Raw genomic sequence first — 230,686 nt, 5'->3', positions numbered from 1 at the left:
CGTGACTCCTTCGCGTTGTGCCGTCGGGTGCACGCCGTTGGCGACCGCCTGAGCTTCCTCACGGTGCGTGCGCTCCTGCCGGCCAGGACCCGCCCCCACGCGCACGCCGTCTACGCCTTCTGCACCACCTCGGACCGCATCGCCGACGAAGGGGAGACCCCGGGCTCACGGCGGAGGCACTTCCACCGGTGGGCCGAGGAGTCGTTGCGCGAGCTGCGCAGGGGGCACAGCGATCACCCGCTCCGCCGAGCGGTGGTGCACACCAGCAGAGAACGGGACCTCGACCCCACGCTCTTCGAGGCCTTCCTCGACGCGACGGCGCGTGACGCGGCCGGCCCCGCCGAATTCCCCACGTTCGAGGACCTCCGCCAGTTCCTGCGCGGGGTGGCCGGGGTGCCCGCTCTGCTGGGAGTGCGGCTCCTCGGCGTCGTCTCCGAGGAGGCCGATCGGCTGGCCTCGAAGATGGGGGAGGTCTTCCAACTGGTCGACATCACCCGCGACTTCCCGGTGGACCTGCCACGGGGGCGGGTCTACGTGGCGGACGAGGACCTGGCGCGGTTCTCGGTCAGCCGGTCCGAGTTCCGACGCGGCCTCCCCAGCCCCGCCCTCGACGACCTGGTGCGCCACCTCGCCTCCCGGGCTCGGGAGATGTGCCGGGAGGGGGCCGCCCTGGTGCACCACCTGCCCCCGGTCGACCGGCCCTTCATGGCCGCGGCGACCAGGGTGATGATGACGCACTTCGAGCTGGTCGACCGGGCTGGTGCCCGGGCCCTGCGCCAGCGGGTCGAGCTGTCCCGCTCCACCCAGGCCCTGGTGCTCGGGACGCACCTCCTCGGTGCCCGCCGTGAGAAGGGACGGTTCGGTTCGTGAGGAAGACACGTCCGTTACCCGGCTCGCCACCGGGGACACCCCCGCCCGAACCCCGCCCGGGCGTCGGAGCGGCACCCGGGACGGGTCCCGCGAGTGGCGGCCGGACCCGCGATTCCCCGGCACGCGGATCGGGTCCCGGTGGCCTCGGAGCTCTCGGGAACCCGCCCGACGTGGGCGGCGGCCCCCGTGCCGGCGGCGGAGTCGTCGCCCACCCGGCAGCCGGTGACCACGACCCCGTGCTGCTGGTCTCCTCGGTCAGCAGGTCCTACGGACGACAGCGGGTCCTGACCGACGTCAACCTGGGTGTCCGGCCTGGGGAACTGGTCGGGGTGGTGGGGGAGAACGGAGCTGGAAAGACGACCCTCCTCCGGATACTCGCCGGGCAGCTCCGCCCCGACGGCGGGACGGTGCGAGTGCGGGGTTCCCTGGGGTACTGCCCCCAGCAGGCGGTGGTGAACGAGGCCCTCACCGTCGGCCAACACCTCAGGCTCTTCCAGGTCGCCTACCGCCTCCAGAACGACCACCGCGCACGGGAACTGGCCGAGCGGCTCGGGCTCACCCGCTACGAGCGGGTCCCGGCCGGTGTGCTCAGCGGCGGGAACCAGCAGAAGCTGAACCTGGTCCTGGCGCTGATGCACGATCCCGCCGTGGTGCTGCTCGACGAGCCGTACCAGGGCTTCGACTGGGAGACCTACCTCCGGTTCTGGGACCTCGCCGACGACCTGCGGGCCAGGGGCCGCGCGATCCTGGTGATCTCCCACCTGGCACACGACATCGAACGTCTGGACCGGCTGCACCGCCTCCGCGCTGGTGTGCTGCGCGGGCCGAAAACGGAGGACCGACGGTGAGAACCGCCGGGACGGTCGCATGGCTGACGCTGTACGAGCTGAGCCGGAACCGGCTCGCCATGCTCCTGCTGCTCGTGTTCATCCCCGTGTGGATCAGCCTCGCACACCTGGTGTTCTCACCGGTACCCCTCGACTTCACGCACCGGTCGACGGGGACCCTGCTCCAGGTCAGCGGTCGGGAACTCACCATGATCAGCGGCTCGCTGAACGCGGTCACCCTGCTGATGGGGTTCCTGATGTTCAGCGCCACCCGGCGGGCGAGGATGTTCGACCGGCGTCTCACCGACGCTGGCTGCCCCCGGCGCGCGCTCCTGCTGGCCAAACTCGTGGCCCTGACCGTCGGCTCGCTCCTCGTCGCCGGCTGGGCCACCCTGGTGATGTTGGCCTACTGGGACGTGCGGCAGCCGTGGCTGCTCTACCTGGCCCTCGTGGTGTCCGGGCTCATCTACGGCGGGATCGGCATCGTCCTCGGGGTGTTCCTCCCGGACGACCTGGAAGGCATGTTCACCATCATCATGGTCAGCATCATCGACCTCGCCCTGCAGAACCCGATCGCGAACCCCGCCGCCGACGCGGCGCTCATCGTCTACCTGCCCAACTACGGCCCGATGCAGCTCGGGGTCGCCGCCGGCTTCACCGACCTCGTACCGCGTGCCCCGCTGCTGAACTCGCTGGCCTGGTGCGTCGGCTGCGGGCTCGTCGGCCTCGTGGTCTTCCACCTGCGCACCCGGCGGCACCATTCCGCCGAGGGCCCGTCGGGCACCCGGCAGCAGGGGTGGTCCGACCCGGTCCGGCCCTGACCGACCTGGTGGCGCCCGGGGTCACGTCCCGGTCGGCGCGAGCGCGACGCCTGGCGCGGGTGTTCGCCCGCCGCGGCACGGGTACGACGGTTCGGTCCCGGGGGGTGCGCCACCCCTCAGGCCCGCGCGACTGGTGGTCGGTCGCCGAGAGCGTGGAGAGGAGTCGCCGCGTCGGGATCCGGGCCCCCGCCCCCGCCGCCTTCATGGAGCTCTGTCCTCGGCGTGGTGAACGCCCCGTCCCACCGGGGCGAGCTCGTCAGCGGCACCGGCCACCAATGCCTCGTCGAGCTCGCCGTCGGGGCGGTCGTCGCGTCCCGGCCGGTGGTCCCAGGCGGTGACCCGTCAGGAACAGAACGGGTCCTCGTACTCGTCGAGCGCGATGACGGCCATCGCCGTCTCCACCCCGCCAGGGCGCAGGATGTGACGCATCCGCGCCACGTCGAGGAAGGCGTTGTCGAGCGGGTGGGCCATGAGTCGGGACAGCGCCGCCGCGTACTTGGCGGCGGAGTCCTCACCGGGCATCTCGATCGACATCTCCGTGCGGGTCTCGAACAGTTCGTGCGTGACCCCGTCGGGCAGCCGTTCCGGCGGCACCTCCTCGAGATCCACCGGGACCTTCACCAGCCAGTGCGGACCTTCCGGGGTGTGGTAGCGCCGCCGCTGCTCCCGGGTCTCGATCGCCGAGCACCGCCAGGGCGCCCCCGATACCCGTGCGCCCAGGCCGTCGGCCAGCGACGCGAGTCGGTTGACGACCTCCCAGACCGCCTCGTTGAGCTCGTCCCAGTCGTACCACGCCTCGTGGGTCTCGCCGCGCTCCGCGGCTCGGGCGGGGACGGCGGCGGACAGCGCGAACGTTGCCGGTGTCGCCTGTTCCCGCACCTGCGGCCACGCGTCGACGAACACGCGAGCGTCGTCGAGCGCGGCGTCCTCGGCCTGACGCTGGCGGCGGATCGCCTCCCGGTGGTTCCGCAACAGTTCCGGCGTGTCCTCAGGGTGCGCCAGGGCGTGCCGGACGAGGCGGACGGCCAGCCCGGCCCGGCGCAACGTCGCCACGAGCAGCGCCCTTTCCACCTGGTCGAAGGTGTAGCGGCGGTACCCGGTCCTGGGGTCGACCTCCGCCGGCACGACCAGGCCCTCGGAGTGGTAGAAGCGCAGGGTCTGTGCCGGAAGTTGGCACACCTGGCTGAAATCGCTGATGGACAACACACCAGGAGCGTGGACCCTGCGGTAACCAGAAGGTCAAGCCCGGCGGCGGTAGGAGTGCCCGGCGCCACTGCCGTTCCCGCCGGGGAGGCGCACGGCGCACTCCCCGGGAGTGCGTGACGACCGCGGCGCGAACCAGCGGCGGTGGGTGCGCTCGGCGTCCACGCCCCAGCAGGTGGCCGGCCTGGCCGTCCTCGGCCCGGAGGTGCGAGTTCCCTGGAACTTTCCCGGCTCCCCGTCCGACTGTGTACGTGGGGGACGACCGGGAGGGCGCGATGGTCTCGACGACAACGACCGACGACACTGGGCGGCGGCCTTCCGAGCCGCTGGCGGACCTGCGGGCCGCCGTACCGGACGCGGTCGCGGCTCTGCTGCTGACCGGGGCGATCTTCGCGTTCCTGCACCACCGGGTGCGGACCGGCGTCTCGGCCACGCTCGAGGTGATGCCCTACCTCGCCGACGCCAACGCCTACTGGATGTACTGGCTCTGCCAGGCCTTCGGCTGGTCAGCGCTGCTGTGGGCCTGGATGACGACGATGCTGGGCCTGGTGCGCTCCGCCCGGCCACCCCGCTGGCTCCCGGTGCCGCCCGCCCGGATCGAACGGTGGCACCGCGCGACCAGCCTCACCACCATCGGCCTGATGTTCGCGCACGCCTTCCTCTTCTTCACCGAACTCGTGCGCACCAGGGAGCCTGGGGGCGGCTGGGTCGGCCGCACGTGGAACGCGTTCGTCGAGGCCTTCGTGCCCGGCGGCTACTCCTCCGGCACCGGACGGGTCGCGATCCTGCTCGGGTTGCTGGCGTTCTACCTGGCCATCCCGCTCAGCATCGCCTTCTACCTCCGGCACCGCACGGGCGGGAGGACGTGGCGGGCGCTGCACCGATTCGTCATCGTCGTCTACGTCCTCAGCGCCTGGCACACCCTGCTGTACGGCACGAACGTGTGGTTCGACGGGTGGCCGAGGACGACGCTGTGGCTGCTCCAGATACCCGTGGCCGTCCTGCTGCTGGTCAGGCTGCTCGCCCCGGCCCGCAGGTCCGAACGCCTCCGCCGCCTGGCCGGCTGGCTGGCCGTCGGGCGGCGGGCGGTGGCCCTGCTGGCGGTGTCCGCGTCGATCCTCGTGGTGCTGGCGGTGGTGGTCACCGGACGGGACGGCGGTCGAACCCCCGGGGTCGACGGCGCCGGCCTCTCCGTGCACCCGTGGATGGTGTGGCTCGGGACAGCCGTGCTCCTCGTCGCCATGGTGGTCGCGGTCGCCGTGGTCCGGGCGGCGGAGCGGAGGCGGGTGGCCGAGCGCGGTGGGCCGAGGAGCTGATGTCGCGGGGGCCGCCGGCACCGGCTCGCGCCTCAGCCGCCCGCCCGACCAGCATGACCAACCGGCCCCCACGAACGCGGATCCGGCTCGGTACCGAACCCAGGTCCAGCCGGGCACGCCGTGCCCGTCTCGACCTGCGGACCGCCCTGGTGGGGAGCACAGTGGGGCACATGGATCGGATCGCCGACGTCTGGGGGCCGCGCACCCCGCACGGCAAGGGGACGGTCTGGCCGGCCAGGGTGGACGAGTACCTGGCCGACGGTCTGTCCGAGGACGAGGTGGACCGGTGGGTCCCCAGCGCCTGCGTGCTGTGCAGCAACGGGTGCGGCTGCGACATCGCGGTGAAGGACGGCCGGATGGTGGGGGTGCGGGGGCGGGCGACCGACGTGGTCAACCACGGCCGGCTCGGACCGAAGGGCCTCTACGGCAGCACCCCGTGGGCGTCGTCCCCCGACCGGCTGACCCGCCCCCTGGTGCGGGAGGCGGGGCAGCTGGTCGAGACCGACTGGGACACCGCGATGGGTCGGGTCGTGGAGGTCTCACGCCGGTTGCTGGCGGAGAAGGGGCCGCTGACCCACGGTTTCTACAGCACCGGCCAGCTGTTCGCCGAGGAGTACTACGTCCTCGGGGTCATCGGCAAGGCCGGGCTGGGAACGCCGCACATGGACGGGAACACCCGCTTGTGCACCGCGACCAGCGCGGCAGCCTTCAAGGAGTCCTTCGGCGCTGACGGGCAGCCCGGTTCCTACACCGACGTCGAGCACTGCGACGCGCTCTTCCTCTACGGCCACAACATGGCCGAGACGCAGACCGTGCTGTGGATGCGGGTGCTGGACCGCACCCGATCACCGGACCCGCCGGTGGTGGTCTGCGTGGACCCGAGGCGGACCCCGGTGGCAGTGGAGGCGGAACGCACCGGCGGGGTCCACCTCGCACCCCGGGTCGGCACGAACCTCGCGTTGATGAACGGGCTCACCCGCGAACTGTTCGCCAACGGCTGGGTCGACGAGCGGTGGGTCCGAGACCACACCCTGGGCGTCGAGGAACTGCGCGGAATCGTCGAGCCCTACACCCCGGAGGTGGTCGCGCGGACCTGCGGGGTCGACGCCGACGACCTGCGCAGGGCGGCCCGGATCTTCGGGGAGAGCCGCGACGTCCTGTCGACCGTCCTCCAGGGCTTCTACCAGTCCCACCAGGCCACCGCCTCGGCCGTGGCCGTGCACAACCTCCACCTGTTGCGCGGCCTGATCGGTCGACCCGGGTCCGGTGTCCTCCAGATGAACGGCCAGCCCACCGCCCAGAACAACCGGGAGTGCGGCGCGGACGGCGACCTGCCCGGATTCCGCAACTGGGAGAACCCGCGCCACGTGGGGGAGTTGGCGGAGCTGTGGAACGTCGACCCGTTGACCATTCCGCACTGGGCGCCACCCACCCACGCCATGCAGATCTTCGGCTACGCCGAGGAGGGCAGCATCGGGCTGTTGTGGGTCGTGGGAACCAATCCGGCCGTGTCCATGCCCGAGTCGGCGCGCATCCGCCGGATCCTGGGCGGTGACCAGTGCTTCGTGGTCGTGCAGGACCTCTTCCTCACCGAGACCGCGCGGCTGGCCGACGTGGTGCTACCCGCCGCCGGCTGGGGCGAGAAGACGGGAACGTTCACCAACACCAACCGGGTCGTGCACCTGTCCGAGAAGGCCGTCGAACCCCCCGGTGAGGCGAGGAGCGACCTGGAGATCTTCCTGATGTACGCCGACGCCATGGACTTCCGCGACAGGGACGGCGCGCCGCTCGTCCCGTGGCGGGAGCCCGAGGAGGTCTTCGACGCCTGGCGGGAGGCGAGCCGAGGTCGACCCGTGGACTACACGGGACTGACCTACGCCAGGCTGCGAGGGCCCACCGGGATCCCGTGGCCGGTCACCGAGCACGCCCCCGACGGAACGGACCGGCTCTACCACGACGGGGTGTTCCCCACCCGCACCGACGAGTGCGAGACCTACGGCCACGACCTGCTCACCGGCGCGGTCGTCACCGAGCAGGAACACCGGGCGATGCGCCCCGACGGTCGCGCGTTCCTCAAGGGAGCGCACCACACCCCGCCGCACGAGGAACCAGGGCCGGAGTACCCGATGCTCTACACCACCGGCCGGACCGTCTACCAGTTCCACACCCGGACCAAGACCGGCCGGTCCCCCTCGCTCCGGGCGGCGGCACCCGACGCCTGGGTCGAGCTGTCCGAGGTCGACGCCGCCCGGCTGGGAGTCAGCGAGGGCGACGCGGTCCGGGTGGAATCGCCGAGGGGCGCCATCGAGGTCAGGGCCCGGGTCGGGCGGGTGAGACCGGGAACGGTGTTCGCGCCCTTCCACTACGGCTCCTGGGACCTCGACGACGCCGATCCCGAGCACCAGCACCGGCAGGCCAACGAACTGACCATGACCGTGTGGGATCCGGTGTCCAAGCAGCCCTACTTCAAGACGGCGGCCTGCCGCGTCGTCCGGGTTCGCGGCGGTGACGGCCCCGCGCCGGCGCCCACCACGGCGGCGTCCGCGCCGGTCGGCGGTGGCGTTCCGGGGACGTCCGGCGGGGCGCCGACCACCACGCGGCTGACGGACACCCCGGGCTACCCGGACGACCCGGCGGTGGACGCGGCCGGCGGGACCGGAGGCCGATGATGCACCTCGCCACCTACGTGGGGCTGGCCCACCGGTCCGAGCGGACCCTCGCCGAGTCCCTCCGCGTCGTCGGGGAGGGCCACGCCCGCCACCCCGACGTGCTCTTCACCTGTCGCACCCTCGCCGGGTTCAGCGACGACCATGTGCGCCAGCTCGAGCCCGTCGCCCGCCGTTACGGCGAGCAGCACGGGGGCGACGTCGAGGAACCCGACCGCCTCCACGCCGCCGGGCTCGCCGAGGTCCGCTCCGGGCCGGTCGGCCTGCTCCGCGACCTCCAGGACCTGCACGTCCTGGGCACTCTTGTCCTGACCACCTGGACCGTGATCAACCAGGCGGCCCAGGGGTTGCGGGACCACGAGCTGCTGTCCATCGCGCGGAGCGCCAGCGGGCAGACCTCCCGTCAACTGTCCTGGTTGAACACCCGCATGAAGGCGGCCGCACCGCAGGCGCTGATCGTCGCGCCGTGACCGCGTGCGTCGCCCTCGGATCCGGTCACCACGTTCCCGGTCGGGGTTGGTGTCCCCCGGTCCCTCCTCGTGGGCACCGGCGACCTCGGCGGGCGCACCGGCTCGTCGTGACGGGTCGCGGCTCGAGGGCGGCCTGGACGGACCAGGAGCGCCCCGCTCCGAGGGGTGCGGCCCGCCGAGCGGGTCCGCGACCGAGGACGCACGGCGTCGAACGCGGACCGCCTCGTCCGACGAGCGCGCGGAACTCCCACCGACCCACCATGCCGGGGCCGTTGCCACCGGCCCTGCTCGGGACCCAGCGGGGAAGGACGCACCGCCTCGGAGTCGCGGTCTCCGAGCCGCGCACCGGGTGAGCGAGGCCGGGTACGACGAGGTCCGCGCCCACCCCGATGGCCGCCCGGTCCCCGGCGGGCGACGCCCGCTAGTCCTACCCGAGCACCGCCGCCTCGCCGACCGGGCCTTCCCGGAATGCCTCATCGTGAGTCGTCGCCCGGACCGCAGTTCCGTTCCGCCCGGCCAGGGCGATCGCCCTCGCCCGCTGGGGACCGGCGGAAACGGGGCGGATCGAGTGAGAACGCCGCGGTGAACGACGACGTGGTGGTGCCCCCGGCAGGATTCGAACCTGCGACCTCGGGATTAGAAGTCCCTCGCTCTATCCACTGAGCTACGGAGGCGTGCGCCAAACGCGCGGACAGGTTAACCGGTGTGAAGTCGGTGTTCAGCTTCAGCGGTGGACCGTTGCCGAGCCGGTACCTAACCGATGACGACCGCACACCTTCCCCGCGTGAGCCGGGGGAAGCCTAGTGGTCACCGCCCGGCTGACCGGCTCCTGGGCTGGCCAGGTGGAGATCGTTTTACCAGCCGAAACCCGGATGGGTTGCCACCTGATGCCGTGTCCGTGTGCTCTTGGTCACGGCGATTCACTCCCGGGCGGCTGACTCCGGTGCCGTCGCCGGGAAACCGCACGTGGCCGTAAGGACGGCCGGACCGAGCCGGGGGCATCTGTCCTAGGCTCGCGCCGTGTCCCCCACACTCACCACGGAACGGGTCGAGGCCGACCGGAAGGAACCGGCTCGGCGCTCCGCCGTCGGCGTCCTCGCGGTCGTCCTGCCGGGTACGGTGCTCGCCGCGCTGGTCGCGGCCCTCGTCCTGATGCTGTCCGCGACCGACACCTACCTGGCGCTCGGCCTGCCCGATCCCGGGGACGTGGTCCGGTACGGGTTGCCCGTGGCCCGTGTCGTGGCGGAGGTCGGTGCCGCGGTCACCATCGGGTCGTTGCTGCTCGCCGCGTTCCTCACCCCTCCGCAGCGCTCCGGGGAGCTCGCCGCCGACGGGTTCGCGGCGGTGCGCATCGCGAGCTGGGCCGCCGCCGCGTGGGCGCTCGGCGCGGCGGTCACCGTGCCCCTCAGCCTCGCGGACGCGGTCGGGTGGCCGCTGGCGCGGGTCCTGGACTGGGAGATGTTCGGCGAGCTGCTGGGTCAGCTGGAGCAGGCGCGGGCCTGGGCGTGGACCGCTGGTCTCGCGCTGGCGGTCGCGGTCGCCTGCCGGGTGGTGCTCACGTGGTCGTGGGCCGTCGCCTGGTTCTTCCTGTCGTTGGCCGCTCTCCTCCCGGTGGCGATGACGGGGCACTCCGCCAGCGGAGGCGCGCACGACGTCGCCACCAACAGCCTCCTGTTCCACCTGTTCGGCACGATGCTGTGGGTGGGCGGCCTGATCGCCCTGGTCACGCACGCCCTGCGAGGCGGCCGTCACCTCGGTCTGGCGGCTCGACGGTTCTCCCGGCTCGCCCTGGTCTGCTGGATCGCCATGGGCGTCTCCGGCGTGGTGAACGCCCTGTCCCGCCTCCGCCCCGACGAGTTGCTGACCAGCACCTACGGTCAGCTGGTGGTGGCCAAGGCCGTGGCCATCCTGCTGCTCCTCGTCTTCGGCTACCTGCAACGGGAGCGGTCGGTCGCCGAGATCGAGCGCACCGGCTCCGCAGGGCCGCTGATCCGCCTCGGCGCGGTGGAGATCCTGTTGATGCTGGTCACGGTGGGTCTGGCCGTCGGTCTGGGACGGACTCCGCCGCCCAGGGAGGTGGCCAACACCGAGATCAGCGCGATGGAGCTGGTGCTGGGCTTCGAGCTCGACGGGCCGTTCACCTTCGGGCGGATGGTGTTGGACTGGCGTTTCGACCTGGTGTACGGGACGTTGTCCCTGGTCCTGGCCGGGTTGTACCTGGCGGGTGTCCGCCGGTTGCGGCGGCGGGGCGACGCCTGGCCGGTCGGGCGGACGGTCGCCTGGTTGGGTGGCTGTGCCACGGTGCTGATCGCCACCAGTTCCGGTCTCGGCAAGTACTCGCCGGCGATGTTCAGCGCCCACATGGGTGCCCACATGATGCTGGCGATGCTCGCCCCCATCCTGTTGGCCCTGGGCGGTGCGGTGACCTTGGCGCTGCGCGCCCTGCCCACCGCCGGGAAGGACGGCGCGCCGGGGCCGAGGGAGTGGCTGCTGGCGGCCGTGCAGTCGCCGGTGACCCGGGTGCTGGCCCACCCGCTGGTCGCGCTGGTCCTGTTCGTCGGGTCCTTCTACGGCCTCTACTTCTCGGGGTTGTTCGACGTGGCCCTGGACCAGCACTGGGCGCACCTGGCCATGAACGCCCACTTCCTGGTGACCGGCTACCTGTTCTACTGGCTGGTGATCGGGGTGGACCCCGCGCCGCACCGGTTGGCGCCGATGGGGCGGCTCGGTCTGATGTTCGCGTCGATGCCCTTCCACGCGTTCTTCGGCATCATCCTCATGGGGTCCAGCACCATCATCGGGGAGTCCTTCTACCGGGGGTTGTCCCTGCCGTGGGTGTCCGACCTGTTGGAGGACCAGCGACTCGGCGGTGGGTTGTCCTGGGCCAGCGGGGAGGTCCCGGTCCTGGTGGTGATCGTGGCCCTGCTCGTCCAGTGGGCGCGCAGCGACGCCAGGGACGCCGCTCGTTCCGACCGGCGGGCCGAGTCCGACGGGGATGCCGACCTGGCCGCCTACAACCGGATGCTCCGCGACCTCAACGGCCCCGGGAAGTAGCGGAGTCGCCCTCGCGGACCTCGGCCGTCGTGTTCCGCCAGCGGGCGAGGCGGTGGGCTGGGGTCGGGCGGCGTTCGAGCATCTCGGCCTCGCGGGGCGTGCCTGGCGCGACGGCCTGGACGCGGTGGCGGGAACCGCGCGTCGCCGGTGTGCGCCGCTGGGTGGTCGTTCCGGTCGACGCACCCCCTCACGGGTGAAGGGGTGTCGCCTCCCACCCGAGTTGTCCACAGCCCCCGGTTATCCACAAGGCGGCCGGCGGTGAGCTGCCGGGAGCCCTCTCGATGGGCCAGCCTGGCTTCCGGAAAACGAACACGAGGGGGCGGGGCGGACCACCGGCGTCCACGGCGGTGCGGCGGACCGCCGTCGGCGCGCGGTGTCGGTGCCTGCCCGGCCTCCCTCCGCTCACCGGAAGGGCTGACGACAGTGAACGAGACGATGACGACCGTGGTGGGAACCGTGATCAGTGAGGTCCGGGCTGGCCAGACCCGGGAGGGGCAGGCCTCGGCGAGCTTCCGGGTGGCCAGCAACGAGCGCCGGTACGACCGGGGTACCGGGCAGTGGGTCGACGGGGATCGCCTGTTCCTCACGGTGCGGTGTTGGCGCCAGCTGGCCGAGAACGTGACGGCGGCGCTGCGCAAGGGCGATCCGGTGGTGGCCCAGGGGCGCCTTCATACCCGTGACTACGACATCGAGGGGCAGCGCCGGTACGCGGTGGAGCTGGTGGCGACGACCCTGGGCCCTGACCTGGCTCGGTGTCGCGTGGACCTGCTCCGCGACCGGCGGGAGATCCCGGCCGGGGGCGGTTCCGACTCCTCGGAGCCGGGGGCCTCCCCTGTTCCTGGGGCGGGCGGTGACGGCGCCCCTGGAACCCGGACCGCCCCGGGTTCCTCTCCCGGCCGGGTTCCCGACCACCCCGCTGCCGCGCCGTTGGTGCCCGCCTGAGCGGGTGGGCGCGGCAGGACGGTCCCCCTGCCGCGCCCACCTCGGTCGGTCGGGTGAGTTCGGGGTGGCCGCGCCCGGCGAAGGCGTCTCGCCGGCGGGTACCGCCGTCCGGCCGCCCGCTCGCCCAACCGGGGCTGGACGAGGACGCCGCCTCGTCCAGCCCGTGGCCGTGGGGGGACGCGGAGCGACCGAGGCGAGGCCCGGTGACGTCGACCGGCGCCGACGGCGGTTCGGCTCGGGAGGGGCGCCGTGCCGGGGACAGCGCGACCGGAAGGGGCTGGCCGGTGTCCGGGGGCTGGCCACGGACCGTCGGGTTTCGGTTCGGCGGCCTTCTCGTGGCGGGCCTCCGCCGGTGGGGAAGGCCGCGAGGAAACGCCCTCGCACCGCCTGGCGGCCGCCGCCGGGGCCCTGGTCGAGGGCGCCGCAGCGGGGGATCGTCGCCGTCCGGTTGACCGACATACCGGGTGCCACGGCCACCGCTCTACGATCGCGGCCATGGCCGAGTTCATCTACACCATGAAAAAGGTGCGCAAGGCACACGGTGACAAGGTGATCCTTGACGACGTCACCATCATGTTCTACCCCGGCGCCAAGATCGGTGTCGTCGGCCCGAACGGGGCCGGAAAGTCGTCTGTGCTCAAGATCATGGCCGGACTCGACCAGCCGAACAACGGTGACGCGTTCCTGTCACCGGGCTATTCGGTCGGGATCCTGCAACAGGAACCGCCACTCAACGAGGACAAGACGGTTCTCGGCAACGTCGAGGAGGGCGTTGGGGAGATCAAGACCAAGCTGAACCGCTTCAACGAGATCGCTGAGCAGCTCGCCACCGATTACACCGACGAGCTGATGGAGGAGATGGGCAGGCTCCAGGAGGAGCTGGACCACGCTGACGCCTGGGACCTCGACTCCCAGTTGGAGCAGGCGATGGACGCCCTGCGGTGCCCGCCGCCGGACGCCGACGTCAAGGTGCTCTCCGGCGGTGAGCGCCGCCGGGTCGCGCTGTGCAAGCTCCTGCTGAGCAAGCCGGACCTCCTGCTGCTCGACGAGCCGACCAACCACCTGGACGCCGAGAGCGTGCTGTGGCTGGAGCAGTTCCTCGCCAGCTACCCCGGTGCCGTGCTCGCCGTCACGCACGACCGGTACTTCCTCGACAACGTCGCCGGTTGGATCCTGGAGCTCGACCGGGGACGCGCGTTCGTCTACGAGGGCAACTACTCCACCTACCTGGAGAAGAAGTCCGAGCGGCTCGCGGTGCAGGGCAAGCGGGACGCGAAGCTGCACAAGCGCCTCCAGGACGAGCTGGCCTGGGTCCGGTCGAACGCCAAGGCGAGGCAGGCCAAGTCGAAGTCCCGTCTCCAGCGCTACGAGGAGATGGCGGCCGAGGCGGAACGCACCCGCAAGCTCGACTTCGAGGAGATCCAGATCCCGCCGGGTCCGCGTCTGGGCACGGTCGTCGTCGAGGTCGACAAGCTCCAGAAGGGCTTCGACGACAGGGTCCTGATCGACAACCTGTCCTTCGACCTGCCGAGGAACGGCATCGTCGGTGTCGTCGGCCCGAACGGGGTCGGCAAGACGACGTTGTTCAAGACGATCGTCGGGCTGGAGGAGCCGGACGCCGGTTCGGTGAGGGTGGGCGAGACCGTCAAACTCTCCTACGTCGACCAGGGCCGGGCCGGGATCGACCCCAAGAAGACCGTGTGGGAGGTGGTGTCCGACGGGCTCGACTACATGCACGTCGGCAACGTGGAGATGCCCTCCCGCGCCTACGTGAGCGCGTTCGGTTTCAAGGGGCCGGACCAGCAGAAGCCGGCGGGGGTGCTTTCCGGTGGGGAGCGGAACCGCCTCAACCTGGCCCTCACCCTGAAGCAGGGTGGGAACCTGATCCTGCTCGACGAGCCCACCAACGACCTGGACGTGGAAACCCTGTCGTCGTTGGAGAACGCCCTGGAACAGTTCCCCGGCTGCGCCGTCGTGATTTCCCACGATCGGTGGTTCCTGGACCGGGTGGCTACCCACATCCTTGCCTGGGAAGGTACGGATGAGAACCCAGCGCAGTGGTTCTGGTTCGAGGGCAACTTCGAGGGGTACGAGCAGAACAAGGTGGAGCGCCTCGGCGTCGAGGCGGCCCGCCCGCATCGGGTCACCCATCGCAAGCTGACGCGCGACTGATCGGAGACCGGATGACGGCGGCCTGGGGCGCCGCGCCAGCAGGCGACGAACGTGACTCACTCGTGCGTGCGGCACGGGAGTTGCGCTGGAGCGCGCCCGAGGTCGCCCTCGTCCTCGCCGGCCGGGCGGCGGCGATGGGTGGGACGGCCCGGGACCTGACCTGGTCCCGGGCCCAGTCGGTGGCCTGTTATGCCCTGAGCCGGCTCGATCGCGAACCGGCGGCGGCCGAACGGGCCGTGCCGGCCCTGCGGCTGCTCGAACGGTGGTTCGCCGGTGCTACCGGGACCGCCCGGGCCGAGATGTCGGAGGAGGCCGAGCTCCTCGCCGAGCTCCGGGTGCAGGTGGCCAGGAGCGCTCGTCGACTCGGGTCGCCGGCGGTCTCGGTGCCGCTCCTGCGTCCGGTGCTCGCTGCCGGGGGCGTGGCGTCGGGTGCGCGGGCGGACGCCTTGCTCGAACTGGCATCGCTGTTACCAGGGGATACCGGGGAGTCGGAGTGGGCGCGGGTGCTCACCGAGGCGGAGGAGCTCTGCGACGGGGGCGAGGAGGACCGTGACGCCACCTGGTCGCGACGCGCGGCGGTGCGGGGAGCGTGGGCTCGACGCCAGCGGAGGGCGGGCGATCTGGACGCCGCGATCCTGTCGGCGCGGGACGGTCTCCGGCTGCTCGAGCAGCTCGACTCGCCGGCCCGCGACAGCGGGCGGGTTCGGGGGCGTCTCGTCGTGGAGCTGGTCAACGCGCTCCTGGACTCCGGCCAGCCCCGCATGGCCGTCGCGGTGTCCGAGGAGCTGCTGGCCGCGCCGGCGAGGTTGCCGGCCCTGTCCTCGCACGGCTGGTTGCGAATCCTGCTGGCCACCCGCGTTCGGCTGCCGGCTGGGGACGCCGAATGCGCTCGGGAGCTGTTGGTCTCCGTGGCCGAGGACGCCAGGCACCACCGCCTGGACCCGCTGTTGTCACAGGCCATGCGTGAGCTGTCCTTCGTGCACGAGAGGCTCGCCGAGACCACCGAGGCCCTGGACTGCCTGCGGGCCGCCCATGCCGCGGAGCGTCGGGCGCAGCGGGAGGTGCGGACCGCGCGCCTCCGGCTGGCCGATGAGTTCGCCGACTCGGCGGAGGGGAAGGACGGGGTCGGCGACCTGCTCACCGTGCTGGGGGAGGCGGACCGGCTTGGTGCTTCCTCCTCGTCTCGCGTCGCCGGCCGCCGTCGACGGGAGCGTCAGCAGGACTCGCCCTTCCTCAGCCGGTTCCGGGTGGGCCGAGGTGTGGGCCAGGACCCGGAGGTCTGGGATGGGGGCGCAGCGGCCCTAGCCTCGGGCCGTCCTGGCGGAACGCGGTCGTCCGCTCCCGGCCAACCGCTGCCCGAGGACCCGGCGTCCACCCGGGCGGCTGACCGGGCCGCCAACGAGCCTGACCTGTCGCGCGCCGGGGGAGCCCTCCCCGGGGGGACTTCCGTTGGTTCCACCACCGAGCCCTCCGCCGTGGACGGGCCGGAACCCGAGGGGGGTCCTGGCGCGCCGCTCGGGGCGGACGACCTGGTCCCCGGGGAGGCGGCCGGCCGGTGGTCCGATGGTGGCCGGAGGTCGGTCGACGAGGGCAGCGGCGGTCGGCGCCGCGCCGCCGCCTGGGACGTCGAGCGTGCCGGCACGGATCAGGTTGACGCGGTGGAGACCGAGCCCGCTGGCCGTCCCCCCGCGTGGTCGTCCGCCGACGATCCCTTCGACCAGTGGGACCCGGGCATCGGGCTGCCGGGTGCCGGTGAGCCGGCGAGCTGGTCGCCCGCTGGCCAGCCAGGCGCGCCACCGCTGCCCCCGGCGGCTGACCCCTCGGGTGGGGGCGGCTTCCTCGCGCTGACCGGCGGGGCCGTCGAGGAGGCACGGCGTGGCCTGCTGGGCAGCACCCTCGACCTGTTCCGGGGCATCGGCGCGGCGGAGCGGCGGGACCACGACGCGACCCCTCCCTCGGGGCGGGGCCCCGGGGACGGGGAGCTCGAGCTGGCTGGCCCGCCTGACCACGGTGCTCGGGGTTTGCCCGACGGCGGACCACCGCCGGTGGTGTCGTCACCTCCCTCGGATGAGCCGGGGGAGCTGCCCTTCGATCCTGCGGTCGATCCGTTCTCGGTGCCCGTGGAGTCGTGGTCGGCCGGCGAGGGCCCCGCTCCCGAGGTGGCCCACGGACCTCCCCCCGACGACCCGGCTCCCCGCGGGTTCCTGGCGGGCGGGCGCGATGACCACGACGAGTCCGGCGGTGCCGACCGCGACCGGCCAGCGGCCGGCTCCACCCCGCCCACCCCGTCCGCCTCGGCTCCGGGTGAGCCGGGTGCCGTGGACGCCGCACCGGCCCGGCCCTGGGCGGTCGGGCTGCCCGTCGAGACGGGACCGTCCACCGAGGGGACAGCCGTCGGCCCTGCCGCACCGCGCCAGTCCTGCCCGCAACACCGGGGAGGGGGCGGTGCCCCGGTCGGAGACGTGGCGAGGGCATCGGGGGCCTGGGGCGCCGGGCACGAGCCGGACCTCGGGGCGAAGCCGCCCCGAGGTGGGGCATTCACCGGGCCCGGCCAGTCAGCGGCGACCGTTCCGGCGGCCGGCACCCGGTCGAGCGGTGGTGCGGACGGGCCGCCGCCCGCCGAGCGGCCGGACGGCACGACATCGGCTGGTCGCGGTACCACGACATCGGCTGGTCGCGGTACTGGGGCGCGGGGGGAGAGCGCTTCCTCCAGCCCAGCTGCCGAGCCCATGCCGGTGGCCTCGGCCGATCCGGGGACGCACTCCCCGGTGGCGAGCGGGGACGATCTGGGCGGGGCCAGTCTCGCCGAGCTCCTCGCGGGAGCGATGGTCGCCTACGAGACCACCCGCCAGTCCCTGCGCCGGCGGATCGACCAGGAGCGTTCCCGGCAGCGAGCACATCTGCGGGCGGTGCCCACCGATCCCTCGGAACCCCCGGACCTCCCCCATCCCTCGGTGACGGGCGGGCAGGGGCCCGCGGCGGCCCCTGCCGTCGGGGCCGACCACCCGCCCCGGGGCCTGACCCCGCCGGCGGGGGCGGACGCGGAGCCCCCGTCGAGCCCAGCGCCCACCGATGCCACGTCAACCGCCGAGGGCCCGCCCCCCGCGTGCCGGGTCGACCGGCCGACGGGGGTGGACGGCGGTGAGGGGCTGCGCGCCAGCGGGTCCGGCCGGAGCCCGGGCGGTGCGTGGTGCGCCAGGGGCGATGCGAACCCGACCGATGGCCAGGGCACGGACGACGCCCCCGCCGGGAGCGCGGCAGCCGGAACCGGACCGGGCCACCACCCTGAGGCGCTGACCGAGGATGCCCGGCCGCACGCGTCTCCCGGCGGCCGGCACTCGGCGTCGGCGGGACGGAGGGGGGAGGACGGCGCCCTCGTCCCGACGAGCGAGGCGGGTGAGAACGCCGTACGAGAACCACCCGGGAGGACGGCGGTCAGTGAGGGACCATCACCGGGTGGGGACCTCTCCTGGCGGACGAGCCATCACCAGGAGTTGGCCGGGGCAGCTGAGACCCCGGTCCCCGAATGGCGGGTCGCGCCGTCCCTGCCCCACGAGGTGTCGGGGCCTGGCACGACGCGGTCCGAGGTCCACGGCGTGTCCGACGGCCCGGGCGCCCCGACCGGTTCCGCGGTCCCCCCTCCCCCCGATCCCGGCCGGGAGGACCTGCTGGATGGGCCAGGGGCGTCGGCTCCCGTCGTGGAGGCCGGCGGCGCCCACCCGGTCGCGGAACCCGCTCTGACCTGGGCGGTCGAAGCGGAGGTGTCCGGCCCGCCGGCCCCGGCCCCGGCGCCCCGGCACTCGTCCGTCCCCGGTGCGGAGACCGTCCAGGAGGAGGGGCTGACGACAGGGCGGCGGCGGAGGCGAGCGCGCCACGAGGACGGCACGGGGACGGCCCTCGAGCGGCCGGGAGGCCCCGCCGTCGAAGATCAGCACGCCGCGCCGGTGCTCCCGGCGTACGGAACCACCATCGGGAGCCCGACTCGGCGGCACGGCCGACCCGGTGGCGCGCCCACCTCAGCCGCCCCGACGCCCGGTGCGGACGAGGAGGCGGCCCCCACCATGACCGGCGGGGCCTCCGAGGTGCTGAGGGGGCGGCATCGCGGCTCGGGGGACGACGACGTCGATCCGGGGCTCGACCGGTGGGTCGCCGCTCGGCACCAAGCGGACCCGGACCCGGACCAGGACCCGGACCCGAGCGGCCCGCTCGTGTCCGGTCGGGCCGCCCACCGGACTCCGGAGCCGACGCGTTCCGGCGGTACGCACCGGGCGACCACGGATGCGCGCCACCACGGGGAGCCGAACGGTTGGCGGGCGCCGTCCGGTGGCTCCCCCACCGGGCCCCCGGAGGCGGAGGGTCCCCGGCCGCGACATCGGCGGTGGACGCCGCCGGCGGACTGAGGCGTTCCCCGCCGACCGCCCCGCGCCCCCCCGCCCGCCCTCCGAGCGTGAGGGCATCTCGCACACCACCTGAGCTGGGGCACCACCCGTCGGGGCCGGCACCGGAACGGGACCACCCGGTACACCAACCGCGGTGGGCGGCCTCGGCCAGCGCACGCGGGAAGCCCCCGAGTCCGGTTCGAGTGGAGCGGACGAACGTGTGCTGGGTCTCGCTGGCCCGTCTCCGGCGGAGCGTCGGCGGGACCAGGCTCTAGCATCGTGGGCAGTTTCCGCAACGGATCGTCAGACCGCGGTCACCACCGTGCCGCCTGTCGTCCGCGTCCACCCGTCGGCCCGCCACCACCGGGGGCACGCTTAGGGTGGAGACGGTCGCGGTACAACGGGGTACCGCACAGTGTGGAGTCGTTTGGTGATGAGCTCAACAGGAGCACAGTCTCAGGCCGCAGGTGACGCGGCGAGGATGTCGACCGGTCCGGTGGACCGGTCGACCGGGTCGGACGTCAATCGCGAGGACCTGCTCAACGAGGCCGCGTCGGCGGTGCCCGACGTCGAGGACCTGCTGCGCCTCTACTACCGACACGTTCCCGGCGACGAGCTGGCCGACTACGACCCCGCCGGGTTGGCGGCCATCCTGCGCGCCCACCTCGACCTCGCCCGTTCGCGGGTGCCGGGGCGGCCGGCGCTGCGGTCGCTGACCCCGGACGGCCGGGTGTCGGAGACCGTCAGCACCGCCATCCAGCTGGTCACCGACGACATGCCCTACCTCGTCGAGTCGGTGGTGTCCGGCCTGAACCGCCAACAGGTCCAGGTGCAACGGGTGGTGCACCCCATCGTCGTGGTGCGTCGCAACCTGGCCGGTGACCTGCTCGAGGTGCTGGCCGACGCCGATCCCACGTCCCCGCCACCCGACGCGCTGGTGGAGTCGTGGATGTACCTGGAGATCGCCCAGCTCCGGGACGGCGAGGTGCTCGGGGAGGTCGAGCAGCGGCTGTACGCGGTGCTCAACGACGTCCGCGAGGTGGTGGAGGACACCGACCGGATGACCGAGCGGGCGCACGCCCTCGCCGCCGAACTGCGGCGGACGCCGCCGCCGCTGGACCCGGACGAGGTCCGACGGGGCGCCTCACTCCTGGACTGGTTGGCCACCGGCCACTTCACCTTCCTCGGCTACCGGCACTACGAGTTGGTGCACGGCACGGGCGACGGGGACGAACCCGCGTTGCGCGTCGTCCTCGGGTCCGGTCTGGGGGTGCTGCGGCGGGACAGCCTGGACGCCAAGGGGCTGGGAGCCGCCCCCGACGGCGGGGCGCACGCCCTGGCCCCCACCCTGCTGGTGCTCACGCAGGGGAGCGAACCCTCCGCCGTGCACCGGGCGACCCACCCCTACTTCGTCGGTGTGAAGACCTTCGACGACCAGGGCAACGTCAACGGCGAACACCGCTTCCTCGGGTTGTTCACCCCGGCGGCGCTGCACGCGGACGTCCTCGACATCCCGGTCGTCGCGGACAAGGCCAGGGAGGTCGTGCGGCGGGCGGGGTTCCCCCTGGAGTCGTACTCGGGGACCAGGATGTTGGAGGAGATCCAGAACTACCCGAGGGCGGAGCTGTTCTCCACCGAACCGGACACGCTGTTGGAGACGATCTCCGGCGTGCTCGCTATCGCCGAGCGCCGCATGCTGCGGCTGTTCCTGCGCCGCGACCCCTACGGCCGTTTCTACTCCTGCCTGGTGTACCTGCCGCGTGACCGGTACACGACCACGAGCCGGTTGGCGATGCAGGAGGTGCTGCTCCGGGAGCTGGGGGGCCACAAGCTGGAGTACAGCGCCCGCATCGGCGAGTCGCAGCTGGCCCGGGTGCACTTCGTGGTGAGCACCACTCCCGGTGAGCCGGTCCAGGTCGACACCGCCGCCCTCCAACAGCGGCTGCTGGAGGTTTCCCGCACGTGGGAGGACCTCATGGTGGAGGAGGTGGTTCGCCGCAGGGACGACCCCGAGCGCCTCGCCGACGACGAGACCACGGCCTCCGAGACCGCCCTGGAACGGGGCCGCCAGTACGCGTCGGCGTTCTCCGAGGCCTACAAGGAGGACTTCACGGCCGCCGAGGGGCTTGACGACCTGCACCGGTTGTTCCGCCTCGGCGGGCCGGGCGACCTCGACATCTCGTTCTACGCCCCCGCGGACTCGGCGCCGGGGGAGCGCCGTTTCAAGCTGTACATGGTGGGCGAGCGGGTCACGCTGTCCCAGGTGTTGCCGGTGCTCCAGCGGATGGGCGTCGAAGTCGTCGACGAGCGGCCCTACGAGGTCAACCGGCACGACGGCGTCCAGTGCTGGGTCTACGACTTCGGGCTCCGGCTCGACCCCCGCGCCCTCGCGGAGGGGGAGCGGGACCAGCTGGCCGAGGTGCAGACCCGCTTCCAGGAGGCGTTCGTCGCGGCGTGGCGCGGCGACGTCGAGGTGGACGGTTTCAACGCCCTCGTGCTGCGGTGCGGGATCACCTGGCGGCACGCCGCACTGCTGCGCGCCTACGCGAAGTACCTGCGACAGGTGCGCACCCCCTACAGCCAGGACTACATCGAGGACACCCTGCTGGGCAACCCGATGCTGACCGGTGCGCTGGTGCGCCTGTTCGAGGCCCGGTTCGACCCGGAGGTGTCCGAGGAGGGGCGGGCGAAACTCGTCGACGAGCAGACCGAGGAGATCACGGACCTCCTCGACGAGGTCGCCAGCCTGGACGTGGACCGCATCCTCCAGTCCTACCGCGCGTTGATCATGGCGACCCTGCGCACCAACTACTTCGTGCGGGACGCCACGGGGGAGCCGCTGCCGTACTTCGCCTTCAAGCTCGACCCGGCGTCGCTGCCGGACCTGCCCCAGCCGCGACCGGCCTTCGAGATCTTCGTCTACTCGCCGAGGGTGGAGGGCGTGCACCTGCGGTTCGGTTCGGTCGCCCGGGGCGGCCTGCGGTGGTCCGACCGCCGTGAGGACTTCCGCACCGAGATCCTGGGGTTGGTGAAGGCCCAGGCGGTGAAGAACGCCGTGATCGTGCCGGTGGGCGCGAAGGGCGGCTTCGTGGTGAAGAGGCCGCCGACGCGCACCGGGGACGCGGGGGTGGACCGGGAGGCGCTGCTCGCCGAGGGCATCGCCTGCTACCGCACGTTCATCTCGGGCATGCTGGACCTGACGGACAACCTGCGGGACGGGGAGGTCGTGCCGGCACCCCAGGTGGTGCGGCACGACCCGGACGACACCTACCTGGTGGTCGCGGCCGACAAGGGCACGGCGTCGTTCTCCGACATCGCCAACGAGGTGGCGTTGTCCTACGGCTTCTGGCTGGGGGACGCCTTCGCCTCGGGCGGGTCGGCCGGGTACGACCACAAGGCGATGGGCATCACGGCCCGGGGCGGGTGGGAGAGCGTCAAACGGCACTTCCGCGAGCTCGGCGTCGACACGCAGCGGGACGAGTTCACCGTGGTCGGTGTCGGTGACATGTCCGGGGACGTCTTCGGCAACGGGATGTTGTTGTCCCCGCACATCCGGTTGGTGGCCGCCTTCGACCACCGGCACATCTTCGTCGACCCCAACCCCGCGGCGGCCAGCTCCTACGCGGAGCGGCGACGCCTGTTCGACCTGGGGCGGTCGAGCTGGGACGACTACGACCGCAGCCTGATCAGCGCCGGAGGCGGGGTGTGGTCGAGGACGGTCAAGTCCGTTCCGCTGAGCCGGCAGATGCGCCGGGCGCTGGGCCTGGCGGAGAGCGTGACGAAGCTGTCCCCGCCGGAGCTGGTGCGGGCGATCCTGCTGGCACCGGTGGACCTGCTGTGGAACGGCGGTATCGGCACCTACGTGAAGGCGGCGGACGAGAGCCACGCCGACGTGGGGGACAAGGCCAACGACATCGTGCGCGTCGACGGCCGTGACCTGCGGGTCCGCGTGGTGGGCGAGGGAGGGAACCTCGGCCTCACCCAGCGGGGGCGGATCGAGTTCGCCCGGACGGGCGGCAAGATCAACACGGATGCCTTGGACAACTCCGCCGGTGTCGACTGCTCCGACCACGAGGTCAACATCAAGGTGCTGCTCGACAGGCTCGTCGCCCGGGGCCTGTTCGACCGCGAACAGCGCAACGAGCTGCTCGCCGAGATGACCGACGAGGTCGCCAGCCTGGTCCTGGCCGACAACTACGAGCAGAACCGGGTGCTGGGGGTGGCGCGCTCGCATGCGGCGCCGATGCTGTCCGTGCACGCCAGGTTGCTCCACCACCTGGAACAACGGCACGGGCTCGACCGCGAGTTGGAGGCCCTGCCGGACTCCGAGGAGATCAAGGCCAGGGAGAAGGCGCGGGAAGGGTTGTCCAGCCCGGAGCTGGCCACCGTTCTGGCGCACGTCAAGCTCGCCCTGAAGGACGAGCTGCTCGCCAGCGACCTGCCCGACCAGGAGATGTGCCTGCGCCGGCTTCCCGCCTACTTCCCCACGCCGCTGCGGGAGCGGTTCGACGCCGAGATCCTCCGGCACCCGCTTCGTCGGGAGATCGCGACGACCCTGCTGGTCAACGAGGTCCTCGACGGGGCTGGGCTTTCCTTCGCCTACCGGTTGCTGGAGGAGACCAGCGCCACCGCCACCGACGCCGTTCGCGCCTTCGCCGTGGTGAAGGAGGTCTTCGGGATGGGGTCGCTGTGGCGGGCGATCGACCAGCTGGACAACGTCGTTCCCTCCACGGTCACCGACGAGCTGACGCTGGAGACGCGTCGGTTGCTGGACCGGGCGGTGCGCTGGCTGCTGGCGAACCGTCCCCAGCCGTTGGCGGTGGGAGCGGAGGTCACCCGCTTCGCGTCCACGGTCGCCGAGTTGGGTCCGAAGGTCCCGGAGCTGCTGCTGGGCAGCGAGCGGGAGGTGGTGTCCGGGCGGGCCGCGGAACTCGTCGACCAGGGCACCCCGCCGGAACTGGCCAGCAGGGTCGCGGCGTTGCTGAACACCTACTCGCTGCTCGACATCGTGGAGGTGGCGGAACTCGCCGAGCGCGACGGCGGGGTCGAGCGCGAGCGCAGCCCCCAGGAGGCGGCCGAGACCTACTTCGCGGTGTCGGCGCACCTGCGGATCGACGAGTTGCTCCACTCGGTCAGCGCGCTCGAGCGCGGGAACCGGTGGCACAGCCTCGCCAGGCTCGCGTTGCGGGATGACGTCTACTCCTCGCTGCGGCGGATCGCGTTGGACGTGCTGCGCAGCAGCGAGCCCGGTGACGCGGCCGCGGACAAGATCGCCCAGTGGGAGCAGGCGAACGCCTCCAGGCTGGCCAGGGCCCGGTCGACGCTGCGGGAGATCGACCGGTCGGGGCGCAACGACCTGGCCACCCTCTCGGTCGCGGCCAGGCAGATCCGGAGCATGGTGCGGTGACGGGTGGACCTCGCCGCGGTTAGGCTGCCGGGAATTCGTACGGATGTGAACGAAAGGGCGCGCTGACTTGGCCGCGTACGTCACCGACATCGCACCTCGCTGGTCCGACATGGACTCCTTCGGGCACGTCAACAACGCCAAGATGGTCACGTTGCTGGAGGAGGCGAGGGTGGGCCTGCTGTTCGACCACCCCGCCGGTTCCGGCCTGGACGAACTGTCCAGGGGGGTGGTGATCGCGCACCTGGCGATCGACTACCACCTGCCCATCGTGGTCACCGGGGCGCCGCTGCGGGCGGAGATCGCCGTGCGCGAGGTGCGCACGGCGTCCTTCACCCTGGACTACGCGCTCCGACAGGGGCCCGGGGCGTCCGACCCGGTGGCGGCGTCGGCGCGGACGGTGCTGGTGCCCTTCGACGTCGACGCGGGCCGGCCACGACGGCTGAGCCCCGTCGAGGTGGAGTACCTGAGCAAGTGGGTACCGGGCCCGGAGGGACCGCGCTACGAGCCCCGCCGGCCGAAGGCCACCGGGGCGGCCTCCGAGGGGTCGGGGGTCGGCGGTGCCTGAACTCCGACTGGCCGACGGCAGCGAACGTGACGATCTCGGCGCGTTCGTGGCCAGGGCCGTCCGGCTCGACCAGCAGTGCGCGATCCGGTTGCGGACGCGGTCGGGGGAACCGGGAGCCGAGGTGCTGGACGCGTGGATGGCCACTCCCTTCGACACCCTGGTGACGAGGTCGGTGCGGGGAGCGGTCCACCCCAACGACCTCACCGTGCACGGGTCCGAGCTGTTGGCCTCGCTCGCCGTCAGCAGGGGGGACGGCGTCGACCCGGGCGCTCCCCAGGACCTGTTGTGGCGTTCGGCCCTTCCCCCCGCCGACGGGTGGGTCCGCGTCGACGACCTGCCGGCCGGGGTGGTGTCCGACCTCGCGGACCGTGGGGTGGCGGTGGCCAGGGAGAACGCCGGTCCCAAGGGGAATCCGCCTGCCTCGCTGTTGGACCAGGCGGTGCTCACCGTCAGCGGTTCCGGATTCGAGGTGAAGGTCCCGATGCGGTGCCTGTTCTCCCTGTCGGGGATGGGCTTCGTGGGCGGCGCTGACTCAGACGACCTGATCAGGGTCAGCGCCACGGACTCCTGGTTGCGGATGGACGCGCGTTTCGGAGCGGTGGTGCGGCGGCGGCACGCGCTGCTGCCGTTGCTGTTCTGAGCCTGTGGGTCGACGGGTGCCCGGCCGGCCCTCCACGGGGAGGGCCAGCCGGGCACGTCGAGGTCAGTGCAGCCAGGCCGCCGTGTTCGGGGGGAGCTCCCCGTTGTCGTCGAGCGGGCCGCTGGCCAGCAGCACCTCTCCCGGCGGCAGCGGAACCGAGGCGTCAGAGGTGTTCAACGCGCAGATGAGCCGCCCCTCGCTGCGGCGGAACGCGAAGCAGCGGTCCGGCGCCCCGTACCACTCGACCTGGTCACCGGCGAATCCCGGGTGGGTCCGGCGGATCTCCATCGCCCTCCGGTACAGGGAGAGCATCGAGTCCGGGTCCTCCAGCTGGCGTTCCGCCGTGAGCGCGGCCCACTCCTCCGGCATCGGCAGCCAGCTCGTCTCACCGGAGGAGAAACCGAAGGCGGGCTGGTCGCCCTCCCACGGCATCGGGATGCGGCAGCCGTCCCGCCCCCGGTCGGTGCCGCCCGACCGCCGCCAGATCGGGTCCTGAAGGGCCCAGTCGGGCAGCTCGACGTTGGGCAGCCCGAGCTCCTCCCCGTAGTACAGGTAGATCGTGCCGGGCAGGGCGAGCTGGACGAGGGCCATGGCCCGTGCGCGCCGCACCCCCAGGTCGCCGCCGCCGTAGCGGGTGGCGTGCCGGGGAACGTCGTGGTTGGACAGCGTCCAGGTGGGCGGAGCTCCCACCTCGGCGACCGCGGCGATCGAGTGCTCGATCGCCGCGCGGACCTCCCCGGCGTCGAAGGACGCCTCGACGAGCCGGAAGTTGAAGCCGAGGTGGAGTTCGTCGGGACGGACGTACCGGGCGAAGCGGTGGTCCTCCTTCACCCAGATCTCCCCGACGGCGACCTTCCCGCTGTACTGGTCCAGCGTCTTGCGGACCATGCGGTGGATGTCGTGCACACCGTCGTTGTCGAAGCGGGGGTCCAACCGGTTGTCGTGCAGGACGGCCGAGCCCTGGTCGGCGTCCTCGGACATGTCCGGCAGGTCCGCCGGCTTGGCCATGCCGTGCGCCACGTCGATGCGGAAGCCGTCGACGCCCCGGTCCAGCCAGAACCGCAGCGTCGTCTCCAGGTCCAGCCAGACCTCCTGGTTGGCCCAGTTCAGGTCCGGCTGTTCCGGCGCGAACAGGTGCAGGTACCACTGTCCGTCGGCGACGCGGGTCCACGCCGGGCCGCCGAAGATGCTCGTCCAGTTGTTCGGGGGCAGCTCACCGTCCGAGCCGAGCCCGTCCCGGAAGATGTAGCGGTCACGTTGCGGGCTCCCCGGCGGTGCCACCAGCGCCTCCTGGAACCACACGTGCTGGTCGCTGCTGTGGTTGGGCACCAGGTCGATGGTCACCTTGATGCCGGCGGCGTGGGCGTCCTCGATGAGCCGGTCGAAGGCCGCCAGGTCACCGAACTGGGGGTCGACGTCCCGGGGGTCCGCGACGTCGTAGCCGTGGTCGGCCATGGGGGAACGGAAGAACGGCGTGAGCCACAGGGCGTCCACCCCGAGTAGCTCCAGGTAGCCCAGCCGTTGCCGGATGCCCTCGAGGTCTCCGACGCCGTCACCGTTCGAGTCGGCGAACGAACGGACGTACACCTGGTAGAAGACAGCGTTGCCCCACCAGTCGGGCCCGTCGATGGCCTCGCGCTGAATGTCGGCGGATCGTCGCACAAAGAGCCATATTGCCATCTCCGAGGCGCGGATTCTCCCGTACGGGTGATCCATTTCGGGTGATCCACGTCGTTACTGCGTACACCTCGCCTCGTTGGGCCGTCCGCAGTAGTGGTCACCGTCGCCGGTTGGGCCGACCGGATCAGGGGGGTGGAGGTGAACCGATCAGGAAGCCCGACGGGTGGGTGGTGGCGCGGGGAGGAGGTCCCGGACCCCTCACTCCCAGCTGTTCAACAGGCTGTGCGCGGCCATGTCCAGGTACTTCCAGAGCTGGTCGCGGTGCTCCTCGGAGAGGTCGGCCTCGTCCACGGCCACCCGCATGCACCGCAGCCACGCGTCCCGCTCGGCCGGCCCCACGTGGAAGGCGGCGTGCCGCATCCGCAGCCTCGGGTGGCCCCGGCGGTCGGAGTAGGTGTGCGGACCGCCCCAGTACTGCTCGAGGAACAGGCGCAGCCGCTCCTCGGCAGGGCCGAGGTCCTCCTCGGGGTACATCGGCCGCAGCAGGTCGTCCTTGGCGACCTCCTCGTAGAACCGGCCGACGATCGCGCGGAAGGTCGGCTCGCCGCCCACCGCCTGGTAGAAGTTCTCGGGTGCTGCCACGTTCTCCATCCTCACCCACGTGCGCCGCGGACCGACGACCGCCCGTCAGGGCTGCTGTTGTTGCTGGTAGAAGGCACGGCCGGCGGGGTAGGGCGCGGTGATGCCCTCCCGGTCGTAGACGTCCTTGATCCTGGCCCGCAGCGAGCGCTGCACGGCCCACTGGCGTCCGGGCCGGACCTTCACGGTGAGCCGGATCGTGATCGTGTCCGCCGTGATCTGGTCGACGCCGAGCATCTCCGGGGGTTCCAGCACGTCCGCCGAGAAGCTGGGTTCCTCGGCGGCCTCGGTGGCCGTGTCGAGCGCGAGTTGGATCGCCCTGTCCACCGGAACGGTGTGGGCGACCGGCAGGTCGACGACGGCCACCGAGAAGCCCTGGCTGAAGTTGCCCACCCGCAGGACCTCGCCGTTGCGCACGTACCAGACGGTGCCGTTGAGGTCCCGTAGCGTCGTCACCCGGAGGCCGACGGCCTCCACCGTGCCGATCGCGTCACCGAGGTCGACCACGTCACCGACGCCGTACTGGTCCTCCAGCATCATGAACATGCCGGACAGGAAGTCTCGGACCAGGTTCTGCGCGCCGAAACCGATGGCGACGCCCACCACACCCGCCGAGGCCAGGATCGGGGCCATCTGGATGCCGAGTTGGTCGAGCACCATCAGCGCGGCCACCCCGTAGATCACGAAGCTGGCGACCGACTTGAGCACCGAGCCGATGGTCCTGGCGCGCTGGGCCCGACGTTCCGACAGCAGCGGCCCCAGGGCGTCCGGTGCCCGCTCCCGCAACGGCGCCAGCAGCGCCGGCACCCGGCCCTCGCCGCCACCCCTGGTCGCCCGGGAGATCATCCGGTGCACCAGCCAGCGGAGCACGAACGCGGCGATCACGATGAGGGCGATCGCGATGCCGTTGACCACGAGCGGGGACAGCTCGGCGACCGTCGCGTTGCCGGTCACCTCGAAGACGCGGTCGCAGATGGACCCGTCCTCGTTCACGCACGCGGGCTCGGGGCCGGGGGAAACGGTGGACACGTCGGCCATGCTAGCCACCCGCGACCGGGGACCCGGTGTTGTCTTCGTTACCCGAGCGTGACCTCCGGGGTGGTGTCGTCGCCCGGGGCACGCGAGGTGGGACGGGTGCGAGGTCACAGGGGGGCCGGATGGGAGGCTCGCGAGGACGCCGAGGGCGAACGACGAGGTCAGAGAAGGGCGGAGGGTCATGGACCTGTTGCTGTTGTCGAACTCCACCAACCACGGGCGGGGCTTCCTCGAACACGCGGGGGACGAGGTGCGGGACTTCCTCACCGGGGTGGACCGGCTCGTGTTCGTCCCCTACGCGCTGGCGGACCACGACGGGTACACCGAGAAGGTCCGCACGGCGCTGCGGGACGTCGTGGAGGTCGTCGGGGCGCACGAACGGGAGGACCCCCGGGAGGCGCTGGCGGGAGCCCGAGCGGTGTTCGTCGGGGGCGGCAACTCGTTCCGCCTCCTGTCGAACCTGCGCACCCGGGGACTGCTGGACGCGCTGCGGGGACAGGTGCGGTCGGGGCACCTGCGCTACATGGGGGCCAGCGCCGGGACGAACATGGCCTGCCCGTCGCTGCGCACCACCAACGACATGCCGATCGTGCAGCCGCCCTCGTTCGAGACGCTGGGTCTGGTGCCCTTCCAGATCAACCCGCACTTCCTGGACGCCAGCCCGGGCAGCACGCACATGGGGGAGACCAGGGAGCAGCGGATCGCCGAGTTCCACGAGGAGAACGACGTCCCCGTGCTCGGCCTCCGTGAGGGCGCCTGGGCGCGGGTGTCGGGGACGGCCGCGACCCTCGGTGGCGAGACCGGAGCGGTCCTGATGGAGCGGGGCCGGCCGGCCCGCGAGCTCGCTCCCGGCAGCGACCTCGGGTTCCTGTTGGACGCCCACCCGAGGTTCGACGAGCCGGCCCGCTGAACGGGACACCGGCAGCGGGGGACGGGGCCGGTCACCGCACCCGCCCCGCCCCTCCCCGGCCCACGCCCGGTGCGCGCGGGGTCAGCCCCCGGTCTGCAGGTGGGTCATCGGCCCGTACAGCTCGACGAGGCGGTCGAACTCGGCGGTGTCGTGGAACGAGCAGGTGCCCCGACCGAACCGCTTGGCCACCTCCACGCAGAACCGGACGGCCTGCTCCACCACGTGCGGGTCGGTGGCCCCCGTCGCGGAGCCGGCCACCGCTGTCTCGGTGGTCAACGCGACGCCCACCACGGGCGCCGTGGTCGCCGTCGCCGGCTGGAGGATCGAGTTGACGTGGTACACGCCGTTGCCGTAGGGCGTGATGTCCTGGGTGGTCAGCGGGAGGACGGCCGGGAGCCGGCCGGTGACCTGCTCGACGATGCCCAGCAGGTCCTCGCTGGTGCGCAGGATCCAGCCCTGCCGGACAGTCGGGGAGATCGCGAACCCGTGGTGGTTGAGCACCCGGTTGCCCTTGGTGGTGTCCACCGACAGCACCGCGTCGGCGTCCGCGCTGACCTCGTGCTCGTTCATCTGGCCCATGTCGACCGGCGAGCCCATGAACGGGACCGGGTCATGCGGCATCGTGGGGGCGTCGGGGCACACGTGGGTGGAGATGACCACGTCCCCGGCGAGCACGTCACCCCGGGCGCGCATGGCCGAGAGCTTCGCCGCCGTGGACAACGCCGTCAGCGCGCCGTCCCCGTCGGAGACGAAGCCGATCTGCTCGGGCCGGGCGCCGAGCCCGCCCAGCCGTCCGATCACGCCCAACGTGGGCGCGGTTCCCCCGGCGAGGCGGCCCTGAGAACCCGGAACGACGCACCGCAGGAAGTCGGTGCGCCCCGACTCGCCGGTCACCCTGGTGACCTCCACCCGGTCGGCTCCGTGGGACCGGAGCCACTCGGCGGCTGCCTCCCCGTCCACCCCCGGGTCGTCGAGCAGGTCGTAGGCGTCCATCACGTGTCGCAGGCTCATGCCTGGTCTCCTTCCTCGTAGCGTTCCCGCCCTCCCAGGGCGAGCGTGGCGACCGCGCCGCCGGCCAGGACCGCGTCGACCACGGGTACTCCCAGGTGGGAGCGCACCCACGGCGCGAGGCGGATCGTGGTGAGGCCGGTGCAGGCGAACAGCAGCACCTCGGCGCCGGCCGCGACCAGGTCGGCGGCGGCGGCGCGGGCGGCGGCGGCGCCCTGGTCGGTGAGCAGGTCGGTCGTGCGGGTCACGCCGTCCGGTCGGCGGGCCGCGACCAGGCGCGCGCCGAGGACGTCACCGACCGCCGGGGGGACCTCGTCGGTGATGCCGAGGACACCCACCCGGTCGCCGGTCGCGAGCGCTGCCGCCGCCGCGGCGGAGCCCGCCCCGATGACCGGGATGCCCACCGCGGCCCGGGCCTCGCGCAACCCGGGGTCGGCGGCGCAGCTGATCAGCAGTGCCGCGCAGCCGGTGCCGGCGAGCGCCCGCGCGGTGTCGACGATCTTGGGAACCGCCAGGGCGTGGCTGGCCTCGTCGTGCACCCCGTACGGCTGGTCCGGGATGCACGCCGACCGGGTCGGCACGTCCCACTCGCGTTCCACCGCCCTGCCGTGCGCGGCGACGAGGTCGGCGTCGGTCGAGCTGACCACGCGGATGACGCCCACCGTGGCCCTGCCGTCCTGGTTGACGGCGGTCATGCGATCACCTCCGCCGCCAGCCGGGCCACCACCGAGCGGGCCAGTGCCACCGGCCGGCCGCTCGCGTTGGCCGCCAGCCGGCGCATCCGTTCCGAGTAACCCATGCAGTCGAGGACGATCCAGTCGGCGCCGCGGTCCGCGAGGTCGGCGGCCGCCCTGGCCACCCCCCGCTCGGCCAGGGCGGCCGGCTCCGCGTAGGGGGTGGCCGCCTCGACGAGCACCCGGTCGGCCGCGTCCCGCCACGTGCCGGCCGCCGTGTCCCGCTGGTCCGGGAGGGGGCACACCACGCCGAGCGTCGCCGCGCCGGCGGCGCTGACCAGGCCCCGCACCCCGTGCACGACGAGGGGCTGGGCGGTGATCAACGGGCGCCGGTGGGGGATGTCGACGAGGTGGCCGGTGCACACGAGCAGGGTCGCCGTGACCCCGGCCTCCTCCACCCAGCGCACGGCGGCCCGCAGGTGCGGCGCCACCAGCGCCCCGTCGAGCGCGACGCCCCGACCGTCGGCGAGGCGGGTCGCCAGCCGCTCGACAGTGGTCTCGCCCGGTGCCAGTGCCGCGATCTCCGCCCGGCCCAGGTCGTCCAGCGCGCCGCGCTCGACGACCTCCACCCGACCCAGCCGGGGCAGCAGCTCCGGCACCAGGTCGACGCGGGGCGACTGGCCGATGGTGACCACGCCGAGCCGGGGGAGACCGCCGGTCACGACAGTCCGCCAGCCATCGCCAGCAACCGGTCCAGGACCGCCGCGTCGGCGCGGACGCCGTCGTGGGCGTAGTCGTTGGTGATCCACGGTCGCAGACCGCGCACCGCCGACGCCGTCGCCAACGAGTGCTCCCGGGCCACGAACATGTCGTCGTAGTACACGGCGGCGAACGCCGGCACCTCGTTCGCCGCCAGCCGCGCCGGGTCGTACAGCGCCGGCCAGTCCGTGCGGGAGGCCAGCAGTTCGGCCGTCTCCCGCAGCGGCGTCAACGCGGGCACCTCAGCGAAGTGCAGCGGGTAGATCATCTCCCCGGTGAACAGGAAGTCCTCCGCGTCCACCGCGAACTCCGGCCGGCGCTGGTACTCGCGTTCGGCCGCCCACGACGAGGCCGTCCCCTGGTTGTAGATCGGCTCGTGCAGCACCGCGTACAGCGGGTTCGCCGCGAAGGACAACGCGGCGCCCAACTCGGCGAGGAACGTGTCACCCAGCCGGTCCCGACCCGGCGAGCCGGCGAAGGCCTGCTCCAACAGGAAGTGCAGGGAGTCGAAGCCCGACCTCGTCCCGAGCTGGATGCCCGCCGTCTGGAACCGCCGAGGGGTCAGGACCTCCCCCGTCGGCAGCCGGGTCTCCCCGGCGGAGAGGACGTCGACGACCCGCCGGACCAGTTCCCGGTCAGCGGGGTGCCGGGCGAAGTAGAGCTCGTTCTGCTCGACGGTCCGGTCGTAGGTGAGCCGGTACACGTCGTCGGCCGTCCCGGCCAGCGGGGGCAACCCGCCGGTGACGAACGCCTCCCGCAGTCCCTCCGGTGCGAACGACAGGTAGCTGAGGGTGACGAACCCGCCGAAGCTCTGGCCGAGCACGCTCCACGATTCGTCACCCCCGAGGTGCCGGCGCAGCACCTCGGCGTCACCGACGATCGAGTCGGCCCGGAACAACGACAGGTAGTCCGCCTGGGCCTCGGGGCCACCCACCTCCGCCAGGGTGCGCCGGTTGGCGGGAGTGGACAGCCCGGTGCCCCGCTGGTCGAGGAGCACCACCCGGTAGTCGCGCAGCGCCCTGCCGAGCCAGGTGCTCGGGGCGGTGGGCCGCTGTGCCCGGTTGCCGGGACCTCCCTGGAGCCACAGCAGCCTGGGCAGGTCCCTCCCGGCGTTCGCCGAGGAGACGACCTCCCTGGCGAACACCTCGATCGAGCCCCGCGCGGGGTCCCGGTGGTCGAGGGGGGACTCGACCACGTGTTCCGTGATGACCATGCCTGCTTGGCGGTACTCGTTCACGCGCATGCTCAGTACCCTGACACGCCGAGCTCGCGGCAGATCTCCACCAACTCGGGGTGCACGTAACGACCGTCGATCTCGATGGCCTCCCCATCGAGGTAGATGGAGGGGTTGAGCAGGCTGCCGTCAGTGTGGGCCGCCGCCACCCAGGGCTCGCCGCCGATCCACGCGCCCTTCGTGCCCAGCCCCAGCTCGACGCACCCGAACACGCGCTCGTCCTCGACGATGCGGCCGGTCGGGCGCAGCACTCCGGGGTTGAAGCCCAGCGACCAGTGGGCGATCCGGAACATGTTCGGGTCGTCCAGGCCCTCCATCCAGCGGCGGAACACCGTGGCGTCGGCGTCGCCCTCGATGCCGGTGACGACGCCGTCCTTGACGGGCATCCGCACCGGGGTGCGGAGCAGGCCCAGCTCGTCGGGCGGCCACACGGCGCCGTCGAAGACGAGGACTCCCTGCTGCGTCTCCTCCAGCGGGTTCCAGGAGATCTGCCCGGCCAGCATGATGGTCTCGCCGGGGCGCTCGGCCGGCTTGCCCCGCAGGTTGATCGGACGATCCCCGTTGCGGGCGGTCAGGTCGGTGCCGGCCGGGGTGGTGATCCGCACCTCGTCGGCCTGCTCCAGCAGGCGCACCAGCGCCTTGCCCAGACGCATCGTGCCGGCGAAGTCGACCCGGCCCACGGTGTCGACCAGCATCGCCACGTCCATGCCGGTGAGGTTGACGTAGCGGGGCTTGCCGGTCTCCATCGCGTGACGGAACGCGTTGCTGTGCATCAGGTAGCCGACCGCGTACTCGATCCACACGTCGGCCGAGGCGATGGCGCCGGCCACCGGCGACGGTGGCTCCATCGCCGAGCTCGGGTTCGTCGGGTACCGCACCACCACGGGGCTGGCGCCAGCGGCCTGCACGGCCTGCGCGGTCAACTCGGCGACGCGGTCGTCGCCGGCGGTGTCGACCGTGATGACCACGGACTCACCGGGCTTGACCAGCATGATCTCCTCGACGAGCTTGCGCGCACCCAGCGCGGCCTCGTAGCTGAGATACCCGCTCCGGGACTCCACCCGGTTGACGACCTCCACGGTGAGCTCCTCTCAGTGCACGCCTGCCGGCGTGCTCGGTGTCGTGTTCTGGAACAACCCGGGGGGCCGGTGCGGCCCCCCGGGACGGATCAGGACCGCAGGACCTGCGCGGTGGCGGCCACCGAGTCCCCGGCGATCAGGCCGGCGCCGACGAGGGACAGTTCCTGGTCGGCGGCGGCGCCGCGAACCCGGCGGTAGATCACCCGTCCGAGCAAGGCGGCGAAGACCAGCCAGCACGCGTTGACGCTGCCGACCAGCAGGCCGGTGGCGAGCAGGACGCCCATCTGCCGGCGGGAGCCGCCGATGAGCTGGATCAGCGCGCCCGGCACCGCCCAGATCAGCATGTTCGTCAGCACGCCGTCCGCGCCGAGACCGGCCTTGATGGTGTCGGCGTAGACCGTGGCGACCGGCGGGATGCTCCCGCCTTCGAGGAAGGACCGCCACAGCAGCGCGACCATGCCCAGCGCGACGAGGCAGCCGATGGCCGAGGCGAAGTACTGCTGGCGGCGGCCCGCCAGCTCGAAGGCGGTGTTCTGCTCCTCGCGGCGGAGCATCCACCCGGCCTTGAGGTCGTAGCCCATGTCGGCGAACGCCGGTCCGGTGGTGGCCGTGTAGGCGGTCAGCAGCACCAGGGGCACGGTGGGAATCCCCACGAGGAGGCCGAAGACCAGGAAGATCAACGTGACGGCGAAGGCGGGGAACCAGCCGGCGTGCATGGCGGCCAGGCCCACGATGATCTCGTGGACCAGGGCGGCGAAGCCGGCGAAGAGGACCCAGCCGATGAGCGCCATCGGGCTCATGTCCGCCCACAGCCCCGAGAGCACGGCCAGCAGCACCGCGCCCAGCACGAAGAGCACGAAGCCCTCCCCGAAGGCCCGGCGCAGGCGGGCCGGGTCCACCGTGGGACGGCCGGGCTCGACCTCCTCGACGGCCGGCTGGCCGGCCTTGGACGCGGTGGCCGCTGCCCGGGCTGCCGCCTTGGCGGAACGACGTCCCACCAACAGGTGGATCGCCTGCCCGAGGGCGACCAGACCGGCGCCGATCATGACGCCGTGCGGGATGTAGAGCGCGGTCAGGTCGACGTCGAACAGGCCGGGTCCGTACTGGTTGACGAACAGCCCGACACCGAACATCAGCAGCGCCCACATGTTCCCGATGAGGGCGACACCGGCGGCGGACATCGCCAGCCCCGCGAAGGCGCCGACGACACCGACCACGGCGCCACCGGCGAGGATCAGCGCCCGCCGGCCGCCCCGGTCGCCGGCGAGGATGGTCTCGGCGGCGGCGACGCCGGGCGGCCAGGTGCCGGTGGCGGGGAGGAAGGCGCTGTCGAACGCCCGGTAGAGCACCCAGATGTCGATCATCAGCCCGGCGGCGCTACCGATCAGCATCGGCCACACCAGGTCGGGACGCCCGAAGGCGAAGGGGATGGCGATCGGGGTGAGCAGTGCGTTCGCGGCGGCGAAGGTGGCGGCGGAGATCGCGCTCTGCGTCAGGTTCTGCCGGTGGATGCTCCGCATCTTGCTGAGCCCCAGGATCGACACCCGGCCCAGCAGCATGGCGAGCAGCGCGCCGATGACCGAGGTGTTCGCCGAGATGCCCAGCGTGGTGATGAGGTGCAGGCCGATCAGCGCCCCGAAGGCGCTGAGCGCGACGATCAGCACGAACGTCAGCGGCTCGAACACCGTGGGGTGGTGGAGCGGACGAGCCGGGGTGGACCGAGTCCGAGACATACCGGCTTCCTTTCTGGGACGAGCCGCCGCGACGGGCACTGCTCGGGTGGGGATCAGATCGGGAGCGGAGCCCCCCAACCCGACTGCGGATCAGTCGGGTTGGGGGGCTCCGGGTGGGGAACCGAAACGCTGGGTGAGCGCGTCGGCGGCTGCGACGACCCGTTCGGCGATCGCGTCGAGTTGGGGGCGCAGGTGCGCGGCGGCGCCGACGACGGCGACCGAGCCGAGGACGGTCCCGTGGGCGAACACCGGAGCGGCGACCCCGACGACCCGGGCGTCGTGTTCTCCGAACGAGACCGCGTAACCGCGCTCCCGCACCTCGGCGTAGCGCCGTCGCAGCTCGGCGCGGGTGCCGATCGTCGCGTCGGTCGCTCCCTCGAGCTCGGGTGCGAAGAGGGCCGGGATCTCCTCCTCCGGGTAGAAGGCGAAGATCGCGTGCCCGCTGGCCCCGCCGTGCCCGGGGAAGAGCTGGCCGACCGCCGAGGTGTACCGGAACGGGCCTGGCTGGTCCACGGCCACCGAGCACCGGTAGCGGCCCCCGTCGGCGACGTTGAAGACCGTGCTCTCCCCTGTCGTCTCGGACAGGTCGAGCAGGATCGGGCGGACCACCGTGCTGATGCCGTCGCCACGCTCGGCCAGCCGGCCCAGGCCGACCAGCGCCGGCCCGAGGCGGTAACGCCGGGTCCTCGGGTCGGCGACCAGGAAGTCCCGTCGCGCCAGGGTCGCCATCAGGCGCTGAACCTGGGACTTGTCCAGGTCGAGGCGCCGCGCGAGGTCGGAGACCCCGTGCTCGGGTTCCCGCTCGGTGAACGCGGCGAGCACCAGCAGCGCGCGGTCCGCGGTCTGTAATACGCCGCTGGGGGCGCGGGAGGACGACGACATGAACGCTCCGAGGGAGGAATCGTTGCGATAATCGCAACGGCGTTTCATTTATGTCACCCATAACAGGCCCGCTACGGCTTGTTGTCAAGACAAGAAGCCCGGGAAACACGCGAACGAAATCTGGATGACGTCCCACTGTCACCCGTCCAGCTGGGAGCAGCTGGACCACCTCGGCGCCGAGACGCGGTCACCCCACGACTCCCGGCCTGGTCACGGGACCTGCACCGGTACAGCCCTCGCGTCGGGCGGCTGGCCGCGGCCCATCGAGCGGTGGGCCATGAGGAACCCGTCGCCGAGGGCGACGGCGGGCACACGGACAGCGAGAGCACCAGCCGTCGTCACCGACGGTGACGGGCTGGTGCCCAGGATGGAGCCGTCCCGTCGCCGACCACCACCTCCTCCGTCACCTCCTGGTGCCCCCACGTTCACGTGGCCGCGCCAAGCTCGTGGGTCGACCATCGACGCGGGGAGGTCCAGGGGTGAACAGCGTGTCCGGGGACGGTGCCGCCGACCGGCTGTCGCGGCAGCTGGGGACCGGGGGAGCCGTGGTCGTCGGCCTCGGGGCGATGCTGGGCGCCGGGGTCTTCGCGGTCCTCGCCCCCTCGGCCCAGGTCGCCGGTGCCAACCTGCTGCCCGCGTTGGCTGTCGCGGCCCTCGTGGCCTGCTGCAACGCGATCTCCTCCGCCAGGCTGGCCGCACGCCACCCCGAGTCCGGCGGCGCGTACGTCTACGGGCGGGAGCGGCTCGGGCCGTTCTGGGGACACCTGGCCGGCTGGGGCTTCGTGGTGGGCAAGGCGGCCTCCTGCGCCGCCATGGCGCTCACCGCCGCCGCCTACCTGCTCCCCGCCGCGAGCGGCCCAGGCCGCACGGCACTCGCCGTGGGGGTCGTGCTCGCGCTGACCGCGCTGAACTACCGGGGAGTGCGGAAGTCAGCGGCGCTGACGAGGGCACTCGTCGCCATCACCCTGGCGGTGCTCACCCTGGTGGTCGTTCTCGCCCTGACCTCGGACGGCGCGGACGCCGCCCGCCTGGCCCCACCCGCCGGCACCGGCGGAGCGGGCGTGCTCCAGGCCGCCGGTCTGCTGTTCTTCGCCTTCGCCGGTTACGCGAGGGTGGCGACCCTGGGGGAGGAGGTGCGCGACCCGAGCCGGACCATCCCCCGCGCGGTCGCCGTGGCGCTTGGCCTCACCCTCCTGGTGTACGTCGCGGTCGCCGGTGCCGCCCTGGCCGCGGTGGGACCGGCGGAGCTGGCCGCCGCCCCCGACCCCCTCGCCACCGTGGTCGCCGCCAGCGACGTGCCCTCCCTCACCCCGCTGGTCCGGGTGGGGGCGGCCGCGGCCGCGCTCGGGGCGCTGCTCGCCCTGGTCCTGGGCGTCTCCCGCACCGTGTTCGCGATGGCCAGGGATGGGCACCTGCCCCGCCGGCTGGCGGCGGTGCACCCCCGCTTCGGAGGCCCGCACCGCGCGGAGGTCGCGGTCGGGCTGGTCGTCGCGGTCCTGGTGAGCCTCGTGGACCTGCGCGACGCCATCGGGTTCTCCTCGTTCGCGGTGCTCGTCTACTACGCCATCGCCAACGTCGCCGCGTGGACCCTGTCCCGCGAGGAACACCGCCCGCCGCGAGTCGTGCCCGCGACGGGCCTGCTCGGTTGCCTGGTCCTCGCCGTCACCCTGCCCGCGGGTTCGGTCCTGGCCGGGATCGCGGCACTCGGCCTCGGCGTCCTCAGCTGGGCCGGCCGGCGCTGGGTCGGCGGCCGACGACGACGCTGAGCGGGGTGCGGGGCCCGGACCGGCGCGGCCGTCAGCCGAGATCCAGACCGGTGGCCTCCGCGAGGAAGGCGAGCTGGTCCACGGACAACGCCACCGACCGCGACACCGACCTCGCGCCGTGCCCGACCTCGGTCTCGCGGCGGAGCAACACCGGGCGCTCCGCCGGCTCACCCGAGGTCGCGTGCTGGAGGGCCGCGCACATCTTCCTGGCGTGGCAGGGATCCACCCTGGTGTCGGAGTCGAAGACCGTGAACAGCACGGAGGGGTACCTCGCCCCGGAGACCACGTGGTGGTAGGGGGAGTAGGCCAGCAACCAGTCCAGCTCCTCCGGGACCTCGGCGCTCCCGTACTCGTCGTTCCACGTGCGGCCGAGCAGGAAGTGCTCGTAGCGCACCATGTCCAACAGGGGGGCCGAGCACACCACCGCCCGGTACAACTCGGGCCGCTGGGTCAGCGCCGCGCCCACGAGCAGACCGCCGTTGGACCCGCCCATGATCGCGAGCTGCTCGGGCGTGGTCCAGCCCTGGGCCACGAGGTGTTCCGCCGCCGCGTGGAAGTCGTCGAACACCCGCTGCTTGTGCTGGCGCATCCCGGCGCGGTGCCAGTCCTCGCCCTCCTCACCACCCCCGCGCAGGGAGGCGACGACCCACACGCCACCGGCGGCCACCCACGCCAGTGCCGCCGACGAGTAGCCGGGGCGCCGGCTGACCGAGAACCCGCCGTAGCCCGTCAGCAGCGTGGGACGAGGGCGGTCCGGCACGCCCGCCGGGGAGACGACGAACATGCGCACGAGCTGCCCGTCGGCCGAGTGGTACGAGATCTGGTCCGTGCGCACCTCGGGGGGCCGCACCGCTCCCGGTGCCGGACTCACCAGCCCGGCTGGCCCGGTGAGCACCGAGTGCTCCAGCACTCCCGGCGGCGTGACGAAGTCCGTCCACCCGATCCAGATGCGGTCCTCGTCGTGCCCCGTCTGGTCGTCGACGGTGGAGAGGCCGGTGACCGCTCCCGGCCCGGGCAGCGGCACGTCTCCGAGCGGCTCACCCGTCGTGGGGTGGTGCAGCGACAGTTCCGACCTGGCATGACGTGAACGGAGCACGACCAGGCTGGACGGGTGTTCCGGACCACCTGGCAGGTACCGCGCCCCTTCCAGGACGGCGTCGGGCTCCTCCGGGACCAGCTCGCGCCACTCGGCACGCTCCGGCCGTTCCGGGTCGGCCACGCACAGCCGCCAGCGGGGCGCGCCGTCGGTCGTGCGCACCACCAGAACCCCGGTCCGGTCCACCCAGGGGTCGACCCGGATCCCGTCACGCTGGTCCACCAGCTGGGTCAGGGTGCCGCCGGCCTGGAGGTCCGCGATCCACACCGAATCGCGGGGGGCGGTGCCCGGGCGCGCGGTCACCAGCAGCCACCGGCCCCGCGGGCACACCCGCACGCCGTAGTAGTTCGTCGGGTCGAGTCCCTCACCGAGGACGACCTCGTCCTCCGAGCTGTCCTGGCCCACGACGTGCCGCAGGACCCTGCGGTGGAACTGCTCCTCACCGGCGGGGACCCGTTCCGGCGGCAGGCGGCGGACGTAGTAGAACTCCTTGCCCCCCGGTAGCCAGGCCACGGCCGAGTAGCGGCACCGGTCGATGGGGCCGTCCACCCGCTCGCCGGTCCGCACGTCCACCACGAACAGCACGGAGTGCTCGTCGCCGCCAACGGACAGCTGGTACGCGAGCAGATCGCCCTCCAGGCTGGGCGACCAGGTGTCCAGGGTGGTGCGACCGGACGGGTCGATCTCCGCGACGTCGATGAGTGGACGTTCCCGCCAGGATCCGTCGTCGGCGCGTTCCCGGACGTGGAGCACGACGTGGTCCTGCCCGGGAACCCGCCGGGTGAGGAAGGCGCGGCCGGCGCGCCAGGTCGGAACGGAGACGGAACCGGCCGAGGTCAGCTCGGTCAGGCGGGCGTCGAGCGCCTCCCTGCCGGGAAGTCCGTCGAGGCGACGCCGCGTCAGTTCGTCCTGCTCGCGGTGCCAGGACTCCGTCTCGGGGGAGTCGCCCCGTTCCAGCCACCGGTAGGGATCAGGGACCGGTCGGCCGTGCAGGTCGTCGACGAGATCGAGCCGACGTGCCCGGGGGTAGCCATCGACTGCGCCGTTCGGGGGTGCGGAGCTGGCGGTCACCCGCTGACCTTAGAGAACCGGGCGCGGTCGGCCGCCGTCAGGTTCGGTTCCACCACGTGGCTCGCTGTGAGTTGCGACACGAATGGGCGGGTCCGGGGGACCTGTTTTCGGTGTATCGGCTTTTCACAGGTGCGCGGAAGCCACCAGATGTGGTCGACTAGTCCACGCTAGCGGTGGAGGTGGTCGAGTGCCCGACCGACAACCCACTCCGATCGGCGTGGCTGACGGGTTCGCATCCCGGTCCGTCCTGCGTGCCCCACGGCCGCACGCGGACGCCGCGGCCGACGGTGGAGGAGAACGACACGGCCCAGTGGGCGTGCTGGCGCCAAGTATGGACCATGCCCGGAGAGCATCGACCGGCGGGTCGATCATCCCGGCACGTCGGCGGGTCCTGCTGCTCAACGCGACCTACGAGCCGTTGACCGCCCTGCCGTTGCGCCGGGCGGTGGTGCTGGTGGTCTGTGGGAAGGCCGAGGTGGTGCACCGGGACCCAGCTGGCAGTGCCCTGCGGGCGGCCGCCCTGGTGCAGGAGGTGCCCTCGGTCATCCGGCTCAGCCGGTACGTCCGGGTCCCCTACCTGGGCCGCGTGCCGCTGACCCGCGCCGGTCTGATGCTGCGGGACCGGCACCGGTGCGCCTACTGCGGTGGCCGTGCCGACACCGTCGACCACGTGGTGCCCCGGAGCCGAGGGGGGCAGCACGTGTGGGAGAACTGCGTGGCCAGCTGCGCGCGTTGCAACCACCGCAAGGCTGACCGCCTGCTCCTGGAGATCGGGTGGAGGTTGCGGGTCCTCCCGAGGGCGCCGCACGGGCCCCACTGGCGTCTGTTGGCGGGCGCCGGCGAGACCGATCCGCTCTGGTTGCCCTACCTCGGGGAGGCGGCCTAGCCGCACCCGGCCGAGGCGGGGTGCTGGCGGCTGCGGACCACCTCCGGTGGAGCCTCGGGCGTGGCCGAGCTGGAGGAGGCACGAGCGCCCGCCCATGTCCCGCCCGGTGCGCTGCGCCAGGTCGCGCGGTCGACCACTGGTCATGCTCGGGTGTCCCGGCTGCCGTGAGACCCCGGTCCGGCTCCGTGCCGAACCGGGGTCTCACCGGGAACACGCCGCCGAGGCTGGCGACGGGCCAGCTCAGCGCGTGACGCGGATGCCGGCTTCGGTGACGCGGATGCGATCACGGGTGACCCGGATGCCGGCCTTGGTGACGCGGATGCCGTCGCGGGTGACGCGGATGCCGGCGTTGGGCGTGGAGTGGTTGGGGGTTCGGGGGGTGACGCGGATGCCGGCTTCGGTGACGCGGATGCCATCACGAGTGACGCGGATGCCGGCCTTGGTGACGCGGATGCCGGCCTTGGTGACGCGGATGCCGGCGCGGGATGAGCGGTGGGGTGGCTTCTGCGGGGTGACGCGGATGCCGGCTTCGGTGACGCGGATGCCATCACGAGTGACGCGGATGCCGTCGCGGGTGACGCGGATGCCGGCGTTGGGCGTGGAGTGGTTGGGGGTTCGGGGGGTGACTCGGATCCCGGATTCGGTGACGCGGATCCCGTCGCGGGTCACGCGGATCCCGTCGCGGGTCACGCGGATCCCGGCGCGGGTCACCCGGATGCCCGCGCTGGTCGGTGCTGAGCACCCCGCACCGCTGGTGCGCCCCCGGCTCGGCACCCGCTCGCCGGCGCTCCCGCACCGGGGACCACCGGGACGAGAGACGAGGGCACCGGACGGCTGGGGCGCGAGTCCGCGCGTGCTGCTTCCACGACGAATCACCAAGTGGCCGGACATGCGGATCCTCCTCGGACAGCTGATCACGAGAATGGGAACGAGCTGGAACTGCGCGAGTGCTCGTCAGCATGCGCACGGGGCCCGGGCCGCCCACCACAGAAGCTAGGAGCGGGGTGGACGTGGCACAAGCGGCCAGGTGGCGGCCTGGCGTACGCCGTTTCCACCGGTGGGATGAGTAGCGGAGCGAGGGAAGTGCACGGGTAGTGCGCAAACGCTGTGACGCAACCGAGGGATGGCGGGGAAATGTCACCCACACAGCGAACTGTCGGTGAGTTGGTCACACCTGGTTCACCTTGGCCGAGTGGCTGGCCCGGGCCGCCGTCCGAGGACCCGCAGGAGGCGCTTGGCCCAGGTCATCGGTTACCGTACGGGCCGTGACCATCATGGAGACAACACTCGTCTTCGTGCTGATCCCACTCGTCCTCTATGGGCTGGTCGCGCTGCTGACGCTGCGGAAGCAACCCGTTCGCGACACACGCTACCGCCCGGGGCAGGAGTGGACGCACGAGCCGATCTGGTGGACCGCCAACCCGGCAGGGCTGCGCGGATCCCAGCGACACGTCGCCGAGGAACCGACCGAGGGCCTCCAGACGACGACGATCCAGGGAGGCGCCCGTGGGAACTGGTGAAGTGGCGCAGCGCAGTGCGGAAGCTGACGCCGAACTGGGGTACGGGGAGGCCAGGACGGTGACCGGGCGGGTCTCGGTCGCCAAACGGGTGCTGCCCGAGGAGTCGGACTCCCCGTTCGGGCACAACGAGCTCGCGCGACTCGACGAGGCCCTCACGCTCACCACGAGGGCTACCGGACTGGACTTCAGCATCTACCTGGGTGGGCTCGGCGAGAACACGCGCCGCCAGGCCGAGGAACTGCACGCGTCCCTCGGCGCGAGGGCGACCGACTCCGTGCTGATCGCCGTCTCGCCCGAGCAGCGGGTCGTGGAGTTGGTGACCGGAGAGGAAGCCGGCCGTCGCATCCCCGACCGCAGCTGCAAGCTCGCGGTGATGAGCATGGTGGCCTCCTTCAAGGAGGGCGACCTGGCCGGTGGCCTGCTGGACGGGCTGCGGATGCTGTCCGACCAGGCGGGCGTGGACATCCAGCGCGACTGACGCCGGGCGGGGCGGTCAGCGCGGCCCGCCCTCCACCACGTCCCACGTGCGCCCCGGCCGGTGCGGGCCCCGGGGACGACCGCCTTCCCCCACCCGCGCGGCCCCCGCTCGGGGCGTGCCCGGTCGGCGCGTCCCGAGCGGGTCGGTTCCGGCCGAACTCCGGCTCGTACCGATCTCGGGTTCGCTCCGCCCCCGGAGGCGACCCGCCAACGGGACGCCTCCAGGAACGGTCCGCGTCACTGCCCGTCGAACTCCCGGGCCGCCAACGCCCGCACCACACCAGCACGCCCCTCGGACACCAGCCGGCGCAACGCGGGCGGGTGCTCGGCGGCGAGCCACTCGTCGGCGGCGGACACCGTCTCCTCCGACACGGCCCACGACGGGAAGAGCCCGACCACGGCCGGCTGGGCGCGTTCGATGGAACGCCTGCTCCACACGTCCGCGATCTCGGCGAAGTACCGCCCCACGTAGTCCGCCAACAGCTCGGACTGGCCCGGGTGCGCGAAGCCCGCGATGATGGCCTCGTTGACCGCGTTGGGCAACTCGTCGTCGAGCGTGGCCCGCCGCCAGGCCTCGGCCTTGTCGGCGGCCGTGGAGCGCAGCGCCAGTGCCCGCTCGGCCTGTCGGCGACCCGTCGCGGTGTCGTCCCGCTCCCGCTCCGCCTCGACCTCGTCCGCGCCAGCCGAGCCGTGGGCGACCAGCGCCTGGAGCAGCCGCCAACGCAGGTCGGTGTCCACCGTCAGCCCCTCGGGGACGTCCACCCCGTCGAGCCAGCCGCGTACCGCCGCCTGCTCCGCCGCACCCAGCACCGCGCCGCTCAGCGAGTTGACGAAGGCCAACTGGTGGTCCGATCCCGGCTCCGCCGTCCTGACCAACTCCAACACCCGGGAGCTGAACCGCGACCAGCCCTCGGCCCGCCAGTCCTCGGCGGCGTAGAAGTTCAGGGCGGTCTGGGCCTGGAGCAACAGCCGTTGCACCACGCCGACCTCCGGTTCGCGGTGCACCCCGTTGAGGACCAGGTTCACGAAGTCCCTGGCCTTCAGCTCCGCCTCGCGTGCCATCTCCCACGCCGCCGACCAGCACAGCGTGCGCGGCAACGACTCCTCGACGTCGGAGATGCGGTCGATCAGGGTGGTCAACGACTCCGGGTCCAGGCGCATGTGGCAGTAGGTCAGGTCGTCGTCGTTGACCAGGACGAGCCGCCCCCGGTGCTGCCCGACCAGCTCCTCGACCGGGGTCCGCTCGCCGGAGACGTCCAGCTCGACCCGCCGCACCCGGACGAGACGGCCGGTCGCCGGGTCCTCGTCGTACACGCCCACCGCGACCCGGTGGGTGCGCAGTTCTCCGGCACCGGGCCTGGCCGGTCCCTGGATCACGTCGAAGGAGGTGAAACGGCCCTCGGAGTCCAGCTCGAAGCGGGGTCGCAGCGAGTTCAGGCCGGTCGTCTCCAGCCACTCGGCGCTCCACCAGGACAGGTCGCGGCCGGACGCCTGCTCCAGCGCGGACAGCAGGTCGGCGAGGGTGGCGTTCTCCCAGGCGTGGCGCTCGAAGTAGAGCCGCAGACCAGCCAGGAAGTTCTCCAGGCCCACGTAGGCGACCAGCTGCTTGAGCACGCTGGCGCCCTTGGCGTAGGTGATGCCGTCGAAGTTGACCTCCACCGCGTGCAGGTCGGGGATGTCGGCGGCGACGGGGTGCGTCGAGGGCAGCTGGTCCTGCCGGTACGCCCAGGACTTCTCGATGTTGGCGAAGGTGGTCCAGGCGTGCGTGTACTCCGTCGCCTCCGCCTGGGCGAGCACACTGGCCCAGGTGGCGAACGACTCGTTGAGCCACAGGTCGTTCCACCAACGCATGGTGACCAGGTCGCCGAACCACATGTGGGCCATCTCGTGCAGCAGCGTCTCGCACCGGCGCTCGTACAGGTACCGGGTGACCCTGGACCGGAAGACGTAGTCCTCCAGGTAGGTGACGCAGCCGGCGTTCTCCATCGCTCCGGCGTTGAACTCGGGCACGAAGCACTGGTCGTACTTGCCGAAGGGGTACCGGACCCCGAACGCGGAGTTGTAGAAGTCGAAGCCCTGCTTGGTCTCGGTGAACAGCCGCTCCGCGTCGAGGTGCTCGGCGAGCGAGGCCCGGCAGTAGAGGCCGAGGGGGATGCCGTCGTGCTCGTCCCGCCACTCCGCGTAGGGGCCCGCCACCAGTGCGACCAGGTAGGTCGACATGCGTTCCGTGCGCCGGAAGACGTGGCGCACCCCGCCGTCGGCGGTGTCCTCGGTGCGATCCGCCGCCGCGTTGGAGATCACCTTCCAGTCGGCGGGCGCGGTCACGACGAGGTCGTAAACGGACTTCAGGTCGGGCTGGTCGAAGCAGGCGAACATGCGCTTGGCGTCGGCCGTCTCGAACTGCGTGTACAGGTACACGCCGCCGTCGACGGGATCGACGAACCGGTGCAGGCCCTCGCCGGTGTTCATGTAGCGGCAGTCGGCCACCACCACCAGCTCGTTGTCCTCGGCGAGATCGGGCAGCGCGATCCCGTCCTCCTCCCGGTAGGCGCTGACGTCCAGCTCCGTCCCGTTGAGGACCGCGCGCTCGACCCGGTCGGCGACCAGGTCGATCCAGCTGCTCGCGCCGGGTGTCCCACCGCGGAACCGGACGGTCGTCGTGGAGCGGAAGGTGTGCTCCCCCGGCTTCCCCCGGCCGTCGGTGAGGTCCAGTTCGACGGCGTAGGACTGCACGGAGAGCAGGGCGCTCCGTTCTGCGGACTGTTCTCTGGTCAGGTTCGGTGCGGCCACTGGCTACCTCGGTTACACGACGTCGTGGGTGAAGGGACACCGCATCCAATCACGATCAACCGGTGCCGTGCGGCCACGGCTCGCCGTCGTGCGGGCCGCCGCCAGGGTCGCCGTCCCACCGAGGGCGGGGAAACCGTCGGGGTGGGCTGGTAGGAGTTGGCGCGCGTTTCGGAGGCCAGTCCGGTCCGGCGCCGGGAATAGGACCGGCGACGGCGGTGGTTGAGTGCGGACGAAAGCCCCACCCCGGCACCGATCAAGTTGGAGGCGTGACAGTGTCCGCAGACTCCCCGTCCAAGCCGCGCGTTCGTTTCTGGTTCGACCCGGCGTGCCCGTTCGCCTGGATCACCTCCCGGTGGGTGCTCGAGGTCGAGAAGGTGCGGGAGATCGACCTCTCCTTCCACGTCATGAGCCTGTCGGTCCTCAACGAGGATCGGGACCTGCCCGCCGAGTACCGGGAACTGATGACCAAGGCCTGGGCGCCGGTCCGGGTCGCCGTCGCCGCGGCCGCTCAGCACGGCGAGGAGGTGCTGCGCCCGCTCTACACCGCGTTCGGCACCCGGATCCACCTCGAGAAGGACCGGGACTACGACCGGGTGATCAGCAAGTCGCTGGCGGAGGTGGGTCTGCCGGCCGACCTGGCGGACGCCGCGACGAGCACCGAGTACGACGAGCGGCTGCGCGCCAGCCACCACGAGGGGATGGACCCGGTGGGGATGGATGTCGGCACCCCCGTCATCCACGTCGACGGCGTCGCCTTCTTCGGCCCCGTCCTGACCAGCATCCCCCGGGGTGAGGAGGCGGGGGCGTTGTTCGACGCGTCCCGGACCCTCGCGGCCTACCCGCACTTCTTCGAGTTGAAGCGGACCCGCACGGGAACGCTGGACTTCTCCTGACCGGTCAACTCCAGCCCCAGTTCATCCCGTAGATGCCGGCGGCGAGATCGACCTCGATCATGGCGGCGGCGTTCGACGCGCCCAGGGGGACCTCGCGGACGTCCTGCCTGGGCGCGTCCCCGCTGGCCTGGTAGTAGCGCTGGCAGTGGGTGGGCAGCGAGGTGGGGGCGAACTGGACCTGGAGGACGTACTGCCGGGTGGGGAAGAGGAAACGCCGGTCGTGGTACCCGGCGGGCTCCGAGGGGGGCAGCTCCATCTCGTACTCGAAGACGGTCGGTTCGCCGGTGCCCAGGACGCGGTCAAGGACGAGTTCGGCCATCACGAAACCGCTGGCCGGGTCGCGGTGCACCTCCCCGAGGGTGCAGTAGCGGGTGCTGATGGCGGCGGCGGTGCGCTCGGGATCGTCACTCCGGTACACGAGGAACGTGCTCGACACCCCGTCCACCGCCGCCTGCATCACCATCCTGGTCCGGATCGCCAGCTCGTCGCGCCGCGCGTCGACCACCAGCAGGTCGTGCACGGCCAGCGGGATGAGCTGGTCGGGGGAGGGCACTCCGAGGCTCGCCCGCAGGTCGCGCAGCGTCTCCTGGTCACCGAAGAGCTGGTCCATGTCCAGGCTCCTCGGTGTCCGGGACACCCATCGACCCCGGGGGCGTCGCGGGCCCAGCAGGGCGGTGAGGGAGGAGTCGGGGAGGGCGAGCACCTCCTCCAGGATCTGGACGCCCCGCAATGATTCGGGACGTTCCGGTCGGCTCCGACCGTGCCGCCAGTAGCTGAGGGTCGTCAGGCTGATGCGCACGCCCCGCTCGGCCAACCGGTGCTGGATGCGGTCGAGGCTCAGACCGCTCGTCTCGATGGCGAGCCGCAACGCGTCGCTGAACGGTCCGTGTTCGAGGGCGTCCTGGAGCTCCCGGTGCAGGGAGTCCCGGCGTGGTGGACCGGACGTGGAGGACGGTGGCCCGGTGACCCGCCGGTTCGGTCGCATGTCCACCTCCCCTCGGTAGCGCGACGTCCGTCGCCCTGAGCACCGTTGCGGCACAGGATATGCCACCCGGGCAGCACCCGCCGCCAAGATCAACTGGCGGGACGTGATCGGTCAGAGGGACGGGCAGCCGTCGTCGCGCCACCAGTCGGGGGGCTGGTCGGAACCTCGGGGCGGGTCGCGCGCACCCGCGCCGCGATGACCGCCATCGTCTCCTCGGGATAGGGCGGCTCCCCACTGCCGGGAGCGGCCCGGTCGGGCGAGCCGGACTGGCACGACACCACCGCCCGCTCCACATCGTCGGCCTGTGCCAGGACGAAGGCCGCGTCCACCGGTTTCCCGTGACCGGGCACGACCACCCCGTTCGCCGGAACCAACCCGGCGAGGCGCCGGAGGGCGCCCGGCCACTCCAGCGGGTAGGAGTCGCCGAAGTCCGGTGGCGCGCCCTGCTCGACGAGGTCACCGGCGAACACCGTGCCGGTGTCCGGTACCTCGACCACCACGTCGTGATCGGTGTGGCCGCGCCCGAGGTGGCGCACCAGCACCGTGCGGCCGCCCAGGTCGAACGTGGTCGGGTCGGCGGGGAGCGGACGTGGGAGGACGGGGCGACGGACCCGGTCCAACCGGTCGGCGACCGCCGACCGCCCCTCGGCCCGGTACCGGGCCACCCACTCCGTGCGCTGCGCGGCGGCGGTGCGCTCCAACGCCTCGACGGCGTCGGGGTGCGCCCACACCGGGCACGGCAGGAAGGCCTCGCTCCCGAAGCAGTGGTCGAAGTGGACGTGGGTGAGGACCACCGTCCACGGCAGTTCCGTCAGCGCGCGCACCTCGGCCGCGAACTCGGCCCCCTGTTCCCGGTCGCCCCGGGTGTCGACGACCAGGCAGCGGTCGCGTCCGACGACCAGGCCGACGGACAGGTCCAGTTCCCGGTACCGGCGCGCCCACACCCGGTCGCCGACCTCGATCCAGGTCCCGGCGCCGATGTCCTCGTCCTCGTGCGGTCCCACCCGTCCAGTATCGCGTGGTGGGCCACGGCGCGGAGCGGCCGTGGACGCCCCTCGCGTGGGCGGGTCCCGGCCGTGCGAGGGGCTCAGCCTCCCCGGAGCACACCGTCCCGCAGCACCGGCACCGCATGGGAGACGTCGTGGCACCCCGCGTGCTCGAGGTCCGCCCCGAAGCCCGCCGACCGCAGCTCCCGGCCCGACACGCTCTCGGCCAGCACGGTGCCCAGGGCGCCCGCGTACGACTCGAACGCGGTCGCGGCCACCTCGGCCTCCGCCGAGACGTCGATCAGCGGCTCGACGGCGCGCAGGGCCGAGACGATGGAACCCGCTCCCAACAGGTCCTCCACCGCCGGTCGCGGCGTGTCGTCGGGCCACCGCTCACCGGCGGCGATGACGCCCACCGGCCGGCCGGCGCGCCACGCCGCAGCCGCTCCCGCGACCGCCGCCGCGTTGCGCGGGCACCCGACGAGGACGGTCGCGGAGGATCCCGCCGCGAGGGAGCAGAGCGTCGCCCCGTTCGGCGACGGCAGGGCCAGCAGGGTCCGCGTCTCCAGCGTGGACAGGGATTCGGGGCTCAACGACCAGCCCGCGCCGCGCTGACGGCTGGCCAGCACCGCTCCGGCCCGCGCGGCCGCCTCCGCCGCGCGGGCGTCCCGCCAGCGCAGGGGCAGCACCGAGGCGCCACGCCCCACCGCGACGTCCACGGCGGTGGAGAAGGAGAGGACGTCGACCACCACCAGCACACCGCAACTGGGGGCGAGGTTCGCCATGCCCCGCTCTCCCCAGTCCAGCCGGACATCGAAGCCAGCCTGTTCGAACACCCCGTCGCCCGGCGCCGCCAAGGTCATGGCGCGATGGTGGCACGGCGGGACGTCGTGGCGGGGGCACGGGTTCCCGTGCGGCCCGCGGCGTTTGGCAGACTGCCCCCGTGCGCGTCTACCTGGGAGCCGACCATGCCGGCTTCGAACTCAAGGAACACCTGGTCGGGTGGCTGACCGAACAGGGCCACGAGGTCGTCGACGTCGGCCCCCACGCCTACGACCCGTTGGACGACTACCCGCCGTTCTGCGTGGAGGCCGCCCGCCGGGTCGTCGCGGACCCGGGCAGCCTGGGCATCGTGCTCGGTGGCTCCGGCAACGGTGAGCAGATCGCCGCGAACAAGGTCCCCGGGGCCCGTGCCGCCCTCACCTGGAGCGTGGAGACCGCGCGACTGGCGCGGCAGCACAACGACGCCCAGTTGGCCGGGGTGGGCGCGCGGATGCACACCCGGGAGGAGGCCACCGCGATCGTCGCGGCCTTCCTGGAGACACCGTTCTCCGGCGAGGACCGGCACGGTCGACGGCTGGAGCTGCTCGCCGAGTACGAGCGCACCGGCACGCCGCCCGCCCTGCCGGCGTCCTGACCCCGCACGCCGGGCGCCTGGCCCCGGTCCCGGCGGGGCACGAGGACGCGGGCCGGCGCCGAGGAGGCCAGGTCCTCGCCCGCCGACCGAGGAGGCCCTGATGCCGGAAGGACACACCCTGCACCGGCTGGCCCGACGTCACCGGGAGCTCTTCGTTGGAGCCCCGGTGGAGGTCACCAGCCCGCAGGGACGGTTCGCCGCCGAGGCGTCGCGGTTGGACGGTCGGGTGCTGGTCGCGGCCGAGGCCCACGGGAAGCACCTGTTGCACCGCTACGAGGCCGCCCCGGTGGTGCACATCCACCTCGGTCTGTACGGGACGTTCACCGAAGGAGCTCGCCCCGCGCCGGAACCGGTCGGGCAGGTGCGCCTGCGCCTGGTCGGCGGTGACCACTGGACGGACCTCCGGGGGCCCAACACCTGCCGCCTGCTCGACGACCACGAGGTCGACGCGCTCGTCGACCGGCTGGGACCCGATCCGCTCCGGCCCGACGCCGACCCCGAGCGGGCGTGGGCGCGGCTGAGCCGGTCTGGCAGGTCCGTGGCCGCGTTGCTGCTCGACCAGTCGGTGCTGGCGGGAGCCGGCAACGTCTACCGGGCCGAGGTGCTGTTCCGGCACGGCGTGGACCCGATGACACCGGGCCGGCTGATCGACCGCGAGCTGTGGGAGGCCCTCTGGAAGGACCTGGTCGACCTGATGGCCGACGGGGTTCGCACCGGACGCATCGACACGGTCGCCGAGGAACACGAGCCACACCGGATGGGGCGGCCGCCCCGCCAGGACCGGCACGGCGGCGAGGTCTACGTCTACCGGCGGGACGGGCAGCCCTGCCTGGTCTGCGGCGTGGAAGTCCGGATGCGGGACCTCGGGGGCCGCAAGCTGTACTGGTGCCCGAGCTGCCAGCCGGAGCGTTGAGCACCGGGGCCGGCCGTCGACGTTCCGCCTGGTGACGCGGCGGCGGAGATCGGACGTCGCCGTGCTCGCCATCGCCGACGCGGCTCGCCGGGACTCGGCGGGGCCAGGACGATCTCCACGACGGGGCGGCCGTCGGACCCGTCGCGGGGTACCCGCTGACGAGGGGACACCAGACCACGGTTCGGGTGCCCGGCAGGCCCCTCGGCCCGACGCCGTGAGCACGCGGTGCGCGTCCTGGACGGGGAGGCTGTCGGCTCCACACGGAACGAAGGGCCCCGGGCGAACCCGGGGCCCTTCGGCGCGATCAGTCTGGGGCGATCACCTCGACGGAGTACTCACTCCATCCCGATGTCGAAGTCCATGTCCCCGCCCATGTCGCTCATGTCGTAGTCGCCCGAGTCACCGGAGTCACCCGAGTCGTCGCCGCCCGAGTCGCCGGAGTCGTCACCGTTCTCGTCGGCCGCCGCCTCGACCACGACGACGTCCGGCACGCCCATCATCCCGGAGAACAGGGCGGTGAACAGCAGCGCCGAGCCCATGCCCCACGCGCCGGCCACCAGCGCCGGCTTCCACCAGGGCTCGCTGTACCAACCCTGCGGAACGGGCCGCCCCGCGACCTCGCCGCCGGGGTAGTAGTGCGGGGTCTGCTCGCCGGGGTTGGGGGACGCGGCGAGCTGCCGGCCCTCCAGCTCGATCTGCCGGTCCTCTCCGACCGAACCCGCCCGCGACTGGCCGTTGAGGTCGGGGAGCTCCGGGCCCGGGTCCATGCCCATCGCGGTCCTCGCCGCGCGGACGTAGTAGAGCCCCTCCATCGCGGTGGCCGTGACCAGCGCGCACTGTTCGGTGCTCTTGGCCTGCTCCATCTGCGAGCCGGCGGCGGTGTAACGCTCCGAGGCGTCCGCCAACGCCTGCTGGGAGGCCTCGTTCGAACCGACCAGGTTGATCACCTGCCCGCCGAGCCGCTCGACCCAGCGGCGAGCGTCCGCCTGGGCGTTCTCGAGTTCGCGTTGCCGCGCGGCCGCCTTCTGCCTCAGCATGAGGGCGACACCTCCGACCACTGCCACCAAGAGCACGATCAGAATGATTGTGCCCATCATCGTTCCTCCTGCCTCGGGCGCGTCCGCGTGTGTGCGAACCGGACGAAGTTGACGTTACCCGTCGGGTGTCAGCTCACGATCAACACCCGGAGGTACCGCGCCCCGAAGGGGACGTGCGTCCGAACGACCTCGCGGGGCTGGGCTGGGCCGCGCTCGACCGTCCGCGGGGACCCGCCGCCCCGGAGGCCCGGCAGGGTTCAGAAGTCGATGAGGCAGTGCGGGGACCGATCGGCGAGGAAGGCGCGGGTCAGGGCCCGCACCGAGCCCCTCCGGTGCTCGGAGACGAGGCCCGCGGCGGCCAGCGCGGTCAGCGTGGTCCCGCCGAGGTAGGCGGCGGCGAGAGCGCTGATGTCCAGCGAAAGCGCGGGCTCGGCGTCGGTGCGGCGCACCTCGGCTCGCCCGTCGGCGTCCACCGCCATCCGCCACCGTCCCGCGTTCCAGGGGCACAGCCGGTCCGAGACCTGGAACACCACGTCGGCCTCGGCGGCGTAGGCGCGGGCCGGCAGGGCGCGGTCGAGGTCGACGATCCGCAGCCACAGCGCGTCCTCCACCTCGACCCGGGCTCGCCGGGGGTCGGCGAGGAACCACCGGATCGGGTCGTCCACGGCGGCGCCGAACCACTGGACCTCGCTGACCAGGTCGATGTCGAGCAGGTAGCGCCACAGCGCCGCGGCGGCCACGGCGTCCAGGGACTGGATCTCCAGCACCTCCACCCGCGCCCTGGCCTCCCGCCTGCCCTCGCCGTGGAGCAGGCGGTACACGGCGTACCCCCGGGGGTGCGTGGCGAAGCGGTAGGCGGTCCGGTCGGCACGGGGGGTGTCGGCCAGCCAGAGGTCCCAGACCGGGGCACCGCGGTCCAGCCACCCCACGCGGCCGGCGGCCCGGTCGTGGAGCTCCCGCAGCCGGGGCAGCGCGTCCTCCCTCGGCGCCTCCCGCACCGGGTCCGGGCCGGTGTCGACGTCGGCCCGGAACTCCGCACCCCTCGGTACCCGGATGTCGGCCCACTCGGTGGCGGGCGCGTAGCCGTAGCGCCCGTAGATGCCCGCCTCGGACGCCTCCAGTCCCGCCACCGGCTCCGCGCCGGCCTCGTGCAGCGCGTGGAGCTGCGCGCGCATCATCATGCGCATGATGCCGCGGCGGCGGTGGCCCGGCTTCACCCCCACGTGGGTGATGGCGGCCAGCGGTCGGGGTTCCCCGCCCGGCACGGTGAGGGTCCTGGTCATGACACCGCAACTGCCCACCTGCTCGGCGCCGTCGAAGACGCCGTGGTGGCGTTCCAGCTCCAGCACCCGCCGCAGCAGCGGTTCGCGGTCGGGGTCGGGGTCCTTCAGGAACGCGGAGACGAGGACGGCGAGGTTCTCCGTGAAGTCGTCGTCGGTGAGCTCGCGGACGCTCAGCTCGCTGGTCATGGCTGCTCCCCTCGTGTACCCGGCGCCGGCGTGCCCCCGTTGCCCCCCGGAGGCCCGGTCCCACGCCAGCGCGCGGCGGCCGCCACACCGCCGGGGCGGCCGGGAACGTCGGTGCTCCCGTCGATACTGCCGGGGTGGCCCACTCCGAACCAGCGCGACGCGACCCGGTCACCGCCGAGGACCTGGACAGGGCGGCAGAGGGGGTGCTGGCCGTGCTCGCCGCCGCCACGGACCGGGAGTGGCGCGAGGTGCGCGCCGCCGGGCTGGACTGGACGTGCCACGCCACGGCGGAACACGTCGCCGACGACCTGTTCTTCTCCGCCGTCACCCTGGCCGGGCGGAGCCACGAGCAGCTGGCCTGCTGGCTCCGGGCCGAGGACGGCGCGACCGCCGCCCAGCTCGTGGAGGTCATCCGGGCCAGCGCCGCGCTGCTCACGGTCGCCTTCCGCACCGCGCCGCCGGGGGCACGGGGAGCCTGCGCCGACGGCCGAGCCGATGCCGAGGGGCTGCTCGCGGTCGGGGTCGCGGAGCTGGTGCTGCACGGGTACGACCTCGCGCTCGGTCTCGGGTTGGACTACCGGGCCCCGGTCGACGTGGCCCGTCGCCTGCTGGGACGGCTGTCCCCGCAGATCCCCGAGGAGGGCTGGTCGGTCGACTCGTGGCACGTCCTGCTCTGGTCGACCGGCCGGGCCGACATCCCCGGCGTGGACGCGGTCGGGCGCTGGCAGTGGCAGGTCGAGCCGCTGGACGAGCCGAGGCCGGATCTCGCGCCCGTCGTGACCCGCGCCCGGTAACGCCTTCGTCCCTGTCTCGCTGCCCCTTCCCCCGCCCAGTGACGCGGATGCGGGCGAATACCCGGTACTGGTTCCGCGAATGCGGAACTACAGTGGGGGTTGGCCGGTGGATCGCGCAGGAGGGGGAGACGGGTGCGGCGACGAGCGGGTGGGACCGGTCGGGCCTGGCGGACACCCGTCGCGGTGGCCCTGGTGTCCGGGCTGGCGGTGGCGGCCTGCTCGGCCCCCGACCAGGACGTCGCCCAGGTCGGGGAGACCTCCCGGTCCGCGGTGGTGTTCGCGGCGGCGTCCCTGACCGAGGTCCTCACCGAACTCGGAGCGGAGTTCGAACGTGGCCACCCGGGCACGAGCATCGACTTCAACTTCGCGGCGAGTTCCGCGTTGGCCCAGCAGATCGCGGCCGGGGCGCCCGCCGACGTGTTCGCCTCGGCCAGCCCCGAGCCCATGGACCAGGTGGTCGACCTCGACCTGGTGGCCGAGCCCCCCGTGATCTTCGCGGCCAACCGGCTCCAGATCGTGGTGCCGTCCGGGAACCCGGGCGGGGTGACCGGCCTCGCCGACTTCGCCGATCCGGACAAGGTCATCGCGCTCTGCGCGCCGGCGGTCCCCTGCGGCGGCGCCGCGCGGGAGGTGCTCGAACTGGCGGGCATCGATGCCAAGCCCGACACCTACGAACGGGACGTGCGCGCCACCCTCACCAAGGTCAGACTCGGTGAGGTGGACGCGGCGCTGGTGTACCGGACGGATGTCCTCGTCGCGGGTGACGAGGTGCGGGGGGTGGACTTCCCCGAGTCCGAGCGGGTCGTCAACGACTACCCGCTCGCGGCCCTCGCCGAGGCATCCGACGCCGACCTCGCCTCCGCCTTCGTCGACTACCTGCGGTCCCCGGCCGCCGAGGACGTGCTGCGGACCGCCGGGTTCGACGTCCCGTGAGCGGCCCACCGGCCGGCGCTCCCCGGCGGGGGACGGCGGAGCGGGGTGGGGCACGGCCCCGCAGGGCCGGCGCGGTGGCCCCGGCGCTCCTCCTCGTGCCCGCCCTGTTCGGACTGGCGTTCCTGCTGGTTCCCCTGCTCGGACTGGTCCTGCGGGCGCCGTGGGGGGAGTTGCCCGCGCAGCTGGGCAGCCCGGAGGTGCTCGGCGCGCTGCGGCTGTCCCTGGTGTGCGCGACCGCCGCCACCGCGCTCAGCCTGCTGCTCGGGGTTCCGCTGGCGTGGCTGCTCGCCCGGTCGACCTTCCCCGGGAAACGGCTGGTGCGAGCCCTGGTGACGGTTCCGCTGGTGCTCCCACCCGTCGTGGGTGGCGTCGCCCTGCTGGTGGTCTTCGGTCGGCGTGGCCTGGTGGGGGAACACCTGCACGAGTGGTTCGGGGTGTCCCTCCCGTTCACCACCGGCGCGGTGGTTCTCGCCGGGACCTTCGTGGCCATGCCGTTCCTCGTCGTGTCCGTGGAGGGTGCGTTGCGCGCCGCCGACGTCCGGCTCGACGAGGCCGCCGCCACGCTGGGCGCCTCCCGCTGGGTCACCTTCCGCCGGGTGACACTGCCGCTGGTGGCGCCGGGCGTCGCGGCCGGTGCGGTCCTCGCGTGGACCCGGGCCCTCGGGGAGTTCGGCGCGACGATCACCTTCGCGGGCAACTTCCCCGGCCGCACGCAGACCATGCCGCTGGCCGTCTACCTGGCGATGGAGTCCAACCCGGAGGCCGCGATCGTGCTCAGCCTCGTCCTGCTGCTCGTGTCGGTCGCGGTGCTGGCGCTGCTCCGCGAGCGTTGGATGGGAGGTGCGTCGAGGTGACGCTGTCCGCCGACGTCCGCGTGACCCGGGCCGGGGACTTCACGTTGTCCGCGGCCGTGTCCGCACCGGCCGGCACGGTCACCGCCCTGCTCGGGCCCAACGGCGCGGGGAAGTCCACGTTGCTGCGTGTCCTCGCCGGTCTCCTCCCCCTCGACGCCGGTCGGGTGGTGCTCGACGGGACGGTGCACGACGATCCCACCGCCGGGGTTCTGCTGCCGCCCGAACGGCGACCGGTGGGCGTGGTGTTCCAGGACTACCTGCTCTTCCCGCACCTCACCGCCCTGGACAACGTCGCCTTCGGGCCCCGGTGCCGAGGTCTGTCCCGGGCGCGGTCGCGACAGGTGGCCCAGGAGTGGCTGGACCGGGTGGGGCTGGGGGACCTGGCGGGCAGGCGCCCCCGGCGGTTGTCGGGCGGCCAGGCGCAGCGGGTGGCCCTGGCCAGGGCACTGGCGACCGAACCACGACTCCTGCTGTTGGACGAACCGTTGGCCGCGCTCGACGCGGGCACCAGGATGCGGATCCGGACCGAGCTCCGCCGGCACCTCGACGACTTCGGGGGAGTCGCCGTCCTGGTGACCCACGATCCGCTGGACGCGATGGTCCTGGCCGACCAGGTGGTGGTGTTGGAGGAGGGGCGGGTCGTGCAGTGCGGTGCGCCCCGCGAGATCGCCACCCGTCCCGCCAGCCGCTACGTTGCCGACCTGGTCGGGGTGAACCTCGTCCCGGGTCGGGGCCTGGGTGGCGACCGCGTCGCCCTCGACGGCTGCGCTCTCACCCTCCCGGGCGCCCCCGTCGGGGATGTCCTCGTCGCGTTCCCCCCGGCCGCGCTGCGCCTGCGCGCCGTGGCGCCGGCCGACGAGGGGCGGTCCTGGCCCGTGCGGGTCGTCGGCCTGGAGTCCCAGGTGGACCGGGTCCTGGTCTCGGTCGAAGGCCCTCCCGACCTCCGGGTCTCCCTCCCCACCGGCGCCGTCGCGGACCTGGGTGTGCGGGTCGACGCCCGGTTCTGGGTGGAACCGAGGACCGAGGAGGCCGTGGTCTACCCGCGTCCGACGACGGACGGACCGACTCCGCCGCTCGGGTGAACGTTCCCGTCCTCGGCGGTGGGACCGCCACCGAGCGTGGCGTCCCCCCTCGGCGGGGCCCCGACGGGGGAGGGCGATAGTGGGGGCATGGGTGACGGGCGAACGCTGGGGCTGGTGTGCTGCGCGGCCGAGGGCTGCTCGACCGTGCTGGAGGGCATGATCCTCCCGGCCCAGGCCTCGGGGTGGCGGGTGGCGGTGACGGTGACCCCCACCGCGGCGGGCTGGTGGCGGGAGTCGGGAGACCTGGAAAGGGTCGGCCGGGTCACCGGTTTCCCCGTCCGGTGGCGGGGGAGGCTCCCGAGCGAGCCGAGCCCGGGGCCCAGCCCGGACTGCTGGGCGGTGGCTCCCGCGACCGCCAACACCGTCGCCAAACTGGCGTTGGGCATTGCCGACAACCTGGCGCTGACGAAGGTGGGCGAGGCGCTCGGCGCCGGGGTACCGCTGGTGCTGAGCCCGAGGGTGGGGCCGTCGCAGGTGAGGCACCCGGCCTGGGCCGGCCACCTCGCGGTGCTGCGGTCCGCCGGGGTGCGCCTGGTCAGCGCCGAGGCCGAGGACCCGGCCATCCCGTGGTCCGCCGTGCTGGCGGCGGTCGACGGGCTCGTCCCCGCCCCCTCCGCGCCCGGCGCGGAGCGGGTCGGCGGGGTGCGGGGGAGCTGAGGCCGCTCCTCCTCCGAGCGGCGAGGTGGCGCGATGCTGCCTACGCTCCGGTCATGGCAGAGCGAGACGACCCGAGGACCTGGTGGCGGGACTTCGTCGCCGAGGAGCCGGCGAAGACCGCCAAGGTGGCCACCGTCCGCAAGGACGGGTCTCCACACGTCGCCCCGGTCTGGGTGGCACTGGACGGCGACGACGTCGTCTTCACGACCTCGGCGAGCAGCGTCAAGGGGCGGACGATCGCCAGGGACGGGCGCGTCTCGCTGTGCTTCGACTACGAGCTGCCCCCGTACCACTTCCTGACCGTCGACGGTACGGCGCGGGTGGACGACGACCTGGACGCCGTCCGGCGGTGGGCGACCGCGATCGCGGCGCGGTACGTGGGAGCCGAGGTCGCCGAGGAGTACGGGCGGCGGAACGCGACTCCCGGCGAAGTCGTGGTCCGGGTGACGCCGACGCACATCGCGGGTGCGCGCGCCCTGGCCGAGTAGGGCAGCCGGGGACGTCGGGAGTCGCCGAAGGGGTGATGGGCCACCGCCGCTCGTCCTCGATGACTCCCGGCTGCCCAGCCCCCGCCGAGGCGGCCCTCGGGGCCCAGGGCACCGGTGGTTCTCCCGCGCGTCACCGGCCCGTCACGGAAAAGCTGTTACGGACAGGTTTCCTTGGTTACCGTCGTGTCATGGAGCAGGTCAGGTGGGCGCACGGGGTGGCGCGCGACCGGTTGGCCACGACGGCGCCCGGCCGGTGGCGGCACGCCCAGGCGGTGGGCGTGCGCGCGGTGCAGATCGCGGACCTCTACAAGCCGGACCACGGCCTGCTCGTGGCCGCGGCCGTCCTGCACTGCATCGGCTACGCGCCTGATCTGGTCGACACCGGCTTCCCGCCCGTCGACGGGGCGCGTCACCTGCGTGACCTCGGGGCGCACCCTCGGCTGTGCGGCCTGGTCGCCCACCACCGGGGAGCGGCGGTGGAGGCCGGGCTGCGGGGGCTGGCGGACGAGCTCGCGGAGTTCCCCGACGAGCCCGGGCCCACGAGGGACGCTCTCTGGTACTGCGAGCTGACCGTGGGGCCCAACGGCGAACGGCGGACGTTCGACCAGTGGATCGCCGACATCGAGGCGCGCGATCCGGTGGGTTCGGTTCCCCGCCGGTTCCTCGAACTCGGCCGGGACCAGTTGCGGGGCGCGGTCGACCGCACCCGGGAACGCCTGTCGCACGTGGGGCTGGAGCGTTGGGACCCGACGGTCCCCGAATCAGCCTGAGCGGCCGAGCTCCCGGCCCTCCCCGGCCCGGACCCCAGCGCCGGGCGACCAGGCGGGCGGCCCGTCGGCGAGGACACCACCGAACGAACGGTGGCGCCATCCGTACGGATGGCGCCACCGTCGTGTGGAGCGGGTGACGGGAATCGAACCCGCATAACCAGCTTGGAAGGCTGGGGCTCTACCATTGAGCTACACCCGCGAGCCTGGTGTCCAGGTCGTCGTGCGGGAAGTCTAGCCGATCGTCGTCGCACCCCTCGCGGCGCCCCGGATCCGGTCGTGGACCAGCGTGGCGGTGGCGGACGTGATCCCGTCGACGGGGTCGGTGCGCGCTCTGGTAGCCGGCCACCGCCGGGCCCTCGCCGCGCGCTATGCTCCAGTGGCACCGGACGACGGTGCGGCCGGGGTGTGGCGCAGTTTGGTAGCGCACTCGCTTTGGGTGCGAGGGGTCGTGGGTTCAAATCCCGCCACCCCGACGGCCAGGGCCCGCGATCCGTGGAGCGACGGACCGCGGGCCTTCTCTTGTTCCCGCCGGCCTGCTGGAGGCGCCACCGGTCTCCCCGCCGAACCGGCCGGTCACCGGACTCCCCGCTGGGCGGCGCGTGTCCGCTCGCCGAACCGCCGCTCGACATCGCCGCCGCCCGCGGTCCTCGGGGTGGCACCGGGTGGCCGCGCCCGCGTCGCGGAGGGCGGCCTCGGGAGCGTGCGGCGCGGGGGAGTGGCGGGGCCTCACCCGGCTGGCCGCACGCATCGGCCCGCTCGGTGCGGCTGGTGGTGGCCCGCCAGGCGAACGCCGCCGGCCGGCGGGTCCCATGCCCCGGAAGGACCAGGGAGACGCGGTGGGTCCGACACGCGGAGTAGCCGTCCTACTGCGCCGTCCCCCCGCTGTTCCACCCGCACTGCGGTACCGGCGGCCTCCGGGTCCTCATTAGAGTTGGCTGGGGTGGTGTGGGGGCCGCTCGTCGAAGGAGACGCCTGTGTCTGAGTTGGTGAGGATGCGCCTGCCCAGCGGGCAGGAGATCTGGGCCCGGGTGTCCTCGGCCGATCGTGGGCCTTCCGACGTCGGCTTCCGCAAGGTCATCCCCTCCGTCGAAGGGCTCGCCGAGACGATCCAGGGAGTGGCCGAGAGCGTTCAGCGGGGTCTCGTCCGGGTCAGGCCGGACACCGTCACCGTCGAGTTCGGCCTGGAACTGTCCGTCAGTGCCGGCAAGATCGTCAGCGTCCTGACCGACGCGGGCGCCAAGGCGACGGTGAAGGTCGCGCTGGGCTGGTCGAAGTCGACCCGGGGCCGAGGAGCCGAGGCGGACGGAGACGACGGGGATGATGCGGAGGAGCCGGACGGTGGCCAGGACGATGCCGCTGAGGACGGTTCGGCGGGAGAGTGACCTCGTGACGTGGACTCGGCCGGAGTAGCGCCGCCATGTTCCACGGTGGATCCAAGACGGGCGAGCTGAGCCGGAAGCTCGCCGACTGCGTCGTACTCGTCGAGGGCGACGACATCGAGGGCGGCACCGGCTTCTTCGTCGCGCCCGGGTACGTGCTCACCTGCTCCCACGTGGTGGGGTGGCGGCGTGGGCCCGTGACGGTGACGTGGCCCGCCGGATCCCTCCACGGCACGGTGGTGTTCGCCGACCCGGAGGCCCCCGACCACCTGACCAGCGCCGGGCTCACCCAGTACCCCGACCTCGCCGTGATCGAGATCGAGGACACCACCTCGGTCCCCGGGTGCGTCTTCCTCGGCGACCGCGTGTTCCTCGGCGAGCAGCGCCCCGGTCTCGAGGGCTCCGCGCATGTCGAGGGGTACGCCACCATCTACAGCGACGAACCCCACCTGAGTTCGGCGCGGCTGACCTACTCCGGGTTCACCGATCTCCAGAACCAGCCGTTGCTGCGGGTCAGCGGGGACGAGATCCCGAGCGGGATGTCGGGCAGCCCCCTCCTCGACATGCGGACGGGGGAGGTGCTGGGACTGGTCCGCACCAACCGCAACGCCAACCAACCCCACGGGGGGCTGGCCCTGCCGGTGGCGGCGCTCCGCCGACTTCCCGGCGACCTGCTCCGATCGATCTGGCGGGCGCACGACCTGTTCCACGCCGACGAGGGCCCGTGGACCTCGTTGCGCACCCAGCTGCTGACCCAGCAGCGCCAGGACGTCTCGCCGCCCCCGTTGATCAACCCGGCCGACGAGGCGGCCCTGCTGGGCATCCTGGCCCGGCTCGACCGGGTGGAGGACGTCAACGCGGTCTTCCACCACGCCGCCTACCCGCAGGTCCCCTCGCTCAACATCGAACTGTTGGACTACCACGACACCGTGCAGGTCCTGGCGAACCTGCCGCTGGGCGGGCAGTTGCACCCGGTCCTGCGGTTCCTGGCGGCGTTGCTCGACCGGTGCCACGACCCGGTGCTCCAGGTGCTGCTCCGGGAGAACCTCCGCCGCCTCGCGGTGATGTTCGACCAGAAGGCGGTCCTCGACGAGCACCTCGGCAGCGAGAGCGGACCGTCCCCCAACCTGCGGCGCACCTCCTCGGTGCTGGCGGAGGTGGTGCCCAGTGCCCACGACCCCGACCAGTACCTGTTCACGCTCTGGTTGTACCGGGGGCCGGGCCAGTGGGACACCCAGTTCCGGGAGACGACCCCACGCCCCGAACCGGGGCTGTGGCAGCGGATCCAGGACGAACTGCCGAAGGCGTTGCGCCGCTTGGGGGAGCGGCACGCGATCGTCGAGTTCGTCCTCCCCCTCGAACTGCTCAACGAGCCGATCGACCGCTGGCAGCTGTGGCCGGAGCAGACCGCCACCCGGCTCGGCCAGCGGCACGCCGTCGTCCTGCGGTCGCTGGACAACTGGCAGGACGAGGAGGAGACCCGGCGGGAGGACAGCGCCGCCCGGTGGGAGTACCTGCGGGACCTCACCGGTCCGGTCCCCCTGACCCTGGTCCGGTGCCGGGACGACCGGGAACGGGAGGCCTGGGCGGGGCTCTTCCAGCTCCCCGCCGGTCAGACGGCCCTCGCCCTGGCCAACCCCCCGACCGAACCGTCCACGGGGGAGGTCATCGTCGAGGGGCTCTTCGCGGGCGTGCCCGTGCTGCTCTGGCGGCGCGACCTGTGTGATCTGCACTACTCGGACTCACCTGGAAGTGGGACAGGGGAGTCGTGCGCGGGTACCCGGTTCCTGGACACGCTCGACAGGAGCCTCCAGGGCGTCGGCGTGACGGACCTGCCGTGGAAGGTGCGGGACCTGCGCAACATGGCCACCCAACCGGGGGCGGACGATGATCACCCCGGCCACCAGGTGGTGCTGCTCTGGGAGGATCCGGAACGGCGTCCGCCCGACGAGTACCCGTTGGCCTCACCTTCGTGAGAGGAAGCAGTGACGTGGACGACTGGTTGATCTTCCGCGGCAGCGGGCAGCCGCACGAGGGCATCGAACGGCTGCCCGAACCGCCCCCGTGGCGGTACTTCGACGGTGGTCCCCCGCTTCCCGTGCCCGACGCGGACGACCCCTCGGTCGCGCGCCGGCTGGGTGACGTCGCCAGGGCCAGGGTGTACCGGCCCTACGGCGACGAGCTGGAGCTCGTGAACTCCGCCCTGTACCTCCGCCGGCCCCTGCTTGTCACCGGGAAACCCGGCATCGGGAAGTCCACCCTGGCCTACTCCATCGCGAGCGAACTCCGCCTCGGCCCCGTCCTGACCTGGTCGATCACCAGCCGCTCGACCATCGAGCAGGGCCTGTTCAGCTACGACGCCATGGCCCGGCTCGAGGAGGCGAACCTGCGTCGGCACCTTCCCGACGCCACCGAGCCGCTGGACATCGGCCGCTACATCCGCCTGGGACCGCTGGGCACCGCGTTGCTGCCCTACGAACGGCCCAGGGTGCTGCTCATCGACGAGATCGACAAGAGCGACATCGACCTGCCCAACGACCTGCTCCACGTCTTCGAGAACGGGGAGTACACGGTCCCGGTGCTCCAGCGGATCGCCGCCACCCAGCCCGCCGTGTCGGTCGCGGTGTCCGGGAGCGAGCGGCAGGCGGAGATCCACCGGGGGCAGGTGCGCTGCCGGGCCTTCCCCTTCGTCGTGCTCACCAGCAACGGTGAACGGGACTTCCCCCCGGCGTTCCTGAGGCGGTGCATCCGGGTCGAGCTCCGCGAGCCGGGGCCCGAGCAGCTCGCCAGCATGGTGGAGTCGCAACTGGGGCCCGAGATGTACGAGGAGAGCCAGGACCTCGTGGAGCGGTTCCTGGCTCGGCGGGCCGACGGCACGTTGACCACGGACCAGCTCCTGAGCGCCATCTACCTGACCTCCTACGCGGCCCAGGAACGGGGCGAGACCCGCGAGCGGCTCGCGGACCAGATCCTCCGGTTCGTCGACACCACCTGACGCCATGAGCATGCGCCGTCTGATCAAGGTCCTGGACGACCTCGGCCTGGAACCCACCTACCGTGAGGTGGCCGAGGCGCTGTGGCTCGCCCGGCACCTGGGGGGCCCGACCGGCGGTTCGACGGTCCGGGTGACCCGACCGGCCAAGCAGGAGGCCGCCGAGCCGGAGGGGTGGCCGGCGCCCTACCGGCCGCCGGCCGAGGACGGCCGGGGCGTGGACGGCAGGGACGGCAACGAGGTCGGGGACGACTGGCGGTACGGCCTGTACTCGAACGGGCTGACCGAGGAACGCCCCAGCACCGAGGCCAGGGGCCACAACATCCGCGTGCCCGCCGTGAGCGCGCTCCCCGACCAGCTCGAGCTGATCCGCCAGTTGCGCGCGTTCAAGAGACGCCTGGTCGCGGGGCGGACCCAGCAGCTCGACGAGGAGGGCACGGTCGCCTGGATAGCCAGGACCCAGGTGTGGAGGCCGGTGTTCCGGCCCGTGCCCGAACGGTGGTTCGACGTGGTGCTGCTCGTCGACACCGGCGCCTCCATGGTGATCTGGAAGGCGTTGGTCTCCGAGCTGGCCAGCCTGTTGCAGTGCCTCGGGGCGTTCCGGGACGTGCGGGTGCGTTACCTGCACAGCACCGAGGACGGTGAGGTCTCGCAGAGCAGCTCCGACCGCCGGGACAGCACGCGGCTGCGTCCGCTGCCGGAGCTGCTCGACCCGGCCGGGCGGCGCGTGGTGATCGTGGTCAGCGACTGCGTCGGCGAGGGGTGGGACAGCGGGGTGATCGGGCGGGGGCTCGCGGAGCTCTCCCGCAGCGGCCCGGTGTCCGTCTTCCAACCGCTGCCCCAGCACCTGTGGCGGCGGACGGGCGTCCGGCCGGTGAGCGGCCGCATGTCGGCGGCGACCTTCGGGCGGGGACGCCGCCGGTTCCGGTTCCGGGCGCGGCGGTCGTTGGCCGACCGGCGCAGGAGCACCCGCGCGACCAGCATCCCCGTCCTCCAGCTCGGGCCGGAGTGGCTGGGGCCCTGGGCCAGGCTGGTGGCGGGTCGGGGGAGCGCCACGATGGACTGCGCGGTGCTCGGGCTGCCCGCGACGCGTCCCTCGACGAGCCCGGTCCAACGGCAGCGGCGGTACCTCCCGGCGTCGCCCCTGGAACGGGTGTGGTCCTTCAGGGCCGCCGCGAGCCCGGAGGCCTTCCAACTGGCGACCTACCTCTCCGCGGTTCCCCTGGACCTCTCGGTCATCCGGCTGGTGCAGCGGGTGATGATGCCGGAGTCCCGGCCGTTCCACCTCTCCGAGGTGCTGACCGGGGGCCTGGTGACGCTGTCCTCGGCGATGCCGGCCGAGGAGTCCGCCGTCCCGGTGGGGCCCACCACCGACGTGCACTACCAGTTCCTGCCCGGGGTGCGCGAGGTGCTGCTGTCGATGTTGAGCAGATCGGGGCAGCAGGCCGTCCTGGAGGCCCTGTCGCACTTCCTGGAGGACCACTTCGGGATCAGCCCCAGGGAGTTCAGCGCGACCCTGGCGATGCCGGGTCGGCCGCAGAACGGCCAACGGGTGTTCGGCAGCCCGTTCGCCTACGTCTCGGTCTCGGTGTTGCGGCGGGTGCACGGTCAGCTGGCCACCAGTCTGCGAGGGGAGAACCCGAGCAGCCTCCGGCACGACCGGGACCACCACCGCGCGTTGTTGGAGCAGGCGGAGGACGCGTTGGCCTCCTTCCGCAGGTCCGGCACCTCCGACGAGCTGGACAAGGCGATCACGGCGTTCCGCGACTCGCTCCAGTTCTTCGCGCTGGACCGCAACGGCCGCTTCCGGTCCCTGGTCGGGCTCGCCGGGGGGCTGCTGCTGCGCTACCAGCGTTTCGGGCGCGCCTGCTCGCTGGACGAGTCGATCCGCTTCTACCAGGAGGCGCTGCGGGTCGGCGGCGGCCGCGAACAGGACGAGGCCACGTTGCTGCACCGGCTCAGCACGGCGCTGTTCGCCCGCTACACGCTGTCCCAGATCCCCGACTACCTGGACGACGCGGCCCGCGCCGGCCGGTCCGCCCTCGACGCCACGCCCGAGGACGACTCGCGTGCCCGGGTCTACCGGGAGTCGCTCGCCGACGTGCTGCACCGGCGTTTCCTGCTGATCGGGGAGCTCGGGGAGCTCGCCGAGGCGGCCACGCTGTACCGGGCCGTGCTGGAGGACCTCGACCCGGAGGGACCGGCCCACGCCGACGTGCTCGCCAAGCTGGCGGGTGTGCTGGGCGACCAGGCGGAGAGCACGGGCCTGGAGACCGACCTGGCCGACTCCTACGACGCGTGGCGGCGCGCGGCCAGGGCGACGAGGCCGGGCGAGCAGGAGTACCCGAAGCGGCTGTTCACCGCCGGGCGCTTCGCGATGCGCCTGCGCTACTTCGAATCGGCCATCGATCTGCTCTCGGACGCCGCCGGGGCCTTCGCCCAATTGCTCGGCCCGGAAGCCGAGGAGACCCTGCGGTGCCGGATTTATCGTGCTCGTTCGCTGTACCAGTCCGGCGAACGGTCGGCTGGGGTGGGGGAGCTGACCGAGGTCCTGGAGATTCGGGTGCGGCTGCTGGGGACGAATCACCCGGAAACGGAAGAAATCCGACGGGAACTCGGCGAGTTGGTCTGATCGGGCGTATCCACCCCGGTTCCGGGTGACGGTGGGGGTTACCCGAGGTCGGTCGGGCGACGTATCGGCCGCCGGTTTTCGGGTCAGTTCCGGTTCGGCCGAACCGGGCAACAAACGACGCACTGGTCCGCACGGTGTGACCGTCCGACCGCTCCCGGGTGCGCAGTGTGATTGCCCGCTGGCAACCTTGGTTGTCAGCGGACGACGTTATGGCGATAATGGCGTTGCATACGTCGGGGAGTTGTCATGGTCAGCAACAACGTCGCCACGGCGATTGTCGTGGTTCGTTCGTCGAGAATGTCCCTCGTGGCCTACGACCGATACCGTCCCACCACCCCGGCCCTCACCGCGCTGGCCGGTATTCTACCCACCGGGTCGTCCCTCCGTCCCGTTTTCGGTGGGGTCAGGAGGGTGGACCGTGTGGGAGACTGACGCCCGTCTCGATTCCGGCCTCGCGGACCTCACCGACATTCGGCTGGACCATTTGTGTGAGGCCGATGATTCGGTGCTGGTGAATTCGCTGCGGCGGGTCCTGCGGGAGATCGCGTCCCCCCGCCAGGTGCTGGCCGACTTCGACAACGAGCCCCCGGGGCCGCCGCTGGACTCGGGATGAGGGGCCCTGCCGTGACCGCGGGGAGTGGGGGCGAGCCACGGCGGGCGGGAGGCGACGACCGCCCGGGCTCCGGTCGGGAATGGCCGGGGGGCCTGGATGTCGCGGGACTGCGTGAGCGTGGCCAGCCACGTCTGCCGTTCTCCCGGTTCGTGCTCAAGGTGCACGGGCGCTGCAACCTGGCCTGCGACTACTGCTACCTCTACGAGATGGCCGACACGTCCTGGCGCCGGACTCCGGCCGTGATGAGCCAGGAGACGGTCCGGGTGGTGGCCGACCGGGTCGCGGAGCACGCGCGGCGGCATGACCTGGCGGACGTCCGCATCACCCTGCACGGAGGTGAACCACTCCTGGTCGGCCCGGTGGCGCTCGACCGGGTCCTCCGGGTGCTGCGGGCGTCCGTGGAGCCGGTCGCCCGCATCGGGTTCGCCATCCAGACCAACGGGGTGCTGTTGACCGACGAGGTCGTGGGGGTGCTCGCCGAACACCGGGTCCGGGTCGGCGTCAGCCTGGACGGCGGCGCCGACGCGCACGACCGGCACCGGCGCCGCCGGGGCGGCGGCGGAAGTCACGCGGCGGCCGCGGCGGGGATCCGACGCCTGACCGCCGCCCACCCCGAGTTGTTCGCGGGACTGCTCGCCGTCGTCGACCTGGACAACGACCCGGTGGAGGTCTACGAGCACCTCCTGTCCTACTCCCCGCCGGCGGTGGATTTCCTCCTGCCGCACGGGAACTGGACGACCCCGCCCCCACCGGGCCGGGTGCCGGACGGGAACTACGCCCGGTGGCTGATGGCCGTCTACGACCGGTGGTACGGGGCGCCGCGACGGGAGACCAGGGTCCGGCTGTTCGAGGAACTGGTCAACCTGCTGTTGGGCGGCCGGAGCAGGTCGGAGGCGGTGGGGCTCGCCCCGGTCGCCTTCGTGGTGGTCGACACCGACGGGTCGCTCGAACAGGTGGACTCCCTGCGGTCCGCCTTCGACGGGGCCGCGGCGACGGGGCTGACCGTCGCGGACGGGTTGGAGGAGGCGATGGACCATCCCGCCGTGGTGGCCCGGCAGTTGGGACTGGCGGGCCTGTCCCCCACCTGCCGGAGCTGTCCGGTGGTGGCGGTCTGCGGAGGTGGGTTGTACGCGCACCGGTACCGGGCTGGCGAGGGTTTCCTGAACCCGTCCGTGTACTGCGCGGACCTGCGAATCCTGGTGGACCACGTCAGCCGGCGCGTGCGCGCGGACCTGGCCAGGCTCCGGGCGGGTGCGAGGTGAGCCGCACCCACCAGCTGCCCGCGGAGTCCTTCGACGCGCTCGCCGAGGGGCGGGGCGGCGCGGCGGCCGTCACGCTGCTGCGGGATGCCCGCCTGAGCCGGCACCTGTTGCTGCTGCGCGGCCTCCTCGAACGCACCCCCTCGGGCGAGCCGGGCCGGGGATGGCTCGCCGAGGCGTTCCCCCTGCTGGTGAGGGTCGAGCGGAACCGCCCTGACGTGGTCCGGGACCTCCTCGGCCAGCCGCAGGTGGGGGTGTGGGCGACACGGTGCCTGCGGAGCGTCGTGGAGGCGGGGGGCCGGCGCCACGTGCGGGACGATTCCTGGTACCTGGCGGCCCTGGCCGCCAGTGCCGCGATCCGAGCCGCCGAACCCTTCGAGATCGCGGTCCCGCTGGTGGAGGGGCGCCTGGTGCTCCCCACGCTCGGCGTGGTCCTCGCGCCGGAGCCCACCCCGGGCGCCTCGACCGACGTCCGTGGGGAGGACCCCGGGATGTCCGACCCGGTGGCCCCGCCGCCGGCGTTGGTCCGGGCGGAGGGGGGCACCTCGGGACTTCGGGTGCGGGTGTGGTTCGGCGGTGCCGTCGTGACCCTGCCCACCGACCTGGGGAAGGCCGCGCCGGGGTGGCGTCCGATCAGCAGGATCGCCGTCAGCGGTCGGCTCAGCCTGCGCGTGCTGCTGGACGATGTGGACCCGTTCCGGGGCGGGGGCGATCTGGCGACCGCCCACCACCTGGAGGAGGGCCAGGAGCGCGACTGGCGGGACCTGGTGGAGCGCTGCTGGCACCTGTTGGAGCGGCACCACCCGGAGTCCTCCCGCGAGTTGGCGGCGGGACTGCGGGCCCTGGTGCCGATGGCGAGGCGAGTGGGTGGCAACCGCAGCGCCACCCACAGCGACGCCTTCGGCTCGGTCGCCCTCTCCCTCCCGGCCGACGCCGCGCAGTTGGGCGCCGTGTTGGTGCACGAGTTCCAGCATTCCAAGCTGAGCGCGCTCCTCGACCTCGTGCCGCTCGCCGACGGGAACGACCCGGCCCGCTACTACGCGCCGTGGCGCAACGATCCTCGGCCGGCCGGCGCGCTGTTGCAGGGTGTCTACGCCCATCTCGCGGTCGCCGATTTCTGGCGGCGGCAGCGGTGGCAGAGCGGGGACGACGCGGAGCGGGCGACCGCGCACTTCGAGTTCGCGCTGTGGCTCATCCAGACGCATTTCGCCGCCCGGGTGCTCGCCACCTCGCCGGCGCTCAACCCCGCCGGACGGCATTTCCTCACGACGATGTCACGCCGGTTGTCCCGCTGGCGCGCGGAACCGATTCCCGTCCGCGAGCGTGCCCTGGCGATCGACGCCGCCGCCGAACACCGCGCGCAGTGGAGGTTGCGGAATCTCCGCGCCGATCCCGTATTCGTCAACAACCTGGCCGAGGAATGGGCGGCGGGCGGCCCGGCACCGGCGAGGTTGACACCGGAAACCGAACTGTGCCCACCCCCGCTGGGCCCCGACAGCCCCCGTGCCGGTCTGCGGAGGGCGGCCGTGCGGGACCCCGATCTCGTCGCGCGCCGGCTTTCTCGGTCACAGGACGGCAACGGTATGGCGCGGGATGCGATACTTCGGGTGGAACTTGCCGATATAGCAGGGGAGGACGACGCGGCGAAACTCGGCTACCGGAATCGCCTGCTGGACAGTCCCCGCCATCGGGACGCCTGGGTCGGGCTCGGTTTGGTCGAGCGGCGGTCGGGTGATCCGGGGCTCGCGGAGTGGCTGCTGTGCCGTCCGGAGTTGGTCCACGCGGTTTACCTCCGCATCAGGCAATTGTGCGACGGCGTCGCCGACCCGATATCCGTGGCACGCTGGTTATTCGAGGGTCGGCCCGGACCCGGGTACGACGAACCGCTCGACATGGGAGGGTGGCGGCCTTTGGGCGACTAGCCTGTACCTGCTCACTACCGGGTGCCAGCTGAAGGGCGATGGGGATCATGGGTCCGAATGACAACTTCCCCGGCCGGCCGAACGTGCTGCCAGGTGGACTTCCGCCGCGGTCGGTGCTGATCTCCCACGCCAGCGCCGACCAGTTGTGGGCGGAGTGGATCCGCCAGCAGCTCGAACCCGCTGGGTACGCGGTCGAGCTGGTGACCTGGGCTCCGGCGCCGGAGGCGGACCTGTCGGAGCTGCTGCGCAAGGGGCTGACCGGCAACGACCTGACGATCGCCGTCCTGAGCGACGCGTTCTTCCAGGCCAGCGACTGGACCGCGGAGCAGTGGGACACCGCGGTGAACGAGGCCGCGCCCCACCTGGACAGGCTGATGCTCGCGCTGGTGGCACCCAGCGAGATCCCCGAGGTGAGCCGGCCCTTCGTCTACATCGACCTGCGGGACGTCGACGAGGCGGGCGCGCGGGAACGGCTGCTCGCCGGGCTTCCCGACTCCGACCGGGTGGAGGAACGTCCCTCCCTGATCCGCAAGATCACCGCCGAGGCGTTGACCCGTTTCCCCGGCAACCAGCCGCTGGTGTGGGGTCGGCACATCCCCCGGCCGCACGGCCGGTTCACCGGCCGGGAGGAGGCGCTCGCCTCCCTCCGCGTCCAGTTACGACGGCAGCCGTTGACCCGGCAGCCGGCCGTGCTGCACGGCATGCCGGCCGTCGGGAAGACCCAGCTCGCCTTCGAGTACGCCCACCGGTTCCGCGCCGACTACGACCTCGTGTGGTGCGTGCGCGCCGAGAACGTGGCGACGGCGAAGAACGACCTGGCCGAGTTGATCGGGCCCATGCAGATCCGCACCGAGGGGCTGGAGGCCGACCAGGTCGTCTCCGTGGTGCGGGAGGCGTTGCGCCGGGGGCAGCCCTTCCGCCGCTGGCTGATCATCTTCGACGCGGCGACCGATCCGACGAAGCTGTGGCGGTGGGTGCCCGACGGCCCCGGGCACGTGCTGATCACCTCCCGCAACCCCGACTGGGAGACGGTCGGCGAGCTCATCGAGGTGGGGGCCTTCAGCCGCCCCGAGAGCGTCGACTTCCTGCACCGGATCGCGAACCTGTCCACGATGGAGGCCGAACGGGTCGCGCAGGTCCTGGGTGACCACCCGCTGGCCCTGGAACTGGCGGCCGGGTGGCTCCGGCACGGCAGGCAGCAGGTGCCCGAGTTCCTGCACCTGTACGGCAAGCACTACACGAAGCTCTTCGAGGACACCCAGCTGCCCCACTACGACCGCTCGGTGGCCGCGGTGTGGAACCTCCCGCTGAACCGGCTGCGCGAGGAGCAGCCCGCCGCCGAACAACTGCTGCGGTTGGGCGCGTACTTCGCGCCGATCAGCGTGCCGCTGCGGCTGTTCAGCCCCGAGGACATGATCGGGTCCCGGCCGCGTCCGCTGGTGGTGCTGCCGGAGCCGCTGCACTCCCAGATCAGGAACCCGCTGATGCGGGCCCGCATCCTCGACGCCATCGGGCACTACGCGTTGGCCCGGATCTCCCACGGCACCGACGAGTCCAGCGGAGCGGCCATCCAGTTGCACCAGATGGTGCAGGCCGCGCAACGGGGCCGGCTCACCCCCGCGCAGGCGGAGGAGGCCAGGAACACGGTCCACGAGCTGCTCGCGGTCGCTGACCCGGGTGACCCTGGCGACCAGCGGCAGTGGTCCCGGTACGCGGAACTCGCCCAGCACGTCGACCACTCCGACGCCGTCGAGCGGGTCGACAGCCCCGAGATCCGGCGCATGGTGCTCAACGTGCTGAGCTTCTTCGCGCACCGGGGGGAGAACGCGCCGGGCATCGAGCTGGGGCAGCGGGCGATGCGGCGGTGGGAGCCGAGACTGGGGGCCGAGCACGCGGACGTGGTGGCGCTGAGCATCCACTACTCGAACCTGCTGCGGTCGGCGGGCCGGGTGGCCGAGGCCCGGGAACTGGGTGCCCGGTTCCTCGACGTGGCCAGGGCCCGCTTCGAGGAGTACCCGGAGCACGCCATCCACGCGGCGATGGGCTACGCCGCGGACCTCCGGCAGCTGGGTGACTTCCGGGGTGCCCGGGAGCTGGACGAGCAGACCCTGCGGCAGCTCACCGACGCCTTCGACCGCGACCACCACAACACCCTGCTCGCGGGGCACAACCTGGCGATCTCGCTGCGGCTGGTCGGGGAGTTCGAGGAGGCGCGCAAACGGGACGAGAAGACCCTCGCCCGGCGGCGCAAGATCCACGGCGAGAACCACCCGAGGACCCTGTTCTCGGCCAACGCGGTCGCCAACGATCTCCGGGAGTGCGGTTTCTACGCCAGGGCGTACACCACCCAGCAGCGGGTGTTCGACAACTACCGGCGGGTGCTCGGCGACCGCAACCTGGGGACGCTGCGCGCCTTCCGGGGGCTGGCGGTGTCGGCGAGGAAGGCCGGCTACTACCCGAGGGCGCTCAGCCTGTCCGCGGAGGGCGTGGAGCGCCACCGCACCCTGCTGGGGCCCAACAACCGGGAGACGATCGCCGCCATCACCAACTTCGCCAACGACCTCCGGTTGAGCCGCGACTACACGGCGGCCGTCCACCAGGCCCGGCTGGCCTACGAGAACGGCAAGAGCCAGCTCGGCCAGCAGCACCCCTACACGTTGGTGGCCGGGGTCAACCTGGCCATCATCCTGCGCGCCCTCGGCGACCTCAAGGCCGCCAGGGCCCTGAACGAGAAGACCCACGGGCTGCTGGGGACCGTGATGGGCGAGGAACACCCCTACACGCTGGCGGCCGCGACGAACCTGTCGAGCGACCTGGCCGCGGAGGGCGACCAGCCGGGCGCCGTGCTGCTGGGGGAACGCACGCTCGAGCAGTTGCGGCGAGCGAGGGGCCGGAGCCACCCCCACACCCTGGCCTGCGCGTCCAACCTGGCCATCGACCTGCTCGACGGGGGTGACCGGGGTCGGGCCAAGGATCTGGAGGCCGACACCGTGACCCGTTACCGCGACTCCCTCGGGGAACGGCATCCCGAGGTGATCGCCGCCATCGGCCGGCAGCGCGCCGACTGCGACCTGGAGCCGCCGCCGATGTGACGACGCGGGTCGTACGCCCGGGACACCCCGGGCTCCCGGCTGGTCGCTCTCGCCTAGAATCGTCGGTCAGGGTGGCGCCCCGCCGGCCGCGCCGTGCGCGCGGTCGGTGACGTGATCAACGGGCCGGGTCCGCCGAGCCGGATCGGCCCGGCCTCGAACCGTTGACCTGCCGCCCCGACGGCGTCTCGGCAGTCATTTCTGTCTAGACTCCCGCGGCGCCCGTTGCCCTGAGGCAAGCCGAGACCGCAACGCACAAGGAGATCACGTGAAGAGCACCGTCGAGCAGCTCAGCCCGACGCGGGTACGGATCAACGTCGAGGTGCCGTTCGACGAGCTCAAGCCCGACTTCGATCGTGCCTACCGCAAGCTCGCGGGTCAGGTCCGCATCCCCGGCTTCCGGCCGGGCAAGGCCCCGGCCCGGGTGCTGGAGAGCCGCATCGGTCGGGGCGTCGTTCTCGAGGAGGTCGTGAACGAGGCCATCCCGGCCAAGTACCTGGAGGCCGTGAACTCCGGCGAGGTGCGGACCCTGGGCCGTCCGGAGATCGAGGTCACCAACCTCGACGACGGCAAGGAGCTGACCTTCACCGCCGAGGTCGACGTGCGGCCGGAGATCACCGTGCCCGCGTTCGGTGAGCTCGCGGTGACCGTGGACGACGTCGAGGTCGAGGAGAGCGACATCGACTCGCAGCTCGACGAGTTGCGCGCCCGCTTCGGTACCCTCACCGGTGTCGACCGCCCGGCCCAGCAGGGTGACTTCGTCGTCATCGACCTGTCGGCCTCGGTCGACGGGCAGCCCGTCGAGGAGGCCACCACCTCCGGCCTGTCCTACGAGATCGGTTCCGGTCAGCTCGTCGAGGGCATCGACGACGCCCTGGTCGGCGCCTCGCAGGGTGAGACGAGGAACTTCACGACCAAGCTGGTCGCCGGGGAGCACGCCGGGCGGGACGCCGAGGTCAGCGTGGTCCTCCAGTCGGTCAAGCAGCGGGAGCTGCCGGAGCCCGACGACGAGTTCGCGCAGCTGGCCAGCGAGTTCGACACCATCGAGGAGCTGCGCGGCGACCTGCGGGAGCGGGTGGCCCGGGTCAAGCGGATGCAGCAGGGCATGCAGGCCAGGGACAAGGTCCTGGAGGCGCTGCTGGCCACCACGGAGGTGCCGCTGCCCGAGAAGGTCGTCGAGGCCGAGATCGACGTGCGCAAGCACGACGCGGTGCACCCGTTCGACCACGACGAGAAGCAGTTCGCCGCCTGGCTGGAGCAGCAGGGCCAGGACCTGGAGAGCTTCGAGACCCAGACCCGTGAGGAGGCGGAGAAGGCGGTGCGCACCCAGCTGCTGCTGGACACCATCGCCGACGCCGAGCAGGTCAGCGTCTCCGACGAGGAGCTCACCCAGCGCATCATCTACCAGGCGCAGCGCTTCGGCGTGAGCCCGGACGAGTACGTGCAGCGGGCCCAGCAGTCCAACCAGCTCGGCGCGATCTACGCCGACGTGCGGCGGGGCAAGGCGCTGGCCGGGGTCGTCCGGCACGCGACGGTCACCGACGAGTCCGGCAACGCGGTGGACATGGACGAGCTGTTCGGTCCGGCCGAGGGCGAGGAGAAGAAGTCCGAGGAGACGGCCACCAGCGAGCAGTGACCGCCGGCACCGAGCCGGCGCACGCTCTCGGCGAACACGGGCGGTGTTGCGGGATCAACGCCGCCCGTTTTCGTTAGGGTCGACAGCACCAGTCCCCGGACAACCAACGGCGCAACCCGGCCATTCGACGCCCCGGGCAGCCGAGGCGGGGTGTACGACTGACTACTTGTTGGAGAAGGCAGGCAGACGTGACGCACCACCAACCCAACCTGACGCCTTACATGCGGGGAGCCAACGCCGGCCTCTCGCTGAACGACTCGGTGTACGAGCGCCTGCTGCGTGAGCGGATCATCGTCCTGGGCACGCAGGTCGAGGAGAACATCGCCAACCAGATCTGCGCGCAGCTGATGTTGCTGGAGGCCGAGGACCCCGAGGCCGACATCCGCCTGTACATCAACTCGCCCGGTGGTTCGGTCTTCGCCGGCATGGCGATCTACGACACGATGGAGCTGATCCAGCCCGACGTCGCCACCGTCGCGATGGGTTTCGCGGCGTCGATGGGGCAGTTCCTGCTGTCCGCCGGCGCCCGGGGCAAGCGGTACGCGTTGCCGCACGCCCGGGTGATGATGCACCAGCCGTCCGCCGGCGTCGGGGGCACCGCCTCCGACATCGCCATCCAGGCCGAGGTCTGGAAGAAGGACAAGGACGAGATGGCGCAGCTCATCGCCGACCACACGGGGCAGCCGCTGGAGCGGATCGTGGCCGACTCGGACCGGGACCGCTGGTTCACCGCGCAGGAGGCCAAGGAGTACGGCTTCGTCGACCACGTGGTCAGCCGCGCCACCGAGATGAGCCCGGGAAGCTCGGGCAGCGGGCGCTGAGCCCGACCAACCACCGACACCCAGCGCTCCCAGGCTGATCACAAGGAGTGACACCCGTGCGTGAACTGCACCAACCCACGTCCCGTTACGTGCTGCCGTCGTTCACCGAGCAGACCAGCTACGGCGTGCGGGAGATGACCCCGTACAACAAGCTGTTCGAGGAGCGCATCCTGTTCCTCGGCTCACAGGTCGACGACATCGCGGCGAACGACCTGATGGCCCAGCTGCTGGTCCTGGAGGGCAACGACCCGGACCGGGACATCACGATGTACATCAACTCGCCCGGCGGGTCGTTCACCTCGCTGATGGCGATCTACGACACGATGCAGTACGTCCGTCCGGACATCCAGACGACCTGCCTCGGCCAGGCCTCCTCGGCCGCGGCCGTGCTGCTGGCGGCGGGTACCCCCGGCAAGCGGCTCGCCCTGCCCAACGCCCGGGTGCTCATCCACCAGCCGGCGATGGAGGGCGCGTACGGCCAGGTCTCGGACCTGGAGATCCAGGCCAACGAGATCCAGCGGGTTCGCGCCCTGATGGAGGAGACGCTGGCTCGGCACACCAACCGGAGCGCCGAGCAGGTCCGAGAGGACGTCGAGCGCGACAAGATCCTCACCGCGCAGGAGGCCCTCGAGTACGGCATCGTGGACGAGGTGCTGCCCTACCGGAAGTTGTCCCGGAGCTGATCCGACACGCCGAGTGCGCCGGGGTGCCGGCGCGCTCGGCGCACACCGGGCAGGGTTGTGCTCCCGTTGTACGGGTTCGGAAAGGTACCGTCGGGAACGTAGACAGCCAGGCGCACCCCAGGGGGGCGCCGGAGGGGACAGAGGTCAGCGGCCATGGCGCGTATTGGTGACGGCGGCGACCTGCTCAAGTGTTCATTCTGCGGGAAGAGCCAGAAGCAGGTGAAAAAACTCATCGCCGGACCTGGCGTTTACATCTGCGATGAGTGCATCGACCTCTGCAACGAGATCATCGAGGAGGAACTCGCCGAGGCGGGTGACGTCAAGCTCGACGAGCTGCCCAAGCCGGCGGAGATCCACGAGTTCCTCGACCAGTACGTCATCGGTCAGGACGACGCGAAGCGCACCCTGTCGGTGGCGGTGTACAACCACTACAAGCGCATCCAGGCCGGTGACCGGGGCCGGGACGGCCACGACAACGTCGAACTGGCCAAGTCGAACATCCTGTTGCTCGGCCCGACCGGGTGTGGCAAGACCTACCTGGCCCAGACGCTGGCCAAGATGCTCAACGTGCCCTTCGCCATCGCCGACGCCACGGCGCTCACCGAGGCCGGGTACGTGGGCGAGGACGTCGAGAACATCCTGTTGAAGCTCATCCAGGCCGCCGACTACGACGTCAAGCGCGCCGAGACGGGCATCATCTACATCGACGAGGTCGACAAGATCGCCAGGAAGAGCGAGAACCCGTCGATCACGCGGGACGTCTCCGGCGAGGGCGTGCAGCAGGCCCTGTTGAAGATCCTGGAGGGCACCACCGCCAGTGTCCCCCCGCAGGGAGGCCGCAAGCACCCGCACCAGGAGTTCATCCAGATCGACACGACGAACGTGCTGTTCATCGTCGCCGGCGCGTTCGCCGGGCTGGACAAGATCATCCAGGACAGGGTGGGCAAGCGCGGTCTGGGTTTCGGGGCCGAGGTGCGGTCGAAGGTCGAGATCGACAAGACCGACTTCTTCCGGGACGTCCTCCCCGAGGACCTCATCAAGTTCGGTCTGATCCCCGAGTTCATCGGCCGGCTGCCGTTGGTGGCGAGCGTGACGAACCTCGACAAGGAGTCGCTGGTCGAGATCCTCACCGAACCGCGGAACTCCCTGGTGAAGCAGTACAACAAGCTGTTCGACATGGACGGCGTGGAGCTGGAGTTCACCCACACCGCGATGGAGGCCATCGCCGACCAGGCGATCCTGCGCGGAACGGGGGCCCGGGGGCTGCGGGCGATCATGGAGGAGGTCCTCCAACCCGTGATGTACGACATCCCCAGCCGCAGTGACGTCGCGAAGGTCGTCATCACCGAGCAGACCGTCCGGGAGAACGTGAACCCGACGATCGTGGCGCGGCAGCCCTCCCGTCGGGAGCGCCGGGAGAAGAGCGCGTGACCCTCGGTTGAGGGAATTCCGCGCGGTGAGGAGCGCGGTGGCGGCACCGGCACTATCGTCACGGTGTGGTCGGGAGCGTGACCGCCGCGGGCGCCGTGGGAGGGGCCGGAGGCCCCTTCCACCGGGCCGGACCGGTGCCGGGGCGGCAGGTGGCGGACACGCGCTACCTCAGCGCGGAGGTTGGTCCGCATGGAGTTGGAGATCGACCCGCTCGACGGGCTGGTCGACCGCTGCCCGGCGGTGCGGGTACGGGCCAACCCCCACGTCGGAGTGAAGCTCGAGGTGAGCGTCACCGACGCGGCGGGGCATGACTGGGGCTCCCTGAACACCTTCGGCGCGGACGTGTCCGGACTCGTGGACACCGCCAGGGACGAACCTCTCGTCGGGACCTACGAGGGGGTCGACCCGACGGGCCCGTGGTGGTCCATGTCCTTCACGAACCGGGGCACCGCCCCGACCGACTTCGTCTCCAGCGCCGACTGGCTCGACTACCGGGTCGTCGCGCAGGCGGGGCGCGTCACGGAGACCCGGTGGATCCGACGGCGGTGGGCCGCCGACGGGGTGGAGCGGCGCGAACTCAACGACAACGGGGTTCGGCTGACCGTCTTCACCCCTGCCGGCGACGAGCCTGCTCCCGGGGTGCTCGTGGTGCCGGGGTTCGCGGGAGAGGCGGCGATCCAGCCCCGGGCCGCCCTGCTCGCCTCGCACGGGTACGTCGCGGCCGTCGTCGACTACCTGCCCAACGGCCCGGGCCCGCCGCACCTGGTGGAGATCCCGGTGGAGGTGGTCACCACCGGGCTGTCCGTCCTCGCCAGGCAGCCCCGGGTGGCGGCGGACAGGGTGGGGGTGTACGCGTCGTCGGTGGGCACCGAGGGCGCGTTCGCGGCCCTCGCGCTCACCGACCACGAACCGGTGCGCTGCGTGGTGGCCATCTCCCCGAGCAGCGTCATCTGGCAGGCCTCCTCCGGTGAGGGGCCGTCGATCCGAACGTCCTCCTGGTCCCACCGGGGGGAGCCGCTGCCCTGGGTGCGGGTGCACGCCAACCGGCTGCTGCCCGAGATGTTGGCGCACGCGATCCGGGACAGGGTGACCCGCTACCCCCGTCCGTCCGCCCTGCACCTGCGGTCCTCCTACGCGGCGGGGCTGCGGGACTACACCGCCGTGTCCGCCGCCCGGATACCGGTGGAGCGGGTGCGGTGCCCGCTGCTGCTGATCAGCGGGGAGGACGACCAGCTGTGGCCCGCGCCCGACATGGCGGCCACCATCCTGCACCGGCGGGACGCCCACGGCGTCGGGGAGGAGGACGAGAACATCGTGTTCCCCGACGCCGGTCACTTCCTCCGGCCCCCGTTGGTCCCCACCACGGCCGCGTGGAACGAGAACCTGGTGTCGGGCGGGTCGGCGGCCGGCACGGCCTCGGCGGACCGGGCGGGCTGGGAGGCGAGCCTGCGCTTCCTCCGACGCCACCTCGGGGCCTGAGCCGGCCGCCGCTCTTTCGGGTGATGGCCCGCGTGGGTCGGGCGTGTGCGCGGGACCGGGCGCCGGTGCTCGGGGTATCACCGACGGGGTGCCGCGAGGGCGGTCAGGTGATGACCGAGGGGAGTCCCGGGGATGTCCGATCGTCATGTCCTGTTGGTGCACGGCTGGCAGAGCCCCACCCGGGGCCACTGGCAGCTCTGGTTGTCCGCCGAGTTGCGCCATCTCGGCTGGCAGGTCCACTTCCCCCGGTTCCCGTCGCCGGGAACCCCCGTGCTGCGGTCCTGGCTACCGGTGCTCCGCGACCGGTTGGCCTCGGTACCCCGGGGTGACGAGCTCGTCGTGCTGGCCCACTGCGTCGGCGCGACGCTGTGGTTGCACCACGCGGCGACGCTGGGCGGGCGGGACCGGCGGGTGGACCGGGTCCTGTTGGCCGGTCTCCCCGGCCGAGGGTGGAACCACCCCGACCTCGTCGGCCTCCGGCCGCCGCCCCCGCACAGCTGGAGCCTGCGACGCGCCGCCGGGATCACGCGGATGGTGTGCGGTTCGGACGACCCGATCGCGCCGGTCCGCGAGTCGGAGGAGTGGGCGCGGGCGCTGCGCATCGGGCTTGACGTGGTGCCGGACGCGGGGCACCTGGACGCCGAGTCCGGGTACGGGCCGTGGCCCGGTGCGCTGGAGTGGGCGCTGGACCCGAGGGCGGAGTCCGTGGCGGCGGCGGGGAACCCGGGTCCTCCCGCCGACCTGGGGGCCCTGCACCACCGGGACGTCCTCGACGCCCGCCGTTGAGGGGCAGCGGGGCGGCGGCGGGGTGGTCGGTGTCCGAGCACCCCGCCGGTTCGCGCAAGCGGCGGGTCAGCCGAGGTGCCGGCCGAGGAAGCGGACCATCGCCGGCAGCGACCCGTTGAAGTACTCAAGGCTGTGGCCGCCAGGGGAGAGCGAGCTGATCTCCGGTTTGGCGGCGGCGGTGAACAGCCGGGCCCCCTCGATGAACTGGTCCTCGGTGCCGCACCAGATCCCGTTGGGGACGGTGCCGAGCTTGTCGATGTGCCGCAGCGGGTCCATCGACGCCCAGTCCGCCTCGTCGTGGAAGGCGTTGCGCAGCTTCATCTCCTCCCAGGTGGTGATGAGGGCGGGGGCGAGGGTCGCGCAGGCCCGGACAGGTCGGCGGCGCTCGTTGCGCCGCCGGGCGTAGAGCAGGGCACCGAAGCCACCCATCGACACCCCGGCCACCGCCGCCGGCTGGCCGCTGGGGCCGCCGAGCCCCCGCCGGGCCAGCCACCGGGGGACCTCCTCCAGGAGCATTCCCATCGGGTCGTCTCCCCGCTCGTGCTCGTGCCAGTAGCTGTTGCCACCGTCGACCAGGGCGAAGGCGTAGGGCGGGACCGCGCCGGCCGCGATGGCGTCGCCGAGCGCCTGGGGCAGCGTGGTGAACCCGGGGTGGCGGGCGTTGCCGTTCCTGCCGTGGAGCACCAGGCACACCGGCGTCGACCTGGGCAGCTCGCCGGCGGGTCGGACCGTCAGGAGCTCGACCGTCCTCCCCCGGAAGTAGGAGTGCACCTCGTCGATGACCGTCTCCGGCGGGCCGGCCTGCCGCCAGTCCGTGCCGGGTGCCGGCGCGGGGGCCGTCGGCATCGTGTCCAGGGGCGGCATCGGGTCCAACCCGGAGGGGATGCCGACCTGGTTGCGGGAGCTGGCCTGGGAGATTCCCTGCGTGAAGGAGAACAGCATCGCGGCGAGGCTGCCACCGAGGGCACCGCCCGCCGCGAGGACCGTTCGCCTGTCCATGGAGCGGGACTGTCGGATGAGTCGGTGCTTCCCCATGTGGCGACCTCCGTCCGTGGCACGCGCCACCTGAGCGAGGTAACGATCAGGTCGCGTGCTGATCACATGTAGCTACGTGATCGTGTTCCGGGAGAAATCCTGCCCGATTCACGGTGCGGGAGGTCTGTGATGATCGCTACTGAGCGCTCACTCGGACGGGGGTACCGCCGTCGTGCCGGTCAGGCGGTGCGCGGCGCTGTAGACGTTCATGGACGGCCCCCGGAGGAAGCCCACCAGGGTCATCCCCTGTTCGGTGGCGAGATCGACGGCCAGTGAGGACGGTGCGGACACCGCGGCCAACACCGGCACGCCCGCCATCGCCGCCTTCTGCACCAGTTCGAACGAGGCCCGACCCGAGACCATCAGGACCTGGCCCCGGGCGGGCACCCGTCCCTCCAGCAACGCCCAGCCGAGCACCTTGTCCACCGCGTTGTGCCGTCCCACGTCCTCCCGGCACACCACCAGCGTGCCGTCGGAGGTGAACAGCCCGGCGGCGTGCAGACCACCGGTGGAGTCGAAGACGCGTTGGGCGGCCCGCAGCGTGTCCGGCAGTGAGGTCAGCACGGACACGTCGACGCGCACCTCGTCGCCCTCCGGGCCGAACCGGGTGCGCAGCCGGATGGCGTCCAGCGCGGCCTTGCCGCACACCCCGCAGGAGGAGGTCGTGTAGAAGTTCCGCTCCACGCCGTGGTCGGGTGCCGGGACGCCCTCGGCCAGGGTGAGGTCCAGGACGTTGTAGGTGTTGCGACCGTCGGGGCCGGCCGCGTCGCAGTACCGGGCGCTCGCCACGTCCTCCCGGGACCCGATCACCCCCTCGGTGAGCAGGAAACCGTGCGCCAGCTCGACGTCGTGCCCCGGCGTCCGCATCGTCACCGCGAGGGCCCCGCCGCCGACCCGCAGCTCCAGGGGCTCCTCGGCGGCCAGGGCGTCCGGGCGCCGCCGGGCACCCGCCGGCGACACCTTCAGCACCGGCCTGCGCACGGTCACTCGCCCCATGTCCGCTCCTCCGTCGCTCGACGATCCTCCACGGCACACCAGTCTGGCCCACGGAGCGGATCAGACGCCGCCTTCGTGCCCGCGACCAGCGAGTCACGGCGCGCGCCCGGCGGCTCGGCGGCGACCACGGATCACACCTCGCGCGCCGACACGGGTTCGAGCCGGATGACGACCGACTTCGAGGCGGGGGTGCCGGAGACCTCGGCGACCGAGTCGAGCGGCACCAGGGCGTTGGTCTCGGGGTAGTAGGCGGCGGCGCAGCCGGCGGCGGTGGGGTACGGCACGACCCGGAACCCGGGGGCGCGCCGTTCGACCAGCTCGTCCCCGGTGCGCCACTCACCCACCAGATCCACCAGCTGGCCGTCGGCGACGCCGAGGGCGGCGCAGTCGTCGGGGTGCACGAGAACCACCCGCCGGCCGCCGCGGACACCCCGGTAGCGGTCGTCGAGCCCGTAGATCGTGGTGTTGTACTGGTCGTGGCTGCGCAGCGTCTGCAACAGCAGCCGGCCCGGGGGCACCCGGAGGACGTCGAGCTGGTTGGTGGTGAACCGGGCGCGCCCGCTGGCCGTCGGGAAGGACCGGCTGTCCCTCGGCGGGTGGGGCAGGACGAAACCGTCCGGCCGCCGCACCTTGTCGTTGTAGTCCTCGCACCCCGGCACCACGCGGCCGATCCGGTCCCGCACCAGGTCGTAGTCCTCGGCCAGCGACTCCCACGGGACAGGGTGGTCCGGCCCGAGGACCGCGCGGGCGAGGCCGCAGACGATCGCGACCTCCGAACGCAGGTGCGCGCTGGCCGGGGCGAGCCGTCCCCGGGAGGCGTGCACGCAGGACATGGAGTCCTCCACGGTCACGAACTGGTCGACGCCGTTCCGGACGTCCCGTTCGGTCCTGCCCAAGGTCGGCAGGATGAGCGCGCGCCGGCCCGTCACCACGTGCGAACGGTTCAGCTTGGTCGAGACCTGGACGGTGAGCGCGCAGGATCGCAACGCCCTCGCGGTGACCTCGGTGTCCGGAGCGGCGGCGGCGAAGTTCCCGCCCAGGGCGGCGAAGACCCCGATCCGACCTTCGCGCATCGCGCGGATCGCCTCCACCGTGTCCAGACCGGGCGACCGGGGCATGGGCAACCCGAACTCGCGCTCCAGGGCGTCCAGGAACGCGGCGGGCGGTTTCTCCCAGATACCCATCGTCCGGTCGCCCTGGACGTTCGAGTGGCCGCGAACCGGGCAGAGACCCGCACCCGGACGACCGATCATGCCCCGCAGGAGCATGAGGTTGACCAGTTCGCGGATGGTGGCCACCGACTGGCGGTGCTGGGTCAGGCCCATCGCCCAGCACGCGACGGTCCGGCGCGAGGTCGCCAGGAGCTCGGCGACGCGTTCGATCTGCTCGCGGGGAAGTCCGGTGGCGGCGAGGACGGCAGGCCAGTCCAGGTCCCGGACGTGCGCCGCGTACTCCTCGTACCCCTCGGTGTGGTCGGCGACGAAGTCCCGGTCGACCACCGAACCGGGTTCGGCCCGCTCCCGCGCCACCAGCAGGTGCCCCAGGGCGCGGAACAGCGCGAGATCCCCGCCGATCCGGATCTGGCAGAACTCGTCGGCCAGCCCGACCCCCCGCCCCAGCACGCCCCGGAGGTTCTGGGGGTTCCGGAAGCGGAGGAGACCCGCCTCCGGCAGCGGGTTGACCGCGACGATCCGGGCGCCCCCGGCCTTCGCCCGTTCCAGGGCCGACAGCATCCTCGGGTGGTTCGTGCCGGGGTTCTGCCCGACGACCAGGACCAGGTCGGCCTGGTGGATGTCGTCCAGGCTCACCGAGCCCTTGCCGACGCCGATGGTCTCGGTCAGGGCCGAGCCCGAGGACTCGTGGCACATGTTGGAGCAGTCGGGCAGGTTGTTGGTGCCCAGGCCGCGGACGAGGAGTTGGTACAGGAACGCGGCCTCGTTGCTGGTCCGGCCCGAGGTGTAGAAGACGGCGGAGTCCGGGTCGGGCTGGGCGGCGAGTTCCTCGGCGACCATCGCGAAGGCCTCGTCCCACCCGATGGGTTCGTAGTGGTCGGCGCCTTCCCCGAGCACCATCGGTTCGGTGAGCCGTCCCTGCTGGCCCAACCAGTAGTCCGTGCGGGAGGCCAGGTCCGACACCGAGTGCCGGGCGAAGAACTCCCGGGTGACCCGGCGGCGGGTGGCCTCCTCGGCGACGGCCTTGGCCCCGTTCTCGCAGAACTCGGCGGTGTGCCTGCCGTCTCCGGGCTCGGGCCAGGCGCAGCCGGGGCAGTCGAAGCCGTCCCGCTGGTTGACCAGGCGCAGCGTGTGGAGGGTGCGGCCTGGCCCCATCTGTTCCAGGCCGCGTCGCACCGAGGTGAGCACGCCCGGCATGCCGGCGGCCCACTCCTTCGGGGCGCTCACCTCGGTGGTGGTCTCGTCGATGTCCTCGTCCGGTCCCCGGTGGGTCATCTCCCCATCGTGGGTCACCCGGTGGCGGGGGACCAGGGTTTGGGGGATACGGAGTGCCGGCAGGTGGTTCGGGGATGCCACTGTCGAGGTCGGGCATCGCCCGTTCGCCGGCTCCGCCGCCACCAAGTCGTGGCCGGCCGCGTCGTGGCCCGTTGTCGTGGCGGACGCCCGGGGTTCCTCGTCGATCAGATCGCCGCCCCGTCGCGCGGGAAGCAGTCCGTCGCTGCCGCTGGCCCAGGGATCCCAGTTCGTCCGCGCCCAGCCCGCTGCCGAGCAGTGGAGAAGCCGCCGTGGCGGAGTCACTACCCCTGGAGCGGATGGTCCCCGTTCCCCCGGGGAGGGGTGAACGGGGACGGTGTCGCCCGCCTAGTCCCGGAACTCGAAGTAATCCAGCACGATCATCAGCAGCGGTGTCAGCCGGCAGACCAGCTCCCGTCCGCCTTCGGTGAGCTGGTGCCGCCGAATCACGGGCGCCCCGGGGGCGGGGCTGGCACGGACCACGCCCCGCAGCAGCAGGTGACGGCACTGGAGGTGCCTGCGGACCGATTCCCACGCCGGGTGCGACAGACCCACCTGGTGGCGGACCGCGCTGGCCGTGGTGGCGCCGTCGGCGACGACTTCGAGCACGGCCGCTCCCGACACGGTCAGGTCGTGCACCCGGCAGGCGGTGGCGGTGAGCACCGCGACCGGGGCCGACGGGTCGAGGTGTCCCGCGCGTAGCGCGTGGGTGAGCCGGGTGGCGGGGGCGTAGGGGTTCACCACGTTTCCGCTTCCTCGTGGCGGGGGAGCCAGCAGGCCAGGCAGAACTCCACGCCGGGGGTGAGCAGGCTGACCAGTTCGGTGTCGGCCGCCGGGGTCCAGATGCCGCAGGCGGTCCGCACGTCCAGGTCGGTGCGGTCCCGGGTGAGGTGGGCGGCGGTGTGTCCGGGGACGACGAGGGCGGCGAACAGGTCCGGTTTCATGATCTCGGCGCAGTGCGCGCAGGGTTGGTAGGGGATCTCGGGTGGGCGTTCGTCGTGGCCCACGACGACCGGGTGTCCGCAGAGGGTGTGGATGGTGGTGCCGATGAGGTGCTCGCCGTAGCCGCCGAGCACCAGGTGTCGCCACCACAGCCAGCCGGCGGGTGGTTTCGCGTCGATGCGCCAGAAGGCGGGCGGCTGCCCGGCGGTGACGCGGTCATGTTCAGGCATGTGGGACCGTCCCCGACAGTCGGTCGACAGGGTTCAGGCGGCCAGGGCGGCCACGATGGCCACGGTGGTGGCGGTACTCAGCAGGATCACGGCCGTCACGCGGGCCATGGCGGCGAAGCGCCGCCGGCGCAGGCGCCGCCGCTGGGCCTGGAAGGCGCGCATCGCCAGGAGGTCGCGTGTGCGGGCGGTGTCGGCGAGGTCCCCGCCGTGGCCGGTCACCGGGTGGCTCGGGTGGTGAGGGTGCGGAAGGTTCCGGTCTCGGGGTCGTACTCGACGACCCGGTGGCCGCGTGGTTCCGGGGGTAGTCCGCGTTCCGCGAGCCACGCCGCCCCCCGCAGCAACAGGGCTACGCCCATCCCCGATCCGACCAACCAGCACAACGCCCACATGGCAAGCCCCTTCCTACCCCTGATACCGGGACCGAGTTGTAACCCCATCCCGTGACGCTCAGATTGAGCGCCATGTGGGAACGTTATCGAGTAAAGTTACTAGCTACCTATACCCCATTCGGGCTAAGTGGGAAGCTTGATCCGGTAGACGCGGCACCTGCGAGACTGAGGCCACGTGAGCCGTACGAAGGCACATGGAGGACAGATGCGCTCGAACCCCACCGCCAGCAAGCGCCAACTGGGCGCGGCGCTACGGCGGTTACGTGCTGTCGCGGGTCTGACCGCAGCCGACGTAGCTCGGAGGTTGGAGTGGTCCGCGCCGAAGGTGTCCTCCATCGAGACCGCGCGAGTAAGGACGCACCCCAACGACGTGCGGCTGTTGATGGACGTCTACGAGGTCACCGATGAGGCGGAGCGTGACTTGCTGTTGCAGCTCTGCAGGGGATCGCGGAACGCCGGCTGGTGGCAGCAGTACGGCGGCAAAGCCCTGCAACAGTGGGCGACCCAGTTCATTGGCCTGGAGGATGCGGCAACCGAGATCCAGTACTTCGGCCTCGATCTCGTCTACGGGCCGACGCAGACCTCGGACTACGCCCGAGCGGTCATCGCGGCGGGTGCGCGTGACTACGGCGGAGACGACGTCGAACGGGCCGTTCAGCTGCGGGGTGAACGTCGATCACACCTGTTGTCCGAGGACGGCCCCCAAGTGTGGATGGTCCTCGACGAGGCCGCGCTGCGGCGCACCATCGGCGGTCAGGACGTCATGCGGGAGCAGTTGGAGTTCCTCGTCGAGTTGAGCCATCGCAGGAACATCACGATACAGGTCCTGCCCGCCTCCGTTGGTGCGCACCCGATGCTGGGGTCCGCGTTCCAGATCATATCGTTCGCGGAGGGCGATTCGATCGTCTACATCGAGGACCTCACGAGCGCACAGTATATGGAACGGGGTGAGGACCTGCGCAGGTACTCGGCCGGCTTCAACATGCTGCGTGCCATGGCGCTCAGCCCCGAAGCCTCACAGAACATGGTGGAAACGATCGCGGAGGAACTAAAGTGATTTCTGATGAGGCCTGGAAGGTCAGCAGTTATAGTGGTGGATCCAACAACTGCGTGGAGGTGGGGCGGACTCCCGGGCTCGCGGCCGTCCGTGACACCAAGAACCGTGATGGTGGAACGCTGGTCGTCGACCGGGACACATTCGCGGTGTTTCTTGCTGCGGTGAAGTCCGGCCGCCTGTAGCCAGCACCCCGGCGAGCCCCCGACCAATGCCGCGCATGGTCGGGGGTCGTTCTTTGTCAGCTCACGCGAACCACGCGATATCGCCGAAAAGCACTTCGCGTCCCTCCGCCTCGTACTCCCGTGTCTCCCGTTCGATGCGTTCCGCCTGCTCGTCTCGGCTTCCCTCCCACGGGGTGAACGTGCCTCCCTGTAGGCTCCCGGGTGTGATCCTGCCTTCGCGCACGAGTCCGGCCGCTACCCGACCTGCCCTGCTGATCTGCTGATCCCAGGGAACCCCACCCACGTCGACCAGTATGCCGATTATCGCAGTCATCATGACGTAGTCGATCTCGGCGAGATCGCACACGGATTCGCGGACCTCGTGGTCAATGTCCATTTGGTTTGTTCCTTGCTGTGACGTGTACCCATGTACTTCGGAAAAATTCCGTGAACGTCTCTGGGGTCTAGTGTGGGGTTGTTCTCGTACTTTCCTGCAAGCTGGTAGTGGTCCCGTAGGGGTGCTCCACCATGATGTCGCCATGCTTCTGGTGTTTAGCCTTCTGTGCGCGGTAGTATTGGGTCCCGGTGAATCCGTAACTCCGATGGAGAAGGCGGTAACGAGGCATGAATAATTTTCAGTGGTGCAAAAGTAGCTATTGTGAAGGAGGTAACAACTGTGTGGAGGTCGGACAAGCTCCTGGTGTCGTGGCTGTACGCGACACCAAGAACCGTGATGGTGGAACGCTGGTCGTCGACCGTGGCACGTTCGCGACGTTCCTCGCTGCGGTGAAGTCTGACCGCCTGTAGCTAGTGCCTCTGGCGAGCCCCCGGCCAGCACTACGCCTGGTCGGGGGCTCGTCCCCCCTCGGCTCATGCGAACCACGCGATATCACCCAGATCAACGTCCCGGCCGGCCTTCTCGTATTCCCGCGTCTCCCGTTCGATCCGGGACGCCGTCTCCTCACGACTTCCCTCCCAGTGCTGGAAAACGCCCCTGTGTAGTTCCCCTGGGGTGATCTTTCCTTCCCGTACAAGTTGGGCGGCTATCTCGCCGGCTCGGCTGATCTGCCGGTCGGCGCTCACTCCGCCCACGTTGACCAGTGCCCCGATGATGTCGGACATCATCACGTAGTCGATTTCCACCAGGTCGCACACTGACTCGCGAACCTCCTGGTCAATGTCCATCTGGTTCGTTCCTCGCTGTGGCGCGTACTATGGAAAATTTCGGTGTGCGCCCCTGGCGCCTGGCGTGGGATCGTGCTTTGTTGATTTCGCATGTCCCCGCAAGCTAACAGTGTTTCGTCGGGGTGCTCCATCATGCTGCCGCCATGTTTGTGGCGTTTAATTTCCTGTGCGGGGTAACATGGAGTCCAGGTGAATCCGTAAGTCTGGTGAAGAAGGCGTCACTGGAGCTGTGAAGGCCGGCCGCCTGTAGCTGGTGCCGCTGTTGGCGAGCCCCCGGCCAGCACTACGCCTGGTCGAGGGGCTCGTTCCCCCTCGGCTCATGCGAATCACGCGATATCGCCCAGATTCATCTCACGTCCGTTCTCCTCGTACTCCCGCGTCTCGCGTTCGACGCGTACTGCCCAGTCCTCTCGACTTCCCTCCCACGAGGTGAAAACGTTTCCTCGTAGGCTCCCTGGTGTGATCCTGCCTTCGCGTACGAGTCCGGCTGCTATTCGGCCTGCCCTGCTGATCTGCTGGTCCCAGGGAACCTCACCAACGCGAACGATGAGGCCAATGATCTCAGCCATCATGACGTAGTCGTCCTCGGCAAGGTCGCACACGGATTCGCGGACCTCGTGATCAATGTCCATGTGGATTGTTCCCCACCTCGACGGGCGGTTCACGGCGAGTCCGGTGCCGGTGTATCGATGTCCAGCTTGGTCTAGTCCGCAGCTCATGCGAACCACGCGATGTCGCCAAAAATTACTTCCCGCCCCTCTGCCTCGTACTCAAGCGTCTCACGTTCGATACGGGCCGCCTGTTCGTCTCGGCTTCCCTCCCATGGGGTGAACGTGCCTCCCCGTAGGCTCCCGGGGGTGATTCTCCCTTCGCGCACGAGTCCGGCCGCTATCCGACCTGCCCTGCTGATCTGCTGGTCCCAGGGAACCCCACCCACATCGACCAGTATGCCGATAACATCGGTCATCATGACATAATCTGCTTCGGCGAGATCGCACACGGATTCGCGGACCTCGTAGTCAATGTCCATTCTAGGTTTCCTTCAATGCGACGTGTATCTTAAAAATGTTTCGGTGCTTGTCTCTCACGTCCAGTGCGGGATCATCTTTCGTGGATTTCGAGCTGTTCCTGAAGCCGACAATAGTTCCCTCGGCATCCATTATCATCATACCTTCGTATCCGGGTGGATCAATCCTCCTTGCTCCCTTCGCGAGGGCATCAAAAATTTCCCGCACTTCGTCGGCGGTGTCGACTTCCCTGACCACCTTGCGACGACCGAGCGGAGAGAGGCGGCCGATTCCCTCGCCCTTGTCCCTCGCGTACTCGCTCGCGGTCTTCCCTCGCCACGTCCCCACGGTGGGCGGCGCGGCCGGTGGCCCGGCAGCCGTAGGAGCGGGCGGGGGAGGTGCTGTCCCCGGGCCGCCGTTTCCGGCGATGCCGTCGAGGTAGCGGCGGATCAGGTCGGCGGACCGTCCGAACGCCGCGTACGCCTGCTTCAACGGCTCCGCCGCGTCGGCGGCCGACTTCACCACCCACACCACGTCGTGGTTCGCCGAAGCTAGGAGGAGTTGGGCGGAGAGCTGACACCCGCGTTCCGCTCTGTCGAGTGCCACCACCAGGCCGCGCTGAGCCTCCTCGATCTCCACCAGGGCCGCCCGTGCCTGAGCCACGACGTCGGCGACGGACACCAGCCACCCTCCTCACACCCCCGTTGCACACCGTGACGAACGGTAGCAACGGGTAACTGTTGGGTGTGGGGAGAATGGCCACTTCCGCGTGGAAGGGCGCCGTGCCAGAGTCAGCACGACGTCAGCACGGGGGCGATCACCCGCACCAACTCGCGAGAACGGGCCGGAGCGTGAACCCGACCTCACGCCCCTGATCAGGTCGTGTGGCAGGGCGTCACCCGCCTCGACGTGGGACCTCGAGATTCCGCCGCCGAGTTCCGCGAGAACCTTGCGCTGTGCCGGCCGCCGGCGGCTCGGGCCAGGCGCAGCGGGGGCAGTCGAACCCGTTTCCGCTTACTGAGCGGTCGCGGTGTTTGGGTGGCGCGGCCTGGTCCCACCCGCCCCGCCGCCCCGCACGAAGTGGGCACGCCGGGGATTTCGGCGAACTCCCTTCAGTCCCTGACCTCGGTGGTGGTCCCGTCGATGTCCTCATCCGGTCGCCGGTACGTCACCCCCGACGTGGGCGGGGACCAGACGTGGGGGCCGGGTGCTCAGCAGGTGCTTCCTGGGAGTTCGCTGTCGAGGTCGAACATCGCCTGTTCGTCGACCCCGCCGAGGCCCGCCGCGACCTGGTCCGCGCTGGTGGCGGGCGCCAGCAGCCCCTCGTCGATCAGGTCGCAGTCCATCCCGTAGACCAGCCCGTCGCTGCCACCCGCCCACAGCCCCCAGCTCGACTCCAACCACTCCTCCCCCGAGTAGTAGAGGAACTCGTCCGTCTGCCGCTGGAACACCACGGCCGGATGGGACTCGAACAGGTACCCCGCCAGGTAGCTGACCTCCACCACGAGGACACCCTCCTCCTCGGCGGTGACCGAGACACGACCGTCCATCCGGGGCGGTTCGTCGGCGAGCGTGTGCTCCGGCGAGATCATGGTGACGAAGGCGTCCAGGCCCAGCCTCCTGATGTGCTCCTCGGTGTCGGCCCTGGCGTCCGGCCCCAGCAGGTCGAGCAGCGGATCGGCCGAGTGCTCCTCGATGGCCTCCGGATCGAGCCTCGTCGCCTCGACGGCACGCAACGCGAGGTCGACGGCTTCCGCCACCTGGTCGCGGCTGTGCCCCTCGACCGGCGTCGTGACCGTCCTGTCGATGCCGTCGATGCCCTCCTCCCACCCGGCGGCGACGGTGTCCGTGAACGCGAGGGCACCGGTCTCCCCACCGTCCCCGGTCCGATCCCTGTGCCCGGCGGTCGGCGCCGGGGGGAGGGTGGCAGGGGTGCTCGCGCTCACCGGGAGCGCGGTTGGAGCCTCGTCGACCAGTCCGGTCTGGCGTACGACGATGACGGCGCCGGCCACGAGGACGAGCGCGCCGGCGGCGAGGAGCACCCGCCGGAGTGGCGTGGATCCGGCGCCGCGCCGTTCGTCCCGAGCGGTGTTCGCTGGTGAGGGCGTGGTGCCGAGCGGGTCGGGGGAGGGTGTCGAGCCGGGGCTGTCGTCACCGGGATGAGCCTGGTTCGTCAGGTGCGGCATGGTCGGGTCGCCGTTCCTCGGAGGTGCGGGTTCGGGGGTGCGGGGCGGAGCGCTGAGCCGCCGGAACGGATCGGGTCAGGCGGGTTCGAGGACCTCCGCCACGCAGGACCCCTCGTCGGAACCTGGGCCGATGACCCCGGTGGCGACGTCGCAGTCGACGGCCCGGTGCCCCACCTCCCCGCCGAACTCCACCCACAGACCGCGCGCGCCGGTCTCCCACCCGTCGCCGATCGCGTACGAGTAGGCCTCGACCCACCGTTCGTAGACGACGCCGTCCGAAGAGGTCGACCCCTCCGGGTCGAAGGGGTAGGCGGTCGTGTAGTTCAACTCGACCAGCAGCGAGCTGTCCGGGTGCAGGGACACCTCGAGTGAACCGTTCATCCGGGGCTCGGCGGCCAGCGTCCGGCCCGAGGCCAGCATGGTGATGTAGCCGCTGGGCCCATAGGCGTCGATCTCCGAGCTGACCGCGTCCCGTGAGTAGGGGGCGAGCAGGCCCAGCAGTTCGTCCGGGTCGTGTCGGAGGAGCGCGGCGTCGGAGAGCCGGGAGGCCCGCACCGCGGACAGGGCCGCCGAGGTCGCCTCGCGCACCTCCTCCACGGTGTAACCGGCGAAGGCCGTGGGCGTGGGAACGCTGATGCCCTCGGTTCCCGTCCGCCAGTGCTCGGCGGAGGTCCCGGCGAAGGGATCGGCCGCCCGAGCCTGGTTCACCCGTTCGTCTCGGATCAGGAGGAAGACGACGAGGGAGAGGACGACCGCGACCACGGTCCCGGCCAGCACCCACGGCACCAGGACACCGGCCCGCCGGGACGCCGCCGGCGGTGGCCACGCGGCCGGGGTGCCGGAGGGTCCGAACGCGAAACCGGTGGGAGCACTCGGTGGGGGCGCGGCCGGGCCCCATCCGGGGTGCGGAGGCCCGGGAGCGGACCAGCCCTGGTGGGTGCCTGGCGCGGCGGCGGAAGGCTGGGGTAATGGGTGGGAGGTTCGCGCGTCGTCGTGCGCGCCCCGGCCGGCAGGCTCTTCCTGGAACCCGTCCCCGCGACCGGCGGGGAGGGGTGGCGGTGGGACGGGGGCGCTCCCAGCCGCTTCGCTGGTCGCCGCGTCTCGCTCGAAAGGGTGGTCTTGCACGGAGCCCCTCGTCTTCTCCAGTTGTCGTGCCGAAAACTAGCGTTTGTCACCGATGATCTCGAATCGACCCCGTCCGCGGGGGTCGTTCGGGAGAGCGATCTTCGCTGGATGGGTGACGTCACCAGCACCCGTCGTCACCCGAGCGGCCCAGCGACGGCCCCGTGAACCGGGTTGCCCGCCGTTCGTAGACTTTCCCCGTGACCGAGACCCATTCATCGCCCGGCCCTGCCCAGTTTCCCGTCGGCCTCGCGCCCAAGTGGGAGCCGGTAGCGGTAGAGGCCGCGCTGTACCAGGAATGGGTCGAGCGCGGTGACTTCACCGCCGACGCCAGCAGCGACCGGCCGCCGTTCTCCATCGTGATCCCGCCGCCCAACGTCACCGGGGTGCTGCACATGGGGCACGCGCTGGACCACACCCTGATGGACACCCTCACCCGGCGCCGCCGGATGCAGGGTTACGAGGCGCTGTGGTTGCCGGGCATGGACCACGCAGGGATCGCGACCCAGACCGTCGTCGAGCGGGAGCTCGCCAGCGAGGGGAAGTCGCGCCACGATCTCGGGCGTGAGGAGTTCGTCCGCCGGGTCTGGCAGTGGAAGGCCCAGTCCGGCGGTCAGATCAGCCAGCAGATGCGGCGGCTCGGCGACGGCGTCGACTGGAGCCGTGAGCGCTTCACGATGGACGAGGGTCTGTCGCGCGCCGTGCAGACGATCTTCAAGCGGTTGTACGACGACGACCTGATCTACCGGGCGGAACGCATCATCAACTGGTGCCCCCGGTGCCAGACGGCGCTGTCGGACATCGAGGTCGAGCACAGCGAGGACGAGGGCGAGCTCGTCTCGATCCGCTACGGCGAGGGTGACTCGTCGATCGTGGTCGCGACCACCCGTGCCGAGACGATGCTCGGCGACACGGCCGTGGCGGTGCACCCGGAGGACGAGCGCTACCGGCACCTGGTGGGGACCGAGGTCGAGCTGCCGCTCACCGGCCGGCGGATCCCGATCGTGGCCGACGAGCACGTCGACCCGGAGTTCGGGACCGGCGCCGTCAAGGTCACGCCGTCCCACGACCCCAACGACTTCGAGATCGGCCAGCGGCACGGCCTGCCGAACCTCACCGTGCTCGACGAACGGGGCGTCATCACCGCCGCTGGTCCCTTCGAGGGGCTGGACCGGTTCGAGGCGCGGCCGGCCATCGTCGCCGCCCTCCGCGCGGAGGGCCGGATCGTGGCGGAGAAGCGCCCCTACCTGCATGCCGTGGGGCACTGCGAGCGGTGCGGCACGGTCGTCGAACCCCGGCTGTCCAAGCAGTGGTTCGTCAACGTCGGTCCGCTGGCCAAGGCGGCCGGTGACGCCGTCCGGGACGGCCGGACCCGCATTCACCCGCCCGAGATGGCCAAGCGCTACTTCTCCTGGGTCGACAACCTCCACGACTGGTGCATCTCCCGCCAGCTGTGGTGGGGGCACCGCATCCCCGTCTGGTACGGGCCCGACGGGGAGATGCGGTGCGTCGGCCCCGGCGAGGAACCGCCCACCGGTGAGGGCTGGCACCAGGAGACCGACGTGCTGGACACGTGGTTCTCCTCGGCGCTCTGGCCGTTCTCCACGCTGGGCTGGCCGGAGAAGACCCCCGACCTGGAGCGCTTCTACCCGACCAGCGTCCTGGTCACCGGCTACGACATCCTGTTCTTCTGGGTCGCCCGGATGATGATGTTCGGGCTCTACGCGATGGACGGCGCGCAGCCCTTCAACGACGTGTTCCTGCACGGCCTGGTTCGGGACAGCACCGGCAAGAAGATGTCGAAGTCCAAGGGCAACAGCATCGACCCGCTGGAGTGGCTCGACCGCTACGGCGCGGACGCCCTGCGCTTCACCCTGGCCAGGGGCGCCAACCCGGGCGCGGACGAGGCGGTCGCCGAGGAGTGGGCGGCGGGAGCGCGGAACTTCGGCACCAAGTTGTGGAACGCCAGTCGGTTCGCCCTGATGAACGGGGCGAACACCAGTACCCCGCTGCCCGACCGCGCGGAGCTGACCGACGCCGACCGGTGGATCCTCGACCGGCTCGACACCGTGGTCGCCGGCGTCGACGAGCTGTTCGAACGCTTCGAGTTCGGCAAGGCCTGCGACACGCTGTACCACTTCGTGTGGGACGAGTTCTGCGACTGGTACCTGGAGCTGGCCAAGACCCAGCTCAACGGTGACGAGGCCAGGGCCACCGCCACCCGCGCGGTGCTCGGGCACACCCTGGACGCGACGCTGCGGCTGCTGCACCCGGTGATGCCGTTCATCACCGAGGTGGTGTGGCGGGAGCTGACCGGCGGGCAGGCCCTCGACCGCGCGGCCTGGCCGGTCCCCTCCGGGGCGACTCCCGACGTCGAGGCCGAGCGGCGCATCGACGACCTGCGGAAACTCGTCACGGAGGTGCGCCGCTTCCGCTCCGACCAGGGGCTCAAGCCCGGCCAGCGGGTTGACGCCCGGCTCACCGGCACCGCTGTCGACCGGCTCGCCGACCAGCTGGTCGCCGCGCGCGCCCTGACCCGGCTCGACGAGCCCGGCGACGGCTTCGCCCCGACGGTCTCCCTGGAGGTCGGGCTCGCCTCGGGCGAGATGACCGTGGAGATCGACACCTCGGGCGCGGTGGACGTCGAGGCCGAGCGCAAGCGGTTGACCAAGGACCTCGCGGCGGCGGAGAAGGAACTCGCCGGCTGCGAGAAGAAGTTGGGGAACCCCGCGTTCACCGAGAAGGCCCCACCGGAGGTGCGGGCCAAGATCGAGGCGCGGCGGGAGACCGCCGAGGTCGACATCCGGCGGCTCCGCGAGCGGCTGGCCGGGCTGCCCGGCTGAGCGCCGGCCTTCGGGCCGAGGAGGACACCAGGAACGGGCGACGACCCCGGTGTGACCGTGGTGGGTCACACCGGGGCGCACCGCCGCATGACCGGCCGTCCGTCGGAACTAGACTCGGACCCGGACCGGTAACCGCACGTCAGGAGGGTCCGTGCCCAAGCCCGACTCCGATGCCCTGGTGGCGTTGCGCGCCGTCGAGGACGAGCTCAACACCCGGTGGCCGGAGACGAAGATCGAGCCGTCGCTGGACCGCATCCGGGTGCTGCTGGACCTGCTGGGCGAGCCGCAGCGCTCGTACCCGGTGCTGCACATCGCCGGCACGAACGGCAAGACCTCCACCGCGAGGATGCTCGACGCCCTGCTGACCCGGGTGGGGCTGCGGACCGGCCGCTACACCAGCCCCCACCTGCAACTGGCCACCGAGCGGATCAGCCTGGACGGGGCGCCGATCTCCCCGGAGCAGTACGTCGACACCTACCGCGACATCGAGCCCTACGTGACGATGGTCGACGGGCGGAGCGAGATCCGGATGAGCAAGTTCGAGGTGCTCACCGGCATGGCGTTCGCGGCCTTCGCCGACGCGCCCGTGGACGCGGCCGTCGTCGAGGTCGGCCTCGGGGGCAGCTGGGACGCCACCAACGTCGCCGACGGCACGGTGGCCGCCATCACCCCGATCGCGCTCGACCACACCGAGTACCTCGGCACCGACCTCCTCGGCATCGCCAGGGAGAAGGCCGGCATCATCAAACCCGGTTCGGTCGCGGTGCTGGCCAAGCAGGAACCCGAGGTCACCCGGGTCCTGTTGGAACGCGCCGTCGAGGTGGACGCGGCGGTGGCCAGGGAGGACTCGGAGTTCGGCGTCCTCGAACGCACCCACGGCGTGGGTGGTCAGATGCTGCGGTTGCAGGGCCTCGGTGGCGTGTACGAGGAGATCTTCCTGCCCCTGCACGGGGCGCACCAGGCGCGGAACGCGGCGATGGCCCTCGCGATCGCCGAGGCGTTCTTCGGGGCCGGGCCGGAGCGGCAGCTGGACGTCGAGGCGGTCCGGGAGGGTTTCGCCGCCGTCAGCTCACCGGGCCGGTTGGAGCCGGTCCGCTCCGCGCCGACCGTCCTGGTGGACGCGGCGCACAACCCGCACGGCGCGGGAGCGCTCGCCGAGGCCGTCACGGCGGAGTTCGCGTTCCGCCGGTTGGTCGGCGTGGTGGGTGTGATGGACGACAAGGACGCCACCGGCATCCTCCAGGCGCTGGAACCGGTGCTCGAACACGTGGTGATCACCCAGACGAGTTCACCGAGGGCGATGAGCGCGGAACGGCTCGCGGCCCAGGCCGAGGAGATCTTCGGGTCGGAGGCCGTCACCGTCCAGCCGGCGTTGGACGTGGCGGTGGAGACCGCGATCGGGCTCGCCGAGGAGGTCTCCGAGCCGGACGAGCCGGTCGCGGGCGGTGGCGTGCTGGTGACGGGCTCCGTGGTGACCGCCGGTGAGGCTCGCGCGCTGTTGGGGAAGGAACCGACATGACCGACCAGCCCACGGCCGACGAGACGCGGACCAACCCGGCGGCGTCGTCCCCGGCCAGCCCGGGTGACGGGCCGGTGGCCTTCACACCCCCGGCCAAGGACCCCTTCAGGAGCTTCCGGGGCGTCCTGGCCGGCACCCTGGTGCTGGAGGCGATCGTCGTCGGTCTCGCCGTGCTCGTGGTCGACAACCTCGGCTCCGGGGTCGGCAGCGTCGGCGGCTGGCTGGTGGGTGGCCTCGCGGTCGCGATGGTCCTCGCCGCCGGCGTGCAGGGCCGGAGCTGGGGGCTGCCCGTGGCCATCGCCCTCCAGGTCGCCATGATCTGCTGCGCGTTCATCACCCCGGCACTGGGGGCGCTCGGGCTCGTCTTCGGACTGGTCTGGGTCGGTCTGCTGTGGATGCGGTGGGACGTCCAGCTGCGGATGAAGGAGGGCCGGCTCCCCGGTCAGCGGCCGGTGGGCGAGCACACCGACTGAAGCCCCGGCCGCCTGGCCGGTTCCCGTGCCACCCGACCCCGCCCGACAGCCGTCGGTCCGGTGGCACGGTGTGCGTCGGGCGCGGCAGTGCGCGGGGTCCGACCCCCGGGGTGCTTTCACGACCGAATTCGCGGATCCACTCGGAGAATGGCGGCACCGGTTCCCGCGTTCGGAGTAGGGAATCGGATTCTGATGGGTGCCGGTGGTCGGTTCGCGGGTTCCGTGGTCCGAACGCTTCCCCACTCGCGTCGCCCTTCGGCGTCCGGGTTGGGGAATTCCTGGCCATGAACCGCGCCGCCGCGCCAGCGCACCCCCGTCGTGGCGAACCAGCCGCCCATCGACGTGCCTGAGCTCGGGCCTCCAGGGTGGAGCACCGGTCCCGGACCGGCGAGGCCTGGCGCGCGGTGTCGGTGCGTACCTGGCCCGCGAACCGCCTCCTCGCTGCGGGAACGGGAAGAGGTGCTGCGGGCGGCTTGCTGGCGGCGGCGACGGAACGGCGTGGTCCTCGGGACAGCGTGGCCCCGTCGAGGACGCGGCCTGGGTCGGCTGAGGGACGGCCGAACCACCGGGGCGTGACCCGGCCGTGGGCAATTCGACGTCGGCTGGTGCGCCCAGGCGAGGTCGGTCCTTTTCCTGGGTGGGAATCCGGATCAACGACAACTGTCGGTGGGTTAGGATCTCGGCGGTTTCGTTTCGCCGTGACCCGGAGGGAAGAACCGCGATTGGACGGGCCGCGATGAGGTTTTCCGACGTCCACTTCTCCTACGGGAGGAAAAGGGTCCTCCGGGGCGTCGACTGGGAGTTGGGGCGGGGGATCAGCGGGCTCCTCGGGCCGAACGGATCGGGCAAGACGACGCTGATCTCCCTGGCCGTCGGCGCGCTGCCCGGCCGAGGTGGGATCACCGTCGGGGACGCGGGCACGTCGGGACCGAACGGCGGTGCCAGCCCGTCGCTGGGGTACGTCCCGCAGTCCTTCTCCCTCGTCCCCGGGATGTCCGTCCTCCAGACCGCCGCCTACGCGGCGTGGGTGAACGGCGTCCCGCGTCGGGAGTGCGAGGACGCGGCCCGCCGGGCACTGGGGCTCGTCGACCTCGCCGGCCGGGCCGGCGAGCGGGTCCGCGCCCTGTCCGGGGGCCAGCGTCAACGGCTGGGCATCGCCGCCGCCCTCGCCCACGAGCCGCGTGTCCTGGTCCTGGACGAACCCACCGTGGGTCTGGACCCGGCGCAACGGCTGCGGGTGCGGGAGGTGATCGCCGATCTCGGTCAGGACCGGACGGTGCTGCTGGCCACGCACCTCGTGGAGGACATCGCCTACCTGTGCCGGCGGGTCGGCGTGCTGGTGGCCGGCCGCATCGTCTTCGACGGCACCGTCGAGGAGCTGACCGGGCTGTTCGAGGACGAGGCCCCCGAGGACGGCCGCGCGCTCGGCTCCGCCTTCGAACGCGGCTACGAGCGGCTGGTCCGGCGCTGGGGAGCGGGGGAGTGAACCGGCTGGCGGCCCTGTGGTGGCCGCTTCCGCCGGTCGTGCTGGTGTCCTCCGCCGCGCTGGTCGCGGCCTCGCTCGTCCTGTCGACCCGCTGGTTGTGGGACCAGCGGTTCCAGGAGTGGGTGGTCACGTCCTTCGAGGCCCACGAGCAGGTGCTGTGGGCGGCCGTGCTGGCGGCCGTGGTGAGCTGCTGGGCGGCCACGCGCCTCACCCCGACCAGGATGCTGTTCGGCGGTGCGCACCACCCCCGTACCGGCTGGCCGGTCGTGCGCCGGCACCTCGCCGTCCTCAACGGGTGGTTCCTCCTCGGGTACGTGGTGGGCATCGCGCCCGCCCTCGTGCTCACCGCCACCCGGGCCCAGTACGGCGGTCCCGACGTGCTGGCCATCCTCAGCGGACCGCTGGGGATCGCGGCGGCCTCCGCCCTGGGCTACCTCTTCGGCGTGGTGGTCCCGGTGGCGCTGCTCTCGCCGGTCCCCGGCCTGGGGGTCTACCTGCTGTACTCCCAGTCCGCGGTCGCCGACGGGTGGACCGCGCTGCTGCCGCTCGTCCGGGTGTGGATCTCGCTGGGCAGGTCGGAGAACCCCGCCGTCACCGGCTACCGGGTGATCTTCCTCCTCGCCCTGCTGGCGGCCTGCGCGGTGACCAGCGCGGTGCTGCTCCGCGCGACGCGGCGGACCGCGCCGCGCGCGCTGGTGGCGGTGCTGGGCTGCCTCGCGCTGCCCGGCCTGCTCGCCGTCGTGCCCTTCGTCCGCACGCCGGCCCCGCTGGTCCACGACGCCGAACGCCCCCGGGTGTGCGCGGAGCGCGGGGGCACCGAGTACTGCGTGCACGAGGGCCACGCCTCCGAGCTGGACGTCCTCGGGGCGGCCGGCGAGACGGCACTCGCGCGCCTCGGGGACTCGGTTCCCGCTCCCCGCCGGGTCTGGGACCTGGCCCTCGCCGGCCGTGGGGAGGACCCCGGGGTGGTGTGGGTCCAGCTTGATCCGGTCCTCCCTCTCGAGCCGGAGGTTGCTTCCACGCTGGCGGCCAGCATCGCCGGGGATGACGCCTGCCGGCAGCGCTACGGCGATCCCGGCCCCGAGGAGGACTGGCCGGAGGCCGTGGCACTCGCCGACGACCTCCGGTGGCGGGTCGCCGCGCTGGTGCACGAGGAGCACGCGGGGTGGGCGGGCCCGTTCAGCGAGCTCTCCGACGCGGAGCTGGTGCGGTGGCTGGCCGAGCACCAGCACACGGTGGCCAGCTGCGAGCTGGGCCAGGAGGACCTGCCGTGACGGCGCTGCGCCTCGTGGTCCTCGCCCGCCGCCCCGGCCGGTGCCTGCTGGCGTTCACGGTGTCCCTGCTCGGCGCGCTGCTCTTCTGGCGGGTGGCCGTGCACGTCGAACCCTTCGGCGCCAACCCCCGGCGGACCCTGCCCTACCCGGAGTTGGCCGGGGTCGTGACCGGGGCCGTGTTCGCCGGTCTGCTCGCTCCCGGGTTCTGGGAGTGGGAGCGCCTGGGCGGGGCGCGCAGCCGGGCCGTCGCGGGTGTGGTGGCGGCGCTGGGGTGCCTGGCGCCGCTGCCGGCCTTCCTGCTCGGCGTGGCCCAGGTGCCCGAGCGGTACCACGCGCTCACGCTGTGGTCGAACGTGCTGCTGTTCACCGCGCTCGCGTTCCTGCTGGCGGCGCTGGTCGGCCCGGCGGTGGGCGCCGCGGTGACGGTCGGGTCGTTCCTGCTGGTGGTGCTGCTGACCAACGCCGCCCCGGCGGCGGTCGGGTGGCTGCCCGTGACGGCCCCCGAGGACCCGACGAGCCACCCGGTCGCGGCGCTCGCCCTGCTCGGCGTCGCAATCGCCGCCCACGCGGCGACCTTCGGGTCCACCGGGTTCGCGCGGCGGCTCAGCCGAGGCGCCGGCTAGCGGGTCCGCGTGGACCCCACCGAGCGCCGTTCCGCCGGGAGGACGAAAATGTGCGTCCGAACGGTGGAACATCGGTGCTCGGTCGGGAGGGCGGGATGCGCGGTCGTCGCGTTCCCCGCCGGCCGGGCGGGAACGGGGCGGTGCGATGCGGGACGAACTCAAGGACAAGGTCGGTCTGGTCACCGGCGGGGCCTCCGGGATCGGGCGGGAGGTGGCCCTGCGGATGGCCGCGTCCGGGGCGACCGTCGTCGTCGCCGACCTGCGCGCGGAGGCCGCCCTGGAGGTGGTCGAGGAGATCAACGGCAGCGGTGGGCAGGCCAGCGGGATCGCCGTCGACGTGGCCGACCCCGCCTCGGCCGCGGCGATGGTGCAGCACGCCGTCACCACCCACGGGCGGCTGGACCTCGCCGTGAACAACGCGGGCATCGGCGGTGACAGCGGGGACGTCGCCTCGTACTCCACCGAGTCCTGGCGGCAGGTCCTCGCGGTGAACCTCGACGGCGTCTTCTACTGCCTGCGCGCCGAACTCGCCGCCATGCACGACGGTGGGGGCGGGTCCGTGGTCAACATGGCCTCGATCCTGGGGTCGGTGGGGTTCGCCAGCTCCCCGGCCTACGTGGCCGCCAAGCACGGCGTGGTCGGCCTGACCAAGAGCGCCGCCCTGGCCCACAGCGCGGAGGGGATCAGGGTGAACGCGGTCGGGCCCGGTTTCATCGAGACCCCGTTGCTGTCGCAGGCGGCCATGCCGGCGGAGGCCCGCGCCGCGCTGGTCTCGGCGCACGCCGCCCAACGGCTCGGCACCCCAGGGGAGGTCGCGGAACTGGTGGTCTTCCTGCTGTCGGACCGGGCCTCCTTCATCACCGGCAGTTACCACCTGGTGGACGGGGGTTACACCGCGCAGTGATCGGGGGACCCGTGGCGACCGGGGAGCGGGGGAACTGGTCACTCGCCGACGGATGTCCTCGGTGGTGGGCCGCCCACCCGTGTCACCGTGGATCACGCCACCTGACTAGCCTTCCCCCCAAACCGGACAACACCGTGCCGCCGCGCGCGGGCCGGACGTGGACACCCGTCCCGTCCGGTGGTGTGAACAACGAAAGCGAGTGGTCGTGAGCGAGCGCACCCTGGTTCTGGTCAAGCCCGACGGCGTCGAGCGTGGCCTGGTCGGCGAGGTCATCGCCCGCATCGAGCGCAAGGGGCTGCGGTTGGCCGCCCTGGAGCTGCGCACCGTCAGCCGCGAGGTCGCCGAGCAGCACTACGCCGAGCACGACGGCAAGCCCTTCTTCACCTCGCTGCTCGACTTCATCACCTCCGGCCCGGTCGTCGCCGCCGTCGTGGAGGGGCCGAGGGCGATCGCCGCGTTCCGGCAGCTCGCCGGCGGCACCGACCCCGTGGAGAAGGCGACTCCGGGCAGCCTGCGCGGTGACTTCGCCGTCGAGGTCGAGTCGAACCTGGTGCACGGCTCGGACTCCCCGGAGTCGGCCGCCCGGGAGATCAAGCTCTGGTTCCCCAGCCTCTGAGAGGGACGTGACATGACCGACCGCGACCTTGACGACTCCTTCGTCTCCGGCCCCCACTTGGTCAACCAGGTCCACCCCGGTCTGGTGGACGGGTTGACCGACCTGTGGGGGCGGGTGGGCGCCGCCGGGGGAGCGGTCGGCTTCACTCCCGAGACCCCGTTGGCGGAGGTGCGGACCGCCGCCGAACGGGTCGTGGAGGCCGTGAGCGCCCGACGGGAACAACTGTTGACCCTGGGCCGGGCTGGCGTGCTGGTCGGCGCGGTCGTCCTCCGCCCGGACAGCGGCCCGCTCGTCGCCCACCGCGGCCTCGTGCTCGACCTGATGGTCGACCCCGACCTCCAGCGGCAGGGGTGGGGGCGTGTCCTGCTGGACGCCGTGGTGGCCCAGGCGACCGCCCACGGGCTGCGACGGCTGTTCCTCTCCGCCCGCGACGGCACCGGGCTGGACGACTTCTACCGGGCGGCCGGGTGGACCGAGTGCGGGCGCGCGCCGGACGCGGTCCTCCTGCCCGACGGGACCTACCGCGACGAGCTCTGGTTCACCCGTCGGATCTGAGGGAAGCCGCCGGCGCTGCCGGCCGACGTCCGCGCGTCAGGACGGCGCCGGGGCACGATCCCGGCGTCCACGTGGCGGAGTGGCGGTGCCGGCTTGGCCACCTCGGGGAAAACGCTCGCTTTCCGTCGGTGCCACCTCCTAGGGTCGATCCTCGTGGCAACAGCTGGTTCTCTGATCCATGCCAGGGGGCTCGTCAAACGGTTCGGCTCCTTCGAGGCCGTCCGGGGCGTCGATGTCGACATCGCACCGGGCGAGTCCTTCGGTTTCCTCGGCCCCAACGGCGCGGGCAAGTCGTCCACCATGCGCATGGTGTCCTGCCTGTCCCCCCGGAGCGGCGGTGAGCTGCGCGTCCTCGGCATGGACCCGGACACCGACGGCCCCCGCATCAGGGCGAGGTTGGGGGTCGTGCCGCAGCAGGACAACCTCGACGTCGAGCTGACCGTGCGGGAGAACCTCCAGGTCTACGGGCGCTACTTCGGGTTGTCCCGTGCCGCCGTGCGGGAACGGGCCGGTGAGCTGATGGAGTTCGCGCAGCTCACCGACCGGGCCGACGCGAAGGTCGAGCCGCTGTCCGGGGGCATGAAGCGGCGGTTGACGATCGCCCGCGCCCTGGTGAACGACCCGGAGGTCCTGCTGCTGGACGAGCCGACCACCGGCCTGGACCCGCAGGCCAGGCACGTGCTCTGGGACCGGCTGTTCCGGCTCAAGCAGCAGGGCGTCACGCTCATCGTCACCACCCACTACATGGACGAGGCCGAACAGCTGTGCGACCGGCTCGTCGTGATGGACGGGGGACGCATCGCGGCCGAGGGGTCGCCCTCCGAGCTGATCCGCCGCTACTCCACCCGCGAGGTGCTGGAGCTGCGGTTCCCCTTCGGGCGGGTCGCCGACCACACCGAGGTCGCCGCCCGGCTGGCCGAGCGGGTGGAGGTCCTGCCCGACCGGCTGTTGCTCTACACCGACAACGGGGACGCCGCCCTCGCCGCGGCCCACGAGGCGGGCCTGCGACCGGTGAGCGGCCTGGTGCGTCGCAGCACCCTGGAGGACGTCTTCCTCCGGCTCACCGGCCGGAGCCTGGTGGACTGACGTGACGACGAACGACGCAGCAACCACCCGCACCGCACCCGCCGCCACCGGCCGGTCCGGTTCGCTGTTCGCCGAGGTCGGCCGGGTCCTCGAGGGGCACTGGGTCTGGTACCGCCTGAACTGGCGGGCGACCGTGATCTCCAGCGTCCTGATGCCAGCCCTGTACCTGATCGCGATGGGCATCGGCATGGGGTCCCTCGTCGAACCGGGGGAGTTCACCCAGGGCCACGACTACCTCGTCTACCTCGCGCCCGCCGTCCTCGTCGTCAGCCTCGTCCAGACCGCCGCCGGCGAGTCCACCTACCCGGTGCTCTCCGGGTTCAAGTGGCAGCGGAACTACCTGGCGGTGGCGGCCACCCCGATCAGCCCTGCCCGGCTCGCCCTCGGCGAGCTGACCTGGATCGCGCTGCGCCAGCTGTTCTCCGGCCTGGTCTACCTGCTGATCGCCGCGCTGCTCGGCGCGCTGCTCAACCCGATGGTGCTGGTCTCGCTGCTCGCCGCCGTGCTCACGGGAATGGCCTTCGCCGCACCGGTGGTGGCCTACTCGGCCACGGTCCAGGGGGAGGGCGCCGGGTTCAACGCGCTGTTCCGGTTCGTGGTGATGCCGATGGTGCTCTTCGCCGGCACGTTCTACCCCGTGAGCCAGCTCCCGGAGGTGGTCCAGCCGGTGGCGTGGATCACGCCGCTGTGGCACGGCACCGAACTGGCCAGGGGCCTGGCCTTCGGCACGCTGGAGGCGCTCCCCGCGCTCCTGCACCTCTCCTACCTGCTGGCCCTGGCCGGCGTCGGCACGGTCCTGGCCTGCCGCCATTTCCACAAGCGGTTGGTGGTGTGACGCGATGACGACGGACGTGCCGACCCGCGAGGTGCCACCGCCGCCCCCGTCCCGGGGCACGGTGCTGCGCATCCTCCCGCCCGGGCTCTACGCCGGTCGGGCGAGCGCCCTGCTCGAACGGGCCTTCGTGGCCAACCGCAGGGCCTGGCTGGCCCTGCTCTCCGGCTTCTTCGAGCCGCTGTTCTACCTGTTGTCGCTGGGCGTCGGTTTCGGCGCGCTCGTCGGGCAGGTGGTCGGCCCCGGCGGGGAACCGATCGACTACGCGGCCTTCATCGCCCCCGGCCTGCTCGCGGCCTCGGCGATGAACGGGGCCGTCTACGACGCGACGTTCAACATCTTCTTCAAGCTGCGGCACGCCAAGCTCTACGACGCGGTGCTGGCCACCCCGTTGGGGCCGTTGGACGTGGCCATCGCCGAGATCAGCTGGGCGCTGCTGAGGGGTGGGGCCTACGCGACCGGGTTCCTCGCGGTGATGTTCGGCATGGGCTTGCTGACCTCGCCGTGGGCGCTGCTCGCGCTGCCGGCGGCGCTGCTGGTGTCCCTGGCCTTCGCCGCGGTGGGGATGGCGTGCACCACGTTCATCCGCTCCACGCAGGACTTCGACTTCGTCCAGCTGGCGATCCTGCCGATGTTCCTGTTCTCCACGACCTTCTACCCGATCGACGTCTACCCGGGCGGGCTGCGGGTGCTCATCGAGTGCCTGCCGCTCTACCACGGCGTGGAGCTGATGCGGGCGTTGAGCACCGGCGCCGTCCACTGGGGGCTGTTGGGGCACGTCGCCTACTTCCTGGTGATGGCCGCGGTGGGCCTGTGGGTGGCGACGAGGCGCCTGGGCACGCTGCTCCTGCGCTGAGCCGGCGGGGCTCGTTACCCTGTCGCGCTGTGAGCACGCGGTCCGTCTTCCCCGAACTCGAGCAGCTGCTGCCCAGGGTGTCCAAGCCCGTCCAGTACGTCGGTGGTGAGCTGAACTCCACCACGAAGGACTGGGAGGCGACCGAGGTCCGCTGGGCGCTGATGTACCCGGACGCCTACGAGGTGGGTCTGCCCAACCAGGGGCTGATGATCCTCTACGAGATCCTCAACGAACGGGAGGACGTGCTCGCCGAGCGCACCTACTCGGTGTGGCCGGACCTGGAGGCGTTGATGCGGGAGCACGGCGTGCCCCAGTTCACCGTCGACGCCCACCGGCCCGTCGGTGACTTCGACCTGCTCGGGGTCAGCTTCGCGACCGAACTCGGCTACACGAACCTGCTGACCGCCCTCGACCTCGCCAGGATCCCCCTGCGCGCCGACGCGCGGACCGAGGAACACCCCGTGGTGGTCGGCGGCGGGCACGCGGCCTTCAACCCGGAGCCGATCGCGGACTTCCTCGACGCGGTGGTCCTCGGTGACGGCGAGGAGGCGGTGCTGGAGATCACCGACATCACCCGTGACTGGAAGCGGGAGGGCTCCCCGGGTGGGCGGGACGAACTCCTGCTGCGGCTCGCCGAGACCGGCGGTGTCTACGTCCCCCGCTTCTACGACGTCGAGTACCACGCGGACGGCCGGATCCGGCGGGTAGCCCCGAACCGGGACCGGGTGCCGTTCCGGGTCTTCAAGCGGACCACGATGGATCTCGACCAGTGGCCCTACCCCAAGCAGCCCCTGGTGCCGCTCGCGGAGAGCGTGCACGAGCGGATGAGCGTGGAGATCTTCCGGGGTTGCACCCGGGGGTGCCGGTTCTGCCAGGCGGGGATGATCACCCGCCCGGTGCGGGAGCGTTCCGTCGAGGGCATCGGCGAGATGGTCAGGGCTGGTCTGGAGCGGACCGGGTTCGAGGAGGTCGGGCTGCTGTCCCTCTCCAGCGCCGACCACTCGGAGATCGCCGAGATCACCAAGGGGCTGGCCGACCGGTACGAGGGGACCAACACCGGGCTCTCCCTGCCTTCGACGAGGGTGGACGCCTTCAACGTGGACCTCGCGAACGAGCTGGCCCGCAACGGGCGGCGCTCCGGCCTGACGTTCGCCCCGGAGGGCGGCAGCGAGCGGATCCGCCGGGTGATCAACAAGATGGTCTCGGAGGAGGACCTGATCCGGACCGTCACCACCGCCTACGCCAACGGGTGGCGTCAGGTGAAGTTGTACTTCATGTGCGGGTTGCCAACCGAGACCGACGAGGACGTCCTGCAGATCGCGCGGATGGCCAAGGAGGTGGTCCGCGCGGGGCGGGAGGCCTCCGGGCGGCGGGACATCCGGTGCACGATCTCCATCGGCGGCTTCGTCCCCAAACCGCACACGCCGTTCCAGTGGGCCGCGCAGTGCGCCCCGGAGGTCGTGGACGGGCGGCTGCGGCGGTTGCGAGCCGAGGTCGGCGGAGACCGGAGCCTCGGCAGGAGCATCGGGATGCGCTACCACGACGGCAGGCCCTCGCACATCGAGGGACTGCTCTCCCGGGGCGACCGGAGGCTGGGACCGGTGGTCGAACGGGTCTGGCGGGACGGCGGGCGGTTCGACGGCTGGAGCGAGCACTTCTCCTACCAGCGGTGGGTCGACGCCTGCGCGACCGAACTCGCCTCCACCCCGGTCGACCTGGACTGGTACACGACCAGGGAACGCGAGGAGCACGAGGTGCTGCCCTGGGACCACCTCGACTCGGGTCTGGAGAAGGAATGGCTGTGGGCGGACTGGCAGGACGCGCTCGACGAACGGGAGCAGGACGACTGCCGTTGGACGCCGTGCTTCGACTGCGGGGTGTGCCCGACGATGGGGACCGACATCGAGATCGGTCCGACGGGACGGACGCTCCTGCCGATCGCGTCGGTGGGCACCGGGAGCCCGGTCCGCAACCCGGCGTTCTCGCCGCCGGACCGGGCCGGGGTGGCACCCGGAGCGGCCAGCGACGACGGAGGACCGGCGTGAGCTGATCACGAGGTCGTGGTCCGCCCGATCGTCGTCGGGCACCTGGCGGCCGGCGTCGGCTGGGAGCGGGCGGACCGCTCGGTGGGGTGGGCCAGGGTGCGGAGGTCGACCGGCGGGACGCCGACGAGCGCGCGCCCGGGGTCAACCGCCCACGGCGGCGAGCGCGTTGACCAGCCCGGCCCCGTGGAAGCTGTTGTAGTAGGGCGACCCGGTGCACACGCCGTCGGGCACCCCGTCGCCGTCGAGGTCGTACGCCTCGGGGCAGCCGATCGGGTTGGCCTGCCCCCGGACCAGGCCCCGCAGCTGGGGCGGGGTCAGGTCGGGACGGTGGGAGGCGAGCAGCGCGGCCACGCCGCTCGCGTGCGGAGCGGCCATCGAGGTGCCGCACAGCTCGTCCCGGCCACCCGGCACGGTGGAGCTGACACAGCCACCGCCGGGAACCCCGGACTGCCACCGGTCGCCGCCCGGGGCCACCACGTCCACCACCCCGTACCCGTAGGAACTGGCGCGTGCCTTGACCCCGGCCGGGCCGACCGAGCCGACGGTGAGCACTCCGCGCACCTCGGCGGGCAGGGCGGAGCACCGGGCCCCGCCACCACCGCGCGCCTCGACACCCCGGAAGGGCGCGGAGAGATCCACCGCGTCGTTGCCGACGGCCGCGACCGTGAGCACCCCGTGGTCCTCGGCGAACCGCACGGCCCGCCGCACGGCCTCACCGGCCACCCGATGGCCCGGGTCGCCGGCGCACAGCAGCGGCCACGGATCGACGAGGTAGCTGTTGTTGGTGATGTCCATCCCGTTGGTCGCCGCCCACATGAGGCCGCACACCGCGTACTCGGGGTAGATGTAGCCGTCGTCGTCGACGACCTTGACCGAGGCGATCCGCACCCCCGGCGCGACGCCGGCCGGACCGCCGTCCGCCCCCGTCGCGGCGATGATCCCGGCGACGTGCGTCCCGTGGGGCGAGGTGCTGGGCGTCCAGGCATCCCGGGCCCGATCCGGTCGGCCCGTCAGGCACCCGGCGGACCGGAAGACGTCGACGCTGCCCGTCAACGCGGGGTGGGCCGGGTCGACCCCGGAGTCGAGCACCCCGACCACGACCTCCTCCGGGCCGGTGCCCACCCGCCGGGCCTCGTCGGCCCCCACCTGTCTGAGGTTCCACTCCAGGTCGCCGGCCGGTGGCGAGCTCGCGGCGGGCGCCGGGAGGGTGGCCCCGGTGGAGGTCAGGCGGGTCTCCCCGCCCCGGTCGAGGGCGGTGCGGGAGCGTTGCGCGCTCACCGCGCGGCCGCCGACGAGGCGGTCGTCGAAGGTGGGGTCGTGCGCCGTGACGACGGCCACCCCGATCTGGTGGTAGTGCGCCACGGTGGTGCCGCAGGCCTCGGTGATGCGTTCCTCCGCGCTCCGGCGGTCGAGCCCCTCGGGGAAGACCACCAGGTACCGCTCGGCGTCCGAACCCTCGGCGCAGAGACCGGGGCGCTCGCCGCGGTGCCCCGGCGAGGCGGCCTCCGACGAGGCCGGGTCGACCACGCAGCAGCCGACGGCCAACGCCACGCTCATCGAGACGAGCTGGGTGCGGCATGGCAGGGGCACCGTGACTCCCATCCCGTTCGGGGCGTGGACACGCCGCGTCGTCGTACCGACGTCGCGGACGCTAGCCACATCGTGCCCGTCGGACAAGCACGAGTGGCCCGGATCGCGGGCGGTACCTTCTTCCACTGATGGGAAATGGCTGTCCGGTGCAGGTGCCGGACCGCCGACAGGAGGAGCGGACCGCCCCTGCCTGGTCCGTCCGGGTGATTTTCGGGGATCACCCTCCGTGACTACGGAAAGGAATCGGCACTGAGTCGTCAACCAGCGACCGGGACCCTGCCGACGTCGGTGCGGAAGGTCCGCCTGCGGTACGCCAAACGGGAACGGCTGCGGTTCATGTCCCACCGGGACGTGGCGAGGGCCTTCGAACGCGCGCTGCGGCGCGGAGGCGTTCCCATGGCCTACTCGCAGGGCTTCAGCCCTCATCCACGGGTGTCCTGGGTGGGGGCCGCGCCCACCGGGGCCGCGAGCGAGGCGGAGTACGTGGAGGTGCAACTGGCCGAACGAGTACCGGCGGCCGTGCTGCGGAGCGAACTGAACAGGGCGTTGCCGGCCGGTCTGGACATCCTCGACGCGGTGGAGGCCGGGCCGGGTGTGCTGGCCCACCGCATCGACGTCAGCCTGTGGGTGATCGAACTGCCAGGGGTGTCGCCCCTGGCGTTGGCCAGCGCGGCCGCCTCCCTGTGGGCCGAGGACCGCGCGGAGGTCGAACGGCTGACCAAGAACGGCCGGGTGCTGATGGACGTCCGACCGGCGCTGCTCGGGCTGTCCGCCGGCCAGGCGGGTTGGGGCGTCCCTATCGTGAGTCCGCTCACCATCGCCGACGCGCGCGACGACGGCCTTCCCGGAGGGACGGGGCGGCCGGTAGCGGCCGAGGTTCCACCAGGTCACGACCACGGCGCTGCCCAGGGTGGCGCAGTGGTCTCCGACGATCGGGTGGACGACCGGCGGCGTGGCGCACCGCCATGTGGGATACTGGCGGCGGTCGTCCGGCAAGCCACACCAACCGTGCGGCCAGATGACGTGTTAGGTGCGCTGCGCGTCGTCGCTGGTCTGGAGCCGCCGGTGCCCGCGAAGGCGACCCGGATGGCCCAGGGGACGCTCGACGACGACGGGTGCATCGTCGACCCACTGGCCGCCGACAGAACGGTTGCCAACGAGGCGACAGGGCCGACCCCGGTGGAGGCTGACGGGCGGTTCGACGCGTCGTCACGAGACATCGCCTGCGCGGGCGCGGAGAGCACACCGACACCCGGCAGGTAGCCGACAGGATTGCCGTCGCCTCGAGCGGCGGATGACGAGAACACAAGGCCCCTGCGCGGCCGCGTCCCGGTGGGACGCGCCCGGGGGCGGAGGAGTTGCATGTCGAAGAACGAGACACCCGCCGGTTCCGCCGGTGGGGCCACCGTCGCACCCACGTCCGGTGCCACCTTCCCCCCCAAGCTGCGGGTGCACGCGCTCGCCAAGCTGCTGGGGGTCACCAGCCGGGAGGTCATCGCGACCCTCGCCGACCTCTCCATCGAGGTGCGCAGCGCCCAGTCCAGCGTGACCAGGGAGCTGGCGGAGCAGGTGGCGGAGGCGCTGCTGCCCCCCGAGGACACGGGCCGACCCGAGGCCGAGGAACGTGCCGCCCAGGCCACCGGTACCGAGGAGACCACCGCCTCCGGTTCCCAGGACGCCTCCGGTGGTGACGCGGTGGGGGCGCTGGCCCCGGTGTTCGCTCCGCCGCAGGCCGTCTTCCTGCCCCCGCAGCCGGCGGCGGCCAGGCCCGAGTCACGGCCGGCCAAGCCGCGGCGCGAGGAGCCCCAGGAACGGGAGGAACCGCGCGCCCAGGACGAGCCGGTCGTGGAGCAGCCGCCCGCGGCGGACCAGGCGACAGACGAGGACGAGGACGGCGGCGGTCGTCGCCGGCGCCGCCGTGGCCGCCGGGGCCGGGGTCGCGGTCGGGGTGGTCAGGACGGCGACGGTGACGGCCCGCGCGACCAGGAGGCCGACGAGGAGGCCGCCGAGCAGCCGGGGTCGGCCGAGGACGGCGTCCAGGAGAAGGACCAGCACCGGGACCAGGCCGCGGAGGCTGGTGAGTCGGAGGCCGAGTCCGGCGAGGGCGAGGGCAGCCGGCGTCGCCGCCGGCGCCGTCGGCGCAAGGGCTCCTCGGACGACGAGACCGGGCTGCGGGAGGACGACCCGCCGAACACCGTCGTGCACGTCCGGGAGACCAAGGCCCCCAAGCAGGAGTCCTCGGACGACGAGGTGCGGGCCGTGCGCGGCTCCACCAGGCTGGAGGCCAAGCGGCAGCGCCGGCGGGACGGTCGTGAGGCGGGCCGGCGGCGCACCCCGGTGCTGTCCGAGGCGGAGTTCCTCGCCCGGCGGGAGGCCGTCGAACGCGAGATGGTGGTGCGGGAGCGCGGCGACCGCACGCAGATCGCGGTGCTGGAGGACGGTGTCCTCGTCGAACACTTCGTCGCCTCGGCGAACAGCGGCTCGATCGTGGGCAACGTCTACCTGGGCCGCGTGCAGAACGTGCTGCCCAGCATGGAGGCGGCCTTCGTCGACATCGGGCGGGGCCGCAACGCGGTCCTCTACGCGGGCGAGGTGGACTGGGACGCCGCCGGCCTCGAGGGCAAGGCCCGTCGCATCGAGCAGGCGCTCTCCACCGGCGACAGCGTGCTCGTCCAGGTCACCAAGGAACCGCTCGGCCACAAGGGCGCCCGGCTGACCACCCAGATCAGCCTGCCGGGGCGCTTCCTGGTCTACGTGCCCAGCGGTGGGGCGACCGGGATCAGCCGCAAGCTGCCGGACACCGAGCGCAAGCGGCTCAAGGAGATCCTCCGCCGCATCGTTCCCGAGGAGTCGGGTGTCATCATCCGCACCGCCTCGGAGGGCACCAGTGAGGAGGCGCTGGACCGCGACGTCCGGCGGCTCCAGGCCCAGTGGCAGGTCATCAAGGACAAGGCCGAGACCGTTCGCTCCTCCGCCCCGCAGCTCCTCTACGAGGAGCCGGACCTGCTGGTCAAGGTGGTCCGGGACCTGTTCACCGAGGACTTCTCCGGTCTGACCGTCCAGGGCGGGCAGGCCTGGGACACCATCCAGTCCTACGTCGAGCACGTCGCGCCGGACCTGGTGGGACGGCTCAAGCGCCATGTCGGGGCCGTCGACGTGTTCACCGAACACCGGGTGGACGAGCAGCTGGCCAAGGGGCTCGACCGCAAGGTCTGGCTGCCCTCGGGGGGCTACCTCGTCATCGACCGCACCGAGGCGATGACCGTCGTCGACGTGAACACCGGGAAGTTCACCGGTTCCGGTGGGAACCTGGAGGAGACGGTCACCAGGAACAACCTGGAGGCGGTCGAGGAGATCGTCCGCCAACTGCGGCTGCGTGACATCGGCGGCATCATCGTCATCGACTTCATCGACATGGTGCTGGAGTCCAACCGCGACCTGGTGCTCCGCCGGCTGACCGAGTGCCTGGGCCGGGACCGCACCCGCCACCAGGTGGCCGAGGTCACCTCGCTGGGGCTCGTCCAGATGACGCGGAAGCGGGTCGGCACGGGCCTGCTCGAGGCCTACAGCACCACCTGCGAGCACTGCCGGGGTCGGGGGCTGCTGGTCTCCACCGAGCCGGTGGGCGTGGGCGGCGGCAACGGCCACCAGCACGGCAACGGCGGTCAGAACGGGGCCGCCGCCTCCGCGGGCAACGCCGGAGGCGGGTCCGGTCGCCGTGCCCGGCAGCGCAACAAGGGCGGTCAGGGGCTCGAACAGGTCGCCGAGGCCACGCTGAACGGTGCGTCGGACAAGGCCGCGTCCCCGGATGCGGAGGAGCCGGGCCAGCGGGAGGAAACGAAGCCGGAGGCGAAGCCCGTCGAGGAGCAGCGCCCCAAGGAGGCTCGGAGCGGCGGCCGGCGTCGGGCCTCCAGGCCGGCGGCGAGCGCGCAGCCAGCGGCCGAACCGGCTCAGCCCCCGGCCGACCAGCCCGCGTCCGCTCCGAGGGTGGAGGAGGTTCCGCCCGCGCGGGAGGCCGGCGAGGAACCGGCCGTGGCCGAGCGTGCCCGTGAGGAGCAGCGCGAGGAGAAGCCGGCGCGGAGCGAGAAGCCGGCATCCCGGCGCCGCACGGGTGAGCGGCGCGCCGCGACCCGCGCGGCCGGCGCGGCGGCGTCCTCGGCCGAGCCCGTCGCCGTGGTGACGACGACCACCGACTCGGCGAACTCCTCCAACGCGGTGGACTCGGGTGCGCGGCGGAACGGGCACGTGGAGTCCCACGACGGTGGTGAGGACCAGCTGGTCACCGCCGGCCGGCCCCGCGCCCGCTCCGGGCGCCGTCGGGCCGCGTCCCGTCCGGCGGGCCCGCCGGGAGGGCCGGACGCCTGAGGTCGTCCCGATCACGTTCCGGCGCCACCGCCCTCCGAGGGCGGTGGCGCCGTCGCGTGTGGGGGGCGGGTCGCGTTCCTCGAATCGCGGGGGGCGCGTCAGGCGGCCCGACGGCAGGGGTTAGACTCGTCTCGTTGCAGGTCAGGACGCTGCCCACTCGGGTGGTGGCGGGGCCGACGTTCGGTGCAGGGCTGGAGACGACCGGGAGGTACCCCGGTTTGACCGGCTTCGAACGGGCCACGTACCCTGAACCTGATCCTCCGTCAGGAGGACCCTAGTCGTGTGTCCTTCGTGGCTCCAGCTGGAGCGGGCGAGTGCACACGTCGCCCATCATCGTCGAGTAGCAGGAGACTTCCGTCCCGATGTACGCGATCGTCAATTCCGGCGGCAAGCAGTACAAGGTGGCTGTCGGCGACGTCGTCGAGGTCGAGAAGCTTGCTGGCGTGCCGGGCACCGAGGTCAACTTCCCGGCGCTGCTCGTCGTCGATGGCAGCGACGTCACCACCGATGCGGACGCGTTGGGGAAGTTCTCGGTGACCGGCAAGGTCGTCAAGCAGACCAAAGGCCCCAAGATTCGCATCCACAAGTTCAAGAACAAGACCGGCTACCACAAGCGGCAGGGTCACCGTCAGCAGCTGACCCGCGTCGAGGTCACCGGCATCACCAACAAGTGAGGATCTGACCAGCCATGGCACACAAGAAGGGCGCATCCAGCTCCCGGAACGGCCGCGATTCCAACGCGCAGCGGCTTGGTGTGAAGCGGTTCGGCGGCCAGGCCGTCAACGCTGGTGAGATCCTGGTCCGCCAGCGCGGCACCAAGTTCCACCCCGGTGTGAACGTCGGCCGTGGCGGCGACGACACACTGTTCGCGTTGACCGACGGTGCCGTGCAGTTCGGCACCAAGCGTGGTCGCAAGACCGTCAACATCGTCCCGGTGCCGGCCGCCTGAGGCCTGCGTCCGACGACGACCACTGACACCCCGAACGGGGGGCGGGCCGCAGTAGCTGGTCCCGCCCCCCGTTCTGGCGTCTCGGGGTCCGTGGGCGAAGGCCCTGGCGGTGTGGACTGGTCCGATGTCCCACCGCGTGGTGCCCCGCGACGCTCCCGGCCGGGCGCGCACCGCCGGGAGACCCCTGACCGCGGCCTCGCCGCGACGAACCGAAGGAGCAAGCCGTGTCCCGCTTCGTTGACCGCGTGGCGATCCACGTGGCCGCAGGCAACGGTGGCAACGGGTGTGCCTCCGTCCACCGGGAGAAGTTCAAGCCGCTGGGCGGGCCGGACGGCGGCAACGGTGGCCGGGGCGGCGACGTGGTGCTGGTGGTCGACTCCGGCGTGCACACCCTGCTGGACTTCCACTACCGGCCGCACGCCAGGGCGACCAACGGCCGGCAGGGGCAGGGTGGTCACCGGGAGGGTGCCACGGGCCAGGACCTGGAACTGCGGGTTCCGGAGGGCACCGTCGTGCTGGGCCCGGACGGGGAGGTGCTCGCGGACCTCGTCGGCGAGGGCACCCGGTTGGTCGCCGCCCGGGGCGGGCGTGGCGGGTTGGGGAACGCGGCGCTGGCGTCCCGGGCCCGGAAGGCCCCGGGGTTCGCGTTGTTGGGCGAACCCGGGGAGGAACGGGACTTCGTCCTCGAGCTGAAGTCCGTGGCCGACGTGGGCCTCATCGGGTTCCCCTCCGCCGGTAAGTCCTCGTTGATCGCCGTGCTCTCCGCCGCCCGGCCGAAGATCGCCGACTACCCGTTCACCACCCTCGTGCCCAACCTCGGGGTGGTCACGGCCGGGGACAAGGTCTTCACCGTGGCGGACGTGCCAGGGCTGATCCCCGGCGCCAGCTCCGGCCGGGGGCTGGGGCTGGACTTCCTGCGCCACATCGAGCGGTGCTCGGTGTTGGTCCACGTGGTGGACTGCGCCAGCGAGGAGATCGACCGGGACCCGGTGGCCGACATCGAGGCCATCGAGCGTGAACTGGCCGAGTACACGCCCTCCCTCGACGCGGACCTCTCCTCCCGGCCCCGGGTCGTGGTGCTCAACAAGATCGACATCCCGGACGGTCGGGCACTCGCCGAGATGGTGGAGGAGGAGCTGCGGGCGAAGGGCCACCAGGTGTTCGCGGTGTCCACCGCGAGCCGCGAGGGCCTGCGGGAGCTCACCTTCGCGTTGGCCGCGATCGTCGAGCGCGACCGGGCCGGGCGGGAGGCCCCGGAACCGACCCGGCTGGTGCTGCACCCGACCGCGGTGGACGACTCCGGGTTCGAGGTCGTCCGGGATCCGCACGACCAGGACGGTTTCCTCGTGCGGGGTGAGCGGCCGGAGCGGTGGGTGCGGCAGACCGACTTCAACAACGGTGAGGCCGTGGGCTACCTGGCTGACCGCCTCGCCAGGCTGGGTGTCGAGGACGAGCTCGCGAAGAAGGGCGCCCGCCCTGGCAGCGCGGTCACGATCGGCCGCGTCACCTTCGACTGGGAGCCGTCGACGCCGGCCGGGGTCGCGGTGACCATGATGAGCCGAGGCGAGGACCCCCGGCTCGACCGGACCGACCGCCCCACGGCGGCCGAGCGCAAGTCGGCCAAACGGGTCCGCCGGGGCATCGAGGAGCCCCCGCCCGCCGGTGCCACCGAGGACGGGGGCGACGCCGGGGAGGCACGGCGGTGACCTGCGAGATCCAGTCGGCGGCGCGGTCGGCGGTGGCCGCCGCCCGCCGGCTGGTGGTCAAGGTCGGGTCGTCGTCGTTGACGACGGCCGGGGGAGGGCTCGACCGGGGGCGCCTCGACAGCCTCGTGGACTCCGTCGCGCGGCGGTGCGAGTCGGGAACGCAGCTGGTCCTCGTGTCCTCGGGCGCCATCGGCGCGGGACTCGCCCCGCTCGCGCTCGCCAGGAGGCCGAAGGACCTCGCGACCCAGCAGGCGGCGGCGAGCGTCGGCCAGTTGCAGTTGGCCCATGCCTACGCGCTGTCGTTCGGGCGCTACGCGCGCACCGTGGGGCAGGTGTTGCTGACCGCGCACGACGTCGTGCGCCGGGCGAACTACCGGAACGCCCAACGCACCTTCGAGAGGCTGCTGGCCCTGGGTGCCGTTCCGGTGGTCAACGAGAACGACACGGTCGCCACCGAGGAGATCCGGTTCGGGGACAACGACCGGCTGGCGGCGCTGGTGGCGCACCTGGTGGGAGCGGACGCGCTCGTGCTGCTCTCCGACGTGGACGCCCTCTACGACGGGGACCCCCGGCTGGGCGGGGCCCGGGTCGTGCGGGAGGTCGCCTGCGCGAACGACATCGCCGGCGTCCGCGCCGGTGGGGTCGGTGCCTCGGGCTTGGGAACAGGGGGAATGGCGTCCAAGCTCGCCGCCGCCCGGTTGGCGGCGGGTGCGGGGATCCCGGTGTTGCTGGCGGGAGCCGTCGACGCTGGCGCCGCCCTGACGGACGCCTCGGTGGGCACCGCGTTCGCGCCCACGGGCGCGCGGTTGCCGGCCCGCAGGTTCTGGCTCGGCTACGCCGCCGACCCGGCGGGGAGACTGCACCTGGACAGCGGTGCCGTCGCCGCGGTGGTCGAGTCCCGCCGTTCGCTGTTGGCCCCGGGCGTGACCCGGGCGGAGGGCTCCTTCCACGCGGGCGACGTCGTGGACCTGCTCGATCCCACCCAGCGCGTGGTCGCCAGGGGCGTGGTCAACTTCGACGCCTCCGAACTGCCGGCCCTGATCGGATCGTCCAGCCACCGGTTGCCGCCCGAGCTGCGTCGTGAGGTGGTCCACGCCGACGACCTGGTTCCGCTCCCCCGGCTGTGACCGAGCGCGGCTGGACGTGGTGCTGGCCGTCGTCCCGCCCCCACCCCGGCCACCGGTCCGCTACCGGGCTGGCCCGCCGGGAGCGACGTCCTGATCCGAACGGTGGAGGGTTGGGCGGCGGTGGTTGGCTCCCGTTGCTCCGAGGGTCCCCCGACCGTCCTGGCCGATACGATCAGGCGCCTGATCACGGTGGCGATCGAGGCCGCCGTCGCCGGTGCGGCGGTCGCGCCGTCCGGGCCCGCCGTCGTCGGGAGCACGACGACCGGTGGGACGACGCCGGGGTGCGTCCGGCGCGGGACGAGCCACGGGGTCGCGACAGCACGGGCGGGTCGTCGGCGGTCGATCCCTGGCGCCCCGCGTCGTGCCGTCACCGGCGAGCCTGACCGAGAGGACGTCCAGTGAACTTCTGCGGGGAGTGCGGTCATCCGGCGGGTGGCGGCCGTTTCTGCGTGCACTGCGGTGAGCGGCTGGCCGCCACCGTCCAGGCCGGCATGGCGGACGGCGGTGGCGGGGCGGCCAGCGCCGAGCCGAGCGGCCCGGCGGACCCGCCACCCGGACCGCACCACCCGACCCCGCCACCGGACGCCCCGGCCACCGTGCCCAACCCCTTCACCGGGGTGCACTGGAGCGATTTCGTCCGGGACGGCGTCGCGCTGGTGCTGCTGCTCGTCCCCCTGGCGCTGCCCTGGACCTTCGCCGAGGACGGCGCGGATCGTCTCGAGGTCGTGTTGGTCACCCTGGTCTCGCTCGCCTCCCTCAGCGTCTTCTACCTCGCGCGGATCGGGACGTTCGGCCCGTCGGTCGGGCCGGAACGCGCGTGGTTGCTCCGCCTGGTGCTCAACACCCCGTACCTGGTGGTCGTGGTGGTGACGGTCGTCCTCGACGTGGTGAACGGGGACGCGACGACCGCGAACGCGAGCCTCGTCGGCGGCGGTGCGTTGACGGGCGCGGGGGGCGGCCTCGGCGCGGGTGTCGCGATGGGACTCGCGGGGGCCGTGCTGGCCCTGTCCCCCCGGTGGGCCGAGACGTCGGCCTGGTCGGGCCGGCGGCTGGGGGAGCGGTGGCGGGTGGTGGGGGTGGCGGTCAGCGGCCTGGCCGCGGTCCTCCTCGTCGCCAGCAGCGTGGTCTTCCTGGCGGGCGACGTGGCGGGGGCGGCGGGTGGCCCCCTGGTGGCGGCGCTGGTGCTGGCGTCGGCGTCGGGGCTGGTGCTGGTCGCCGTCGTCCTGGTCGGTCTGCTCCGGCGTGATCACACCCTCCGCCGGGTGGCGGTGATGGTCGGGGTGGTGGTGCTGCTGGCGTCGTCGTTCACCGGGCACCAGGAGAGCCTGTGGATCCCGGCCTCCGGGCTGGTGTTCCTGCCGGCGGCCGTCGTCGCGGCCTCGGTGCCGGCCGTACTGCTCACCCTGCGACCGGGGCCACCGCACCTGCTGTGGTTCGTCACGGCCCGCCGGGCCCTGGAGCTGGCGGCGGTGGTCACCGCCCCGGCGTTCGTCGGGGTGGTCCTGATGATGGCCGAGAGCGCCACCGACCGGGGCGCGAAGGTCGCGATGCTCGTCTGCCAGGTGCTCGTCGTGGTCGCCGCGATCACCGCGAGGTCGATGCTGCTCAGGGAACCCAGGCAGGGGCGGGTCGCCGCCGTGGCCGTCGCCGGGGTCCTGCTGTTGCTGGGCGTGATCCAGTTGGCCGTGGAGGTGAGCCTCTCGGACGCGGTGAGCCCCTACGTCCTGCTGATCGCCTTCGGGGTGCCCGGGCTGGTCGTGCTCTCGCTCACCGCCCCGGCCCCGGTGCGCGCCTACCTCCGTTCGCTGCCCGTCGCCGGACCACCGCCCGGGTGGGGCGGCGGCGGTTGGGGAGCGCCGGTGGACGCTGGGCGTCCCGCCGGCTCCCAGCCCCCCGCGTCCACCCAGGCCACCTCGGCTCCGGTGGGGAGCGACTCGTCGCCCCGTCCGACGCCGGGAGCACCGGCGGCGACCACGAACCCTGCCGGGGTGGCCGGCACCGGGGAGGAGGGCACCGGCCCGTCCCGGTCCGGCTGATCCCCCGGTGGCCTCAGCTGGTGGCGGCCAGCGCGAACGGCAGCACCTGGGGAGCCCCGGCGCGGCGCAGCAGCCTGCCGACGACCGCGAACGTCCAGCCGGTGTCCACCCGGTCGTCGACCAGCAGCAGCGGTCCACCCGCCTCGGCCACCCGCTGGGCGAGCCCGTCGTCCAGCGCGAAGGCCTCCCACAGGCTGGCCAGCCGTTGCGCGCTGTTGGCGCGGCGCGCCACCGGTCGGGTCATGGTCACCTCGCCGAGGAGTGGGAGCCGCCCGATGGTGGCGATGCGTTCGGCCGTCGCCCGGCTCAGGGAGTCGGCGCGGGACGAACCCACGGCGACGACGCCGACCGGGCGGGTCGCCCACCCCCAGCTCGCCAACACCTCGACGCACCCCCGCACGACGTCCTCGGGCAGCTCGGTCGGCGCCGGTTCACCCTCGCGGAGCAGGCCCCGGAGCCGGCTGCCCCATCCGACGTCGGTGAGCCGGCCGAGTGCGCGGCCGGGCTCGGTGCGTTCGTCCTCGGCGATGCGGCCGCTGACGCGGACGCCGAGCGTGCCCATTCCGGTGGGCCACTGGCGTCGTGGCTGGACACTGACGCCGGGGGTGTGGAGCCGCGACCGCGCGGCGGCCCGCTCGCCCTCCGAGACGCCGGCCGACCACCGTCGCCCGGTGCAGTTGTCGCACCGGCCGCACGGAGCCGCGTCCGGGTCGTCGAGCTGGCGGCGCAGGAACTCCATCCGGCAGCCGTCGTGGGCGAGGTAGTCCAGCATGGCGCTCTGCTCGGAGCGGCGAGCCTCGGCGATCCGGCCGTAGCGGTCGGCGTCGTAGGTCCACTCCCGGCCGGTGGACTCCCAGCCACCCCGCACCCGCCGGACCGCCCCGTCGACATCGAGGACCTTGAGGACCACTTCCAGGCGGCCGCGGTTGAGGTCCACCCGGGGCTCCAACGCCGTGGTGGACACCGGGCCGTCCGCCTCGGCGAGGACGGACAACAGGTGCCGGACCACGGGTTCCGGGGGGAACGCGAGGGAGGCGAAGTACCGCCAGATGTCGGCGTCCTCACGCTGGGGCAGGAGCAGCACCTCGGCGCGTTCGACACCTCGCCCGGCGCGCCCGACCTGCTGGTAGTAGGCGATGGGGGAGGCGGGAGCGCCCAGGTGGATGACGAAACCCAGGTCGGGTTTGTCGAAGCCCATGCCGAGCGCGGAGGTCGCCACCAGCGCCTTCACCCGGTTGGCCAGCAGGTCGGCCTCGGCGCGTTGCCGGTCCTCGGGGTCGGTGCGTCCCGAGTAGGCGCTGGCGGGGAAACCCCGCTCCCGCAGGAACGTGGCGACATCCTCGGCGGCCGACACCGTCAGGGTGTAGATGATGCCCGAGCCGGGGAGGCGGCCCAGGTTCTCGGCCAGCCACCCCAGCCGCGTCTCGGCGTCGGGCAGGCGGAGCACGGACAGCCGCAGGCTCTCCCGGTCCAGCGGTCCGCGCAGCACCAGGGTCCGCTCCCGGCCGGTGTCCGCGCCGACGCCCAACTGGTCGGCCACGTCCCGCACGACCCGGTCGTTGGCCGTCGCCGTCGTCGCCAGGACCGGGACGTCCGGGTCCAGCCCCTCCAGGAGGGAGCGGAGCCGCCGGTAGTCGGGACGGAAGTCGTGGCCCCAGTCGGAGACGCAGTGCGCCTCGTCCACCACGAGCAGCCCCGCGTTCTCCGCGAGCGAGGGCAGGACGGTGTCCCGGAAGTCCGGGTTGTTCAGCCGCTCCGGGCTGACCAGGAGGAGGTCGACCTCCCCGACGGCGACCGACTCCTGGATGTCCTCCCACTCCGTGGTGTTGGCCGAGTTGATCGTCGCGGCCCGGACACCGGCGCCCTCCGCCGCCGCCAGCTGGTTGCGCATCAACGCGAGGAGCGGGGAGATGATGACGGTGGGTCCCTCGCCCAGCTCCCGCAACAGCGCCGTGGCCAGGAAGTACACGGCGGACTTGCCCCAACCCGTGCGTTGCACGACCAGGACCCGGTGCCGGTCGACCACCAGCGACCTGATGGCCCGCCACTGGTCCTCCCGCAGCCGCGCCCCGGGGCCGGCCAGGCTCCTCAGCCGGTCCTCGGCGATCTCCCGCAACACCTCGTCGTCCACGTCCACCTCTTCCGTGCCTGACGTTCCCTCACCGGACGAGGACCGGCCGTCGTGACCGGACCGGTGACCCAGTGTCCTCTCCTACGGTGGTCGGGCGGGTGCGGTGGGGACCCCGAACCGCGAGATGACTACCCTAGGTGTGGTGACCACCACGTTCGACCAGGTCGGAACCGGTTCGCACGACTCCGAGGACCTGCGTGGGCGCGTCCTGGACGCCGCCCGGCGGGCCCGGACCGCCGCCACCACCTTCGGTCCGCTGCCCCAGTCCCGCAAGGACGAGTTGCTGCTCACGATGGCCGATCGGCTGGTCGCGGCGTCGCCGACCCTGCTGGCCGCCAACGCCGAGGACGTCGAACTGGGCACCCAGGCGGGCCTGCCGGCGGGGATCATCGACCGGCTCGTCCTCACCGACCAGCGGGTTCGGGACATCGCCGAGGGCCTGCGGACGGTGGCGGCCCTCCCCGACCCCGTCGGTGAGGTGCTGCGGGGGCGCACGTTGCCGAACGGCCTCGAACTGCGGCAGGTCCGGGTTCCGCTCGGCGTGGTCGGGATGGTCTACGAGGGGCGTCCGAACGTCACGGTCGACGCCTCCGGGTTGGCCCTGAAGTCCGGGAACGTGGTGCTGCTCCGGGGCTCCTCCTCGGCGGAGAACTCCAACCGCGCCCTCGTCGCGGTGCTGCGGGACGTGTTGGAGGAGTTGGACCTGCCCGCCGACGCGGTCCAGCTGCTGCCCTGCCACGACCGGGCCACCGTGCGGCACCTGATCACCGCCCGGGGCCTGGTGGACGTCGTGATCCCCCGGGGCGGGGCCGGGCTCATCTCCGCCGTGGTCGAGCAGGCCACCGTGCCCACCCTCGAGACGGGGGTGGGCAACTGCCATGTCTACGTCGACGCCGCCGCTGACGTGGACCAGGCCATCCCGATCGTGTTGAACTCGAAGGCACGCCGACCCAGCGTCTGCAACGCCGCCGAAACCCTGCTGGTCCACCAGGGGATCGCTGACCGCTTCCTGCCCGCCGTCGCCGTCGCGCTCCGCCAGGCCGGTGTGACCCTGCACGCGGACGAGTCGACCCGGGCCCTGGTGCCCGACGCCGTGGCGGCCACCGACGAGGACTGGGACACCGAGTACCTCTCCCTCGACCTCGCCGTGCGGGTGGTCGGCTCCCTGGACGAGGCGGTCCGGCACGTCGCCCGGCACGGTACCGGCCACACCGAGGCCATCGTCACCGACGACGTGCGGGCGGCCCGGGACTTCGTGACCCGGGTCGACGCGGCGGCGGTCGTGGTCAACGCGTCCACCGCGTTCACCGACGGCGGGGAGTACGGCATGGGAGCGGAGATCGGGATCTCCACCCAGAAGCTGCACGCGCGGGGGCCGATGGGCCTGCCCGAGCTGACGTCGACGAAGTGGGTCGTCTGGGGGGACGGCCACACCCGCCCGGCGTCCTGACCGGCGCCTGGGCTGTGGTGTTCGACACCGCTGTGGTCGGCGAGAACAGCGCACGACGGCGGTAGGCTCGCCGTTCATGGCCGAAGGCAATGTCCACGATCCCGGTCGGCGCGGCCGGGGGCGCAGGGTCGGTGTCATGGGCGGCACGTTCGACCCGGTGCACCACGGTCACCTCGTCGCCGCCAGCGAGGTCGGGGCGCGGTTCGACCTCGACGAGGTGGTGTTCGTCCCGACCGGGCAGCCGTGGCAGAAGTCCGACGCGGAGGTCAGCCCGGCCGAGGACCGCTACCTGATGACCGTGATCGCGACCGCCTCCAACCCTCGGTTCTCCGTGAGCCGGGTGGACATCGACCGGCGTGGCCCCACCTACACGGCCGACACCCTGGGTGACCTGCACCGGGCGTATCCCGAGGACGAGCTGTTCTTCATCACGGGCGCCGACGCCCTCGAACAGATCCTGTCCTGGCACCGCGTCGACGAGCTGTTCGAGCTGGCGCACTTCGTCGGCGTCACCCGACCCGGCTACCGGCTGGCCGACCACCACCTGCCCAGGGGCTCGGTCACGCTGGTGGAGGTGCCGGCGATGTCGATCTCCTCCACCGGCTGCCGCGACCGGGTCGCCGCCGGGCTCCCCGTCTGGTACCTGGTGCCGGACGGGGTGGTGCAGTACATCTCCAAGCGGGGCCTCTACCGGCGGGGCGCCGCTACCGCCCGACCCGGGCCGTAGCGGCGCGTCAGCGGGCGGTGGGGAAATGCCGTCGGGTGCCTCCCACGTCGGCCGGTAGGCTCCGGGAGTCGCGTGGACGCGTCCCGCCCGCGCCGGAAGGAGAAACGTGGTAGCAACCGACGAGGCCCGCGAACTGGCGCTGCTCGCCGCGCACGCGGCCGCCGACAAGAAGGCGAACGACGTCGTCGTGCTCGACGTGTCCGAGCAGCTCGTCATCACCGACTGCTTCGTGATCGCCTCGGCTCCGAACGAACGCCAGGTCGAGGCGATCGTCGACAACGTCGAGGAGAAGCTGCGCGAGCACGGCGTGAAGCCGGTGCGGCGGGAGGGCGCCCGGGAGGGCAGGTGGGTGCTGCTGGACTTCGTGCACGTGGTCGTCCACGTGCAGCACTCCGAGGAACGGGCGTTCTACGCCCTCGAACGACTGTGGAAGGACTGCCCCCGGGTGCCCTTCCACGACCCGGCCGGCGGCGAGCCGGAGCAGACGACCGGGAGCGAGCCGGCATGAGCGCCGGCCTGGGGCGACTCGTCCTGTGGAGACACGGGCAGACCTCCTACAACGTCGCCCACCGGTTCCAGGGTCAGCTCGACATCGAGCTGACCCCCACCGGCCGGGAACAGGCACGCCGCGCCGCGCCCGTCCTGGCGGAGTTCGCGCCCGCGGTGTTCGTCTCCTCCGATCTGCGGAGGGCCAGCGCGACGGCCTCGGCGTTCAGCGCCGTCACGGGCGTCGAGTCGCGGTTGGACAAGCGGTTGCGGGAGACCCACTGCGGGCAGTGGCAGGGTCTGACCCACGACGAGGTGGAAGCGGGTTGGCCGGGAGCGCTGCGGGAGTGGCGGGCGGTCTCCACGGTCGCGCCTCCCGGCGGGGAGAGCAGGGTCGAGGTCGCCGTCCGGGCCTCCCAGGTGGTCGACGAGGTCGACCGCGAACTGGGTGGCGGCGGCCCCGAGCCCGCGACCGCGCTGTTCTGCGCGCACGGCGGTCTCATCGTCGGGCTGACGGCGCGGCTGCTCGGTCTGCCCCTCGAGCAGTGGGGGTCGTTGGCCGCGGTCTCGAACTGCAACTGGGTGGTCTTGGAGCGCTCCACCACCACGGGGTGGCGTCTTCGCGCCTACAACGCCGGACCCACCTGAACCCGGGGGGCCAGCCGGGTTCGGTGGGCGCCGCCCTCGCCGGCCCGTAGGGTGGTGTGCCATGCCCGTCGCGATCGTCACGGACTCCACCGCCTACCTGCCGGAGGGCGCGGCGGAGCGCCACGGCATCCACCGCGTCCCGCTGCACGTGGTGGTGGACGGAGTGGGGACGCTGGACGGGGAGGGCTCGGACGGCCCGGGGGTGGCCGACGCGCTGCGGCACCACCGCCGGGTGACCACGTCCCGACCGTCCCCGGCCGAGTTCGCCTCGACGTTCCGTTCCCTGCTGGACGGTGGGGCGTCCTCGGTGCTGTCGATCCAGCTCTCCCGTGAGCTCTCGGGTACGTGGGAGGCGGCCAGGAGCGCCGCCGAGGAGGTCGCGCCCGACCGCATCCGGGTGGTGGACTCCCGGTCCACAGCGATGGGCATGGGCTTCGGGGTGCTCGCTGCGGCCGCCGCGTCGTCCCGGGGCGCTGACCTGGACGAGGTCGCCTCGGTGGCGGAGACGACGACGGCCCGGACCCGCACCGTCTTCTGCCTCGACACCCTGGAACACCTGCGGCGTGGCGGCCGCCTCGGCTCCGCGTCCGCGCTCCTGGGCACGGCCCTGGCGATCCGGCCGCTGCTGCACGTCGACGACGGGCGGATCGTCCCGTTGGAGAAGGTGCGCACCACCCGGCGGGCGATGACTCGGCTTGTCGAGCTGGTCGCGCGGAGTTCCGGCTCCGGACCGGTCGCGGTGGCCGTCCACCACCTGGACGCCCCGGAGCGGGCGGTGGAGCTGGCAGGTCTGATCGAGGAACGCGTACCGGGGTGCGACGGTTGCCTGGTGTCCGAGCTCGGTGCCGCGCTGGGGGCGCACACCGGCCCCGGCGCGCTGGGAGCGGTTGTCCTGCCGGGAGGGCTGCCCGCCGGGGCCTGAGCGTCGGCGTCGGCTGACCGGTCCGCTCGGGTGCGCTTCACGGCTCCGGCCGGGTGGTGACGTCGGGGGCCTCGGCGCACGGCGCCGGAGTCCGGCCGTCCCTGATCGCCGGGGCCGCGATCACCCAGGCGCCCACCAGCGTGATCGCCCCGACGACGGGGATCGCGGGTGGACCCAGCCGGTCGAGGACGAGACCGCCGACAGCCCCCCGACGGCGGCGCCGACGTAGAGGCCGGAGATGTTCAGCGAGACCGCCGTCATCGCGCTTCCTGGGGCGGCGGCGATGGTGCTGGCCCGCATGGGCGGGTTGAGTGCCCAGGCGAACACCGACCACGCGGCCACGGTGATCCCGAATGGCCAGTGCCCGCCTCGTGGCGGATCCGGGATCCGGCGGCGGGGCCGTCCCAGCCGGTCCGCCGTCCACGCCATCACGTCCCGCCCGCGACCGAGCGGGTGTGGTGGGCCGCTGTTCGGTCTCTCGTGGGCGGAGTTGTCCCCATCCCGGGGTTGTCCACAGGGGAGCCGCCGGGAGGCGCGCGGCGACCGCTGTCGTCCCTAGCGTCTGGGCCATGACGAGCTTCCATGCCTACGACCCGCGTGCGGAGCCTGTCGTGGCCGCCCGCGACCGGTTGACGGTGCTGGCCGAGACGACGGGAGGCGATGCGGAGGAACCCCGCGCCGACGGACGCCGGAGCTCGAGGACGCCTCGCCACGCCGCGCGTACCACCGCCGGCGGGTGGGCGAGGAGGTGGCTGCCCGACGGGATGCGCGGAGTCCGGCTGGACCCCGGCCGGTCGGCTGCCCTGGCCGTGGGAACGGCCGCGCTCCTCGGCGCGGGGCTCGTGTGGTGGCTGGCGTCCCGCCCGCCCGCCGAACCCGCGCCCCCGCTGCCGGTGGCCGCGGTCGCCGAGTCCGTCCCGTCGCCGACAACCCCCACCAACACACCCTCGCCCGCGCCCACCGAGGTGGTGGTCAGCGTCGTGGGTCTGGTGTCCCGGCCCGGCCTGGTCACCCTGGCACCGGGGGCGCGGGTGGCGGACGCGGTCCGCGCGGCGGGCGGGCAGGTGCCGACCGCCGAGGTCGGCGAGCTCAACCTCGCACGGCGCCTGGCCGACGGTGAGCAGGTCCACGTCGGGGTGCCGCCCCCGCCGGGTGCCAGGGAGGGGGTGGCTGGTGGGGAGGGGCCCGGGGCGGAGGACGGATCCGGTGGAGCACCCGGCGTGGTGAACCTGAACTCGGCCGATGCGGAGGGGCTGCGCGCGCTCCCGGGCATCGGCCCGGTGATGGCGGACCGGATCGTCGAGTGGCGAGCGGAACACGGCGGTTTCGCCAGCGTGGAACAGCTGCGCGACGTCGACGGGATCGGACCGACCCGGTTCGAACGGCTGCGTGAGCTGGTGACGGTGTGACATGGCACGTGCGACGGACGCCCGTCTCGTCCCCGCCGCCCTCGCCGTCTGGGGCACGGCGCTCACCGGGATCCTCGGGGAGTGGTGGCTGGCACCGCTCGTCGGTGTCGGGACCGTGGTGGTCGCCGCGCTGGTGGTGCTCGTGGTGCGGTGGTGCCGGCCGGCGTGGTACCGACGCACCTGGCCCCAGGCGGCGGTCGTGGCCGGGCTGGCGGTGGTGAGCGCGGTGGTCACGGCGGTGGAGGTCCGCGACGCCGTCGAGCATCCGCTGCGGATCGCCGCCGGGGAGGGGCGGTCGGCGGCGATGGCGGTGGTGGTCAGCGACGACCCTCGCCGCGTTGGTGGTGCGCCGTCGGGTCGCCCCGACCAGCGGGTGGTCGTCGAGGCGCGGTTGGAGTCGTACCGCGTGGCCGGGGAGCCCGGGGTGCGACGAGGGCGAGGACGAGTGCTGGTGATCGCGCCCGCCGACAGCTGGGGCGAGCTCCTGCCCGGGCAGGAGCTCGCGGTCGAGGGGCGGCTGTCACCGCCTCGGTCCGGCGAACCCCTGCTGGCGGTGGTCAGCGCCCGCGACCCGCCCGGGCACCCGAGTGAGCCACCGTGGTGGCAGCGGGGGGCAGGGGAGCTCCGGGAGGGGCTGCGGGACGCGGCACGGGTGTTGGCCCCGGAACCGGCCGGGCTGTTGCCCGCCCTGGTCGTGGGGGACACCAGCCAGCAGTCCCCGCAGGTCGTCGAGGAGTTCCGGACCGCCGGGCTGACCCACCTCACGGCCGTCAGCGGTTCGAATCTCGCCGTGGTGTGCGGCGCCGTGCTGTTGGCCGCCCGCGCCGTCGGAGCCGGGCCCAGGGGCAGCGCCGTCGCGGCGGGAGTGGCTCTGGTCGGGTTCGTCGTGCTCGCTCGTCCCGAGCCCAGCGTGCTGCGGGCGGCGGGCATGGGAGCCGTCACCCTGCTGGCGTTGGTGCTCGGCCGGGAGCGCTCGGCCCTGCCGGCCCTGGCGGCGACGGTGGCCGCGCTGCTGCTGGTCGATCCGGCGTTGGCCGTGAGCGCCGGTTTCACGCTGTCGGTGCTGGCCACCGGTGGTCTGGTGCTGCTCGCCCCGCCCTGGGTGGCGGCCCTGCGGACGCGAGGAGTACCCGCCGGGCTGGCCGAGGCGCTGGTCGTACCACTCGCGGCGCAGGTCACGACCGCGCCCGTCGTGGCGGCCCTGTCGGCCGAGGTGAGCCTGGTCGGCGTGGTCGCGAACATCGTGGCCGCGCCCGTGGTCGCGCCGGCCACGGTGTTCGGTGTGGTCGCGGCCGTCCTCTCGGTGTGGGCTCCCGGGGTGGCGGAGTTCTTCGTCCGGCTGGCCGGGCCGGAGGTGTCGTGGCTGATCTGGGTGGGTCGGACGGCGGCGGGTGTCTCCCATCCCACCCTGCCCTGGCCGGCCGGGGCGGGCGGCGGCCTGGTGTTGGCGGCGGTGTTGGCCGTCGTCCTGGTCGCGGCCCGGTCGAGCCGGTTCCGGGTGGCCGCGGTCGGGGTCGTCCTGGGTGGCGCGTTGATGGTGGTCCCCGCGCGCACCGCCTTCCCCGGGTGGCCCGGCCCGGACTGGTCGTTCGTGGCCTGCGACGTGGGCCAGGGGGACGCGCTGGTGCTGGCGACCGGTGAGCCGGGGCGGGCGGTGGTCGTGGACGCCGGGCCGGATCTGACCGGGGTGGGCGACTGCCTGCGCCGTCTGGGGGTCACCCGCGTCCCGCTGGTCATCCTGAGCCATCTGCACGCCGACCACGTGGGTGGGCTGGACGGGGTGCTGGCCGGTCGGCGGGTGGGGGCGGTTGCGCTCGGGCCGGCCAGGTCCCCGACCTGGGCCTACGAGGAGGTCGCGGCCGTCGCGGCGGGCAGGGGCGTTTCCCTGGTCGAGCTGCGGTTGGGGCAGCGGCTGCGGTGGTCGGGGCTCGCCATCGACGTGCTGGGCCCGCTGGACGGGTACGTGGCCGACGAGACGTCGGGAACGGAGGTGAACAACGCGTCGCTGGTCCTGCTGGCCACCACCTCGGTGGGGCGGGTGCTGCTGACGGGGGACGCGGAGCTGGCGGCTCAGTCGGGTCTGCTGGGCGCGGGGGTGGATCTGGCCGCCCCGGTGCTGAAGGTGCCGCACCACGGTTCCCGGTACACGCTCCCGGAGTTCCTCGCCAGGGTGGCCCCGCGGGTCGCGATCATCAGCGTGGGTGCCGACAACCGGTACGGGCATCCGAGTGGGCAGGTCATCGCCGAGCTGCGGGCGTTGGGCGCGACGGTGGTGCGCACCGACCTCAACGGCCACTTGGCCGTTGGGCCGGGGCCGGAGGGGGTTCGGGTCCGGGTGTGGCGGGAGGCTACCGCCGGGTGACCGGGGTGGGGACGGCGTTTCACCCGGGCCGGGGTCTCCGCGGTCCTCGGGTGGGGTCGGGTGTCCCGCCCCGGTTGGGTGGGGCGGGACCTGGCGGGGTCAGGTGCGGGGTTGTCCCAGCACCTCGTGCACCGCCTGCGCGGTGGGGGGCACGGTGGCCTTCGGCCCGACGTGGTCGCTGATCGCGTCGAGGGTCTTGAGGCCGTCGCCGGTGATGAGCAGCACCGTTTCGGCGTCGGGGTCCAGTTGTCCGGACTCGATCAGCTTCTTGGCGGTGGCGACGGTGACGCCGCCCGCCGTCTCGGTGAAGATGCCCTCGGTGCGGGCGAGGAGTCGGATGCCCTCGACGATCTCCTGGTCGGTGACGTCCTCGATCGCCCCGCCGGTGCGGCGCACGGTGTCGAGGACGTAGGGGCCGTCGGCGGGTGCGCCGATGGCCAGGGAGCGGGCGATCGTCTCCGGTCGTACCGGTTGGACGACGTCGAGTCCGGCTTTGAACGCGGAGGCCACGGGCGAGCACCCGTTGGCCTGGGCGCCGAAGACCCGGTAGGGCGTTGGCTCGACCAGGCCGAGTTCACCGAACTCCCGGAAGGCCCTGTCCACCTTGGTGAGCTGGGAACCCGAGGCGATCGGGACGACGATCTGCTCGGGCAGCCGCCACCCGAGCTGTTCGGCCACCTCGAAGCCGAGGGTCTTGGATCCCTCGCCGTAGTAGGGGCGCACGTTGACGTTGACGAACGCCCAGTCCTCGTGTTCGGCGGCCAGTTCGGTGGCCAGCCGGTTCACGTCGTCGTAGTTGCCGTCGACGGCGATGAGCGTGCCGTCGTACACGGCGGTGGTGAGCACCTTGGCCCGTTCGAGCGTGGAGGGGACCAGCACGACCGAGTCCCAACCGGCGCGCGCGGCCGCGGCGGCGACGGCGTTGGCGAGGTTGCCGGTGGAGGGACAGGCCAGCACGCGGAACCCGAACTCCCGGGCGGCGGCGAGGGCCACGGCCACCACGCGGTCCTTGGCGGACCAGGGCACACCCAGCAGCGACATGAACTCGACCATCCACTCCCTCGACACGTCGGTGGTCCACACGCCATCGCCGGTTCCCAGGAGCTGCTCCACAGCGTCGGCGACTGTGCGCAGGTGAGCGACCTTCTCGTCCCGGTTGGTCACGCCCTCGGCGATCGAACGGCTGTCCACCTGGTTGAAGTTGATCTCGATCAGCCGGGCCAGCCCACGCAGGAGCCGCAGTGCCTCGGACGCGGCGCCGTACACGGTGACGTCGGGGGACAGTTGACGCTGCAGCTGCACGAGGAACCTCCAAGGCGGCAAAGAAGACGGATGATTGACATTCCAGGTTGGTGACATACCGCGACGAGCCGACACGACGATGCCTGCCGGAAAGGCCGCGACCCGGTCCACCGACGTGCGGTGTACCGGGTCGCGAAAGGGTGGGGCGGGCTTCAGGGGGACAGGACGAGCCGCGCGTCCTGCTTGTCGATGACCACCCCGGCCGACGGCGCGGTGCCCGCGGTGCCGGCGGGGTAGGCGTCTATGTGGGGCTGGTGGTCACGGTCGCGGTCCCACACAGTGACCTGCGCGCACAGCCTCTCGGCGAGTTGTTGCCCGGCGGGGCCGTGGCCGATCGCGCCGAGTTCGGAGCGCCGCTCGGGACCGTCGACGCGCCGGTAGGTCAGGTAGGCCAGGCTGGTGCCGTCGGTGATCGCGGGGGTGCGCCACTGGATCACCGGGGTGCACAGGCCGGTGCTGATGGCCTCGTCCTCGACGGCGATGCGGCAGGTCCCGGGGTCGGTGGCGGTGAGGTTGAGCCACACCCCGTCGAACGAGTCGGTGGGCCCGACCGTGACCTCCGACCAGACAGTGGCCTTGGGCTGGCCCAGCACGCCCTGGAGGGCTGCGGGGTCGATGCCCTGGTCGACGTCGAAGTACAGGCTGACCAGCTCGCCTGCGTCGATGGTGGCGTTCTGTTCGCCTTCCTGGCCGATCATGGGGACGAACCCGCACAGGTCGGTGCGGTCGGAGATGAGGCGGTCGCCGTCGCGGACGAACGCGACGCTGCGGGTCTGCCCGCGCCAGCGCAGCGGCACGACCAGGCGGCCGCCGGGGGCGAGCTGTTCGCGCCAGGTGGCGGGCAGGTCCCAGGCGCCGACGGTGACGATGATCCGGTCGTAGGGGCCGTTCTCGGGTGCGCCGAGCGCGCCGTCGCGGGTGATGACCCTCACGTGCTGGTTGCCGGTGGCGTCGAGGCTGCGGCGAGCGCCGGCGGTGACCTCGTCGTCGATGTCGACGGTGGTGACCCGCCCGTTCGGGCCGGTCAGGACGGCCAGGAGGGCGGCGTTGTAGCCGGTGCCCGCGCCGATCTCCAGGATGTTGTGGCCGGCGCGGACGTCGAGCTGGTCGAGCATCATCGCCACGACGGTGGGCACCGAGGCGCAGCTCAGCGCGGAGCCGTCGGCGGCGCGTTTGGTGATGACGGCGATGTCGGCGTAGGCGTCGGTGAGGGTGGCCTCGGGGACGAACTCGTGGCGGGGCACGGTCCGCATCGCGGCCTCTACCGCGCTGGTGCGGGCGTACCCGCCTGCCTTGACGGTGTCGACCATGGTGTCCCGCAGCGTCTCCGGGGCGCTGTCGGTGGTGGTGTTCATCGGTTCCTTCCGGTTGTGGTTGTGATTGTGCAGGTCGGTGAGGGGGTGCGGGTCAGCCGGACAGCAGCAGGCACAGGTCCCACCGGGTCGTGCCCGGCTGGTCGGTGTCGACAGTGTGTCCGGCCAGGCGCATCCCGGCGTCGCCCTCGAGCAGCCCGCCGCTGTCGGGTGGGCCGTCGATGTGCAGCCGCTGGTCGAGCCGGGTGCGCAGGCGCGGCAGTGCGGCGGCGAGGTCGTTGCCGGGGCTGGCGTCGGCCTCCGTGCGCCAGGTGGTGAGGACGAGTCCGGCCCAGCCGTGGCACAGCGAGTTGTCCCGCAGCAGCGCGAGTTGCCGGTCGTCGGTGACGCACCCGGCCAACGCGTCCTCCGCCTGTCGTCGTCGCTGCTGGTCGCCGAGCGCGAGGGCGGCGAGGTGCTGGGCGCGGGCCTGCCCTGGGGTGCCGTAGCACCACGATGGGCGCTGCGGGCCGTCCTGGGCGGTGACGCCGGTTCGTTGCTCGGCCAGGGTGATCCTGCCCGGCCACCACGCGTCCCGCCCGGCGCCGACCCGGAGGCGGTCGAACCAGTCCCCGATCGTGGCCATCGCCGCCTGGTGGCCGGGCACGGTGTTGCCGTGGCGCATCGCGGTGGCCAGCAGGGCCAGCGGCCCCGCCGCGCCGTGCGCGAGCCCGAGGTTGCCGTGCCCGCCCGGCCAGTCTCCGGCGGGCCGGTCCGTGGGCGGGCTGGCCGACCACCAACCGGGCAGCGTTTCACCGTCCACCTGGACCGGGTGGGTCAGCCGCACCAGGTAGGCCAGCACCTCGCGCAGCAGGCCGGGGTGGCGGTCGCTGTGCAGCAGGTAGGTCCCGATACCGGTCAGGCCGCTGATCAGGTCGAACTCGCGTACCGCGGGCAGCTTCCCGGCGTCGATGCGGTCGTGCGCGGCTCGCAGGCGGTGGCGGGTCAGCATGGTGATGTGCTCGTCGAGCGCAACCAGTGCGCGGGCGTAGGCGGGCTGGTCGGCGGTGTGCAGGGCGAACGCGACCGCCGGTGCGCCCCGGTACAGGCCGGCGATGTCGGGGTGCGCTGCCACCGTGCCGGTGGTCATCCGCTTGGCCCACTGGTGCGCGACCGCCACGGCGGCGGGATCGCCGGTGCGGGCTCGCTCGAAGGACAGCAGCGCCATCCCGGCGGCGCCGTCACCGAGCGAGTCACCCGGCGGACCCGGGTCGGCGGCGGTCACCGAGCGTTCCTGCGGGCGGTCCAGGCCAGCGCGGCGTGGCGGACCAGCCGCCTGCACCGGTTCTCCCGGTCGCGGTCGATGCCGATCGCCCGGTTGTGGTGCATGTGCAGCAGTGCCTCCGTCGCGATGTCCCGGTCGGCGCTGGTGGTCAGGTGGGTGCCGTAGGTGGCCAGCGCGGCGGCCCTGGCCTGCCAGGTTGCGGCAAGGTCTCCGCCCCACTCGGCGGGCACGGTGACGTGTTCGTCGTTCAGCAGGGCGGTGAGCTGCGCCAGGACCGCCCGGTCGGTGGCGGGTCCCGGTGGCGCGGGCCGCGTGGTCAGCCACCGCATCCCGGCCGTGGTGTCGCCGAGCAGCCCGGTGATGGTGGCGGCCATGTTGAGCGTCACCAGGGCATCGCGGGCCAGCACCGGTTCGGGCAGGTGCCGCAGCTGCGCGGCGACGGCGGCCGAGTCGGCGACGAAGACGTTCTCGGCTGCGGCCAGTGCCGGGCCGTGCCCGTAGCGGCCGGTCTCGGGGTGGTAGGTGTCGATCACCATTCGACCGATCACGTTCTCTGACCGGAGCTGGTGCGCCCAGACGCCGACGGCGAGCAGCACGGCCGCGTAGGTCTCGGGGTCGGGGGCGTGCAGGCGTAGCCGCAGGTGGTCAGTCTCGGTGGCGCTGCGGTAGCGGATGAACCAGCAGGCCGGGTCGTCCAGGTCGGCCAGCAGACGCGGCAGGTGCTCGGTGATGAGCTCGTCGAGCCGCTGCGGGTGGGTGTGCAGTTTCGCGTTGAGCCAGATCGTGCCCGGTGCGGCGGGCAGTTGGCCGTGCCCGGTGAGCGGGGGCCGGGTGAGCGCGGCCGGGGAGGGTGCGGCGGGTTGGGTGGTGACCATCGGGAGGACGATCTCGTGAGCGTGCCCGCCGATCCACCCGTAATCGGCCGGGTCGGTGACGGTCTCGGTGAGCGTGGCGTCGTCGTCGCGTGTGAGGTGGGCGCGCAGGATCGCGGCGTGCGCGGGGATGTCAAGGTCCAGCCGCAGGGTGCGGTCCGCGTCGACGAGCTCGACCACCGCCGGGCACCGCCACCGCTGCCGCCACGTGGTCAGCGCGGCCGCGAACCCGGCCGGGCCGGTGTCGGCGGGCAGGTCGGCGCGGGTGAGCCGCCAGCGGGCCGAGGCGAGGATCGCGCGCCGGTACCGCACCCGGGGCAGGTAGGGCAGCCGCGCGGCGGCTGGTCCCCAGTCGAACCGGTGCCAGGAGGCGCCCAGGCCGCGGGCGAGGTGGATCAGGAACCGGGCCAGTGGCGGCGGCTGCTTGGTCAACGCCAGCCCGTGGAACGCCTGCGGTTCCACTACTCGCCGCCTGGACAGGCTGACCAAGTGCAGGCCGTCGCGGGTCGCGGTGACCGCGAGGTCCTCGACTCCGATCACCTGCTCGTCGGGGCCGCGGTGCTCCCCGAGGGACAGCACATGCGGCAGGTACGCCGGGACGCGGCAGATGTTCTCGGCGTGCGGGTAGACGGGCGGGAACGACAGCTGCACCGGCAGCGCCCCGTCCACACTGGTGGGCACGGCCGTGTACACCTCGTGTAGCCGTGACCCGCCGGTGATGGTGGTGAATCGGGAGGTGAACGTGCCGAACCCGCGGGCTGGGGCGACCGTGAGTTGGTAGTCGCCGCGATCGAGCGCGTCGGTGCTGGTGGCGCGGATGCGCGCGGCGATCTCGACGTGTGGCGGGAACCGCCACTGCCGGGCAGCGGGGTCGCCCACGGCGAGCGAGGCGATGAGGTCGTCGTCCAGGTCAACCTCGCCGCTGCCGTCGGCCAGCGCGGTCCACGCCAGCGCCAGAAGCGCTTGGTCGCGCTCGGAACCGGTGGCCGTGCGGGCCGGTAGGACGCTGCCGGGATAGCCGGCCGGGTAGCCGAGCCCGGAGTCCGGATCGACGAGGTCGGTGAGCGGGACGAGGGCTCCCATGCCGTACCGGTCGCAGAACGCGCCGTAGTAGTCGCGCCACGCGGGTTCACCGGTCGGTTGCCCGCTGAGCCGGGCCAGGGCGGTGGCCGCGGCCTCCATCTCCCTGGCGACGTGGTCGGGAACCCGCACGTCGCAGTCCAGGCGCAGGTCCACGGCCAGCGGTGTCCGTCCTGCGTCGGCCAGTGCCCTCATGCGGGTGGCGAGGTCTGCGCGGATGTCGGCGCGGTGCGGCCCGGTGGTGGCGGAGTGGTTGTGGCGGAACAGGTTTGTCTCGACGACCCGCAGCTGCGCGATGATCGGCGCGATCCCGGCGAGGTCGGCCGCACCGGCTTCGTGGAGGCGGTCGAGCAGGTGTTCCAGCGGGTCGGTGACGGTCAGCGGGGCCCGCAGGCTGGTGATCAGGAACCGTTGGCGGACCAGCTCGGTGAGCATCGCGGTGACCGTCGCGGGGGCGGCGTTCGGGAACGCCCCGGCGACCGTGGAGGCCAGGTCGCCGAACAGGATCGGGGTCGCGGCGGCTTGGCGTGCGGCGGCGACCGCGCGGGTGTGGCGGATTCCGACGGTGCTGTTCCCGGTCGGGGCCTCCAGGCGGGGGCCGCGCTCGACCGCGAGGGTGGTGAACACGACCTCCAGCCGCGTCAGCAGCTCGGCGTCGCGCTCCAGCCGGTCGATCGCCTCGGCGAGCCACTGGGAGTCCACCCGCGCGACGGGCCGGTGTGCCGCACCCCAGCGCACCTTGACGCCATCCCCGACCATGGCCGGGGCGACTCCGGCGAACAAGCCGAACGGCGTGTGCCTGCTCCGGGCGCGCAGCACGTAGCGCAGAACAGCGAGACTCGCTCGCCGGATCTGCTTGTCAGACAACGACTCCAGTGTGTCGAGCCGCTCGGCGAGTGCCGGGCTGGCGACCCGGACGGCTTCGGTGAACTCCGGCTGACCCCACACACCCGCCAGCCACACACGGCACGATCCCGTGTCGATCAGGTCCGGCCAGTCGCCGCCCGGACCGTCCAGCGGGGTCGCGGCGGCCCTCAGCAGCGCCGCGCCGCTGTGCCGGTACAGCGGCCTGGTTGCCGTGTGCACGGAGTCCTCCCGTCGGTGTGGATGTGTGCCGAGGCGCCGCCGGAACCGCGAACCCCCGGTCCCGGCGACACCATCGGGTCAGATCAGACGTTGCTGGTGCACGACGACGCGCACGTCGGGGCGCAGCCGTCGTCGGTATTGCAGGCCGGCGCCGGGTCGCCGGTGCCCATGTCGGTGGCGATGGTGACGTCGAGGTCGAAGTCGTCCAGCGTGTTGATCACGGTTGATCCCTTTCGTCGGTTCTCGTCGATCTCTTCCAACCGGCCCCTGCGGTGTACGCCAGGGCCGGAAGTCGTGATGGGCGCACAGGGCACCCGCAGCCAGGACGATCATGATCACCACAGGTGTCGCAGCCCGCGCAGGACGCGCCGCAGGAACTCGGGATCGCCGGGGTCGCCGACCAGTACGGTCGGCGGCTCCCCGGGGAACAGGGGAGCGGGCGGTGCCGGTGGCGGCCGTTTGGTGGGCGGCTCGACAGGCAGGTTCCCTTGGGGGGAAGAAAACGGTCAGCTCGGCCCGGCGGGAACCCATGCCCCCGGCGGCCAGGCGATCGGCTGTTCCGGGTGCGGTGATGGTGGGAACAGCGCGGAGGTCGCCGCGACACAGCAGTCCGGGCACAGGCGGGCGGGCACCGCCGGGCGGTGCGCCCACACCTCGCCGACCGGCAACCCGCACATCGCCTGCCGTGGGCCGACCGGCCACACGGCGTGGACGCGGCCCGCGTAGAAGATCCCGCCGGGGCGGTTGGTGCCCCACAGCAGCGCCGGGGTGCTCGACATGCTCGCTCCCCTCCTCAGCCACGCGGCACCGTGTTCGCGACCGTGGGCCGACGGCCCTCACACGACTGCGGGAACCGGCCGTGAGCCTGCCGGAACCGGGTGAGCATCTGGATGCCCGCCACGGTCAGCCGGGCGGGCCAGTCCCGTACTGCGGCGGCGTTCCCGCCCTGGGGCAGCCGGGCCTCGACATAGCCGGCCCGGTTCAGCCCCGTCAGCGCGGCGAACACGCCCGGGTCGAGATCGCGGCCATCGAAACGGCGCAGGATTCTCTCGGTCGAGACGATCTGCCCGGTGTTGACCAGGTGCAGCGCGATGTGTCGATCAGCGGTGTAGTCGGCCGGTTCCGCGGCCGAAGTCATGGTGGCCATGTGCTTCTCCTACGTGGTGTTTCGGCCCGGCCCGCACGACCTCGGCGGCACTGGGAGTCGCCTCGGTCGTGCGGGCGGGCGGTGCGCACGGTGGCCGCCGCCGCGAGGGGCGGCTCGGGATGCGGCCACGTGGTGACGTGCGCACCTTGGGGATGCACAGCGCGAGATCACGCTGTGCGGGCAGTCGTCGCGCCCTCGGCCAGCGGCATCGGCGTGCGGCGACGGTGGGAGTGGAGCCCGGTGACCCGACCCGCGTCGGGGGCCGAGATCGGGTCACCGGGGGACTGTGCGGTCGCGCCGATCACGTCGGGGGTGTCCGGCTGGAAGTCCAGGACCGCGCGGCGGGCCCGGATCGTCACCGGCTCGACCTCCAGGTCGGCGAGGCGACACCGGGCGAGTCGACGTTCCTCGAGCACATGCAGGATCCAGACCACCACGCCTGACAGGACGAGCACGGCGATGAGGGTCAATCCGAACAGGCCCGCGGCCTGACTCCATCCGTCGACGTGACCGGTCGAGCCCAGATGACGTGCTGCGCTAGCCTCAGACCCCAACATGGTGGCTCCTACAATGGCTTCAAGCGTCCGTAGGATGAAGTTAACGTAGGAGTTCCTATATTCGCTTGGTCCTAACGAGTGAGATCCTATTTCACCGTGTGTGACCAGCGCCTTGTTGATGGAGGCTGCCGCGCCGATGGCGATCGCTCACACCGTTCCGCTGTTGATGTTGGTCAACGAGCTCAACCGGCTCAAAGACAGCTCAGGTATCAAGGACGCCGAGGCCGCACGCCATCTCGGCTGCCAGCCCTCGAAGATCAACCGGATCATGCTGGGGCAGTCGAAGGTGTCCGTCGGCGACGCCAAGCTGCTCGGCGAGCTCTACGGAGCCAGCCCCGAGCTGATCGAGGTCATGCTCGACCTGGCCCGCAACCTCGGGCAGAAGGGCGACTGGACCAGCTACCGCGACCTGTTCCGCGAGTCCTTCCGGCTGCTGGTCGACCTCGAACACCACGCCAGCCGCCTGCGGCAGGTGCAATCGGAGATCATCCCCGGCCTTCTGCAGACCGAGGCGTACCGGCGGGCACTGCACGACGCGCCCACCCCGTTCCACGGCAAGACCGACGTCGACGGCGAGATCCACGCCCTGCGCTACCGGCAGTCCATCCTCACCCGCGAGGACCCGGCACCACCCACCGTCAGCTTCGCCCTGTCCGAGTCCTGCCTGCGCCGCGGCTACGGCGGCAACCAGGTCATGCGCGAGCAGATGCTGCGGCTGATCGAGATCGCCGACCAGCCCAACGTCCAGATCCAGATCCTGCCGTTCGACGGCAACGACCCGATCCTCTACGCCTCGCTGGACTTCTGCCTCATCCATGTCCCCGGACCGGGCATCGCCAACCCGCTCGACTTCGTCTACGTCGAGCAGTACGACGACGCGCGCTACCTCGATGACCATGACCGCGTCGAAGCCTACGAACAGCTCTGGGGCTACCTCCAAGCCGCCGCACTGGGCCCGCAGGACTCCATCGAGTTCATCGGGAAAGTGGCGGACCACTACAGCTAGCCAGCACCACCGGAAGGAATCCGCTCATGGCCCCACACCCCGACTACCTGCCCGCCGAGGCGTTCGCCGATGCCATCTGGGAGAAGGCGACCTCGAGTCAGCCCAACCAGAGCTGCGTCCAGTTCACCAAGGTCGGCCGGATCATCGGCGTCCGCGACAGCAAGCTCGGCGCCGACAGCGCGATCCTCCAGTTCACCGAGAACGAGATCGCCGCCATGCTCGCCGGCGCGAAAGACGGCGAGTTCGACCACCTGGCCTGACCAGCAACCGTCCACACACGTACGAACTCGCCCCCCAGCACCACCGGGGGGCGAGTTCGTTTCGAGTCAGGCCGATCGCAGACCGATGACGATCTCGCACGGCGGCCGCGCCCGCGTACTCCCAGGCCGCCGTGCTCAGGCGAAGTTGGCGAACCGGCAGTAGTGCAGTTGGTGGGCGACAACGATTGTCGCGGTGGGACCGTGCCGGTGTTTCGCGAGGATCAAGTCAGCTTCACCCGCCCTGATGTCATCGCGTTGCCAGGCATCCGGGCGGTAGATCAGCACGACGTTGTCGGCCACGTGCGCGATGGTCCCGGAGTCTCGGAGATCGGCCAGGCTGGGCGGAGGCATGACGGGCTGTCGGGGACCTGGGTTGAACGACAACTGGGCGGTGGCGACGATCGCGATGTTGGTGTCCGAGGCAAGCCGCTTCAACCGCCGCGTGACCTCCGCGACCTCGCGTTCGCGGTTCTCGTAGGGCAGGTCTCGGCGGGCAGTGACCATGTGGAGCGAGTCGACAACGACCAGCCGCACGGCCTTGTCCGCAGCGAGCGCGGTGATCATGTCGTCCAGCGCGGTGATGTCCGGGTCGTCGGGCCGAGTGATCAGGAGTGACCTCGCCTGGATCTCTGCCAGGCGCTTCGCCATGCGGGTCCAGTCGTCATCGGTCATCAGGCCCGCCCGCATGTTCCGATAGACGGACCCTGCACTCGGCGCTGATCAGCCGTTGAGTCACCGCCTCGGCCGTATCGTCCAGCGACAGATAGGCCGCCGGGATGCCGTGGCGGACCGACGCGCACCGAACAATGTCCAGAGCGAGAGTGCTGGATCCGACCCCGGGATGAGCACCGATCACGGTCAGGGAACCAAGCGGCAGGCCATTCAGGATCTCGTCGAGATCAGCGAAACCCGTCGGAATGCTGGGCGCGGAGCCGTTACGGCTGACGACGGCGTCGATCTCGTCGAGCGTCGACCGGAGCACGTCATCGAACAGACCGCTCAAGTTCCCGTGGGTGGCTTCGTCGGAAACGGCATCGGTGGAGGCTGGCTCGGCTGGCCCAGAGGAGGTCGTCACCCGCCCTATATAGCCATCAGCGCCGACGGCGGACCAAGCAGCTCGCGGGAGTAGTCGCGGGCCGCGGGGTGGGTGCGGTGACGGTGAGTGCCGGGCGGACGCCCGAGTGGGCTTGGCGGCAGGAGGGTGCCCTCAGCCGCTGGCGAGACCTCCGTCTAACGATTCTGCAACACGTGCGGAGTTAGTAGGGAAGACGTGGGCCAGGGGGACGCGTTGGTGTTGGCGACCGGTGAGCCGGGGCGGGCGGTGGTCGTGGACGCCGGGCCGGATCTGACCGGGGTGGGCGACTGCCTGCGCCGTCTGGGGGTCACCCGCGTCCCGCTGGTCATCCTGAGCCATCTGCACGCCGACCACGTGGGTGGGCTGGACGGGGTGCTGGCCGGTCGGCGGGTGGGGGCGGTTGCGCTCGGGCCGGCCAGGTCCCCGACCTGGGCCTACGAGGAGGTCGCGGCCGTCGCGGCGGGCAGGGGCGTTTCCCTGGTCGAGCTGCGGTTGGGGCAGCGGCTGCGGTGGTCGGGGCTCGCCATCGACGTGCTGGGCCCGCTGGACGGGTACGTGGCCGACGAGACGTCGGGAACGGAGGTGAACAACGCGTCGCTGGTCCTGCTGGCCACCACCTCGGTGGGGCGGGTGCTGCTGACGGGGGACGCGGAGCTGGCGGCTCAGTCGGGTCTGCTGGGCGCGGGGGTGGATCTGGCCGCCCCGGTGCTGAAGGTGCCGCACCACGGTTCCCGGTACACGCTCCCGGAGTTCCTCGCCAGGGTGGCCCCGCGGGTCGCGATCATCAGCGTGGGTGCCGACAACCGGTACGGGCATCCGAGTGGGCAGGTCATCGCCGAGCTGCGGGCGTTGGGCGCGACGGTGGTGCGCACCGACCTCAACGGCCACTTGGCCGTTGGGCCGGGGCCGGAGGGGGTTCGGGTCCGGGTGTGGCGGGAGGCTACCGCCGGGTGACCGGGGTGGGGACGGCGTTTCACCCGGGCCGGGGTCTCCGCGGTCCTCGGGTGGGGTCGGGTGTCCCGCCCCGGTTGGGTGGGGCGGGACCTGGCGGGGTCAGGTGCGGGGTTGTCCCAGCACCTCGTGCACCGCCTGCGCGGTGGGGGGCACGGTGGCCTTCGGCCCGACGTGGTCGCTGATCGCGTCGAGGGTCTTGAGGCCGTCGCCGGTGATGAGCAGCACCGTTTCGGCGTCGGGGTCCAGTTGTCCGGACTCGATCAGCTTCTTGGCGGTGGCGACGGTGACGCCGCCCGCCGTCTCGGTGAAGATGCCCTCGGTGCGGGCGAGGAGTCGGATGCCCTCGACGATCTCCTGGTCGGTGACGTCCTCGATCGCCCCGCCGGTGCGGCGCACGGTGTCGAGGACGTAGGGGCCGTCGGCGGGTGCGCCGATGGCCAGGGAGCGGGCGATCGTCTCCGGTCGTACCGGTTGGACGACGTCGAGTCCGGCTTTGAACGCGGAGGCCACGGGCGAGCACCCGTTGGCCTGGGCGCCGAAGACCCGGTAGGGCGTTGGCTCGACCAGGCCGAGTTCACCGAACTCCCGGAAGGCCCTGTCCACCTTGGTGAGCTGGGAACCCGAGGCGATCGGGACGACGATCTGCTCGGGCAGCCGCCACCCGAGCTGTTCGGCCACCTCGAAGCCGAGGGTCTTGGATCCCTCGCCGTAGTAGGGGCGCACGTTGACGTTGACGAACGCCCAGTCCTCGTGTTCGGCGGCCAGTTCGGTGGCCAGCCGGTTCACGTCGTCGTAGTTGCCGTCGACGGCGATGAGCGTGCCGTCGTACACGGCGGTGGTGAGCACCTTGGCCCGTTCGAGCGTGGAGGGGACCAGCACGACCGAGTCCCAACCGGCGCGCGCGGCCGCGGCGGCGACGGCGTTGGCGAGGTTGCCGGTGGAGGGACAGGCCAGCACGCGGAACCCGAACTCCCGGGCGGCGGCGAGGGCCACGGCCACCACGCGGTCCTTGAAGGAGTGCGTCGGGTTGCCGGTGTCGTCCTTGACCCACAACCGGCGCACCCCGAGCTCCCTGGCCAGGCTGTCGGCACGCACCAGCCTGGTGCAGCCGGGGTCGGTGCTGGGGATGGTCTCGATGTCGCTGGGGACCGGCAGCAACCGCTTGTACCGCCAGATCGAGCGGGGCCCGGCCTCGATGTCCTCGCGGCGGACGCGACCGAAGTCGTACACGACCTCCAGCGGAGCGAAGTCGTCCGGGGAGACGAACTCGGGGGCGAGGGGGATCTGGTGGCCGCTCTCCTTCGAGGCCAACGCGACGGCGGGGCCGAGGTCGAGCGGGCGGCGGGTTCCTGGCGTCGTGCTCGAGCCAGCAGTGACTGTCATGGCGAGGCCTCTCCTCATCTTTCCCGCTGGGCGGGCCGGATTTGGCACCGAGTGCGGCAGCGGCGTGGTGGGGCCACGTCCAACTGGCGCTGGTTGCCGGGGTGTCGTCGGGCCGATCCCTCTACCCCTCTGGATGAGCGCTGTTCGGTTGTGCGGCACACGCTAGGGCATGGGGGTGGGCCGGGGCCAGCGGTGTCCGGAATGCGGGAGCGCGACGGTCCGGGCCTGCGTGGGAGAATCCCGGCGTGCCCCCCCAGCCCGCTCCGCCAGCCCCGCTCCAGCTCATCCTCGGTGATGAGGAACTGCTGGTGGAACGGGCCACCCGGGAGACCCTGCGCCAGCTGCGCGTGGCGGAACCGATGGCCGAGCTGACCAGGCTCCGCGCCACCGAACTCACCCCGCCCCACCTCGCCGAGCTGGTCAGCCCGTCGTTGTTCGCCGAGGCGAGGGTGGTGGTGCTCGAGGCCGCGCAGGAGGCGGGGGCGGAGATCTGCGAGGCCGTGGCCGCCTACTGCCGTGCGCCAGCCGAGGGCGTCGTGCTGGTCGTGGTGCACTCGGGTGGTGGTCGGTCGAAGCTGGCGAAGCAGTTGCCGGCCACGCTCCGCTCGGCCGGTGCGGAGGTGACCGAGTGCCCCAAGGTGACGAAGGCGTCCGATCGGGAGGCCTTCGTCCGCAACGAGGTGCGGGTGGCGGGGGGACGCATCGACGCGGCGGGGGTGCACGCGCTCATCGAGGCGGTGGGTTCGGACCTGCGGGAGCTCGCCTCGGCGGCCGCGCAGCTGGTGTCGGACCACGACGGCCCGCTGGACGAGGCGACGGTGCGGCGCTACCACCGCGGCCGGGCCGAGGTCACCGGATTCGCCGTGGCGGAGCGCGCGGTGGTCGGGGACGTCCCCGGGGCGCTGGAGGCGTTGCGGTGGGCGCTGAGCCTGGGGGTTCCCCACGTGTTGGTCGCCGACGCCCTGGCGGACGCGGTGCGTTCGGTCGCGCTGGTGCGCGGCGCGGGCGGCGGGGACCCGTTCCGGCTGGCCGGGCAGCTGGGGATGCCGCCGTGGAAGGTCAAGAAGGTGCGCAACCAGATCCGGGGCTGGGAGGACGACTCGCTGGTGCGGGCGATGCGGGTGGTGGCGACCCTCAACGGGGAGGTGAAGGGGCAGGCGGCCGACGCGTCGTACGCCCTGGAACGGGCGGTGCTCGAGGTGGCGCGTGCCCAGCGCGCGGGGCAGCGCGCCCGCTGATCAGCGCACACTCCGCGCATGTCCCGCACACGCTCCGCGGCTGCCCTCGTCGGGGCCGTCGTGCGCGCCGACCGGTGGGGACCAGCTCCTCGTCCCGTCACCTGTGCCGGTCCGGACGCCGGGCGTGCGGGCCCTGGTTTCGACTGAGGAGCTACCCGGGGTGCCCCCCAGGGCGCGGACCGGGTCCGATGACGGAGTCCGGGGCGTCGACGGGGCGGGAACGACGGTGGGGGCCGCCCCGCGAACGGGAGGCCCCCACCGGACGTGACCGCGGTCCGCGGGTCAGAGCGAGTTGGCGCGCTGCGCGATGGCCGACTTCTTGTTGGCGGCCTGGTTGGCGTGGATGACGCCCTTGCTGACAGCCTTGTCGAGCTTGCGGTTGGCCTCGCGGCTGAGCTGCACGGCCTTGTCCTTGTCGCCGGCCTCCACGGCCTCGCGGAACTTGCGGATGGCGGTCTTCACCGAGGAGCGGACGGCCTTGTTCCGCAGCCGGGCCTTCTCGTTGGTCCGGATCCGCTTCATCTGGGACTTGATGTTCGCCACGAGGGCACCCCTTGATCTCGACGTGGTTCGTGCCGCGCTGTGTTGGCGCCGCCACCTGGCGCGAGGTCGAGTGGTGACTCGACCGTCCGAGCGGTGGCGGGTTTCCTCCCTGGCGGAATGCCGCACGGCACGGCGGACAACGGTACCAGCGACCCGACGGCGTGGCCGTGGTGGCCGGTCGATGGCATCGCGGAACCACCGCCACGCACCTCGTACGCTCGTTCGAGTGACTAGCGCGCTGAACTGGCCGGGCTTCGCCGACGTGTCCCTGGCGGCACTGCTGCTGCTCTGCGCGGCGGCGTTCGCGGCCGGGGCGGTGGATGCGATCGTGGGCGGTGGTGGCCTGATCCAGTTGCCCGCGCTGCTCCTGGTCATGCCGGGAGGGGAACCGATCTTCTCGCTGGCGACGAGCAAGGTGGCGGCGGTGGTGGGCACCGCGTCCGCCGTCCCGACCTATGCCAGGCGGACCAGGATCGACTGGAGCACGGCGGTGCCCATGGCGGTCGTGGCGTTCCTGGGGGCGGTGGGCGGCGCGGCCTTCGCGAACCTGCTCCCGTCGGTCGCGTTGAACTCCGTGGTGCTGGTCGCGTTGGTTGTCGTCGGCGTCTACACCTGGCGTCGGCCGTCGCTGGGCAGCGTCGAAGCGCCGCGTTTCGGCCGCCGGCACCAGATCCTGCTGGCTTCCCTTGGCGGCGCGACCATCGGTTTCTGGGACGGTCTCGCCGGACCCGGCACGGGTTCCTTCCTGGTGTTCCTGCTGGTGGGGCTGGTCGGCTACGCCTTCCTGCACGCCTCCGCGACAGCGAAGCTCGTCAACACCGCGACGAACATCGGGGCGCTCTGCTACTTCATCCCGGCTGGCAAGGTGCTGTGGGGGCTGGGCCTGGTGATGGCGGTCTGCAACCTGGCGGGCAGCGTGTCCGGCGCGATGCTGGCGAGCCGGCGGGGCTCCGAGTTCATCCGGAGGGTCTTCCTGACGGTGGTGGTGGCGATGGTGGTCAGCCTGGCTTGGCGGTTGGCGACGGGCGGCTGACCGGCCGGGCGTGGTCCTGGTGCCCGTGCGGGGGTCAACGGCGCGCTGGCGGCGGGTGGAGGGGTGTGAGGCCGAGGGCGGCCCCGGCTGGTCGTCGACCCACTCCCGGGCCGTCGAGCGGGCCTTCCCGGACGCGGGTGTCCCGGGCGCGCCCTGGTCGTGGGTGGTTCGGGTTCGGGAGGTCCACGATCGACGCGGCGAGGGCGCTGGTGCCCCCGTTCGCCCCCGGCTGTCCGACGCCGCTTCTCGGGGGAGGGCGGTTCCCGGTGCTGGCCCGCCTGGCGCGGGAAGGGGCGCACCGGCGTCGCGGGGTGGCGGACGACTCCTCGGCGCCCGGGCCCGGAAGCGCGGGGCGGGCCCGAGCGGGCGCTCCCGCCGGACGCGCGTCCGTTCCACCGGCTCGGCAGGGCGCGGGCAACGAGTCGGTTCGCGTGGTCGGCGGGTGGGGCGAGCCCTCGGGCCGCGCGACCGGCGGGTCCGAACGGCCGCGCGGCGCTCGCCCCGGCGGCCGCCGGGGCGGCGGCAGGTGGGCGAGTTCCCGTCGATCCTGTCGTCCGAACCGTTCTCACGGGTCGACAGACACCGTCGACGAGTTGAGAATCTTCAGGCGTGTCGGCAGCTGGCGAGAACTCCTATCAGCCCAGACCAATCCGATTCCTGGGAATCGAGGCGGTCGCGGGGTGGCGGATCAAGTGCTACGGAATATCAGCCCGGTCCAGACAGCCGGATGGTGAGGTGATCGACGCCGCCGTCACGCAGGCCGTCTCGGTGGTCTCGGCGACCGGGACCGATTCGGAGGTGCACGGGGTCGGGTTCGTGGTGGCGCACGAGACCTCGGAGCACTGCCTGACGCAGGTGCACTGGTGGGAGCGGAGCGCGACCCTCGTGCAGCGCCGGTTCTCCTCGACCCGCGACAGCGCGCACACTTTCCGCGAGGTGCGGTCGCAGACGATGGGTTCGGTCTGGGACCTCGCCGTGGTGGCCTACGAACGGGGAGCGTGGGTGCGCCACGTGCTGGCGAATTCGGCGGGGCCGGATCTCGCGGCCTACCTCGACGACGGATTCAGCGGGCTGGTGTGAATTGGTGGAACGTTGACCGGTTGGGAAATCGGCGTGTTGTCCCCTGACCACTTTCCCGCCGATTCCCCGGACCGGGGCACGGTCCAGCGCTCCCTCCGCTGGCTGACCAGCCCGCGTCCTCCGCGTCCTCCCGTCACCCCGTGCCGGCTCCCGAGCGGGTGGGGTCGGCCGCCCGGAGGGTGGCCGCCAGCCTCCGCAGCACGTCGGCGGTGTCCGGCCAGCCGAGGCACGCGTCGGTGACGCTCCGCCCGTACACCAGCGACGCCGGGTCCGCCAGCGGCTGGTTCCCCTCCTCCAGGAAGCTCTCCAGCATCACACCCCGCACACCCCGTTCGCCGCCGGCCAGCCGCCGCGCGAGGTCCGCCACCACGACCGGCTGGCGTCGGTGGTCCTTGCCGCTGTTGCCGTGGCTGGCGTCGACGACGACCCGTTCCGGGAGCCCGGCCGCCGCCAGGCGCTCCAGGGTGGCCCGCACGGAGGCCGCGTCGTAGTTCGGCCCCTGGGCGCTGCCCCGGAGCACCACGTGGCAGTCCTCGTTGCCGGTGGTGCTGAGGATGGCCGCCTGGCCGTCCTCGTTGATGCCGGTGAAGACGTGTTCGGCGGCGGCGGAGCGGACCGCGTCGACCGCGGACTGCACGTCACCCTCGGTGGAGTTCTTGATGCCGATCGGCATGGACAGCCCGCTGGAGAGCTGGCGGTGGACCTGGCTCTGCGCGGTCCTGGCGCCGATCGATCCCCAGCTGACCGTGTCGGCGATGTACTGCGGCGTGATCGGGTCCAGGAACTCGCAGCCGACGGGGAGGCCGAGCGCGAGGACGTCCAGCAGCAGTTGACGGGCGAGGGTGAGGCCCTCGTTGACCTGGTAGCTCCCGTCGAGCCCCGGGTCGTTGATCAGGCCCTTCCACCCGAGGGTGGTCCGGGGCTTCTCGAAGTAGACCCGCATCACGACGAGCACCTGGTCCCGGACCTCCTCGGCGAGCGCGGCGAGCCTGGTCGCGTAGTCGAGGGCGGCGGCGGGGTCGTGGACGGAGCACGGGCCGACCACGGCCAACAGGCGCTCGTCCCGGCCGGTGAGGACGTCGACGACGTCCCGGCGGCCTCGCAGCACCACGTCCCGGGCCTGGTCGGTCAGGGGGAGGCGGTCCTTGAGCAGCGCGGGGGACGCCAGCGGGCGTACGCGGAGCACCCGCTGGTCGTTCAGCTGGTCGACCGGGGGTGCGCTGGGGGCGGGGGACACGGCGGGTAGCCTTTCCGCGAACCGACCGCACCCCACCACCGGTGTCGAGCCGGCTCGCCTTCGTGGAGAACGAACGGCGAACGACAGCACTGGCCTCTCGGCCATCGTGTGCCGGCTCGGAATGGTGGGAATCAGCGCGTCACGGCGCTGGCATGCCCATTCCGGGCCGGCCAGCTAAACCGCCAATAACGCCGCATGGTGGCGATGCTACCCCATGCCGGGACGCCCGGGAGAGCCCCCGGGCGTGGCCGCCGCCACCAGGGACGCGGTCCCCCGGTACCGCGTCGGCCTGGCGGCGTCGGAAGCGCCAGGGCGGTTCACGCCTCGTCGTCGGGCTCCACCTTCTTGGGCGGGCGTCCCCTGCGGGGCAGCTGGCCCGCCTGGCTCGGCAGCCTGCCCGCCTCGGACAGCGAGCGTCTGAGGAGGAACTCGATCTGGGCGTTGGCGCTGCGCAGTTCGTCGTTCGCCCACCGGACCAGTGCGTCGTGCACCGCCGGGTCCAGTCGGAGGAGGAAGCTCTTGCGGCCAGCCACAGTGATCAGTTGTAGAGGGAGCCCGTGTTGACCACCGGCTGGGTGGCCCTGTCGCTGCACAGCACCGTCAGAAGATTGCTGACCATCGTCGCCTTCCGTTCCTCGTCGAGCTCGACCATGCCCTGCTCGGCGATCTTCGCAAGGGCCATGTCGACCATGCCCACCGCGCCCTCGACGATGCGGGACCTCGCCGCGACCACGGCGTTCGCCTGCTGTCGCTGCAGCATGACCTGCGCGATCTCCGGGGCGTACGCCAGGTGGGTGATGCGGGACTCGATGACCCGCACGCCGGCCGACTCCACCCGGGCGGAGATCTCGGCGGAGAGCTGCTCGGTGATCTTCTCGGCGTTGTCGCGCAGGGAGAACGCCGAGTCGTCGGGGTTGTCGTAGGGATAGCTGGTGGCGATGTGCCGCACGGCGGCCTCGGTCTGGGTCTCCACGAACATCACGAAGCTGTCGACCTCGAAGGAGGCCCGGGCGCTGTCCTCCACCTGCCAGACGACGACGGCCGCGATCTCCACCGGGCTCCCGTCGGCGTCGTTGACCTTCATGACGGAGGTCTCGAAGTTGCGGATGCGCAGGGAGACCCGGGCCCTGCTGGTGAAGGGGTTGACCCACTGGAGGCCGTCCCGGCGGACCGTCCCCGTGTAGCGGCCGAGGAACTGGACGACCCGTGCCTCGTTGGGTTGGACCATCACCAGGCCGGGACCGAGGAGGGCGGCGGCCACCAGGGCGACGACGCCGACGCCGATCAGGACCCCCGACCCGTTCACGCCGGCGGCGATCGCACCGCCCCCTCCGAGGACCAGCACGGTCAGGGCGCCGGCCACCGGGAGGCCGGGGAGGCTGAAGGCGGTCCGCTCGCGGTACTGGGGGGAGGGCATGGGCACCCTCTCCGCGACGGCCTGCGGTGAAGTGGTCATGGTGGACGCCCTTTCCTGCGAGCGACTGATCATCTAGCAAGATGATATCACTTTTTCGGGTTGCCCGCCGTCACCTCGGTCAGGAGTCCGCCGTCACCTCGCTGGGGCCGTGGCGGTCACCTCGTTCGGGACGAGGCGAGCGGGCTGCCATCCGGCTCGCCCGTCCGGGGCTCGACGGCGCCGTCCGCCTCGATCGGGCTGGCCGCGGCCCCGGCGATGTCCTTGCTCAGCCGGACATCCTCCTCCTGGTACCCCAGGGCCGCGTACAGCGACCGCGCGCGGTGGTTGGCGGCCCCCGTCTCCAGGCTCAGCCGGCGCAGACCCCGGGTCCGTCCCCACTCCTCGGCCGTGCGCACCAGTGCGCTCCCGATGCCCCGCCCCTCCAGCCCCTCGTCCACCACCAGCTCGGCGACGTGGACCTCGGCGGTGCCGGTGAAGTGCCGGCGCTCGCTGACGGTCACCACGCCGGCGACGCGGCCGTCGACCTCCGCGACGAACGCCGGGCTCAGGTCGCTGGTGGCCAGGTCCAGGGACCGGGCCAACCAGTCCCGCGCGGTCGCCGTGACGGCCCCGGGGTCACGCCACTCCGCGACACCCTCCCGCAGGCGATGGGCCAGTGCCAGGCAGGCCGGGCGGTCGGCGGAGGTGTACCGGCGTACGCGCACGAGGTTCCCTTTCGCTGGGGCCGCTGCCCGGACAGAACGGACAGAACGGGGGTGATCAGTCTGGCAACGGAATGCCGGTCGATCAACGTGAGGGCGTCGACGGCGTCGCGATGGGCAGGAGCACCGCCTCTCGTGACCACCTCGGGCGCCTCCTGGGGGAGCATGGACGAGGACCCCCGGGCCGTCGGCGCCGACGGCCCGTCGACATCCGAGGGAGGGAGCCCCGATGGAGGTTCTCGGCAGCCGGGTGCTGGTGCGCCCCGTCGACCGCGACCGCAGCCTCCGGTTCTACCGGGACGCGTTGGGACTGGCGATCCACCGGGAGTTCCCCGGCGGGACGGTGTTCTTCCTCGGCAACGGGTTCCTGGAACTCTCCGGACGGGGAACTGGTTCGTCCGCTCCGGACGTCGCGATCTGGGCGCAGGTCCGCGACCTCGCGGACACCGAGGCCGAGCTCACCCGTCGCGGGGTCCCGGTGCTGCGGGAACCCCGGACCGAGCCCTGGGGGCTCCGGGAGATGTGGATCGCCGACCCGGACGGCCTGCGCATCGTGCTCGTGGAGATCCCCTCCGACCACCCCCTGCGCCGCGACACCCGGTCCGACCCGGAGCCCTGACCGGGGCACGCCGTGCGTTCCGGGCGGGCCCCGCCAGCGATCGGCGGCACGGAGCCATCGATCCGCTCGACCAGGACGAACGGGACCCCGCGCCGGGGCCGTCGTCGTCACCCGGCGCGGGTCCCGATGATCTCCACGGAACCGCCGACGCCCCTGTCGTCGATGTCGACCTCCACCGAGGTGAAACCGCAGGCCGTCAGCTCGTCGGGGATCTCGTCCAGGACGTTGCCCAGCACGCCCCGGTGCGCGGAGAGCACGAGCCGGCCGTGCGGGCGGAGCACCCGGCGCACCTCGGTGAACCCGGCCCTCCTGTCCGGCCACAGGTGCACGTTGTTCACCGAGATCGCGATGTCGACCGAGTCGTCGGCCTCACCGAGCTCCGCGGCGGTTCCCAGGTGCAGGCGCATCTGGCCGGATCGCACCCGCTCCGCGCAGCGGGCCAGCGCGGTTCGCACCATGATCCGGGACGGGTCGACGCCGACGACGTGACCACGCCACGCCGCCTCGGCCGCGGCGAGGAGACCGACACCCGGTCCGAAGCCGATGACGAGGACCGTGTCCCTGGGCGCCGGGTCGGCGAGGAGCACCGCGTGGCGCTCCACGGAGCGGTTCAGCCAGGACATCAGCAGTCCGCCCAGCCTGCCAGGCAGGCCGCGCGGCTCCCCGAACGCCGCCCGCCCCAACACCGAGCGGTGCCTTCCCACCCGTCCATGACAGCACAGGGCGTCCGGGAGCACCGGACAGGCGACCGGGAGGACACACGCCGCACCCGGACGGTGTCATGGGACGATGGGAGCGTCCACCCTTCCGCCCGACCGCGCGAGGAAGCTTGCATTGAGCACGTTCGCAGACACGACCTTCACCTCGCCGGAACTCATCCGGAACTTCTGCATCATCGCGCACATCGACCACGGCAAGTCGACCCTGGCCGACCGGATGCTCCAGCTCACCGGGGTCGTCGAGGACCGCGCCATGCGCGCCCAGTACCTCGACCGGATGGACATCGAGCGGGAACGCGGCATCACCATCAAGGCGCAGAACGTGCGCCTGCCGTGGCGGGTCGACGGCCAGGACCACGTGCTGCACCTGATCGACACACCGGGTCACGTGGACTTCACCTACGAGGTCAGCAGGTCCCTGGCCGCCTGCGAGGGCGCGATCCTGCTGGTCGACGCGGCGCAGGGCATCGAGGCGCAGACCCTGGCCAACCTCTACCTGGCGCTGGAGCACGACCTCACGATCATCCCCGTGCTCAACAAGATCGACCTGCCCGCCGCCGAGCCGGAGAAGTACGCCGCCGAGCTGGCGCACATCATCGGCTGCGAACCCAGCGACGTGCTCAAGGTGTCGGCGAAGACGGGGATGGGAGTCGGTGAGCTGCTGGACGAGGCGGTGCGGCAGATCCCGCCGCCCACCGGCCAGACCGACTCCCCGGCCCGGGCGATGATCTTCGACTCCGTCTACGACACCTACCGGGGCGTCGTGACCTACATCCGGGTCGTCGACGGCCGGATCATGCCCCGGGAACGCATCAGGATGATGTCCACCGGCGCGACGCACGAGCTGCTCGAGGTCGGCATCATCAGCCCCGAGCCCAAGCCCTGCCCCGGCTTGGGCGTAGGTGAGGTCGGTTACCTGATCACCGGGGTCAAGGACGTCCGGCAGTCCAAGGTCGGGGACACCATCACCCTGGAGCGCAAGGGCGCCAAGGAAGCGCTCGGTGGGTACCGGGAGCCGAAGCCGATGGTCTACGCCGGGCTGTACCCGGTGGACGGCTCGGACTACCCGGAGCTCAGGGAGGCGTTGGACAAGCTCCAGCTGAACGACGCCGCCCTCACCTACGAACCCGAGACCTCGGCGGCGCTCGGGTTCGGGTTCCGCTGCGGTTTCCTGGGGCTGCTGCACCTGGAGATCACCCGGGACCGGCTGGAGCGGGAGGCCGGGCTCGACCTGATCTCGACCGCTCCCAACGTCGTGTACCGGGTGCGCCTCGACGACGGGACCGAGCAGGAGGTCACCAACCCCTCCGACTGGCCCACCGGCAAGATCGCGGAGATCTTCGAGCCCATCACCCGCTGCACGGTCATCGCGCCGAACGAGTTCGTCGGTGCGATCATGGAGCTCTGCCAGAGCCGCCGCGGCCAGTTGGACGGGATGGACTACCTGTCCGAGTCCCGCGTGGAGCTGCGGTACACGCTGCCCCTCGCCGAGATCATCTACGACTTCTTCGACTCGCTGAAGTCCAGGACCAGGGGATACGCCTCCCTGGACTACGAGGAGTCCGGCGAGCAGAGCTCCGACCTCGTCAAGGTCGACATCCTGTTGCAGGGTGAGCCGGTCGACGCCTTCAGCGCGATCGTCCACAAGGACGGGGCCTACGCCTACGGGACGCGGATGGCCACGAAGCTGCGGGAGCTGATCCCGCGCCAGCAGTACGAGGTGCCCATCCAGGCCGCCATCGGGTCCCGCGTGATCGCGAGGGAGACGATCCGCGCGATCCGCAAGGACGTCCTCGCCAAGTGCTACGGCGGCGACATCACGCGGAAGCGGAAGCTGCTGGAGAAGCAGAAGGAAGGCAAGAAGCGGATGAAGATGGTCGGCCGGGTGGAGGTCCCGCAGGAGGCCTTCGTCGCCGCGCTGTCCACCGAGGAGTCCAGCGACAAGGGCAAGGGCAAGAAGTAGCGGGAGCGCCCGGGGCCGGGGACCGCACGTCGGTCCCCGGCCCCCGGTGGTCGGCGGTGGACGCCGCGCGGCTCAGCCGGTCGGAACGGGTGAGGGGCTGAGCCGCCCGCTCAACTGGCGGGTGACCGGGTGGTGCCAGGCGCGGCCGACCCGCTGCCACCAGCCGATGTCGTCGGCCAGGGTCTCCTGCCGGTCCCGTCGGCCAGGACGGGCCGCCTCCTCCACGAACCGGTGGTCGTCCTCGTCACGGCGCAGCGCCGCCCTGATCATCACCGCCTCCGCGATGGCCTCCGCGCTCTCCGCGTCCTCCCCGGCGGCCACCGCCTCGGCGTAGGCCCGGTCCCGGAGGCGGGTGTCCATGTGGCCGTGCAGGGCCACCAACACGTCCCAGCACTCCACCACGCGGTGGTAGAGGCGCAGGTCGAGGTGGCGCAGGTTCACCGCGTCCCAGAGGTGTCGGAACCGCTCGGGGACCCAGGCCGGGGCCAGGCAGAGCACCACCCCGGGGCGGGCCGAGGTGAGCGCCAGCCAGAGCGGACCCAGCCGGCGGTAGGCGGCCCGGTGCCGGGCCAGCCTGATCGCGGCCGGCACCCCGGAGGCGACCAGCGGCATGAGCGTCCCGATCCCGTGCAGCAACGCCGAGGTGGCGATCAGGACCCATTCCAGCTGGTACTGGTCGTAGCCGGGCTGCCACCCCGCGAGCACCGCGACCATGAACACGACCTTGTGGACGAGGTAGGCCAGCGCCACGATCGACCCGGCGGTGATGAACCGCAGCCCCCGCCGGGTCCAGGGGCGGGTCCCCGGGTCCCGTGCCCACACGATCGTCAGGTACGTCACCCCGAGCGCCGTGAGACCCATGTAGCAGGCGTAGAGCAGCATCCCCGCCGCCGACCACGGCGCCTGGCTCCAGTCCGAGGTCAGGGCGGCGTGGGCGTCGCCGACGGGGGACAGGACCGCGATCAGCCAGCGTGCCGCGAGCACGCCGAGCAGGACCCACAGGTGTGCCCGCACCCGGCGGTCCCTGGTGGGGCCGGCCTCCCAGACCCAGCAGAGGAAGAAGACCCGCCAGGCGAAGATCGCCACCAGCACCGGGGTGTGCCGGAGGGCGTAGGAGTACTCCCAGCCCAGCGCCTCCACCAGGGCCGGGGTGACCGCGTCGAGTTCGAGGACCAACGCCACGGACAGGGCGATCAGGCCGAGGCACATCGCCCGCAACGCGGCGCGGTGTTCGCTCTCCGAGCGTCGCAGGTGCAGGAGCTTGAGCACCCCTCCGGACAGCACGACCGCGATGACCAGCAGCTGGATGGCGTCACGCATGCCTGACCCCCGGTGGTGCCTCGAAGGCGCCGGCCAGCCGGCCCGCCGTGCCGTGTCGGGTCAGGAGTCGCTGCCCCACGGCTCGCCACATCTCGTACGCCAAGGTCTCCGCCTCCAGTTCCAGCTGGTCCTCGTAGTGCTGTCTGTGCATCATGAGCGGCGGCTGGTTGCCCTGGGTACCGCCGGACAGCGGGCGGCCCCGGTGCCCCAGGAGCATGTGCGCCAGCTCGTGGAACACGGTGTTCTGCCGGTGCAACGGGCTGGCCGTGGCGTCGTAGACGATGAGGTCCTCCTCGCCCCGGCTGATCCACAGCCCGGACGCCACGGCGGCGTACCTGCTCATCGTCGAGGGGACGAGGAGGATGCGTCGTCCCCGTTGGCGTTCGATGGAACTCAGGAAGGCGGTCAGCGACCACGGGACCGGGATGTCCAGGGTGGCCAGCACCGCCTTGGCTCGACGACGGGCGAGGGCCAGGTTCGGCTGTCCCCGCATCACGACTCCCTCCGACACACGGCGGACAGGCGTTGCGCAGGGCGGCGGCCGTGCTGGAGCGGGCGGATCTCGAGTCCGTTCGCGTTCGTCCCCCCGTGGCGCGTCGCGCCAACCCGTACCGTCGTCCTGTGAGTCGACAGTAGTCACCGTGGGTGGTGGTGTCCGCACCGAGTGCTGACGCGTGGCGGTTGGCCCAGACCTTCCGCCCGAACGCCGTACCCGTCGCGGACGCGAGGACGGCGGAGCCGGGACACCCCTCGGTACGGCCTCGGCGCCGGAGGGGTGGCGCCGGAGCGTGGCCCGCCGTGCGCTGGGGGTGGGGTTCCGGGACACCCACCACACCACTCTTGTGGGTGATAAGCGGGGTCTTCTAGATTCGAGCGATGGGAGAAGTGGTCTCGGTCAACGTCGCCGTGGTCCGTCATGGCGCCTGGACCGGGCGGATGGGCAGTTCGGGAATCGACAAGCGGGCCGTTCCAGGGCCGGTGTCCCTGACGGGTGCGGGGGTGGCCGGCGACACCATCGTCGACACCGCCAGCCACGGCGGCTGGTACCGCGCGGCCTACGCGTTCGAGTTGGCCGAACTCCGCTACTGGTCCCAGGAGCTCGGCAGGGAGCTGGTGCCCGGCAACGCCGGGGAGAACCTCACCCTGGACGGGATGGACAGCAGCGACGCCGTCATCGGTGAACGGTGGCGGATCGGGTCGGCCGTGCTCAGGGTGACCGGCCCGCGCACCCCCTGCCGGGTCTTCGCCGGGTTCTGGGAGGCCGAGCGTTTCGTCCGCCGGTTCACCGAGCGGGGCCGGACCGGGGCCTACCTCGCCGTCGACGAGGAGGGACTGGTCTCGGCGGGTGACCGGGTCGAGGTGCTGAGCAGACCGGCGCACGGTGTCACGGTGGCCGAGGTCTTCGCCGTGAAGCAGCGTCGCCGCCCCGACCTCGTGGACCACGTCTGCCAGGCGCTCGACGACCTGCCCCAGGAGTGGGCGGACAAGGTGCGCGCCGCCCGCGCCGCGGCCACGACGAGCATGGCGTGACCCGGAGGCCGTGACGAGAGGCGGCGGCCCGGGAGCGGCCGGCGTTCACCACGCCACCGCGCCCTCACGTCAGCGGTAGCCGGGCGCCGAGCACGAGGAAACGCGGCCGGCGCAGCCACTGGTAGGGCCCGCTGAGGACCCGGAACCCGCGACGGCGGTAGAACTCCCTCGCCCGCCGGTTGGCGACATTGGCCTGGAGGACGATCCGGTCCGACGTGGTGCTCCCCTCCACCGCGTGAACCAGCGCGGTGCCCAGGCCCTGGCCGTGGTGCTCGGGGCTGACCTGGAGTTCCGCGAGCTCGAAGGAGCCCTCCAACCAGTGCAGGTTCCCGGTGGCCACCAGCGCGGGCCCGACCATCGCGGGCCAGCTGGGGTGCTGGCCGCAGGGCCACCCGACGGCGACCCCCACCAGGCGCGACCGTTCGCGCACACCGAGGGCCAGCAGACCGGGGAGGTCGACGACACGCGGCAGGTAGTTGGCGGTGTGCTCGGCGAAGGGCTGGTCGGCCGCCGCCATCGCCCGCCGGGCCAGGTCGATCACCTCCCCCACCTGGGAGGAGAGGTCGATCGGTTCGATCCTGGCGGAGGGTCGCCCGGCGGGGGAGGTCATCCGCCGCCCCCGATCGTGCCGGCGTCGTTCCCGCGTCCCATCTCGAACCCCTCCCATGCCCTGCCGTGCCCTGCTGGCGGGACCAGGCCCCACACTGGTTCCGCCCCCGGGGGGCGGTTCCCGCCAGGCCGACCCTACGGGCGACCTGGTCTCCGAGGACATGGTGCGCTCCGGTGTGCCGCCCCGCCGGAGGAACACCCGGTCACGGCCGCCGTGCGGAACTCCGCCGGCCCCGGGGAGCGCACCTCCGCCCACCGGGTGAGCGCCGAGCGTGGCCCGCGCGGGCGCGACCACCACCTCGGCGGGTCGGCCGGACCCGGCGGGAGGGTGGAACCCGGTCGGACACGCCCCCGGGGCGTCCGGTCGACCACCGCGCGCCGCGCCAGGTGGTACCCGGCCACCCCGAGGAGGGCGGCGCGTAGGCTCCTCCCGTGTTCTCGGCACTGGTCAGCTGGTGGGACGGAGTGGAGCTGTGGATGGCCCAGCTCCCGTTCGTGCTCCAGTTCGTACTGGTCATGGCGGTCCTGTTGCCGTTGGCGTGGCTGGCGGCCTTCGTGATCGACCGGGGCGTCGACGGTGTCTCCGCGCGCCTGCGCCGATACCGGCGGTCCCGCCTTCGACCCGCCGACGGGAAACCGGACCAGCCCAGCGCGCCGAACACCGACACCACCCGGCACCACGAGGGGACCGCCCAGTGAGTTCTTCCCGTCGCGTCACCGTCGTGCTGCTGGGACTGATCCTGCTCGTCCTCGTCGCCTGGGCCTGGCAGCAGTGGGCATGACCGGGGCCGCCGGAACCGACTGGTGCCGCCGCGCGGCCCCACCGGGGTGGGTCACCGGGTGGGGGTGGGCACCCAGGCCGGGGGGCGCTTCTCGGCGAAGGCCCGCATCCCCTCCTGCCCCTCCGGGCCGGCGAAGTGCCCGGCGGACAGGGTGAGCAGGGCGGGGTAGTCGGCCGGGACCTGCCTGGCGGTGGTCTCCCGCAACAGGGCCTTGGTCGCCGTCAACGCCCCCGGCGCCCCCCGCCCGAGCATGTCCAGGTAGCGGGCCACCTCCTCGTCGAGGTCGGCCTCCGGTACGGCGGAGTTGACCAGCCCCAGCGCCGCGGCCCGGTCGGCGCCGAAGGTCTCCCCGGTCAGGAGGAGTTCCGACACGGCGGTGGCGGCCATTCGACGCAGCAGCGGCACGGAGATGACCGCCGGCACCAGCCCCAGTCGGACCTCGGTGAACGCGAAGGTGGCGGTCGAGGCGGCCACGACGATGTCGGCGGAGGCGAGGAGGCCGACGCCGCCGGCCCTGGCCGGTCCCGCGGCCCGGACGACCACGGGTTTCGGGCAGGAAGCCACCAGCTCCATCAGTTCCGGCAGTTCGCGCACGCCCTGCTGGTCGGCGGTACCGCCCCGGGACTCCTTCAGATCCATTCCCGAGCAGAACACCGGGCCGGTGTGGCTGAGCAGCACCACGCGTACCGCCTCGTCCTCCCGGACGGTGAGCAGCAGGTCCCTGAGCTCGCCCCGGAGCCGGGTCGAAAGCGCGTTCCGGTTGTGCGGTGAGTCGAGGGTGAGGACCGCCACCCCGTTCCGCAGCGAGTAGTCGATCAGTCGGTCGGCCATACCGCACGGTAGCCCGGGTGTGACCTCCGGCACGAGTGCCCGAGGGCGGTCGGGCACGAGGCCCGCGCGACCGAGGAGCACCCCACCGCGCTGCCCGGGGCGGTCGAGGACCGTTCCCAGCCCCGGTCAGGCGTAGCGGCGGCGCGGGGGCGCGCACTCGGCGGCGTGGAAGCGGCGCAGCACCAGTTGGGCCAGTTCGATGTCCGCGCCGATCGGGGCGGCGATCGTGGCGTCCGGGGCGAGGTCGCGGACCCGGTCGACGACCCTGGTCAGCAGCAGCCCCGGGGCCAGGAACCAGGGGGCGACCGCGATGCGGCGCGCACCGGCGGCCCGCAGGCGTTCCACCGCCACGTCGACCGCCGGGTCGGCCGCCGCCGCGAAGGCGGGTTCCACCCCGGCCCACCCGCCCGAGGCGGCCCACCGGCTGGCGATGTCGCGGACCAGGGCGTTCGCGGGTTCGTGGGCGGAACCGGCCGCGGCGAGCACGACCCCGGTATCCGGCTCGCGCGGACCCACCTCGGCTTCGGCCAGCCGGCGCAGCACCGACGACTCCAACACGGGATCGGGTCCGAGGACCTCGGCGACGCGGACGTCGACCTCCGGCCTGCCCCGGCGGACGGCTTCGATCGAGCCGGGCACGTCCACACCGGCGTGGTAGGCGTGGGACAGCAGCAGCGGCACCACGGTGACCGGCCCGTCCACCCGGGACAGCACCTCCCCGAAGCGGGGCGCGGACAGCTCCAGGAAGGACAGCCGCACCTCAAGGTCCGGGCGCAACGTCCTGACGACGTCCATCAACGTGGAGATCGTCGCGGCCGAGCGGGGGTCACGACTGCCGTGAGCGACAGCGAGCAACATCGGGCACCACCTCAGCATGTCCTCGTGTCGGAACCGGCCCGCCGGTTCACACCGCCCCGGCCAGGCCGCGGCCGCGCAGCACCCGCCGCTCCACAGGTCGGAAGACGAGCAGTTCAATGCTGATTCCGACGAGGAGGATGAGCAAGATGGCTGCGATCACACCGGACATGCTGTTCATGGCCCTCGCCTGTTCCAGGGTCTGCCCCAGGCCCACCCCGAGCTGGGGCGAGTTCGCGATCAGTTCGGCCGCCATCAGCGAACGCCAGGAGAACGCCCAACCCTGCTTGCAACCGGCCAGGTAACCGGGCAGCGCGGCGGGCAGCGACACCAGGCGGGCGCTCGTGAGGGGCCCGGCGCCCACCGCCTTCCCCACCCTGGTCAACAGGGGAGGGACCTGGTCCAGCCCGGACATGAGCCCGTTCATGATCGAGGGCACCGACCCCAACAGCACCACGGCGTAGATGGTCGCCGGGGTCAGCCCGAACCACAGGATCGCGGCGGGGACCCAGGCCACCGACGGGAGGCTCTGAAGCCCCGTGATGAGGGGGCCGACGGCGTTGCGCAGGAGGGGAACCCTCGCCACCAGCAGCCCCAGCGGCGTGGCGATGATCACCGCGGTGAGGAACCCGAGGACCGCGCGGTGGACCGAGACCCACAGCACCCCCCAGATCTCCCCGTCGCCCACCAGGTCACCCACGTGCTCACCGACCGCGGCCGGAGCGGGGAGCTTGAACTCCGGCCAGATCGCCGCGGCCCACAGGGCCTGCCACACCGCCAACACGGCGAGGACGGCCACGACCGGCGGTACCGCCCTGGTGAGCAGCCGCCGCCACCAGGGCGTCCCGCGCTCCACCGGGGTGTCCAGCGCGTCGAGGCCGGCAGCCACGTCGGCCAGGCCGTCGGCCTCGGCGCGGGAGCCGGTCTCAGTGCCTGCCATGACTGGAGATCACCTCCCGGAGGGCCGCCGTGATCTCCTCGGTGACCTCGGCCTCGGCCACCCCGGTCGGGCCGAGCGCGGCACCGCCGTCACCGCCGGAGGAGCGGAGCGTCCACTCACGGACCACCCGCCCCGGTCGGGAGGACAGCAGGACCACCCTTTCGGCCAGGCGCACCGCCTCCCGCACGTCGTGGGTCACGAAGACCACCGCCGCCCCCGTCGCCCGCCACACCCGCAGCAGCTCGGCCTGGAGGATGTCCCGGGTGATGGCGTCCAACGCCCCGAACGGCTCGTCCATCAGCAGCAGCGGAAGACCGGTCGCGCCGGTCCTGGTGCAGGCCAGTGCCCTGGCCAACGCCACCCGTTGCCGCATGCCACCCGAGAGCTGGTGCGGACGCCGGGACCCCTGGCCGCCGAGGCGGACCAGGTCGAGCAGTTCCTCGGCGACGGCGCGCCGTGCGGCGCGACCGAGACCGGCCACCCGGAGCGGCAGCTCGACGTTGCGCCTGGCGCTCAACCACGGCATCAGGCCCGGCTCCTGGAACATGACGGCCGGGCGTCCCGTGGACACGTCCACCGACCCCGCCGTGGGCTCGTCCAGCCCGGCCACGAGGTTCAGCAGCGTGCTCTTCCCGCAGCCCGAGGCACCGAGGAGGCAGACGAACTCGCCCGCCCGCACCGCCAGGTCGACGCCGTCGAGCGCGACGACGGAGCGCGGCCCCGCTCCGAACGACCGGCCGACGCCGCGCAGGCGGACCGCGACCTCCCGTTCCGGGCTGTCGGCGCGCTGGGGGGAGGTCGTGGTGTCGGTGACGGCGCTCATGGTGTCTGCCCTCCTGCGCGGCCCCCGGTGCGCACCGGGGAGGCGTCGTCTGTCACGGGTCGCGAGCGGGTACCGGTGCCTGGACCCGGTCCCCGCCGGGTGGCGGCGCGGGTGGTCATCCCTCACCCAGCCCGGCGTCGTCCACCGGGGGCCGGCCGGCCTCGGCGAGCACGTTGTTCAGCGGTCCGACGTCGACCAGGCCGTGGAGGTCCGGGACGGCCGGGCTGAGCCCGGCGGTGACCGCGTCCTCGGCCAGGCGGGGGAACGTCGCGGCCAGCGGGTCGAGGTCCAGGTCGATGTTCTCGAAGGCCCGGTCGAGCACGGCCTGGTCCAGCGGGGCCCCGGCCAGGCGGTCCAGTTCGGCGTTGACCACGGCCTTGGCGCGCCCGAGGTCCTCCTCCACCCAGTCGGTGCTCCGCAGCAGCCCCCGCACCAGGGCCTCGACGGTCTCCGGGTGCTCCCGCAGGTACTGGGTGCGGACGATGAGCACGGTGGTGGGGAAGGCACCCCCGTCCCACAGGTCCCGTTCGTCGACGAGGACCTCGGCGTCCGCCTCCACGACCAGGCGTGAGGCCCACGGCTCGGGGAGCCAGCCCCCGGCCACCGCTCCCTCCCGGAACAGGTTCAGCGTGTCCGGGTTCCTGATGTTCTGCACGGTCACCTGGTCCGGGCCGTCCCCGCTGGGCAGGTCGAGGTCCACCAACCACTTCTTCGCGGCCACGTCCTGGGTGTTGGCCAGCTGGGGGGTGGCCACCGACTCGCCGAGCAGGTCCTCCGGGCCGTCGATGTCCGCCCGCACCACCAGCTGCGCCCCGCCGGAGGTGGCTCCGGCGACCAGCCGGGTGTGGGCTCCACCGGACTCCTGGAACGCGGTGAGGGCGGGGTTGGAACCGATGAAGGTGGCGTCGAGCGAGTCGCCGAGCAACGCGCCGACCGCGTCCGGGCCGGCGTTGAAGGTCTGGGGGACCAGCTCGGTGTCGCCGAGTTCCTCCGCGAAGAAGCCCTCGCTCACCCCGGCCACCGCCGCCGCGTGGGTCACGTTGGGGAAGTAGCCGAGGCGCAGCTCGGCGGCGGCCCCCAGGTCCGCCGGGCCGTCCGCCTCGTCCACCCGGTCGGCGCGGCTGCACGCGGTCGCGGCCAGGAGCAGCGCGGCGCCGACCGCGACGGCGCGGGCGGACCCTCTCCGCACGGGGGTGGTGGTCATGCTCGTTCCCGTTCCTCTCGGTGTCGCGGTCACGCCTCGTGGCCGAGTGGGCCCGGGGACGACCCGGCGGGACCGTCGCCGTCGGGGATCACCGGCAGGGGACGGCCGACGAGACCGGCGGCGGCGGTCGTGCCGTCGGCGGGGTCGATCAGCAGGAACGCGCCGGTCCGGTGGGAGTCGGCGTAGTCGTCGACGGGCAGCGCCTGGGCGCACCTGATCCGCACCCGCCCGATGTCGTTCAGCTCCAGCAGGTCCGGGGCCGGTGACGACCCCAACCGCTGTTCGTCGAAGCGGGCGGCGAGTTCGGTGACGATCGCCGGCACGGTGCGGGTGCCGTGCTTGACCAGGAGCCGGGTCCCGGGGCGCAGCGGGCGGTCGGCCAACCAGCACAGCACGGCGTCGAGTTCCTCCCTGGGAGTGGGGGCCGACGTCGCGCCCGCGATCAGGTCGCCCCGCCCGATGTCGAGGTCGTCGCCCAGCACGAGGGTCACCGACTGGCCCGGCACCGCGTGCGGGAGCGGGCCGTCCGCCGTGTCGATGCGCGCCACCGTGCTGGTCAGGCCGGCGGGTGAGACGGTGACGCGGTCACCGGGCCGGACCGTCCCGGCGGCCACCTGCCCGGCGTAGCCCCGGTAGTCGGGGTGCTCCGGGGTGCGCGGGCGGATCACGTACTGCACGGGGAACCGGAAGGGCGCGTCGCGGTGGTCGGTCGCCACCGGGGTGGTCTCCAACAGCTCCAGCAAGGTCGGTCCCGCGTACCAGGGAGTCGCCGTCGACGGGCGTGCCACGTTGTCGCCGACCAACGCCGACACCGGCACCGACCGCACGCGCCCGGCCGGGTAGCCCAGCGCCGAGGCGTGGGTGGCGAAGTCCTTGGCGATCGACTCGTAGGTCCCCTGGTCGTAGCCGACGAGGTCGATCTTGTTGACCGCGAGGACGAGGTGGGGGACCCCGAGCAGGGCGGCCACGGCGGCGTGCCGACGTGTCTGCTCCAGCAGCCCGCGCCGCGCGTCGACGAGGAGCACGGCCAGCTGCGCGGTCGACATCCCGGTCACCGTGTTGCGGGTGTACTGCACATGGCCGGGCGTGTCGGCCAGGACGAAGGTGCGGCGGGGCGTGGCGAAGTAGCGGTAGGCGACGTCGATGGTGATGCCCTGCTCCCGTTCCGCGCGGAGGCCGTCGACCAGCAGGGACAGGTCCGGCGTCGCCAGGCCCCGGTCCGCGCTGGCGCGGGTGACGGCGTCCAGCTGGTCGGCGAGGACCGACTTCGTGTCGTGCAGCAGCCGACCCACCAGCGTGGACTTGCCGTCGTCCACGCTGCCGGCGGTGGCCAGGCGGAGCAGGCCGCGGGTGTTCTCGCCGTGTCGCGCACCGACCATCAGAAGTAGCCCTCCCTCTTGCGGTCCTCCATGGCGGCCTCGGAGAGCCGGTCGTCGGCGCGGGTCGCCCCGCGCTCGGTCAACCGGCTGGCCGCGACCTCGTCGATCACCTCGTCCACCGTCGAGGCGGTGGACTCCACCGCCCCCGTGCAGGAACCGTCACCGACGGTGCGGTAGCGGACCGTGGCGCGGCGGACGGCCTCACCGTCCCGAGGCCCGCCCCACGGCCCACTGGTCAGCAACATCCCGTCGCGGGCGAACACCTCCCGCTCGTGGGCGAAGTACAGGGAGGGCAGCGGCACGCCCTCCCGCGCGATGTAGGCCCAGACGTCGAGTTCGGTCCAGTTCGACAGCGGGAACACCCGGACGTGCTCCCCGGGCTGGTGGCGGCCGTTGTACAGGTTCCACAACTCCGGGCGCTGCCGGCGGGGCTCCCACTGGCCGAAGGAGTCGCGCGGGCTGAAGACCCGCTCCTTGGCCCTGGCCCGCTCCTCGTCCCGGCGGCCCCCGCCGAAGACCGCGTCGAACCGGTGCTCGGCGATGCTGTCCAGCAACGGCACCGTCTGGAGCGGGTTGCGGGTGCCGTCGGGGCGTTCGACCAGTCGGCCGTCGGCCAGCCAGTGCTCGACCTCGGCGACGACCAGTCGCAGGCCGTGCTCGGCGACCAGGCGGTCCCGGAACTCCAGGACCTCGGGGAAGTTGTGCCCGGTGTCGACGTGCAGCAGCGGGAAGGGCACCGGCGCCGGCCAGAACGCCTTGATCGCCAACCAGACGAGCAGCGTGGAGTCCTTCCCACCGGAGAACAGGATCACCGGCCGGTCGAACTCACCCGCGGCCTCCCGGAGGACGTGGATCGACTCCGATTCGAGCGCGTCCAGCGTGGACAGCGGGTCGGCCTCGGAACCGACTGGCGGGGCGACGGCGACCATCGGCGGGGACGGGGAGTGCTGGGGTGGGGTGTGCGGCGTGACGTTGCCCATCGGCGCCTCTCTCACGGCGGATCGGTGGCGGTGGTGTGGAGGGGGATGCGGGGCGGGCGCAGGACTGGTCGCCCGCCGGTCACGGGTCGGGGCCGTGTCAGCCGTGCAGCCCGCACTCCGTCTTCCGCAGGCCGGCCCACCGCCCGCTTCGCGGGTCGGAACCGGGCGCGGGACGACTGGTGCACGGTCGACAGCCGATGGAGGGGTAGCCGGCCGCCACGAGCGGGTTGACCAGCACCTGGTGTTCGGCGGCGTAGTCGGCCATGTCCTCGTCGCTCCAGAAGGCGAGGGGGTTCACCTTCACCAGGCCGTGGCGTTCGTCGAAGGTCACCAACGGCGTGTCCGCCCGCGTCGGTGCCTCCACCCTCCGCACCCCGGTCACCCAGGCGCGGTAGCCGGAGAGCGTGCGGCGCAACGGTGCGACCTTCCGCAGCGCGCAGCACCGGTCGGGGTCGCGGGCGAACAGGTCCGGTCCCTCGATCGCGTCCTGCTCGGACACCGTGCGCTCGGGGACCACGTCGACCACCCGCACCGGATAGGTGGTGGCCACCGCGTCACGGGTGCCGATGGTCTCGGCGAAGTGGTAACCGGTGTCGAGGAAGAGGACCGCGACACCGGGCCGAGCCCGGGACGCGAGGTGGACCAACACCGCGTCCTGCATGTTGGAGGCGACGATCCAGTCGTCGCCGAAGGTCCGCGCGGTCCACGCCAGGACGGTGGCGGCGTCCGCTCCGGCCAGCTCGCGGGCGCCGTGCTCGGCCAGCGCCCGCGACTCCGCCCGCCGCGCGTCCGTGTTGTCGGGGGCGGGGCCGGCTCCGTTGGCCCTCGGGCGGGTGGCGCTCATGGGGACACCTCCGGTAAGGCGAGGCCGAGCATGCGCACCGCGAAGACGCGCCGGCACGCGGCGCAGCGCCAGGCCCCGGCGTGGTCGGCTTCCGGGTACAGGTCCTCGTCCGCGCAGTACGGGCAGTAGTGGGGGACGGCTCGGTCGGTCACGTGAGCGCCCCGGCCTCGGCCCGCTGCGCCCACCGCGCGAACCGTTCCCCCGGTTCACGCTGCTCCACGTACCGACGGACCACGCGTTCCACGTAGTCCGGCAGCTCCTCGGCGGTCACCTTCAGCCCCCGCAGCTTCCGGCCGAACCCGGCGTCCAGGCCCAGCCCACCGCCCAGGTGCACCTGGAACCCCTCGACCTGCCGGCCGTCCTCGGCCCGGACGATCTGCCCCTTGAGGCCGATGTCGGCGACCTGGGTGCGGGCGCACGCGTTCGGGCAGCCGTTGATGTTCACGGTGACCGGGTCACCGAGGTCCGATCCCACGTCGGCGAGGCGACGTTCCAACTCGGACACCAACTCCGCGGCCCGGCCCTTGGTCTCGACGATCGCGAGCTTGCAGAACTCGATGCCGGTGCACGCCATGACGCCCCGCCGCCACGGCCGGTCGTCCGAACGCAGCCCGAGGGAGTCCAGATCGGACCGCAGCGCGGCCAGCTGCGCCTTGGGCACGTCGAGCACCAGGAGGTTCTGGTGCACGGTGGTGCGGACCCGGCCGGACCCGGCGCGCTCGGCCGCCTTGGCCAGCGCCACCAGGGTCGACCCGGAGACCCGCCCCGCGACGGTGGTCGCGCCCACGTAGTAGCGGCCGTCGCGTTGCCGGTGCACCCCGACGTGGTCGCGGTCCCGAACGGCCGGCGGGGGAGCGGGACCGTCGGTGAGCCGCCGGCCCAGGTACTCCTCCTCCAGCACCTGCCGGAACCGTTCGGCACCCCAGTCGGCGACGAGGAACTTCAGGCGCGCCCGGTGCCGCAGCCGCCGGTAGCCGTAGTCGCGGAAGATCCGCACGACGCCGTGCCACACGTCCGGGACGTCGTCGAGGGGGACCCACGCCCCCAGTCGCACCGCCAGCCGGGGGTTGGTGGACAGCCCACCGCCGACCCACACGTCGAACCCCGGGCCGTGTTCGGGGTGGTCGACGCCGACGAAGGACACGCAGTTGGTCTCGTGCACCACGTCCTGGCGGGGGGACCCGGACACCGCCGACTTGAACTTGCGGGGCAGGTTGGACAGCTCGGGGTCACCGATGTAGCGGCGGGTGATCTCCTCGATGGCGGGAGTGCCGTCGACGATCTCGTCCTCGGCGATCCCGGCCACCGGGGAGCCCAGCACCACCCGGGGGCAGTCCCCGCACGCCTCGGTGGTGGACAGCCCCACGGCCTCCAGCTCCCGCCAGATGGCCGGTACGTCCTCGATGCGCACCCAGTGGAGCTGGACGTTCTGCCGGTCGGTGATGTCGGCGGTGTCCCGCGCGTAGGTCTGGGACACCTCCCCGATGACGCGGAGCTGTTCCGTCGTCAGCGCTCCGCCGTCGATCCTGACCCGGAGCATGAAGTACTCGTCGTCGAGTTCCTCCGGGGCCAGCACGGCCGTGCGCCCGCCGTCGATCCCGGGGCGGCGCTGGGTGTACAGGCCCCACCAGCGGAACCTGCCGCGCAGGTCCGCCGGGTCGATGCTGGCGAACCCGCCGGCGGCGTACCGGGACTCGATGCGGGAGCGCACGTTCAGCGGGTTGTCGTCCTTCTTGGACCGCTCGTTGGGGTTGAGCGGCTCCCGGTACCCCAGGGCCCACTGCCCTTCACCACGACGACGTGGGGGCGTGCTCGTCGCCTCGGGTGGGGAAACCATGCGTGACCTCCGACGTTCGGACGGTGCGCGCGGGGTGCGGTGGCCGACGCCCGGGAGACGGGCGGAGGGAGGACCAGCCGACGCACCCGGCGCCTGCTGGTGGAAGAGGAGAGCGGCGCGGGTCTAGCGGCCGGGACGGCACAGTGCGCTGGCGACGCGCTTGTAGTCGACGTGACGTCGAGCTACCAGTCGCATACGCAGTGCGGTCATGGCTTCGAGCCTGCCACGGGCGTGAACCCCGGTCCACCCCCGACCGCATGGTGGGAAACGGCGGCGGGGACGGTCCTCCCGTGGTCGTGGGGGTGGGATCCGGTCGGCGCCTCGGGGCCACCACCGGGCGGGGCGGCGTGGACCCGGTCACGTGGAGAGCCCGCCCACGACCGCGGGGAGCGGTCCTCCACCGCCCGTCTGGTCGTCGACGGCGCGGTGGAACACTGCGGAGGTGCCCTCGACCCTGCCCGACGGTGAGCCGGTCCCCTCGGACGGTTCCCTGCCCCCGGAAGCGCTGTCCACCTTCGGACGGCGGCCCTTCGGTGTCTACGTCCACGTCCCGTTCTGCGCCACCCGGTGCGGCTACTGCGACTTCAACACCTACACCCCCGGCGAGCTGGGCGGGGCTGCCTCCCCCGACTCCTGGGCGGAGGCGGCGCGCCGGGAACTGGAACTCGCGGCCACCGTCCTCGGCGACGGCCGGCCCGTCGACACGGTCTTCGTCGGAGGGGGCACCCCCTCCCTGTTGGGCGCGGACCGCCTGGTCGAGGTGCTGGGCTGGATCCGCGACACCCTCGGGCTCGCCCCGGACGCGGAGGTGACCACCGAGGCGAACCCGGAGTCCACCTCTCCCCGGTTCTTCGAGACCCTCCGCGCCGGCGGGTACACCCGGGTTTCGCTGGGCATGCAGTCCGCCGCCCGGCACGTGCTCGCCGTCCTGGACCGCCAGCACTCGCCGGGGCGGGCCGCCGCCTCGGCGAGGGAAGCCCGGGCGGCGGGGTTCGAGCACGTCAACCTCGATCTCATCTACGGAACGCCCGGCGAGACCGACCAGGACCTGCTGGCGTCGCTGGACACGGTCGTCGAGGCCGGTGTTGACCACGTCTCGGCCTACGCGCTCATCGTCGAGGACGGGACGGCCCTGGCCAGGAGGGTGCGGCGCGGGGACCTGCCCGCCCCGGACGACGACGTGCTCGCCGCCCGCTACGAACTCCTCGACGACACCCTGGGCCGAGCCGGCTTCGGCTGGTACGAGGTGTCCAACTGGGCGCTGACCTCAGCCGGACCGGGGGCGCGGTGCCGGCACAACCTCGGCTACTGGACGGGGGGCGACTGGTGGGGAGTCGGCCCGGGCGCCCACAGCCACGTCGGCGGGGTGCGGTGGTGGAACGTCAAGCACCCGGCCCGCTACGCGGGTCTCCTCACCCAGGGACGCACCCCCGCCGCCGGGCGGGAGGTCCTGGCGGAGGCGGACCAGCTGGTGGAGCGGGTGCTGCTGGAGCTGCGGGTCGTCGACGGGCTCCCCGTGGAGGTGCTGGCCGGGTCTGCGCGCGCCGAGGCCGAGGCCGCGGCCTCGGAGGGGCTACTCGACCCGGCGGCGCTGCGGTCGGGACGGGCGGTGCTGACCAGGAGGGGGCGGCTCCTCGCCGACGGCGTGGTCCGCCGACTGGTCGCCTGACCGCCTGTCACCCGGTACCGGTACCGTCGCCGGGCGTCACGATCGAGCCGCGGCCGAGGAAGGCTGACCTCACGGTCCCCTGACACCACTAAACTTGGATCAGGCGCGCCCCGGCCACCGGGTCGGCGGTGTCGTCTACCCAGGCATCCGGACGAGGTGGGAGGCACCTGATGGCGACCGCGGAGGAACGCCGATTCGAGGTGCTGCGCGCGATCGTCGCCGACTACGTCTCCACCCACGAACCGGTCGGTTCCAAGGCGATCGTCGACCGGCACAACCTCGGCGTCTCCAGCGCGACCGTGCGCAACGACATGGCCGCGTTGGAGGAGGACGGGCTGATCACCCAGCCGCACACCAGCGCTGGCCGGGTCCCGACGGACAAGGGCTACCGCCTGTTCGTCGACCGGCTCAGCGAGGTGAAGCCGCTGTCGCGGGCGGAGCGGCGGGCCATCCGCAGCTTCCTGGACGGCGCGCTCGACCTCGACGACGTCCTGCGGCGCAGCGTGCGGTTGCTCGCCCAGCTGACCAGGCAGGTCGCCGTCGTGCAGTACCCGACGCTCACGCGGTCGACGGTGCGGCACCTGGAGGTCGTGCCGATCACCTCGGCGCGGCTGATGTTGGTGCTCATCACCGACACCGGCCGGGTCGACCAGCGGATGGTCGACCTCGCCGACGTCATCGGCGAGGACGACGTCGGCAGGTTGCGCACCATCCTGAACTCCGCGATGGTCGGGCAACGCCTGCCCGAGGCGTCCGCGAAGGTCGCCGAGCTGCCCGAGCAGGCCCCCGCCGAACTGCGGGACTCGGTGCTGCGGGTGTGCGGGGTGCTGATCGAGTCGTTGGTGGAGCACCCGGAGGAGCGGCTCGTGCTGGGTGGCACGGCGAACCTCACCCGCAACATCACCGACTTCCCCGGTTCGCTGCGCCAGGTGCTGGAGGCGCTGGAGGAACAGGTCGTCGTGCTCAAGCTCCTCGCCACGGCCCGCGACTCCGGCACCGTGACGGTGCGCATCGGCGGGGAGAACGAGGCGCGGGAGATGCGGGACACCTCGGTGATCTCGGTGGGCTACGGGGTGCACGACATGGTGTTGGGCGGGATGGGGGTGGTCGGCCCCACCCGGATGGATTATGCGGGGACGATGGCGGCGGTCCGCGCGGTCGCCACCTACGTGGGGGAGATACTCGCTGGACGCTGACCACCTCCGGCCGTGGGACAGACCAGGGCCGGACGTGGAACATGGACGGGAACCCCATCGAACGGGCAGTGGCCGACCCGCCCGGTGCGACCCGAGGAGCGGGTGCCACTGCCGGCAACCGAGGTGCGCGCCGTGGGGGCGCGCGAACCGAGCGAGAGCGCGGCAGCCGCGGGTGGCGGCGGCTGCGACAGGAGGACTGGAGAAGGTGGCCAAGGACTACTACGGCTTGCTCGGAGTGAGCCGGGACGCCACGCCGGACCAGCTCAAGCGGGCCTACCGCAAGCTGGCCAGGGAACTGCACCCCGACGTCAACCCGGATGCGGACGCCCAGCAGCGCTTCCGGGAGGTGACCGCCGCCTACGAGGTGCTGTCGGACCCGCAGAAGCGCAAGATCGTCGACCTGGGCGGTGACCCGCTCGCCAACGGCGGCGGTGGTGGCGGTCGGGGAGCGTCCGACCCGTTCGCCGGGTTCGGGCTCGGCGACATCATGGACGCCTTCTTCGGTGGTGGCGGCCCGGGCGGCGGAGGACGCGGCCCCCGCAGCCGGGTGCAGCCCGGCAAGGACGCCCTGCTCCGGCTGGAGCTCACGCTGGAGGAGTGCGCCAGCGGCATCAGCAAGGAGATCGCCGTCGACACGGCGATCGTCTGCGACCTGTGCCACGGGACCGGCTGCCAGAACGACTCCGTACCGGAGATGTGCGACACGTGCGGCGGTCGCGGCGAGGTCCAGTCCGTGCAGCGGTCGTTCCTCGGCCAGGTCGTCACGGCGCGGCCCTGCCCCACCTGCAAGGGGTACGGCGAGGTCATCCCCGACCCCTGCCGCCGCTGCGACGGTGAGGGCCGGGTCCGCGCCCGCCGCGAGATCACCGTGAAGATCCCCGCCGGTGTCGGGGACGGCATGCGGGTGCGCCTGAGCAACCAGGGGGAGGTCGGCGTGGGCGGCGGCCCGGCCGGTGACCTCTACGTCGAGGTCGTCGAGCTACCCCACGAGGTCTTCGTGCGCGAGGGCGCGGAGCTGCACTGCACGTTGTCGATCCCGATGACGGCTGCCGCCCTCGGAACGGTCATCCCGTTGGAGACCCTGCACGGCGCCGAGGAGATCCGCGTCGAACCCGGCACCCAGTCGGGCACCGAGGTGCTGCTCAGCGGGCGTGGCATGCCCAAGCTGCGTCCGAACGGGCGCACCGCCGGCACCGGTGACCTGCACGTCCACCTGGAGGTCGCGGTGCCCACCCGGCTCGACAGCCGGCAGACGGAACTGCTCCGGGAGCTGGCCGCGCTGCGCGGTGAGGAACAGGAGGACCTGGCCGCCGCCCACACCAACGGCAGGAGCGGCGGGCTCTTCTCCCGGCTGCGCGACTCGTTCGGTCACCGCTGAGGTGCGGGACCGGGACCGCCGCACGGCCGGGCTCCCCGTCTTCCTCGTCGACGGGCTGCCCGAGGCCGGCGAGGTGGACCTGACCGGCGAGGAGGGGCGGCACGCGTCGACCGTGCGGCGGCTGCGGGCGGGGGAGGAGCTGCTGCTCGGCGACGGAGCGGGCGGCCGGGCCCGCTGCCGGGTGACCTCGCTCGGCCGGGGTGAACTGCGCGTGGAGGTCCTGGAGCACTGGTTCGAACCCGCTCCGGCGCTGCGGGTGACCCTCGCGCAGGCGTTGGTCAAGGGCGACCGGGGCGAGCTGGCGGTCGAACTCGCCACCGAGGCCGGTGTCGACGCGGTCGTGCCGTGGCGGGCCGAGCGGTGCGTGGCGAAGTGGGAGGACGGCCCGCGTGGCGCGAAGGGGCTGACCCGCTGGCGGTCGTCGGCCCGGTCCGCGGCGAAACAGGCCCGGCGGGCCTGGCTGCCGGCGGTCGAGGAGCCGCTGGGCCTGAGCGGGCTCGCCGCTCGGGTGGCCTCCGCCGACCTCGCGCTGGTCCTCCACGAGGTCGCCGACCAGCCCCTGCCAGCCGTGCCCCTCCCCGCCTCCGGGGAGGTGCTGCTGGTCGTCGGCCCGGAGGGCGGGATCACCGACCGCGAGTTGGCCGCGCTCACCGAGGGTGGGGCGGTCCCGGTGCGCATGGGGCGCACCGTGCTCCGCGCCTCCACCGCCGGGGTGGTGGCGCTGGGTGCGCTGGGCGCGCTGACCGGCCGGTGGTGACGTGACCCGGATCTGATCGTGAAGCATTAGCCTGGGGCCATGAGTGAAGCGGAAGCGGACTGCCTGTTCTGCCGTGTCGTCGCCGGTGAGCTGCCGAGCACGATCGTGCGGGAGACCGACACCGTGGTGGCGTTCCGGGACATCAACCCGCAGGCGCCCACCCATGTGCTCGTGATCCCGAGGGCCCACTACGCGGACGCCGCCGAGGTGGGGCGCGAGGAGCCGTCGCTGTTGGTGGACATGCTCAACGTCGCGGCCGGGGTCGCCGAGGAGGAGGGGCTGACCGGCACGGGCTACCGGACGTTGTTCAACACCGGTGCCGACGCGGGGCAGACCGTCTTCCACGCCCACCTGCACCTGCTCGGCGGTGAGCCGCTCGGCGGCCTCGTGGGAGGCGTGCTCAAGGCTCCCTCGGACGCGTGACGAGGGAGCACGTCCCGTCACCCCGTGCGCGGGTAGTCGAATCAACAGTGCGTCCCGGCGCCCGGGCCAGCTAGCATCGTGGCGTGGCCGTTCGGCGCCGGGCGCACCGGACGGGAGTCGAGAGGCGCGCGCAGGCGCAGAAGGCAGGCCCGAGAGCACGTGGCTGGATCCGCAGCGAGAACCGCTCGCAGTGTCGACACGACATCGGGGGGCGGGACCGCCCCGGCCGGAGCGGCGAACACAGCAGGCAACGGGTCGGCGGGCGGGCCAGGACGGGCACGCTCCAGCATCGTCGTTCCCGACCCCCTCGTCCTGGGGCTGCTGGGCTCCCAGGACGAGAACCTCCGCGCGTTGGAGGGGCTGGTCAGCGCCGATGTCCACGTCCGGGGCAACGAGGTCACCCTCTCGGGGGCCCCTGCCGACGTGGCCTTCGCCGAGCGCCTGTTCAACGAGCTGGTGACGCTCGTGGGCAGGGGAGAACACCTCAAACCGGACGTGGTGCGCCGCACGGTGGGCATGCTCTCCGCCGACAGCGGCGAGTCGCCCGCCGAGGTGCTGAGCCTGGACATCCTCTCCCGTCGCGGCCGCTCGATCCGCCCCAAGACGCTGAACCAGAAGAGGTACGTCGAGGCCATCGACCACCACACGGTGGTCTTCGGGATCGGCCCGGCGGGAACGGGCAAGACCTACCTGGCGATGGCCAAGGCGGTGCAGGCGCTCCAGGCGAAGCAGGTCAACCGCATCATCCTGACCCGCCCGGCCGTGGAGGCCGGGGAACGCCTGGGCTACCTGCCCGGCACCCTCTACGAGAAGATCGACCCGTACCTGCGGCCCCTCTACGACGCGCTGCACGACATGATCGACCCCGACTCGGTGCCCCGGCTGACGCAGGCCGGCACGATCGAGGTCGCTCCGCTGGCGTACATGCGAGGGCGCACCCTGAACGACGCCTTCATCATCCTGGACGAGGCGCAGAACACCACGCTGGAACAGATGAAGATGTTCCTCACCCGCCTCGGCTTCGGATCGAAGATCGTCGTCACCGGTGACGTGACCCAGGTCGACCTGCCCAGCGGGGCGACCAGCGGGCTCCGTATGGTCCGGGACGTCCTCGAGGGCGTGGACGACGTCCACTTCTCCACGTTGACCAGCAAAGACGTGGTCCGACACCGGCTGGTCAGCGACATCGTGGAGGCCTACGACCGTTGGCACGCCCGGCACGACAACAACTCTGACGACCAGGAGGAATCGGACCGGGGTCGTGGCTCGGCCGGGCGGCAGGGCCGCGGCCGGCGCCGGGACCGGTGAACGACATGAGTATCGAGATCGCCAACGAATCCGGCGTGGCCATCGACGAGAAGTCCGTGGTGGCGGCCGCGCGGTACGCCCTCGACCAGATGGGGGTCAGCCCGCTCGCCGAGCTGTCGGTGCTGCTCGTGGAGCTGGACACGATGTCCGACCTGCACGAGCGGTGGATGGACCTGCCGGGGCCGACCGACGTGATGGCCTTCCCGATGGACGAGCTGGACTCCGCGCGGCGACCGGACGCCGGTGGTTCCGGCCCCGCGTTGCTGGGGGACATCGTGCTGTGCCCCGAGTTCGCCCGGGACCAGGCCAAGAAGGCCGGTCACAGCCTGAGCCACGAGCTGCACCTGCTGACCATCCACGGCGTGCTGCACCTCCTCGGGTACGACCACGCGGAACCGGCCGAGGAGCGGGAGATGTTCGCGCTCCAGAACCGGCTGCTCGCCGAGTTCCAACACGAGTTCACCGAGGCCAGGCGGCTCGCCAGGCAGCACAGCGCCGACTCGCGGGTGTTGGGCGCGGTCGGGCTGGATGACGATTCCGCGGCCGAGGCGCCCGACCACCGGTCGGGCGACACCGGCAGCTGAGGCGAGGAGCTGAGCATGTCGAGCCTTCCGGTGTTCCTCCCGGTCGCGATCCTGCTGGTGGCGCTGGCAGGGGTCTTCGCGGCGGCGGACTCGGCGATCAGCACGGTCTCCCGGGCCCGCGTCGAGGAAATGGTCCGGGCCGGGCGCAACGGCGCCTCCCGGCTCGCCGCCGTCGTCGCCGACCGACCCCGGCACATCAACCTGCTCGTCCTGCTGCGCCTGGGGTGCGAGCTCACGGCGACCGTGCTGGTCACGGTCGTGGTCGTGGAGGCGTTCGACCCCGACTGGCTGGCGGTGCTCATCGCCGGGCTGGTGATGCTCGTCGTGTCCTACGCCCTCATCGGGGTGGGACCGAGGACGATCGGCCGGCAGCACCCCTACGGCGTGGGTTGCCTGCTGGCCGGACCGGTGTGGTTGCTCGCCAGAGTGCTCAGCCCCTTGAGCCGGCTGCTCATCCTGGTCGGCAACGCGATCACCCCGGGCCGGGGTTTCCGGGAGGGACCGTTCTCCTCGGAGGTCGAGCTGCGCGAGCTGGTCGACATGGCCGAGCAGCGGGGTGTGGTCGCGGCGGGCGAGAGCCAGATGATCCACTCGATCTTCGACCTCGGGGGGACCGTCGCCCGCGAGGTGATGGTGCCCCGCACCGAGATCGTGTGGATCGAGCAGCACAAGACCGTCCGCCAGGCCCTGGCGTTGTGCCTACGCACCGGGTACACGCGGGTGCCGGTGATCGGCGAGAGCGTCGACGACATCGTCGGCGTGGTCAACCTGAAGGACCTGGTCCGGCACGCGGTGGAGGCGAGCGGTCCGGCGGCGCTCGACCGCACGTCGGGCACCCACACCCCGGTCTCCGACCTGATGCGGCCGGTCGCGTTGGTGCCCGACTCCAAGCGCCTGGTGGACCTGCTCAAGGAGATGCAGATCTCCCGCAACCACCTGGCCGTGGCGGTGGACGAGTACGGCGGCACCGCGGGCCTGTTGACGATCGAGGACATCCTCGAGGAGATCGTCGGCGAGATCACCGACGAGCACGACGTGGGGGAGCGTCCGCCGGTCGAGATGCTGCCGGACGGCACCGCGAGGGTGAGTGCCCGGCTGCCGTTGGACGACCTGGCGGAGTTGTTCGACCTCGAGCTGGAGGAACACGACGTCGACACCGCCGGCGGATTGTTGGCCCACCGGCTGGGCCGGGTCCCGCTGCCCGGTGCCGAGGCCGACATCGACGGCCTGTGGCTGCGGGCGGAGGGCGGCAAGGACAACCGGGGACGGATTCGGATCACGACGCTGCTGGCGCGGCGGACGGGCCCGGCCCGGCGCCGACCCACCAGCGCGGTGGACACCGAGCCCGCGGAGGCCGAGGCGGCCCAGCGGGCGATCGCTGACAGTCATGACCAGGAAGGGAGCGCCGCCCGTGGCTGAATCGCCGGCCGTCACCACTGAACTGGGTCAGGAGGACAGCAAGATCGTGGTCCTCGCGAGGTCCGTACGCGCCAGGACGGGCGCGGCCGAGGGCGCGGCGGTTCGGGACCTGGACGGCCGGACCTACGCGGCCGCCACCGTCACCCTGCCGTCGCTGCGGCTCACCGCCGTCCAGGCGGCCGTGGCCGCGGCGGTGGCCAGCGGCGCGGAGGGGCTGGAGGCGGTGGCCGTGGTCACCGAGGCCGGTGACGTCGACGAGGCCTCCCGTGCCGTGGTCCACGACCTCACCCCTGACGCCCTGCTGATCCGCGCGGACGCCAGCGGGGCAGTGGTGGCCGCCGGGGCCGTCAACGGCTGAGAGCCGCCCCGGCGGTGGGTCCCGCGCCTCGGACGCGTTCCGCGCGCATCGGCGGAGGTGTTCGGCTCCTGAGCCGTCCCGGATCGGATCCCTGGCGCCTGGGCTCGCCCGACCGTCCCGCCCGCCTTTCGGCGGTGCGGGGCGAGGGGATGCCTCCGTGGTGAGCAGCTGGGGCACGCGCGCTCGCCTCGGCGGTCGGCCAGCCCGTGTCGGGGGACGACGCCACGGCGCGGTCGGCGTGCCGCGTGCGTGCCGAGCCCGTTCCGCACCAGCCGCGACAGGACCTCACCGAAGCCGGGGGTGAACCGCGACCCCCCGAGCCTCGCGGCGATGGCGGCCCGCTCCACCTCGGTGCGCACGGCGGCGGGGGTCGCCCTCGCGAGGCCCCGCGCCGGCGGGGCCCGCCCAGGAGGCGCTGGTCACGGGCCGGGGGTGCCCAGAGGTGCGGCACCGTCAGCGACAATGGGGGGCATGACCACCCCGGCTGACGACTTCCGGTCCGGCTTCGCCTGCTTCGTCGGGCGCCCGAACGCGGGCAAGTCCACCCTGACGAACGCGTTGATCGGCACGAAGGTGGCCATCACCTCCAGCAAGCCCCAGACCACGCGGCACGCCATCCGTGGCATCGTGCACCGGCCGGACGCCCAGCTCGTGGTGGTGGACACCCCGGGCCTGCACCGCCCGCGCACCCTGCTCGGGCAGCGGCTCAACGACGTGGTGCGGGAGACCTGGTCGGAGGTCGACGTCGTCGGCTTCTGCGTCCCGGCTGACCAGCGCATCGGTCCCGGTGACAAGTACATCGCCACCGAGCTGCGGTCGATCGCCCGCAAGACGCCCGTGGTCGGCATCGTCACCAAGACCGACCTCGTGCCGCAGCAGCGGGTCGCCGAGCAGCTGCTGGCCCTCCAGGAGCTGATGGACTTCGCCGAACTGGTGCCCGTCTCGGCCGTGGACGGCTACCAGGTGGATGTCGTGGCCGACCTGCTGGTCGGCCGCCTCCCGGTCGGTCCCCCGCTCTACCCGGACGGGGAGCTCACCGACGAGCCGGAGGCCACACTGGTGGCCGAGCTGATCCGGGAGGCCGCGCTGGAGGGGGTGCGGGACGAACTGCCGCACTCCATCGCCGTGACCATCGACGAGATGGCGCCCAGGGAGGGGCGGGACGACCTGGTGGACGTCTACGCGGTGGTCCACGTGGAGCGCTCCAGCCAGAAGTCCATCGTCATCGGGCAACGCGGCCAGCGGCTCCGCGAGGTGGGGGCCACCGCGCGGCAGCACATCCAGAAGCTGCTGGGGACGAAGATCTACCTGGACCTCCACGTGAAGGTGTCCAAGGACTGGCAGCGCGACCCCAAGCAGCTCCGCCGGCTCGGTTTCTGAAGGCGGGAGGGCGGCCGCCACCGCTCCGGGCGGCAGGGGGCGCGGGTCGTGGGCGACCCGGGAGCCGGGTCGCCGTCGGGGGCGGTGACGCGGCGGGACGGTCAGCCGGTGAGGCCCACCGCCAGCAGCAGTCCCCCGGTGCCGAGCAGGCTGACCGCCTGGACGGCCTTCTCCACCCGGCTGCCGGTGCGGAAGCGCAGGCGCCGGGGGAGCAGGTGCAGCCGGTGCCAGCGCCGGCCGGGGCACCGACGCCGACGGCCGGACCGCGCGGGGCGCCGGCACGCCCGCGACGGGCAGCGCAGTCTGAGCGGCCACGCCATCGGAACCCCGTACTCGGTGACGGCGTCCCCGGCGACGTGGACCAGCATCCCGACGGCGACGACGGCTCCGAGCGGCCAGCCCATGCCGTCGGTGGCGCCCGTCCGGACCAGGACGACCGTGAGGACGATCGCGTAACCGGCCGACCAGAGCCGCCGGTGGGCGCGGGTCACCTGCCGCACGCCGCGCGGGAGCGCGTAGCTGAGGGACCGGACGGACGCGGTCAGGCAGAGCAGCAGCACCCCCACGATCACCCAGTGGGTGAGATGTTGGGCGAGGCCGACGACCAGCCCGACGGCCAGGGCCGCGACGGGGGTGTGGGTCAGGTAGCGGTGCGCGCCGTCGCCGGGCAGGTCGTGCCGGGTGCGGGTGACCCGGTACGCGAACCGGGACACCGACTGGGCTCCGCTGGCCAGCAGGGCGGTCAAGGCGCCCCCGGACCTGGAGACGGTGGAGCCGTCGTGGTCGATGTCGGGCAGGAGCGCGGCTCCGGCGGCCACCAGGCCGCCGGTGAGTAAGAGGGGGACGGTCGTCTCCACCCCGGCCAGCGGGGCGAGCGCCATCGTCGTCCCCACCCCCGCCAGCAGACCCGTCGTGCTGTGGCCACCGTTGTTCACCGAACCTCCCGGTCGTCGTGCGATCACTCCACAACTACCGAAGGTGTCGATCTTGTGGCGGGGCGAGACGGTTCGGACCGTGGCGGCGGTGGCCCGGAGGCGGGCGGCAGGGTCGTCGGGTCAGGTCGAGCTGGTGGGTGCGCACCCGGTGAGCGGCCATGCTCGCCCACCGGGTGTCCGCCGGGTGCTCAGGAACAGCACGCGCTCGGAGCGGCCCGCTCGGGCGTGGTGGTCAGCTCCGGGTTCGTGCCGTAGTCGGCGGAGTCGTCCTTGACGACGTAGACCTCCCACGGCTCGCTGCCCGGGCCGTGGACCCAGACCTTGTCCTGCACCGCGTAGCAGCAGGTGGTGTCGTTCTCCACTTCGGTGAACAGGCCCAGCTCGGAAAGGCGGCGGGTCGCCGTGCCCACCTGCTCGCTGGTCTCGACCTCGACACCGAGGTGGTCCAGGACGGTGTCCTGTGCGGGCTCACCCTCCAGCAGCACGAGCTTGAGCGGCGGTTCGGTGACGGCGAAGTTGGCGTAGCCCGGGCGCAGCTTGGCCGGCTCGACATCCAGGAGTTTGGTGTAGAAGGCGATCGAGGCGTCCAGGTCACCCACCCGGAGGGCCAGTTGCAGGCGCGACATGAGTACTCCCTTGGATAGACAGACATCGAAACAGTCGTGGATAGATTGCTCTCTAAATAGATGTGTGTCAAGGTTGGCTCATGTCGAAGCAACGTCCGGCGGTGGACGTCGAGGCCCTGTGCTGCTCGCCGCTGATGCGTCGGCCCCTCTCCGCCGACGAGTCGACGGAGCTCGCCAGGATGTTCAAGGCGTTGGCCGATCCGGTGCGGCTCCGGTTGCTGTCCCTCGTCGCCTCCCACGCGGGCGGAGAGGCATGCGTGTGCGATCTGACGGACGCGTTCGACCTGACCGGACCCACGATCTCGCACCACCTCAAGGTCCTGCGCGAGGCGGGGCTCATCGACGGGGAGCGGCGGGGCACCTGGATCTACTACCGGGTTCGCCCGGCCGCGCTCGGAGCGCTCGCGACCGTGCTGACGGCATCCGCGCTGCCTGAGCGGGTGGACACGTGAACAGCACCGCCGAAAGCGGAGTGGTGGGGCGCCTCTCCTCCCTGGACCGGCTGCTTCCCCTCTGGATCCTGGCGGCGATGCTGCTCGGCCTCCTCGCGGGCCGAGTGGTTCCCGGACTGGGCCCGGCACTGGACACCGTCCAGATCGACGGGATCTCGCTGCCCATCGCGGTCGGCCTGCTGGTCATGATGTACCCGGTGTTGGCGAAGGTCCGCTACGACCGGCTCGACACCGTCACCTCCGACCGTCGGCTCCTGCTCTCCTCCCTGGTGCTGAACTGGGTGGTCGGGCCCGCGCTGATGTTCGCGCTGGCCTGGCTGCTCCTCCCGGACCTGCCCGAGTACCGCACCGGCCTGATCATCGTCGGCCTGGCCCGCTGCATCGCCATGGTCATCATCTGGAACGACCTCGCGTGCGGGGACCGTGAGGCCGCGGCCGTGCTGGTCGCCCTCAACTCGGTCTTCCAGGTGGTGGCCTTCGGGGCCCTGGGGTGGTTCTACCTGGCGGTGCTACCCGGCTGGCTCGGCCTCCCCCAGACCGAGCTGGCGGTCTCCGGCTGGGACATCGCCAGGTCCGTGCTGATCTTCCTGGGGGTTCCCCTGCTCGCCGGCTACCTCACACGCCGACTCGGCGAGCGCGCACGTGGACGGGACTGGTACGAGAACCGGTTCCTGCCCCGGGTCGGCCCCCTGGCCCTGTACGGGCTGCTGTTCACCATCGTCGTGCTCTTCGCGCTCCAGGGGGAGCGGATCACCAGCCGCCCCTGGGATGTCGCGCGTATCGCGCTGCCGCTGCTCGTCTACTTCGCCGCGATGTGGGCCGGCTCCTTCGCACTGGGCCGAGCGCTGGGCCTGGGCTACGAACGCTCCACGACCCTGGCCTTCACCGCGGCCGGCAACAACTTCGAGCTCGCCATCGCGGTGGCCATCGCCACGTTCGGCCTCACCAGCGGGCAGGCGCTCGCCGGCGTGGTCGGCCCGCTGATCGAGGTCCCCGTCCTGGTCGGCCTCGTGTACGTGGCGCTGTGGGCCCGCCGCCTGTTCCCGGCCCCCGGAGGCCGACCGGACGACGATCGTGACGGCGACCTGACCCGCACCAGAGGCGAGGGCTGAGGTCGCGGGGGAACCGGGGAGCCCCCACCACCCGGATGATCCCCTGGGAAGCGGCGGGCCCCCTGACCACCGGTGCTCCCACGGGGTGACGCCGCGACCTGACGCCGTTCCCGGCACGACACGGAGGAGCCACCCATGTCCCACCGGCCCGAGGTCCTGTTCGTCTGCGTGCACAACGCCGGCCGTTCCCAGATGGCCGCCGCCCTGCTGCACCACCGCGCCGGGGGGCGGGTCGACGTCCGTTCGGCCGGTTCCGCCCCGGCGGACTCCGTGAACCCCGCGGTGGTCGAGGTGATGGCGGAGATCGGCCTGGACCTGAGTCGTGAGTTGCCCAAGCCCCTGACCGAGGAGGCGGTGCGCGCGGCCGACGTGGTGATCACGATGGGCTGCGGCGACGCCTGCCCCGTCCACCCGGGCAAGCGCTACCTGGACTGGCGCCTCGACGACCCGGCGGGACTGGGCGTGGCGGACGTCCGACCGATCCGCGACGAGATCGACCGCCGGGTCGTCGCCCTGCTCGCCGAGCTCCTGCCCGCTTCGGGGTGAGCGGGGCGACGTCACCCCCTCGAGGGCTTCCCGTCGGGCCGTGGGCCCGCCTGCCTCAGGACGTCGACGGCGGGTCGACGTGGATCTGCCAGGCGTGGCCGTCGGGGTCCGCGCACACCCCCGAGTAGCCCCACGGCTGGTCGGTGAGTTCGCTGATCACCGCGCCCCCGGCGCTGATGACCCGCGCCACCAGCGCGTCGGCCTCGGCCGGGGACGCGACCGACACCGTCACCAGGCACTCGCTGGTGCCAGGGGAGGCGACCTCGCGGTCGCCGAGCGCCCAGCCGAAGCCCTCGGTGGGGATGAGCGCCAACAGGACGCGGTCATCGAGCCGGAAGGCCAGTGGTTCGGGCACGCCGTCCTCGGTCGGCGGACCGACGAGCTCGAACCCGAAGGCGTCGCGGTAGAACGCCATCGAACGCTGCCGGTCCTCGATCGGCAGGCTGAGGGTGACCTCGCGTGGGGCGACAGGCATCGGTGCTCCGGTTCCTCCGTGGTGGGTTCGTCGGGCCGGCTCCGAAGCTAGCGGAGCGGTACGACATCCCCGCCACGAGAGGAAGGACCCCTGGTGGTGGAGCCCGGGCCCAGTGGTGGCTACCACCCGGCGCGCCCCGGGTGCCCCCGGCGGGGCCTCGGAGTGGGCTCGCGGCGCGACGAACCGCGTCCCGCACCGGCGCGCGTCACGGGCGCGCCCCCGCCACCGTGCGGGTGCGCCCCTCGGCGCACCCGGTGTGACCTGCTCCGCCCTGCCGGTGCCCCTGCCCGGTGCCGCGCCATCCGGGTGGCAGGATGGCCCGGTGAGCCTGTACCGCGATACCGGAGTCGTGCTGCGCGTGCAGAAGCTCGGGGAGGCGGACCGCATCATCACCCTGCTGACCCGGCGGCACGGCAAGATCCGCGCCGTGGGCAAGGGCGTGCGGCGGACGATGTCCCGGTTCGGGGCCAGGCTCGAACCCTTCGGCCACGTCGACCTCCAGCTCTACACCGGCCGGACCCTGGACGTGGTCACCCAGGTGCAGACCCTGGACGCCTTCGGCGCGGGCCTGGTCGACGACTACGAGCGCTACACGGCCGCCTCGGCCGTGCTGGAGGCCGCCGATCGCCTCACCCCCGAGGAACGCACCCCTGCCATGCGGATCTACCTGCTGGTGGTGGGGGCGTTGCGCACCCTGGCCAACGGGGAGCGGGAACCCACCCTGGTGTTGGACGCCTTCCTGCTGCGGGCGATGACCCAGGCGGGCTGGGCGCCGGCGTTGCTGGAGTGCGCCCGCTGCGGGGAACCAGGACCGCACCGGGCGTTCAACGTGCCCGCCGGTGGTTCGGTGTGCCCGACCTGCCGTCCCCCCGGTTCGGTGTCCCCCGCCCCGGAAACCCTCGAACTGCTGTCTGCCCTGCTGCACGGGGACTGGGCGGACGCCGAGGCGGCCAGCGCCGCCAGCCGCCGGGAGGGAGCCGGCCTGGTCGCCGCGCACGTGCAGTGGCACGTGGAGCGGCAGCTGAGGTCCCTCGCCCTGGTCGACCGGCCCGGGGACGACGCGCCGTGGCCGGCCGAGCCGGAGCGCGGTGCCGACATCGCCTCGGCGGGCGCGGACCCGTCGCCGGTGGCCCACTGACCCCGGACGAGGTCGCCGAGGCCTCGGATGCCGGTGTTCGGCGAACGCACGGTCGCCCCGGCGACTCGTGGGCGACCGCCGGGGGAGTGAGCGACCACCCGCTGATCGCTGCGGAGGGCGGTCAGGCAGGATGGGCGATCGCGGGGAACGGCTCACCGGGAGCACGCGGTCCCGGCCCGGGCGATGCCGACACGGCCCAGGACCCGCACGGGTGACGGCGGTCCCACCGCCGGCCCGTCACGGCGACGGTGGCCGCGTCCGATCCGGCACCAGGTTGGTTCGCCGTCGGCCCACGGCCGGCCGAGCCGTTCCCACACGTCGAGGAGGTAGGCACGTCACATGCTGAGTCGTTACCGGTGGGGCCGGGAGCGGTCCGGCGTCTCCGCTCCGGACCCGCATCCCTCCGGCGCCCAACCGCCCGCGATCCCCCGGGAGCTGGTGCCCAACCACGTCGCCCTGGTCATGGACGGCAACGGTCGGTGGGCGCGGGCCAGGGGACTGCCCCGTACCGAGGGCCACCGGCGAGGTGAGGCGGTGCTCATCGACGTCGTCGGCGGGGCCATCGAGCTCGGCGTGAAGTGGTTGTCGGTCTACGCGTTCTCCACGGAGAACTGGAAGCGCAGCCCCGAGGAGGTGCGCTTCCTCATGGGGTTCAACCGGGACGTCATCCGCCGCCAGGTCGACTACCTGGACTCCATCGGTGTACGGGTGCGGTGGGCCGGACGGCGGCCACGGCTGTGGCGGAGCGTGATCCGGGAACTGGAGATCGCCCAGGAGCGGACGAAGGACAACGACGTCCTCACCCTCACCATGTGCGTGAACTACGGAGGGCGGGCGGAGATCGCCGACGCCGCCAGGGAACTCGGCAGGCTCGTCGCCGCCGGGAAGCTCAACCCGGAGCGGATCGACGAGCGGATGCTGACCCGGCGGCTGTACGAGCCGAACATGCCCGACGTCGACCTGTTCCTCCGCCCCTCGGGCGAGCAGCGGACCTCCAACTTCATGTTGTGGCAGTCGGCGTACGCCGAGATGGTCTTCCTGGACACGTTGTTCCCCGACTTCGACCGACGTGAGCTGTGGAAGGCCTGCGACATCTACGCTCGGCGTGACCGCCGGTTCGGGGGTGTGAAGACCCCGGTCGCCGCCGACGCCCCGGCCACCGAGGCCGTTCCCGAGCGGGAGGACCTGCCGTCCTGGGAGGAGCGGGAAGCTGCCCCCGACCCCACCGACGGGGAGTGGGACGTGGAACCCGGCGACGACGAGGACACCGGGGAGAAGGGCGGTGGTGGGACGGGCGAGTCCGGCCAGCGGCCCGCCGGTGACGACCGGTGACCCGGCGCCCCACCCACCGCGAGACCACCCGGCCCGGCCGGGGACACCAGGAGGAACACCCGTGACCGACGAGCCGATGCCCTACCCGGCGCCCCACCCCGAGGCGATGCGCACCGGTTGGGTGCTCGCCGCCGCCAGGGAGGCGCTGGAGCGGTACCACGAGGTCGTCCTCGACGACGACGGCGCGCTCACCTTCCGGCACGGCGACGTCCCCTGCGCGGTGCAGAGCACCGAACTGGTCGAGGGCCTCACCATGCTCAGCCTCACCTGCGTGGTCGCCTGGGACCTGCCCGACGACGCCGAACTGGCGAGGTCGGCGGCGGAGCGGGCCGGCCAGGGGCTCTTCGGGACGCTGGGGGTGATCCGCACCGACCGGGGGATGGACGTCACCCTCCGGTACGCGTTCCCCGCGGAGGGTCTCGGGTCGGCGCCGCTCAGCACCCTGCTCATGCTGGTCGTCTCCACCGCGTCGCAGTTGCGCACCGAGCTGCTCGACCAGCGCTGACACCACCCACACGGCGACCCGCACGGCAGGGGGACGGCAGTGACGACAGGAACGCCGGAGCGAGCCGGCCCCTCGGAGGGGACCGGCGGGGCGAGCGAGCCGCGTGGCTGGCGCTCGCGGATCGGCTCCCTCGAGGTGCTGTGCCTGCTCCTCGTGCTCGCCGTGCTGTTCCAGGACGCCCTCGTCGGGGTGCTGGACAACCCGGCGGTGCGGACGGGGGCGACGGTCTTCGTCGCCGTGTGCGTGCAGGCGTTCCCCTTCCTGCTGCTCGGCGTGATCGTGAGCGGGCTGATCGTCGCCTACGTCCCGGAGAGCGCGCTGCGGCGGGCGTTGCCGGGCAACGACGCCGCGGCGGTGCCGGTGGCCGGCGCGGCCGGGCTGGCGCTGCCCGGCTGCGAGTGCGCCTCGGTGCCGGTGGCCCGGCGGCTCATGCAACGAGGGGTGGCCCCGGCCGTCGCGCTCACCTTCCTGCTGGCGGCTCCCGCGGTGAACCCGATCGTGCTGGTCGCGACGGCGATCGCGTTCCCGGGCCAGCCGATGATGGTGGTCGCCCGGTTCGTCGCCTCCCTGCTCACCGCCGTGGTGATGGGGTGGCTGTGGCTGCGCCTCGGGCGCACGGAGTGGATCGCGGAGCGCGCGTTGCGGCGCGTCCGGTCCGAGCGGACCGGACCGCGCTGGCGGGTGCTGGTGGAGACCGTGCGCCAGGATCTGGTGGAGGCCGGCGGTTTCCTGGTGCTGGGCGGGCTGGCCGCCGCGGTGCTGAACGTCGCGGTGCCGGCGGAGTGGATGGACTCCCTCGGCGGGCAGCTCGTCCTCGCCGTGGTCGTGATGGCCCTGCTGGCCGTCGTCCTGGCGTTGTGCAGCGAGGCCGACGCGTTCGTGGTGGCCTCGCTGCCCGGGATACCGCTCACCGCGAAACTGGTGTTCCTGGTGGTGGGGCCGGCGGTTGACGTGAAGCTCATCGCGCTCCAGTCCGGCACCTTCGGCAGGGCCTTCGCCGCCCGCTTCGCCCCGGCGACGTTCGTGGTGGCGGTGGTGTGCGCCCTCGCGGTCGGTGTCCCGCTGTTGGGGGCCTCGTGATCGTCCCGGGGTGCGCGGGACGGCCCGCCCCGGCGGTACTGACGGGAAGCGACGAGGAAGGCGGCCACGGTGCGACGTGAGACCCAGAACGTGCTGCTGATCCTGCTGGGCGGCGCGCTGCTGAAGATCTCCTGGAACGAGACCTACCTGCGCTACGTGCGGCCCTCACTGCTGCCGCTGGTGGTTTTCGCCGGCGTGGCGATGATCCTGGTCGCCGCGCTCGCCATCGCCAGGGACATCTCCGCGCACCGCGACCGGTCGAGCCGGGTCGGCGGCCACTCCGACGACGGCGCTCCGGCCGTTGCCCCGGACGACGGCCACGACCACGACCACGGCTCGGGGCGGTCGACGTGGATGCTGCTCGTCCCGGTGCTGGCCATCCTGTTGGTCGCCCCGCCGGCGCTCGGCGCGGACTCCGTGCAGCGCGCCGGAAGCCGTTCCGTCGTCTCCGACGAGGAACCGGCGGGAGGCGGTCTCTTCCAGCCGATCGACACCTCGTCGGAGGTCGCCGACCTCCAGATCACCGACGTCGTGATGCGCACGGTGTGGGACCGGTCCGGCACCCTGGACGGGCGCACGGTGCGGGTCACCGGTTTCGTCGTCCACGACGTGGACGCCGTCCACGTCGCCAGGGTGCGCATCATGTGCTGCGCCGCCGACGCGGTGCCGGTGAAGCTCCGGATCGAGGGACCGGCGCTCGCCGAGTTCGCCGATCACGAGACGGATTCCTGGGTGGAGGTGACCGGGGAGGTGGTGCCCGACTCGGCCACCGCCGCCAACGGTCACGTCCCCACGTTCGTCACCGAGTCCGTCCGCGCCGTGGAACCGCCGAGCGACCCCTACGAGTACTGATCCGCCGGAGCGGTCCCGCGCTCTCCCGCCAGGCTCGGGGCAGCGACCGGCCCGAAGGCGGAACCAGGACGCCGTCCCCACCGCGCAGCCGGCGGGGACGGGCCCGCCCACCGACCTAGCGCCGGGGTGCGCCCACCGTCCCCGAGCGTGCGCCGGTCCGCTTGCCGGCGGCACCCCACGAGGTCAGGGTTCGTCGGTTCCGAGGCGACCACCCGAGCGGTGCGCGGACCCGGTCGGCCGCCCCGCCCGGGGGCGCCGGGCACGTCGATGACGCGGGTGCGACGGTAGCGGCCGGAGCCGCCACCACCTGGGCCGAGCAGGTGGACCCGAGGACGGTGGCGCCGTACCGCCGGCCCACTTCGTGGGGACCCGGCAGCTCGGCGGCGTCGGTGGTGAGCTGGTGACGTACGGCCCGGGAGGGCTTCCGCTGGGGGGCCGACGGCCACCCGGGGGCTGGTCGCGTCGGGCGGGGCACCGGCACCGGTGGTGACACCGGGACGGTGACCACCTCGCCGGGGTGGGAACGGTGGCGCCGGGGGACCTGGGGCGGCGAGGGGCGGGCGGCGGCGGGGCGGGTCTCCCGGTTCGCCACCGAGCGGGCACCGCCTCGGCCGGGGCGGTGCCCCGGCCGACCGGGTAGGGGTCAACCCCCGGAGCCGGAACCCCCGTGGCAGTCCTCGCAGTCGCCGAAGATCTCCAGGGTGTGGCTGACGTTCGTGAAGCCGTGTTCCTGCGCGACCCTGCTGGTCCACCGCTCGACGGCCGGCCCCTCGACCTCGACCGTCCGCCCGCAGTGCCGGCACACCAGGTGGTGGTGGTGATGGCTGGAGCAGCGCCGGTAGATCGCCTCCCCCGAGTCGGTGCGCAGGGTGTCGACCTCGCCGGCGTCCGCCAGGCTCTGGAGTGTTCGGTAGACCGTGGTCAGTCCGATGCCCTCGCCGCTGCGGCGGAGCTCCTCGTGGATCTCCTGCGCTGACCGGAAGTCGCTCTGCCTGGCCAGGAGACTGGACACCGCCGCCCGTTGCCGGGTGGCCCGCAGGCCGGGCACGGCGACAGGCTTCTTGTCAACGGTCACGAAACCTCCGTCAGGGCGTCGTCGCCGGTGCGCGGGCACCGGCGGTGCGTTCGGGGCGTTGCCGCTCGCCCGGCTCCTCCACGTGCGTCACCGCGTCCACCACGATGTGCGCCAGGTGCTCGTCGACCAGGCGGTACACCACCTCGCGGCCCTGCCTGCGACCCTGCACCACCCCCGCCGACTTGAGGACGCGCAGGTGCTGGCTGATCAGCGGTTGGGCGACCTCGAGCGCGTCGACCAGCTCGTGGACGCAGCGGTCACCGGCCCTGAGCTGGAGCACGATCGCGATCCGCACCGGTGCCGCCAGGGCGCGCAGCAGGTCGCCCGCCGCGGCGAGTGTCCCCTGGTCGGGCAGCGGACGTGGACTCGCGTCCCGCACCCCGCAGTGCTCGCCGCCGGGGATGCCGGCCGCCGCCCTGGCGACCGGGGTGGCCGCACTGGTCCCGTGAGGGGTGGGGGCGGGCATGGTGATCTCCTACGGTCGGCGCACGGGACCGGCACGGCACGCGTGCCAGGCTCCCCTACATCGTAGGCGCTGGAACCGTTCGGTGACCGCGCCGCGTCCTTCCGGTCAGCCCCGGCGTCGTCCCGGTCAGGGCAGCGCCGGAACGAGGACCGACAGGGTCACGAGGGTGAGCACCGCCACCACCAGCACCCTGCCCACCCGTTCCGCCGGGCGCAGCTGGTGCCAGCGGGTGACGATCAGGCCGAGGACGAACAGCAGGAGCACCGACAGCAGCGCCGCCCCCAGCGGGCCACCGACCCAGACCCCGATGAGGAACACGGCCAGGACCCCCACGAACGCGGCCGCCGGCGGCACCCGGCTGAGCGGACCCTCCGGTCCGCGCTCGCGGTCCTGCCGAGGTCGTCCACCGGACCCGCCCATCGCTGACCTCCCACCCGTTCCGCGCCACCCCGTGGCGCCGGACACACTGGTGCCGTCCGTCCCCGAATCCTGCCATCACCGAGAAGAGGAACCCCGCCGTGTTGATGATCTGCCCGTTCGACGTGCCCGACTCGGAACGGATCCGCTTCGCCGAACGCGCCGAGCTGGCTCTGCGGTTGCTCAGCGAGCAGGCCGGGTGCCTGGACGCGCGGCTGGCACGGGCCACCGAGGACGCCCGGCGGTGGGTCCTGGTCGCCCGCTTCGAGTCGGTGACGGCCTACCGGCGGGCGCTCTCCCCGTTCGAGGTGCGGGAGCACGTCGTCCCGCTGCTCGCGGAGGCGCTTCCGGCCGAGTCGGCGGTGTATGAGGTGCTGGCCGAGGGGGAGGGCGGGACGGTCACCCGGTCCGACAGCCTGCTCGCCGACGACGCCGGCACGGTGCGGTTGGGGGAGGCGGCCGGACCCGAGATCCCACGGCGCTGAGCTCACCGGACCCGCTCGGCCGTCCGAGTGGACAACCGTCCTTCCAATGGGCGGTTACCTTCGCCGGGTCGGGCTGGCAGGCTGATGCGGTCTCACGTCCGGTGACGACGCCGCAGCGGCTGATCCACCGGTCATCGACATCGAGCGCACCGAGGAAGACTGGCCATGTACTCGCAGCAGGGTTATCCGTCGGACTCCAGCGACAGTCAGCGCCCGCGTCGGGGGGCGCGGAAGTGGATCGGCCTCGCCGCGGCCGGGGTCACGGCAGCGGTGCTCGGGGTGCTCGTCGCCGTCCTGATCGCCCCGGACGACGACGTACCGGCTCCGGTGGCGGCGGCGCCGACGAGCGGTGAGCGGCCCGCTCCGGAACCGTCGGCCGTCCCACCCCCGGTCGTCCCCGACCAGCCCTCCGCGCCCGTCACCGACGCCCCGCAACCGCCCGGCACGGTCCGGCTCGCCGACGGCGGGCTGGCCACCCTGGTGCGGACGGAGGTGGTCGACGGTGTCCTCCCGATCCCCGAGGACCTGGGCGAGGCGGCGTGGTGGGGCGCCGGGCTCGGGGCCGCGAGCGGGGCGTCGGTGATGTCCGGGCACGTCAACTGGCAGGGGCAGGACGGCCCCTTCGACCAGTTGCACCGCGCCGAGGTCGGCCAGCGCGTCGAGGTCACCGACGTCGACGGTGGCACCTGGGTCTACCGGACCGTCGAGGTCTTCACCCTGCACAAGGACGAGCTGCCCGCACGCGCGGAGGACCTCTTCGGCCAGCAGGGGCCGCACCGCCTCGTCCTCGTCACCTGCGGCGGCGACTTCGTCGGTGGTCAGGACGGGTACGAGGACAACCGGGTGGTGATCGCCGAGCTGGAGACCTCCCCCGCCGACGCCTGACGGTCGAGCCCATCGGAGCCGGGTGGGGGACGGCCCTCGGCCGCCCGCTCGGCGGGGCGTCCGGGGCGCGCGGAGGCACCAGGTCGTAGTCGCTACTCTTGGTGCAACGCGCGTCAGTACCGCTCACACCGTCATTGGAGTACCCGTGCCCGCCGATCGGATCGACACCGTCGTCAACCTGTGCAAGCGCCGTGGCTTCGTCTACCCCAGCGGTGAGATCTACGGCGGGACCAGGTCGGCGTGGGACTACGGTCCGCTGGGCGTGGAGCTGAAGGACAACATCAAGCGCCAGTGGTGGAAGGCGATGGTGCAGGGCCGCGAGGACGTCGTGGGTCTCGACTCCTCGGTCATCCTCCCCCGCGACGTGTGGGTCGCCTCCGGCCACGTGGGCGCGTTCCACGACCCGCTGGTGGAGTGCCTGTCCTGCCACCGCCGCTACCGCGCCGACCACCTGGCCGAGGAGTACGCGGAGCGCACCGGCAAGGAGGTGCTGGAGGGCGACCTCGGCGACGTGCCCTGCCCCAACTGCGGCACGCGCGGCCAGTACACCGCTCCCCGCGAGTTCAACATGATGCTCAAGACGCACCTCGGTGCCGTCGAGAGCGACGAGGGCCTGCACTACCTGCGGCCCGAGACGGCGCAGGGCATCTTCGTCAACTTCCTGAACGTGCTGACCACGTCCCGGCGGAAGCCGCCGTTCGGCATCGGGCAGATCGGGAAGTCCTTCCGCAACGAGATCACGCCCGGCAACTTCATCTTCCGGACCAGGGAGTTCGAGCAGATGGAGATGGAGTTCTTCGTGGAGCCCGGCGAGGACGAGACCTGGCACCAGTACTGGATCGACTTCCGCACCGACTGGTACACCGACCTCGGGATCGCCAGGGAGAACCTGCGGCACTACGAGCACCCGAAGGAGAAGCTGTCCCACTACGCGAAGCGGACGGTGGACATCGAGTACCGCTTCGGGTTCTCCGCGGGGCAGGAGTGGGGCGAGCTGGAGGGCATCGCCAACCGCACCGACTTCGACCTGACGACCCACAGCAACAACTCGGGCGTGGACCTGTCGTACTTCGACCAGAAGACCGGCTCGCGGTACCGCCCGTACGTGATCGAACCGGCGGCCGGGGTGGGCCGCCCGATGATGGCGTTCCTCGTCGACGCGTACCACGAGGACGAGGCCCCCAACGCCAAGGGCGGCGTCGACACGCGAGTGGTGCTCAAGCTGGACCGCCGGCTCGCCCCGGTCAAGGTCGCCGTCCTCCCGCTGTCGCGGAACAGTGACCTCTCGCCGAAGGCGCGTGATCTCGCCACGGCGCTGCGCAGGAACTGGAACATCGACTTCGACGACGCCGGGGCCATCGGCCGCCGGTACCGCCGTCAGGACGAGATCGGGACGCCGTTCTGCGTCACGATCGACTTCGACTCCCTGAACGACAACGCGGTGACGGTGCGCGAGCGGGACACCATGTCGCAGGAGCGGGTGTCGATGGACCAGCTGGAGTCCTACCTGGCCGCCCGCCTCGTCGGCTGCTGAGGCACGGAGGCGGCCGGGCCGGTTCGCCCGGCCGGTCGCCGCCCCGGGGCGGCGACCCGGGAGCCCGGGGGCGGCGTCGATCGACGGCCCGGCCCCCGCGGCCGCGACCGGGACGGGACCAGCGGGTCCTGCCGCGCCCCGCCTCCCTGGGTGGGGCGGCGTGACGCGCCCTGGCCAGCCCACCTCGGCCCGCCGAGGGCACGGGGCGAACTCGGGGTGCCGCGTGGGCCGTGGTGCGGGGGCCGGCGGTCAGACCAGGGCGCGGGGTTCGATGCGCCGTTCGGTCACCCCGTCACCAGCCTGGTCGGCGGTGACCAGGTACGCGCCCTTGCCCGGCCGCTCGGTCACGGCCTCCACGAGGTCGGTGCCGCGGAACACCAGACCCACCCCGTCGTCCGTGCAGTAGGTGTCCGGCAACTCGCCGGAGGCGACCCCGGCGTGGACGGCGGGGCGCCGCGCGGCCTCGCTGTCGTAGTGCACCCCGTTGCCGTAGGGGAGCAGGCCCAGTCCGTTGTCGACGATCCGGAGCTCGGGGCCGAAGGAGTCGGTGGTGCCGCCCCGGAACCAGCAGATCGACCCGGCGGACACGCCGCCGAGGACGACACCGGACTCCCATGCGCGGCGGAACACGGCGTCCAGCCCGTGGACCCGCCAGACCGCGAGCAGGTTCGCGACGGACCCGCCGTTCACCCAGACGACGTCGGAGGACCGGACGTAGTCGTCGAGGTCGGCGGTCGGGGGCATCGGGAACAGGTTCAGGTGCCGGACCTCGACCCCGGCGAGCTGCCCGGCCTCCGACACGGCCGCGTTGAACCACCGCTGGTCGCCGCCGGCGGTCCCCACGTGGCAGACCACGGGCCGGCGGCCGTGCACGCCGGAGAGCTCGACGGCGTGGTGCAGGAGTGGCGCGAACTCCAGCTCGGTGCGGTGTCCCCGCAGCAGGCCGCCGGAGGTGGCGAGGATGGTGGGATGCGCTGCTGACATGGGTGCACCTTCGTGGATCGCCGGGGCGGTGGCAAGCGGGTAACCGGCGGCCACGCGACCGGCACGGCCAGGCGGCGCGAGGCTCCGGATCAGGTCCGGGTCGGCGCCCCGCGCGGGACGCTCCGGAGGTCGAGCGTGGGCGGGGGCCGGCCGCGTCCCCCGGGGCGGCGACCCTCCCGGGCCGGGGCCGTCGCCGGAGCGCTGTCAGCGGCCGTTGGGGGCGGACGCCGTCAGCGCGCGCACCGAGCCGCCGATACGGCGCCGGACATCCGGGTGGGTGACCACGCCGTCCGCGCCGATCTGGCCCCGCTCGACGGGCACGTCGAGGCACGCGTCCTCGACGATCCGCGCCGCGGTGTAGGCGAGGACGGTCCGCAGCGCCTGGTAGGTGCCCGCCGCGCGTCGTGGCGCGGTCGACGGGTTGAGCCACGCCACCGGCTTGCCGGTCATGACCGTGTCACCGATCGTCCACTCCAGCAGGTTCTTGAACGCTCCGGGGAGGGTTCCGGCGTACTCGGGCGTCGAGAACAGCAGGGCGTCGGCGTTCCGGATCGCCGCGCGGAGGTCGAGGACGGGCCGGGGGCCGCCGTCGGTGTCGAGGTCGGGTGAGAAGTGCGGCAGGTCGGCGAGACCGGAGTACATGGTGGCCTGCCACCCGCCCGGCAGGGTGGACGCGGCGGTGGCCAGGGCGGCGGAGTTCACCGTTCCCCGGCGGACGCTTCCGCTGACGAGGAGCAGGGTGCTGGCGGGGTGAACGGACATGATCGAGGTGTACGCGGCCGGTCGGGCCGTGTCGAGCTGGGTCGGGCCTGTCCGGAGGGACGGGAGCCGCCCGCCCCGGGCCGTCGCCAGCTCCCGTCCGGGTGCGGGAAGGGCCGGCACCGGATCCGGGGGAGTCCTTCGGCGGGCGGTCGTCACCACGGCGGGTGGTCCCGGTGGGGCCGTCCGGCGAGTGGGCAGGTGAGGAGGGGGTCAAAAGATCGACGGGCCGAGCAGGCGCCTCGGCCTTCTGCCACCATTCTCCCGTGGTCGCCACTCCGTCCTCCCGTGGCTCCCGACTTCGACGTCTGTTCACCAGGACCGTGATCGGTGTTCTCCTGATGGGCCTGTTCGTGGTCGGCGGCACCCTCTTCCGCGTCTGGCAGGTCGCCCGCGACGACGACCGCGGGCCGGCGGACGTCGTCATCGTGCTGGGCGCCGCGCAGTACAACGGCCGTCCGTCCGCCGTCCTGGAGGCGCGTCTCGAACACACCGCCCAGCTCTACGCGGACGGGGTCGCCGACCGGGTCCTCACCGTGGGAGGCAGCCGAGCCGGCGACGTGTACACCGAGGCGGAGGCGGGCCGGAACTGGCTGATCGACCGAGGAGTCCCCGAGGCGGCCATCGTCCCGGTCGGCGAGGGCAGCGACACCCTCGGCAGTGTCCGGGCCGCCGCCGAGGAGGCCGAGCGGCAGGGTTGGCGGAGTGCGGTGATCGTCAGCGATCCCTGGCACTCGCTGCGCGCGGTGACGATGGCCAGGGACGCCGGGCTGGACGCCAGCGCCTCACCCACGCGGCGGGGGCCCATCGTGCAGACCAGGGAGATGCAGGCCAAGTACATCATCCGCGAGACGGCCGCGTTGTTGCACTACCGCGCCACGCACGCCCCGGTGGCCGTGGACGCCCAGACGGGTCTTGGCTGACGGCGGCGCCGGGGAACCCTCGAAGATCCGCAGGTCGGGCGGGGGTCCTCCGACGCGGGTGGTGGCGGGTTCACGCCGTCCCGGCGCCGGCGGCCCGTAGGCTTGCCCCGATGAGCCAGCGGTACCGTGAGCACGATGTGGCCAGGCTGCTCCCCGAGCAGCCCAAGCAGGCCGCGCTGCCCGGCGCGCACGGCGAACAGCGGAGTCCGTTCGCCAGGGACCGCGCCCGGGTGCTGCACTCCGCCGCCCTGCGCCGCCTCGCGGGTAAGACGCAGGTGGTGGGCCCGGACGAGGGAGACGTGCCCCGCACCCGGCTCACCCACTCGCTGGAGGTCGCGCAGATCGGCCGGGGCATCGGTGCCGAGCTGGGGTGCGACCCCGACGTGGTGGACACCGCCGGCCTCGCCCACGACATCGGTCACCCGCCCTTCGGTCACAACGGTGAGCAGGCGTTGAACGAGCTGGCCGCCGCCTGCGGGGGGTTCGAGGGCAACGCGCAGACGCTGCGCATCCTGACCAGGCTGGAACCGAAGTCGATCGACGCCGAGCAGCGGGTGGCCGGCCTGAACCTCACGAGGGCGTCCCTGGACGCCACGGTCAAGTACCCGTGGCCGCGGCGCCCCGGGCAGCGGAAGTTCGGTGTGTACGCCGAGGACCAGGCGGTCTTCGACTGGGTGCGGCACGGCGCGCCGGCCAGCGGCGTCGGCGGCTCCGCCGGGGACACCGACCCGCCGCGCTGCCTGGAGGCGCAGGTGATGGACTGGGCCGACGACGTCGCCTACTCGGTGCACGACGTCGAGGACGGCGTCGTGGCCGGGCGGATCTCGCTGCGCGTCCTCACCGACGCCGTGGAGCGACGCGCGCTGGCCGAACTCGCCGCCGCGAACTTCTCCCTCGACGGGGTCGCCGAGTTGGAGACCGCCGCCGCGCGGCTGGCTCGGTTGCCGGTGGTCGCCGACGTCCTCCGGTACGACGGTGGACTGCGAGCCCAGGTGGCGTTGAAGCGCCTGACCAGTGAACTCGTCGGCCGGTTCGCCTCGGCGGCGGTCGCGGGCACCCGCGACAAGTTCGGTCCCGGTCCGCTCGTCCGGTACGCGGCCGAGCTGGTCGTACCGGCGGAGGTGGCCGCGGAGGTGGCGGTGCTGAAGTCCCTCGCGGTCCGGTACGTCATGAGCGATCCGCGTCGCCTCGCGGTGCAGGCGGACCAGCGGGAGCTGCTGGCGGAACTCGTCGAGGCCCTGCTCGACCGCGCCCCCGACGCGCTCGACCCGGCCTTCCTGCCGGCCTGGATCCGGGCCGCCGACGACACCCGCCGGCTGCGGGTGGTCGTCGACCAGGTCGCCTGCCTCACCGACGCCCAGGCCCACCGCTGGCACGCCCACCTGGTGCGTCGTCGAGGCGAGCGGAGCTGACGGTTCACCCCCGTCGATCCCGTGGGCCGACCTCCCCCGCCGGGGCGGGGTGCGGACGTCCCACCACCGTTCCGCGGCCCTTGGTCCGGTGCCCTGCTCGCCGGGGGTGCCGGCACGGGTAGCGACCCGGCCGCGCTCGCCGCGCCGCGCCCCGACGCGACCTACGGGGTCGTCCCGCGTCCCCACACCTGGCGAGGACCGGGTGGGCCCTGCCCGACCACGGTGCGCGGGTCCTCGCCGACACCGTCGGGCCACGCCCGGGTGGACGGCCTCGGAGCGGTCGAGGACGGCGGTCGTGTCGTGCGGGGTCAGGGCTGGTCGGGCTCGTGCCACCGGTCGAACCCGGGGACCAGGGGTGGGTCGCTCTGCCGACGACCACGGTCTCCTCGGGTGCGGGTCATGGACGGTGCCGCCCGGGGACCACGGCACGGCGGACGAACGGCACGGCCGAGGGCAGGGGATTCCGGGGGCGCGCCTCGGCCTGGGCGCCGTCGGGGGTGGGCACCGGCTCGTCGGCCCCCACCCACCCAGCCCGAGACGGGGATTCGCCCGCGGCTCGGAGCGTTCCAGCTCCGGGCGCCGTTCGTCGGCGCCCGCCCGCCGGGAGAGCCGGCGCCGGTTTGCCACCGCGTGGCCGGGGCACCCCCGCACCAGGCTGACCCGCCGTCGGTCCCGGTCCGCGTCGGCCCTCCTCGGTGCCCCGCGACACCCCGCGCCGGCGGTAGGTTGGCGAACAGCCCGGTCGCGGGACACGTCGACGGCCGGAAACCCTCGACCAGGGAGCTGTCCTCGGTGGATGATCGCGCTCATCTCGCATTCGCACTGTCCCTGCTGCGTGCTCTCGAACCAGATCCCGCGACCACGTTCTGCTGGTCGCCCTACTCGGTCACCAGCGGCCTGGGTCTCGTCGCCGCCGGGGCGCGCGGCCGGACCAGGGACGAGCTGCTCGCCCTGCTGAGCCCCGGCAAGGCGGAGGGCGTCGACCGCATCGCGGAACGGCTCACCTCCGCGAGCTCGCTGAAGGTGCTCGGGACCCACCAGGAGCGGCCGGTGCTCGCGCTCAGCAACACGTTGTGGGTGCGACCGGACATCGACGTCTCCGGGGACTTCGTCGAGGGGCTCGGGGACTGGCCGGGTGGGGCGGTCCGAGCGGCGGACTTCGCCTCCGATCCCGACGGCGTGCGTCGGCTGATCAACCAGGACGTCGCGGAGACCACGCGTGACCTGATCCCGGAGCTGCTGGCGCCCGGGTCGGTGGAGCCCCGGACGGTGGCCACCCTCGTGAACGCGTTGTACCTGCGGACGTCCTGGATCGCCGGCTTCACCGAGCACCGCACCTCCCCCCTGCCCTTCCACTCCCCGGGGGGCCGGCGGGACGTGCCGACCATGCGGCAGGTCAGCCGGTTGCCGCACGCGGCCCAGGACGGCTGGCAGGCGGTCAGCCTGCCAGCGCACGGCGGGGTGGAGGCCGTCGCGTTGCTCCCGGACGGCGATCTCCAGGACTCGGAGGTCGCCCTGGACGCGTGGACCCTGGGGCGGCTGCTCGACGCGATGCGCTCCACGCAGGTGGACCTGTTCCTGCCCCGGCTGCGGGTCTCCGGGCGCGCCGAGCTCCGGGAACCGCTCGGGGGGCTGGGGGTGGACACGGTCTTCACCTCGGACGCCGACCTGAGCGGGATCAGCGAGTCCCGGCGGGTACTGCTGTCCTCGGTGGTGCACGAGGCGGTGCTGCGGGTCGACGAACAGGGTCTGGAGGGGGCGGCCGCGACGGCCGCCGTGGTCTCCCTCACCGCCGCGGCGCCGCCCTCCCGCCCGGTGGTCGTCCGGCTGGATCGGCCGTTCCTGCTGCTCGTGCGGCACCGCCGGAGCGGGGAGGTGTACTTCCTGGCGCGGGTGGCCGACCCCGGTCGGTGACGGCCGGTGCGCCCGCAGGGGTCGGAGTGGGCCCCCGGTCGGACCTCCGAGCGGATCGCTCGGAGGTGTCCCTAGACTCGGGGCGTGGCGGGACGGATCCGGGACAGCGACATCGCGGAAGTACGGGACCGCAGCCGGGTCGACGAGGTCATCGGGGAGTACGTCGAGCTTCGTCGTGCCGGTGCGGGCGCGCTCAAGGGACTGTGCCCCTTCCACGACGAGAAGACCCCCTCGTTCAACGTGCGCCCGAACCACGGCACCTTCCACTGCTTCGGCTGCGGTGAGGGTGGCGACGCGATCAGCTTCCTGATGAAGCACGACCACCTCGGTTTCGTCGAGGCGGTCGAGCGGCTGGCGGACCGCATCGGGTACCGGTTGACCTACGAGGGCGGCGGCACCACGGTCCAGCGGGACCGGGGGACGCGGTCCCGGCTGATCGAGGCGCACCGGGCGGCGGCGGAGTTCTACGCGGAACAGCTGCGCACCCCGGAGGCGGTGGCCGCCCGCGAGTTCCTGGCCACCCGGGGCTTCGACGAGGAGGCGGCGACCCGGTTCGGCTGCGGTTTCGCCCCCGCCGGGTGGGACACGCTCACCAAGCACCTGCTCGGGCGGGGTTTCGCGCTGGAGGAGCTGTACAAGGCGCAGCTCTCCCGCGAGGGCCGGCGCGGCCCGATCGACCGGTTCCACCGCCGGTTGTTGTGGCCGATCCGGGAGATCTCCGGGGACGTCGTCGGGTTCGGCGCCCGCCGGATCTTCGACGAGGACCCGATCCAGGCGAAGTACGTCAACACCTCCGAGAGCCCGATCTACAAGAAGTCGCAGGTGCTCTTCGGTCTCGACCTGGCCCGTCGGGAGATCGCCCGCCGGCGGCAGGCCGTCGTGGTGGAGGGCTACACCGACGTGATGGCCATGCACCTGGCGGGTGTTCCCACGGCGGTGGCCTCCTGCGGGACGGCCTTCGGTGAGGACCACATCGCGGTGCTCCGCAGGTTGTTGATGGACGACGACGCCTTCCGGGGCGAGGTGATCTACACCTTCGACGGCGACGAGGCGGGGAAGAAGGCCGCGCTGCGCGCCTTCGACGAGGACCAGCGGTTCACCACCCAGACCTACGTCGCGGTCGCGCCGGAGGGCATGGACCCGTGCGAACTCCGGCAGGACAAGGGGGACGCGGCGGTCCGGGACCTCGTCGCCCAGCGCACCCCGCTGTTCGAGTTCGCGATCAGGGCGGTGTTGGAGGAGTACGACCTGGACACCGCCGAGGGGCAGGTGGAGGCGCTGCGGCGCACGGTCCCGCTGGTGGCCAGGATCAAGGACCAGGCGCTCCGGGAGCGTTACGCGCCCCGGCTGGCCGGCTGGGTCGGCTGGCCCGAGGAGCAGACGGTGGTGCGCCGGGTGCGGGAGAGCGCCGGGGGGAAGGCGGAGGCCCCCCGGCCCCGACGGGCACGGGCGACCGACCCGAACCAGGGCAGCCTGGCCGTCGACGTCGACGCGCCTGCCCGCCCCGATCCCCGTGACCCGGCGCTGCACGTGCAGCGGGAGGCGCTGAAGATCGCGCTCCAGCTCCCCGCGCTCGCCGGCCCGGTGTACGACACGCTGGACGAGAGCGCCTTCACCCACCCCGCCTACGTCGCGCTGCACCGGGCCGTGATCGCCGCCGGCGGCGCGTCCTGCGGGCTGTCGGGGTCCTCGCTGGTGGACGCCGTGGGCCGGGAGTGCGCGCACGACTCGCTCCGGTCGTTGCTGACCGAGCTGTCGGTGGAGTCGTTGCGCTCCCGGTCGGAGTCCGATCCCCGCTACGTGTCCAGCATCCTCGCCGCGATGCGTGAGTTCGTGGTGGCCAGCCAGATCTCCGACCTGAAGTCGAGGCTCCAGCGGATGTCGCCCACCCAGGACGCCGACGAGTACCGGGCCCTGTTCGGGGACCTGGTGAGCCTGGAGGAGTACCGGAAGGCGCTGCGGGAGCAGTCGGCCATGGGAGGACTGGTGTGACGGGCTGGTGGAAGCGGTTCACCGAGCAGCTGGCCGGGCGGGAACCCGTACCCGACGGCTTCGAGGGCACGCTCGAGGGGGACGAACGCGTGCTCGCCTCCGCGTCGACGGGGCTGGGTGGGGTCGTCCTCGCGACCCAGCTGGGGCTGTGGCTGCCTGACGTGGAGGTGGGCCACCGGCGGGTCGGCTGGCACCTGGTCAGCAAGGCGACCTGGCGGGACGGGGTCCTCACGGTGGTCGAGTCCGTGGCCGAGGAGCCGGCGGAGGACGTGCAGGTGCTCACCGACCAGGCCCCGCGCCGGTACGCGCTGGAACAGCCGGGGCGGCTGCCGGAGATCGTCCACAAGCGGGTCACCGGTTCCATCCAGTCCCGTCACCACCGGGAGCTCCCGGGTGGGGGAGCCTGGTTCGTCCAGCGGAGGATTCCGGGCCGGACCGGGGTGCTGTTGCAGGTCCGGCCGGAGCCGGGCACCGACGGCGGGGCCGTCACCGAGGTGGCGACGGCGGTCGCCGCCCAGATCCGCCGAGCACGGGATGCCTCCCAGGAGTAGCCGGCGTTCCTGAGATGGGGGACGCTTCACCCGCACGTGGAGTCGGTCGCGCACGCTCCGCTGCGGGTGCGGCGAGCCCCGCGTAGCCTGACCACCGAGGAGGCAACATGATCAAGATCGCGATCGGTGCCGCCGTCGGCTACGTCCTGGGGGCGAAGGCGGGGCGGGCACGCTACGAGCAACTGGTTCGCGCCTACCAGCAGGTCGTCAACCACCCCACGGTCCGCACGACCGTGGACTCGGCGTCGGCCAAGGTACGTGACCTGGCCCGTCGGACCTCCGCCCGCTACAGCGAGACGGACATCTGACGGCCCTCGGCGACGAGGGCGCGTGGGCGGGCCTACCGCGTGGGCGGCCCGCCCACCCGCTTCGAGGGGCGGACCCCCGCTCCGGGGTGGTCGGGCCTCCCCGCTCGGGTGGGCCGGCGGCGGTGGACGGGGTCGCCTGGGCCAGTCGTCGGTGCCGCGCCCCTCGGCCCTCGCCCCGGCGGTCGCGGTGACGGCGGTGCTGGGCGAGGCGTGCCAGCGCCGGGGGGAGCGTGGTGGCCCGCCGCCCGCACGGCGGGCGGCGGCCGGGCGTCGCGGAGGTCGGAGCGGAACCACGTCGTCCCGCGCGGGCTGGCCGTGGACCGACGGTCGGCGCGGTCGATCTCCGGTGCGCCCTGCTCCGAACGGGGACGGCCCCGTGACGCGCGCTTCGGGAGTTCCGTCCCGGCCCGGCCGCCTCCCGATCCGCGAGGCCGGTGCCCTGATGCCCGGGCCGCGCCCGAACGCGGCCCGGAACCCCCTTCCCGGTGGGAACGGCACCCCTCGTGGCCACCACGCCGGCACGGTCGGTGGTGGCTCACGGCCCGGTCAGCCCCGCGGGGTGGTCGCCACGACGAAGATCCGCCGGAAGGGGAACCACGTCGTGCCGTCCGCCCGACGCGGATAGGCCTCCCGGAGCAGCGGGGCGAGGTCCTCTCGGAACTCACGCCACCCGGCGTCGTCGAGCTGGGTCCGCACCGGACGGAGTCCCGTTCCGCTGAGCCATTCCAGGACCGGGTCCTCGCCGGTCAGCCGCTGGAGGTAGGTGGTCTCCCACGCGTCGACCGCGCACCCGGCCGCCGCCAGGAGGTCGCCGTACTCGGCGGGGGTGGAGACGACGTCGGCGCGGGCGACGAGCGCGTCGCCGAGCCGTTCCCGCCAGCGGGTCGTGGTGGCGACCTGGCGGGCGCTGACGTGCGCGGGGCTGCCCTGGTTCCCGGGGACCTGGAAGGCGATGGTCGCGCCAGCCGGGAGCTCCCGCGTCCAACGGCGGAGCAGCTCCCGGTGCTCGGGGACCCACTGGAGGAGGGCGTTGGCGACGACGACGTCGGTGTCCGGGCTCGGGTGCCACTTCCGGACGTCTCCCAGCTCCGCCGCCAGTCCGAGCGCGCGGGCCTCCTCGACCATCTCGGGCGAGGAGTCGAGCGCCTCGACCGTGGCGGTGGGCCACCGGCGAGGTAGGTCGGCGGTGAGGTTGCCGGGGCCGCAGCCGAGGTCGACGACCCGGCGGGGCGCGGTCGTCCTGACCCGGGCGAGCAGGTCGTGGAAGGGGCGGCCCCGCTCCTCGGCGAAGGTGAGGTAGGTGGCGGGGTCCCACTGGGGGTTCTGCATCAAGCCTCCAAAACCGTACGTACGTTTTTTATACTAGGCGGGGTGGAGCGAGTTCGGGAAGGGGTCGGTCGTGCGGATCGCGAAGCCCGTCGCGGCCGGGCCCCGGGGAGCGCACCCCCGGCGGGGAACGGGGCGTCTCCGCGTTCGCCGTCGCCCACGGGGTCGGGTGGTCCGATCCTCCCGCCGGCTCCCCGCGTGACGGAGGCGGCCGTCGCGTTTTCACTCGAACGGTTCACATTCGTGTGGGCCGTCGGTCCGCTTCCGGAAAGGTCTCGGGTCGCGGGGCGAATTCCCGGTTCCCGTCGTCGGCGGCGTTCGAGACCCACCTCGACCGCCGTGGCGGTCCCGGGCGGGGCGGCCCGTCCCGGACCCGGCCCTCGAGGGCGTACCGGCTCCGTTGGCCCGCCATCTCCCCTCCCGGAACTGGATGTGCCGCCGAAGCGATCCCGGTGCGCGGGTGGGCGTGAGGCATCGGGGTTCGGGGGAGTCGCAGGTAGGGCGGCCAGGGGGACGCTGGAGTGGTGCCGGTCCCATATTCCCCGACCGGTGGATCGCTCATGGTGCGGAACTGGGCGGTGACCGGCCGAGAATGTCGACGGAAACGATGCACTTCTGGCATTGGAGTGAATTGACTGCACTGTGGTGTGCAATAGATCGAGTGCTAGGCCAGTAGCGTGAAGTGGTCTCTGTCGCCATTCCCGCTCCTGTGATTGTCTTTCGTCTGCTTCTGGGGAATGGACGAAGGAGAACGCGGGTCATGACGGTCGCCATCACCGGAGCCACCGGTTTCCTCGGCATACACCTGGTCCGCGAACTGTTGGCCGAACACGACGAGTTGATCGTCCTGGTGCGCTCCTCCGGCCCGACCGCCCTCCGGCGGCTGATGCGCTTCTACGCCGAACTCGGCACGACACCGGCGGAGGTCCGCGACCTCCGGACCCGGCTGCGCCTTGTGCCGGTCGACCTCACCGCGCCGGGGCTCGGACTGCGGCCCCCCGCCTTCCGCGCGCTCGCCGACGAGATCGACGCTCTCTGGCACAGCGCGGGCGACACCGATCTCGGCGGTGGGCTGGCCGACCTGAGACGGACCAACCTCGACGGGACCCGGGGCGTCCTGGCCCTGGCCCTGGCCGGCGAGCGCAGGCCGCGGGTGTACCACGTGAGCACCGCGTTCGTCGCCGGCCGTCGCCGGCACGGCACCGTGGAAGAGGACGACCTGGACGACAGCCACGGCTTCGAGAACTTCTACGAGCAGTCCAAGTTCGAGGCCGAGGTGCTGGTCCGCCGGTGGGCCACCGAACACGCCAGGCCGGTGGCGGTCCTCCGCCCGAGCGTCCTGGTCACCGATCGGGCCTTCCGGGGCCCGCGTCCAGGGCACCCGGTCGGGATCCTGCTCCGCAGGATGGCCGACACGGTCCGCCAGCACCAGGAGCCCTCCACCGGGCGGGGGTCGGCCAGGACGGAGGTCCGCGTCGTCGGGGACCACGAGGCGCGGTTGAACTTCCTCCCCGTGGAGAAGGCCGCGCGGATGATGGTGCGGCTCGCGGCCAGCGGGACCACCGGCCTGGTCGACACCTACCACGTCGTCGCCCGGGACGACGTGTCCGTCCTGCTCCTCACGGGTCTCGTCGAACGGTTCCTACCACTGCGGATCCGCCTCGTCTCCGAGTTACCCGCGCCGCTGTCCGCCCTGGAGTTCGCGACCAGCCTGCAACCAGCCCTCGCCGGCTACCTGCTGCACCACCGTCGACTCGACGCCTCCCGGACCTGGTCCCGGCTCGGTGGGACCGCCGGAACCAGCGAGCCGTCCCCTCCCCGGATCGACCTGGACTACCTGTCCGCGGCGATGCGCCGGCCACCGCTGCTGGGCGCGAGCGACTGACCGGAGGAGCACCGATGGCCGTGTCACCCCCGCACCCCTCGACCAACCTCCCGACCTGGCGGCCGGCCGAACTGCCGCCGGCCTTCACCGCCCACGAGCTCCCCGACGCCCTGCACCGCATCCGGGAACCCCTGCACGTCGTCCGCGACCGGGACGGCCACTACGGGCTCGGCGTCGGCGGCGGACCGGGCAGCGGGCCGCACGGGTACCCACTGGTCGGCTCCCTCCCGCCCTCCTACCCCGAATGGCTGGGCGACCGCTCCTTCCTCGACGCCCACGGGGTCCGCTTCCCCTACGTCGCCGGGGAGATGGCCAACGGGATCGCCGGCACCCGGATGGTGACCGCCCTGGCCAGGGCGGACCTGCTCGGTTTCCTCGGGGCCGCCGGTCTCGGCCTGACCGAGGTCGGGAAGGCGGTGGACGAGCTCGTCGCGGCCCTGCCCGGCCGCCGGAACTGGGGGGTCAACCTGATCCACTCGCCCGCCGAACCGGACCTCGAACGGGCGGTCGCGGAGCTGCTGCTGGACCGCGAGGTGCCCTGCGTCTCGGTGTCGGCGTTCATGGACCTCACCCCGACCGTCGTCCGCTGCGCGGCCACCGGACTCCGCCGGGGGTCGCGAGGGGAGGTGCTGCGCCGCACCCGGATGTTCGCCAAGGTGTCGCGCCCGGAGACCGCCGCGCTGTTCCTGGCACCGGCTCCCGACCGACTGCTGCGCGGGCTGGTCGACAGGGGCGAGCTGACACCGGAGGAGGCGGCCCTGGCCGCCACCGTTCCGGTGGCCGAGGACGTCACCGTCGAGGGGGACAGCGGAGGTCACACGGACAACCGGCCGCTGGGGTGCGTGCTGCCGGTCGTCCTCGGCCTCCGTGACGAGCTGACCCGCCGCCACGGCTACCGGCGTCCGGTCCGGGTCGGGGCCGCCGGCGGACTGGGCACCCCCGAGGCGGTGGCGGCCGCGTTCGCGCTCGGCGCCGCCTACGTCGTGACCGGTTCGGTGAACCAGGCCTCGGTCGAGGCGAACCTGTCGCGGGAGGCCAAGGACATGCTCGCCAAGGCCGAGGTCACCGACGTCACGATGGCCCCCGCCGCGGACATGTTCGAGCTGGGCATCAGCCTCCAGGTGCTGCGCAGGGGCACCCTCTTCCCCTCCCGCGCCGGTCGGCTGCGGGTGCTCTACGAGTCGTACCCGTGCCTGGAGGCGCTGCCCGGCCCCGTGCGGGACACCCTCGAACGGGAGGTGCTGCACGCGTCCCTCGACGAGGTGTGGGCCAGGACCCGCCGGTTCTGGGAGCGGAGGAACCCGGCCGAACTCGTCAGGGCGGAGGGCGACCCCCGGCACCGCATGGCCCTGGTGTTCCGGTGGTACCTCGGCAGTTCCAGCCGGTGGGCCATCGAGGGCGCGGAGGACCGGCGGCTCGACTACCAGCTGTGGTGCGGTCCGGCGATGGGGGCCTTCAACCGGTGGGCGGCCGACGGGTGGCTCGCCGACCCCGAGAACCGGTCCGTCGTGCAGATCGCCCGGAACCTGCTGGAGGGGGCCGCCGTCGTCACCCGGGCCCACCAGGCCAGGACCCTCGGGGTCCCCGTGCCGGCGCACGCCCTCCGATTCCGATCCCGACCGCTCGGTTGACGGCCGGCCGGACCGACAGAGAGGCCCACGATGTCATCTGAACCGGCAACGCCCCCGATCGCCGTCGTCGGCCTCGGCGTGCTCACCCCCGGCGCGGTCGGGGTCGAGGACTTCTGGCGGATGGTGTTGGAGCGTCGGGACCTGATCACCGACGTCCCCCGCGACCGGTGGCTGGTCGAGGACTACTACGACCCCGACCCCTCGGCGCCCGACCACAGCTACGTGCGGCGGGGCGGTTTCCTGTCCGATGTCGACTTCGACCCGATGTCCTACGGGATACCCCCGTCCACCCTCGCGGCCACCGACACCTCGCAACTGCTGGCCCTCGTGGTGGCGCGGCAGGTCTTCGACGCGATCGGCCTCGACGGGGTCGACCGGGAACGGGTCGGCGTGATCCTGGGCGCCTCCACCCTGGACCTCATCCCCTACACGGCGACCCGCCTGCAGGGGCCACTGCTGCGCCGGGTGATGCGCGAGCACGGGCTGTCCCCGGGCGACACCGAGCGCATCGCCGAACGGGTGGCCGAGCTCATCCCGCCCTGGACGGAGTCGACGTTCCCCGGCGGCCTGACCAACGTCGTGGCCGGCCGGGTCGCCAACCGGTTCGACCTGCACGGGGTGAACCACACCACCGACGCCGCCTGCGCCAGCTCCTTCGCCGCGCTGGCCTCGGCGGTGGCGGAGCTGCGGCTGGGGCGTTCGGACCTCGTCCTCACCGGAGGGGTGGACACCTTCAACGACATCACCGCGTTCGTCGGGTTCAGCAAGACCCCGGCGTTGTCGCTGACCGGGGACTGCCGCCCGTTCTCGGATCGCGCCGACGGCACGATGCTGGGGGAGGCGTTGGGCATGCTCGCCCTGAAGCGGCTCGAGGACGCCGAACGGGACGGCGACCGGGTGCACGCCCTCATCCGGGGAGTGGGGGCGTCCTCCGACGGGCGGAGCACGTCGATCTACGCCCCCCTCGAACAGGGCCAGCGCCGGGCCCTGCGGCACGCCTACGCCGAAGCCGGCTACGGGCCGGAGACGGTCGAACTGGTGGAGGCGCACGGCACGGCCACGCGGGCGGGTGATGTCGCCGAGTTCACGGCGCTGCGCGCCGTGTTCGAGGAGACCGGTCGGGTCGACCGGCAGTGGTGCGCGCTCGGGTCGGTCAAGTCGCAGATCGGGCACACGAAGTGCGCGGCGGGCGCGGTCGGGTTGATCAAGGCGGTGCTGGCGGTCCAGCAGGGTGTCCTCCCGCCGACGATCAAGGTGGACCGGCCCAACCCGGAGCTGGGCGTGGACGACAGCCCGTTCCACGTGAACACCCGAGCCCGTCCCTGGGTCCGGTCGGCTGACCACCCGCGGCGGGCCGCGGTGTCCAGTTTCGGTTTCGGCGGCAGCAACTTCCACGTCACCGTGGAGGAGTACCGGCCCCCGGTCGGAACGGGGGGCCGGCCGGCATGGCGGGTGCGGTCCTGCCCCGCCGAGCTCGTCCTGGTGTCCGCCGGCGGCCCGTCGGAGCTGGCCGAGGCGGCCCGCGCCCTGGACACCGGCCAGCCGCTGGCGGACCTCGCGCGCCGGTCCCAGGCGGACTTCCGGCGGGAGGCGCCCGCCCGGCTCGCCGTCGTCGTCGAGGCCGGTGGGGTCGACGCGCTCGGCGAGGCGGCCGACCTCGTGGAGCGCCGGCCCGACTCGTCCTTCGCGACTCCGGCCGGCTGGCACTACGGCGTCGGAGCGGTGAGCCCGGGGCGGGTCGGATTCCTGTTCCCGGGGCAGGGCAGCCAGTACGTCGGCATGGGCGCGGACCTGGCGGTGCACCTCTCCTCCGGGCGGGAGGCCTGGGACGAGGCCGCCGATCTCGACTTCGGGCCGGAGCTGCGCGATCGGGTCTTCCCGCCGCCCTCGTTCTCCGAGGACGAACTCCACGAGCGGCAGGAGCGGCTGACCGCCACCGGGTGGGCGCAGCCGGCGCTCGCGGCGCACTCCGCCGCGCTGTTGCGGGTGCTGCGTTCGGTCGGCCTGCGTCCCGACTGCGTGGCGGGACACAGTTTCGGGGAGGTCACCGCCCTGCACGCCGCCGGCGCCTTCGACCTCGCCTCCCTGCTGCGGATCGCTCGGCGTCGCGGCGAGCTGATGGAGGCGGTGCCCGGGGACCCGGGCGTGATGCTGGCGGTCAGCGGACCCGCGGAGCGGGTGGCGGCGGTGTTGGGGGACCACCCGGGCTCGCGGGTGTGGGTGGCCAACCACAACGCGCCGGACCAGGTGGTGATCGCGGGGGCCTCCGAGGCGGTGGCCGAGCTGGCCACGGCGCTGGCCGCCGAGGGGTTCTCCTCGACACCCCTGCGGACGGCGGCGGCGTTCCACACCCCCCTGGTGGCGGCGGTGACAGATCCCCTGGCCGCCTTCCTCGCCGAGATGGAGGCGCGGCCGCCCGGGGTCGAGGTGTTCGGGGGCGCCGACGCCCGGCCGTACCCGAGGGAGCCGGACGAGGTCCGCCGTCGCCTCGTGGAGCAGGCGACCCGGCCGGTGCTCTTCACCCAGGTGGTCGAGGAGATGTACGGCGCCGGTGTCCGCACCTTCGTCGAGGTCGGACCCTCGGCGGTGCTCACCGGTCTGGTGGGGCGTGTCCTGGCGGACCGCGACCACCTGGCGGTGCCTTTGGACCGACCAGGGCGGTGCGGCGTCAGGGTGCTGTGGGACGGCCTGGCGCGGCTGGCGGTCGCCGGGGTCCCACTGGACCGCACACAGCTGTGGGCGGGCTACGGCCCGACCCGGACAGGAACGGAGGTCGTGCCCAGGATGACGGTGCGCATCAACGGTGGGAACTACGGACGCCCCTACCCGCCTCCGGACGGCTCCGGTGAGCTCCCCGGTCCACCGGCGGCCCATACCGCTCCTCCGGGCCCCTCGAACGGTTCCGGGGTCGGCGCGGTACCAGCCCCACCAGCCGAGCCGGCGACACCGGCCCCCGCCGCGGAGGTCGGCGCGGGCGGCGGGTTCACCGCCCCGCCGGAGTGGGGGCCCGGCGAACCGCCGTCGCCGCGTCCGCCGATCCGGTCGGTCGCCCCCGCGCACCCCGGCCCGCCGACGCGCGGTCCGGTCGACTCGCCGACCGCACCCGGAGCGACCACCCCCGGAGCGTCCGCGCCGAGCGCACCCGGGGCGCCCACGCCGCCCGCGACCAACGGGCACGGGCCCGTGCCCGACGTCCTCTCCGGAACGCTGGTACCGCCGACGCGCGTGCTGGGCTCCGGGTGGCTCCGGATCGTCGAGGAGGCCCAACGGCAGACGGCCCAGGCCCACGCGGACTTCCAGCGCATGCTCACCGAGAGCCACCTGACGTACCTCCGGATGGCCGAGTCCACCTTCACCGCGCTGCTCGCCGGGGGCGAGGCCGCTCCGGGGCGGCAGGCCGGTCCCTGGCCGCCGGCCCCCGCGGAGCCCCCGTCGACGCGGGCCACCCTCCCCACCCCGCCATCCCACCGCGTCCCGGAGCCCGCCGTGGAACCGTGGACGACGGTCGAGGCGCCCGGTGGGGGCGAGACCTGGGGCCCGACCGTCCCCACCGCGCCACCACCCCAGCGCACCGGGCCCGCCCCCGCCGTCGGGGAACCGCAGGTGGCCTGGGAAATGGCCCCAGCTCCCCAGGCCCCGGCCGCCGCTCCGCTGGTGCCCTCCTCCGAGCCCGGCCCGGCCCCGGTGGGAACCGAGCTGACCGCCCCGGCCCCGGCCGGCCGCGGCGCGGACCTCCCCGCGCTGGACCCGGAGCGGATCGAGGAGACCCTGCTGTCCGTGGTGGCCGACCGGACCGGGTATCCCGTCGACGTGCTCAACCTCGACATGGAGCTCGAGGCCGACCTCGGCATCGACTCCATCAAGAAGGTGGAGGTGTTCTCCTCCCTGCGGGAACTCGTCGGCGAGCTCGCCCAGGACGAACTCGCCGAGTGGGCGCGGCTGCGGACACTGCGGGAGGTGGCCGACCGGTTGGCGGGGCGCAGCGAGGGCACCTCGGCTCCGACAAGTTCGCTTCGCGTGGAGGAGGTGCCCGACCTCGCGCCGTCCCCGTCCCCCACCCCGCCAGACCTGGTGCGCCGGTTCGTCGTCGAGGCCCGGGAGGCGGTCGCGCCCGGCGAACCGACGCCCCGGCTCGGTGACGCGCCGATCGTCGTCACCGACGACGGCGGGGGGATCGCGCCGGCGCTGGTCGAACGGCTCCGGCGGCAGGGGATCGAGGCCACCGTGGTCGACGACGTCCCGGAGACCGCGTCGGCGGCGATCCTGCTGGGCGCGCTGACCGAGGACACCTCGCCCACCCGAGCCAGGGCGGTGAGCCGCGCCGCGCTCGCGGCGGCCCGCCGCCTCGCGCCCCGGGCGACCGAGCGCGGTGGACTGCTGGTCACGGTCCAGGACACCGGCGGGGACTTCGGCCTCGACGGCGGCGATCCGGCCCGGGCCTGGCTGGGCGGGCTGGCCGCGCTGGCCAGGACGGCCGCGCGGGAGTGGCCGTTGGCCTCGGTGCGGGCCCTCGACTGCGCGCGGGGCGGCCGTGGGCCGGAGCAGATCGCCGAGGCCCTCGTCACCGAGCTGACGGTCGGAGGCGCGACACCCGCGGTGGGGCTCCGGGCGGACGGGTCGCGCGTCGTTCCCGTCCCGGTCCCGGCGGCGGTCGTGCCCGACGTGGACCAGTCCCGGGTGAGCCCCGGGTCGGTGATCGTCGTGACCGGGGGCGCGCGCGGGGTGACGGCCGCCGCGATGCGGGCGATGGCCGAGGAGCACCAGCCCTACCTGGCCCTCATCGGTCGGACCGAGCTGGTGGAGGAACCGCCGGGTCTCGACGGTGCCACGGAGGAAGCCGACCTGGTCCGCTCGCTCGCCTCCTCGTGGGGCGACCGCGCGGACGGGCCACCGTCCCCCGCCGAGCTCGCCGCCGAGGCACGCCGGGTGCTCGCGGTGCGGGAGATCCGGGCCACGCTCGACGACCTGCGGGCCCTCGGGTCACCGGTGCGGTACCTGAGCGTCGACGTCCGCGACGAGGCGGCGGTGGCCGCCGCCCTCGACGAGGTGCGCCGTGACTGGGGCCCGATCACCGGCCTGGTGCACGGTGCCGGCACGCTCGCCGACCGGCTGTTGGCCGACAAGACCGACGAACAGTTCGACCGGGTCCTCGACACCAAGGTCGGCGGTCTGCGCGCCCTGCTGACCGCGACGGAGGACGACCCCGTGGAGTTGCTGTGCGTGTTCTCCTCGGTCGCCGGGTGCTTCGGCAACGCGGGCCAGGCCGACTACGCGATGGCCAACGAGGTCCTCGACCTGGTGGCGTCCTCGCAGCGCATCACCAGGCCCGACTGCCTGGTCCGTTCCCTCGCCTGGGGCCCGTGGCACGGCGGGATGGTCGGCCCGGCCCTGGCGGAGCGCTTCGAACGGGCCGGCGTGCCCCTGATCCCGCTGGGTGCCGGGGCCACCGCCTTCACCGAGGAGGTGACCGGGTCGGGGGCCGCGACCCGGGTGGTGCTCGTCGCGCCGGGAACGCTCGCCGCGTTCGGGGTGGACGCCGCCCCGGACGAGCACGCGGCGGGGCGGTGAGGGGATGGCCGTGGGTGGTGACCGGGAGAGGACCGGCGAGCCGGCGTCCCCGCTCCTCGGGCCGGTGGCGTCCCGCGTCTACTCGGGACGGGACCGGGCGGAGGTGCTGGCGGCACTGCGCGCCCGGGCCCGGTCGGATGTCGGCCCGGCCCGGCTGGTGGTCCTCCGGGACGGAGACGAGGACGCCGCCGGTCGGTGGCTGGCGGGGGGAGGGCCGGCGCCGTGCCCGCCCGGGGTGGCCTACCGCGACGCTCCCCTGGCCGGGCAGGTCGCCTTCGTCTACACGAACGCCGCCGCCAGCTACGCCGGCATGGGGGAGGAGTTCGCCCTGGCCTTCCCCGAGGTCGTGGACTCGGCGTCCCGCCGGACCGGGATGCCCGTCGGTGACGTGGCCTCCGGGGTGCCCGCCCGCATCCTGGGCGCGGGCCGGTTGGCGATCTGGCACACCGAGTTCTGCCTGACGCGGTGGGGCCTGCGGCCGGAGGCCGCCATCGGCTACTCCTCGGGTGAGGCCACCGCGCCCGTCGCGCTCGGTGCCTGGCGGGACTCGGCGGTGTTCACCGACACCGCGCGGGACTCCCTCTTCACGCGGGACCTCTCCGGTGAGTACCGGGCCGTCCGCCGCGCCTGGCGTCGCCAGGGGATCCCCGGTTCCCGCTGGTCCAGTTACCTCGTGCTGGCCTCCGCCGAGGCCGTGCGCGTCGCCCTCGCCGGCCGCCGGGCGGTGCACCTGCTCGCGGTGACCGCGCCGGACGTCTGCGTCGTCGGCGGTGAGAGCGAGGCCTGCGCCGAGGTGGTGCGCGGTATGGGCGGTGTCCACGCGATCCCGGTGGACTACCCGGTGGCGGCGCACGCGCCCGAGCTCGTCGAGGTCCGGGACCGGTGGTGGCGGCACCACCACCGGTCCACCACCGATCCCGGAGTCCGGTTCTACGGTGGCGCCGCGGCGGCTCCGGTGCCGGTGACGGCGGAGGGGTTCGCCGACGCGTTGACCGCGCAGGCCGTGGGAACGGTGCGTTTCGCCGAGGTGGTCGAGCGGGCGTGGGCCGACGGTGTGCGGTTCTTCCTGGAACAGGGGCCGGGTGCCCAGTGCACGGCATGGATCAGCCGGGTGCTGGCGGGACGGGACCACCTCGCGGTGGCCCTGGACGGGTCGCCGGGTCGCGCGGTGCGCCAGCTCGACCGGGTGGCCGCCGAGCTGCTCGCCGCCGGGCTCCGGCTGGCGCGGGGTGTCGTCGAGCCCGTGTCGGTGGGCGGCGGTGGCGGCGGACGGTCGGCACCCGCCGGGAGGGCGACCGGTCACGCCGAGGGCCGCGCCGACGGCCCCGTGGCACCCGAGGCAGGGCCGGAGGGGCCACCGGTCCGAGACGGTGCGGCCGTCCCGGTCGCGGTGGCGGACGCGGCCGGAACGATGCTGCCAGCGCCGTGGGTGCCCCCGGCCGCGAACTCGTCGCCGGTGGTGGGAGGGCCTGTCCACGGCGGGCCGCGCTCGCCGGCGGCTGGACCCGCGCCGATCACCGGGGCTGGCCTGTCGGCGCCCGCACCGGGAGCGACCCGGCGATCCGACGTGCCCGCCTCGCGCGCGTCGGTCGGGAGGACCACCGGGTCGTCGGCGGCGCCGAGGTCGGACTCGGAGGAGGTGTGGGACGCCGACCCGGACGCGCGACCGCTCGTGCTGGCGGCGGGGCTCCGCTCACGGCTGGTGGAGGCGCACCGGCGGCACCTCGCGGCTCTCACCGCCGCGCACCACGCGTTCCTGCGCGGTCGGGAGAGGGGGTTGTGGTCGGTGGTGCGACTGGCCGGGGCGTCAGCGACCCAGGGAGGGACGCTCGCCCCCGGAGGTGCGGTGGACCTCGGCGCGGCCGTGGGACACCTCACGGACCTGGTCCGCTCGGACAGCCCGGCACCCGAGCCGTGGGGCCAGCCCGTGGAGCGGGGTGCCCGTGGCGCGGTCGCGCCGTCGGGTCCCGTCACGCCGTCGGTCCCGCTGTTCGGCCGCGCCCAGTTGGAACGGATGGCCATCGAACCGCTGTCCCGCCACTTCGGTCCGCTCTTCGCCGCCCAGGACCGCTTCTCACGGTGGGTACGGCTGCCGAGCGGTCCGCTGTTGTTGGTGGACCGGGTCACCGGGCTCGACGGGGAGCCGGGCACGATGGGGCTGGGCTCGATCCGCACCGAGACCGACGTCCGACTGGACAGCTGGTGCCTCGACCCGGCCGGGCGGATGACCGCCGGGATGGTCATCGAGGCGGGCCAGGCCGACCTGCTGCTGATCAGCTGGCTGGGCGTCGACCTGCTCAACCGGGGCGAACGGGTCTACCGGCTGCTCGGTTGCGAGGTGACCTTCCACGGCCCGCTCCCGCGGCCGGGGGAGACGCTGCGCTACGACATCCACGTCGACCGGCACGCCGAACACGCCGGCACCCGGCTGTTCTTCTTCCACTACGACTGCCATGTCGGTGACGAACTGAGGGTGACGGTCCGCGAGGCGCGGGCCGGGTTCTTCACCGACGAGGAGCTCGCCGGGGTCGGCCCGACCCGGTGGGAGCCCGAGCGGCACCGTCCCTCGGCCGTCAGGCCGGTGACCTGGCCGCTTCACGTGTCCCCGGCCGGCCGGTTCGACCGGGACGCGGTGTTGGCGTGGGCGGAGGGGCGGCCCGTCGACTGCTTCGGCCCCGGCTGGGCGCTGGCGGCGGCGCACGTGCGGACGCCCAGGATCACCGACGCGCGGACCCTCCTGCTCGGCGAGGTCACCGAACTGGACCCCCACGGTGGGCCGTGGGGGGCGGGGTACCTGCGGGCGGAGACGCCGGTTCGGCGGGACGACTGGTTCTTCGACGGTCACTTCCCCCACGACCCGTGCATGGCGGGCAGCCTGATCCTGGAGGGCTGTCTCCAGGCGATGGCGTTCCACCTCACGGCGCTGGGGCTCACGCTCCGTCGGGACGGGTGGCGCTTCGAACCGGTGACGGGTCGCCCGGTGACCATGCGCTGCCGGGGTCAGGTCACCCCGGACAGCGCGCGGCTGCGGTACGAGGTGTTCGTGTCGTCGGTGACCGGGGAACCCGAACCCGCGCTGGTGGCCGACGTCGTGTGCTGGGTGGACGGCGTCATGGCGTTCCACGCCCGTGACCTCGCGCTGCGCCTGGTGCCGGACTGGCCCCTCGACCACTGGCGGCACCTGGGCCCACCTCGTGCCCAGCCCACCGGCGCCCCGGTCCCCCTCGTGGACCTCGGCGGGCTGCGCGACCACCGGGACCCGGTGCCGCCGGCGCGGTGGGGGGAGTTGTCCTTCGGGTACGCCGCCCTGCTCACCGGCGCCTGGGGGCGTCCCTCGGAGGCGCTGGGGCCGGGCTTCGCGGCGCTGGACGCGCGCCGCACACCCCGTTTCCCGGGGCCGCCGTACAACTTCCTGAGCAGGGTGACCGAGTTCGCCGGCGACGCCGGCGACGTGCCCACCGGGCTCACCGTGGAGTACGACGCGCCCCATCGGGCGTGGTACTTCGAGCAGAACGGGTGCCCGACGATGCCGATGGCGGCGTTGATGGAGGTCGCCCTCCAGGGGTGCGGGGTCCTGGCCGTCCAGCTGGCCCGGCCCACGCTGGTCGGTTCGGTCGAGGTCTTCTTCCGGAACCTCGACGGCGAGGGCACGGTCGTCGGGGAGGTCCGGCCCGGTGACGTGGTGGCGACCACCATCGAGGTGACCAACCACTCGCGGGCCGGGGAGATCACCCTCCTGTCGTTCTCCTTCGCCTCCTCGGTGGAGGGACGAGCGGTGTTCACCGGCACGGCGGTCTTCGGGTTCTTCCCCGAGGACTCCTTCCAGCAGCAGCCCGGGTTGCCGGCCAGCCAACGGGACCGGGATCGGATGCTGCTCCCCGGGGACGCGGTCGTCCACCTCGCCGAGTGGAGCGACCGGCCCGGCGCGTTGCGGCTGGCCGGTCCGATGTTGCGCTCGCTCGACCGGGTGACGGGGTTCTGGCCGGAGGGCGGTTCGGCGGGCCTGGGACGGTTGCGCGCCGAGAAGGACATCGTCGCCGACGCCTGGTACTTCAAGGCCCACTTCTTCCAGGACCCCGTCCAACCGGGTTCGCTCGGGGTGGAGGCGATGTGCCAGTTGCTCCAGTACTACCTGCTGCGGACGGTGGAACCGGCGGTGACCAGTCCCCGGTTCGAACCGGTGCGGCTGGGCCACCGGGTGAACTGGCGCTACCGGGGGCAGGTCCTGCCGACCGACCGGGTCGTCACGGTGGAGATGGACGTGCTCGACGTCGGGGTGGACGAGCGCGGCGTGTACGCGACCGCCGAGGCCTGGTTGTGGGTGGACGGCCGCCGCATCTACCACGTGCGTGACCTCGGGATGCGCATCGTCGAGGGGGATCCCGGGGGTGGGTCGGCTGGCGGACCGGGGCCCGGAGGGGGTGCCCGGTCGGGCCGTGGCGCCGGTGCGCCGGCCGCGTCGGGCCTGGTTCGGACACCGCCGCGTCCCCCCTCCGCCGGGGTGGCCGCAGGTGTGGACGCCGCCGTCGTGGTCCGGGAGGAGGTCCTGGACCCGGCCACGGACGGGTGGCTGGACGACCACCGGCCCACCTGGGTGCTCCCGGCGTTGCCGATGATGTCCACCGTCGACCGGCTCGCCGGCGCGGTCGCCGAGCACACCGGTGAACGGGTGCTGTCCCTGCGTGGCGTGCAGCTCAGGAGGTGGACACCCGTCACGGGGCCGCTGCGGCTGCGGACCTCCGTCGCCCGAGGGCCCGACGGGTACTCCGCCGAGCTGGCCGTCTGGCGGGAGGCGAGGACGGCCGAGCTGTCCCGTTTCGAGCCGGTGGCGACGAGCACGGTCCGGGTGGGCGCCCGACCGGGTCCACCGCCCGAGCCGTTCGCGCCGTTGGTGGACGCCGTCGCGCAACCCAACCCCTACGAGTCCGGGGCGCTCTTCCACGGCCCCAGCTTCCACTACCTGCGGTCGCTGTCCCTCGGTTCCACCGGCGCCTCGGCGGTGGTGGACCCGACGGCCGGATCGGTACCACGGGGCCACCTGCACCAGGGCGTGCTGGACACCCTGCCCCAGGCCATCCCGCACCAGGAGCTGTGGCGGTGGGCGCCCGAGGTCAGCCGCTCGGCGGTCTGCTTCCCCCATCGGGTGGAGTCCCTCGACCTGTTCGGGGAGGTGCCGGACGTGGGCCGGCTGGGGCTGGAGGTGCGGTTCGTGGGGTTCCCGGCCGGCCCGGCGCTGCCCACCTTCGACATCCAGCTCACCGGTGCGGACGGCGCTGTGCTGGTCGCCGTCCGCATGGTCGACGTGCTGGTGGAGACGGGGCTCCCCCCGGAGTCGCCGTTGCGCGACCGGCGCGCCTTCCTGCACCTGCGCCGCTACGCCGGCGGGCTCGGGTTGTCGCGCACCGACGGGGAGGCGACCGTGCTGTCGGCGGTCGACGTGGACGCGGCGGACCTCCTGCCGGGCACGGTGGCGGGACTCTACGGGCTTCCACCGGACCTGCGCGGACCGGCGCGGCTGGTCCGTGTGGCGGTGAAGGACCACCTCGCCCGGCGGCTGCGGGTGCACCCCTCGGAGGTGGTGGTCGCGGAGGACAACCGTTCCTGCTGGTCGGCGGGGGCGCCCGAGCGGTGCCACCGGGTGGGGGTGTGCCTGGACGGTGATCGGGTGGAGGTCCGTGACGCCTGACCGCCGTGGTGTCCCGCGCGGGGGCCGGCGGCCCGGCCTGGTCGCTCCGCCGCCCCAGCCCGGCGTGGCTGGCCGCGGGTCGCGCCCTCACCTCTGGGGGTGAAGTTCGCCGCCGGGAGGTGCTTCCCAGGGGCGGCAGGGGTATCCGCGCCTGGACGCGGTCTGTCGATCCGGCGAGGGGCGGGGAGGTGTGGTGGGCGCGGGCGAGGACTCTCCTCCCAACTGGTCGGTGAACCACCGGTCGGGGTCCCTGCGCTGGGAGAAACTCGCCCAGAACGGTGGCTGGCTGGTGATGGGCGTCATCGTCCTGGTGGGCCTCCTCGGCGGCTGGGGAGGAGGGCCGCTGAGCGACGCGACCGCGCGGGACGTCGGCAGCGGCCTGGCCATCGAGTACGACCGCTTCAGCCGGGCGACGGGGCAGAACGACCTGCGGCTCCGGGTTCCGGTGCCGAACGGGGCCGAGACGGTCGCGGTGCTCGTGTCGGCCTCGTACCTGTCCGACAACCAGGTCGAGTCATTGGATCCGGAGCCCTCGGAGGTCACGGCGTCCGAGGGGTCGGTCCGGTTCGACTTCCTCGTCGGGGAGGGAGCGGAGGTCGACGTCACCTTCGACCTCGCTCCGCAGGGGGCGGGCGCCCGGTCCGGATGGGTGAGCGTCCCGGGTGGGGACCGCGTCGAGTTCTGGCAGTTCGTCTACCCGTGAGCCCCTGGTCGGGCACATCCGGAGGAGGGAACCGTGCACTCAGTCCTCGCCACCACCGCCGTGTACCTCGGCATCCTGGTGTTGCTCCGCCTCACCGGCAAGCGCACCCTGGCCCAGGTCAGCACCCTCGACCTGATCCTGCTGCTCATCATCAGCGAGGCGACCCAGCAGGCGCTCATCGGGGATGACTTCTCGATCACGACCGCCCTGCTGGTGATCACGACGTTGATGTTCGTCGACCGCACGGCCGACTACCTGCGGTGGCGGTTCCGGCCGGTGGACCGCGTGCTCCAGGGGGCTCCCCTCGTCCTGGTCGACCACGGGAAGCCCGTCGACAGGCACCTGGCAGCCCAGCACATCACCGTCGACGACATCCTCACGGCGGCGCGGGAACGCCAGGGCGTGCACGGCCTGCACCAGATCCGGTACGCGGTGCTGGAGACCTCCGGTGCCATCAGCATCATCCCGACACCCGAGGCGGCCAGCGGGCCGGCGGGGCGTGGGCGCTGCGACTGACGGGATCCGGCACCCGACTGTGCCCGTCGTGCCTGGTCGCGCGCTGGGTAGGCGCTGGGTAGGGGGGTGCGTTCCTCGGGGTTTCCGGGGTGCGCTAAGGTATTCACCAGTCGGGCACTGAGTCCGACGACAACAGAAGACGGTCCTCCGTAGCTCAATTGGCAGAGCATTCGGCTGTTAACCGAAGGGTTGTTGGTTCGAGTCCAACCGGAGGAGCAGTACCCCAGGTCGCGGCCTGGGGTTTTTCGTGTGGGATCGCTGTGGGGAGTCCGGGGTCGGGGTGGAACACGCTCGACGCTCCACGCCCGGTCGCGCTCCCCGCGGGGAGGCCTGCGCTCCCAGTGGTGGTCCTGCCCGGAGGGTGGGTCGTAGGACTCCGACCAGTAGTCGGTGACGTGGTGGATCAGGCCGGCCTCGGACAACCTCGAGCCAGATGCGGGCGTCCATCCTTCGCCCCCATGCGCACGCCAGCCATACGGCGACGGGTGGCTGTGCCCCGCGACGATGCGGCGCGTCCGCGGGTGCCAGTCACCGGTGCGGTCCCGCCGAACTGGCGGAACGCGGGCTCCTCCCGGATCCGTTCGCGCATCCGAGGCATCCCGTGGACGCCGTCCTCGCCGAGCAGGTCGACGCTCCACGCCCGGTCCCGTCCTTCGATGCTGTCCACGGAGGCGGTCGCGGTGTACCGGGATCTCTCCGTCCGGTCCTTCCCGCGCGGGGCTGGCGCCCCGGTGCCGACAGGAGGTGCCGGTCCGGGGCAGCGGTCCCTGGGCCGGCCGCCGCGGCCTCCAGGTCCTGGCTCCCACCAGCCCCGGGTGCCCTCCGGTCGGGTGGGGGCTCGGTGTTGGTCGAACCCCGGCGGGCGCGGACTACCGTCGGCGCCATGAGCGAGCAGTCCTTCTCGGTGCATCCCGGGCCGTTGCGGGCGGACGCGGCCCGCAACCGCTACCGGATCCTGGATGCCGCGCGCGAGCTGGTCCGGGAGGGGGATGGCGGTCTTCCGCTCAACGTCGTCGCCCGGCGGGCCGGGGTTGGGGTGGGGACCGTCTACCGGCACTTCCCCACCAGCGGGGCGCTGCTGGAGTCGCTGGTGGCGGGGTCGCTGGACGCGCTGGTGGAGTCGGCGCGGGCGGCGGTGTCCATGGCCGACCCGGCGGCGGCGCTGGTGGCGTTCCTCGAGGGCGTGCTGCGCGGGCAGTTGGCCGACGAGGGGCTCCGGTTGGTGTTGACCCGTCCCGCGTTCGCCTGCGTGGAGACCGGGGAGCGGGTGCGGGAGCTGTTGGCGGCGCTGGCGGCGCTGTTGGAGCGGGCGATCCGGGCTGGCGTGGTGCGGCCGGAGATCACTCCCGACGACGTGCGCCGTCTGCTGATCGGTACGCAGGAGGCGGTTCGCGCGGGCACCGAGGTCGACGACCGCGCCGGGCTGTACCTGGGCATCCTGGTCGCGGGACTACGACCCGAGAGCTGATGGGGTCATCCGAATAGATGGACCTATCCGTTTGTGCGGTAGCGTGGGAACGTGACGTCCCTCTACCCGAGGAGAACCCATGCTTCCCTCGTCCCCGCGCCGGAGCCCCCGGGACATCCCGAACCTGCGTGGTCGCACCGCCGTCGTGACCGGAGCCACCAGCGGACTTGGCCATGTCATGGCCCGGGTGCTCGCCGAGCGCGGAGCCCACGTGGTCCTCGCCGTCCGGGACCTCGCCCGGGGGCGAGCGGCGAGCGCGGAACTGGTGGGTGACACCGAGGTGAGGCAGCTCGACCTCGGTGACCTCGCCTCGGTGCGTTCCTTCGCCGCCGCTCTGGCCGCCGACCACCACGGGGTGGACCTGCTCGTCAACAACGCGGGAGTCGGCTTCGCCGGTGCGCCGCCCACGGTCGAGGGTTTCGAGGGGGCGCTGGGGGTGAACCACCTCGGCCACTTCGTGCTCACCGGGCTGCTGATGCCGGTGCTGGAGCGGGGGAGCGGATCGAGGGTGCTCACGGTGGCCTCCGACTTCGCCCGGTACGGCCGGCTCGACCCGGACCGGCTGGACACCCACCTCTCCCCAGCCCGCGCCTACGCGCGCTCCAAACTGGCCAACGTCCTCTTCGGCGCCGAACTCGACCGGTTGCTGCGTGACGGCGGCTCCCCGGTGCGCAGCGTGCTGGCCCATCCGGGGATGACCCGCACTCCCATCCACGGCCGGGTGACCTCGGTGGTGGCGCGACTGGCGTTCGCCACGCCCGCCCAGCTGTTCGGCAGGAGCGTGGAGGAGGGTGCGCGGCCCCTGCTCCACGCGGCGGTGGGGCCGGAGCCCGAACCCGACGTCATGACGGGCCCCGGAGCGGGCCGGCGACCGCCCTCCGCGACACCCCTCACCGGTCGTCTCGCGGACCGCGAGCTGGCGGCGCGGCTGTGGGCGGCCTCGGAACGTCTCACCGGCGTCAGCTACCCGAGGGCCGTCGCCGCGCCGGACCGGGGCGCCGGGCGGCGGGACGACCGGTGAGGGCGGGGGCCGGCGGTACGGCGCACCCCGGTCGAGGGTGCCGCCGCTCCAGTTCCGCTCGTCGGAACGAGGGCTTCCCGGCCCCGGTGGCGGCCGCCGGTCCGTTGTCGTCGAGGTTGGTGAATCACCGACCCGGGGATTCGGGATCCGCTGCTCCCTGGTGACCGTTCGCGTTGGCCGCTCCGTCGGTAACGAGGTGAACAGCCGTCGTTCGGGTGAAAGAATGTCGTTGAGTTCACTATCGGTCGTCCATTTCGGCCTGGATTTCGCCGTTCCGATCCGGCGTTCCTGGCGGTCGCCCTCACATGGGCGTACGCGCCGGGCAGGTCAACGAACTTAAACAGTTTATGTGGCGGAAACAATTCGTTCTCGTCGGCGGCGACGAATTCGCTCCGTTGGGCTGAATGGCTTCTTGTGGCGTCGTCGGATTCGTCGGTTAGCTCGAAGGGACCACAGGCCCGGCTCCGAATTCCCGAAGCCGGGCGCCGTCCTGTTCGAGGAGGGTTGGTGTCCCACAGACGTAGTCCCGCCAGCCGGGAACGCAACTCCGTCAGAACGTCCCGAGGCCGAGCCGGTACCGCCGTCACGGCGTTGACCGCGATCACGGCAGCGCTCGTCGTGCCCCCGGCCGCCTCGGCCCAGGATGACGCCGCCGGCGACGTCCTCTCCGTCGATTCCGCCGTCACCCGTGCCCTGGATGCCAAGGGCAGCTCCGACGTCTGGCTCGTCCTGGAGGACCGGGCCGACCTCAGCGCCGCCGCCGAGACCACCGGCTGGGTGGAACGGGGCGAGGCGGTCGTGTCGACCCTGCGCGACCACGCGGCCCGAACCCAGAAGCAGGTGATCGGGCATCTGACCGAGGCCGATGCCGAGTTCAGCTCCTTCTGGATCTCCAACCGCGTCCTGGTCCGCGACGCCACCCGGGAGTTGCTGACCGGGCTCGACCGGTCCTCCGGTGTCTCACGGGTCACCCTGCCCGTCACCCTCGACGCGCCGGAACCGGTGGAGGAACGGCCAGCCCGGGTCTCGGTGGACGCCCTGGAGTGGGGGGTCGCCGAGATCAACGCCGACGCCGTGTGGAGCGACTACGGCGTCCGGGGTGAGGGCATCACCGTCGGCAGCATCGACACCGGGGCCCAGTACGACCACCCCGCCCTCGTGGACAGCTACCGGGGCAATCTGGGATCCGGCTTCGACCACGACCACAACTGGTTCGACCCGGCCTCGGTCTGCGGCAGCCCTTCCCCCGCCCCCTGCGACAACAACAGCCACGGCACCCACGTCACCGGCACTATGACCGGTGACGACGGTGGGGACAACCAGATCGGCGTCGCGCCCGGTGCCCAGTGGATCGCGGCGAAGGGCTGCGAGGCCAACGGGTGCACCGACGCCTCGCTGTTGGCCTCCGGGCAGTGGATGCTCGCCCCCACCGACCTGGCCGGTGAGAACCCGCGTGCCGACCTGCGCCCCCACGTGGTGAACAACTCCTGGGGCGCCTCCAACGGGCCGATCATCGACCCCTGGTACGACGACGTGGTCGCCGCCTGGAACGCCTCCGGAATCTTCGGGCTGTTCTCCAACGGCAACTCCGGGCCCAGCTGCGACACGGCCGGGTCGCCAGCCGACTCCCGGTACTCCTACGGCGTCGGCGCCTACGGGTCCACCGGGTCGATCGCCAGCTTCTCCAGCCGGGGACCCGGGTTCGACGGTGAGATCCGACCGCACATCTCCGCCCCCGGCGTGAGCGTCCGGTCGGCCACCCCCAACAGCTCCTACGGGCTCAAGAGCGGCACCTCGATGGCCGCGCCGCACGTCGCCGGTGCCGTCGCGCTGCTGTGGTCCTCGGCGCCCAGCCTCGTCGGGGACGTCGAGTCCACCCGGGACCTGCTCAACGGCAGCGCCATCGCGGTGGACGACACCAGCTGCGGTGGGACTCCGGAGAACAACAACGTCTGGGGCCACGGCAAGCTCGACGTGCTCGCGGCGGTCGGCGCGGCGCCCCGCGGCGACACCGGGGTCCTCGCCGGCAGCGTCACCAACTCCGCCACCGGGGACCCGGTGGCCGGGGCCCGCGTCTCGCTGGCCGGCCCGCTGGAGCGCGCCACCTCCGCCGACGCGGAGGGCCGGTTCTCCGCGACGGTGTCGGTCGGGGAGTACGAGGTCACCGTGTCGGCCTTCGGCTACGGCGAGTCCACCACCACCGCCACGGTCTCGCTCGACGAGACCACGTCCCTGGAGTTCGAACTCGACCCCGTGCCGACGCGGTCGCTGGTGGGTGAGGTGACCGACGCCAGGGGCGCACCGCTGCCCGGTGCGACGGTCGTGTTCGACGACCACGTCCTGCCCGCCGTCACCACCGACGACGAGGGCGGTTACGCCTTCGACGCGGTGCCCGAGGGCAGCTACGCCCTCACCGCGGCCGGCTCCGCCTGCGTCGAACCGGTGACCCGCGAGACCGTCGTCTCCGGTTTCACCAGGGTGCTGAACTTCCGGCTGCCCGACGTCACCGACGAGTACGGGCACTCCTGCCGGGTCGGCCAGGGCGACTACACCGAGGGCGAGACCAGGTTGGCGCTGACCGGCGACGACCGTTCGGAGACCGTCGACCTGCCCTTCGACTTCGACTTCTACGGCGAGACCTACGGCAGCGCGGCCGTCTCCACCAACGGCTTCCTCGCCTTCGAGGGCCCGGCGACGGCGTTCCTGAACGGGGCGCTGCCCAGCGCCTCGGCGCCGAACGCCGCCGTCTACCCGTTCTGGGACGACCTGAACGCCGACGCGAACTCCGGCATCTACACCCGGACGGCCGGGGAGGCCCCGAACAGGACCTTCCTCGTGGAGTGGCGCGAACTCACGTTCTTCGGCAGCGGCTCCCGGCGGGTGGACTTCGGGGTGACGCTCCACGAGGGCGGTGACATCGTCTTCGACTACCGCGACCTGGGCGAGGACGACGCCATCGAGCGGGGCGCCTCCGCGACGGTCGGCATCGAGAACGCCTCGGGGACCGTCGCCCTCCAGTTCTCCCACAACGCGGCCAGCCTGCGGTCAGGCAGCTCGATCACCTTCAGCCTGCCCGACAGCGGGTTCGTGACCGGTGCCGTCGTCGACGGCAACGACGGCGGGCCGGTGGCCGGGGCGCTGGTCGAGTTCCTCCAGCGCGGTGAGGTCGTGTCGACCACACGCACCGGGGACGACGGCACGTACCGCAGGCAGCTGCCCCTCGGCTACTACACGGTGGCGGTCAGCAAGGAGAACTACGTCGCGACCACCGGCACCGCCTACGTGGGCGAGTCCGGGGAACGGGTCAGCCACGACGCGACGCTGCGCACCAGCCGGGGCGCCACCAGCGTCGACCGGCTGGAGTGGCTGCTGCCCGGGGACACCACCCGGGAGGCCGAGATCACCGTGACCAACGTCGGCACCGAGCTGCTGACCTGGGAACTCACGCCCGACCCCGAGGCGGGCCCCGCCTCCAGGGCCATCGGGGTGCCCTGGCTGTCCCACGAGCTCACCAGTGGACAGCTGCGGCCCGGCCGGGCGGTCACCCTCGGGTTGGAGGTCGACACCGGCGGGCTCGCCCCTGGTGTCCACGAGGGGGTGGTGGCCTTCCGGACCAACGGTGGCCGGCAGGCGGTGCTGCGGGTGCCGGTGCGGCTCGTCGTGTCCGCGCACTGGCAGGCGGTGAACCCCGCCGGTGCCGCGCACACCGACTCGACCGGCATCGAGTGGGTCGCCGACCAGGCGTACCAGACGGGCTCCTTCGGGTATCTCGGTGACGACGTCACGACCGCCGAGGTCGACGAGTCGGTCGACATCCGGGACACCCGGGAGGACGCGGTCTACCGGAGTCAACTCGTGGGGCTGGAGGGCTACCGCTTCGACGCGCTGCCGGCCGGGACCTACGAACTGACGCTCGGTTTCGCCGAACTCGACCGGTCCCCCCGCCTCGACTGGCGACGTTTCGACGTCCAGCTCAACGGGCGGTACGTGCTCGTCGGCCACGACATCGCCGAAGCGGTCGGGGGACTGCGTGCCGACGAGCACACCACCACGGTCACCGTGGAGGAGGGCGGGTCGGTGGACCTGCGTTTCCTCGCCCGGCGGGGTTACGAGCCGCCGGTGCTCAACGCCGTCCAGCTGGTGCACCGACCTGACCTGTGAGCCGGTGGAGGTGACGTCGTCCGAGTCCCGGACGGCGGGGTGCGGGGGCGTCGGGGGAGACCCGGCGCCCCCTCCTCGCGTACCGCTCCCCGTCGTGGGTGAGTCCCGCCGTGCTCGGCCGAGGGCGACGGGGGCGACGGGGACGGCGTTCCTGGTGCGCGGGTCCGGTGCCGAGGCCCGTTCGGCCCCGTTCGGCCCGTTCGGCCCGTCCCTCCCGCCGTCCTGAGGGGCGGGTACCGAGGACCAACCCACCGCTGCCCGGGGCCGGGGCGGCACACCAGTGGACCACGATGGACACCGGCACGACTCCACCGCCGACTGCCGCCTCCCCGCACCGCGAGGGCGAGGTGGCATGTCGGATCAGGCGACGTTCTCCTCCGCGGCCCGCGCCGCGCGTTCCCGCACCCGCGCTCGCTGCGGTTCGACCGTGTACTTCGGATCGCGCGCCGACTCCATCCCGGCGTGGAACACGCCGAACCGGGTGCAGGCCGATCCGACGAGCAGCGCGGCGCCGCACACGCCCGCCGCCACCCGGCTCCGGCGGCCGAGGAGCGCGCCGCCGACCGCACCGGCCACGGTCAACGCCTTCGCCGCCTTCATCAACCGGCCGCCCCACCCGGTGCGGTAGGGCTCGGCGACCATGCCCATCCGCCGTTCCATGCGCGCGGTGGCGGCGAGCTCGCCCGCCGCCGCGAGGACCGCCGCGCGGCGGGCCGGCCCGGTCTGGGCGGTCGGCGCGGCGATCATCGACGCACCCGAGGCGGCCAGCGCGGCCGAGGAGACGAAGACGAACGGGAGTTCGCGGTGGCCCTCATGCCAGGCGGGGACGGCGGTGTCGGCGGCCAGCGCGGCCGTGTAGGCGGCCACCAGCGGTCCCAGCACGGCCGCCGTCGCCGTCGCGGTCGCCCCGATCCTGGGGAACCAGCCGGTGAGGTCCGTGATCGCGGCCGCTCCGGCCGCCGGACCGTAGGCGGCCAGCAGCCAGGAGCCGACGCTCATCGGCGAGGTGATCTTGAAGACGCGGAGCATGTTCAGGAAGCGGGCGGGGCGCCCCAGGTCGTGCACCAGGGCCACGACCGACCCGGACACCGCGCCGAGCGCCACGAGCTTGGCCGGCCTGGCCAGACCGGGCCGGTTCGTCCAGTGCCCGCCGGCGGCGAGGACCGACGACCCCCCTGCCAGGCCGCCGAGGAAGAAGTACCCGGCGATGTCGGTGGCCGCCCAGCGGGGCGGGTTCAGCACGGGCAGCCCGTAGTAGGAGTCCGGGCTGTACTCGGGAGCCGCGGTCCGCTGCCCCCGGGGCCGCCACCGCTGTTCCCCGGTGCCCCCGACGCGGGCCTCCCGCCCGGGGTGCGCCCCCCTGATGCCGTCCCTGGTGACGTCCGACGTGCTCATGACCGCCTCCCGACGAACATCGCGGCCAGTCCACCGAGCATGGTCGCGGCGGCCACGCCCACGTGCGCCCACATCCGGGGCAGGTCCCTGGTCGTCACCACCGGGTCGGGGGGCAGCCCGTACACCTCGGGTTCGTCCAGCAGCAGGAAGAACGCACCGTCCCCGCCGACGCCGTCCTCCGGGTCGTGCCCGTACAGCCGGGCCGAACCGACGCCGTCCCCGTGCAGTTGTTCCACCCGGGCGGCCGCCCGCTCGCGCAGCTCGTCCAGTTCCCCGAACTGGATGGAGTCAGTCGGGCAGGCCTTGGCGCAGGCGGGCTCCATGCCCACGCCGACCCGGTCATAGCACAGGGTGCACTTCCAGGCGCGGCCGTCGTCCGGTCGCTGGTCGATGACCCCGTAGGGGCAGGCCGGCACGCAGTAGCCGCAGCCGTTGCAGATGTCCTCCTGCACGACGACGGTGCCGAACTCGGTGCGGAACAGCGAACCGGTCGGGCAGACGTCGAGGCACGCGGCGTGGGTGCAGTGCTTGCACACGTCGGACGCCATCAACCATCGCAGGTCGGTGTCGCCCGCCGATCCGCCGTCGCCTCCCCGGCCGGGCTGTTCGGGGACCAGCGGCGCCGGCCACCCGCCCTGTTCGGGGACGGTGACGCCCTGGGCGGCGGCGGCCAGCGCGTCCACACCCCGGTGCGACTCGTCGGGCGGGGGCCCCACCAGGGGTTTGCGCTGTTCGACGAACGCGACGTGCCGCCAGCTGTCCGCTCCCAGCCGGCCGGTGTTGTCGAAGGACATGCCCGTCAGCTCCAGGCCGTCCTCCGGGATCGCGTTCCACTCCTTGCAGGCCACCTCGCAGGCCTTGCACCCGATGCACACCGAGGTGTCGGTGAAGAACCCGTAGCGCGGGGGAGCGTCGCGGTGGCCGGCGGAGGCCGCGACGTGCGGGTCCGGTCCGGAGAACTGGTTGGTCGGCACGGCGCTCAGGCCTCCGTTCCGGTGGTTTCGGTGACGCCCGCTCGCCGCCGGTAGTCCTCCACGTAGCGGCGCAGCGCGGCGCCGCGGGGACGTCGCCCGGGGCGGATGTCCGCCGTCCAGGCCTTGACCTCCTGGATGTGGACGTTGGGGTCGAGGGTGATGGAGGACAGCTCGTTGGCGGAGTCGCCGGTGGTGTAGCCGTTGGGACCCCAGTGGTAGGGCATCCCGATCTGGTGGACGGTCCGGCCCTGCACGAACAGGGGCGTCATCCGGTCGGTGACCACCACCCTGGCCTCGATGGCGTTGCGGGCCGTCACGATGGTGGCCCACCCGTGGTGTTCCAGCCCGCGTTCCTCGGCCAACTCCGGTGAGACCTCGCAGAAGAACTCGGGTTGGAGTTCGGCCAGGTAGGGCTGCCAGCGCGTCATGCCGCCCGCGGTGAAGTGCTCGGTGAGCCGGTAGGTGGTGACCACGTACGGGTACACCTCGGCGCCCGGCTCGTCCCCGCTGGGCTGGTAGCGGTTGTCCTCCCGGGAGTTGGCGAGCCGCACCGGGTTGCGCTGCTGCGGGTACAGCAGGTTCGGGAACGGGGACTCCTGGGGTTCGTAGTGGGTGGGCAGCGGCCCGTCCACCAGGCCCGCCGGCGTGTACAGCCAGCCCTTGCCGTCGGCCTGCATGATGAACGGGTCGACCCCGGAGATCGCCTCCACACCGCGCGCCTCGGGGGCCGGCCGGTAGGAGGGGGGACGGTCGGCGATGAAGTCGATGCTGTCGTGGCCGGTCCAGCGGCCCGCCTCCTCGTCCCACCACACCAGGGCCTTGCGTTCGCTCCACGGCCGGCCCTCCGGGTCCGCCGACGCCCTGCTGTACAGGGTGCGGCGGTTCTGCGGCCACGCCCACCCCCACTCCGAGCCCGTCCAGTTCTGCTCGCGGTGCGGTCGCCGGCGCGCGGCCTGGTTGACCCCGTCCTGGTAGACCCCGCAGTAGATCCAGCAGCCGCACGAGGTGGAGCCGTCGTCCCTGATGTCGTCGTAGCCCGACAGCGGCCGCCCCTCGGCGTCCCAGCCGTTGATCTCGGCCAGGACCGCCTCGGCGTTGGGGTCACCCAGCGTGCCTTCCAGTGGGTAGTCCCAGGTCAGGTCCAGGATGGGGCGGTCCATCGGCTCGGTGGAGCCGGCGAGCCGTTCCCGGATGCGCCGCCCGAGGTGGTAGATGAACCACATGTCGCTGCGGGCCTCGCCGTCGGGTTCCTTCGCCTGGTGCTTCCACTGCAACAGCCGGTTGGTGTTGGTGAAACTGCCGGACTTCTCGATGTGCGCCGCCGCGGGGAAGAAGAACACCTCGGTGCCGATCTCGGTGCTGCGCAGCTCGCCGGTCTCGATCTCGGGCCCGTCCTGCCACCACGTCGCGCTCTCGATGAGGGAGAAGTCCCGCACCACCAACCAGTCCAGGTTGGCCATGCCCAGCCGCTGCATGCGGGAGTTCGCCGAGCCCACCGCCGGGTTCTCGCCGAGCAGGAAGTAGCCACGGCAGATGCCGTCCCGCTGGGCCATCACCGTGTCGTAGGTGCTGTGCCCGCCGGTCAACCGGGGCAGGTAGTCGAAGCAGTAGTCGTTCTCCTCGGTGGCCGCCGGCCCCCACCAGGCCTTGAGCAGGCTGACCACGTAGGCCCGCATGTTCGCCCAGTAGCCCTTGTCGGCGGCGTCGGAGGAGATGAAGTGGTCCAGGTCCTCGTGCAGGTGGGCGTGCGGCATCGGGATGTAGCCGGGCAGCAGGTCGAAGAGGGTCGGGATGTCGCTGGAACCCTGGATGCTGGCGTGTCCCCGCAGCGCCAGGATGCCCCCGCCGGGGCGACCGATGTTGCCCAGCAGCAGCTGGAGGATCGAGGCCGCGCGGATGTACTGGGCGCCGACGCTGTGCTGGGTCCAGCCCACGGCGTAGGCGAACGCCGTGGTGCGGTCGCGTCCCGAGTTGCTGGTGATCTCCTCGCAGACCCGCAGGAACTTCTCCCGGGGGATCCCGCACACCTGTTCCACCATCTCCGGGGTGTAGCGGGCGTAGTGCCGACGCAGGACCTGGAAGACGCAGCGCGGGTGTTCGAGGGTCTCGTCGCGGAGCGGCTCCCCGTGCAGGGCGGGACCGCCGAAGCCGTGCGACTCGGGGTGACCGGAGGACTGCATGTCCCGCCCGGGGTGCCGTGGCTCGTCGACGCCGCGCTTGCCCGCCGCCGAGGCGACGCGCACTCCCTCGTACTGCCAGGAGTCGACGTCGTAGGTGCCGTCCTCGCGGTCGAACCCGCCGAAGAGGCCGTCGAGGTCCTCGGTGTCCTGGAAGTCCTCGTGGACCAGCATCGCCGCGTTCGTGTAGTTGACCACGTAGTCGTGGAAGTACTTCCCGGTGCTCAGGACGTGGTTGATGATGCCACCGAGGAAGGCGATGTCCGTGCCGGCGCGGATCGGGACGTAGAGGTCGGCCAGCGCGCTGGTCCGGCTGAACCGGGGGTCGACGTGGATGACGGTGGCGCCCCGGGCCTTGGCCTCCATGACCCACTGGAACCCCACCGGGTGGGCCTCGGCGAAGTTCGACCCCTCGATGATGATGCAGTCGGAGTGCTGGAGGTCCTGCAGGTAGGTGGTGCCGCCACCCCGCCCGAAGGAGGTGCCCAGGCCGGCGACGGTGGAGCTGTGGCACACCCTGGCCTGGTTCTCCACCTGGACGATGCCCAGGGCGGTGAACAGCTTCTTGATGAGGTAGTTCTCCTCGTTGTCCAGCGTCGCCCCGCCGAGGCTGGCGATGCCGAGGGTGCGTCGGGTGCGGGACCCGTCCACCTCCTCCTGCCAGTTCTCCCGTCGTGTCCTGATCACCCGCTCGGCCACCATGTCCATGGCCGTCTCCAGGTCGAGCGGTTCCCACTCGGTGCCGTACGGCCTGCGGTACAGCACTTCGTGCCGCCGTGAGGACCCCGTGGTCAGCTGGAGGCTCGCCGAGCCCTTGGGGCAGAGCCGGCCCCGGCTGACCGGTGAGTCCGGGTCC

General features: G+C 72.7%; 193 protein-coding genes, 4 tRNA genes, 3 pseudogenes and 1 riboswitch (2 of these 201 running past the window's edge). Of the genes and pseudogenes, 120 read left to right on the top strand and 80 right to left on the bottom strand.

Going from position 1 to position 230,686, the window contains the following annotated elements:
• The 3 genes from ACOJVX_RS19885 to ACOJVX_RS19875 form a co-directional block, all read left to right on the top strand.
• Nucleotides 1-870 carry the 3' portion of a phytoene/squalene synthase family protein gene (locus tag ACOJVX_RS19885; RefSeq protein ID WP_162182575.1) on the top strand. It extends 21 nt beyond the left edge of the window, so only the last 870 of its 891 coding nucleotides appear in the window; its start codon lies off the left edge, out of view; the stop codon is at nt 868-870.
• A 170-nt stretch (nt 871-1,040) separates the two neighbouring features.
• Complete coding sequence (locus ACOJVX_RS19880) at nt 1,041-1,718, top strand: ABC transporter ATP-binding protein (protein ID WP_418152785.1); 678 nt, start codon at nt 1,041-1,043, stop codon at nt 1,716-1,718.
• Nucleotides 1,715-2,518 carry a hypothetical protein gene (locus ACOJVX_RS19875; protein ID WP_026418554.1) on the top strand — a complete coding sequence of 268 codons (804 nt, stop codon included), beginning with the start codon at nt 1,715-1,717 and terminating at the stop codon, nt 2,516-2,518. The genes ACOJVX_RS19880 and ACOJVX_RS19875 overlap by 4 nt, the downstream gene beginning before the upstream one ends.
• Nucleotides 2,519-2,860: 342 nt before the next feature.
• On the opposite strand, the gene ACOJVX_RS19870 is transcribed toward ACOJVX_RS19875, so the two are convergent.
• Nucleotides 2,861-3,724 carry a MerR family transcriptional regulator gene (locus tag ACOJVX_RS19870; RefSeq protein ID WP_016697326.1) on the bottom strand — a complete coding sequence of 288 codons (864 nt, stop codon included), beginning with the start codon at nt 3,722-3,724 and terminating at the stop codon, nt 2,861-2,863.
• Nucleotides 3,725-3,996: 272 nt separating this feature from the next.
• Between ACOJVX_RS19870 and ACOJVX_RS19865 the strand changes: the two genes are divergently transcribed.
• From ACOJVX_RS19865 to ACOJVX_RS19855, 3 genes are all read left to right on the top strand, one after another.
• Nucleotides 3,997-5,037: an iron reductase gene (locus ACOJVX_RS19865; RefSeq protein WP_418152782.1), complete on the top strand. Its 1,041-nt coding sequence runs from the start codon at nt 3,997-3,999 to the stop codon at nt 5,035-5,037.
• 170 nt (nt 5,038-5,207) lie between these two features.
• Nucleotides 5,208-7,706 (top strand): molybdopterin oxidoreductase family protein, encoded by a 2,499-nt coding sequence (locus ACOJVX_RS19860; protein ID WP_422647003.1) that lies wholly within the window; start codon nt 5,208-5,210, stop codon nt 7,704-7,706.
• A complete protein-coding gene (locus ACOJVX_RS19855; protein ID WP_308208872.1) occupies nt 7,703-8,173 on the top strand; it encodes a hypothetical protein in 471 nt (156 codons plus the stop codon). Before ACOJVX_RS19860 ends, ACOJVX_RS19855 begins: the two co-directional genes overlap by 4 nt.
• Before the next feature lie 598 nt (nt 8,174-8,771).
• On the opposite strand, the gene ACOJVX_RS19850 is transcribed toward ACOJVX_RS19855, so the two are convergent.
• Nucleotides 8,772-8,847: transfer RNA gene (locus ACOJVX_RS19850), tRNA-Arg, on the bottom strand.
• Between the two features lie 346 nt (nt 8,848-9,193).
• Here ACOJVX_RS19850 and ACOJVX_RS19845 point away from each other — a divergent pair.
• From ACOJVX_RS19845 to ACOJVX_RS19815, 7 genes are all read left to right on the top strand, one after another.
• Entirely contained in the window at nt 9,194-11,227 is a 2,034-nt protein-coding gene (locus ACOJVX_RS19845; protein WP_418152779.1) for a cytochrome c oxidase assembly protein, read from the top strand.
• Between the two features lie 435 nt (nt 11,228-11,662).
• On the top strand, nt 11,663-12,169 hold the full coding sequence (ssb, locus tag ACOJVX_RS19840) for a single-stranded DNA-binding protein (RefSeq protein WP_418152778.1): 507 nt from the start codon (nt 11,663-11,665) through the stop codon (nt 12,167-12,169).
• 495 nt (nt 12,170-12,664) lie between these two features.
• The gene (gene ettA / locus ACOJVX_RS19835; protein ID WP_026418550.1) at nt 12,665-14,341 is read left to right on the top strand and encodes an energy-dependent translational throttle protein EttA; all 1,677 of its coding nucleotides are present in this window, start codon (nt 12,665-12,667) and stop codon (nt 14,339-14,341) included.
• Between the two features lie 179 nt (nt 14,342-14,520).
• The gene (locus ACOJVX_RS19830) at nt 14,521-18,741 is read left to right on the top strand and encodes a hypothetical protein (RefSeq protein ID WP_422647002.1); all 4,221 of its coding nucleotides are present in this window, start codon (nt 14,521-14,523) and stop codon (nt 18,739-18,741) included.
• A 412-nt stretch (nt 18,742-19,153) separates the two neighbouring features.
• A complete protein-coding gene (locus tag ACOJVX_RS19825) occupies nt 19,154-24,127 on the top strand; it encodes an NAD-glutamate dehydrogenase (protein ID WP_422647001.1) in 4,974 nt (1,657 codons plus the stop codon).
• Between the two features lie 67 nt (nt 24,128-24,194).
• Nucleotides 24,195-24,692 (top strand): acyl-CoA thioesterase, encoded by a 498-nt coding sequence (locus ACOJVX_RS19820; protein ID WP_026418548.1) that lies wholly within the window; start codon nt 24,195-24,197, stop codon nt 24,690-24,692.
• Nucleotides 24,685-25,332 carry a hypothetical protein gene (locus ACOJVX_RS19815; protein ID WP_026418547.1) on the top strand — a complete coding sequence of 216 codons (648 nt, stop codon included), beginning with the start codon at nt 24,685-24,687 and terminating at the stop codon, nt 25,330-25,332. The genes ACOJVX_RS19820 and ACOJVX_RS19815 overlap by 8 nt, the downstream gene beginning before the upstream one ends.
• Before the next feature lie 63 nt (nt 25,333-25,395).
• Here ACOJVX_RS19815 and ACOJVX_RS19810 read toward each other — a convergent pair whose 3' ends face one another.
• From ACOJVX_RS19810 to ACOJVX_RS19800, 3 genes are all read right to left on the bottom strand, one after another.
• Nucleotides 25,396-27,048, bottom strand: coding sequence for a glycoside hydrolase family 13 protein (locus tag ACOJVX_RS19810; protein WP_248783847.1), 1,653 nt, complete (start codon nt 27,046-27,048; stop codon nt 25,396-25,398).
• Between the two features lie 162 nt (nt 27,049-27,210).
• Nucleotides 27,211-27,603 (bottom strand): globin, encoded by a 393-nt coding sequence (locus ACOJVX_RS19805; RefSeq protein WP_030105424.1) that lies wholly within the window; start codon nt 27,601-27,603, stop codon nt 27,211-27,213.
• Nucleotides 27,604-27,639: 36 nt separating this feature from the next.
• Nucleotides 27,640-28,629, bottom strand: coding sequence for a mechanosensitive ion channel family protein (locus tag ACOJVX_RS19800; protein ID WP_030105423.1), 990 nt, complete (start codon nt 28,627-28,629; stop codon nt 27,640-27,642).
• A 178-nt stretch (nt 28,630-28,807) separates the two neighbouring features.
• Here ACOJVX_RS19800 and pepE point away from each other — a divergent pair, with 178 nt between their 5' ends.
• On the top strand, nt 28,808-29,536 hold the full coding sequence (gene pepE / locus ACOJVX_RS19795; protein WP_026418543.1) for a dipeptidase PepE: 729 nt from the start codon (nt 28,808-28,810) through the stop codon (nt 29,534-29,536).
• Nucleotides 29,537-29,617: 81 nt separating this feature from the next.
• On the opposite strand, the gene ACOJVX_RS19790 is transcribed toward pepE, so the two are convergent.
• The 7 genes from ACOJVX_RS19790 to ACOJVX_RS19760 form a co-directional block, all read right to left on the bottom strand.
• The gene (locus ACOJVX_RS19790; RefSeq protein ID WP_422647000.1) at nt 29,618-30,547 is read right to left on the bottom strand and encodes a DUF1177 domain-containing protein; all 930 of its coding nucleotides are present in this window, start codon (nt 30,545-30,547) and stop codon (nt 29,618-29,620) included.
• Complete coding sequence (locus ACOJVX_RS19785) at nt 30,544-31,239, bottom strand: aspartate/glutamate racemase family protein (protein ID WP_030105421.1); 696 nt, start codon at nt 31,237-31,239, stop codon at nt 30,544-30,546. Before ACOJVX_RS19785 ends, ACOJVX_RS19790 begins: the two co-directional genes overlap by 4 nt.
• Nucleotides 31,236-31,940 carry an AroM family protein gene (locus ACOJVX_RS19780; RefSeq protein ID WP_422646999.1) on the bottom strand — a complete coding sequence of 235 codons (705 nt, stop codon included), beginning with the start codon at nt 31,938-31,940 and terminating at the stop codon, nt 31,236-31,238. The genes ACOJVX_RS19785 and ACOJVX_RS19780 overlap by 4 nt, the downstream gene beginning before the upstream one ends.
• Complete coding sequence (locus ACOJVX_RS19775; protein ID WP_422646998.1) at nt 31,937-33,220, bottom strand: alpha/beta fold hydrolase; 1,284 nt, start codon at nt 33,218-33,220, stop codon at nt 31,937-31,939. The genes ACOJVX_RS19780 and ACOJVX_RS19775 overlap by 4 nt, the downstream gene beginning before the upstream one ends.
• 2 nt (nt 33,221-33,222) lie before the next feature.
• On the bottom strand, nt 33,223-34,290 hold the full coding sequence (locus ACOJVX_RS19770) for a hypothetical protein (RefSeq protein ID WP_026418538.1): 1,068 nt from the start codon (nt 34,288-34,290) through the stop codon (nt 33,223-33,225).
• 89 nt (nt 34,291-34,379) lie between these two features.
• Nucleotides 34,380-36,023 carry an OPT/YSL family transporter gene (locus ACOJVX_RS19765; protein ID WP_422646997.1) on the bottom strand — a complete coding sequence of 548 codons (1,644 nt, stop codon included), beginning with the start codon at nt 36,021-36,023 and terminating at the stop codon, nt 34,380-34,382.
• Nucleotides 36,024-36,113: 90 nt separating this feature from the next.
• Nucleotides 36,114-36,905, bottom strand: coding sequence for an IclR family transcriptional regulator (locus ACOJVX_RS19760; protein WP_162147298.1), 792 nt, complete (start codon nt 36,903-36,905; stop codon nt 36,114-36,116).
• Between the two features lie 479 nt (nt 36,906-37,384).
• On the opposite strand from ACOJVX_RS19760, the gene ACOJVX_RS19755 reads away from it, so the two are divergent.
• Nucleotides 37,385-38,671, top strand: coding sequence for an APC family permease (locus ACOJVX_RS19755; RefSeq protein WP_422646996.1), 1,287 nt, complete (start codon nt 37,385-37,387; stop codon nt 38,669-38,671).
• 31 nt (nt 38,672-38,702) lie between these two features.
• On the opposite strand, the gene ACOJVX_RS19750 is transcribed toward ACOJVX_RS19755, so the two are convergent.
• Nucleotides 38,703-40,838, bottom strand: coding sequence for a prolyl oligopeptidase family serine peptidase (locus ACOJVX_RS19750; RefSeq protein ID WP_103056324.1), 2,136 nt, complete (start codon nt 40,836-40,838; stop codon nt 38,703-38,705).
• 187 nt (nt 40,839-41,025) lie between these two features.
• Here ACOJVX_RS19750 and ACOJVX_RS19745 point away from each other — a divergent pair, with 187 nt between their 5' ends.
• Nucleotides 41,026-41,724, top strand: coding sequence for an HNH endonuclease (locus ACOJVX_RS19745; RefSeq protein ID WP_372492998.1), 699 nt, complete (start codon nt 41,026-41,028; stop codon nt 41,722-41,724).
• Nucleotides 41,725-41,964: 240 nt separating this feature from the next.
• On the opposite strand, the gene ACOJVX_RS19740 is transcribed toward ACOJVX_RS19745, so the two are convergent.
• A complete protein-coding gene (locus tag ACOJVX_RS19740) occupies nt 41,965-42,414 on the bottom strand; it encodes a hypothetical protein (RefSeq protein WP_418152756.1) in 450 nt (149 codons plus the stop codon).
• A gap of 584 nt (nt 42,415-42,998) precedes the next feature.
• On the opposite strand from ACOJVX_RS19740, the gene ACOJVX_RS19735 reads away from it, so the two are divergent.
• Complete coding sequence (locus tag ACOJVX_RS19735) at nt 42,999-43,244, top strand: hypothetical protein (protein ID WP_051313895.1); 246 nt, start codon at nt 42,999-43,001, stop codon at nt 43,242-43,244.
• Nucleotides 43,231-43,722 carry a DUF5130 family protein gene (locus ACOJVX_RS19730; RefSeq protein ID WP_035274323.1) on the top strand — a complete coding sequence of 164 codons (492 nt, stop codon included), beginning with the start codon at nt 43,231-43,233 and terminating at the stop codon, nt 43,720-43,722. The genes ACOJVX_RS19735 and ACOJVX_RS19730 overlap by 14 nt, the downstream gene beginning before the upstream one ends.
• A 236-nt stretch (nt 43,723-43,958) precedes the next feature.
• Here the strand turns inward: ACOJVX_RS19730 and pepN are convergent, their stop codons facing one another.
• Entirely contained in the window at nt 43,959-46,511 is a 2,553-nt protein-coding gene (gene pepN / locus ACOJVX_RS19725) for an aminopeptidase N (RefSeq protein ID WP_422646995.1), read from the bottom strand.
• Between the two features lie 266 nt (nt 46,512-46,777).
• On the opposite strand from pepN, the gene ACOJVX_RS19720 reads away from it, so the two are divergent.
• Complete coding sequence (locus ACOJVX_RS19720; RefSeq protein ID WP_269808366.1) at nt 46,778-47,404, top strand: DsbA family protein; 627 nt, start codon at nt 46,778-46,780, stop codon at nt 47,402-47,404.
• Between the two features lie 4 nt (nt 47,405-47,408).
• On the opposite strand, the gene ACOJVX_RS19715 is transcribed toward ACOJVX_RS19720, so the two are convergent.
• From ACOJVX_RS19715 to ACOJVX_RS19705, 3 genes are all read right to left on the bottom strand, one after another.
• Nucleotides 47,409-48,389 (bottom strand): hypothetical protein, encoded by a 981-nt coding sequence (locus ACOJVX_RS19715; protein ID WP_081715377.1) that lies wholly within the window; start codon nt 48,387-48,389, stop codon nt 47,409-47,411.
• A gap of 89 nt (nt 48,390-48,478) precedes the next feature.
• The gene (locus ACOJVX_RS19710) at nt 48,479-49,393 is read right to left on the bottom strand and encodes an MBL fold metallo-hydrolase (protein WP_418152753.1); all 915 of its coding nucleotides are present in this window, start codon (nt 49,391-49,393) and stop codon (nt 48,479-48,481) included.
• Between the two features lie 83 nt (nt 49,394-49,476).
• Nucleotides 49,477-50,238, bottom strand: a complete 762-nt coding sequence (locus ACOJVX_RS19705) for a 2-phosphosulfolactate phosphatase (protein WP_418152751.1) — start codon at nt 50,236-50,238, stop codon at nt 49,477-49,479.
• Between the two features lie 80 nt (nt 50,239-50,318).
• Between ACOJVX_RS19705 and ACOJVX_RS19700 the strand changes: the two genes are divergently transcribed.
• Together ACOJVX_RS19700 and ACOJVX_RS19695 are read left to right on the top strand one after the other, a co-directional pair.
• On the top strand, nt 50,319-50,792 hold the full coding sequence (locus ACOJVX_RS19700; protein WP_026418526.1) for a ribose-5-phosphate isomerase: 474 nt from the start codon (nt 50,319-50,321) through the stop codon (nt 50,790-50,792).
• 100 nt (nt 50,793-50,892) lie between these two features.
• Nucleotides 50,893-51,705, top strand: a complete 813-nt coding sequence (locus tag ACOJVX_RS19695; protein ID WP_026418525.1) for an Fpg/Nei family DNA glycosylase — start codon at nt 50,893-50,895, stop codon at nt 51,703-51,705.
• Nucleotides 51,706-52,040: 335 nt separating this feature from the next.
• Here ACOJVX_RS19695 and ACOJVX_RS19690 read toward each other — a convergent pair whose 3' ends face one another.
• Entirely contained in the window at nt 52,041-52,799 is a 759-nt protein-coding gene (locus ACOJVX_RS19690) for a hypothetical protein (RefSeq protein ID WP_035274319.1), read from the bottom strand.
• Between the two features lie 200 nt (nt 52,800-52,999).
• A complete protein-coding gene (locus ACOJVX_RS19685; RefSeq protein ID WP_026418523.1) occupies nt 53,000-54,211 on the bottom strand; it encodes a GNAT family N-acetyltransferase in 1,212 nt (403 codons plus the stop codon).
• Nucleotides 54,212-54,345: 134 nt separating this feature from the next.
• On the opposite strand from ACOJVX_RS19685, the gene ACOJVX_RS19680 reads away from it, so the two are divergent.
• From ACOJVX_RS19680 to ACOJVX_RS19650, 7 genes are all read left to right on the top strand, one after another.
• A complete protein-coding gene (locus ACOJVX_RS19680) occupies nt 54,346-55,005 on the top strand; it encodes a hypothetical protein (protein ID WP_422646994.1) in 660 nt (219 codons plus the stop codon).
• A 132-nt stretch (nt 55,006-55,137) separates the two neighbouring features.
• The gene (gene modA, locus ACOJVX_RS19675) at nt 55,138-55,938 is read left to right on the top strand and encodes a molybdate ABC transporter substrate-binding protein (protein ID WP_051313864.1); all 801 of its coding nucleotides are present in this window, start codon (nt 55,138-55,140) and stop codon (nt 55,936-55,938) included.
• Complete coding sequence (gene modB, locus ACOJVX_RS19670) at nt 55,935-56,792, top strand: molybdate ABC transporter permease subunit (protein ID WP_026418521.1); 858 nt, start codon at nt 55,935-55,937, stop codon at nt 56,790-56,792. The genes modA and modB overlap by 4 nt, the downstream gene beginning before the upstream one ends.
• Complete coding sequence (locus ACOJVX_RS19665) at nt 56,789-57,874, top strand: ABC transporter ATP-binding protein (protein WP_030105406.1); 1,086 nt, start codon at nt 56,789-56,791, stop codon at nt 57,872-57,874. The genes modB and ACOJVX_RS19665 overlap by 4 nt, the downstream gene beginning before the upstream one ends.
• An 87-nt stretch (nt 57,875-57,961) precedes the next feature.
• Nucleotides 57,962-58,531 (top strand): flavoprotein, encoded by a 570-nt coding sequence (locus ACOJVX_RS19660; protein ID WP_026418519.1) that lies wholly within the window; start codon nt 57,962-57,964, stop codon nt 58,529-58,531.
• Nucleotides 58,532-58,584: 53 nt separating this feature from the next.
• Complete coding sequence (locus ACOJVX_RS19655) at nt 58,585-59,019, top strand: PPOX class F420-dependent oxidoreductase (RefSeq protein WP_026418518.1); 435 nt, start codon at nt 58,585-58,587, stop codon at nt 59,017-59,019.
• A gap of 188 nt (nt 59,020-59,207) precedes the next feature.
• On the top strand, nt 59,208-59,789 hold the full coding sequence (locus tag ACOJVX_RS19650; RefSeq protein ID WP_051712921.1) for a hypothetical protein: 582 nt from the start codon (nt 59,208-59,210) through the stop codon (nt 59,787-59,789).
• 125 nt (nt 59,790-59,914) lie between these two features.
• Here ACOJVX_RS19650 and ACOJVX_RS19645 read toward each other — a convergent pair.
• Nucleotides 59,915-59,988, bottom strand: a tRNA-Gly gene (locus ACOJVX_RS19645).
• 200 nt (nt 59,989-60,188) lie between these two features.
• Here ACOJVX_RS19645 and ACOJVX_RS19640 point away from each other — a divergent pair.
• From ACOJVX_RS19640 to ACOJVX_RS19570, 15 genes are all read left to right on the top strand, one after another.
• A tRNA-Pro gene (locus ACOJVX_RS19640) sits at nt 60,189-60,262 on the top strand.
• A 501-nt stretch (nt 60,263-60,763) separates the two neighbouring features.
• Nucleotides 60,764-61,171, top strand: coding sequence for a CU044_2847 family protein (locus tag ACOJVX_RS19635; RefSeq protein WP_155886095.1), 408 nt, complete (start codon nt 60,764-60,766; stop codon nt 61,169-61,171).
• Nucleotides 61,172-61,206: 35 nt separating this feature from the next.
• On the top strand, nt 61,207-63,144 hold the full coding sequence (locus ACOJVX_RS19630) for a trypsin-like peptidase domain-containing protein (RefSeq protein WP_422646993.1): 1,938 nt from the start codon (nt 61,207-61,209) through the stop codon (nt 63,142-63,144).
• On the top strand, nt 63,141-64,163 hold the full coding sequence (locus ACOJVX_RS19625) for an AAA family ATPase (RefSeq protein ID WP_245588764.1): 1,023 nt from the start codon (nt 63,141-63,143) through the stop codon (nt 64,161-64,163). The genes ACOJVX_RS19630 and ACOJVX_RS19625 overlap by 4 nt, the downstream gene beginning before the upstream one ends.
• A 4-nt stretch (nt 64,164-64,167) precedes the next feature.
• Nucleotides 64,168-66,792, top strand: coding sequence for an SAV_2336 N-terminal domain-related protein (locus ACOJVX_RS19620; RefSeq protein WP_422646992.1), 2,625 nt, complete (start codon nt 64,168-64,170; stop codon nt 66,790-66,792).
• A gap of 418 nt (nt 66,793-67,210) precedes the next feature.
• Complete coding sequence (locus tag ACOJVX_RS19615; RefSeq protein ID WP_026418514.1) at nt 67,211-67,405, top strand: hypothetical protein; 195 nt, start codon at nt 67,211-67,213, stop codon at nt 67,403-67,405.
• 11 nt (nt 67,406-67,416) lie between these two features.
• Nucleotides 67,417-68,667, top strand: a complete 1,251-nt coding sequence (locus ACOJVX_RS19610) for an FxsB family cyclophane-forming radical SAM/SPASM peptide maturase (RefSeq protein ID WP_245588763.1) — start codon at nt 67,417-67,419, stop codon at nt 68,665-68,667.
• Complete coding sequence (locus tag ACOJVX_RS19605) at nt 68,664-70,586, top strand: HEXXH motif domain-containing protein (protein ID WP_051313861.1); 1,923 nt, start codon at nt 68,664-68,666, stop codon at nt 70,584-70,586. Before ACOJVX_RS19610 ends, ACOJVX_RS19605 begins: the two co-directional genes overlap by 4 nt.
• Before the next feature lie 47 nt (nt 70,587-70,633).
• Complete coding sequence (gene fxsT, locus ACOJVX_RS19600) at nt 70,634-73,678, top strand: FxSxx-COOH system tetratricopeptide repeat protein (RefSeq protein WP_162147297.1); 3,045 nt, start codon at nt 70,634-70,636, stop codon at nt 73,676-73,678.
• A 265-nt stretch (nt 73,679-73,943) separates the two neighbouring features.
• Complete coding sequence (gene tig, locus ACOJVX_RS19595; RefSeq protein WP_026418511.1) at nt 73,944-75,311, top strand: trigger factor; 1,368 nt, start codon at nt 73,944-73,946, stop codon at nt 75,309-75,311.
• A gap of 188 nt (nt 75,312-75,499) precedes the next feature.
• Nucleotides 75,500-76,132, top strand: a complete 633-nt coding sequence (locus tag ACOJVX_RS19590; RefSeq protein ID WP_026418510.1) for a ClpP family protease — start codon at nt 75,500-75,502, stop codon at nt 76,130-76,132.
• 56 nt (nt 76,133-76,188) lie between these two features.
• Nucleotides 76,189-76,815, top strand: a complete 627-nt coding sequence (locus ACOJVX_RS19585) for an ATP-dependent Clp protease proteolytic subunit (RefSeq protein ID WP_026418509.1) — start codon at nt 76,189-76,191, stop codon at nt 76,813-76,815.
• A 153-nt stretch (nt 76,816-76,968) separates the two neighbouring features.
• Nucleotides 76,969-78,246, top strand: coding sequence for an ATP-dependent Clp protease ATP-binding subunit ClpX (clpX, locus tag ACOJVX_RS19580; RefSeq protein ID WP_422646991.1), 1,278 nt, complete (start codon nt 76,969-76,971; stop codon nt 78,244-78,246).
• A gap of 189 nt (nt 78,247-78,435) precedes the next feature.
• Nucleotides 78,436-79,725 (top strand): acyl-CoA thioester hydrolase/BAAT C-terminal domain-containing protein, encoded by a 1,290-nt coding sequence (locus ACOJVX_RS19575; protein ID WP_026418507.1) that lies wholly within the window; start codon nt 78,436-78,438, stop codon nt 79,723-79,725.
• Nucleotides 79,726-79,857: 132 nt separating this feature from the next.
• Nucleotides 79,858-80,511, top strand: a complete 654-nt coding sequence (locus ACOJVX_RS19570) for an RBBP9/YdeN family alpha/beta hydrolase (RefSeq protein WP_051313860.1) — start codon at nt 79,858-79,860, stop codon at nt 80,509-80,511.
• A gap of 66 nt (nt 80,512-80,577) precedes the next feature.
• Here ACOJVX_RS19570 and ACOJVX_RS19565 read toward each other — a convergent pair whose 3' ends face one another.
• The 7 genes from ACOJVX_RS19565 to ACOJVX_RS19535 all read right to left on the bottom strand — a co-directional run bounded on the left by ACOJVX_RS19565 (nt 80,578) and on the right by ACOJVX_RS19535 (nt 86,616).
• Nucleotides 80,578-81,510 (bottom strand): alpha/beta hydrolase, encoded by a 933-nt coding sequence (locus ACOJVX_RS19565; protein WP_245588762.1) that lies wholly within the window; start codon nt 81,508-81,510, stop codon nt 80,578-80,580.
• A gap of 183 nt (nt 81,511-81,693) precedes the next feature.
• A complete protein-coding gene (fdhD, locus tag ACOJVX_RS19560; protein ID WP_026418505.1) occupies nt 81,694-82,542 on the bottom strand; it encodes a formate dehydrogenase accessory sulfurtransferase FdhD in 849 nt (282 codons plus the stop codon).
• A gap of 131 nt (nt 82,543-82,673) precedes the next feature.
• Nucleotides 82,674-84,989: an FdhF/YdeP family oxidoreductase gene (locus ACOJVX_RS19555; RefSeq protein ID WP_422646990.1), complete on the bottom strand. Its 2,316-nt coding sequence runs from the start codon at nt 84,987-84,989 to the stop codon at nt 82,674-82,676.
• A 366-nt stretch (nt 84,990-85,355) separates the two neighbouring features.
• Complete coding sequence (locus ACOJVX_RS19550; RefSeq protein WP_422646989.1) at nt 85,356-85,751, bottom strand: hypothetical protein; 396 nt, start codon at nt 85,749-85,751, stop codon at nt 85,356-85,358.
• Nucleotides 85,745-86,179 (bottom strand): hypothetical protein, encoded by a 435-nt coding sequence (locus ACOJVX_RS19545; protein ID WP_422646988.1) that lies wholly within the window; start codon nt 86,177-86,179, stop codon nt 85,745-85,747. Before ACOJVX_RS19545 ends, ACOJVX_RS19550 begins: the two co-directional genes overlap by 7 nt.
• Before the next feature lie 33 nt (nt 86,180-86,212).
• Nucleotides 86,213-86,398, bottom strand: coding sequence for a hypothetical protein (locus ACOJVX_RS19540; RefSeq protein ID WP_030105388.1), 186 nt, complete (start codon nt 86,396-86,398; stop codon nt 86,213-86,215).
• Complete coding sequence (locus tag ACOJVX_RS19535; RefSeq protein WP_418154914.1) at nt 86,395-86,616, bottom strand: hypothetical protein; 222 nt, start codon at nt 86,614-86,616, stop codon at nt 86,395-86,397. The genes ACOJVX_RS19540 and ACOJVX_RS19535 overlap by 4 nt, the downstream gene beginning before the upstream one ends.
• Nucleotides 86,617-86,773: 157 nt before the next feature.
• Here ACOJVX_RS19535 and ACOJVX_RS19530 point away from each other — a divergent pair, with 157 nt between their 5' ends.
• Together ACOJVX_RS19530 and ACOJVX_RS19525 are read left to right on the top strand one after the other, a co-directional pair.
• Nucleotides 86,774-87,625 carry a helix-turn-helix domain-containing protein gene (locus ACOJVX_RS19530; protein ID WP_422646987.1) on the top strand — a complete coding sequence of 284 codons (852 nt, stop codon included), beginning with the start codon at nt 86,774-86,776 and terminating at the stop codon, nt 87,623-87,625.
• Nucleotides 87,622-87,807: a DUF397 domain-containing protein gene (locus ACOJVX_RS19525; protein WP_418154916.1), complete on the top strand. Its 186-nt coding sequence runs from the start codon at nt 87,622-87,624 to the stop codon at nt 87,805-87,807. Before ACOJVX_RS19530 ends, ACOJVX_RS19525 begins: the two co-directional genes overlap by 4 nt.
• Nucleotides 87,808-87,868: 61 nt before the next feature.
• Here the strand turns inward: ACOJVX_RS19525 and ACOJVX_RS19520 are convergent, their stop codons facing one another.
• Nucleotides 87,869-88,183 (bottom strand): hypothetical protein, encoded by a 315-nt coding sequence (locus ACOJVX_RS19520; protein WP_418154917.1) that lies wholly within the window; start codon nt 88,181-88,183, stop codon nt 87,869-87,871.
• 227 nt (nt 88,184-88,410) lie between these two features.
• Between ACOJVX_RS19520 and ACOJVX_RS19515 the strand changes: the two genes are divergently transcribed.
• Nucleotides 88,411-88,593 carry a DUF397 domain-containing protein gene (locus tag ACOJVX_RS19515; protein ID WP_418154918.1) on the top strand — a complete coding sequence of 61 codons (183 nt, stop codon included), beginning with the start codon at nt 88,411-88,413 and terminating at the stop codon, nt 88,591-88,593.
• Between the two features lie 63 nt (nt 88,594-88,656).
• Here the strand turns inward: ACOJVX_RS19515 and ACOJVX_RS19510 are convergent, their stop codons facing one another.
• The 6 genes from ACOJVX_RS19510 to ACOJVX_RS19485 all read right to left on the bottom strand — a co-directional run bounded on the left by ACOJVX_RS19510 (nt 88,657) and on the right by ACOJVX_RS19485 (nt 92,941).
• Nucleotides 88,657-88,971 (bottom strand): hypothetical protein, encoded by a 315-nt coding sequence (locus ACOJVX_RS19510; RefSeq protein WP_103056092.1) that lies wholly within the window; start codon nt 88,969-88,971, stop codon nt 88,657-88,659.
• Nucleotides 88,972-89,297: 326 nt separating this feature from the next.
• Nucleotides 89,298-89,603, bottom strand: coding sequence for a hypothetical protein (locus tag ACOJVX_RS19505; RefSeq protein ID WP_418154919.1), 306 nt, complete (start codon nt 89,601-89,603; stop codon nt 89,298-89,300).
• 83 nt (nt 89,604-89,686) lie between these two features.
• Nucleotides 89,687-90,001, bottom strand: coding sequence for a hypothetical protein (locus tag ACOJVX_RS19500; RefSeq protein ID WP_103056090.1), 315 nt, complete (start codon nt 89,999-90,001; stop codon nt 89,687-89,689).
• A gap of 1 nt (nt 90,002) precedes the next feature.
• A complete protein-coding gene (locus tag ACOJVX_RS19495; RefSeq protein ID WP_418154920.1) occupies nt 90,003-90,659 on the bottom strand; it encodes a hypothetical protein in 657 nt (218 codons plus the stop codon).
• A gap of 530 nt (nt 90,660-91,189) precedes the next feature.
• Nucleotides 91,190-92,164 (bottom strand): hypothetical protein, encoded by a 975-nt coding sequence (locus ACOJVX_RS19490; protein WP_422646986.1) that lies wholly within the window; start codon nt 92,162-92,164, stop codon nt 91,190-91,192.
• A 75-nt stretch (nt 92,165-92,239) separates the two neighbouring features.
• Entirely contained in the window at nt 92,240-92,941 is a 702-nt protein-coding gene (locus ACOJVX_RS19485; protein ID WP_155886094.1) for a hypothetical protein, read from the bottom strand.
• Nucleotides 92,942-93,486: 545 nt separating this feature from the next.
• On the opposite strand from ACOJVX_RS19485, the gene ACOJVX_RS19480 reads away from it, so the two are divergent.
• From ACOJVX_RS19480 to ACOJVX_RS19420, 13 genes are all read left to right on the top strand, one after another.
• The gene (locus ACOJVX_RS19480) at nt 93,487-96,129 is read left to right on the top strand and encodes a valine--tRNA ligase (protein ID WP_026418502.1); all 2,643 of its coding nucleotides are present in this window, start codon (nt 93,487-93,489) and stop codon (nt 96,127-96,129) included.
• A gap of 151 nt (nt 96,130-96,280) precedes the next feature.
• The gene (folC, locus tag ACOJVX_RS19475; protein ID WP_026418501.1) at nt 96,281-97,648 is read left to right on the top strand and encodes a bifunctional tetrahydrofolate synthase/dihydrofolate synthase; all 1,368 of its coding nucleotides are present in this window, start codon (nt 96,281-96,283) and stop codon (nt 97,646-97,648) included.
• A complete protein-coding gene (locus ACOJVX_RS19470; RefSeq protein WP_418154925.1) occupies nt 97,645-98,121 on the top strand; it encodes a DUF4233 domain-containing protein in 477 nt (158 codons plus the stop codon). The genes folC and ACOJVX_RS19470 overlap by 4 nt, the downstream gene beginning before the upstream one ends.
• A gap of 736 nt (nt 98,122-98,857) precedes the next feature.
• Nucleotides 98,858-99,607 (top strand): ABC transporter ATP-binding protein, encoded by a 750-nt coding sequence (locus tag ACOJVX_RS19465; RefSeq protein ID WP_026418499.1) that lies wholly within the window; start codon nt 98,858-98,860, stop codon nt 99,605-99,607.
• Nucleotides 99,604-100,881 (top strand): hypothetical protein, encoded by a 1,278-nt coding sequence (locus ACOJVX_RS19460; protein ID WP_422646985.1) that lies wholly within the window; start codon nt 99,604-99,606, stop codon nt 100,879-100,881. The genes ACOJVX_RS19465 and ACOJVX_RS19460 overlap by 4 nt, the downstream gene beginning before the upstream one ends.
• The gene (locus ACOJVX_RS19455) at nt 100,878-101,504 is read left to right on the top strand and encodes a hypothetical protein (RefSeq protein ID WP_418154929.1); all 627 of its coding nucleotides are present in this window, start codon (nt 100,878-100,880) and stop codon (nt 101,502-101,504) included. Before ACOJVX_RS19460 ends, ACOJVX_RS19455 begins: the two co-directional genes overlap by 4 nt.
• 145 nt (nt 101,505-101,649) lie before the next feature.
• Nucleotides 101,650-102,408, top strand: coding sequence for an SDR family NAD(P)-dependent oxidoreductase (locus ACOJVX_RS19450; RefSeq protein WP_418154930.1), 759 nt, complete (start codon nt 101,650-101,652; stop codon nt 102,406-102,408).
• Nucleotides 102,409-102,613: 205 nt separating this feature from the next.
• Complete coding sequence (gene ndk, locus ACOJVX_RS19445; RefSeq protein WP_026418497.1) at nt 102,614-103,024, top strand: nucleoside-diphosphate kinase; 411 nt, start codon at nt 102,614-102,616, stop codon at nt 103,022-103,024.
• A 12-nt stretch (nt 103,025-103,036) separates the two neighbouring features.
• Nucleotides 103,037-103,579, top strand: a complete 543-nt coding sequence (locus ACOJVX_RS19440) for a GNAT family N-acetyltransferase (protein WP_026418496.1) — start codon at nt 103,037-103,039, stop codon at nt 103,577-103,579.
• Nucleotides 103,580-103,732: 153 nt separating this feature from the next.
• The gene (locus ACOJVX_RS19435) at nt 103,733-104,665 is read left to right on the top strand and encodes an ABC transporter ATP-binding protein (RefSeq protein WP_026418495.1); all 933 of its coding nucleotides are present in this window, start codon (nt 103,733-103,735) and stop codon (nt 104,663-104,665) included.
• Nucleotide 104,666: 1 nt separating this feature from the next.
• Nucleotides 104,667-105,500 (top strand): ABC transporter permease, encoded by an 834-nt coding sequence (locus ACOJVX_RS19430; protein WP_418154932.1) that lies wholly within the window; start codon nt 104,667-104,669, stop codon nt 105,498-105,500.
• A gap of 4 nt (nt 105,501-105,504) precedes the next feature.
• Nucleotides 105,505-106,353 carry an ABC transporter permease gene (locus tag ACOJVX_RS19425; protein ID WP_026418493.1) on the top strand — a complete coding sequence of 283 codons (849 nt, stop codon included), beginning with the start codon at nt 105,505-105,507 and terminating at the stop codon, nt 106,351-106,353.
• Between the two features lie 29 nt (nt 106,354-106,382).
• Nucleotides 106,383-108,398: a TIGR03960 family B12-binding radical SAM protein gene (locus ACOJVX_RS19420; RefSeq protein ID WP_026418492.1), complete on the top strand. Its 2,016-nt coding sequence runs from the start codon at nt 106,383-106,385 to the stop codon at nt 108,396-108,398.
• A 141-nt stretch (nt 108,399-108,539) separates the two neighbouring features.
• Here ACOJVX_RS19420 and ACOJVX_RS19415 read toward each other — a convergent pair whose 3' ends face one another.
• On the bottom strand, nt 108,540-109,988 hold the full coding sequence (locus ACOJVX_RS19415; RefSeq protein ID WP_245588761.1) for a S8 family peptidase: 1,449 nt from the start codon (nt 109,986-109,988) through the stop codon (nt 108,540-108,542).
• Between the two features lie 288 nt (nt 109,989-110,276).
• On the opposite strand from ACOJVX_RS19415, the gene ACOJVX_RS19410 reads away from it, so the two are divergent.
• From ACOJVX_RS19410 to ACOJVX_RS19380, 7 genes are all read left to right on the top strand, one after another.
• Nucleotides 110,277-111,251 carry a TIGR03936 family radical SAM-associated protein gene (locus ACOJVX_RS19410; protein WP_418154936.1) on the top strand — a complete coding sequence of 325 codons (975 nt, stop codon included), beginning with the start codon at nt 110,277-110,279 and terminating at the stop codon, nt 111,249-111,251.
• A gap of 99 nt (nt 111,252-111,350) precedes the next feature.
• Nucleotides 111,351-114,353 (top strand): translation initiation factor IF-2 N-terminal domain-containing protein, encoded by a 3,003-nt coding sequence (locus ACOJVX_RS19405; protein ID WP_103056347.1) that lies wholly within the window; start codon nt 111,351-111,353, stop codon nt 114,351-114,353.
• Nucleotides 114,354-114,715: 362 nt separating this feature from the next.
• Entirely contained in the window at nt 114,716-115,027 is a 312-nt protein-coding gene (gene rplU / locus ACOJVX_RS19400) for a 50S ribosomal protein L21 (protein ID WP_016697098.1), read from the top strand.
• Between the two features lie 14 nt (nt 115,028-115,041).
• Entirely contained in the window at nt 115,042-115,302 is a 261-nt protein-coding gene (gene rpmA, locus ACOJVX_RS19395) for a 50S ribosomal protein L27 (protein ID WP_016697099.1), read from the top strand.
• A gap of 224 nt (nt 115,303-115,526) precedes the next feature.
• Nucleotides 115,527-117,008, top strand: a complete 1,482-nt coding sequence (gene obgE / locus ACOJVX_RS19390; protein ID WP_418154938.1) for a GTPase ObgE — start codon at nt 115,527-115,529, stop codon at nt 117,006-117,008.
• Nucleotides 117,005-118,135: a glutamate 5-kinase gene (gene proB / locus ACOJVX_RS19385; RefSeq protein ID WP_026418487.1), complete on the top strand. Its 1,131-nt coding sequence runs from the start codon at nt 117,005-117,007 to the stop codon at nt 118,133-118,135. The genes obgE and proB overlap by 4 nt, the downstream gene beginning before the upstream one ends.
• A gap of 398 nt (nt 118,136-118,533) precedes the next feature.
• A complete protein-coding gene (locus ACOJVX_RS19380) occupies nt 118,534-120,171 on the top strand; it encodes a hypothetical protein (RefSeq protein ID WP_026418485.1) in 1,638 nt (545 codons plus the stop codon).
• Between the two features lie 13 nt (nt 120,172-120,184).
• Here ACOJVX_RS19380 and ACOJVX_RS19375 read toward each other — a convergent pair whose 3' ends face one another.
• Nucleotides 120,185-122,302 (bottom strand): RecQ family ATP-dependent DNA helicase, encoded by a 2,118-nt coding sequence (locus tag ACOJVX_RS19375; protein ID WP_103057096.1) that lies wholly within the window; start codon nt 122,300-122,302, stop codon nt 120,185-120,187.
• Between the two features lie 124 nt (nt 122,303-122,426).
• Here ACOJVX_RS19375 and ACOJVX_RS19370 point away from each other — a divergent pair, with 124 nt between their 5' ends.
• The 5 genes from ACOJVX_RS19370 (at nt 122,427) to ACOJVX_RS19350 (ending at nt 126,535) form a co-directional block, all read left to right on the top strand.
• Nucleotides 122,427-123,752 carry a glutamate-5-semialdehyde dehydrogenase gene (locus tag ACOJVX_RS19370; protein WP_103057097.1) on the top strand — a complete coding sequence of 442 codons (1,326 nt, stop codon included), beginning with the start codon at nt 122,427-122,429 and terminating at the stop codon, nt 123,750-123,752.
• Between the two features lie 76 nt (nt 123,753-123,828).
• On the top strand, nt 123,829-124,479 hold the full coding sequence (gene nadD, locus ACOJVX_RS19365; protein WP_081715373.1) for a nicotinate-nucleotide adenylyltransferase: 651 nt from the start codon (nt 123,829-123,831) through the stop codon (nt 124,477-124,479).
• Between the two features lie 106 nt (nt 124,480-124,585).
• Complete coding sequence (gene rsfS, locus ACOJVX_RS19360) at nt 124,586-124,987, top strand: ribosome silencing factor (protein WP_418154943.1); 402 nt, start codon at nt 124,586-124,588, stop codon at nt 124,985-124,987.
• Entirely contained in the window at nt 124,984-125,613 is a 630-nt protein-coding gene (locus tag ACOJVX_RS19355; RefSeq protein WP_026418480.1) for a histidine phosphatase family protein, read from the top strand. Before rsfS ends, ACOJVX_RS19355 begins: the two co-directional genes overlap by 4 nt.
• Before the next feature lie 61 nt (nt 125,614-125,674).
• Nucleotides 125,675-126,535, top strand: coding sequence for a DegV family protein (locus ACOJVX_RS19350; protein WP_026418479.1), 861 nt, complete (start codon nt 125,675-125,677; stop codon nt 126,533-126,535).
• Nucleotides 126,536-126,655: 120 nt separating this feature from the next.
• On the opposite strand, the gene ACOJVX_RS19345 is transcribed toward ACOJVX_RS19350, so the two are convergent.
• The gene (locus ACOJVX_RS19345; protein WP_422646984.1) at nt 126,656-126,877 is read right to left on the bottom strand and encodes a hypothetical protein; all 222 of its coding nucleotides are present in this window, start codon (nt 126,875-126,877) and stop codon (nt 126,656-126,658) included.
• Nucleotides 126,878-127,104: 227 nt separating this feature from the next.
• Here ACOJVX_RS19345 and ACOJVX_RS19340 point away from each other — a divergent pair, with 227 nt between their 5' ends.
• Nucleotides 127,105-127,944, top strand: coding sequence for a ComEA family DNA-binding protein (locus ACOJVX_RS19340; protein WP_418154946.1), 840 nt, complete (start codon nt 127,105-127,107; stop codon nt 127,942-127,944).
• Between the two features lies 1 nt (nt 127,945).
• Nucleotides 127,946-130,306, top strand: coding sequence for a ComEC/Rec2 family competence protein (locus tag ACOJVX_RS19335; RefSeq protein WP_422646983.1), 2,361 nt, complete (start codon nt 127,946-127,948; stop codon nt 130,304-130,306).
• A gap of 99 nt (nt 130,307-130,405) precedes the next feature.
• Here the strand turns inward: ACOJVX_RS19335 and thrC (ACOJVX_RS19330) are convergent, their stop codons facing one another.
• The 8 genes from thrC (ACOJVX_RS19330) to ACOJVX_RS19295 all read right to left on the bottom strand — a co-directional run bounded on the left by thrC (ACOJVX_RS19330) (nt 130,406) and on the right by ACOJVX_RS19295 (nt 138,825).
• Nucleotides 130,406-131,608 carry a threonine synthase gene (gene thrC / locus ACOJVX_RS19330; protein ID WP_422646982.1) on the bottom strand — a complete coding sequence of 401 codons (1,203 nt, stop codon included), beginning with the start codon at nt 131,606-131,608 and terminating at the stop codon, nt 130,406-130,408.
• Nucleotides 131,609-131,760: 152 nt separating this feature from the next.
• A complete protein-coding gene (fxlM, locus tag ACOJVX_RS19325) occupies nt 131,761-132,963 on the bottom strand; it encodes a methyltransferase, FxLD system (RefSeq protein WP_422646981.1) in 1,203 nt (400 codons plus the stop codon).
• A gap of 52 nt (nt 132,964-133,015) precedes the next feature.
• Nucleotides 133,016-134,185, bottom strand: coding sequence for a lanthionine synthetase C family protein (locus ACOJVX_RS19320; protein ID WP_422646980.1), 1,170 nt, complete (start codon nt 134,183-134,185; stop codon nt 133,016-133,018).
• The gene (locus ACOJVX_RS19315; protein ID WP_422646979.1) at nt 134,182-137,223 is read right to left on the bottom strand and encodes a lantibiotic dehydratase; all 3,042 of its coding nucleotides are present in this window, start codon (nt 137,221-137,223) and stop codon (nt 134,182-134,184) included. Before ACOJVX_RS19315 ends, ACOJVX_RS19320 begins: the two co-directional genes overlap by 4 nt.
• 83 nt (nt 137,224-137,306) lie before the next feature.
• On the bottom strand, nt 137,307-137,444 hold the full coding sequence (gene fxlA / locus ACOJVX_RS19310; protein WP_418155968.1) for an FxLD family lanthipeptide: 138 nt from the start codon (nt 137,442-137,444) through the stop codon (nt 137,307-137,309).
• A gap of 285 nt (nt 137,445-137,729) precedes the next feature.
• Nucleotides 137,730-138,002, bottom strand: a complete 273-nt coding sequence (locus ACOJVX_RS19305; RefSeq protein WP_418155967.1) for a hypothetical protein — start codon at nt 138,000-138,002, stop codon at nt 137,730-137,732.
• 14 nt (nt 138,003-138,016) lie between these two features.
• Entirely contained in the window at nt 138,017-138,370 is a 354-nt protein-coding gene (locus ACOJVX_RS19300) for a hypothetical protein (RefSeq protein ID WP_418155966.1), read from the bottom strand.
• 167 nt (nt 138,371-138,537) lie between these two features.
• Nucleotides 138,538-138,825: a hypothetical protein gene (locus ACOJVX_RS19295; RefSeq protein ID WP_418155965.1), complete on the bottom strand. Its 288-nt coding sequence runs from the start codon at nt 138,823-138,825 to the stop codon at nt 138,538-138,540.
• A gap of 202 nt (nt 138,826-139,027) precedes the next feature.
• Between ACOJVX_RS19295 and ACOJVX_RS19290 the strand changes: the two genes are divergently transcribed.
• Nucleotides 139,028-139,933, top strand: a complete 906-nt coding sequence (locus ACOJVX_RS19290; RefSeq protein WP_422646978.1) for a helix-turn-helix domain-containing protein — start codon at nt 139,028-139,030, stop codon at nt 139,931-139,933.
• A 26-nt stretch (nt 139,934-139,959) separates the two neighbouring features.
• Nucleotides 139,960-140,193: a DUF397 domain-containing protein gene (locus ACOJVX_RS19285; RefSeq protein WP_418155963.1), complete on the top strand. Its 234-nt coding sequence runs from the start codon at nt 139,960-139,962 to the stop codon at nt 140,191-140,193.
• A 135-nt stretch (nt 140,194-140,328) separates the two neighbouring features.
• On the opposite strand, the gene ACOJVX_RS19280 is transcribed toward ACOJVX_RS19285, so the two are convergent.
• Entirely contained in the window at nt 140,329-140,865 is a 537-nt protein-coding gene (locus tag ACOJVX_RS19280; RefSeq protein ID WP_418155962.1) for a DnaB-like helicase C-terminal domain-containing protein, read from the bottom strand.
• Nucleotides 140,855-141,196: a DnaB-like helicase C-terminal domain-containing protein gene (locus ACOJVX_RS19275; protein WP_418155961.1), complete on the bottom strand. Its 342-nt coding sequence runs from the start codon at nt 141,194-141,196 to the stop codon at nt 140,855-140,857. Before ACOJVX_RS19275 ends, ACOJVX_RS19280 begins: the two co-directional genes overlap by 11 nt.
• A gap of 264 nt (nt 141,197-141,460) precedes the next feature.
• On the opposite strand from ACOJVX_RS19275, the pseudogene ACOJVX_RS19270 reads away from it, so the two are divergent.
• Nucleotides 141,461-142,222, top strand: a pseudogene (locus tag ACOJVX_RS19270) (ComEC/Rec2 family competence protein); the annotation flags it as partial.
• Between the two features lie 99 nt (nt 142,223-142,321).
• Here the strand turns inward: ACOJVX_RS19270 and thrC (ACOJVX_RS19265) are convergent.
• Nucleotides 142,322-143,605, bottom strand: coding sequence for a threonine synthase (gene thrC, locus ACOJVX_RS19265; RefSeq protein WP_422646977.1), 1,284 nt, complete (start codon nt 143,603-143,605; stop codon nt 142,322-142,324).
• An 11-nt stretch (nt 143,606-143,616) separates the two neighbouring features.
• A riboswitch (SAM riboswitch) is annotated at nt 143,617-143,745 on the bottom strand.
• 105 nt (nt 143,746-143,850) lie between these two features.
• On the opposite strand from thrC (ACOJVX_RS19265), the gene holA reads away from it, so the two are divergent.
• The gene (holA, locus tag ACOJVX_RS19260) at nt 143,851-144,843 is read left to right on the top strand and encodes a DNA polymerase III subunit delta (RefSeq protein ID WP_026418475.1); all 993 of its coding nucleotides are present in this window, start codon (nt 143,851-143,853) and stop codon (nt 144,841-144,843) included.
• Between the two features lie 282 nt (nt 144,844-145,125).
• On the opposite strand, the gene rpsT is transcribed toward holA, so the two are convergent.
• Complete coding sequence (gene rpsT, locus ACOJVX_RS19255) at nt 145,126-145,386, bottom strand: 30S ribosomal protein S20 (RefSeq protein WP_026418474.1); 261 nt, start codon at nt 145,384-145,386, stop codon at nt 145,126-145,128.
• A 226-nt stretch (nt 145,387-145,612) separates the two neighbouring features.
• Here rpsT and ACOJVX_RS19250 point away from each other — a divergent pair, with 226 nt between their 5' ends.
• Together ACOJVX_RS19250 and ACOJVX_RS19245 are read left to right on the top strand one after the other, a co-directional pair.
• Nucleotides 145,613-146,419: a sulfite exporter TauE/SafE family protein gene (locus tag ACOJVX_RS19250; protein ID WP_026418473.1), complete on the top strand. Its 807-nt coding sequence runs from the start codon at nt 145,613-145,615 to the stop codon at nt 146,417-146,419.
• A 735-nt stretch (nt 146,420-147,154) separates the two neighbouring features.
• Nucleotides 147,155-147,499: a hypothetical protein gene (locus ACOJVX_RS19245; protein ID WP_051313854.1), complete on the top strand. Its 345-nt coding sequence runs from the start codon at nt 147,155-147,157 to the stop codon at nt 147,497-147,499.
• Between the two features lie 133 nt (nt 147,500-147,632).
• On the opposite strand, the gene ACOJVX_RS19240 is transcribed toward ACOJVX_RS19245, so the two are convergent.
• The 4 genes from ACOJVX_RS19240 to ACOJVX_RS19225 all read right to left on the bottom strand — a co-directional run bounded on the left by ACOJVX_RS19240 (nt 147,633) and on the right by ACOJVX_RS19225 (nt 150,857).
• Nucleotides 147,633-148,736 carry a 3-deoxy-7-phosphoheptulonate synthase gene (locus ACOJVX_RS19240; RefSeq protein WP_035274409.1) on the bottom strand — a complete coding sequence of 368 codons (1,104 nt, stop codon included), beginning with the start codon at nt 148,734-148,736 and terminating at the stop codon, nt 147,633-147,635.
• 317 nt (nt 148,737-149,053) lie between these two features.
• Nucleotides 149,054-149,269, bottom strand: a complete 216-nt coding sequence (locus tag ACOJVX_RS19235) for a hypothetical protein (protein ID WP_026418471.1) — start codon at nt 149,267-149,269, stop codon at nt 149,054-149,056.
• Nucleotides 149,270-149,274: 5 nt separating this feature from the next.
• The gene (locus tag ACOJVX_RS19230) at nt 149,275-150,192 is read right to left on the bottom strand and encodes an SPFH domain-containing protein (protein ID WP_030105349.1); all 918 of its coding nucleotides are present in this window, start codon (nt 150,190-150,192) and stop codon (nt 149,275-149,277) included.
• Between the two features lie 116 nt (nt 150,193-150,308).
• Nucleotides 150,309-150,857: a GNAT family N-acetyltransferase gene (locus ACOJVX_RS19225; RefSeq protein WP_051313853.1), complete on the bottom strand. Its 549-nt coding sequence runs from the start codon at nt 150,855-150,857 to the stop codon at nt 150,309-150,311.
• A gap of 226 nt (nt 150,858-151,083) precedes the next feature.
• On the opposite strand from ACOJVX_RS19225, the gene ACOJVX_RS19220 reads away from it, so the two are divergent.
• The gene (locus ACOJVX_RS19220; protein ID WP_422646976.1) at nt 151,084-151,473 is read left to right on the top strand and encodes a VOC family protein; all 390 of its coding nucleotides are present in this window, start codon (nt 151,084-151,086) and stop codon (nt 151,471-151,473) included.
• Nucleotides 151,474-151,580: 107 nt separating this feature from the next.
• On the opposite strand, the gene ACOJVX_RS19215 is transcribed toward ACOJVX_RS19220, so the two are convergent.
• Nucleotides 151,581-152,177, bottom strand: coding sequence for a class I SAM-dependent methyltransferase (locus tag ACOJVX_RS19215; protein WP_051313852.1), 597 nt, complete (start codon nt 152,175-152,177; stop codon nt 151,581-151,583).
• A 130-nt stretch (nt 152,178-152,307) separates the two neighbouring features.
• Between ACOJVX_RS19215 and lepA the strand changes: the two genes are divergently transcribed.
• Nucleotides 152,308-154,155 carry a translation elongation factor 4 gene (lepA, locus tag ACOJVX_RS19210; RefSeq protein ID WP_026418468.1) on the top strand — a complete coding sequence of 616 codons (1,848 nt, stop codon included), beginning with the start codon at nt 152,308-152,310 and terminating at the stop codon, nt 154,153-154,155.
• Nucleotides 154,156-154,227: 72 nt separating this feature from the next.
• Here the strand turns inward: lepA and ACOJVX_RS19205 are convergent, their stop codons facing one another.
• Together ACOJVX_RS19205 and ACOJVX_RS19200 are read right to left on the bottom strand one after the other, a co-directional pair.
• Complete coding sequence (locus ACOJVX_RS19205; protein ID WP_026418467.1) at nt 154,228-155,475, bottom strand: MAB_1171c family putative transporter; 1,248 nt, start codon at nt 155,473-155,475, stop codon at nt 154,228-154,230.
• Nucleotides 155,468-155,968 (bottom strand): ImmA/IrrE family metallo-endopeptidase, encoded by a 501-nt coding sequence (locus ACOJVX_RS19200; RefSeq protein ID WP_051313851.1) that lies wholly within the window; start codon nt 155,966-155,968, stop codon nt 155,468-155,470. Before ACOJVX_RS19200 ends, ACOJVX_RS19205 begins: the two co-directional genes overlap by 8 nt.
• A gap of 383 nt (nt 155,969-156,351) precedes the next feature.
• On the opposite strand from ACOJVX_RS19200, the gene ACOJVX_RS19195 reads away from it, so the two are divergent.
• The gene (locus tag ACOJVX_RS19195; protein WP_035274310.1) at nt 156,352-157,005 is read left to right on the top strand and encodes an MOSC domain-containing protein; all 654 of its coding nucleotides are present in this window, start codon (nt 156,352-156,354) and stop codon (nt 157,003-157,005) included.
• 64 nt (nt 157,006-157,069) lie between these two features.
• On the opposite strand, the gene ACOJVX_RS19190 is transcribed toward ACOJVX_RS19195, so the two are convergent.
• Nucleotides 157,070-157,615 (bottom strand): GNAT family N-acetyltransferase, encoded by a 546-nt coding sequence (locus ACOJVX_RS19190; RefSeq protein ID WP_026418465.1) that lies wholly within the window; start codon nt 157,613-157,615, stop codon nt 157,070-157,072.
• 431 nt (nt 157,616-158,046) lie between these two features.
• Here ACOJVX_RS19190 and ACOJVX_RS19185 point away from each other — a divergent pair, with 431 nt between their 5' ends.
• A complete protein-coding gene (locus tag ACOJVX_RS19185; protein ID WP_051313850.1) occupies nt 158,047-158,313 on the top strand; it encodes a hypothetical protein in 267 nt (88 codons plus the stop codon).
• Nucleotides 158,314-158,447: 134 nt separating this feature from the next.
• On the opposite strand, the gene ACOJVX_RS19180 is transcribed toward ACOJVX_RS19185, so the two are convergent.
• From ACOJVX_RS19180 to ACOJVX_RS19135, 10 genes and pseudogenes are all read right to left on the bottom strand, one after another.
• Entirely contained in the window at nt 158,448-159,227 is a 780-nt protein-coding gene (locus ACOJVX_RS19180) for an enoyl-CoA hydratase-related protein (protein WP_026418464.1), read from the bottom strand.
• Nucleotides 159,228-159,353: 126 nt separating this feature from the next.
• Nucleotides 159,354-160,085: a sirohydrochlorin chelatase gene (locus ACOJVX_RS19175; RefSeq protein WP_051313849.1), complete on the bottom strand. Its 732-nt coding sequence runs from the start codon at nt 160,083-160,085 to the stop codon at nt 159,354-159,356.
• A gap of 46 nt (nt 160,086-160,131) precedes the next feature.
• Nucleotides 160,132-161,022 carry an ABC transporter permease gene (locus ACOJVX_RS19170; protein ID WP_026418462.1) on the bottom strand — a complete coding sequence of 297 codons (891 nt, stop codon included), beginning with the start codon at nt 161,020-161,022 and terminating at the stop codon, nt 160,132-160,134.
• A pseudogene (locus ACOJVX_RS19165) lies at nt 161,009-161,677 on the bottom strand (ABC transporter ATP-binding protein); the annotation flags it as partial. The pseudogene ACOJVX_RS19165 and the gene ACOJVX_RS19170, both read right to left, overlap by 14 nt.
• A gap of 283 nt (nt 161,678-161,960) precedes the next feature.
• Nucleotides 161,961-163,049 carry an ABC transporter substrate-binding protein gene (locus ACOJVX_RS19160; protein ID WP_030105339.1) on the bottom strand — a complete coding sequence of 363 codons (1,089 nt, stop codon included), beginning with the start codon at nt 163,047-163,049 and terminating at the stop codon, nt 161,961-161,963.
• Between the two features lie 29 nt (nt 163,050-163,078).
• Complete coding sequence (locus ACOJVX_RS19155) at nt 163,079-164,428, bottom strand: sulfate adenylyltransferase subunit 1 (protein WP_422646975.1); 1,350 nt, start codon at nt 164,426-164,428, stop codon at nt 163,079-163,081.
• Nucleotides 164,428-165,357, bottom strand: a complete 930-nt coding sequence (gene cysD / locus ACOJVX_RS19150) for a sulfate adenylyltransferase subunit CysD (RefSeq protein WP_253860309.1) — start codon at nt 165,355-165,357, stop codon at nt 164,428-164,430. Before cysD ends, ACOJVX_RS19155 begins: the two co-directional genes overlap by 1 nt.
• A 148-nt stretch (nt 165,358-165,505) precedes the next feature.
• Nucleotides 165,506-166,252, bottom strand: a complete 747-nt coding sequence (locus ACOJVX_RS19145) for a phosphoadenylyl-sulfate reductase (protein ID WP_051314197.1) — start codon at nt 166,250-166,252, stop codon at nt 165,506-165,508.
• Complete coding sequence (locus ACOJVX_RS19140; protein ID WP_026419823.1) at nt 166,249-166,404, bottom strand: hypothetical protein; 156 nt, start codon at nt 166,402-166,404, stop codon at nt 166,249-166,251. Before ACOJVX_RS19140 ends, ACOJVX_RS19145 begins: the two co-directional genes overlap by 4 nt.
• Nucleotides 166,401-168,089 carry a nitrite/sulfite reductase gene (locus ACOJVX_RS19135; RefSeq protein WP_422646974.1) on the bottom strand — a complete coding sequence of 563 codons (1,689 nt, stop codon included), beginning with the start codon at nt 168,087-168,089 and terminating at the stop codon, nt 166,401-166,403. Before ACOJVX_RS19135 ends, ACOJVX_RS19140 begins: the two co-directional genes overlap by 4 nt.
• Nucleotides 168,090-168,531: 442 nt before the next feature.
• Between ACOJVX_RS19135 and hemW the strand changes: the two genes are divergently transcribed.
• The 10 genes from hemW to era all read left to right on the top strand — a co-directional run bounded on the left by hemW (nt 168,532) and on the right by era (nt 178,561).
• A complete protein-coding gene (hemW, locus tag ACOJVX_RS19130; protein WP_030225300.1) occupies nt 168,532-169,758 on the top strand; it encodes a radical SAM family heme chaperone HemW in 1,227 nt (408 codons plus the stop codon).
• A 170-nt stretch (nt 169,759-169,928) separates the two neighbouring features.
• Nucleotides 169,929-170,954, top strand: coding sequence for a heat-inducible transcriptional repressor HrcA (hrcA, locus tag ACOJVX_RS19125; RefSeq protein ID WP_026419826.1), 1,026 nt, complete (start codon nt 169,929-169,931; stop codon nt 170,952-170,954).
• Between the two features lie 205 nt (nt 170,955-171,159).
• Nucleotides 171,160-172,332 (top strand): molecular chaperone DnaJ, encoded by a 1,173-nt coding sequence (dnaJ, locus tag ACOJVX_RS19120; RefSeq protein WP_026419827.1) that lies wholly within the window; start codon nt 171,160-171,162, stop codon nt 172,330-172,332.
• A 1-nt stretch (nt 172,333) separates the two neighbouring features.
• On the top strand, nt 172,334-173,089 hold the full coding sequence (locus ACOJVX_RS19115; protein WP_422646973.1) for a 16S rRNA (uracil(1498)-N(3))-methyltransferase: 756 nt from the start codon (nt 172,334-172,336) through the stop codon (nt 173,087-173,089).
• A 39-nt stretch (nt 173,090-173,128) separates the two neighbouring features.
• Entirely contained in the window at nt 173,129-173,512 is a 384-nt protein-coding gene (locus ACOJVX_RS19110) for a histidine triad nucleotide-binding protein (RefSeq protein WP_026419829.1), read from the top strand.
• Between the two features lie 159 nt (nt 173,513-173,671).
• Nucleotides 173,672-174,820 carry a PhoH family protein gene (locus tag ACOJVX_RS19105; RefSeq protein ID WP_081715600.1) on the top strand — a complete coding sequence of 383 codons (1,149 nt, stop codon included), beginning with the start codon at nt 173,672-173,674 and terminating at the stop codon, nt 174,818-174,820.
• Between the two features lie 5 nt (nt 174,821-174,825).
• On the top strand, nt 174,826-175,404 hold the full coding sequence (gene ybeY, locus ACOJVX_RS19100) for an rRNA maturation RNase YbeY (RefSeq protein ID WP_026419831.1): 579 nt from the start codon (nt 174,826-174,828) through the stop codon (nt 175,402-175,404).
• A 15-nt stretch (nt 175,405-175,419) separates the two neighbouring features.
• Nucleotides 175,420-176,823 carry a hemolysin family protein gene (locus ACOJVX_RS19095; RefSeq protein WP_030105554.1) on the top strand — a complete coding sequence of 468 codons (1,404 nt, stop codon included), beginning with the start codon at nt 175,420-175,422 and terminating at the stop codon, nt 176,821-176,823.
• Complete coding sequence (locus tag ACOJVX_RS19090) at nt 176,816-177,181, top strand: hypothetical protein (RefSeq protein ID WP_030225305.1); 366 nt, start codon at nt 176,816-176,818, stop codon at nt 177,179-177,181. The genes ACOJVX_RS19095 and ACOJVX_RS19090 overlap by 8 nt, the downstream gene beginning before the upstream one ends.
• Nucleotides 177,182-177,652: 471 nt before the next feature.
• On the top strand, nt 177,653-178,561 hold the full coding sequence (era, locus tag ACOJVX_RS19085; protein WP_026419834.1) for a GTPase Era: 909 nt from the start codon (nt 177,653-177,655) through the stop codon (nt 178,559-178,561).
• 101 nt (nt 178,562-178,662) lie between these two features.
• Here the strand turns inward: era and ACOJVX_RS19080 are convergent, their stop codons facing one another.
• Together ACOJVX_RS19080 and ACOJVX_RS19075 are read right to left on the bottom strand one after the other, a co-directional pair.
• Nucleotides 178,663-179,496, bottom strand: a complete 834-nt coding sequence (locus tag ACOJVX_RS19080; RefSeq protein ID WP_337661819.1) for a metal-dependent hydrolase — start codon at nt 179,494-179,496, stop codon at nt 178,663-178,665.
• A 188-nt stretch (nt 179,497-179,684) separates the two neighbouring features.
• A complete protein-coding gene (locus ACOJVX_RS19075) occupies nt 179,685-180,122 on the bottom strand; it encodes an ArsI/CadI family heavy metal resistance metalloenzyme (protein ID WP_422646972.1) in 438 nt (145 codons plus the stop codon).
• Nucleotides 180,123-180,202: 80 nt separating this feature from the next.
• On the opposite strand from ACOJVX_RS19075, the gene ACOJVX_RS19070 reads away from it, so the two are divergent.
• From ACOJVX_RS19070 to ACOJVX_RS19060, 3 genes are all read left to right on the top strand, one after another.
• Entirely contained in the window at nt 180,203-180,574 is a 372-nt protein-coding gene (locus ACOJVX_RS19070; RefSeq protein WP_418153673.1) for a metalloregulator ArsR/SmtB family transcription factor, read from the top strand.
• Nucleotides 180,571-181,686, top strand: a complete 1,116-nt coding sequence (gene arsB, locus ACOJVX_RS19065; RefSeq protein WP_422646971.1) for an ACR3 family arsenite efflux transporter — start codon at nt 180,571-180,573, stop codon at nt 181,684-181,686. The genes ACOJVX_RS19070 and arsB overlap by 4 nt, the downstream gene beginning before the upstream one ends.
• Before the next feature lie 135 nt (nt 181,687-181,821).
• The gene (locus tag ACOJVX_RS19060; RefSeq protein ID WP_418153676.1) at nt 181,822-182,232 is read left to right on the top strand and encodes an arsenate reductase ArsC; all 411 of its coding nucleotides are present in this window, start codon (nt 181,822-181,824) and stop codon (nt 182,230-182,232) included.
• Between the two features lie 55 nt (nt 182,233-182,287).
• Here ACOJVX_RS19060 and ACOJVX_RS19055 read toward each other — a convergent pair whose 3' ends face one another.
• Nucleotides 182,288-182,707 (bottom strand): VOC family protein, encoded by a 420-nt coding sequence (locus tag ACOJVX_RS19055; RefSeq protein WP_026419840.1) that lies wholly within the window; start codon nt 182,705-182,707, stop codon nt 182,288-182,290.
• A gap of 322 nt (nt 182,708-183,029) precedes the next feature.
• Here ACOJVX_RS19055 and recO point away from each other — a divergent pair, with 322 nt between their 5' ends.
• The 5 genes and pseudogenes from recO (at nt 183,030) to ACOJVX_RS19030 (ending at nt 187,614) form a co-directional block, all read left to right on the top strand.
• A complete protein-coding gene (gene recO / locus ACOJVX_RS19050; RefSeq protein WP_026419841.1) occupies nt 183,030-183,845 on the top strand; it encodes a DNA repair protein RecO in 816 nt (271 codons plus the stop codon).
• A gap of 339 nt (nt 183,846-184,184) precedes the next feature.
• Nucleotides 184,185-184,991, top strand: a pseudogene (locus ACOJVX_RS19045) (isoprenyl transferase); the annotation flags it as partial.
• A gap of 262 nt (nt 184,992-185,253) precedes the next feature.
• Complete coding sequence (locus tag ACOJVX_RS19040; RefSeq protein ID WP_026419843.1) at nt 185,254-185,682, top strand: YbjN domain-containing protein; 429 nt, start codon at nt 185,254-185,256, stop codon at nt 185,680-185,682.
• A gap of 39 nt (nt 185,683-185,721) precedes the next feature.
• On the top strand, nt 185,722-186,762 hold the full coding sequence (locus tag ACOJVX_RS19035) for a permease (RefSeq protein ID WP_026419844.1): 1,041 nt from the start codon (nt 185,722-185,724) through the stop codon (nt 186,760-186,762).
• Nucleotides 186,763-186,831: 69 nt separating this feature from the next.
• Nucleotides 186,832-187,614 (top strand): TIGR03943 family putative permease subunit, encoded by a 783-nt coding sequence (locus ACOJVX_RS19030; RefSeq protein ID WP_026419845.1) that lies wholly within the window; start codon nt 186,832-186,834, stop codon nt 187,612-187,614.
• Between the two features lie 643 nt (nt 187,615-188,257).
• Here ACOJVX_RS19030 and ACOJVX_RS19025 read toward each other — a convergent pair.
• The 3 genes from ACOJVX_RS19025 to ACOJVX_RS19015 form a co-directional block, all read right to left on the bottom strand.
• A complete protein-coding gene (locus ACOJVX_RS19025; protein WP_026419846.1) occupies nt 188,258-188,689 on the bottom strand; it encodes a Fur family transcriptional regulator in 432 nt (143 codons plus the stop codon).
• A gap of 10 nt (nt 188,690-188,699) precedes the next feature.
• A complete protein-coding gene (locus ACOJVX_RS19020) occupies nt 188,700-189,155 on the bottom strand; it encodes an ArsR/SmtB family transcription factor (protein ID WP_103056366.1) in 456 nt (151 codons plus the stop codon).
• A gap of 126 nt (nt 189,156-189,281) precedes the next feature.
• Complete coding sequence (locus tag ACOJVX_RS19015; RefSeq protein ID WP_051314199.1) at nt 189,282-189,575, bottom strand: DUF6703 family protein; 294 nt, start codon at nt 189,573-189,575, stop codon at nt 189,282-189,284.
• A gap of 104 nt (nt 189,576-189,679) precedes the next feature.
• Here ACOJVX_RS19015 and ACOJVX_RS19010 point away from each other — a divergent pair, with 104 nt between their 5' ends.
• From ACOJVX_RS19010 to ACOJVX_RS19000, 3 genes are all read left to right on the top strand, one after another.
• Nucleotides 189,680-190,057, top strand: a complete 378-nt coding sequence (locus tag ACOJVX_RS19010; protein ID WP_245588916.1) for an antibiotic biosynthesis monooxygenase — start codon at nt 189,680-189,682, stop codon at nt 190,055-190,057.
• Between the two features lie 165 nt (nt 190,058-190,222).
• Nucleotides 190,223-190,942 carry a class F sortase gene (locus ACOJVX_RS19005; protein ID WP_026419849.1) on the top strand — a complete coding sequence of 240 codons (720 nt, stop codon included), beginning with the start codon at nt 190,223-190,225 and terminating at the stop codon, nt 190,940-190,942.
• A gap of 145 nt (nt 190,943-191,087) precedes the next feature.
• Nucleotides 191,088-192,476, top strand: coding sequence for a glycine--tRNA ligase (locus ACOJVX_RS19000; RefSeq protein ID WP_026419850.1), 1,389 nt, complete (start codon nt 191,088-191,090; stop codon nt 192,474-192,476).
• Nucleotides 192,477-192,725: 249 nt separating this feature from the next.
• Here ACOJVX_RS19000 and ACOJVX_RS18995 read toward each other — a convergent pair whose 3' ends face one another.
• Nucleotides 192,726-193,460, bottom strand: a complete 735-nt coding sequence (locus ACOJVX_RS18995) for a peptidase E (RefSeq protein WP_026419851.1) — start codon at nt 193,458-193,460, stop codon at nt 192,726-192,728.
• 204 nt (nt 193,461-193,664) lie between these two features.
• On the bottom strand, nt 193,665-194,222 hold the full coding sequence (locus ACOJVX_RS18990) for an NADPH-dependent FMN reductase (protein WP_418153680.1): 558 nt from the start codon (nt 194,220-194,222) through the stop codon (nt 193,665-193,667).
• Nucleotides 194,223-194,560: 338 nt separating this feature from the next.
• On the opposite strand from ACOJVX_RS18990, the gene ACOJVX_RS18985 reads away from it, so the two are divergent.
• The 6 genes from ACOJVX_RS18985 (at nt 194,561) to ACOJVX_RS18960 (ending at nt 201,319) form a co-directional block, all read left to right on the top strand.
• Nucleotides 194,561-195,142, top strand: coding sequence for a YdcF family protein (locus ACOJVX_RS18985; protein ID WP_051314251.1), 582 nt, complete (start codon nt 194,561-194,563; stop codon nt 195,140-195,142).
• 110 nt (nt 195,143-195,252) lie between these two features.
• Nucleotides 195,253-196,554, top strand: coding sequence for a deoxyguanosinetriphosphate triphosphohydrolase (locus ACOJVX_RS18980; RefSeq protein WP_418153681.1), 1,302 nt, complete (start codon nt 195,253-195,255; stop codon nt 196,552-196,554).
• Between the two features lie 783 nt (nt 196,555-197,337).
• Entirely contained in the window at nt 197,338-198,468 is a 1,131-nt protein-coding gene (locus ACOJVX_RS18975; RefSeq protein ID WP_103057104.1) for a serpin family protein, read from the top strand.
• An 84-nt stretch (nt 198,469-198,552) separates the two neighbouring features.
• A complete protein-coding gene (dnaG, locus tag ACOJVX_RS18970) occupies nt 198,553-200,460 on the top strand; it encodes a DNA primase (RefSeq protein WP_026419856.1) in 1,908 nt (635 codons plus the stop codon).
• Nucleotides 200,457-201,011 carry a hypothetical protein gene (locus ACOJVX_RS18965; protein WP_026419857.1) on the top strand — a complete coding sequence of 185 codons (555 nt, stop codon included), beginning with the start codon at nt 200,457-200,459 and terminating at the stop codon, nt 201,009-201,011. Before dnaG ends, ACOJVX_RS18965 begins: the two co-directional genes overlap by 4 nt.
• Nucleotides 201,012-201,118: 107 nt before the next feature.
• Nucleotides 201,119-201,319, top strand: a complete 201-nt coding sequence (locus tag ACOJVX_RS18960) for a hypothetical protein (RefSeq protein ID WP_026419858.1) — start codon at nt 201,119-201,121, stop codon at nt 201,317-201,319.
• 546 nt (nt 201,320-201,865) lie between these two features.
• On the opposite strand, the gene ACOJVX_RS18955 is transcribed toward ACOJVX_RS18960, so the two are convergent.
• On the bottom strand, nt 201,866-202,648 hold the full coding sequence (locus ACOJVX_RS18955; protein ID WP_422646970.1) for a trans-aconitate 2-methyltransferase: 783 nt from the start codon (nt 202,646-202,648) through the stop codon (nt 201,866-201,868).
• A gap of 757 nt (nt 202,649-203,405) precedes the next feature.
• Here ACOJVX_RS18955 and ACOJVX_RS18950 point away from each other — a divergent pair.
• From ACOJVX_RS18950 to ACOJVX_RS18905, 10 genes are all read left to right on the top strand, one after another.
• Entirely contained in the window at nt 203,406-204,530 is a 1,125-nt protein-coding gene (locus ACOJVX_RS18950; RefSeq protein WP_035292707.1) for an SDR family oxidoreductase, read from the top strand.
• Between the two features lie 14 nt (nt 204,531-204,544).
• Nucleotides 204,545-206,161, top strand: a complete 1,617-nt coding sequence (locus tag ACOJVX_RS18945) for a PfaD family polyunsaturated fatty acid/polyketide biosynthesis protein (protein ID WP_026419860.1) — start codon at nt 204,545-204,547, stop codon at nt 206,159-206,161.
• 30 nt (nt 206,162-206,191) lie between these two features.
• Nucleotides 206,192-211,729 (top strand): SDR family NAD(P)-dependent oxidoreductase, encoded by a 5,538-nt coding sequence (locus ACOJVX_RS18940; protein WP_422646969.1) that lies wholly within the window; start codon nt 206,192-206,194, stop codon nt 211,727-211,729.
• Nucleotides 211,730-211,733: 4 nt separating this feature from the next.
• The gene (locus ACOJVX_RS18935) at nt 211,734-217,415 is read left to right on the top strand and encodes a hypothetical protein (protein ID WP_422646968.1); all 5,682 of its coding nucleotides are present in this window, start codon (nt 211,734-211,736) and stop codon (nt 217,413-217,415) included.
• A 193-nt stretch (nt 217,416-217,608) separates the two neighbouring features.
• Complete coding sequence (locus ACOJVX_RS18930; protein ID WP_422646967.1) at nt 217,609-218,118, top strand: hypothetical protein; 510 nt, start codon at nt 217,609-217,611, stop codon at nt 218,116-218,118.
• Between the two features lie 33 nt (nt 218,119-218,151).
• Nucleotides 218,152-218,634, top strand: a complete 483-nt coding sequence (locus ACOJVX_RS18925; protein ID WP_026419862.1) for a DUF421 domain-containing protein — start codon at nt 218,152-218,154, stop codon at nt 218,632-218,634.
• A 143-nt stretch (nt 218,635-218,777) separates the two neighbouring features.
• Nucleotides 218,778-218,850: transfer RNA gene (locus tag ACOJVX_RS18920), tRNA-Asn, on the top strand.
• Between the two features lie 667 nt (nt 218,851-219,517).
• Nucleotides 219,518-220,102 (top strand): TetR/AcrR family transcriptional regulator, encoded by a 585-nt coding sequence (locus ACOJVX_RS18915; protein ID WP_418153690.1) that lies wholly within the window; start codon nt 219,518-219,520, stop codon nt 220,100-220,102.
• A 79-nt stretch (nt 220,103-220,181) separates the two neighbouring features.
• A complete protein-coding gene (locus ACOJVX_RS18910; protein ID WP_035292713.1) occupies nt 220,182-221,123 on the top strand; it encodes an SDR family NAD(P)-dependent oxidoreductase in 942 nt (313 codons plus the stop codon).
• 507 nt (nt 221,124-221,630) lie between these two features.
• Entirely contained in the window at nt 221,631-225,284 is a 3,654-nt protein-coding gene (locus tag ACOJVX_RS18905) for a S8 family serine peptidase (RefSeq protein ID WP_422646966.1), read from the top strand.
• Between the two features lie 360 nt (nt 225,285-225,644).
• On the opposite strand, the gene nrfD is transcribed toward ACOJVX_RS18905, so the two are convergent.
• The 3 genes in view from nrfD to fdh are tightly spaced (at most 5 nt apart) and all read right to left on the bottom strand, a layout consistent with a single transcriptional unit that may run on beyond the window.
• Nucleotides 225,645-226,679 (bottom strand): NrfD/PsrC family molybdoenzyme membrane anchor subunit, encoded by a 1,035-nt coding sequence (nrfD, locus tag ACOJVX_RS18900; RefSeq protein WP_026419865.1) that lies wholly within the window; start codon nt 226,677-226,679, stop codon nt 225,645-225,647.
• The gene (locus tag ACOJVX_RS18895; protein WP_081715603.1) at nt 226,676-227,653 is read right to left on the bottom strand and encodes a 4Fe-4S dicluster domain-containing protein; all 978 of its coding nucleotides are present in this window, start codon (nt 227,651-227,653) and stop codon (nt 226,676-226,678) included. The genes nrfD and ACOJVX_RS18895 overlap by 4 nt, the downstream gene beginning before the upstream one ends.
• A 5-nt stretch (nt 227,654-227,658) precedes the next feature.
• Nucleotides 227,659-230,686: the 3' portion of a formate dehydrogenase gene (gene fdh, locus ACOJVX_RS18890; protein WP_422646965.1), read on the bottom strand. It continues 218 nt past the right edge of the window; only the last 3,028 of its 3,246 coding nucleotides appear in the window; its start codon lies off the right edge, out of view; its stop codon occupies nt 227,659-227,661.

Source organism: Actinoalloteichus caeruleus (assembly GCF_049311605.1).
GTDB classification, from domain to species: domain Bacteria; phylum Actinomycetota; class Actinomycetes; order Mycobacteriales; family Pseudonocardiaceae; genus Actinoalloteichus_B; species Actinoalloteichus_B caeruleus.
The sequence above is the reverse complement of the archived record's forward strand: the minus strand, read 5'-3'. Positions and strand labels throughout refer to the sequence as shown.

Bases quoted from the DNA above. Each gene is read 5' to 3' on its own strand.
- ACOJVX_RS19865 (WP_418152782.1), top strand. From the start codon at position 3,997: ATGGTCTCGACGACAACGACCGACGACACTGGGCGGCGGCCTTCCGAG.
- ACOJVX_RS19860 (WP_422647003.1), top strand. From the start codon at position 5,208: ATGGATCGGATCGCCGACGTCTGGGGGCCGCGCACCCCGCACGGCAAG.
- ACOJVX_RS19855 (WP_308208872.1), top strand. From the start codon at position 7,703: ATGATGCACCTCGCCACCTACGTGGGGCTGGCCCACCGGTCCGAGCGG.
- ssb (WP_418152778.1), top strand. From the start codon at position 11,663: ATGACGACCGTGGTGGGAACCGTGATCAGTGAGGTCCGGGCTGGCCAG.
- ettA (WP_026418550.1), top strand. From the start codon at position 12,665: ATGGCCGAGTTCATCTACACCATGAAAAAGGTGCGCAAGGCACACGGT.
- ACOJVX_RS19825 (WP_422647001.1), top strand. From the start codon at position 19,154: ATGAGCTCAACAGGAGCACAGTCTCAGGCCGCAGGTGACGCGGCGAGG.
- ACOJVX_RS19810 (WP_248783847.1), bottom strand. From the start codon at position 27,048: ATGGATCACCCGTACGGGAGAATCCGCGCCTCGGAGATGGCAATATGG.
- ACOJVX_RS19805 (WP_030105424.1), bottom strand. From the start codon at position 27,603: ATGGAGAACGTGGCAGCACCCGAGAACTTCTACCAGGCGGTGGGCGGC.
- ACOJVX_RS19800 (WP_030105423.1), bottom strand. From the start codon at position 28,629: ATGGCCGACGTGTCCACCGTTTCCCCCGGCCCCGAGCCCGCGTGCGTG.
- pepE (WP_026418543.1), top strand. From the start codon at position 28,808: ATGGACCTGTTGCTGTTGTCGAACTCCACCAACCACGGGCGGGGCTTC.
- ACOJVX_RS19790 (WP_422647000.1), bottom strand. From the start codon at position 30,547: ATGAGCCTGCGACACGTGATGGACGCCTACGACCTGCTCGACGACCCG.
- ACOJVX_RS19785 (WP_030105421.1), bottom strand. From the start codon at position 31,239: ATGACCGCCGTCAACCAGGACGGCAGGGCCACGGTGGGCGTCATCCGC.
- ACOJVX_RS19775 (WP_422646998.1), bottom strand. From the start codon at position 33,220: ATGCGCGTGAACGAGTACCGCCAAGCAGGCATGGTCATCACGGAACAC.
- ACOJVX_RS19765 (WP_422646997.1), bottom strand. From the start codon at position 36,023: ATGTCTCGGACTCGGTCCACCCCGGCTCGTCCGCTCCACCACCCCACG.
- ACOJVX_RS19760 (WP_162147298.1), bottom strand. From the start codon at position 36,905: ATGTCGTCGTCCTCCCGCGCCCCCAGCGGCGTATTACAGACCGCGGAC.
- ACOJVX_RS19735 (WP_051313895.1), top strand. From the start codon at position 42,999: ATGGAGACAACACTCGTCTTCGTGCTGATCCCACTCGTCCTCTATGGG.
- ACOJVX_RS19715 (WP_081715377.1), bottom strand. From the start codon at position 48,389: ATGCGACCGAACCGGCGGGTCACCGGGCCACCGTCCTCCACGTCCGGT.
- ACOJVX_RS19705 (WP_418152751.1), bottom strand. From the start codon at position 50,238: ATGACCTTGGCGGCGCCGGGCGACGGGGTGTTCGAACAGGCTGGCTTC.
- ACOJVX_RS19695 (WP_026418525.1), top strand. From the start codon at position 50,893: ATGCCGGAAGGACACACCCTGCACCGGCTGGCCCGACGTCACCGGGAG.
- ACOJVX_RS19690 (WP_035274319.1), bottom strand. From the start codon at position 52,799: ATGGGCACAATCATTCTGATCGTGCTCTTGGTGGCAGTGGTCGGAGGT.
- ACOJVX_RS19685 (WP_026418523.1), bottom strand. From the start codon at position 54,211: ATGACCAGCGAGCTGAGCGTCCGCGAGCTCACCGACGACGACTTCACG.
- ACOJVX_RS19660 (WP_026418519.1), top strand. From the start codon at position 57,962: ATGGGTGACGGGCGAACGCTGGGGCTGGTGTGCTGCGCGGCCGAGGGC.
- ACOJVX_RS19655 (WP_026418518.1), top strand. From the start codon at position 58,585: ATGGCAGAGCGAGACGACCCGAGGACCTGGTGGCGGGACTTCGTCGCC.
- ACOJVX_RS19650 (WP_051712921.1), top strand. From the start codon at position 59,208: ATGGAGCAGGTCAGGTGGGCGCACGGGGTGGCGCGCGACCGGTTGGCC.
- ACOJVX_RS19630 (WP_422646993.1), top strand. From the start codon at position 61,207: ATGTTCCACGGTGGATCCAAGACGGGCGAGCTGAGCCGGAAGCTCGCC.
- ACOJVX_RS19620 (WP_422646992.1), top strand. From the start codon at position 64,168: ATGAGCATGCGCCGTCTGATCAAGGTCCTGGACGACCTCGGCCTGGAA.
- fxsT (WP_162147297.1), top strand. From the start codon at position 70,634: ATGGGTCCGAATGACAACTTCCCCGGCCGGCCGAACGTGCTGCCAGGT.
- clpX (WP_422646991.1), top strand. From the start codon at position 76,969: ATGGCGCGTATTGGTGACGGCGGCGACCTGCTCAAGTGTTCATTCTGC.
- ACOJVX_RS19575 (WP_026418507.1), top strand. From the start codon at position 78,436: ATGGAGTTGGAGATCGACCCGCTCGACGGGCTGGTCGACCGCTGCCCG.
- ACOJVX_RS19570 (WP_051313860.1), top strand. From the start codon at position 79,858: ATGTCCGATCGTCATGTCCTGTTGGTGCACGGCTGGCAGAGCCCCACC.
- ACOJVX_RS19565 (WP_245588762.1), bottom strand. From the start codon at position 81,510: ATGGACAGGCGAACGGTCCTCGCGGCGGGCGGTGCCCTCGGTGGCAGC.
- fdhD (WP_026418505.1), bottom strand. From the start codon at position 82,542: ATGGGGCGAGTGACCGTGCGCAGGCCGGTGCTGAAGGTGTCGCCGGCG.
- ACOJVX_RS19555 (WP_422646990.1), bottom strand. From the start codon at position 84,989: ATGACCCACCGGGGACCGGACGAGGACATCGACGAGACCACCACCGAG.
- ACOJVX_RS19545 (WP_422646988.1), bottom strand. From the start codon at position 86,179: ATGCCTGAACATGACCGCGTCACCGCCGGGCAGCCGCCCGCCTTCTGG.
- ACOJVX_RS19535 (WP_418154914.1), bottom strand. From the start codon at position 86,616: ATGGGGTTACAACTCGGTCCCGGTATCAGGGGTAGGAAGGGGCTTGCC.
- ACOJVX_RS19530 (WP_422646987.1), top strand. From the start codon at position 86,774: ATGCGCTCGAACCCCACCGCCAGCAAGCGCCAACTGGGCGCGGCGCTA.
- ACOJVX_RS19520 (WP_418154917.1), bottom strand. From the start codon at position 88,183: ATGGACATTGACCACGAGGTCCGCGAATCCGTGTGCGATCTCGCCGAG.
- ACOJVX_RS19515 (WP_418154918.1), top strand. From the start codon at position 88,411: ATGAATAATTTTCAGTGGTGCAAAAGTAGCTATTGTGAAGGAGGTAAC.
- ACOJVX_RS19510 (WP_103056092.1), bottom strand. From the start codon at position 88,971: ATGGACATTGACCAGGAGGTTCGCGAGTCAGTGTGCGACCTGGTGGAA.
- ACOJVX_RS19505 (WP_418154919.1), bottom strand. From the start codon at position 89,603: ATGGACATTGATCACGAGGTCCGCGAATCCGTGTGCGACCTTGCCGAG.
- ACOJVX_RS19500 (WP_103056090.1), bottom strand. From the start codon at position 90,001: ATGGACATTGACTACGAGGTCCGCGAATCCGTGTGCGATCTCGCCGAA.
- ACOJVX_RS19490 (WP_422646986.1), bottom strand. From the start codon at position 92,164: ATGCCGCACCTGACGAACCAGGCTCATCCCGGTGACGACAGCCCCGGC.
- ACOJVX_RS19470 (WP_418154925.1), top strand. From the start codon at position 97,645: ATGACCGACCAGCCCACGGCCGACGAGACGCGGACCAACCCGGCGGCG.
- ACOJVX_RS19465 (WP_026418499.1), top strand. From the start codon at position 98,858: ATGAGGTTTTCCGACGTCCACTTCTCCTACGGGAGGAAAAGGGTCCTC.
- ACOJVX_RS19450 (WP_418154930.1), top strand. From the start codon at position 101,650: ATGCGGGACGAACTCAAGGACAAGGTCGGTCTGGTCACCGGCGGGGCC.
- ACOJVX_RS19440 (WP_026418496.1), top strand. From the start codon at position 103,037: ATGACCGACCGCGACCTTGACGACTCCTTCGTCTCCGGCCCCCACTTG.
- ACOJVX_RS19425 (WP_026418493.1), top strand. From the start codon at position 105,505: ATGACGACGGACGTGCCGACCCGCGAGGTGCCACCGCCGCCCCCGTCC.
- ACOJVX_RS19405 (WP_103056347.1), top strand. From the start codon at position 111,351: ATGTCGAAGAACGAGACACCCGCCGGTTCCGCCGGTGGGGCCACCGTC.
- rplU (WP_016697098.1), top strand. From the start codon at position 114,716: ATGTACGCGATCGTCAATTCCGGCGGCAAGCAGTACAAGGTGGCTGTC.
- rpmA (WP_016697099.1), top strand. From the start codon at position 115,042: ATGGCACACAAGAAGGGCGCATCCAGCTCCCGGAACGGCCGCGATTCC.
- ACOJVX_RS19370 (WP_103057097.1), top strand. From the start codon at position 122,427: ATGACTACCCTAGGTGTGGTGACCACCACGTTCGACCAGGTCGGAACC.
- nadD (WP_081715373.1), top strand. From the start codon at position 123,829: ATGGCCGAAGGCAATGTCCACGATCCCGGTCGGCGCGGCCGGGGGCGC.
- ACOJVX_RS19355 (WP_026418480.1), top strand. From the start codon at position 124,984: ATGAGCGCCGGCCTGGGGCGACTCGTCCTGTGGAGACACGGGCAGACC.
- ACOJVX_RS19350 (WP_026418479.1), top strand. From the start codon at position 125,675: ATGCCCGTCGCGATCGTCACGGACTCCACCGCCTACCTGCCGGAGGGC.
- ACOJVX_RS19340 (WP_418154946.1), top strand. From the start codon at position 127,105: ATGACGAGCTTCCATGCCTACGACCCGCGTGCGGAGCCTGTCGTGGCC.
- ACOJVX_RS19335 (WP_422646983.1), top strand. From the start codon at position 127,946: ATGGCACGTGCGACGGACGCCCGTCTCGTCCCCGCCGCCCTCGCCGTC.
- fxlM (WP_422646981.1), bottom strand. From the start codon at position 132,963: ATGAACACCACCACCGACAGCGCCCCGGAGACGCTGCGGGACACCATG.
- ACOJVX_RS19305 (WP_418155967.1), bottom strand. From the start codon at position 138,002: ATGTCGAGCACCCCGGCGCTGCTGTGGGGCACCAACCGCCCCGGCGGG.
- ACOJVX_RS19300 (WP_418155966.1), bottom strand. From the start codon at position 138,370: ATGGCCACCATGACTTCGGCCGCGGAACCGGCCGACTACACCGCTGAT.
- ACOJVX_RS19285 (WP_418155963.1), top strand. From the start codon at position 139,960: ATGGCCCCACACCCCGACTACCTGCCCGCCGAGGCGTTCGCCGATGCC.
- ACOJVX_RS19280 (WP_418155962.1), bottom strand. From the start codon at position 140,865: ATGACCGATGACGACTGGACCCGCATGGCGAAGCGCCTGGCAGAGATC.
- thrC (WP_422646977.1), bottom strand. From the start codon at position 143,605: ATGACAGTCACTGCTGGCTCGAGCACGACGCCAGGAACCCGCCGCCCG.
- ACOJVX_RS19230 (WP_030105349.1), bottom strand. From the start codon at position 150,192: ATGACCACTTCACCGCAGGCCGTCGCGGAGAGGGTGCCCATGCCCTCC.
- ACOJVX_RS19220 (WP_422646976.1), top strand. From the start codon at position 151,084: ATGGAGGTTCTCGGCAGCCGGGTGCTGGTGCGCCCCGTCGACCGCGAC.
- ACOJVX_RS19205 (WP_026418467.1), bottom strand. From the start codon at position 155,475: ATGCGTGACGCCATCCAGCTGCTGGTCATCGCGGTCGTGCTGTCCGGA.
- ACOJVX_RS19200 (WP_051313851.1), bottom strand. From the start codon at position 155,968: ATGCGGGGACAGCCGAACCTGGCCCTCGCCCGTCGTCGAGCCAAGGCG.
- ACOJVX_RS19195 (WP_035274310.1), top strand. From the start codon at position 156,352: ATGGGAGAAGTGGTCTCGGTCAACGTCGCCGTGGTCCGTCATGGCGCC.
- ACOJVX_RS19190 (WP_026418465.1), bottom strand. From the start codon at position 157,615: ATGACCTCCCCCGCCGGGCGACCCTCCGCCAGGATCGAACCGATCGAC.
- ACOJVX_RS19180 (WP_026418464.1), bottom strand. From the start codon at position 159,227: ATGGCCGACCGACTGATCGACTACTCGCTGCGGAACGGGGTGGCGGTC.
- ACOJVX_RS19175 (WP_051313849.1), bottom strand. From the start codon at position 160,085: ATGTTGCTCGCTGTCGCTCACGGCAGTCGTGACCCCCGCTCGGCCGCG.
- ACOJVX_RS19170 (WP_026418462.1), bottom strand. From the start codon at position 161,022: ATGGCAGGCACTGAGACCGGCTCCCGCGCCGAGGCCGACGGCCTGGCC.
- ACOJVX_RS19160 (WP_030105339.1), bottom strand. From the start codon at position 163,049: ATGACCACCACCCCCGTGCGGAGAGGGTCCGCCCGCGCCGTCGCGGTC.
- ACOJVX_RS19155 (WP_422646975.1), bottom strand. From the start codon at position 164,428: ATGGTCGGTGCGCGACACGGCGAGAACACCCGCGGCCTGCTCCGCCTG.
- cysD (WP_253860309.1), bottom strand. From the start codon at position 165,357: ATGGTCGCCGTCGCCCCGCCAGTCGGTTCCGAGGCCGACCCGCTGTCC.
- ACOJVX_RS19145 (WP_051314197.1), bottom strand. From the start codon at position 166,252: ATGAGCGCCACCCGCCCGAGGGCCAACGGAGCCGGCCCCGCCCCCGAC.
- ACOJVX_RS19135 (WP_422646974.1), bottom strand. From the start codon at position 168,089: ATGGTTTCCCCACCCGAGGCGACGAGCACGCCCCCACGTCGTCGTGGT.
- hrcA (WP_026419826.1), top strand. From the start codon at position 169,929: ATGGCGACCGCGGAGGAACGCCGATTCGAGGTGCTGCGCGCGATCGTC.
- ACOJVX_RS19110 (WP_026419829.1), top strand. From the start codon at position 173,129: ATGAGTGAAGCGGAAGCGGACTGCCTGTTCTGCCGTGTCGTCGCCGGT.
- ybeY (WP_026419831.1), top strand. From the start codon at position 174,826: ATGAGTATCGAGATCGCCAACGAATCCGGCGTGGCCATCGACGAGAAG.
- ACOJVX_RS19095 (WP_030105554.1), top strand. From the start codon at position 175,420: ATGTCGAGCCTTCCGGTGTTCCTCCCGGTCGCGATCCTGCTGGTGGCG.
- era (WP_026419834.1), top strand. From the start codon at position 177,653: ATGACCACCCCGGCTGACGACTTCCGGTCCGGCTTCGCCTGCTTCGTC.
- ACOJVX_RS19075 (WP_422646972.1), bottom strand. From the start codon at position 180,122: ATGTCGCGCCTGCAACTGGCCCTCCGGGTGGGTGACCTGGACGCCTCG.
- ACOJVX_RS19070 (WP_418153673.1), top strand. From the start codon at position 180,203: ATGTCGAAGCAACGTCCGGCGGTGGACGTCGAGGCCCTGTGCTGCTCG.
- ACOJVX_RS19060 (WP_418153676.1), top strand. From the start codon at position 181,822: ATGTCCCACCGGCCCGAGGTCCTGTTCGTCTGCGTGCACAACGCCGGC.
- ACOJVX_RS19055 (WP_026419840.1), bottom strand. From the start codon at position 182,707: ATGCCTGTCGCCCCACGCGAGGTCACCCTCAGCCTGCCGATCGAGGAC.
- ACOJVX_RS19040 (WP_026419843.1), top strand. From the start codon at position 185,254: ATGCCCTACCCGGCGCCCCACCCCGAGGCGATGCGCACCGGTTGGGTG.
- ACOJVX_RS19020 (WP_103056366.1), bottom strand. From the start codon at position 189,155: ATGCCCGCCCCCACCCCTCACGGGACCAGTGCGGCCACCCCGGTCGCC.
- ACOJVX_RS19015 (WP_051314199.1), bottom strand. From the start codon at position 189,575: ATGGGCGGGTCCGGTGGACGACCTCGGCAGGACCGCGAGCGCGGACCG.
- ACOJVX_RS19010 (WP_245588916.1), top strand. From the start codon at position 189,680: ATGATCTGCCCGTTCGACGTGCCCGACTCGGAACGGATCCGCTTCGCC.
- ACOJVX_RS19005 (WP_026419849.1), top strand. From the start codon at position 190,223: ATGTACTCGCAGCAGGGTTATCCGTCGGACTCCAGCGACAGTCAGCGC.
- ACOJVX_RS18995 (WP_026419851.1), bottom strand. From the start codon at position 193,460: ATGTCAGCAGCGCATCCCACCATCCTCGCCACCTCCGGCGGCCTGCTG.
- ACOJVX_RS18990 (WP_418153680.1), bottom strand. From the start codon at position 194,222: ATGTCCGTTCACCCCGCCAGCACCCTGCTCCTCGTCAGCGGAAGCGTC.
- ACOJVX_RS18985 (WP_051314251.1), top strand. From the start codon at position 194,561: ATGGGCCTGTTCGTGGTCGGCGGCACCCTCTTCCGCGTCTGGCAGGTC.
- ACOJVX_RS18980 (WP_418153681.1), top strand. From the start codon at position 195,253: ATGAGCCAGCGGTACCGTGAGCACGATGTGGCCAGGCTGCTCCCCGAG.
- ACOJVX_RS18960 (WP_026419858.1), top strand. From the start codon at position 201,119: ATGATCAAGATCGCGATCGGTGCCGCCGTCGGCTACGTCCTGGGGGCG.
- ACOJVX_RS18955 (WP_422646970.1), bottom strand. From the start codon at position 202,648: ATGCAGAACCCCCAGTGGGACCCCGCCACCTACCTCACCTTCGCCGAG.
- ACOJVX_RS18950 (WP_035292707.1), top strand. From the start codon at position 203,406: ATGACGGTCGCCATCACCGGAGCCACCGGTTTCCTCGGCATACACCTG.
- ACOJVX_RS18945 (WP_026419860.1), top strand. From the start codon at position 204,545: ATGGCCGTGTCACCCCCGCACCCCTCGACCAACCTCCCGACCTGGCGG.
- ACOJVX_RS18940 (WP_422646969.1), top strand. From the start codon at position 206,192: ATGTCATCTGAACCGGCAACGCCCCCGATCGCCGTCGTCGGCCTCGGC.
- ACOJVX_RS18935 (WP_422646968.1), top strand. From the start codon at position 211,734: ATGGCCGTGGGTGGTGACCGGGAGAGGACCGGCGAGCCGGCGTCCCCG.
- ACOJVX_RS18915 (WP_418153690.1), top strand. From the start codon at position 219,518: ATGAGCGAGCAGTCCTTCTCGGTGCATCCCGGGCCGTTGCGGGCGGAC.
- ACOJVX_RS18910 (WP_035292713.1), top strand. From the start codon at position 220,182: ATGCTTCCCTCGTCCCCGCGCCGGAGCCCCCGGGACATCCCGAACCTG.
- nrfD (WP_026419865.1), bottom strand. From the start codon at position 226,679: ATGAGCACGTCGGACGTCACCAGGGACGGCATCAGGGGGGCGCACCCC.